Source organism: Luteimonas rhizosphaerae, from assembly GCF_002849595.1.
In the GTDB taxonomy this organism is placed as follows: domain Bacteria; phylum Pseudomonadota; class Gammaproteobacteria; order Xanthomonadales; family Xanthomonadaceae; genus Luteimonas; species Luteimonas cellulosilyticus.
The window spans coordinates 1-230686 of sequence record NZ_NRQR01000008.1 but is presented as its reverse complement, the minus strand read 5'-3'; the positions used below and the strand labels follow the sequence as shown (position 1 = coordinate 230686).

Sequence of the window (230686 nt, the reverse complement as noted above, 5' to 3'; positions counted from 1 at the left end):
CGGCGCGGAGTTCATGCACATCCCGGACGCCGAGCAGCGGCGCTGGATGTACGAGCGCCTCGAGAAGGCCGGCGGCCGTTTCGCGCGCAGCCCCGACGAGAAGAAGCGCATCCTCGAGCGCCTCAGCGCCGCCGAGGGTCTGGAGCGCTACCTGCACACCAAGTACGTCGGGCAGAAGCGCTTCTCGCTGGAAGGCGGCGACGCGCTGATCCCGCTGCTCGACGACGTGATCCAGCGCGCCGGCAAGGATGGCGTCAAGGACATCGTGCTGGGCATGGCCCATCGCGGCCGCCTCAACGTCCTGGTCAATACGCTGGGCAAGAACCCGCGCCGCCTGTTCGACGAGTTCGAAGGCAAGTTCGAGCACCACGACGACGACCGCGCGCACACCGGCGACGTGAAGTACCACATGGGCTTCTCGGCCGACCTGGCGACGCCGGGCGGCTCGGTCCATCTGGCGCTGGCGTTCAATCCGTCGCACCTGGAAATCGTCAACCCGGTGGTCGCCGGCAGTGTCCGCTCGCGCCAGCACCGGCGCCGCGACACCGCGCGCAAGGCCGTGCTGCCGGTGCTACTGCACGGCGACGCCGCGTTCGCCGGCCAGGGCGTCAACATGGAGCTGTTCCAGATGTCGCAGGCCCGCGGATTCGCGGTCGGCGGCACGCTCCACGTGGTCATCAACAACCAGGTCGGTTTCACCACCAGCGATCTGCAGGACGCGCGCTCCACGCTGTACTGCACCGATGTCGCCAAGATGGTCGGCGCGCCGATCCTGCACGTGAACGCCGACGACCCGGAAGCGGTCGTGTTCTGCGCGCAGATGGCCTACGACTTCCGCCAGACCTTCGGCCGCGACGTCGTCATCGACCTGGTCTGCTACCGCCGCCACGGCCACAACGAGGCCGACGAGCCGGCGGCGACCCAGCCGCTGATGTACCAGGTGATCCGCAAGCACAAGACGCCGCGCGAGCTCTACACCGCGCAGCTGGTGTCCGAGGGCGTGATCGGCGAGGACGAGGCCAAGGCCGTCGTCGACCGCTACCGCGACAAGCTCGACGCGGGCGAGGTCACGACCGAGCTGGCCGACGCCAAGCCGTCCGACTACGACCTGACGATCGACTGGGACCCCTACCTCGCCGGCCGCCTCAGCGACACGCTCGACACCACCGTGTCGGTCGAGAAGCTCCAGGCGCTGGCGCAGACCATCACCACGATTCCCGAAGACGTGCAGCTGCATGCACGCGTCGCCAAGATCTACGACGACCGCCGCAAGATGGCGGCCGGCGAACAGGCCGGCGACTGGGGCTTCGCGGAGAACCTGGCCTACGCCACTCTGCTCGACGCCGGCCACCGCCTGCGCCTGGTCGGCCAGGACAGCGGCCGCGGCACGTTCTTCCACCGCCACGCGGTGCTGCACGACCAGGCCTCCGGCAGCGACTACGTGCCGCTGCAGCAGTTGGTGAAGAACCCCGAGGACGCGACGATCATCGACTCGCTGCTCAGCGAGGAAGCGGTGATGGCGTTCGAATACGGCTACGCGTCGTCGGAGCCGGGCACGCTGTGCATCTGGGAAGGCCAGTTCGGCGATTTCGCCAACGGCGCCCAGGTCGTCATCGACCAGTTCCTGTCGTCGGGCGAGGCCAAGTGGCAGCGCCTGTGCGGCCTGGCGCTGTTCCTGCCGCACGGCTACGAAGGCCAGGGCCCGGAACACAGTTCGGCGCGCCTCGAGCGCTTCCTGCAGCTGTGCGCGCTCGACAACATGATGGTCTGCGTGCCGACCACGCCGGCGCAGGCCTTCCACATGATCCGTCGCCAGCTGTGCATGACCACGCGCAAGCCGCTGGTGGTGATGACGCCGAAGTCGCTGCTGCGCCACAAGCTCGCCGTGTCCTCGCTCGAGGATCTGGCGAACGGCGAGTTCCAGCACCTGATCCCGGATGCCGAGGCCGACCCGAAGAAGGTCGAGCGCGTCGTGCTGTGTTCGGGCAAGGTCTATTACGACCTGCTGGAAGAAGCGCGCAAGCAGTCGCTCGACAACGTCGCGATCGTGCGCGTGGAACAGCTCTATCCGTTCCCGCGTCCGCAGCTGACCGACGAGCTCAAGCGTTTCTCGAAGGCGACCGACGTGGTGTGGTGCCAGGAAGAGCCGCAGAACCAGGGCGCCTGGTACCAGATCAAGCACCACTTCGAGCCGTGCATGGGCGAGGGCCAGAAGCTGCACTACGCCGGCCGGGCGCGTTCGCCCTCGCCCGCCGTGGGCCACTTCAACGACCACGTCGCCGAGCAGCAGCAGCTGATCGAGGACGCGCTGGTCAATACGCTCGACGGCAAGATCTTCTCCGAGTGATCCCGATCGCAACCCCCACATTCCACGCTTTTCCAGGAAGCCAAGATGGCCACTGAAATCAAAGTTCCGGTCCTGCCCGAATCCGTCTCCGACGCGACCATCGCCACGTGGCACAAGAAGGCCGGCGACGCCGTCAAGCGCGACGAGAACATCGTCGACCTGGAGACCGACAAGGTCGTCCTCGAAGTGCCGTCGACCGTCGACGGCGTGATCAAGGAGATCAAGTTCGAGGAAGGCGCGACCGTCAACAGCCAGCAGGTCATCGCGATCATCGAGGAAGGCGCCGCCGCTGCCCCGAGCGCCGAATCCGGTGCCAAGGACAAGGAAGCGCCGGCCGCCGGCGCCGAGGAAGTGCAGTCGAAGCCGGAGGCCAAGAAGGCCGACGACAAGGCGCCGGCCTCGACCAAGCCGCAGTCGTCGGGCTCGAAGAGCAACGACCTGCCGCCGGGCGCGCGCTTCACCGCCGAGACCAAGGGCATCGACGCCTCGCAGGTCGAAGGCACCGGCCGCCGCGGCGCCGTGACCAAGGAAGACCTGCTCAACTACGCCGCGGGCAAGACCCCGGGCGTGTCGGGCGGTGCGCGTCCGGAAGAACGCGTGCCGATGACCCGCATCCGCAAGACCATCGCGGCGCGCCTGATGCAGTCGAAGGAATCAATCGCGATGCTGACCTCGTTCAACGAGGTCAACCTGGGCAAGGTGATGGCGCTGCGCAAGGAGCTCGGCGAACAGTTCCAGAAGGACCACGGCATCAAGCTCGGCTTCATGAGCTTCTTCGCCAAGGCCGCCGCCAATGCGCTGGCCAAGTACCCGGTGGTCAACGCCTCGGTCGACGGCAACGACATCATCTATCACGGCTACGCCGACATCTCGGTCGCGATCTCCACCGACCGCGGCCTGGTCACACCGGTGCTGCGCAACGTCGAGCGCCAGAGCTTCGCCGACATCGAGCAGGGCATCGCCGACTACGCGACCAAGGCGCGCGACGGCAAGCTGGGCCTCGACGACCTGCAGGGCGGCACCTTCACGATCACCAACGGCGGCACCTTCGGCTCGCTGATGTCGACGCCGATCGTCAACCCGCCGCAGTCGGCGATCCTGGGCATGCACGCGATCAAGGAACGCGCGATCGTCGAGAACGGCCAGGTGATCGCAGCGCCGATGATGTATCTGGCGCTGTCCTACGACCACCGCATCATCGACGGCAAGGACGCGGTGCTGTTCCTGGTCGACATCAAGAACCAGCTCGAAAACCCGCATCGCATGCTGCTCGGCATGTGATGCCCCGCGGCCCCCTCTTCGGAGGGGGTTCGCGCTTGTGGCGCCTGTGCCGCGCCCCCACTTCTGCCGTCCAGGCAACCTGCTGTTCCGGCAGGCATCGAACGAAGGATTTCCCCATGGCTGAACAATTCGACGTCGTCGTCATCGGTGCCGGCCCGGCCGGCTATCACGCCGCGATCCGCGCCGCGCAGCTCGGCATGAAGGTCGCCTGCATCGACGCCGCGCTGGGCAAGGACGGCAAGCCCGCCCTCGGTGGCACCTGCCTGCGCGTCGGCTGCATTCCGTCGAAGGCGCTGCTCGATTCCTCGCGCCAGGTCTGGAGCAAGGGCCACGTGTTCGGCGACCACGGCATCAGCTTCAAGGACGCGAAGATCGACGTCGAAGCGATGGTCGGCCGCAAGGACAAGATCGTCAAGCAGTTCACCGGCGGCATCGCGATGCTGTTCAAGGCGAACAAGATCACCCCGTACTACGGCTTCGCCACGCTGCACGCCGACCGGCTGGTCAAGGTCGCGCAGCACGACGGCAGCGAGATCGAGCTGACCGGCACCAACGTCATCATCGCCGCCGGGTCGGATTCGATCGAGCTGCCGTTCGCGAAGTTCGACGGCGACACCATCGTCGACAACGTCGGCGGCCTCGACTTCACCGAAGTGCCGAAGCGCCTGGCGGTCATCGGCGCCGGCGTCATCGGCCTGGAGCTCGGCAGCGTGTGGAAGCGCCTCGGCGCCGAGGTCACGATCCTCGAGGCGCTGCCCGATTTCCTGGCGCTGGCCGACGCCGAAGTGGCGAAGACCGCGCTCAAGGAATTCAAGAAGCAGGGCCTGGACATCAAGCTGGGCGCCAAGGTCTCGAAGACCGAGGTCACCGGCAAGGGCAAGAAGAAGGAAGTCGTCGTCAGCTACACCGACGGCAGCGGCGAGCAGTCGCTCACCGTCGACAAGCTGCTGGTTGCCGTGGGCCGCAAGGCCGCGAGCAAGGGCCTGCTGGCCGAGGGCAGCGGCGTCAAGCTGACCGAGCGCGGCCAGATCGAGGTCGACGACCACTGCCACACCGGCGTCGACGGCGTCTGGGCGGTCGGCGACTGCGTGCGCGGCCCGATGCTGGCGCACAAGGGCTTCGAGGAAGGCATCGCGGTCGCCGAGCTGATCGCCGGCCTGCCCGGCCACGTCAACTTCGACACCATCCCTTGGGTCATCTACACCGAGCCGGAGCTTGCCTGGGTCGGCAAGACCGAGCAGCAGCTCAAGGACGAAGGCACGCCGTACAAGGCGGGCAGCTTCCCGTTCGCGGCGATCGGGCGCGCGGTGGCGATGGGCGAGCCGGCCGGTTTCGTCAAGGTCATCGCGCATGCCGAAACGGATCGCGTGCTGGGCATGCACCTGGTCGGCGTCGGCGTGTCCGAGCTGGTCCACGAGGGCGTGCTGACGATGGAGTTCAAGGGCTCCGCCGACGACCTCGCCCGCATCTGCCACGCGCATCCCACGCTGTCGGAGGCGATTCACGACGCCGCGATGGCGGTCGACAAGCGCGCGATCCACAAGGCCAACTAACCGGCCGCACCCGCGAAGGCTCCGCCCCGGCGGAGCCTTCTGCGTTTTTGCCCCGGCGACCGCCCCATGTCCAGCCCCGCATTGCCGCCCCGCGTCACGGGTGCCCTCTACGCCGCCGCCGGCGCGCTGTTCGTGATCGGCGCCGTCGCCAGCGACCGGCTCGCATTCGCCGCGGTCGGACTCGCTTTCATCGGCCTGGGCGTGCGGCTGCTCGTCCGCAGCCGCAGCCCCTGACATTCCACTTCGAGTCCCGCCATGCCCCTGAAGTCCATCTGCGTCTATTGCGGCTCCAACGCCGGCAGCAAGCCCGTCTACGCCGAACGCGCCAGGGCGCTCGGCGAACGCATTGCCCACGACGGATTACGCCTCGTCTACGGCGGCGGCAACGTCGGCCTGATGGGCATCGTCGCCAATGCGGTGCTCGAGGCCGGCGGCGAAGTCACCGGCGTGATTCCCCAGCAGCTGGCCGACTGGGAGGTCGCGCACCGCGGCCTGACCGAGCTGGAGATCGTCGGCTCGATGCACGAGCGCAAGGCGCGGATGTTCGAACTGTCCGACGGCTTCGTCGCCCTGCCCGGCGGCTTCGGCACGATGGAGGAGATCTTCGAGATGCTGACCTGGCGCCAGCTCGGCATCGGCGACAAGCCCTGCGCCTTCCTCGACGTCGCCGGCTTCTACGCGCCGTTGATCGGCATGGTCGACCGCATGGTCGAGGAGCGCTTCCTGCACGCCGACCAGCGCGCCGACCTCTGGTACGGCAGCGACATCCCCACGATGCTGCAGTGGATGCAGTCCTACACGCCGGCGCAGGCGTCGAAGTGGCTCGACGCGAAGCACAAGCCGGCAGTCGTGCCCTGAGCGCAGGCGCTGCGCACGCGCGCTTATCCTGACGCCGTCGGCGCATCGACGCGCCGCCCGAATCCGACGAGGTCCATCGCATGTCCCTGCCTGCCCGTTTCCCCGCGTTCCGCATCCACGACGACGCCGCGGGCTACCGCAGCGGCGTCGAACAGATCGCGGTCGACGATCTGGCCGATGGCGAGCTGGTCATCCGGGTCGCGCATTCGTCGGTCAACTACAAGGACGCGCTCGCCGGCACCGGCGAAGGCAAGATCCTGCGGCGCGCTCCGCTGGTCGGCGGTATCGATGTCGCCGGCCACGTCGTGGCATCTCGCGACGCGGCGTTCCGCGAAGGCGACGCGGTCCTGGTCACCGGGTGCGGCCTGTCGGAAACCCGCGACGGCGGCTATGCGGCGTATGCGCGGCTGGAAGCGGAATGGGCGGTGCCCCTGCCGGACGGCCTGAGCCTGCGCGAGAGCATGATCCTGGGCACCGCCGGCTTCACCGCGGCGCTGGCGCTGCTGCGCATGCACGACAACCGGCAGACGCCCGATCTCGGACCGCTGGCGGTGACCGGTGCGACCGGCGGCGTCGGCTCGCTGGCCGTCGACATCTTCAGCAGTGCGGGCTTCGAGGTGCACGCGATCAGCGGCAAGCCCGAGCATCGCGACTACCTGACCGCGATCGGCGCGCACACGGTGCTCGGTCGCGATGCGCTGGCGACGACGCGGCCGATGGCCTCGGTACGCTTCGGCGGCGGCCTCGACAACGTCGGCGGCCCGATGCTGGCCAGCCTGCTCGCGCAGACCACGCCCTACGGCAACGTGGCCAGCGCCGGCCTCGCCGCGAGCCCGACGCTGGACGCGACGGTGATGCCCTTCATCATCCGCGGCGTGTCGCTGCTCGGCATCGCCTCGGCCGGCACCGCGCGCGACCTGCGCGACCGGGTCTGGCAGCACCTGGCCACCGACTGGAAGCCGCGGCACCTCGAGACGATCTGCACGCGCGAGGTCGGACTCGACGGTCTGCCCGACGTCTTCCGCACGCTGCTCGACGGCCGCGCACAGGGCCGGACACTCGTCACGCTTTGATTCGCGCCGCGTGTTCACGCATCGCGCGCACCGCTAGAATCGACGCTCTTTCCAGGGGGATCTCATGGCGCGCATTCTGATCGTGGACGATTCGCCCTCACAGTTGATGGGGATCCGGCGCATCGTCGAAAAGCTCGGCCACCACGCGCTGACCGCGGACGACGGCCAGGCGGGCGTCGAGGCGGCCAAGCGCGAACTGCCCGACCTGATCCTGATGGACGTGGTGATGCCGAACCTCAACGGCTTCCAGGCCACGCGTTCGATCACGCGCGAGCCCACAACCGCGCACATCCCGGTGATCCTCGTGACCACCAAGGACCAGGACACCGACCGCGTCTGGGGCATGCGCCAGGGCGCCAAGGCCTATCTGACCAAGCCCTTCAGCGAAGTCGAACTGTCGGACGCAATCCTCAAGACCATCGGCGCCGAGCGCCCGCCAGTCGCGGGCTGAGCGCCCGGACGCGCGCGCGCCCCCGGAGACCTGCGCAGCCGCCGACCGGACCCTCGCCTGCGTCTCGCGGCGGGCGATCCAGGTCGCCGCAGGCGGCCTGCATCGCCGCCCCTCAGGTGCGGCGCCACTCTCCGGCGAACGTATCGCGCAGGGTTTCGTAGGCCGCGGTCTGGGCCGCGGCGCGCGGCGTCGGCGCCTGGATTTCCAGCTCCACGAGCTGGTCGCCCGCGCTCGTCGCACCGCCCGCGAGGCCACGCCCGCGCAGCCGCAGCTTGCGGCCGGCTTCCGATCCCGCCGGGATCTTGAGCTCCACATCACCGCCGAGCGTGGGCACGTGCACGGTCGCGCCGAGCGCGGCTTCCCACGGCGCCACCGGCAGGGTCAGGATGATGTTGCGGCCGTCGACCTCGAACCGCGGATGGGCGGCGTATTCGATTTCCAGCAGCAGATCACCGCCCTGGTTGCCCTGGCGCGGCAGGCGCACCACCTGCCCGGGTTTGATGCCCTGCGGAATCCGCACTTCGAAGGTCTTGCCCAGCACGGGCACGCGCACCGTGTCGCCACGGTGCACGGTCTCCAGCGAGACCGCGAGGCGCGCGCGCGTGTCGCCGCGCGGCGGCACACCACGCCCGGGCTGCGGGCCGTGGCCCGGGCCGCCCTGGAAGCCGCCGGCGCGGCGGCCGCCGAACATCTGCTCGAAGAAGTCGCTGAATCCGCCGCCCGCGCCGCCACCGGCGAAGATCTCGTCGAAATCCACGCCGCCCGCACCCGGACCGCCGAATCCGCCCGGCGGCGGCTGCACTTCGTCGCCCGGCCGGTAGCCGCGCGCACGCAACTGGTCGTAGGCACCGCGCTTCTGCGGGTCGCGCAACGCTTCGTAGGCCTCGTTGACGGCCTTGAACTTGTCTTCCGCCCCGGCCTCCTTGCTGACGTCGGGGTGGTACTTGCGGGCGAGTCGGCGGTACGCGGTCTTGATTTCCGCATCGCCTGCGTTCGGCTCGACGCCGAGAATCTCGTAGTAATCCTTGAACTGCATCTTGAAGTCCGATGCGGCGCGTGGACGGCGCCGGTGCGAATGGGATGCCTGAACCGGCAGCGGCCCGCAGGATACCTGCAGGCCGCCGCTTCCGTCGTGATCCGGGCGCCAAGCCGGGGCGTGGCGCGCCGGGGTGGCCGCTTACTGGCGCGTGGCCGGGTCCTGCGTGGTGCCGACCTCGATCCGCCGCGGCGTGGTCTCGGGCAGCTTGGGAATGCTGATTTCCAGCACGCCGTTGTGGCCGGTCGCGGTGACCGCGTTGGCATCGGCGCTGTCGGGCAGCGAGAAGCGGCGGTGGAACTGGCCGGCGCTGCGCTCGATCCGCGAGAACCGCACCTCGCTTGCGTCGTCGCCGGATTCGCCCGCCGACGCGCGGCGCTCGCCCTTGAGGCTGAGGATGCCCTTGTCCATCCAGATCTCCACGTCCTGCGGATCCACCCCCGGCAGGTCGGCGAGGATCACGAAGCGCGCGCGCTCCTCGCGGATGTCGACGCGCGGCACCCACTGGCTGGTGACGACCGACGAGGCGTCCTGGGCCTCGCTGCCCTGGGCGAAACGTTCGAGGAATTCGCGCATCTCGTCGTGCAGGCCACGGCGGGCGTCGCGATGCTGGCGGCGGTTGAGCGGCTGGAACTGTTCGTGTCGCATGGGATGACTCCGTAACGGGGGCGGCGCGTTGCGGCCGCGATGTCCCCGATCTGGGAACGCCCGCGGACGTTTCAAGCCACCCGCCCGCGTCCGGGACGACCGGCTAGACTGCGTTCACTTCCCCCGTCCGAGTGCCTGCGCATGACTATCCAGATCGGCGACGCGATCCCCGAGGTCGCCCTCAAACACATCCACGACGGCGTGCGCGTCATCGACACGCCGACGCTGTTCGCCAACAAGCAGGTCGTGCTGTTCGCGGTGCCCGGCGCGTTCACCCCGACCTGCTCGGAGCATCACCTGCCCGGCTTCGTCGCGCAGTTCGAGGCGTTCCGCAAGCGCGGCATCGACGTGATCTGCCTGTCGGTCAACGATCCCTTCGTCATGCAGGCCTGGGGCGACAGCCAGCAGGTGCCCGACGGGCTGCTGATGGTGTCCGACGGCAACGCGGAGTTCGTCAAGGCGCTGGGCCTGGCGATGGATGCGAGCGCCTATGGCATGGGCACGCGCGCCAAGCGCTTCGCCCTGTACGCGGATGACGGCGTGGTCAAGCAGCTCTTCGTCGAGGCGCCCGGCGAGTTCAAGGTCTCGACCGCAGACAACGTGCTGGCGCACCTGGACTGACGCATCCGGTCGGACGTCTGCGCGCGCACGTCGTCGCGCCAGGCAGCCGCCGCGTTCGCAACGCGGCGTGGTCCCGAGGCCATGACATCGCGGGAACGGCCGGAGCGGCGCAGTGCCGCCGGCGTCCACTCGATCGAACCACCCGCGGGCGCGTCACCGCGCCCGCGTCGTGCTTACGGCTGCGGCGCTGCCGGCGCGTCGGTCGTCGTGCCGGCGTCCGGTCCGGTGACCGGATCGCCATCGAGTTCGCTGTCGACATCCGCGATCGCGCCATCGACGCGTTCGATGCCCTGCAGGCGTTCGTCCTTCGACAACCGCATCAGCGTGACGCCCTGGGTGTTGCGACCGACGCGGGAGATCTCCGACGCGCGCGTCCGCACCAGCGTGCCGCCATCGGAGATCAGGATGACCTCGTCGCGGTTGCGCAGCAGCACCGCACTGACCAGCCGGCCATTGCGCTCGGTCGTCTGGATGCCGATGACGCCTTGGGTGCCGCGCCCCTTGCGCGGGTATTCCGACAGCGGCGTGCGCTTGCCATAGCCGTTCTCCGTCGCGGTCAGGATGTAGGGAATGTCGTCGCCGGCGCCGGTCTCGACGACCGTGGCATCGCCGTTCGACTCGACGACGGCCTCGTCGCCCGCCTCGTTCTCGCTTTCGTCGTCGAGACCCGCTGCCGGCTCGGCGACGATCAGGCTGACGACCTGCTCGCTGGCCGCCAGACGGATGCCGCGCACGCCGCCGGCGGTGCGGCCCATCGAACGGACCTTCTCCTCGCCGAAGCGCACGGTCTTGCCGTTGGACGCGAACATCAGCACGTCGCGCGAGCCGTCGGTCAGCGCGACGCCGATCAGCGCGTCGCCCTCGTCGAGGCGGATCGCGATCTTGCCGCGCGCCAGGCGGTAGGCGAATTCGGTCAGCGGCGTCTTCTTGACGGTGCCGTTGCGGGTGGCGAAGAACACGAACTGGTCGTCCGCGTACTCGCGCACCGGCACCACGGCCTGCACCTTCTCGTCCGCTTCCAGCGCGATCCAGTTGATGATCGGACGGCCGCGTGCATTCGGGCCCGCGTCGGGCAACTGGTGCACGGGCAGCCAGAACACGCGACCGGCGCTGGTAAAGGTCAGCAGCGTGTCGTGGGTGTTGACCAGCCACAGCTGCTCGATGAAATCCTCGTCCTTGGTCGCCGCCGCGTTGCGGCCGCGGCCGCCACGCTTCTGCGCGCGATAGGCGCTGACCGGCTGACGCTTGGCATAGCCGGCGTGCGACAGCGTGACCACCACGTCTTCCGGCGCGATCAGGTCGAGGATGTCGAGATCCTCCTCGCTGGCGCGGATCTCGCTGCGGCGCTCGTCGCCGAACTCTTCCTTGACGTTGCGCAGCTCGTCGCGGATCACCTCGAGCAGCACGTCGGGATTCTCGAGGATCTCGATCAGGCCGCGGATGGTCTCGAGCAGCTGCTTGTATTCCTCGGTCAGGCGGTCCTGCTCCAGCCCGGTCAGGCGGTGCAGGCGCATCTCGAGGATCTGCTGGGCCTGGACTTCGGTGAGCTGGTACATGCCGTCGACGAGACCGACGCCGTCCGGCAGATCTTCCGGACGCGAGGCATCCGCGCCCGCGGCGCCGAGCAGCGAGGCGACGAGTCCCGGCGCCCAGGTGCGCGCCAGCATGCGCTCGCGCGCCTCGTTGGGATTGGCCGAGGTCTTGATGAGCTCGATCATCTCGTCGATGTTGGCGAGCGCGACCGTCAGGCCTTCGAGGATGTGCGCACGGTTGCGCGCCTTGCGCAGCTCGAAGATCGTCCGGCGCGTGACCACTTCACGACGGTGACGGACGAAGGCCTCGAGGATCTGCTTGAGGTTCAGCAGCTGCGGGCGGCCGTCGACCAGCGCCACCATGTTGATGCCGAACACCGACTCCATCTGCGTCTGCGAATAGAGGTTGTTGAGCACCACCTCGGCCGATTCGCCGCGCTTGACCTCGATGTAGATGCGCATGCCGTCCTTATCGGACTCGTCGCGCAGCTCGCTGATGCCTTCGAGGCGTTTTTCCTTGACCAGCTCGGCGATCTTCTCGATCAGCCGCGCCTTGTTGACCTGGTAGGGAATCTCGGTGACCGCGATCGCCTCGCGGCCGTTGTCCGCGACCTCGATGTCGGCGCGCGCGCGCATGCGCACGCGACCGCGCCCGGTGCGGTATGCCAGATGGATGCCACCGACGCCGTTGATGATGCCCGCGGTCGGGAAATCCGGGCCGGGGATGTATTCCATCAGGCCGTCGATGTCGATCTCGGGATTGTCGATCAGCGCGATCAGCGCATCGACCACTTCACCGAGGTTGTGCGGCGGAATGTTGGTCGCCATGCCGACCGCGATGCCGGCCGAGCCGTTGACCAGCAGGTTCGGGAACCGGGTCGGCATGACCGTCGGCTCCAGCTCCTTCTCGTCGTAGTTGGGCTGGAAATCGACGGTTTCCTTGTCGATGTCGGCCATCAGCTCGTGGCTGAGGCGGGCCATGCGCGACTCGGTGTAACGCATCGCCGCGGCGGAGTCGCCGTCCACCGAGCCGAAGTTGCCCTGGCCGTCGACCAGCATGTAGCGCAGCGAGAACGGCTGGGCCATGCGCACCAGCGTGTCGTACACCGACTGGTCGCCGCGGGTGGTACTTACCGATGACGTCACCGACGATACGCGCCGACTTGAAATACGCCTTGTTGCTGTGCGCGCCGAGCTCGTGCATCGCGAACAGCACGCGCCGGTGGACCGGCTTGAGACCGTCGCGCACGTCGGGAAGCGCGCGCCCGACGATCACGCTCATCGCGTAATCGAGGTAGCTGCGGCGCATCTCGTCTTCGAGATTGACGGGAATGATTTCTTTCGCGGAATCGACCATCGAGGGTGCTTGCATCCTGGCTACGCGGAACGGTTGCGGCGTGTCTGGCCGGTTGGGCTGACACGCCACGGGCGACCGCCCGCAACGCATCGAAAAAGACGGAGCAGGATACCACGCGCGCCTTGTTCGACCAAGCCTTTCCAGCGCAAAAACAAGGACTTAGCGTGCGCTCGGCACAACTTCCGCGTCGATTCGCACGCCATTCGGACTACGGCGCGGCATGCAGGCCGAAATCGCGGTCCGCGAACGCGGATTCCGGCATCCGCACGCCGCGCCGGATGTCGCCGTCCAGCTCGCGTCTCGCCCGCGAATCCGTGGGATCAATGGGTCGAACACGGAACCGCGATACCGCTCGACGCGTCGCGGAAGTACCCGGGTCCTGCCGTCGATGGCACCGGTGCGTTTGCGTCGTCAGCCGACGTCGCACCACGGGCTCAGCCACGCGCGCGCTGTTCGTGCGCGGCGCCAGGGCGCGCGCCAGACGGCGACCGCTGACGCGCCGCAGCGTTCATCGCGAGCGCCTCGAATCCGCGAGTGGCCAGCGGTGGCGCGCGCAACGGGCTGGCGCATGCGCGCCCGCGGTGCTCGCAGTGCGGTCAGCCGAACAGCGCCCGCATCTTCCCGGTGGTCGGCTGCTCGACGACCCCACGCTCGGTGACGATCGCGTCGATCAGCTCGCCCGGCGTCACGTCGAACACCGGGTTCCAGGCCTGGATGCCGTCGGCGACGGTGCGGGTGCCGCCGATGCCGAACAGCTCGCCGGGATCGCGCTGTTCGATCTCGATCTGCGACCCGTCCGCGGTGTCCATATCGACGGTTGACGACGGCGCGACGACCATGAACTTGACGCCGTGATGGCGCGCGGCGATCGCCAGTTGGTAGGTGCCGATCTTGTTCGCGGTGTCGCCATTGGCGCAGATGCGGTCCGCCCCGACGACGACCCACTGCACCAGCCCACCCTTCATCAGGTGCGATGCCGCCGAGTCGGCGATCAGCGTCGCGTCGATGCCGTCCTGCTGCAGCTCCCACACCGTCAGGCGCGCGCCCTGCAGCCACGGCCGGGTCTCGCCGGCGAATACGCGCGCGATGCGTTGCTGCGCCATGCCGGCCCGGATCACGCCGAGCGCGGTGCCGAAGCCCGCCGTCGCCAGCGACCCGGTATTGCAATGGGTCAGTACCCCGCTCCCCTCGTCGATCAGCGCCGCGCCGAGCGCGCCCATGTGGCGATTCGCCGCCAGATCCTCGTCGGCGATCGCCTGCGCTTCGCGCGCCAGCATCTCGCGCCAGTCACCACCCGCAGCGCCGAGGACGCGGCGCATGCGCGCGAGCGCCCAAGCGAGGTTTACCGCCGTCGGCCGCGCGGCGTTGAGCCGCTGCAGCGCCGGCTCGAGCTTCATCAGCGCCGCCTCGCCGTCATCGGCCTCGATGTCGCGCGCGCCCAGCACCGCGCCCCACGCCGCCGCGATGCCGATCGCCGGCGCCCCGCGCACGGTCAGGTCATGAATCGCCTGCGCGACCTCGTCGCTGGTGGTGCAGGACACGTGCTCGACCACGAACGGCAGCTTGCGCTGGTCGAGCAGATCGAGCGTGTCGCCGGTCCAGAGGATCGGGCGGATGTGGTCGTAGCGGTCGAAATCGAGGGGGGGTGTGTTCATGGGGGCATTGTAAATCGAGGATGTTGGCTTGCTGTTGGTGGGGTTGAAAGCCGAGTTCTCGCGACGACCGTCGCGTCCCGCCCCTGCCCCTGCCCGCCAGCAGGATCAGCGCTGCCTACACCGTCAACACTGTTGGCACTGAGTGCGACGAGTCTGCGAGACCCGTCATTCCTGCGAAAGCGGGATGCGCCCTTCAACAGCGCGTAGCGCTGGTCATCCATTTTGATGTTGGCCCCGCTTCGGCTTCGGCTTCGGCTTCGGCTTTGGCTTTGGCTTTTTGGCTTTGGCTTCTGGCCTCTGGCTTTGGCTTTGGCTTGGGCTTTGGCTTCCAGCTCTTGATCTGAATCGAGCCGTAAAGCGAGCCGAGCATCGCAGGGCGACGGGGTCGAAGAGCAGCCCATCTCTGAGCGCAGCGAGTTTGGGCTGCGTGCCCCGTCGTCCGAGAAGCGCAGGGGACCGCCGCGGCTGTATCGCGGCGGATCGCGTCCGGCGAAGACGGTTTCGCTTACTTTTGCCAAGACAAAAGTAAGCCGCGCGACAGCGCGGAAGCCCTGTTCTTGATCTTCGCTCCTGCGGTTGATTCCTTATTTGCTTGGCGCGTCGAAGTCGAGGCGACGAGCTAAAAAGCGCAGGCAAGTGCAGAGCTTTCGCCCGGTGCGCGTGCGAGTCCCTTTTGGATGGACCCAAAAGGAACCAAAAGGTCCCTTCGCCGGACGCGACCCGATGCGGTGAAGCCGCATCGGTGCCCTGTGCTCCTCGCCTGGCGTGGCACGCAGCCCAAACTCGCTGCGCTCAGACATGGGCTGCTCTTCGGCCACGCCAGACTCCGGTGCTCGGCTCGCTTTACGGCTCGATTCAAGTCAAAAACTTGGAGCAGAGCCAGAGCCAAGCCAGAGCCAGAGCCAAGCCTGAATCCAGATCAAAACGGATGCCGGCGTTCGCGGGCACGACGACGATGAAATCGGGTGAAGCGCCGAAACCGCGCGAAAAACTACCCCCGCGCAAAATCGAACGCGATCACATCGGCAATCCGCGCCGTCCCGAGCATCGCCATCATCAGGCGATCCACCCCCAACGCCACGCCCGCGCAATCCGGAAATCCGGCATCCAACGCATCCAGCAGCGCGTCGTCGATCGCCGGCAATTCATCACCGCGCGACCCACGCACCGCATGATCCCGCTCGAAGCGCGCGCGTTGTTCCGCGCCATCCGCGAGCTCGTGATAGCCGTTCGCGAGTTCCAGTGCGCCGAGATACAGCTCGAAGCGTTCGGCCACCGGCACGCCATCGCGCTCGGCGACACGCGCGAGCATGCATTGCGAGGCCGGGTAATCGTGGACGACGAGAATCCGGTTGGCCGGGTTCGCGGGCTGGATGCGATGCGTCATCAGCAGGTCCAGCCAGTCGTCGCGGGTCAGGCCGTCGGAATCGAGCTGCACGTCGCCGAGCGCCGCCTGCAACGCGGCGTCGGATGCGGTCATCGGGTCGAGTCCGAGTGTGTCGAGGTACAGGGCGCGATACGTGGTCTGCACCACCTCGGCGCGCCGGTCCACGATCGCCAGCGCATCCTGCACCAGCGCGACGGTCTCATCGGCCAACTGGTGCTGGCCCCAGCCGACCCGGTACCACTCGAGCATCGTGAATTCGGGATTGTGGCGACCGCCGGCCTCGCCGTCGCGGAACACGCGGCCGAGCTCGTAGCAGTCGCCGAAGCCTGCGGCGAGCAGACGCTTGAGTGGAAATTCGGGTGAGGTGCGCAGCCAGCGCGTACGCAGGCCGGCCGACACGTGGCCGCCGAATTCCGTCCGGAAACTGGCGACGTTGGGGTCGGTGTTGCCGGCCTGCGACAGCATCGGCGTCTCGACCTCCGACACGCCGCGTCCGGCGAAGAACGCCCGCAGCGTTGCGTTGAGGCGCGCGCGCAGGCGCAGGGCATCGAAGCTTGCGGACGGCCGCATCGACACGCTCACGCCTGCGATTCGAGGAATGCGAGCAACGCCGCTTCGTCCCAGATCTCGATACCGAGCGCCTGCGCCTTCGTCAGCTTCGAGCCGGCCGCTTCACCGGCGACGACCAGCGAGGTCTTTTTCGACACGCTGCCCGCGATCTTGGCACCCAGCGCTTCGAGTCGTTCGCCTGCCTCGTCGCGGGTCATCGCCTCCAGACTCCCGGTCAGCACGACGGTCTTGCCGTCGAGCGGACCGCTGGTCTTCGCTACTTTGGCCGGCGCCGCATCGAGCAGGCGCCGCATCGCGGCGTCACTTGCGCGCAATGCCGCCAATGCCGCCGCGTCGGCCAGGAATGCCGAGAGATTGTCCGCACCTGCCGACGACAGGCCGGCGCCGGTCCAGCCGCTCGCGTTCGCACGCAGCAGCGCGTCGAGCGTGCCGTAGGTATCGGCGAGACGTTCGGCACTCTTGCCGCCCAGTTTGTCGACGGGCAGCGTCGACAGCAGATGGGCGAGCCCCAGGCGTTCGCGCAGCGCGGCCGATGGCGCGGTCTCGTCGTTGAAGGTGATGCCCGCGGCGAGCAGCGCATCGACGACCTCGACATTGCCGGGCTGCTCGAAGAACGTCGCGATCGAACGCGCGACCTCGCCGCCGATGTCGGGCAGCGCCTGCAGCAGCACCGCCGGCGTCGTACGCACGAAGTCGAGCGTGCCCAGCCACTGCGCGAGCGACTTGGCCGTCGTTTCACCCAGATGCGGAATGCCGAGCGCGAACAGAAAGCGCGGCAACGTGGTGCTGCGACTGGCGTCGATTCCGGCGACGAGGTTTTCCGCCCACTTCGTCGCGAGCTTGCCGCCGGTTTCGACCGTCAGATGCGCGCGCAGGAACGCGGCGTCCTTCCACACCGGCGATTCCTGCACGAGCACGGCGTCGCCCTCGGCATCGAGCGCCAGTGCGCCCTTGCTGTCGGCGATCGCCTGCGCCAGATCCGCTGCGGTCGCGGCATCGAGCGCAGTCTTCATCCGCACGAGATCCTCGACCGTCAGCGCGAACAGATCAGCCGGTGAATGCACGAAGCCGAACTCGACCAGCGCCTCGGCCTGCTTGTCGCCGAGGCCTTCGATGTCCATCGCACGGCGCGACGCGAAGTGGCGCACGGCTTCCTTGCGCTGCGCGGAGCAGGTCAGGCCGCCGGTGCAGCGCCAGGCGGCGGCGCCCTCCTCGCGCACGAGGTCCGAGCCGCAGACCGGACACGTCGCCGGCATCGTCCATTCGACGGTGCCGGCCGGACGCCGGTCCTCGATCACGCGCACGATCTCGGGAATCACGTCGCCGGCGCGGCGCACGATGACCGTGTCGCCCTCGCGCACGTCGAGCCGGCGTATCTGGTCTTCGTTGTGCAGGGTCGCGTTGGTGACCGTGACGCCGGCCACCTGCACCGGTTCCAGCCGCGCGACCGGCGTGATCGCGCCGGTGCGACCGACCTGCACTTCGATCGCGCGCAGCACGGTGGACTGTTCCTGCGCCGGAAACTTGTGCGCCAGCGCCCAGCGCGGCGCGCGCGACACGAACCCCATCGTCGCCTGCTGATCGAAATCGTCGAGCTTGTAGACCACGCCGTCGATGTCGTACGGCAGTCCGTCTCGCGCGGCGCCGATGCGGCGGAAATACCCGATCAGGCCCTCGAAGCCGGTCGCGGTGTCGGCCTCGGGCGCGACCGGAAATCCGTAATCGCGCAGCAGCGCCAGCATTTCCGAATGCGTTTCCGGCAGTTCCAGGCCGACGACCTCGCCGACCGAATACGCGAAGAACGCGAGCGGCCGCCGTCGCGTGACCGCAGGATCGAGCTGGCGCAGCGAGCCGGCCGCGCCGTTGCGCGGATTGGCCAGCAGCTTCTCGTTGCGCTCCAGCGCCTGCGCATTCCACCGGGCGAACTCGCGGCGCGGCATGTAGATCTCGCCGCGCACCTCGAGCACGGCCGGCGCCGGTGCGCCGGTGTCGCGCAGCTTCAACGGCACCGCGCGCACCTGGCGCAGGTTCGCGGTGACGTTCTCGCCGGTCGCGCCGTCGCCGCGCGTCGCGCCCTGCACGAACCGGCCGTCCTCGTAGCGCAGGCTGATCGCGAGGCCGTCGAGTTTCGGCTCGACCGAGAACACCGGGGCATCGAGGTCGAGTTTCTGCTCGATGCGGCGGACGAAATCGGCAACCTCGGCGTAGCGCGCGCGGTCGTCGGCGTCGTCGCCCGCGTCCGCCGACTCGAATGCATTGGCCAGCGACAGCATCGGGATCGCGTGACGGACTTCGGGAAAGCCGCCGTCGGGTCGCGTGCCGACAGTGCGCGTCGGCGAATCCTCGCTGGCGAGCTCGGGATGCGCGGCCTCCAGCGCTTCGAGTTCGCGCAGCAGCGCGTCGTAATCGGCATCCGGCAGCGCCGGATCGTCGAGCACGTAGTAGCGGTGATTGGCGGTTTCGATCAGCGCGCGCAGCTCGGCGACACGCCCGGCGGGAGATGGAGTCGGCATGGGCAAATTGTAGGCTGATGGGCTGCCGTTGCAGGTGCGCGCCAGGGCGTGGCGGGGAGAATCTCTGCCGGCGTGCACGCGTCCCCGGTCGGAGCGCGCTGGCGCGCGACCGGGCGTCTTGCGAAGGCCAATCGCGCGCGAGCGCGCTCCTACGGGGCCGCGTGCGACCGCCCGCCTACGGAACGGCTGCGTAGGCAGCGAGTCGCGACGCCAGCGATCCGGTGTGCAGTTCGAACAGATGGTTGTCGAAATCGTGGAAATACAGCGACGCGCCCTCCCCTTCGATCCTCGGACGCGAGGGCTGGATCTCGACGCCGAGCCGCTCGAGGCGTTCGCGATAGCCGGGCAGCGCGTCCGCTTCGACCGCGAACGCTACGTGCTGGTAGCTGCGCACCGGCGGCGGTTCGCCTTCCATCGCCACCAGCCAGACGTTGCCGAGCAGAAAGAATTTCTCGCGCGACAGCGACCGGTCCGCGCCCGCGCTGTCGTCGACCTCGTGCGCGCCGAGGCCGGCGCACAGGAACGCCGCCATGCGATCCAGATCGCGGACGAGGAAGGTCAGATGGCTGATGCCGTGCACGGCGCGCCAGCCCAAGGCCGGCGGGTCCGCAGCCCGCTTACCAGCGTGGGCTGCGGGTCACCGGCGGCACGTCGTGCTCGCGGTCCCAGCTGCGCAGTTCGTCGCGCAGGCCGGCGACGCGCTGGCGGCCCAGCGCATTGCGCTGCTCGTCGAGCAGCACGCCGTCGAGCAATTCCGCCATGCGCTCGGCGGTCGGCAGCATCGCGTCCCAGGCATCGAGGGCCCGGACCGGCGCCGGCAGGGTCAGGAAGAACGCGATCGCCGGGGTTTCCAGCGTCTGGATCTCGGCCATCTCGAAACTGCCGGGACTGCGGATGTTGGCGACGCTGAAGATCGGGCCGCGTTCCGGATGGCCGTCGACCAGCCGGTGGAACACGTTCATGTGGCCGTAAGTCAGGCCGGTCTTCTCGGCCGCGACGACGATGTCCGGCCCGCGCAGGACGTTGCCGGCGCGCGCGGCGATGTAGAGGGTGATGATCTTGTCGAAATCGTCGGTGTTGCGCTTTCCCAGTTCGCTGTTGGGCGACACCGCGCCGACCGTCTGGTCGAGCAGGTCCATCTCGGCCTGCACGGTCTCGCCGTCGCCGGCCTCGCGCGGCACACCGTCATCCCCGAGGTCGCGCTCGAGCTGCGCGCCGAGCGTCGGCTCCAACCGCGCGTCCTGGTCGTCGGCGACGACGCGCCGGCCCTGGCCGTTGCGCGGACGCGTGCCGAAATACCAGATCGCGCCCATCAGCAGCACGCCGGCCACGATGATTCCGATCCGCAACATCCACTCGTCGGACATTCGTTGTGTTCTCCGTTCTCAGGCTGCGCCGGCCAGACGCGCGGCTTCGGCAAGGTCGACGGACACCAGTCGACTGACACCCGGCTCGCGCATGGTAACGCCACTGAGCTGGGAAGCGGCTTCCATCGTCGCCTTGTTGTGGCTGACGAACAGGAACTGCACCTGCTCGCTCATCTCGCGCACCATCGCGGTGAAGCGGCCGACGTTGGCTTCGTCGAGCGGCGCGTCGACCTCGTCGAGCAGGCAGAACGGCGCGGGATTGAGCTGGAAGATCGCGAATACCAGCGCGACCGCCGTCATCGCCTTCTCGCCGCCGGACAGCAGCGAGATGTTCGACACGCGCTTGCCCGGCGGACGCGCCATGATCGCGACGCCGGTGTCGAGCAGGTCGTCGCCGGTCAGTTCCAGATACGCATGGCCACCGCCGAACAGGCGCGGGTACAGCGCCTGCACGCCGGCGTTGACCTTGTCGAAAGTGTCCTTGAAGCGGCCGCGGGTCTCGCGGTCGATCTTGCGGATCGCCTCCTCCAGGGTGTCCAGCGCGGTCGTCAGGTCGGTGTCCTGCGCGTCGAGGTAGTCCTTGCGCTGCGCGGCCTCGGCGTGTTCGGCAATCGCCGCGAGATTGACCGGCTCGAGCCGGCGCAGCTTGGCGTCGAAGTCGGTGACGATCTTCTCCCAGGCCGGCGCACTGGCGGATTCGTCGAGTCCGTTGAGCACGTCCTCGACGACGAAGCCGGCCTCGACGACCGCGGCCGACAACTGGTCGGCGGCGATCACCAGTGCCTGCTGGTCGAGCCGGCGCTGGGCGATGGCCTCGCGCTGGGTCAACGCCTGTGCGTCGCGCTGCTGGCGCACCTGTTCGAAGCTGCGCAGTTCGTTGTCGATGCCTTCCAGCGCCGAGCGCGCGGCGGCCAGCGCCTGTTCGGTGCGGACGCGTTCCTCCAGCGCGACCTGGCGCTGGCGCTCCAGCGCATCGACCGGCGAATCGCCACCGGCCAGCTGCGCCGACAGCTCGCCGAGCCGGGTGTCGAGCTGGCCGCGCTGGCCGCCCATCCGCGCGAGCGCCTGGGTCAGCGAGGCGATCTGGGCACGCTGCGATTCGAGCGCCAGCGCCAGTGCATGGGTCGCGTCGCGCGAGGCGCGGGCCGCGGCGCGCGCGGCGTCGCGGGCATCGACGAGGCCGTGACGCTCGCTTTCCAGCACATTGCGCGCGGTTTCCAGCTCGGCCATGCGGCCGACCGCATCCTCGAGCCGGCTGCGCGATTCGCGCGCCTGCTGGGTAGCGCCGTCGAGCGTTTCGCCGAGCTGGGCGAGATCGGCATCGATCTTGGCGATGCGGTTGCGCGCCGCCTCGACGCGCCCCTGCTGGCTCTGCACCTGGCCGGCGAGTTCGGACACGCCGCGATGCGCCAGGTACAGCGCGCGCTGGGCTTCCTCGCGGTGCTGTTCGGCGGCGAGCAGGCGGTCGCGCGCGGCGGCGATCTGCTGCTCCAGCGCGTGTTCGCGTTCCTGCAGCGTGGCGATCTGCTCGCGCAGGGTCTGGATCTCGCGCTCGCGCAGCAGCGCGCCCTGCTTGGCCGCGCCGGAGCGCGAGACCCGCACCCAGCCGGCGCCGAGGCGCTCGCCGCTGCGGGTGATCACCGAATCGCCGTCGCCGAGCGTCGCCTGCAGCGCACGCGCTTCGGCCAGGGTGTCGGTGACGTGCAACCGCGCCAGCAACCGGCGGATCGCCAGCGGGCCCTGCACCTTGGCGGCGAGCGAGGTCGCCGCGAACTCGGCCGGCGCCGCGGTCGCCGAGACCAGCGCGAGCCGGCTTTCGCCGAGTTCGCCCAGCGCATCGACGAGCTCGGCCGGCACGTGGTCGCCGTCGACCAGCACGCCCTCGATCAGCTGGCCGAGCGCGCTTTCGACCGCGTTCTCCCAGCCTGCCTCGACCTGCAGGCGCTCGCCGACGCGCGCGGCGGAATCGAGCCCGCGCTGGCGCAGCCATTCCACGGCGGCGCCCTGCTCCTGGCCCAGCGCGGCGTTCTGCAGCGTTTCCAGCGACGACAGCCGGCCGCGGGCTTCCTGCGCCTGCTTGCGCACGCCGGAGATCTCTTCCTGTGCGCGGCGCTGGCCGTCTTCCATTTCGACGGCGGCGGCCTTGCGGCTCTCCAGCTCGTCGGTCAGCGTGTCGAGCGAGGCCTTCTGGTCGTCGTGGCGGATCTGCAGGTCGGCGAAGGCCTCGGCCAGCGCGTCGAGATCGAAGCCCGCGCGCTCGGCGACGAGCTGCTCGCGGCGGCGGTCGGCTTCCAGCGACTGGCGGTCGAGGTAGTCGACGCGCGTGCGCTCGACGTCGCCGGCGCGCGCGGCCTCGCTCTGCTCGCGGTTGTGCGCATCCCAGCGGGTCTGCCAGTCGGTCAGCGCGATTTCGGCATCGCGCAGCGCGTCCTGGCGCACGGCATCGTCGTCCTGCAGCTGGGCGAGCTGCGGCTCGGCGTCGGCGACGCTTTCATGCAGCGTATCGAGGCGCACCTGGTCGCTGCTGATGTGCTCGCCGATCTCGGCCAGCTGCGCCTGCGCTTCGTCGCGCGCCTTCAACAGGCGCGACGAGAGTTCGCGCTGATGGGCGATCTGCTGCTCGATGCGCGCCAGCGTGCCGCTGACTTCGTAGCTCTCGGCCTGCGCGCGGTTGAGCGCGGCGGACGCGTCCTCGCGGCGCTCGCGGCCGGTCTCGAGTTCGCGCTCGGCCTCGCGCTGCTCGGCGATCAGCTGCTGCAGCCGCGTCTCTTCCTGGGACAGTCCTTCGCGCAGCGCGCGCAGCTGGGCGTCGAGGGTGCGGAATTCCAGCGCCTTCCACTCGGCATCGCGGATCTTCCGCTCGCCCTGGATCGCGGTGTACTGCTCGGCCTGGCGGGCCTGGCGCTTGAGGTGCTCGAGCTGCTTGCCCACCTCCTCGCGCAGGTCGCCGAGACGGTCGAGGTTCTCGCGGGTGTGGCGGATGCGGGTCTCGGTTTCCTTGCGGCGCTCCTTGTACTTGGAGATGCCGGCGGCTTCTTCGAGATAGACGCGCAGCTCCTCGGGCTTCGCGTCGATGATCTGGCTGATCATGCCCTGCTCGATGATCGAGTAGCTGCGCGGGCCCAGACCGGTGCCGAGGAACAGATCGGTGATATCGCGGCGGCGGCACTTGGTGCCGTTGAGGTAGTAACCGCTCTGTCCGTCGCGGCTGACCGTGCGCTTGACCGAAATCTCGTTGAACGCGGCGAACTCGCCGGCGATCGTGTGATCGGAGTTGTCGAACACCAGCTCGACCATCGCCTGCGACACCGGCTTGCGCGCGGTGGAACCGGCGAAGATCACGTCGGTCAGCGAGTCGCCACGCAGGCGGCTGGCCGAGGATTCGCCCATCACCCAGCGCACCGCGTCAATGATGTTCGACTTGCCGCAGCCGTTCGGCCCCACCACGCCGGTCATGTTGGTCGGCAGGTGCAGCGTGGTTGGATCGACGAAGGATTTGAAACCGGCGAGCTTGATCGTGGACAGGCGCATGCGGCGTCGGGGTGCCTTGATGACGTCCGCCGGAGCGGCCGCCGTATGGAATGGGACGGGAAGATCACGCCCTGCACGGCCCGCGCTGGCGCCAAGTGCTTGAATCCACTGGCGTTCGCCCGCTGCCGACAGGGGCAAGCGGCCAGTATAACGAGCGCTGGCGCCGGCTGCCGGCCACCGGGAGGCGACTGGCTGGCATGGTGCGGCGGGGGTTCGGGCGTTGGACGGCAGACCGCAGCGGCGCGCGCCGTCGCTGCATCGGGACGGCGTCAGGCGCGCCTCCTCCGTCGTGGCAGTCGGACCCGACCGTCGACGTGCATGCCGATTCCAGAGACCGCGACGCCGCGCGGTCGCCTGTCCCGGCGCGCCGGCTCAGCGGGTCAGGCGTTCGCCGCTGTCGACATCGAAGAAATGCACGCGGTCGGCCGGGACCCGCATCGGCAACGTGTCGCCCGGCACGGGCACGTGCTCGGGCGGCAGCCGCGCGACCAGCGCATGGGCGCCGAGGCGCAGGTTGACGAAGACTTCGCTGCCGACCGGTTCGACGACCTCGACCACCGGCGACAGCATCGCCGCGTCGGCCTCGGCCAGTTGCAGATGTTCGGGGCGGATACCGAGATCCAGCGTGCGGCCCTGCCAGGCGTCCGGCAGTGCGGCCGGGCCGAGCGCGAGCGATACGTCGTCGGCGCTGAAGGTCCAGGCCTCACCCTCGCGCTGCAACGTGCCACGCAGGACATTCATCGCCGGACTGCCCAGGAAGGTCGCGACGAACAGGTTGGCCGGCTGCTCGTACAGCGCCATCGGCGTGTCGATCTGCTGGATCTGCCCGTCCTTGAGCACGACGATGCGCTGACCCAGCGTCATCGCCTCGATCTGGTCGTGGGTGACGTAGATCATCGTCGTGCCGAGCTTGCGGTGCAGCCGGGCGATCTCGACCCGCATGCCGCTGCGCAGCTTGGCGTCGAGGTTCGACAGCGGCTCGTCGAGCAGGAACACCTGCGGCTGGCGCACCAGCGCACGGCCCAGTGCGACGCGCTGGCGCTGGCCGCCCGACAGCTGGCCGGGCTTGCGGTCGAGCACCTGGTCGAGTTCCAGCACCTGCGCGGCCTCGGACACGCGCGCGGCGATGTCCGCCTTCGGCTGGCCGCGCAGCTTCAGCCCGAACGCGAGGTTCTCGGCGACGCTCATGTGCGGATACAGCGCGTAGCTCTGGAAGACCATCGCGATGTCGCGATCCTTCGGTGCGACGTCGTTGACCACGCGCTCGCCGATCTTCAGCGTGCCCGAGGATATCGCCTCGAGCCCGGCGATCATCCGCAACAGCGTCGACTTGCCGCAACCCGACGGCCCCACGAGCACCAGCAGTTCGCCGTCGGCGACCTCGAAGCTCGCGCCGGCCACGCCCACGTGGCCATTGGGATACACCTTGCGTACCGCGTCGAATTGCACGTTGGCCATGCTGCCTCCCGGACTGAATCGGCATCCTGGCCCTCGGCGTGTCGGCACGACGCGAGCGCGCAGGATTTCGGATATTCTGGCATGTAATCGTTTTCAAGCCAGCGTCGACCCGCCCCTGCGGTCGGCGCGACGGATCGGAGACCCATGCCCCGCGAGATTCCGCCTGTGGATCGTGCCGCGCCACCCGCGCGACATCCGCCATCGTATGGAGCGACCCTGCATGGAACGGCCGCGCGCGCCGGTCGCGACGTGCGGTTCCGTAGCGTCGCAAGTGCGACGACGGAGGCGCGCGGGCACGGGAGCGCGCCGGGGTCTCACACCGCGCGCACCGCTGCTATCCTCCGGGATCGACCGCGTCCCGACGCGTCGTCCTTTCCCGCGTTTCCACCCTGAGCGACAAGGATTTCCTGGCGTCCATGCACGACTCCCTGCTGCTGTTCGGCGCCACCGGCGACCTGGCACAACGCTACCTGTTCCCGTCCCTGCTGCACCTGTTGCGCGACCGGCTGCTGCCGGAGAACTTCCGCGTCATCGCGATCGCGCGCAGCGATCACGACGACGCGAGCTTCCGCACCTGGCTGCGCGCCCGCTTCGAAGGCGACGACTACGAAGCCGCCGCGCTCGACCAGCTGCTGGCCTGCGTGCACTACGTCCCCGTGGACCTTTCCGACGCCGACTCGATGGCCGCCGCGCTGTCGCAGTACGCCGACCGTCCGGCGGTCAGCTACCTTTCGACGCCGCCGAACCTGTTCGCGTCGGCCTGCCGTGGCCTCAAGGCCGCCGGCCTGCTCGAGGCGCCGTCGCGCCTGGTGCTGGAGAAGCCGATCGGCCACGACCTCGCCAGCGCGCAGGAGATCGACGCGACGCTGAAGGCCGCGCTCGACGAGTCGCGGATCTTCCGCATCGACCATTACCTGGGCAAGGCGCCGGTGCAGAACCTGCTGGCGCTGCGGCTGGGCAACACGCTGTTCGAAGCGGTCTGGGAACGGCGCTGGATCGAGTCGGTCGACATCATCGTCGCCGAGACCGCGGGCGTCGATGGCCGCGAGGGTTACTACGCCGATTACGGCGCGCTGCGCGACATGGTCCAGAACCACATGCTGCAGCTGCTCGCGCTGATCGCGATGGAGCCGCCGGCGGCGATGGACACCGACAGCATCCGCGACGAGAAGCGCAAGGTCCTGCGCGCGTTGCGGCCGATGACGCCCGCGGCCGCCGAGGCCGACAGCGTGCGTGGCCGCTACCGCGACGGCGTCGTCGACGGCCGGGCCGTGCAGGGCTTCCAGTACGGCGAGCACGACGACGTCGAGACCTTCGTCGGCCTGCGCGCCTGGATCGACAACTGGCGCTGGGCCGGCGTGCCCTTCCGCCTCGTCACCGGCAAGCGCATGCCGTCGCGCACCAGCGAGGTCGTCGTGACCTTCAAGCCGGTGACCCATTGGCTGTTCGGCGCGGACGAGCGCAAGCGCGCGCGCGCCAACCAGTTGCGCGTGCGCCTGCAGCCGGAGGAGACCATCGAGCTCGGCCTGATGGGCAGCCTGGCGGCGTCGGAGTGGAGCGCCAACGAACTGCAGCCGATGTCGCTGGATCTGGCGATGCTGCCGCCCAAGCGCCGCATCGCCTACGAGCGGCTGATGATCGACGCGCTCAAGGGCGACCAGACGCTGTTCGTCCGCGACGACGAGGTCGACGCCGCCTGGCGCTTCATCGACAGCGTCAGCGCCGCCTGGCGCGAAGCCGGCACGCCGGTCCGGGAATATCCGGCCGGCAGCTGGGGGCCGACGGAGGCCTCGGCGTTCCTGCCGCGCACGCTGACCACGCACAACGGGCGCAAATCGTGACGGCGCCGCTGGCCCTGCTCGCCGACATCGGCGGCACCAACGCGCGCTTCGCCCTGGCCGACACCGCGAGCGCGACGCCGCTGCAGCTCGACAGCATCCGCGAGTTCGTCGTCGCCGATTTCCCCTCGCTCGCCGATGCCGCCCTGCACTACCTCGATGTGGTCGGGCAGCAGGGCGAGGCCGCGCTGGCGCATGGCGTGTTCGCCGTGGCCGGCCGCGTCGACGGCGACGAGGCCCGCATCACCAACCATCCCTGGGTGATCTCGCGCCCGCGCACCCAGCAGCGCCTCGGCATCGACGACGTCGTGCTGGTCAACGATTTCACCGCGCAGTCGATGGCGATCCCGCTGCTGCAGCCCGGCGACGTCACGACGATCGGTGGCGTGCCGTGGTCGGCCTCGACCGATCCGCGCGCACCGCGCACCTACGCCGTCATCGGCCCCGGCACCGGCCTCGGCGTCGGCGGGCTGATCGTCCGCGACGGCCACCACCATGCGCTGGAAACCGAGGGCGGCCACGTCAGCTTCCCGCCGGGCACGCCGGAGGAATCCGAGATCCTCGAACGCCTGTCCTCGCAATTCGGCCGGGTGTCCAACGAACGCCTGATCTGCGGCCCGGGCCTGGTCAACATCCACCGTGCGCTGAGCGAGATCGCCGGCGTCGATCCGGGCCCGCTGCAGCCGGCCGACATCACCGCCCGCGCCCAGGCCGGCGATCCGCTGTGTGGACGCACGGTCGATGTGTTCTGCGCCGTTTTCGGCGCGATCACCGGCGACCTGGTGCTGACCCTCGGCGCCTGGGACGGCGTGTTCCTGACCGGCGGCCTGGTGCCGAAGATGCTCGAGTCGATCCGCCACTCGGGCTTCCGCCAGCGCTTCGAACACAAGGGCCGCTTCTCACCGAACATGGGCCGCGTGCCGACGGTCGCGGTGCTGCATCCGCATGCGGGCCTGCTGGGCGCCGCGGCGATCGCGCGCCGCAGGGCGACCGCATGACCCCGCGCAGCGCGCCCGCTTTTGGCATCGGTGGCGGAATCGGCGACGATGCCCGCATGCAACTGCATGCCTACGAATCGGTCACCCAGTGGACCTGGGGCGCCGCGATCGCGATCTCCTCGGCGCTGTCGCGCGATCTGCAGCAGCGCAGCCGGGCCCGGCTGCTGCTGTCGGGCGGCAAGACGCCCGGGCCGGTGTACGCGGCGCTATCGAAGGCGCCGCTGGACTGGGACCGGGTCGATGTCGCCCTGGTCGACGAGCGCTGGCTGCTGCCCGAGGACCCGGACAGCAATGCGCGCCTGCTGCGCGAGACCCTGATCCAGAACAAGGCCGAGAAGGCGCGACTGGAAACCCTGACGCGCGCCGGCCGACCGTTCGACGAAGCCGTCGCCACCGCCAACCTGCACGCGCGCCAGCCGGCCGGCGTCGTGGTGCTGGGCATGGGCGACGACGGCCACACCGCGTCGCTGTTCCCCGGCATGGTCGGGCTGGAACGCGCGCTGCAGTCGCCGGCCGCCTACGTCGGCGTCGATGCCGGCGGCTCGCCGGGTGCCGGCGTGTGGCAGCGACGCATCAGCCTGACGCCTGCGGGCCTGGCGCCCGCGCACACGCGCATCCTGCTGGTGCGCGGCGAACGCAAGCGCGCGCTGCTCGACACGCTGCTGGAAAGCGACGATGCGACCGAATATCCCGCCCGGATCGCGTTCACCACGCCCGGTGCCACGCTGCACGTGCACTGGTGCCCCTGACGCGCGCATGCACCGATCGCGATGACACATCGCCTGCCGTTCCTGCCCTGAGGCGTTCCGCGTCGCCGCGCCGCCCGTTGTCCCTCCCCCACTCTCGTAGCCGCCGCCCATGAGCCTGCATCCCGTCCTCGACGCCGTCACCGAACGTCTCCGCAAGCGCAGCGCAGGATCGCGCCGTGCCTACCTCGACGGCATCGCGCGGATGCGCGACGAAGGGCCGCTGCGCGGCCGCCTGAGCTGCGCGAACCTCGCGCACGGCTTCGCCGCATGCGGGCCGACCGACAAGACCCGCCTGCGCAACGGGCCGACGCCGAACATCGGCATCGTCACCGCCTACAACGACATGCTGTCGGCGCACCAGCCCTACGAGCCGTACCCGGAATTCATCCGCGAGACCGCGCGTGCGCTGGGCGCGACCGCGCAGGTCGCCGGCGGCGTGCCCGCGATGTGCGACGGCGTCACCCAGGGCCGCGCCGGCATGGAGCTGTCGCTGTTCTCGCGCGACGTGATCGCCCAGGCCACCGCCATCGCGCTGTCCCACGACATGTTCGACAGCAGCGTGTATCTGGGCATCTGCGACAAGATCGTGCCCGGCCTGCTGATCGGCGCGCTGGCCTACGGCCACCTGCCGGCGATCTTCATTCCCGGCGGCCCGATGACGCCGGGCATTCCCAACAAGACCAAGGCCGAAGTGCGCGAGCGCTACGCCGCCGGCGAGGCCACGCGCGAGGAGCTGCTGGAAGTCGAGGCGCAGTCCTACCACTCGGCCGGCACCTGCACGTTCTACGGCACCGCGAACTCCAACCAGACCATGCTCGAAGCGATGGGCGTGCAGCTGCCGAGCGCCGCCTTCATCAATCCCGGCACGCCGCTGCGCGAAGCCTTCACCCGCGAGGCGGTCGAGCGCGCGCTGGCGATCACCGCGCTGGGCGAGGACTACCGTCCGCTCGGCGAGCTGATCGACGAGCGCGCGATCGTCAACGCGGTCGCGATGCTGATGGCCACCGGCGGTTCGACCAACCACACCATCCACTGGATCGCGGTCGCGCGCGCCGCCGGCATCGTGCTGAACTGGGACGACATGGACGCGCTGTCACAGGTGGTGCCGCTGCTGGCCCGCGTGTATCCCAACGGCGAAGCCGACGTGAACCGCTATCACGCGGCCGGCGGCAATGCCTACGTGTTCCGCGAACTGCTCGACGCCGGCCTGATGCACGGCGACATCCCGACCATCGTCGAGGGCGGCATGGCCCGCTACGGTGAGGAGCCCAAGCTCGACGGCACGCGCGTGCGCTACGCGCCCGGCCCGACGACCAGCGCCGACGACGGCGTGCTGCGCCCGGTGTCCGCGCCGTTCGAGGCCCAGGGCGGCCTGCGCCTGCTGCGCGGCAACCTGGGTCGCTCGCTGATCAAGCTGTCCGCAGTCAAGCCCGAGTTCCGCACCATCGAAGCGCCGGCCGTCGTCGTCGACGCGCCGCAGGCACTGAACCGGCTGCATGCCGCCGGCGCACTGCCACGGGATTTCGTCGCGGTCGTGCGCTATCAGGGCCCGAAGGCCAACGGCATGCCGGAACTGCATTCGCTGGCGCCGCTGCTGGGCATGCTGCAGAACCAGGGCCGGCGCGTCGCGCTGGTCACCGACGGCCGCCTGTCGGGCGCGTCGGGCAAGATTCCGGCCGCGATCCACGTGACCCCGGAAGCCGCGCGCGGCGGCCCGCTGGCCTTCGTGCGGGAAGGCGACATCATTCGCCTCGACGGCGAGGCCGGCACGCTGGTCGCCCTGGTCGACGACGCCGAATGGCGGGCCCGCACCGCGGCGCCGGACACTGCGCCCGCGCCCACCGACTTCGGCCGCAACCTGTTCGGTTTCAACCGCGCCAACGTCTCGCCCGCCGACCAGGGGGCGCTGTCGATCAGCTGCGGTCCGGCGACCGCCGAAGGCGGTGCCTGGGACTACGATGCCGAATACGATCTCGGCGCGGATGCGGCCGCCGCCGCCGCGCCCCACGACGAAAAGGACAACTGATCCGATGGCCCACGCTTCCCCGATGTCCGAGCGCCAGCAGCGCGCCGCCGACTTCCTGCGCGATGCCGGCGTCTTGCCGGTGATCACCGTGCACAGCCTCGACGAGGCCCGCGCGATCGCGGATGCGCTGCTCGAAGGCGGCTTGAACACGCTCGAACTCACGCTGCGCACGCCGGTCGCGATCGACGCGCTGGCGATGCTCAAGCGCGAGCGCCCGGACATCGTCATCGGCGCCGGCACCATCCGCAACGCCGACAACATCCGCGCCTCGATCGACGCCGGCGCCGACTTCCTGGTCACGCCGGGCACGCCCGCGCCACTGGCCCAGGCGCTGGCCGACGCGGCGATTCCCGTCGTGCCCGGCGCGGGAACGCCGACGGAATTCATGGCGCTGTACGACCTGGGTTTCCGCAACTGCAAGCTGTTCCCGGCCAACGCGGTCGGCGGCCTGGCGATGCTGAAGGGCCTGGCCGGCCCGCTGCACGACATGCGCTTCTGCCCGACCGGCGGCATCTCCGAAGCCAACGCGGCCGAGTTCCTGTCGCAGCCGAACGTGCTGTGCATCGGCGGCTCGTGGATGCTCGACAAGGCCTGGCTCGCCGCAGGCGATTTCGCCCGCGTCCGCGAGACGGCCGCGCGCGCAGCCCAGATCGTGCGCGAGGTCCGCGCGGGCTGACGCCGGGCCGCCTCTGGCCGCCCCGCCCTGTCGCTCCCGACACCGCGCCGCGGCCTGCCGGCCCACTCGACGCCACATCCTGTAGGAGCGCGCGCGCTGGGGCAGCCCGGGAAACGCCTATCGCGCGCGAGCGCGCTCCTGCATCAATTGCGTCGTGCGTCTCCGCGGACGCGCGTTGCGCCCTCGGTCTGATGGCGCCCGGTGATCTCCGGGACGTTGCCGGTTTGTGGACGATCTTCGTCGGGCCGGCCTCGCCTTTGGCAGTCAGGCAGCCCCGCCGCAACCACGCGTCCGCCACCCGCAGTGCAGGAGCGCGCTTACGCGCGACGGAACGTCGCGCGAATACGCCAATCGCGCGCAAGCGCGCTCCTACAGGCATCGCTCCCGCGTGTGTGCGGCATGGCCTGTACCCGACAGCCCGGCAATTCGCGGCGCGTGTGCGAGCCGCTTTTCTGGGGGCAACCTGCGCCGGACGGCCCATGTCACATGAAGTCAGCCTGGCCGCGCCGGAGCGCGGACCATCACGAATCCCGGGAAACCGGCGCTCTGGGAGCGCGCGCGCTCACGATGGGCGTTCCTTGGAATGCCCATCGCGCGCTAGCGCGCTCCTACAAGAGCCGCATCAACCGGCGCCGGCGATCCGTACCGTCGCACCGGCGCGATTGATGCGCAGCTCGTTGCCGTCCCACTGCGCGGGTAGGCCGTCGATGGTCGTCGCGCCCGGCACGCTGGCGTACGGCCATTGCAGCACCAGACCGCCGTCTGGCAAACCACTGTCGGCATCGATATCGAGCAGCAGCGCGTCGCCGTCGCGGCGCAGGTGGTAGCCGACCGTGCCCTGCGGCGTGCGCATGCCGTTGAGGCGCACGCCGGTGCCGTCGAACCACGCGGCGGGCACGCCCGCGGCAAGCACCAGACTGTCGTCGACCTCGCGCACGTAGGCGAACATGTCGAGCGCCGAGCGGACGAAGTCCGAACCGACCCAGGCATGCGGCAGGTCGCCGAGGAAGAACGGCGTGCGCGGCGTCGGCGTCACGACTTCGCCCCACTGGTTCCAGGCCAGTGGCGCGCGGTGGTCGAAGAACCACTCGCGCACCTCGTTGGCGCGCTCGCGCCAGCCCAGGCGCACGAACGCGGCGACGTTGCGCCATTCGTAGGGCGTGTAGTCCTTCCATGGTTCGCGGCCGTCGCGGCGATCGCTGAACTTGGTCCAGTAGCGCTCGAAGGTGTTGGTCAGCAGCGGCTCGGGCAGCCGGCCCTGCTCGCCGCCCGGGGCCAGCGCGATCGTCGTCGAGGTCGCATCGAAATCGCCGAGCTCGGCCGCGCCGGGCAGATAGTCGATGTCGTGCTGGTCCGCCGCCGCGCGCAGCGACGCGTCGAGATCCACGCGGAACTCGTCGCGCGCCGCGGTCATCCGCGCGACGTCGCCGGTCTTGCCCAGCGCCTCGGCGACCTCGACGGCGTCCTTGTAGCCGCGCAGCGCCCAGAAGTTGTCCCAGTACGAGTGCATCGGCTTGGCGGAATAGCCCTCGTGGCTGATCGAGGCCGGCATCATGCCGTAGAAGGCCGCGTTGACCGCGCGGTTCTCCTCGGTGCGCTCGCTGGCGCGCAGCACTTCCATGTACTCGAACGCGCCGAGTACATGCGGCCACATCGCGGCGAGGAACGCGTCGTCCTTCGTGTAGCGCCAGTATTCGGCGATGTTGAAGATCAGCTCGCCGTGGCTGTCGTTCTCGGGCACCGGATCGCTGCCGCGGTCGTCGACGCAGCACGGCACCATGCCGTTGTCGAACTGGTACGGCGCGTACCACTCGACGTATTCCTTCACCACTTCCGGCCGGCCCATGCGCAGCAGGCCTTCGGAGATCATCGCGCCGTCGCGGATCCAGCTGCGTGCGTACGAGCGCGTGCCCGGCTGCAGGCGCGGCCCGATGCGCGAGATCAGCATGTGCGCGAGCGACGTGCGCAGCGTATCGGCCAACGGCTTGCCGGCCTCGGGCACCTCGATGCCGACCTCGCCCAGCTTCGCGCGCCATTCGTTGGCGACCGCGTCCTGCAGGGCCTGGGCGTCCCCCGACCAGCCCGACGGCGCATCACCGGTCATCGGAATCAGCAGGTCGAACTCGCGCGATTCGCCCGGCGCCAGGGTCATGCGGTAGACCAGCGCGCCGGAGGCCAGCGCCTGCGGATCGTCGACCTCGGTCGTCGCCGGCAGCGTGCCCGATGCCAGGTGTTCGACGGCCATGCCCGCATCGAAGGTCGACGCGAACGCCTGTTGCGCCGGCGCGCGCGTGAACACGCGCGGCGTGCCGTCGACCGATACCTGCGACGGCGTCATCGCCAGTGCGCGCAACGGGCTGACGCCGCCGATGGTGTTGAGGAACTGGGTCGGCGGATTGACCTGCATCGGCCGTACCGCGAGCGCGAGCTCGTAGGCGCGCGACTGCGTGCCCGGATTGGTCAGCCGGTAACGCGCGACGAGCTGCGAGTCGTCCGGCGTGCCGCGGGCGAAGCCGGTCACGCGCAGCCCGACCGCCGCATGCGTCCAGTCGACGCTCGGGATCGGCAGGTAGTCGTCCTGCAGCGACTGCGCGACCGTGACGTCCGCCCACGACACCAGCGCGTCGTCGACGCGCACGAAGGGCTCGATCGAGAAGCCGCCCTTGCCGACCTCGATCGCGCCGTCTTCGCCGATCAACCCCTGCTCGAAGCCGCCGTCGAGGCCGAGGATCGTCCAGTACGCCTGCTCGCCGCTGAAGCCGCGCGGGAAGTGGCCTTTCGGCTGCTCGGCCGCGACCGCTTCGATGAAATCGTTGGGGTGCGCGGAGACCGACAACGGCTGCACCTTGGCATCGGCCAGCGCGTAGTCGACGCCGGGGCCGGCCGTCAACGACAGGCCCACGTAACGCGCTTCGGATTCCGGCAGCGACAACCAGTCGACGCCGCCATTGCCCCCCGTCACCGTGCGCACGTCGCGCCAGCGGTTGCCGTCCTCGGACAGGCGCACGGTGTACTCGGTCGCATGCGCGCCGTCGCGCCAGTGCAGGCGCAGGCCGCCGAACTCGCGCGCCTGGCCCAGGTCCAGGGACAGCGTCTCGGGCACGCCGACCGGCGCGACCCAGGCGGTGCCGATCTCGTCGTCGATGGCCGCGCCCGCGCGTGCCGGCGTGGATTCGGACGCCGCCGCGGCGAAGGCGAGCGGACTGCCGTCGTCGACCGGTAGGGTCTCGAAGGTCAGCGTGTCGAAGCACACCGAGCCCTTGCCGCCGGCGTTGTTGTAGATCGTGAATTCGAGCTTCTCGCTGGCGCGCAGGGTCTTGTCCGGATCCGGGCCCCAGGCCTTGTCGATGTGGCGCTTGCGGTAGCGCACGTCGGTCCATGCTTCGGGGAAGGCGTGCTTCGGCCGGTTGACCCACCACACGTTGTCGCCACTGGCGTCGATGACCTTGAACTGCAGGTCGTTGGCCGGCGAGTCGCCCTGCAGCTGGAAACCGAAGCGGTAGTTCTCCGGATACTCCAGCGGCAGATCGCGCTGCACGCCGACATAGCCGGACACGCCGTTGAAATCGTAGTCCAGGCACATCGCCTTGCCCGCCGGGCCGTCGATGGCGCGAAGCGCGCCGCTGACCTGGTTCGAGGTCAGTACGCGCCATGCGGACAGATCCTCGAAATCGTCGAGGACATCCACATCCGCGCCGCCATTCGCGGCGTCCGTGCCGGCGCCTGCGTCCGGGGACGGCGAGACGTTGCACGCGGCAAGTGCGACGACGAGTGCGGCGACGCCGGCGGCGCGGGCGATGCCGCGAGGTCCGACCGGGGCGCCAATATTGCCGGCCAGCGTCATGTCGGGATCGGCAGGCGCGCCGGGGGCGCGGGTGTCGAGGATCTTCATGCGATGCGTGGCTCCGTGGTTCGGGTCGATAGTGCGAGGCTTCTGCAGGCGCGAGCTTGCGCGCGGTACCGCGTCAATGCGTGACTGGGCGCGCGCACGCGCGCTCCTGTCGCTGGATGTCCCGGTGCGATCCCTGGCGGGACCGCCGATATTCCGGTGGATGCGACCCGCCCATCCTCGGCCGGGCATGCGCCGGCGCGAGAACCCGTGGTTCGCAAGCGCGCCGGCTCACCCTTTGACGCTGCCGAGCAGCAGGCCCTGGATGTAGTAGCGCTGCAGCGCGAGGAACAGCAGCAGCACCGGGATCACGGTGACGACGGCGCCGGCCATCATCATCTCGACGTCCTGGATGTGCTCGCGCGACAACGCGGCCAGCGCGACCGGCAGCGTGTAGTTGGTCTGGTCGGTCAACACGATCAGCGGCCACATGAAGTCGTTCCACGCGGCCATGAAGGTGAAGATGGTCAGCGTCACCAGCACCGGCTTGAGCATCGGCAGCACGATCTGGAAGAAGATCCGCAGCTCGCCGGCGCCGTCGATACGCGCGGCCTCGAGCAGCTCGTCGGGAATCGAACGTGCGTACTGGCGCACCAGGAAGATGCCGAACACCGTGGCCAAGCCCGGAATGATCACCGCGCCGAAGCTGTTGACCAGGCCCATGCCCTTCATCATCAGGAACAGCGGCAGCATCGCGACCTGCGCGGGAATCACCAGCGCGGCGAGCAGGAGCTGGAACAGCCGTTCGCGTCCCTTGAAGCGCAACTTGGCGAAGGCGTAGCCGGCCATCGTATTGATCAGCAGCGCGCCGACGGTGATCGCCGCCGAGACCATCAGGCTGTTGGCGAAGTAGCGGCCCATGCCGGCGCGCGCGAACAGCTCGTGGTAGTTGTCGAAGGTGATCGCCGAGGGCAACAGCGGCGGCGGAAACCCGCTCGCCTCGCCGGTCGGCATGAACGACACCGACAGCATCCACGCGAGCGGCGCCAGGGCGACGATCGCCAGCGCCGCCAGGGCGCCGTTGACCGCCCAGGCCGACCAGCGCGTGGCGCCGACTTCGTGATACGCCGCGATCCGGCTCATACCAGCTCCCGCTTGCGCCCGAAGCGCAGCAGCAATGTCGTGACGCCGAGGATGATGAGGAACAGCAGGAACGCCACCGCCGACGCGCGGCCGAGGTTCCACCACATGAAGCCTTCCTCGTACATGAAGTACAGCACGCTGACCGTGCTCTGCAGCGGATCGCCGCGCGTCATGACATAGGGCTCGGCGAACAGCTGGAAGTAGCCCGACACCGTGATCACCGCGACCACCAGCAGCACCGGGCCGAGCATCGGCAGCGTGACGTGCACGAACTGCTTCCAGCGCGAGGCGCCGTCGATGCGCGCCGCCTCGTACAGGTCTTCGGGAATCGCCGCGAGGCCGGCGATGAAGATCACCATGTTGTAGCCGAAGTTCTTCCACACCGCGAACAGGATGATCGTCGGCATGGCCCACGTCGGATCGCCGAGCCAGTCGACCGGCGCGATGCCGATCTGGCCCAGCGCCCAGTTCACCAGGCCGTAGCTGGTGTGGAAGAGATAGCGCCAGATGACCGCGACCGCCACCAGCGTGGTCACCACCGGCGCGAACAGCGCCGTGCGGAACAGGCCCTTGAAGCGGGCGACCTTGGCATTGAGCAGCAGCGCGGCGCCGAGCGAGACCCCGATCGACAGCGGCACGCCGATGACGACGAAGTACGCGGTGTTGCCGAGCGATTTCCAGAACAGCGGCGTCTGCAGCAGTTCCACGTAATTGCCGAGCGCGACGAAGCGCAGGTGGTCCATGTCGGACAGCGCATACAGATCGAAGTCGGTCAGGCTCAACAGCAGCGCCGACGCGACCGGGATGCCGAAGAACACGCCGAGCACGATCAGCGCGGGTCCGGCGAAGATCCAGCCTGCGGTACTAGCGCGCATCGGCGATCTCCGTGTGGGGGAGCGCGCCTGGGCGCGACGGGGCGGTGCCGCCTGCGTCGTCGGCGCGCGATGACGTGTGCCCGGCGGCGCCATTCGCGCGCGGGCGCGCGCCTGCCGAGGCGGCCTCTTCTTCCTGCTCGCGCACCCAGCGCCGCTTCTCGAGCAGCGTGTCGACGCGCGCATCGAGCTCCCGCAGCGCGGCGTCCTGCGACACGCCCCCGCGCACGACGCGCTCGCTGGCGAGGCGCATCTCCTGCACGATCCGCTCCCACTCCAGCACCTGCGGCGTCGGCTTCACCCGCTCGAGCTGGTCGCGGAACGCCTGCGCGTATGGATCCTCGCGCAGCTGCGGGAACTCCCAGGTGCTGCGCCGCGGCGGCAGGTTGCCGATCATCGCGTGGAAGCGTTGCTGGATGTCGGGACGCGACAGGAATTCCATCAGCTGCCAGCTCGCGTCCTTGTTCGGCGAATCGCGGAACAGCACCAGGCTGGTGCCGCCGGCGATGCCCGCCCCCGGACCGTCCGGGCCTGGCAGCGGCGCGGTGCCCCACGCATCCTGCAGCTCGGCCGGCATGCGGTTGCGGAACTCGCGGATGTTCCACGGACCCGATACGTAGAACGCGAAGAAACCGCGCCCGAATTCGTCCCAGACGTTGGAAATCTGGGTTTCCGACATTCGCGGCGCCCAGCCCTGCTCGAACAGGTTGGCGTAGAACCCCATCGCGCGGCGGAAGCCGGGACTGGCGAAATTGCCACGGGTATCGTCGTCGCGCAGCAGCGGGTCATTCTGCTGCAGGCCGAACGAGAGCAGCTGCTCGAACTCGTTGAGCGGCACCATCACCGCGTAGCGTTCCGGGCCGACGTGCTGTTTGACCGCGGCCATCGCCGCTTCCCATTCGGCCCAGGTCTGCGGCAGCGTCGTCACGCCCGCAGCCGCGAGAATGTCCTTGCGGTAGAAGATCAGCCGCGTGTCGATGTACCAGGGCACGCCCAATAGCGTGTCGTCGATGACGTTGGTGCGCCAGATGCCGGGAAAGTAGTCGGTCTCGTCGATGATCGGCGACGCGTCGACGCGCGACTGCAGCGGTTCCAGCGCGCCGAGCACGGCGAACTCCGGCACCCAGGTATTGCCCAGCTGGCAGATGTCGGGCAAGGCATCGGCGGCGAACGCGGTCAGCAGCTTCTCGTGCGCCGAGGTCCACGGAATCTGCTGGACCTCGACGCGGATGCCCGGGTGCGTGGCCTCGAATTCGCGGACCAGTTCGGAAACGACCTCCGCCTCGCGCCCCATCGCCCAGAACCGGACGACGGTGTCCTCGGACGTGCGCGCGCAGCCGGCCAGCACCAGCACCAGGGCAGCGAGCGCCAGCCACGACCGCATGCGCCCGCAACGCAGGCGCGACACGGAACCGGTTGCGATGCGACGCGACATCGGCATGCTCAGTCCGCCGGCTCGGGATCGGAGGCGCGGGCCGGCGGCGGCGCCGGGGCGCGATCGCTGCGGTCGCGCGTCTGGCTGGCGGCGCGCGATTCGGCGATGCCCATCGCACGCGCGGTCGCACCTTCGGTATCCGGCGGGCCGGAATCCTTGGGCTCGTCCTCGCCGGCGAGCCAGCCACCGGTGAAGCCGGCACGCTCCAGGCCCGCGCGGATGTACGGATTCTTCTTCATCACGTTCCAGACGAAGTCATTGCGGTAGTTCGCGATCATCGCCAGGATCGGCCCCTGGTCGATGGCGATGTAGTCGCTGGCGACCCAGCCCTTGCCCGGCACGATGCGCCCCGTCTTCAGCGGCACGCCTTCGTAGGTGAAGCTGGGATTGAAGGAATCGAGGAAACCATAGCTGGAGTACAGGAAGTCGCCGTAACGGCGATGCAGTTCCTCGGTCGCCGGGATGACGATTTCCGGCGCGAAGGCGACAGACGCGACCGCGGCAGTCGGTGCGATGGTGCCGTCGTCGAAGGCGACATCGAGACCCGCGCCGCGCGCGCTGTAATGGCGGAACTCGCGCTGCTCGCCGTTGTAGTCCTGGTCGGTGCGCTGCGGGCCGTCGCTGGCCGTCAGGCCCCAGACGTTCTCGCCATAGTCTTTCCAGCCCATCGGATTGTCGATCGCATACTGGCGCTGCGCGTAGGTCGCGCGCCGGCTGTTCTCGAAGTAGTCGATGCCGCGGCGGCGCATGTAATCGTCGCGGATGCCGCGGAAATCGACCCACACGTGCGTGTACTGGTGGCCGAAGTGCGGCGCGAAGCTCAGGTATTCCTGACCGCGGAACACGCCCCAGGACTTGTCGTAGGTGCGCGTCCACACTTCCCAGGCCTCGGGGCCGACCGGATGTGTCGGCGAACCCAGGGCGAGGATGTAGACCAGCATGGCCTCGTCGTAACCGCTCCAGTCGTGCTCGATGAAGCCGCTCTCGGGATACCAGCCCATCGAGATCAGCGGCGCCCGCTGCTGCAGGAACGGCCAGCGCACGTTGCGGTACAGCTGGTCGGCGAGCTCGCGGATCTCGACCTCGCGCGGATCGTCGCGATCGTAGTACGACTGCGCGAACAGCACGCCCATCATCATCAGCCCGGTGTCGACGCTCGACAGCTCGACCCAGGGCTCGAAGCGATGGCCTTCGTCCATGTCGATGAAGTGATAGAAGAAGCCCTGGTGCCCGCCGGTGCCGGTCGCCTGCGGTCCCATCTTCACGTCACGGAAGAACTGCAGCGTCGTCAGCGTGCGGTCGACGGCCTGCGTGCGGCTCACCCAGCCGCGCTCGATGCCGATCGGATACGCCGTCAACGCGAAACCGACCGCCGCGATGCTGGAAAACGGACGCGAGGGGAACCGGTCCGGCGTCAGACCGTTGACCTCGTTGGTCGTGTCCCAGAAATACTGGAACGTGCGGCGCTCGATGTCGGCGAACAGCGGCGGCAGTTCGGGCGGCCCCTGCGGCACGACCTCTTCGGGCTCGACCACCTGCTCGGGCGTCTGCGCGATCGGGCCCGGGGTAGGCGGCGGCACGGCGGGTGCTTCCGGCTCCTGCTTGCCGCAGCCTGCCACGAACAGCGCGGCACAGGCCACGAACATCAGAAGGAACAACACCCGGAGACGTGCATGCATCGTTGGAAAACCTCGCGGTGAAATCGTTTTCAGTGCCAAGTATAAAACTGCCGGTCACCCGAAGGGGACCGGCAGCGTGAGGTCTTACCAGTCGAGACCGAACGACAGCTTGAACGTGCGCGTGGGCAGCAGGATCTCGTTGCCGCTGCGCGAGCCGAAGTTCTCGTTCACGTCGAGCGCCGGGGCGTTGATGTCCCACCCACCGCGGTTGAGGTCGTACTGGTTCCAGTTACGCCAGTTGAACGCGTTGAGGACATCGGCGCGGATCTTAAACGAGATATCCGTTCCGGTGTCCCAGCGCCGTTCCAGTGTAGGGATCGTAGAAGCAATAGGGATTGCCAGGCGCCGGGTCCGCGACGCAGTTGGTCGCGAGACGCGGAGTCGGACTCGCTACGATCAACTTGGCGCTGAACGTGGTCGCCCAGGGCAGCTCGTAGATGCCGGACAGCACCAACCGGTGCCTGGCGAGGCCCGTGGATCGATAGAAACGCTGATCGACGCGCGAACCGTCGAAATAGAACGACTCGCCGTTCGATGCATCCGACCGGTTTTCCTCGGCATCGCTGAAGGTGTAGGCGACATTGAAGCCCCAGCCCGAATCCTCCGTGTAGGGCTTGTCGATCGACAGCAACAACGAGTTGAGGTTGTACTCGATGCCGTTGTCGCCAAGGATCAGGTTGCCGTAACCGGGGATCGGCTGACCGAACGGCACACCGCCCCAGGTCGCGTCCGGCGCGCCGGCGATCTGATGGAAGCTGCCGTCCGCATACCGGTTGCCCAGTCGGAAATAGATGCCCTCTCGGCTGCGGATGTGCGCGACCGTCGCCGAGGTGCTCCAGTTGTGCCCCATCACCATCCACTGGCTGCGGATGCCGAGACTGAACTGGTCGGAATACGGCGTCTTCAAATCATTGTTCAGCGCGTACACCTCACCGCCCGAGCGCGGATTCGCCGCGATGTACGCGGCGACGCCTTCGGGCGTCAGCAGGGCCGGGTCGAAGGGTACGCAGTTGGAAGCGGTGGCGGGATCGCATTCGTGCAGCGGCGTATCGAACAGGACCTCGTAGCTCGTGAATGCACCGCCGTAATACTCGCGCGCCATCTGGTCGAAGATGTTGCGGTCGTAGGCCCGGCCGGCGCCGCCGAACAGCACATGGCTCTCGTCGCCGCTGAGGTCGTAGGAGAAGCCGAGACGCGGCTGCCACGCGTTCTTCTGGTTCCGGCGGTTCTGGCCGGTGCTGATGAAGTCCTCGCGGTTGTAATCGGCATTGTCGAGATTGCTCCAGCCGCGGATGGCTGCCGCGACGCCCGGATCCATGACGTTGTCCGTGTAGCTCGGATTGTCCTCGTAATCCCAGCGGAGACCAAGATTCAGCGTCAGACGGTCGGTGGCCTCCCAGTCGTCCTGGATGTAGATGCCGAACTGCTTGTTGCTCGATTCCACATTCGGATTGCGGCCTGCGAGCGGCGCCGAGAACGTGATCCGATAGGGCTGCGTGAGGCTCTCGTTGACATCGTAGAAATACTGCGGGAACGGCGGGTTCTGCTGGAACGCATTGAGGTCCACCTGCTTGTATTTCACGCCCATCTTGATCGTGTGGCCTTCCCAGCCGAAGAACGTCAGGTCGTTCTGCAGACCGACGCCGCGCTGCCCCTTGTCCTGGAACGTCGGACCGCCGCCCACGTTGAGCACACCCAGCCGCAGGTTCGCCGGATTGTTGGGATCGACGATCGTGTAACGCTGACCCGGCGCGGCGGTCACGGGAACGGGGTTGTAAGCCGCCTCTTCGAACGTGATGTGGGCGTCGTTCAACCAGTTGGTCGTGTTGAACTGGTAGCGCAGGTCTGCCCGCGTCTCGTCATTGGTGAAGTTGGTCGCAAACGACGGGGTACTGATGTCATCGCCCGGATTGATCGAATCTTCCTCGCGATAACGCAGCGACAGCTCGATCAGATGGGCTTCGGCCAGCTGCAGGCTGAGCTTGCCGAAATAGAGATCCTGGTTGAACGGCACGCTGTACCCGCCGTACAACCCCGCCAGATCCTGCGGCAACACCGACGGATCGAAGACCGTCGGCGGACGCGTGTCCTTGGGGACCACGAAGTCCTTGGCGTCATAGGCCACGAAGAAGTGCAGGCGATCCTGGATGATCGGGCCACCCAGCGTGACGCCGTACTGCTCCGTCACCTGGTCCTGCTGCACACCGTCCTGGATCTCGCGGGGCGTACGCGCCGACCACTCGTCAGACGTGCGGTCCCAGAAGAAGCTGCCGGAGAAATCGTTGGTGCCCGACTTCGTCACCGCGGTGACCGCCGCGCTGCTGATCTGGTCGTACTCGGCCTTGTAGTTCGAGGTGATGACCTTGTACTCGCCGATCGCGGACTGCGGGAACGGATTGCCACGGCTGTCGTCCTGGCCGGTGATGCCGCCCGGCGTGACGTAGTTCTTCTGGCCGACGCCATCGATGAACACGTTGATGTTGCTCGAGCCCTGCGCACCGCTGCGCAGCTGCGACTCCGTGCCGTTGGGGGAATTGACGAACTGCATGCCCGGCACGGTGTCGGCGAAGGCGAGGAAGTTGCGCGAGTTCTGCGGCAGGGATTCGATCTGCTTCTGCGACACGTAGGTCGCGATTTCCGAGGTCTTGGTCTCGACCAGCACATCGGCGGTCACGGTCACGGCATCGAGGTCCGTCGCTTCGCCGCCAGGCGCCGCTTCGGCCACGCCACCGACGCCCAGATTCAGCGTCGCGGTCTGGCCGATGGCGACCGTCGCGGTCTGCGAACTGGTCTGGCCGTTGGCGGTCACGTCGATCCGGTACGTTCCGGGCGGCAGGCCGACCAGGTTGTAGGTGCCGTTGCTGCCGAGCCCGACGCTGCGGGTCAATCCTGTGCCGGTGTTCGTCGCGGTCACGCGCGCTTCGGTGGCCGGTGCCGAGTCGACCATCACCTGGCCGCGGATCGTCGCCGACGTGGACTGGGCCAGAGCTGCGGGCGCCGCCAGGAACAGGCAGCTGGCCAGCGCACCGCTGAGCAGGGACCGGGCCATCGGCCGGGAAAAGACGGACGTTTGCTTCATGGCGTTCTCGTAATCAAGGGGATTCGACCGTGACGCACGGAGGCGCGTCCCGGCACAACAGGGGGATCAGGGATGAAGCAGGCGGACACCGGCGTCAGGTATGCGGACCGGGCCGGCACGCGCGCCGCCGCGGAACGATCTTTGAAACGTTCGGATGCATGGTTGCCCCTCCCAAGGCCACACAACACTCAACGCATAACGGTCGCGCCTCGCTCGGCGGGTCGCGACGTGGACACCGTGGACAAGGACCCCGAGCGGCGGCTGCCGCAGGAATCCCGCACCACCAGTTCGGTCTGCAGCGACATGGCACCCGGAACGGATGCGGCGGGTGCCGCTTCGATGTCGAGCAGGGTCTTGATCGCGCGCGCGCCGAGTTCGGCGATGTCGACGCGCATCGTCGTTAGCGCGGGGTGAACGTAGCGTGCAAGCGGGATATCGTCGAAGCCCACGACGGCGACTTCATCGGGCGTTTTCAGACCGCCGCGGCCCAGTGCGTACAGGCATCCGATCGCCATCATGTCGTTGGCGGCGAAGATGGCATCGGGCCGCGCATCCGCCGCCAGCAACGCCTGCCCTGCCTGATGGCCGGAGTCTTCGTCGAAACGGCCCGGCAGCACCCAGGGCTCCAAGCCCGCACCGGCTTCGTCCAGTCCGTCGCGATAGCCGCGCAGTCGTTCGCGCGCGTCGTCGTTGTCTTCGGGTCCGGCGATGAACGCGATGCGCCGATAGCCGGCGGCGATCAGGTGCCGCGTCATCGCGAGTGCGCCGCCGTGGTTGTCGATGCCCAGTGCCGCGTGGCCTTCGCTGCGCGCGGCGTTCATCAGCACGAGCGGCAGGCTGGCGTCGACGTTCTGCGACAGGAAGTCCGCATCGTGCAGGTAGGGTGACATCAGCAACAGGCCGTCGACGCGACCGCGCATCGCCCGCAGCGCCGCGCCCTGGGCTTCCGGATTGCCGTGATAGCTCGACACCAGCAGGTGCTGGCCGCGCACCCGCGCGACCTGGTCGATGCCGCGCATCAGCTCCGAGAAGAACTCGCCGTGCAGGTCCGGCAGCACGACGCCGATCGTCTGGGTGCGCCGGCTGCTGAGGCTGCGCGCGGCATGGTGCGGGCTGTAACGCAGCTCGGCGGCCACCGCGAGCACGCGCTTGCGCACTGCCTCGGCGACGTTCTGATGGCCGTTGAGCGCGCGCGAGACGGTCGCGACCGACACGTTCGCGCGCTGCGCGACATCCTTGATGGTGATGCTCACACCGCCCTCCGCGGTTGCGTGATGCGGCGAATGTAAGCGTTTTCAGATCATCAAGCAAAGAAACTGCAATGAAATGAATATGTTGCGCCGCACCAACCTGCCGGGGCGATGTGACGGCGGCACGGGCGGCCCGCCCTGCACAGGGTGCGAACCCGCGCGTGCGCGGCTTCGACGCTTGCTCGCCGTGTGCGGAGCACCCCCGGATCAGGGCAGCACGCGCCGGAACGGACGCACGTCGACGCGGGCGTACACCCCCGCCGCGACGTAGGGATCGGCGTCGGCCCAGGTGCGTGCCTCGGCCAGCGAGGCGAACTCGGCGATGACGATGCTGCCGCTGAACCCGGCCGGGCCCGGCTCCTCGGCGTCGACCGCCGGGCACGGGCCCGCGATCAGCAGGCGCCCCGCCTCGCGCAGCGCGAGCAGCCGGTCCAGATGGGCGGCGCGCGCCGCCAGGCGTGCGTCCAGAACGTCGTCGCCGTCATGTCCTTCGATCGCGTACCACATGCAGATTCGTCCCGTGCGGATGGCCCGGCAGTGTAACGAGCATGTGCGATGCGCCAAGGCTGGACAGCGCCCGCAACGCCGCTATACCCTGTGCCCCAGATTCCCGGCCAGTTCACCGCAACGATGGCGCCCAGGCGCTCCCCGTCCAGCGGTCACACCCGGCCCGGTCCGACGCCTCTTCCCGCCCGCCCCTGTTCCCGCCAGGTGCGTGTCGTGCATGGAACGATCGACCGCAGACGTCCTCGAAGCACCTTGCGTTTCCGCGACGGCCGATGCCGCGCGACCGAATCCCGATGCCGCGTTCCCGCGGCCGGACCAGCCCGCAGTCGTGTCCTGTCGTGACGCGCCGCCCGTGAACCAGTTGTCGTGTGACCCGGAGGGGTCGCGAACCGAATGACCCAAGCCGCTACCGATGCCGCGCCTGTCGCGGGCGCCCCCGGCGCGAGCCCCCAGCAGCAGGAGATGCCGCTGGCGGTGGTGCACGGCCAGCCGGTGCTGCAGATACCGCAGGATCTGTACATCCCGCCGGACGCGCTGGAAGTCATCCTCGAGGCCTTCGAAGGCCCGCTCGATCTGTTGCTGTACCTGATCCGTCGCCAGAACCTCGAAATTCTCGACATTCCGGTCGCCGACATCACCCGGCAGTACGTCGACTACATCAGCGTCATGCAGGAACTGCGCTTCGAGCTGGCGGCCGAGTACCTGGTGATGGCCGCGATCCTCGCCGAGATCAAATCGCGGATGCTGCTGCCCCGCCCGCCCAGCGAGGACAGCGACGAGAACGATCCGCGCGCCGAGCTGGTGCGCCGGCTGCAGGACTACGAACGCTTCAAGCAGGCGGCCGAAGACATCGACCGCCTGCCGCGACAGGACCGCGACACCAGCCCCGCGTCCGCGCTGCTGCCCGAGCGTCCGGCGAACCGCGAACCCCCGCCGGTCGATCTGCGCGAGATGCTGCTGGCGCTGCACGATGTGCTCAAGCGCGCCGAGCTGTTCACCGGCCACGCGATCCGTCGCGATGCGCTGAGCGTGCGCCAGCGCATGGGCGAAGTGCTGACGCGGCTGACCGGCGGCGCCTTCCACCGCTTCGAGTCGCTCTTCGACCCGTCCGAAGGCAGGCTCGGTGTCGTGGTCACGTTCCTGTCGGTGCTGGAGCTGACCAAGGAACGCCTGCTCGACATCGTGCAGGAGGCGCCACTGGCACCGATCTACATCAAGTCGCTGGCCGACGCCGAGGAAAACGGCACGGCGCTGCAGTTCTCCAGCGAGTTCGACGACGACGTCCCGTCCGACCACGACGGCAGCGATGCCGACGCGGCCCGCTGACCTTCCCATCCGAACGAGTCTCCCCTGCGCACGATGGACCAGTCCCTGATCACCCGTATCGTCGAGGCCGCGCTGCTGGCCGCGACCCAGCCGCTGACGGCCTCGCAGCTCGGCGCGCTGTTCACGCTGGACGAAGCCTTGCCCGATGGCGCCATCGAGGCGGCCCTCGACACCCTGCGCGCCGACTGCGAAACACGCGGCGTCGAACTGGTCGAGCTCGCCTCGGGCTGGCGCTACCAGGTCAAGCCGGACGTGCACGGCTGGGTCGCGCGCCTGTGGACCGAGCGCCAGACCAAGTACACGCGCGCCACGCTGGAAACGCTGGCGCTGATCGCCTACCGCCAGCCGATCACGCGCGGCGAGATCGAGCAGGTCCGCGGCGTCGCCACCAACAGCAACATCATCAAGGCGCTGGAAGAGCGCGAATGGATCCGCGTCGTCGGCCATCGCGACATGCCGGGCCGTCCGGAACTGCTGGGCACGACCAAGGGCTTCCTGGACTACTTCGGTCTCAAGCGCCTCGACGAGCTGCCGCCGCTGTCGGAGCTCAAGGACTTCGCCGAGCTCGACCCGCAGATGCGCTTCGCCAGTGACGACGGGCCGCGTCAGGTCGGTGGCATCACCGCGAATGCGGACGACCACGGCGACGCGGCACAGGACCTGACGGACGACGCAGCAGACGCACCCGACGCCGACGCGCACGACGATACCGACGCCCCGCACCACGGCGCCGTCGACGACGCGGCGCGCGACGCCACCGGCACCGGCGAGACCGCCGGGACCGCGGCCTCGACCGTGGAAGACACCGATCACGACCGCACGAACGACACCGGCGACGTCGACCCCGACATCGCCCCACCCGACCACCACGACACGGACGCCGACACCGGCGACCAGGATCCCGAACCACAAGACGCCCTCGCCGTAGACGGCGACAGCGACCGGAGCACTTCATGACGCAGCATCGCAATTCCCCCGACAAGCCCGCCCGCAGCCCGCTGACGCTGAAGCGAGGCGAGACCCCGGCGGCCGACGCCGCCCCCAAGCTGGAGGAGCGCCTGCACAAGGTGCTCGCGCAGGCCGGCCTCGGCTCGCGCCGCGCGCTGGAACAGCGCATCGCCGACGGCCTGGTCAAGGTCAACGGCGAGACCGCGCAGACCGGCATGAGCGTCAAGGGCGGCGACCGCATCGACCTCGACGGCCGCAGCTTCGTCGCCAGCGCGCTGACCGAGCCGGCGCGGGTGCTGATCTACAACAAGCCCGAAGGCGAAGTCACGACCCGCGAGGATCCCGAAGGTCGACCGACGATCTTCGACGCCCTGCCCGCCCTCAAGGGTGCGCGCTGGATCGCGATCGGCCGCCTCGACATCAACACGACCGGGCTGCTGCTGCTGACCACCGACGGCGAACTCGCGAACGCGATGATGCATCCCTCCTACGAGGTCGAACGCGAATACGTCTGCCGCGTGCGCGCGCCCGAAGGCGAGGACGACGTGTCCGACAAGCTGGTCGACCGCCTGCAGCGCGGCGTCGCGCTGGAGGACGGCCCGGCCAAGTTCGACGAGATCAAGCGCATCGGCGGCACGGATTCGCACGACTGGTTCCAGGTGCTGCTCAAGGAAGGCCGCAACCGCGAAGTGCGCCGCCTGTGGGAATCGCAGGGATGCCAGGTCAGCCGCCTCAAGCGCGTGCGCTACGGCAACGTGGTCCTGCCGCAGCCGTTGCTGCGCGGGCAGTCGCAGGAACTGCCGGACGCCCAGGTCGAAGCGCTGCGCAAGGAGCTCAAGCTCGAGGAAGGCCCGCCTCCGGCACTGACGCTGCAGCCGGTCATCGGCCAGCGCAAGGCCGCCAAGTCGACGGTCAACTTCAATTCCGGCAACGCCTACGTCAACGGTCACAACAGTGGCGCCGACGAAGGCCGCGAGCTGCGTCGTTTCGATCACGTGCGCGAAGACCGCGGCCGCGGTCGCGGTGGCCCGCGCAAGCCGCACGGTGGCCTGACGGTCAGCGGCGACGCCGCGGCCAAGCAGTCGCAGAAGCCGTTCAAGCAGCGCGCCGACAAGGGCAACCGGGCATTGCCGGAAGGCAATCCCGCCGCTTTCCGCACCTGGTACGTGCCCGATGGCGTCGAGACCGGTCCGAGCGGGCATCGCAATGCCGACGGCCGCGGCCCGAAGAAGCCGTATGGCGGCGCGGGCGCCGGTGCGAAGAAGCGTGGTCCGGGCGGCCCCGGTGGCGGTGGACAGGGTCCGCGTGGCGCCGGTGGTGGCCAGGGCGCGTGGCCGCGTCAGGGCAGCGGTGGTGGTGGCAACAGCGGCGGCGCGGGTCGTCCGCGCGCGCCCTACGGACATCCCGACAGCGCCCCGTCGTTCCCGTCCGATCATGCCAATCCCGGCAGCTTCAATCCGAACGCCGCGCCGCGCGGTCCGCGCCCGGGTCCGGGCGGCGGCAACCGGGGTCCGAAGGGACCGGGTGCGCGGGGTCCGGGTGGCGGCGCGGGCAATCGCGGTCCGGGCGGTGGTCGTCCGCCGGGCGGCGGCAATCGCGGCCCGCGGGGTGGCGGTCGCTGACCGTCTGAACTCGCACGCTGCAGCGCACAGGGCCTTCGGGCCCCGTGTCGTGTCCGGGGTGCGGAAGACCCGTTCACCGACGCGGCAATCGGTGCTGCAGACGCGCGCGCGATCCGGCGCCAACGCACTTCACGCGGCGATGTCGACGCGCGCACGATGCTCTGCAGAAGCGCGCTGGCGCGCGAAGCCGCAGCGCCTGACCGACGGGCCGCGCAAGACCTGCACGTCCCCGACATCGCGTGCGAGCGCGCTCCTGCAGACGAAGCGCCCGATGCGCTGGCCATGCGCGTCCGGCAGACCGCGTGCATGACAGGGCTATCCGCACCAGCTGGACGCGAGCAAGCGGCAGCTTCTGCCTCGGCCAGATCGGGCAACCCACGACGCCCGGCACAGCTGTTGCCACTTCGCCTTCGCTTCACGTCCCCGCCATCGGCGCTCCACCGCGCCACGCGATGCTGCCCCGTCTTTCAAGCGGGGCAGCACGGATATGGCGGCATGCGACTGGGACGTGGTGATCGTGGGCGCGAGCTTCGCCGGCGCGGCGTGTGCGCTCGCGGCGCGCGAGGCCGGGCTGCGGGTCTGCGTGCTGGAGCGCAAGCACGACCCCGGCATCCGCCTGCACACCACCGGCATCATCGTCGCCGAAGCGTTCGCCACCACGCGGCTCGGCCGCATGCCCGCGCATCTGTACCGGCCGGTGCCACGGGTGCGCCTGTACGCCCCGCGGCTCGCCAGCCTGCCGCTGCAGGCCGACGACCACGCCTTCCTGACCACCGACACGCCGAACGTATTGCGCTGGCTGGCCGGCGAGATGCGCGACGCCGGCGTCGACCTGCGCTTGATGCAGTCGTTCACCGATGCCGCGCGCGTCGGCGACGGCTGGCAGGTCCAGGGGTTGGGCAGCTCGCGCTGGCTGATCGGCGCGGACGGCGCCAAGTCGCGCGTCGCCCAACGCGCCGGGCTCGGCCAGGTGGACGCCTTCCTCTACGGGATCGAACACGAATTCGCCGGCGCCACGCTCGACGAGCCCGAAGCGCTGCACTGCTTCATCAGCCGCGCGCTGGCGCCCGGCTACATCGGCTGGGCCGCGCAATCGCCGACCGGGGTGCAGTTCGGCCTCGCGTTCCGGCACCGGGCCCACCGGCGCGGCGTGCCCGACATCGACACGCTGCGTGCGCGGGTCGGCGCGCGACTGGGCCTGCCGGCGGACCGGCAACCGGATGCAACCCGGGCCGGCCTGATTCCCTGCGGGGGACCGGTGGCCCGCCTGGCCGCGCCCGGTGTGATCCTGACGGGCGATGCGGCCGGCATCGTGTCGCCGTTGACCGCCGGCGGCATCCACTCGGCGTGGGCGCACGGCTGGACCGTCGGCGAAGCGATCGGCCGGCATCGACGCGGGCTCGGCGACGCGCCCGAGCGCGTGGCCGAACGCGCGGCGCCGCGCTTCCGCAGCAAGCGCCTGCTGCGCTGGGCCTTCGATCGCCTGCAGATGGACTGGCCGGTCGATGCGCTGCTGCATTCGCCGCTGCTGCGACGCGCCGCGGAGCAGGTGTACTTCCATCGACGTGGACGGCTGCCGTGACGCGGGCGTGGGTCGTGCCGTCGCAACTGCGAGCGACCGATTGAAGGCCTGCGCGCGCTGGCGCTGCGAGCGACCGAGTGAGCGGTCGTCTCGCAGGATGCATTGCATGCGCCGCCAGATCCGTGGATCACCGCCTGTGGGAGCGAACGGCCGGCTTCGACTGCGGCGCCCCCCTCCCCGCACTCGCTCGGGCTTCCGTATCGCGTGCGCAGCACCAGGCAAGGCGCGGCTGCGCGTCGTGGAACGCGCACGCGAGGCACGCGCGCCTTGCACCGCCGTCACCCATCCAAAAAAAAGCGCCCAGCTTTCGGGCTGGACGCGTTTGTCGAAGTGCCGGCCTCGGACCTGGACGCAGGTCCCCGTGATCAGGCTTCCTGCAACTGCCCCGTGGCACGCAGCCGGCGCGGGCGGCTGGGGAACGCATGCCGCACGATCCGCCACATCACCTCGCCGAACTGCCGCGGCAGCGAACCGGTGTTGTACGGCTGGCCGTAGCGCGTGCAGATCTCGCGGACTTCGTGCGACAGCTTGCCGTAGCGATGCGCCGGCACGTCCGGGAAGAAGTGATGCTCGATCTGGTGGCTCAGGTTGCCCGTCAGCAGGTTCATCAGACGGCCACCGCCGATGTTCGACGAACCGCGCAGCTGGCGCATGTACCAGTGGCCACGCGATTCGTTGCGGATCGATTCCTTCGGGAAAGTCTCGGCGTCGGCGGTGAAATGCCCGCAGAAGATCACCACGTACGTCCACACGTTGCGGATGCCGTTGGCGACCAGGTTGCCCAGCAGCACCGGCAGGAAGAACGGACCGGCCAGCGCGGGGAACAGCACGTAGTCCTTCAGTAGCTGGCGGCCCATCTTGCGGCCCACCGGCGCGAAGTCGCGGCGCATCTTGCCCTTGGGCATCTTGCCGGCGAAGAAACGGCCCAGCTTCAGTTCCTGGATCGCCACGCCCCACTGGAAGTACAACGCGAACACCACGGCGATGAAGGGCTGCATCAGGTAGAACGGGCGCCAGCGCTGCTCGGGGAAGATGCGCAGCAGGCCGTAGCCGATGTCGTCGTCCATGCCGCGCACGTTGGTGTAGGTGTGGTGGCGGAAGTTGTGCGAATGGCGCCAGTTGTCCGACGTCGCCACGATGTCCCACTCGTAGGTGTGGCTGTTGAACTGCGGGTCGCCCATGAAGTCGTACTGGCCGTGGATCACGTTGTGGCCGATCTCCATGTTCTCCAGGATCTTCGCCAGGCCCAGCATCAGCGCGCCCAGGATGCAGGCCGGCCACAGCAGCCACGGCACGAACGCACCGCCGACCGCGCCGACCATCAGCAGCGCGCGGCCACCGAAGCCGATGTAGCGCATCCAGCGCACCACGTTGCGGATGTAGTCGGCATCGACCTTGCCCACCTGCGCCATCGTGCGCGTGTGCAGCGCATCGAGTTCGGCACCGAAGGCTTCGAGTTCCTGGGGGCCCATGCGGCGGGCGGCGGTTGCGGCGTTGGTCATGGTGACTCCGGACATCAGAGATCGAGAACGAGATCGGTCACTGCGCTGCTGACGCACAGCTTCAGTGCCTGGGTGGGTTCGCCGTTGACGGCGCCGGTACGCAGATCGCGCGCGGTGCCGCCGGCCTTGCCGCAGGCGCAGGTGTTGCAGATGCCCATGCGGCAGCCGTAGCGCGGCTTCACGCCTTCCGCCTCGAGCGCCGGCAGCAGGGCGACGCCACGCGGCAACTGCAGCGCGCGGCCACTGCGTGCCAGCGTCACCGACACCGTGCCGGTGTCGTCGGCGGGCGGCCGGGGCGGCGGCGTGAAGGCCTCGGTCCGCAGCAGCGGCGCGCGGTCGGCCACCACAGCTTCCACATTGGAGATGAAGCCGCCCGGGCCGCATGCGTAGACATGACGCCCGGCCAGATCCGGCACCAGCGCGTCGAGCAGCGCCGTGTCGATGCGACCGGCAGCTTCATCCGCCGCGACCGGCTCGTCGCCGGTCAGCACGAAGCGCACGACCAAATTCGCGTGGCGCGACGCCAGCTGGCGCAGCTCGTCGGCAAAACAGAATTCGGCGCGGGTGCGCGCCCAGTACAGCAGGGTCACCGGGGCCGGCACGCCCTGCGCGGCCAGCTGCCGCACCAGCGCCATCAACGGCGTGATGCCGCTGCCGCCGGCCAGGAACAGCCGCGCCTCGGTGGCCTGCGCGGGCACCAGCAACTCGCCGAAGCCGGCGCCGATGTCGAGCACGTCGCCGACCCGGGCACGATCCAGCAGATGCCGGCTCATGCGGCCCCCGTCGACAGCCTTGATCGTGACCGTGAACCGGCCGTCCGCGCCCACAGGCGCATCCAGGCTGTAGCTGCGGGTCACGCGGATACCATCGATGTCGGCGCCCAGATTCACGTGCTGGCCCGGCAGCGCGCCGGCCCAGTGCCGGTTCGGCTTCAGGGTCAGCGTGACGGCGCCGGCCGCGGCCGGTGCGTGACCGACGATGCGGGCGAGCGGCCGCTCCCAGGTCCACGTGGGATGCAGGCGCTGGGCCCAGAAGTCGAACACCGGCGGGGCAACGAATGGCGTGGCAAGCCGGCGCAGACGACTGCGCGGACGTGCGGAGATTGGCGTGACGGCTGACATGGGAGACGACTGTACAGACATCCGCACGGCTGTGTATACACGTGTGCAGTAATTCCGCAGTGCAGCAGGCGCGGCGTTCAGGCGCGCCCGCGCAGCCACGCGGAACGGTAGGCCGGAACGGCTTGGGAGAGGCATCGCGGAAACGGGTCGAAGGGACCACGCTGGTATGCTGGCCCACCGACGCACCGGCGCCAGCTCTTGTCCCTTCGCAGTTCCGCGACCACCAGCGACGAGATCGCCACGCCGGACGGCCCTGGTCGCAAGCCGGCGATCGTGCGCCAGGACATCATCACCGCCGCCCTGCGCCTGATCGGCCCGCACCGCAGCGTCTCCACGCTGAGCCTGCGCGAGGTGGCCCGCGAGGCCGGGATAGCCCCGAACAGCTTCTACCGGCAGTTCCACGACATGGACGAGCTGGCCGTCGCCCTGATCGACGTCGCCGGTGAATCGCTGCGCGGCATCATCGGCGACGCCCGCCGTCGCGCGGTGTCGGGCCGCAGCATCGTGCGCGGCTCGCTCGAGGCCTTCATGCAACGTCTCCGCGCCGACGACAAGCTGCTGCACGTGCTGCTGCGCGAGGGGACGGTCGGTTCGGACGCCTTCAAGCGCGCCGTCGACCGCCAGTTGCTGTTCTTCGAAGAGGAATTGCGCGCCGACCTGGTGCGCATTGCCGCGGCGCAGGGCATCGCTTTCCACGAACCCGGCCTGGTCGCGCGCGCGATCACGCGCTTGGTGTTCGCGGCCGGCGGCACCGCCCTGGACCAGCCGCCGGAGCGCGACGCCGCGCTGGTCGACGAGCTCTCGCACATGATCCGCATGCTGCTGCTCGGCGCGCATGCGATGGGCCGCGGCCGGGAGCGGCGGCAGCCGGAGCAGGACGCGGGCTGAGCCCGCCGGCGGGTGTGGCGCGCGGCAGGCGCGCGCCTGGTTCGAAACAGCGATCGCGCGAGCGTGCGCCTGCAACGTCATCGCGCACCTGCAGCGCGCTCGAGCGGACTGCGCCTGCCGGAACGCGTCCCTCCAGGCCCATGGCACCCCGTCTGCGGCGACCGGTCCCGCGTCAGCGGATCTCGAAGCGGTCCGCATCCAGCATCGCCGGGAACGCGGCGCGGTGCTCGGCCAGCAGGCCCGCCTGCAACGTCGTCGTCGACACGACTTCCGCGTCCCGGCACTCGCTGACCGGCTGTCCGAGGAAATCGATCGCGGCGCTGTCGCCGGCGTAGCCCAGGCCGTTGCCGTCGGTGCCGACGCGGTTCACGCCGACGACGTAGCTGAGGTTCTCGATCGCGCGCGCGCGCAGCAGCGTCTTCCACGCATACGCCCGCGCCGCCGGCCAGTTCGCGACGAACAGCTGCAGGTCGAAATCCAGCGCCCCGGGCCGCTCGACGTCGTAGCGGTTGCGGCAGAACACCGGGAAGCGCAGGTCGTAACAGACTTGCGGATTGATCCGCCAGCCGCGCCAGTCCACCGTCAGGCGCTCGCGCCCGGCGGCATAGCGCTTGTGCTCGTTCGCGTAACGGAACAGATGGCGCTTGTCGTAATGCTGCAGGCCGCCGTCCGGCGTCGCCCACAGCATGCGGTTGAACACGCCCGCCCCGGTCTTCAGCTGGACGCTGCCGGTCACGGCCGCGTCCAGCGCCCGGGCCTGCTCGCGGATCCAGGCGACCGTCGGCCCGTCCATGTCTTCCGCGCGGTCGATGGCGTCGTTGCTGAAGCCGCTGGTAAAGGTCTCGGGCAGGACGACAAGATCGGTCGTGCCGTGCAGTGGTGCGATCAGCTCCGCGTAATACGCGCGGTTGCCGGCGGGATCGTGCCAGCGCGTCGCGCCCTGGACGATGGAAACGCGGAGATCCTGCATGTCACGTCCTCGGGGGGAGAGAAGTCCGCGACGTGCGCGGCCGATGCGCGATTCTCGGTGCAAGCGCGGCGCCGCTCAACTGCGGTCGCGGGTCACGGTGTCCCGCGCGCGGCGTCCATACGCCGTCTGCACCCGGCCCCGCTTAGCGTGCCGCGGTCCCGTCCAGCCAACCGCCAACGGAAGCCGCCATGCCCGAGACCATCTACGACGCCCTGCGCGAAAGCCATGAACGCCAGCGCTCGCTGTGCCGCAAGCTCCTGCGCGCGCCCGCCCACAGCGAGCGCCGGATCGACCTGTTCACCGAGCTGCGCATCGAACTCGCCGCGCACGCCGCCGCCGAAGAACGGTTCCTCTACGCGCCGATCCTGATGCACGACGCCGGACTCGATGCGTCGCGTCATGCCTTGCACGAACACCACGAGATGGACGAACTGGTCGAGGCCCTGCAGACCACCGACCACAACGGCCGCGGCTGGATGGCGACCGCGAAGAAGCTCTCGGAGAAGGTCCATCACCACCTGCGCGAGGAAGAACGCAAGTTCTTCCAGGTCTCGGGCAAGCTGCTCGGCGACGCCGAGAAGCAGCGACTGGCGGCGCGTTACCGCAAGGACCACGCGCGGATGGAGAAGACCCTGCGCGCGGGATGAAGGCCGGGGCCGGCGCGCGACGTCCCGCGCAGTCCGGCCCGGCGCGGCTCAGCCCTCCGTGGCGGGCTTGGCCTTTTCGGCGGCGATGAAGGCGCGCACTTCCGACTCCAGCACCGGCAGCGGCACCGAGCCCAGATTGAGGATGGTGTCGTGGAACGGCCGCTGGTCGAAGCGGTCGCCGAGTTCGCGTTCCGCTTCGGCGCGCAGGTCGCGCATCGTGCGGTAGCCGATGTAGTACGACAGCGCCTGGCCGGGCCAAGAGATGTAGCGGTCGACTTCGGTCACCACGTCGTGGCGCGCCAGGGCGGTGTGGCTGGCCAGGTAGTCGATCGCCTGGTCGCGCGTCCAGCCGTATTCGTGCAGGCCCGTATCGATGACCAGTCGCGCCGCGCGCCACATCTCGAAGGTCAGCCGGCCGAAATCCTCGTACGGCGTCTCGTACAGGCCCATCCGCGTGCCGAGCCACTCGGTGTACAGGCCCCAGCCTTCGCCGTAGCCCGAAAAATAGGTCTGCTGGCGGAAGTCGGGGCGCGCCGGCGCTTCGAGTGCCAGCGCGGCCTGGAAGCTGTGGCCCGGCGCGCACTCGTGCGCGACCAGCGACGGCAGGTTGTACAGCGGCCGCGACGGGAGGTCGTAGGTGTTGAACCAGCACGCGTCCAGCCCGCCGCGGCCCGAGGTGTAGATCGGCGCGATGTCGTCGGCGACCGGCAGGATCGTGAAGCGGTACCGCGGCAGCGTGGTGACCACGTACTGCAGCTGCCCGTCGATCTTCTTGGCGATCCAGGCCGCGTGCGACAGCAGTTCGTGCGGGGTCTTCGCGTAGAACTGCGGGTCGGTGCGCAGGAATTCGATGAACTCGGCCAGCGTGCCGTCGAACCCGGCGCGCGTCTTGACCTGCTCCATTTCCGCGGTGATGCGCGCCACGTTGGCGAGGCCGATGTCGTGGACCTCGCGCGCGGTCATGTCGCGGGTCACGTATTCGCGGATCTGCGACTGGTAGAACGCGCGGCCTTCGGGCAGATCGCGGGCGGCGATGCTGGTCCGCGTGCGCGGCAGGTACTCGGTGCGCAGGAAGGTCAGCAGTTTGTTGTAGGCCGGCACCGCGCGCTCCAGCACCACGCGGCGTCCCTCGTCGCGCAGTTGCGTGCGCACGGCGTCGGGGATCGTCGTGGGGATGGTGTCGAACGTCGCCAGCAGCGGGTTGTCCTCGCCCGTGCCGACGTAGGGCACCAGGGTCGCGTCGCGACCTTCCAGCGTCGCCCGCGGCACGCTCCAGCCACGCGCCAGGCCGCGCTCCATGTTGGCGATCTGCTCGTCGAAGTAGCGCGGCACGTCGCCGAGACGCGCGATGAAGCGGCGCCAGTCGGCCTCGGTCTGGAACGGCCGGCTCGGATTGATGCCGCCCCAGAAGAAGCTGTCGCTGTTGAAGGGCGCCTCGTAGGTCCGCCACTGCGCGTCGTTGATCCGGCTCTCCAGCGAGGCGCGGAACACGGCCGCGTTGATGCGTTCCTCGCGGCCCAGCTGCGCCGTGTCGATCGCGTCCAGCGCCTCGAGCGTCTTCCGCGCATACGCGGCGCGCCGGTCCATCGCCTCGGGCGTCACCGAGGGCATGCTGTCGCCGGCCTGCCAGCGGCCGTCGACCTTGACCCGGTCGAATTCGGCCTGGCGCCATTCCCACTCGTCGGTATAGAGGGTGCGCAGCGCGGATTCCGCGGCGTTCGCAGGCGGCGCGATGGTGGCGGCCGGCGCGTCCTGGGCCAGGACGGGCGACGCGGCGCCGATGGCGACGGCCAGCGACAGGGCGAGCAGCGAGCGCGTCGTGGCACGACGCGGCGCGATGGGCATTGCGGAGCTCCTTCGGGAAATGACGCGGGCCGCGGACACCGGCAGCCGATGCACCGGCGCCCCGCGACCGGTCCCCGATTCTCGACGCTGGCGCGCGCACGCTCAACTGCCGACCGGCATGGCTCCCTGGGGCGGGCGCATCGACGCAGCCGGATTTCCGCGCATCGGCGGTGCTGTCTCGGGCGATCGACAGATCGCGCGGCGCCCCCGGATCGGCTGGAACGCGCTGGTCCGGCGCCCTGCCCAGGCCGCACGTCGCCAACCTTGACCCGATGGACACGTATCAGGGCGCATGATCAGGCCCGGTGCTTGTGCCCAACGGCCGCACCACCTTCGCCAGCCACGCGTTTTCCGCCAGCCAAGAGGAATGCCCATGCCCCCCCTGTCCCGACGGGAACTGTTGAAAGCCGGCGCCGCATCGGCCGGTGCCGTGGCGATGCCCGGCATGGCGAAGGCCGCCGACGTCGCATCCGCCCCCGCACCGGCCCGCGCGCCGGTGACCCAGCGCGTGACCCTCGAGGTCAACGGCCAGCGCGTCGAGCGCGAGGTCGATACCCGCACCACCCTGCTCGATCTGCTGCGCGAGGATCTGCAGCTCACCGGCACCAAGAAGGGCTGCGACCACGGCCAGTGCGGCGCCTGCACGGCGATCGTCGATGGCCGCCGCATCAATACCTGCCTCACCCTCGCGGTGATGCAGGACGGCGCGAAGGTCACGACCATCGAAGGCCTCGGCACGCCGGACAAGCTGCACCCGATGCAGGCGGCCTTCGTCAAGCACGACGGCTACCAGTGCGGCTACTGCACGCCGGGCCAGATCTGCTCTGCAGTCGCGGTGCTCGGCGAGATCCGCGACGGCATCCCCAGCCACGTCACCGCCGATCTCGGCGCGAAGCCCGCGCTGAGCGGCGAGGAAATCCGCGAACGCATGAGCGGCAACCTGTGCCGCTGCGGCGCCTACGCCAACATCCTCGACGCGATCGAGGACGTGGCCGGCTCGCGCACGTCGGGAGCACGCGCATGAAGGCCTTCGGATTCGAACGCGCCGAGTCGCCGGCAGCCGCCGCGGCCGCCGCTGCGCGCACGCCCGGCGCGAAGTTCATCGCGGGCGGCACCAATCTGCTGGATCTGATGAAGCTGGAGATCGAGACACCGGCGCATCTGATCGACGTCAACGGCCTGTCGCTCGACACGATCGAGAAGACCGACGACGGCGGCCTGCGCATCGGTGCACTGGTCCGCAACACGGATCTCGCTGCCGACGAGCGCGTGCGCCGCGACTATCCGGTGCTGTCGCGCGCCCTGCTCGCGGGCGCGTCCGGCCAGCTGCGCAACCGCGCGACGACGGCCGGCAACCTGCTGCAGCGCACGCGCTGTCCCTACTTCTACGACACCGCCCAGGCCTGCAACAAGCGCCTGCCGGGCAGCGGGTGCGGCGCGCTGGACGGCTACAGCCGCCAGCTCGCCGTCATCGGCGGCAGTCGCGAGTGCATCGCCACGCATCCGGGCGACATGGCCGTCGCGATGCGCGTGCTCGATGCCGTCGTCGAAACCGTGGCGCCCGACGGCCAGACCCGCCGCATTGCGCTCGACGCGTTCTACCTCGCGCCGGGCAACACCCCGCAGCGCGAAACGGTGCTGCAGCCCGGTGAACTGATCACGGCCGTCGTGCTGCCGCCGCCCGTCGGCGGACGCCATGTCTACCGCAAGGTGCGCGACCGCGCGTCCTATGCCTTCGCGCTGGTGTCGGTTGCGGCCATCGTGCAACCGGATGGCAGCGGCCGCATCGCCGTCGGCGGTGTCGCACCCGAGCCCTGGCGCCGGGCCGAGGCAGATGCCGAGATGCCGCGTGGCGCCAAGGCGGTCGCGGCGCGCCTGTTCGAAGGCGCCGCGCCGACCGACGACAACCGTTTCAAGCTGAAGCTCGCCGAGCGCACCATCGCCGCCGCGCTGGTCGAAGCCCAGGAGGCCACGTCATGAAGTTCGATACGCCCGCCGGCCAGAACCCCGTCGACCGCATGCGCGTGGTCGGCCAGCCGCTCGACCGCATCGACGGCCCGCACAAGGTTACCGGCACCGCGACCTATGCCTACGAATGGCACGACGCCACCGAGCGCGCGGCCTACGGCCACGTCATCGGCGCCGGCATCGCCAAGGGCCGCATCGCCGCCATCGACACGTCCGCAGCGGAACGCGCGCCGGGCGTGCTCGCCGTGGTCACCGCGCAGAACGCGGGCGAGCTCGGCAAGGGCCGCATGAACACCGCAAAGCTGCTCGGCGGCCCCGAGATCCAGCATTACCACCAGGCCATCGCGCTCGTCGTCGCCGAGACCTTCGAGCAGGCGCGCGCGGCGGCGGGTCTGGTGCGCGTCGATTACACCCGGCAGCGCGGCCGCTTCTCGCTGCAGCGCGAGAAGGCCAATGCGATCAAGCCCGAGGGCGGCGACACGCCGGCCGATTCGGCGGTCGGCGATTTCGATGCAGCGTTCGCGTCGGCCGAGGTCACGCTGGACGAGATGTACACCACGCCCGACCAGTCGCACGCGATGATGGAGCCGATGGCGTCGCTGGCCGCGTGGGATGGCGACAAGGTCACGATCTGGACGTCGAACCAGATGATCGCCTGGGGCAAGGGCGACGTCGCGCGCACGCTCGGCATCGCACCGGACAAGGTGCGCCTGGTCTCGCCGTACATCGGCGGCGGTTTCGGCGGCAAGCTGTTCGTGCGCTCGGACGCGGTGCTCGCCGCGCTCGGCGCGAAAGCGGCCAAGCGCCCGGTCAAGGTCGCGCTGCAGCGCCCGCTGATCGCCAACAACACGACGCATCGTCCGGCCACCGAGCAACGCATCCGCATCGGCGCGAACCGCGACGGCACGATCACGGCGATGGGTCACGAGAGCTGGTCCGGCGACCTGGAAGGCGGCGGCCCCGAAGTGGCCGTGCAGCAGACCCGCCTGCTCTACGCCGGCGCACACCGCATGACCAAGATGCGTCTGGCCACGCTGGACCTGCCCGAAGGCAACGCGATGCGCGCGCCCGGCGAAACGCCCGGCATGATGGCGCTGGAAATCGCGATGGACGAGATGGCCGAGAAACTCGGCATGGATCCGGTCGAGTTCCGCATCCGCAACGACACCCAGGTCGATCCCGAAAAGCCGGAGCGTCCGTTCTCGCAGCGCCAGTTCGTCGAGTGCCTGCGCCAGGGTGCGGAGCGGTTCGGCTGGGACGAACGCAAGGCCAGCGGCAGCGTGCGCGACGGTCGCTGGCTGGTCGGCATGGGCATGGCGGCCGGGTTCCGCGGCGCGCCGGTGATGAAGTCCGGTGCGCGCGTGCGACTGCACGGCGATGGCCGCGTCACGGTCGAAACCGACATGACCGACATCGGCACCGGCACCTACACGATCATCGCGCAGACCGCCGCCGAGGTGCTGGGCCTGCCCATCGAGGCGATCGACGTGAAACTCGGCGATTCCGACTTCCCCGTCTCCGCCGGTTCCGGCGGCCAATGGGGCGCCAACAGCGCGACGGCCGGCGTCTATGCGGCCTGCATGAAGCTGCGTGAGGTCGTGGCGACCAAGCTGGAACTCGATCCCGCCACCGCGGAGTTCGCCGACGGCAAGGTCAGCGCGAGCGGCAGATCGGTGTCGCTCGCCGACGCCGCGGGCGACGGCCAGCTCGTCGTCGAGGACGCGATCGAATTCGGCGATCTCGACAAGCAGAAGCAACTCGCAACCTTCGCCGCGCACTTCGCCGAAGTCGGCGTCGACATGCACACCGGCGAGACCCGCGTCCGCCGGATGCTGTCGGTCGCCGCGGCGGGCCGCATCCTCAACCCGAAGCAGGCGCGCAGCCAGATGATCGGTGCGATGACAATGGGTGTGGGTGCCGCGCTCAGCGAAGAGCTGGCCGTCGACGAGACCATGGGCTTCTTCGTCAATCACGATCTCGCGGGCTACGAGGTGCCGGTGCATGCCGACATCCCGGAGCAGGAGGTCGTGTTCCTGGACGAGACTGATGCCGACAGCTCGCCGATGAAGGCCAAGGGCGTCGGCGAACTCGGCCTGTGCGGCGTGCCGGCCGCGATCGCCAATGCGATCCACAACGCCACCGGCGTGCGCGTACGCGAGTACCCGATCACGCTCGAGAAGCTGCTGGACGGACTGCCCGACATCGCCTGATCGAACGGGACGTGCACACGCGGCGGGCCTCATTGCGGGGCCCGCCTTTTTTTTGCGGGCGCTTGTCGACGATGCGGGCGCGTGGATCCGCAGTCTGTAAGCGGGCATCACGCGCGAGCGGGTGTTGCGCGGAACGCCATCGCGCGCGAGCGCGCTCCTCCGGGGACGGGCGTCTCACACGCGTCGCCTCGTGAATCAGCGCGAGCGGGCGTGCCGCCGCCCGGCATTCCCTGCGCGTCGCGTGTGAGCGCATTCGAGGTACGACGTATCCGAAGGCTGGATGTCGTTTGTAGGAGCGCGCTCGCGCGCGATGGGCTTCCGCGCAGGTCCCGGTTGCGCGCGAGCGCGCGCCTACCGGCAGCCCGGCGAGCACCAAACGGGCCTACACGTAGCGCGGAATCGGTCCGCGTTGCGGGGTCTGGTCCGGCAGATCGACTTCGACCTCGTCGACATAGCACCAGCCCCAGCCCTCGGGCGGATCGTAGCCCTCGATGATCGGGTGGCCGGTCGCGTGGTGGTGCGCGGTGGCGTGCCGGTTCGGCGAATCGTCGCAACAGCCGACGTGGCCGCAGCTGCGGCACAGGCGCAGATGCACCCAGGGGCTGTCGATCGCGAGGCATTCTTCGCAGCCGCGTGCGCTGGGCACGACCGTCGCGATCGTGGCGAGATGACGGCAGGCGTCGGCCATCAGGCGGGCTCCGTTTCCGGGGTGGCGGCGCGCGCGGGTTCGTCCGCGGCGGCGAGGTACTGGTGGATCTGCGCGACGACGGCCGCGCCTTCGCCGACCGCGGCCGCGACGCGCTTGACCGAGCCCGCGCGCACATCGCCGATCGCGTAGACGCCGGGACGATCGGTCTGCAGCGACGTCGAACGGCCCGGGGCCGCGCCGTCGATGCCGGTGGTCACGAAGCCGGCATGATCCAGCGCCACGCAGTCGGTCAGCCAGCCGGTGTTCGGATCCGCGCCGACGAACAGGAACACGTGCCGCAGATCGCAGTGATGCGTGTCGCCGGTATCGCGATGGCGATACGTGCCGCCGATCAGGCCCTGCTCCGCATCGCCCTCCAGCGTCACCAGTTCGGTGCGCGTGTGCAGCACCACGTTGGGCAGCGCCGCGATGCGGTCGATCAGATAACGCGACATCGAAGCCTCCAGGCCGGCGCCGCGCACGACGAGATGCAGTGTCTTCACTTTCGGCGCGAGGAACACGACCGCCTGCCCGGCCGAGTTGCCGCCGCCGATCAACGCGACCTCCTCGCCTTCGCACAGCCGCGCTTCGACCGGCGACGCCCAGTACGACACGCCGGCGCCTTCGAACAGGGCGAGGTTCTCGATGTCCGGCCGCCGGTAGCGTGCGCCCGATGCGATGACCACCGTCCGCGCGCGCACCGCCTCGCCCGAGGTCAGATGCAGCACGTGCGGCGCTGCGCCCGCGCAGTCCCCGCCCTCGCCACCGCCGCAGGCGAGCCTTTCCACTTCCAGCGGAATCGCGAGTTCGGCGCCGAACTTCAGCGCCTGGTTGTAGGCGCGGCCCGCCAGCGCCTGGCCGGAAATGCCGGTCGGAAAGCCGAGGTAGTTCTCGATCCGCGCCGAGGCGCCGGCCTGGCCGCCGATGGCCCGCTGGTCCAGCACCAGCACCGACAGGCCTTCGGACGCCGCGTAGACGGCAGCGGCGAGCCCGGCCGGGCCGGCGCCGACGATCGCCACGTCGTGCAGCACCCCGGGATCCAGCTCCGGCGTCATGCCCAGACACGCGGCGGCCTCGGCATTGCCGGGCCGTTTGAGCACCTGTCCGTTCGGGCAGATCATCAGCGGCAGGTCGCCGGGCTGGATGCCGAGCCGCTCGACGATCTCGCGTCCTTCCGCATCGCCGTGCGCATCGATCAGCGTGTTCGGATAGCCGTTGCGGGTGAGGAAGCCCTGCAGCGCGGTGAGATGGGCCTCGCCCGGATCGCCGACCAGCACCGACCCCGAGGCGTCGGCTTCGATCAGGCCGACCCGTCGCAGGATCAGCGCCCGCATCACGATCTCGCCCAGTTCCGCCGCGCCGACCACCAGCGCGCGCAAGTGCGGCGCATCGATCGGCACCGCCGTGCATCCGGACGCGGCGGCACGCCCGGCCGCGAGCGATGCGCGCCCGGCCAGCTGGCTGACCTCGCCGGTGAACTGGCCCACGCCCTGCGTGGTGATCGGCTTCTCGTGGCCCAGGCCGTCGCGCCGCACGACATCGATCGCGCCCTCGAGCACCAGCCACACCGGCGCGTCGCGGTCGCCGACGTCGAACAGCACCTCGCCGGCGCGGCAGGTCCGTGGCGGCCCGCTGGCGAAGCGGCGCGCGGTCGCCAGCTGGGCGGCGTCCAGGACCGGGAACATCTGATGCTGACGGGAGTCGACGAGGGCCATCGGCAGGTTCCGGCGGACGGTCCTGCATCATGCACCCGCGCGCCGCGGGGCAGCCAGCGGACCGTGTGGGATGGAGCAGCCCAAACCGCCGGGCCGGGGTACGGCGCGGATGGTGTGGCGACGGGTCGGCGCGGACGCACTCCGGCCTGCGATCCACCGGCCGCATGGCCCGATCGACGCCGCTGCACACGCCTCACGCGACAAGGCGCATGATGTGCCCATCGGCACCCCGCCCGCACCTCGCGGCCGGATGCGCCACCCCACCTCCCCTCTTCTTCCGCAGCGCCCGTCGCCTGCGGCCTCATGCTGCACAGCCTGGCAGGACCGCCTCGCTCAACGTCCAGGCGCTCCCGTGATGTCGACCCTGCTGCTTCCCTCCGCTTCCGGCGCCCTCGCCGTCCTGCGCACCGCGGTCGTGTGGACCGCGCTCTACGTGCTGGCGATCTGGTGCGCCGAGTCCTTCGTCGTCGGCGCGCCGGCGGTGACCCTGTTCTGGCCTGCCTCCGGCATCGCCTATGCGGCCGTCGTGGGCCTCGGCATGCGCTGGGTGCTCATCCTGCCGGTGGCGCTGCTGATCGCGCACGCGACGTTCGCGCCGGTGCCGCCGGAGTTCGTGCCGTTCTCGGTGATGAGCAACGTGCTCGGCGCCCTGTCGGGTGCGGTGTTCCTGCGCGTCGTGCGGACCTTCAGTCCCCACCGCGCGGCCGGCGTGTTCGGAATCCTGGGCGGCGCGATGGCGATGGCGGTCGTGTCGGCGGGCGTCGGCACGCTGGGTCTCGTCAAAGCGGGCATGGTGCCCGGCGCCGACGCGGCGGCCGCCTACATGAAGTGGGCGCTGAGCAATCTCCTCGGCATCGCCTGCATCGCGCCGGCGCTGCTGCTGGTGCTGGAATCGCGGATGCGCGTGCAGACCGATGCGCCGCCGACGTCCGCCTATGCCGGGGCAACCGAGCGCTGGGTGTGGCTGATGGCCTGCGTCGCGTCCTACGGGTTCCTGTACTGGGTCGGCTCGCAGGCCAGCCATTATCCGCTGGGCATGGTCGCCATTCCGCTGGCCCTGCTGGTGTGGAGCGCGTTCCGCTTCACCCGCCTGTGGACCGCGACCTCGACCCTCGTCGCGGTGGCGGTCGTGACCTCGCTGCTGGGCCTGGGACTCGCGGCCTACCGGCCGCCCACGACCACGCTCGATGCCGTGCTGCTGCTCGGCCTGCTCAACCTGTTCGCGATCCTGCCGCTGATGCTGATGGAAACCATCCACGTGCAGCGCGTGGGCGCGATCCGCTCGGCGCGGCTGCTGGCCGAAGCGACGCGGATCCAGCAGGAAGAACTCGAGGCCCTGGTCGCCGAGCGCACCCGCCAGCTCGACGCGGCCAACCGCCGGCTCGAGGAACTCAGCCAGACCGATGCGCTGACCGGCCTTCGCAACCGGCGCTACGTGTCGCGCCAGCTGCCGCTGGATCTGGCGTTCTACGAGCGCGACGCCCTGCAGCCGCACACGCCGAACCAGGCCCTGTATTTCGCGCTCGTCGACATCGACCACTTCAAGCGGATCAACGACCGCCTCGGCCACCGCGCTGGCGACGAGGTCCTGCAGCAGTTCGCCACCCTGCTCGGCGGCCTGATCCGCAGCAGCGACTACGCCGTGCGCTGGGGCGGCGAGGAATTCCTGCTGGTGCTGCGGCCGATGCCGTCGGAGTCCGTGTCCGTGCTCGGCAGGCGCATCTGCGCCCTCGTCGCGGCGCACGCGTTCGACGTGACCGGGCAACCGCCGCTGACGCTGACGTGCTCGGTGGGCTTCGCGGAACGCAACCCCGGCGACGACGCGGCGCTGCCGTGGGAGCAGACCATCGAACTCGCGGACGCCGCGCTGTACTGGGTCAAGCAGCACGGCCGCAACAACTGGGCCGCGCTGCGTCCCGCCAACGGCGTACCGCCCGCCCTGCTCGTCGAGCGCATCCGCGACGGCACGCAGGCCGCGATCGACGACGGCATCGCCATCGTGTCCTGCGGCCGCGCCGACGACACGGCGGACCAGGGCGACGGAGAAGCGGTGGCCGAGGTGGTCTGAGCTCGACGGGCCCGGTCGCGCGCAAGCGCGCCCCTGCAACAAGACACCTCCCCGTAGGAGGGCGCTCGCGCGCGAATGGCGTCACGGCCTGCTGCACGCGCATCGCACGGGCCTTGCGGTCGTCCGGCACAACCCATTTGGACTCGGCATCGCCACGCCCGGGTACGCGCAAACGCAAGCCAGAACAGACCAGGTCGCGGCAGGCGCGCGCTTGCGCGCGATGTGCGTGGCCCACTCCAGGGCCATACGGGGGCCACGCAGCGCCTAGACCGGGGGCCGTTGCACGACCGGCGCGTGGATCGCCATCAGCTCGATGATCCAGTCGATGAACACCCGCAGTTTCGCGCTGACGTGGCGGTTCGGCGGAAACGCGATCGACATCGGCATCGGGTCCATGCGCCAGTCCTCGAACAGCGACACCAGCTCGCCGCTCGCCAGGTGCGGCCTGGCCATGTACGCGGGCAGCCACATCACGCCCATGCCCGCCAATCCCGCGGCGAGGTACGCGCTGCCGTCGTCGACCGCGACCACGTAGCGGCCCTGCGCCTCGACGCGCTCGTCGCCGCGCCGCATCGCGTACGGCAGCGGTTTTCCGGTGCGCGCCCACAGGAATCCCACGATCCGGTGATGCGACGCCTCGAGCTCGCGCGGATGCGCCGGCGTGCCCATGCGCTGCAGATACGCCGGCGTCGCGTGCACGCCGAGCTGCAGGTCGCCGACGTGCCGCGCGACCAGCGACTGGTCGGTGATCGTGCCGCCACGCACCACGCAATCGACGTTCTCGCCGATCACGTCGATGCGCCGGTCGCTGACGCCGAGGTCGAGCTGGATGTCGGGATAGCGGGCGTGGAAATCCGGCAGCGCCGGCGCCAGGATCATCCGCGCGAAGGGACTGGGCACGTCGACGCGCAGGCGCCCGCGCGGCGTCGCGGCGGCGCCCGACAGGCTTGTCTCGGCATCGTCCACGTCGGCCAGCAGACGCACGACGCGTTCGTAGTACGCCGCGCCGTCGGCGGTCACGTTGACCTGGCGCGTGGTCCGGTTGAGCAGCCGCACGCGCAGGCGCGCCTCCAGCTGCTGCACCAGCTGCGTCACCGTGGTCCGGCTCATGTGCAGTGTCTGGGCGGCCTTGGTGAAGCTGCCGGTCTCCACCACGCGCGCAAACGCCTGCATCGCATCGAAACGGTCCATCGGCGGTCCAGCTGCGGAAGATTGTTTGGATTCTACGAACAGTGATGGCCAGACAGGCGTGTTTATCCCGACGACGTGCGTCCGCAGACTGGCGCCATCCCAAGCATCCGGGGCCAGGCCCCACAGGAGAATTCCATGGCAACCCGTGACGTCGTGTTCCCCGTCGGCCGCCATGCGCTGTACGACAAGCACCGCTATTCGCCCGCCGTCCGCTCGGATGGTTTCCTGTTCGTCTCCGGCCAGGTCGGCAGCCGCGAAGACGGCTCGCCCGAACCGGAGTTCGACCAGCAGGTGCGCCGCGCCTTCGAGAACCTCAATGCCGTCCTCGCCGCTGCTGGCTGCACGTTCGACGACGTGGTCGATGTGACGTTCTTCATCGTCGACCCGGCGAACCGCTTCGAGCGTGCATGGCAGATCGTGCCCGAGTACTGGGGCGAGGCGCCGTTTCCGACCGCGACGGTGGTCGGCGTGACGTGGCTGGCGGGGTTCGATTTCGAAATCAAGGTGGTGGCGAAGCTGCCGGAGCGTGCGCCCGGTTGAGGCGCGTGGCGCAGGCGGCGCCAGGACCGCCCCGTCCTCCCGGCGCCGGAAGATCGGCTGTCGGCAGAACGTCGCCGAGACTCCAAAAACAAAGGGCCCTTGCGGGCCCTTTGTCATGCGAACCGAACGCGCGCACTCAACCCGCAGGCGGCGGCGTCCCTGTCGCCGCAGGCGCGGCCTCGGGCGCAGCCGGCGGCGTTGCGGGGACACCCGGGGCGCCGCCCGTGGGCGTGATCCGCCAGATGGTGTTCGCCAGATCGTCGGCCACCAGCAGGGCGCCGCGCGGATCGACCCGTCTTCGCCGAGGAAGCCGGTGGCGAAGTCGATCGCGTCACCCGACGGGCGTCCATTGGCGAACGGCACGAACGAAACCTTGTAGCCGACCGGCGGATCGCGGTTCCAGCTGCCGTGCTGGCCGACGAACACGCCATTGGCGAACTGCGCGCCCATCGCCGGGCTGGAGAACGCCAGGCCCAGCGCCGCGACGTGCGCGCCCAGTGCGAAGTCGGGGGCGATCGCGGACGCGACCTTCTCCGGCTTCTGCGGACGCACGCGCTCGTCGACGTTCTGGCCCCAGTAGCTGTAGGGCCAGCCGTAGAAACCGCCGGGTCGCACGCTGGTGAGGTAGTCCGGCACCAGCTCGCCGCCGATCTCGTCGCGCTCGTTGACCACGGCCCACAACTGGTCCATGCCCGGCTGCATCGCCAGCGCGGTCGGATTGCGCAGGCCGGTCGCGAACACGCGGTGGAAACCGGTCGCGGCCTCGACCTGCCAGATCATCGCGCGGTTCTCTTCGACCGCCAGGCCACGCTCGGTGATGTTGCTGTCCGAGCCGATGCCGACGTAGAGATAGCGACCGTCGGCACTGATCGTCAGCGCCTTGGTCCAGTGGTGGTTGATCGCCGACGGCAGCTTGGTGACTTCCTCCGGCGCACCGGCGGCATTGACCGCGCCGTCGGTGTAGGCGAAGCGCAGCAGCGCATCCTGCGTGGCGACGTAGAGCGAGCCTTCCGAATACGCCAGGCCATAGGGCGCGTCGAGGTTGTCGGCGAACACCGAGCGACCTTCGTAGACGCCATCGCCATCGGTATCGCGCAGCAGGGTCAGACGGTCGCCGCTCTCGACCTGGGTATTGCCGCGCGCCTTGATGACGCCGGCGATGATGTCCTTCGGCGTCAGCTTCGGCGCGCGACCGCCGCGGCCTTCGGCGACGAGGATGTCGCCGTTCGGCAGCACCAGCATCTGCCGCGGGATCAGCAGGTTGTCGGCGATCGGGGTGATCTCGTAGCCCTCGGGCACCGTCGGGCGCTGATCGCCCCACTCGGCCGGCAGCGAGATCTTCAGCGTGGGGAACAGGCCGCGCTGCGGCTTCGGCAGCTCCGGCGACGGACCGACATAGGTCTCGTCCGGCGTGCCGCCGCAGGCGACGAGTGCCAGCGCCAGGGCAGGCACCAGGGCGCGCGTCAAAAGACGGGGCGTCGTGCGCTTCAACGTCAGGACGTTCATGCCACCACCTCCCGACGACGCAGGCTGCCGCCGATCGCGAACCACAGCGTCGCGGCGATCGACACCACGCACAGCACCGACCACACCAGCGCCTGCGGCATCTTCTGCCAGGCGTCCATCGCATGGACCAGCGAATTGACGAAGCCGAGCACGCAGGTCAGCGCGAGCAGACCGACGTAGAGGAAGCGCGTGCGCGTGCGGGCCGTCGGGGTGATCAGCGACAGCAGCGCCCAGACCAGCGCAATGCCGGCGAACACCAGTGCACCCACGACCAGCCAGGACGCGAAGTTCGTCCACTGGATCTCGTAGGTCTGGGCATAGGCGACGTCGGCGATCAGCGCGCCGAGGAAGAGAGGGAACGCACTGCTGGCCAGCAGCATGTGCACGGGGTGCAGCGGCCGAACAGGCTGCGCCGCGACGACGGGAAGTGGATGCATGGGAAGTCTCGGAATCGATGGGTGCGCGAGGCGGCCCGGGTGGCGCGTCGCGTTCCCTACCTTCGTCGATGGGCGCGCAAGGGACAGTGAATGCGGCGGGAGACACGCGGCATGTCGCCCTCATCGAGGGCAGACGTCGCCGAGACGCTGGCGTCGCACTCGGACGAGCGCCGCGCATAGCGCGCCGTGCCCGCGCGCTTCACCCCACGCCGCGTATAGCTGGGAACCCCTTCGAACGGATGCGCCCCATGGCAGAGACCTCGCCCGCAATGCGCTCTCCGGACGCCATCGCCCAGGCGATCTCCGACAGCGGTGTCGACAAGGCCGCCCTGCCGACGTCGTCGATCCTCGGCCTCGGCCTGCTGGCCGGTGCGTACATCGGTTTCGGAAGCCTGATCGCCGTGCTGCTCGGCGCCGGCGCGGCCGGTCTTCCGTTCGGACTGGCGCAGATCGCGACCGGCATCGGCTTCTCGCTGGGCCTGATCCTGGTGCTGCTGGCCGGCGCGGAGCTCTTCACCGGCAACGTGCTGATGACGCTGCCGCTCGCGCAGAAGCGCCTGGGCATCGGCCGCGTGCTGCGCGCCTGGAGCCTGGTATGGATCTCGAATCTGGTCGGCGCGCTGCTGCTGGTGCTGCTCGCGATCGCCGCCGGCGTGCATCTCGCCGGCGACGGTGCCTTCGCCGCGACCGCGATCGAGCTGGCCGCCGACAAGACCGCGAAATCGCCGGGCGCGCTCGTCGCCAGTGGCGTGCTCGCGAACGTGCTGGTCTGCCTTGCGGTGTGGATGGCGGCGGGTGCGACGTCCGCCATCGACAAGGTCGCCGTGATCGTGCCGCCCGTCGCCGCGTTCGTCGCACTGGGGCTCGAACATTCGATCGCCAACATGTCGCTGCTGCCGCTGGGCCTGCTCGCGCAGACGGGCAGCGGCGTCGCAATTCCGGCGGGTCTGACGTGGGCAACCGCGGGCCTCAACCTGCTGTGGTCGACCGTCGGCAACCTCATTGGGGGCGCCGTGATCGGACTGGGCTACTGGGCGCTGTATCTGCGCGGGAAATAGGTCATGCCGCGCCGCGTTGCCTGGTGGATCGGGCCAGCGTGGCGCTCGCCTGCGGTCTGGATCCGCGTCATGGCATCCGACACGGGACGCTGATGCGGAGACGATCAGGCCAAGAGCGCGACGCCCGGCAACGCACGGCGCGCCGATGACCCCATGCCGGCATTGCCTCAAGCCAGGCCGGCGCAACCCGACCGCATGACGTCCCGCTGCCGATCGCCGTCCGCGTGCACGGCGTCCAGGAACGGTCTGAATCACTGCCTTTGTCCCTGCGGCGCTCGACAGCCGAACGGCTGGTCAGGCGGGGATCAATGACTTCAAGCCGTTGAAACCCAAAGACGCTGGATTCCCGCCTGCGCGGGAATGACGGCCACACGCGGCGCTGTTCAGACCTTCCCCATCGCGCAGAACGCGACCGCCCTCATTCCAGTCGCCCCGACCGATCGCAGTTCGACTGCGGCACCCGGACCCTGTGTTTCGCGCGCGTGGCCGGCGCAAACGGCCCCGGCCCGCCAAGCCAGATGCCGCGTCCTTGCAACCTGAGGCGCCGGTCCAACCCGTCACTTCCCCCTGGATCGACCCTCGAAACTTTGCCGACCTTGGTCCCAGTTTCGTCACCTTGTGACTTTTTTGTGATTTTTTTGTTGCCCGGAGGCTGAATTCCTGTTAACGATTGTTGCGGCGCAGCAATGCGGCTTGTCCAGTTGGCCCCACAGGAAACCCATCAACAACAACAAGAACTCCAGGGAAACAGGCATGCAAAGCAATCAGGCATCACGTTCGCGATTCACGCAGGCGCCATTGGCGTCGGCCGTTCGACTGGCACTCGCCAGTGCACTCCTGATCAGCAGCAGCGCAGCGCTCGCGCAGACCGCGACGCAGGAAGACCCGCCGGAGACGGAAGGCACCGCCACGCTCGAGACGGTCTCGGTGCTCGGCAGCCGCAGCCAGCCGCGTTCGGTGTCGTCGTCCGCCGTGCCGATCGACATCTTCAGCAGCGAGGAATTCCGCAACCAGGGCGCGACCGATGCGCTCGACCAGCTGCGCGTGCTGGTGCCCTCGTTCAACGTCAGCACCATTCCCATCGACGACGCCGCCAGCCTGGTGCGGCCCGCCAACCTGCGCGGCCTGCCGCCCGACAACACGCTGCTGCTGGTCAACGGCAAGCGCTTCCACCGCGCGGCGGTCATCACCTTCCTCGGCCACGGCCTGTCGGACGGCGCGCAGGGCCCGGATCTTTCCGTGTTCCCCTCGCTCGCGCTGGAACAGGTGGAAGTCCTGCGCGACGGCGCGGCCGCGCAATACGGCTCCGATGCCATCGCCGGCGTCATCAACTTCGGCCTGAAAAAAATCCGCGAAGGCGGCACCGTCGAAGCCTTCGCCGGCCAGTTCTACGAGGGCGACGGCTTCACCACCCAGTACAGCGCGCAGATCGGCCTGCCGATGACCGAGCGCGGCTTCGCCACGCTGACGGCCGAATGGCGCCAGGCCGATGCGACCTCGCGCAGCGTGCAGCGCGACGACGCCGCCGCGGCCGACGCGGCCGGCTACCCGGACATCGCCAATCCCTCGCAGATCTGGGGCTCGCCCGAGATCAAGGACGACATCAAGTTCGTCGCCAACCTGGGCCTGGAAACCGACGCGCTGGAGTTCTACCTGTTCGGCAACTACGCCAAGCGCAGCGTCGACGGCGGCTTCTACTACCGCGATGCGACCTCGCGTTCGGGCGTGTATTCCAACGATGGTGGCGAGACGCTGCTGGTCGGCGACCTCACCGGCGCCGGCGGCTGCCCGACCATCGCGCTGCGCGACGGCGCGGGCAACCTGCTGCCCTACAGCGTGGTCGGCGCGGCGGCGTCCTCGATGCCCGCCAACTGCTTCAGCTTCCTGTCGCTGTTCCCCGGCGGCTTCACCCCGCGCTTCGGCGGCAAGCTGGAAGACAGCTCGGTCGCAACGAGATCGATTTCGAGATCTACAACACCGTCAACGCCTCGCTCGGCCCGGACCAGCCGGACGGCTACCGCTTCAACCCCGGCGGCAACGTGCAGACCGATACCGGCGTCAACTTCGACATCGGCCGCGATTTCGAGACCACCTTCACCGCGCAGCCACTGCGTTTCTCGGCCGGCGCCGAGTGGCGCAACGAGGCCTTCGAGATCATCGCCGGCGACGCGGCCTCGACCGGGATCGGGCCGCTGACCACCCAGGGCTTCGCGCTCGGCTCCAACGGCTTCAACGGCTTCAGCCCGCGCACCGCCGGCAAGTTCGAACGCGAGAACTACGCCGTCTACGTCGACACCGAAGCGCAGTTCACCGACCAGTTCCTGCTGGCCGCGGCCGTGCGCTACGAAGACTTCGAGGATTTCGGCGACACCACCAACGGCAAGCTGACCGGCCGCTTCGACTTCACCGACACCTTCGCCATCCGCGGCGCCATCAACACCGGCTTCCGCGCGCCCACACCCGGCCAGGCCAACGTCAGCCAGATCACCACCGCCTTCGCCGGTACCGGCCTGACCGACATCGCCACGCTGCCGCCGACCAACCCCATCGCCGCGATCAAGGGCGCGCAGCCGCTGACGCCCGAAGAGTCGACCAACTTCTCGCTGGGCGCGGTGTGGAGCAGCGGCAACTGGCTGGTCACCGCGGACGCCTACCGCATCGAAGTCGAGGACCGCATCGCCCTGAGTTCCAGCTTCGACCTCACCGATGCCGAACGCGCCCAGCTCGTCGCCTCCGGCAACCCGGAAGCCGCATCGCTGACCTCGGTCACCTACTTCGGCAACGCCTTCGACACCACGACCTCCGGCGTGGACCTGGTGACGAGTTACGAGAGCGACCACTTCGGCGGCACCACCACGTACTCGCTGGCCGGCAACTGGAACCGCACCGAGGTCGACCGCTTCAACCCGGACTTCGTCGACGAGGCCCGCGTGTACAAGCTGGAGGAATCGCTGCCGCGCACCAAGGGCTATCTCAGCGTCAACCACCAGCGCGACGTCTTCCACGCCAACGTGCGCGCGAGCTACTACAGCTCCTGGTACGAGGACCACCTGGACAGCGCCGTGATCTCGATCGAAGACGGCGGCCTGCCGATCTACGGCGACAGCACCGTGATCGTCGATGCCGAGATCGGCTGGACCTTCGATTCCGGCCTGTACGTCAACGTCGGCGCGCAGAACCTGTTCGACGAAGTGCCCGACGACAACCCCTGGGGCGGCATCGCCGGCGCCCAGTACCCCGTGCACTCGCCGTACGGCTTCAACGGCGGCTTCTATTACGCGCGGGTGGGTTGGAAGTTCTGATCGGACAACCGTGCCGAGGCACGTTGCCCGGATCCAACGTTTCGTCGCGTCACAACCCAACGCCCCCGGTCACCGCCGGGGGCGTTCTCGCTTCAGGCGGCGGAACCCGTCAGACGACTTTCCGCAATCGAGCGCGCGCTATCTCTGCAGCGCAGCGAGGCTGACTGGCGAGACGTGCCTCGTGCAGGTGTTCCGGCTCAAGCGGGCTGTCGTTCCTGAAACGCCGCGCGCAGCGGCGCGATAACACCCTCCAGTGCGGTCAGCTCCGCAATGGCAGTACGGGCTGTTCGTCCAGGGTCCCGTCTTCGAGGATCACCACATGGCGCGTCCCCTCCCGGTCGAACAGGACCGGGATCGGCGCCTGGAACAGCGGACGGCGCACGAAGGCCAGGCGCCAGCCGAAGATCTCAAGCGCCTCCATCGTCATGAGCTGGGCCGGCTTCAGGCCTTCGCGCAGCTGGGCCGTGTCGGCAGGCGGCGCGCCCCGGCGACGCTCGGGCGTCCGGCGGGCCGGTGCATCGGGCTGGGCCGTCCAGGGGCCGTCGATGACAGTTGAGTGCGCGGTGTGGGACATGCGGATGCTCGGAAACGGATTCACGCGCACGTCCATGCAAGGAGCGTGCCGGAGTTGCTCAGGCGATTCGTCAACCGCTTGTCACCTGGCCCGCGGAGGCGCGCGCGTCAACAACCGCTGCGCGTGCTCGGCAAGCCATCTCTGAAGAGCCACCAGACCAAAGACTATGTGTCGCCGCAGCCGGTCACGCACGAAGACTGGCCCAACGCCGACACGTGCCGCACGTGGATGAGTTACACATGCGCACCTGCGCTCCATAAGTGAGCCGGGCACCGTTATTCCTCCGCCGCCCGCGCGCAGAACATACCTATACTCCGGCGTCGTCATGCAATTCGAGATCTCCGGTGAGCAAAGACATCCCAAGACTCCAATCGGAGCTCAGAACCTTTGCCCAAGAGAGGGACTGGGAGCAGTTCCACAGCCCCAAGAATCTCGCAATGTCTGTGTCAATCGAAGCCGCCGAATTGCTTGAGCATTTCCAGTGGCTCACCGATGCGCAGAGCCGCGAGCTGAACGAGGAGCAGCGCCAGCAGGTCGGTCACGAAATTGCCGACGTTCTGCTTTACCTCTTGCAGTTGGCAGACAAGCTGGACATCGATCCTGTGGCCGCCGCTCACCAGAAGCTGGCGATCAATGCCGGCAAGTACCCGGTCGACCGGGCCAAGGGAACCAGCACGAAGTACACCGAATTCTGAAACAGCCATCCAAAGGGGGATACGCTGGCGTGATCGTTTATCAGGCGACAAAGAGCACTTTCCTGCACGACACCGATCATGCGCAGATCGAGGACGTGGTCGAACGCGCCTTTGTCCAGCGCACTGGGCGTTACGCCGCCCAGTCGGAATTCAAATCGTGGCGCAACTCCCTCGCGGCGATGGCGCGCGTCCTACGCGACAGCGAGATTCCGGACGACATCGGTGTCGGCGTCGAGTTCGGTATTCCGCAAACCTCCAAGCGGATCGACTTCATCCTCTCGTCATCGTCGAGCTCAAGCAGTGGTCCAGCTCCCGGGTCAGCGAGAAGGACGGCATCATCGTTGCCAACCGAGGCGGTCGCTCAGAGACGGAAGGTCCGCATCCCAGCTACCAGGCCTGGTCCTACGCTGCACTGCTCAGTGGCTTCAACGAAGCCATCTACGAGTCGAGTACCGAACTCCGCCCCTGCGCCTACCTGCACAACTACAAGGATGACGGCGTCATCCGCGACGCCCGGTACGCCGCTTATCTGGATAAAGCGCCGACATTTCTCGACGGCGCGGACGAACTCGCGCTGCTACGCAGCTTCATCAAGCAGCACGTCAAGAAAGGTGACAGCGGCGAGCTGCTCTACAGCATCGAGAACGGGCGCATACGGCCGTCGAAGATGCTGGCCGACAGCGTCGCCAAGATGCTCAAGGGCAACCAGGAGTTCGTCCTCGTGGACGACCAGAAGGTCGTTTACGAGACATGCTTGGCCAAGGCTGCGCAAGCCAGCGATGCCCGTAAGCAAGTGGTCATCGTCAAGGGCGGCCCCGGTACCGGCAAGTCAGTAGTGGCAATCAATCTGCTGGTCGAGCTGACCAAGCGCGGGCAGCTCACCAAATACGTCTCCAAGAACGCAGCGCCGCGTGCCGTTTACAAACAGAAGCTGGCCGGGCACCTGCGTCAGGTAGAAATCGGCAACCTGTTCGCTGGCTCCGGTGGATTCCACGACGGCCAGCCCAACGTCTTCGACACCTTGGTCGTGGATGAAGCCCACCGTTTGAACGAAAAGAGCGGCCTGTACGGCAATCTCGGTCAGAACCAGATCATGGAACTGGTCCGTAGCGCCCGCTGCACTGTCTTCTTCGCTGACGACGACCAGGTTGTGACTCTATCCGACATTGGCCGCATCGCCGAATTGGAGCGTTGGGCGCAAGCAGCGGGTGCCGAGGTGACCCACATGGAACTTGCCTCCCAGTTCCGCTGCGCGGGCTCGGACGGCTACATCGCCTGGCTCGATAACTTCCTGGGCATCCGGGAGACCGCAAACGCCGACTTCGATCGCGACAGCTTTGACTTCCGCATCGTCGACTCTCCAGTCGAGCTGCACGACCTGATCCGCGAGAAGAACAAGCTCAACAACAAAGCCCGTGTTGTTGCGGGCTATTGCTGGGACTGGAAGAGCAAGAAGGATCCCAATGCATGGGACATTGAGATTCCCGAGCATAGTTACAAAGCACAGTGGAACCTTGATAAGGACGGCAGTCTCTGGATCGTAGCCCCAGACTCGGTAGAACAGGTCGGCTGCATCCACACCTGCCAGGGATTGGAGCTGGACTACGTCGGCGTAATCATCGGATGTGACCTGCGCTGGCCCGACGGTAAGCCCGAAGTGTTCCCGGAGTCGCGCTCACGAATGGACCGTTCGATCCGTGGATACAAGAAGTTGATGAAAGAAGATCCGAGCGCAACAACCGAACTGCTGGAGCGGATTGTGCGGAATACATACAAAACTCTAATGAGCAGAGGCATGAAAGGTTGCTACTTGTATATCGCCGATAGCTATCCCCAAGTGCTGGCTACCAAAGAATGACGCCTTGCTCTAAGTCGCCCATCTTCATTCCAAGCGTCCAGCAGCACATCGTGGCGCGACAGCTCCCGTAAGTCGTGCGAAGACTTCGCCAGAAACACTGGGTTACCCCACCAAGCCGCACCTTCAAAAGCCGGCCCGCCTTAGAACCTCAAACGGTACACAGCGCCAATCTGCTCGATCTGCCGCTCGTCCACGCCTGCCTGGTTCGCGAACGCCGGCCACTCTTCGACCGCGGTCGCCACCTCCTCCAGAATCTTCTTCTCCCGCCCGCGCTTGAGGCCCGCCACCGCCGCGGCCGCCTTGAAATCCTCCAGCGTGAACCCGTCCCGCTTGCCGTTGACGCGCATCTGGTGCGTGGCCGTCCAGTCGCCGTCGGGGTTGTAGCTGTAGCTGACGTCGAACGCGGGCGCCAATGACCACTGGCCCTGCTTGTCCATCAGGAACGCGATGTTCTTGACGTGGTCGTCCTGGTTGCGCGCCACCACGTTGAACAGCATGCGGCGGAACTGCTGCTCGATGGCCGCCATCGGCAGGCCGAGTTGCCGGATCACGAGGAAGGCCTGTTCGTAGGCATACGCGCCGGGCAGGTTGTAGTCGAAATGCGCCAGTGCGCCGAGCGACTGCATGTGCAGCTTGCTGCCGTCGTCGCGCCGGTCGAAGCGCCGGGTCATGAAGTGACGACGTCCGCCCTCTTCCAGCAGCCGGCATTCGCTCATGTCGATGCCAGCGGCCTGCGCCATCAGCGCGTAGGCGTATTCGATGGCGCCGTAGCCTTGCGGGTCCAGCAGTTCCTTGTCCTTGTTGCCGGACACGCCGTCGAACTTGAGCAGCCAGTGGCTGAAGCCGGCGTCGGCCGGCGCCTGGCCGGAGCGCACTTCGTTGGTGTCGGCATTCCAGGCGATCAGGGCCTTGGCGCGCGCGCCGCCGGCCGAGGTGCCGACGCGCAGGATGTCCTGCATGGCCTTCTGCCGCGCGGGGCGCTCGAGGCTGGCGGTGAGGCCCTCGCGATGGCTGAGGATGTCCGACGCCAATCCGACCAGCGCGGCGACATCCAGCGTCTCGGACCGGCTGGCCCTGGGCCCCTGCACCGGCTTGAACTCCAGCGCGCCCATGCCGCGCGCGCCGGTGTAGCACAGCCGCTCGACGGCGTTGAAGCTCTGCGGCGTGCGGCCCTGCATCGCCAGCCATTGATCGATCAGCGCGTTGCCGAAGCGGTCCGGCAGGGAATCGGCCAGCAGGCCGGGCAGGCCGTGGAAGGTGGGCGGCGCGAGCTCCGGAAAGCTGTAGATGCGCGGCTGCAGCGGCATGTGCAGCGGCGAGAGTTCGATGCCGCTGCCGAGGAACTCCGGCACGTATTCGAACGCGGCCGTGGTCGCGCCGTCCTGCAGCGAGACGGCGCCGATGGTGCGGCCCCAGAGCTGGACTTCGGCGAGGGTCATGGTTCCCAGCGCCAGCGCTTGGGCGGCGCCTGCGGTTCGTCCACGCGACCGGAGGCGCGCTTGCGGGTCTGCCGCTGTTGCCGGAGCTGGGCGACGGGGCTGGGGGCAGGCTCGGGCACCAGTTGATCCAGGCGACCTTGCAGTCCGAGCACGCGGCAGACGCGGAGGAACGTCGACAGCTGGCTGGCCGTGGCGCCAGCTTCCAGCCGCTCCACGGTGCGCTTGGACACGCCGGCCTGCTCGGCGACATCCGCCTGGGTGAGGTTCTGCGCCAGGCGCAGCGCGGCCAACCGGTCGCCCAGTTGGCGAAGGCCTGCTGCGTCGGGGACATGCGGGCTGTTCATGACTCGCCGAATATGGCGACTAAACGCCTTTAAGTCAAATAAATCGTCAGATTTGACGATTAGTGCTACCTGGCGCTGGTGATTCTGGCGGCGGGACGAGAACAACGGTCTTGGATCCCCGCCTGCGCGGGGACGGCGAGGATGGTCAGGGCCTGCGGTCCCACGTAAGCGCACGCCTGCACGATGCCGCCGCGCACCCGGTCGAGACCACGCACCGCATCAGGCGGCCGCCGCCGGCTTCCGCCGCAACTTCCGCCCCACCCACTCCTCCGCATCGTCGACCAGCGTGAACGCCGCCGGCACCACGATCAGGCTGAGCAGCGTGGAGGTGATGAGGCCGCCGATGACGGCGATCGCCATCGGGGCGCGGAAGCTGGAATCGGCGGTGAAGCCGAGCGCGATCGGCAGCATGCCGGCGCCCATCGCGAGGCTGGTCATCAGCACGGGCCGGGCGCGCTTGTGGCAGGCGTCCATCAGCGCGTCGTGGCGCGACAGGCCCTGCTCGTCGCGTGCGATGACGGCGTAGTCCACCAGCAGGATGGAGTTCTTGACCGCGATGCCGATCAGCAGGATCAGGCCGATCAGCACCGACAGCGAGATGTCCATGCCGGTCAGCAGCAGCGCGCCGAACGCGCCGCCAGCGGCCAGCGGCACCGCGACCAGGATGGTGATCGGCTGGCTGGCGTGGTTGAACAGCAGCAGCAGCACGCCGTAGACGCAGAAGATGCCGGCGACCATCGCCATGGCGAAGCCGCCGAACATCTCCGCGAACACTTCGCTGTCGCCCGCGGCCTGGCGTTCCACGCCGACCGGCAGGTTGGTCAGCGACGCCAGCGCGTCGATCTGCTTTTCCACCTCGCCCATCGCCATGCCGTTGAGGTCGACGGTGATGGTGACGTTGCGCTGGCGGTCGAAGCGATCAATCTGCGAGGGGCCGCTGGCGGTCCTGATGTCGGCGACCGACGACAGCGGCACGCTGCCGCCGCTGGCGGTCGGCACGCGCAACTGGCCGAGCAGCGCGGGGTCCGACAGCGCGGATTCCGCCAGTTGCACGCGGATCGGCACCTGGCGTTCGGGCAGGTTGAGCTTGGAGAGGAACTGCTCGTAATCGCCGCGCGTGGCGACGCGGGTGGCCGCCGCGATGTCGGCCGTGGACACGCCGAGATCCGCAGTGCGTGCGGCGTCGGGCCGCACGATGACTTCCGGGCGCACCAGCGAGGCCGACGAACTCACCGTGCCCAGGCCGGGCAACTGGCGGATGCCGCGTTCGACGTCGCGCGCGGCCTCGGCCAGCTTCACCGGGTCGTCGCCGGCCAGCACCAGCTGCAGCGCGCGGCCGGGTTCGCCGCCCTGGAAGCTGATGCGCACGCCCGGTAGGTCGGCGAGACGATCGCGCACCTGGCCTTCGAGCTCATACTGGGTGAGGTCGCGGTCGTCGTTCCAGCGGATGGTCAGCGTGGCCTTGCGGATCTCTGCGCTGGAGATGTCACCCGGCCCGCTGGCGCCGCTGTTGCTGCCGGCGGTGAGGAAGACGTGCGTGATCTCGGGCATGTCGGCGATGCGACGACGCGCGGCCTCGGCGATCTCGCTGGTGGTGTCGAGCGACGTGCCCGGTGGCAGCTCGACGGCGACGGTGCTCTGCAGGCCATCGGTCGGCGGGATGAAAGTCACCTGGATCAGCGGCAGCAACGCCAGCGAGCCGAGGAACAGCGCGAACGCCAGCGCCAGCGTGCGGCCGCGATGGCGCAGCGCGGCGTCCACCCAGCGCAGGTAACGCTGCATCAGCTTCGAGTCGCCCGTGTGCTCGGGCATCGGCTTGAGCATGTAGGCGGCCATCATCGGCGTGATCAGGCGCGCCACCAGCAGCGAGAACATCACCGCCGCGGCCGCGGTCCAACCGAACTCGCGGAAGAACTTGCCGGGAATGCCGGGCATGAAGGCGACCGGGATGAACACCGCGGCCAGCGTGCAGGAGGTGGCGACGACGGCGAGGCCGATCTCGTCGGCGGCCTCCATCGCGGCCTGCTTCGGCGTCTTGCCCATGCGCAGGTGGCGGTCGATGTTCTCGACCTCGACGATGGCGTCGTCGACGAGGATGCCGACCACCACGGCCAGCGCCAGCAGCGTGATCATGTTGAGGCTGAAGCCCAGCCAGTACATCACCGCGAAGGTCGGGATGATCGACAGCGGCAGCGCGACCGCGGAAATGAAGGTCGCGCGCATGTCGCGCAGGAACAGCAGCACCACCAGCACCGCGAGCGCGGCGCCTTCCCACAGCATGTGCATCGAGGAGGCGTAGGAGTTCTCGGCGACCTCGGTGGTCGAGGCGACTTCGACGATGCGCAGCCGCGGCTGCTCGGTCTGCAGCGCGTCGATGCTGTCGCGCACCGCGTTGCCGACGCCGACCTCGCTCGAGCCGACGGTGCGCTGCACGGCGAAGCCGATCACCGGGCGACCATCGAGTGTGGTGCGCTGGGTGATCTGCGCGCCGCCATCGCGGACGTCGGCCAGTGTGGACAGGCGCACGCTGCGGCCGTCGGGTACGAAGATCGGATAGTTGGCGAGGTCCTCGGCGCTGGTCACGGTGCCGAGCGTGCGCACGGCCTGTTCGCTGCCGCCCACGGTGGTGCGGCCGCCGGGCTGCTCCTGCTGGATGCGCGCGAGCTGCTGCGACAGCAGCGCCGGGCTGACGCCGAAGCCCTGCACCGCTTCGGGCCGCAGGTCGACGCGGATCTCGCGGTCGATCCCGCCGATGCGCCGCACCGCGCCCACGCCGGGCAGGCCGAACAGGCGCTTGCTGACGGTGTCGTCGATGTACCAGCTGAGCTCTTCGTCGCTCCAGCCGTCGGCGGTCACGGCGAAGGTGAGGATGTCGCCGGCGGTGACGTTGACCAGCGAGACGATCGGCGGCTCGACGTCGCCCGGCAGGTCGATGCGCACGCGGTCGATCGCGTCACGCACTTCGTCCTTGGCGATGTTGCCGTCGCGCTCGATGTCGAAGCGGATGATGGTCGTCGACACGCCTTCGTTGACGATCGAGGTCATGTCGTCGATGTCGGCGATGCTGGCCACCGCGTCCTCGACCTTGCGCGTGACCTGGGTTTCCAGCGTGCTGGGGCTGGCGCCCGGCAGGCTCACGGTGATGTTGACCACCGGCACGGTGAGGTCCGGGAACTGCGAGACCGGCAGCATGCGGAAGGCGACGAGGCCCGCGGCCGTCAGCAGGATGAAGACCAGGATCGCCGGCAGCGGCCGCTGGATGGACCAGGCCGAGAAGTTCATCGGGCATCGGTTCCGGTGGCGGCATCCGCGTCGGCATCGGCAGGTTGCGCCTGCGGCGGCGGCGCGTCCGCGGCCTGCGCATCGACGACGCGCACCAGGTCGCCATCTCCGAGGAAGCCGGCGCCGCGCGCGACGACACGATCGTCGGTGGTCAGGCCGTCGGGCAGTTCGATCTGGCCGCCGTGGGTGGCGCCGACCGCGACGCCGCGCTCGCGCACGCGGTGGTCGTCCTCGACGGTGAACACGTAGGCGCGGCCATCGCGGCGCACGACGGCATCGAGCGGAATCAGCAGCGCATCCGCGCGACCAAGCGTGATGCGGCCCTGCGCGAACATGCCGGCGCGCAGCGGGCCGGGCGCGGGCAGATCGACATAGATGGTGGCGGTGCGGCTCTGCGCATCGAGCGAAGGGGAGACGCGGCGCACCTGGCCCGCGACGGGCCCGGCGGGCGTGTCCACCTGCACGAGGGCACCGGGCGCAACCAGCAGCAGGTCGGCCTCGGCCAGTTCGGCGCGCCATTCCAGGCGGCCATCGCGGATCAGGCGCAGCAGCTCGCCTCCGGCGCCGACCACCTGCCCCGGCTGCACGCTGCGCGCCGACACCACGCCCGCGACCGGCGCGCGCACGACGGTGAAACCGCGCTGCACGCGCGCGGCGTCGCGACTGGCGATGGCGGTGTTGAGCCGCGCCTGGGCGTTGTCGCGCGCGGCTTCGGCTTCCTCGGCGTCCTGCACGGAGACCATCTGCTCGTCGGCGAGTTCGCGCACGCGTGCGGCCTGGCGGCGCGCGGTTTCCAGGTTGGTCGCCGCTTCCGTCGCCGACGCGTCGGCCTGCAGCAGCTGCGAGGCCAGCGTGCGGTCGTCGAGCCGCAGCAGCACGTCGCCGGCTTCGACGACGCTGCCCACTTCCACTTCGACACTGGCGACGCGCACACCGGACAGTTCGACGCCGACCGAGACTTCTTCCCACGCCGCGACGGCGCCGGACGCGACGACCTCGCGGACCACGTCGCGGGTCTGCGGCGCGGCCAGCGCGACCGTCAGGCTGGGCGTCGCCTCGGGCGTATCGGTGTCCGCGCAGCCGGCCAGCGCGAACAATCCAGCCAGGGTGAGAACGCGCAGGGACTTGGCAGGCATCGGAGGCGGCTCGGATCGGATCGGAATGCTGGTAATTTATCAGCCCACTGATAACTCCGGAGCGCCGGTGCCCGATCGCGACACCCGAGCCTTGCGTGCATTCAGGCAATCGCGGGCCTATCGCATGGGCACGCGGCTCAAGCGCCTGCACGTCGGCCTGACCGGCCTGATCGAGGAGCAGGCGCGCCAGGCCGGCATGGAACTGACGCGTCCGCAGGCGTGGACGCTGATGCTGCTGGCCGAACGCCCCGGTGCGTCCAACGCGGAACTCGCGCGGCTGGCGGGCGTGTCGCCGCAGACGATGCACCAGCTGCTGCTGCGCCTCGGCCGCGACGGCCTGGTGACCCGCAAGCCGCATCCGACCCTGGGCCGCGTGTTGTCGTTCGAGATCACCGCCGACGGCCTGGCCCGGGTGACCCGCGGCGTGGCGCTGGCGGAACGCGTCATCGACGGCGCGCTGGCGCCGCTGCAGCCCGACGAGCAGGAACAGCTCATCGCGCTGCTGGAGCGCTGCGTGGCCGGCATGCCGGGTGGCGATGCGACGTAGGTAAGGCCGGCGCGTGGTGCGCCGGTGCATGGCGCACGCATCCAACCCGCGCACGTGTGACCGTCATTTCCGCGCCTCTAGACCGACATTTGGTGGCTCAGCCGGGAATCCAGGCACGCCGGCTTGCGTGGTCGCATGTCTGCGCAGACACGCGGCAGCGTCCTGCTGTCCCATCAGCCGTCCCCTCCTCTCCTTGTAGGAGCGCGCTCGCGCGCGATGGGCTTTCCACGCAACGGCCCTTTCGCGCGCAAGCGCGCTCCTACAGGGATTTGGCCGCGTTGCCAGCGTTCCACGAAAGACGGCAGAGCCGCGAATCAGCTCACGCAACAGCGCCAGCACTGCCGGCTTTCCAGCGCATGGACCCCGCGTTCCCACGTAAAGACTTCGATGTTTGAAGACGGTCCCGTCGAGACAGCCCCATCACATCCCACGCGACGGACCGGTGAATTCTTCGATTCGTCTCGTCAGGGCGCCCCGCGCAGAGCGCCCTCACCCCAATCCCTCTCCCGCAGGCGGGAGAGGGGCTTGAAGCACCGCGTCACTGCGGACGATCAGGACCACGCATACGCCTCACCTTCAATCGTCATTCCCGCGCAGGCGGGAATCCAGGGACGTTGGCTTCGTGCTTCGGAACTCTTTACGTCCACATCGCGCGATCTCCAATGATTCCGCCTGACCCGACATCTGTCCGTCGAAAGACGCAGAGAAAACGTCGCTCCTGTACCTCCCACCGTGCAGCGGCCCTCGGCGCGAAATCGGCGGCGCCCTGCTGCCGCATCAGCCGCCCCCTTGTAGGAGCGCGCTCGCGCGCGATTGGGCCTTCCACGCAACGGCCCGTTCGCGCGCAAGCGCGCTCCTACAGGGGTGACCCGCGTCATCCGCGTGCCACTGGCGACGGCGCGGCCGCGAATCCGTCAACGCAGCAGCGCGCGCACTGCCGGCTTTCCAGCGCATGGATCCCACGTGCCTGCGGGACATCGTCGCCGTTAGGAAACAGTCCCGTCGAGACAGACACATCACATCGAGTCACACGACGGACCGGCGGAATTCTCCGGGGCGTCACGATCAGCGCGCCCCGCGCAGAGCGCCCTCACCCCAACCCGTCTCCCGCACACGGGAGACGGGCTCGAAGCACCGCGTCACTGCGGACGATCAGGACCACGCAGACGCCTCACCTTCAATCGTCATTCCCGCGCAGGCGGGAATCCAGGGACGTTGGCTTCGTGCTTCGGACACCTGCTCGTCCAAGTCACGCGATCTCAAATGATGCCGCCTGACACGACACCTGCCCGTCGAAAAACACAGGAAAAACCTCGCTCTTGTACATCCCACCGTGCGGCGGCCCTCGGCGTGAAATCGGCGGCGCCCTGCTGCCGCATCAGCCGCCCCTTGTAGGAGCGCGCTCGCGCGCGATTGGGCCTTCCACGCAACGGCCCGTTCGCGCGCGAGCGCGCTCCTACAGAGCACGGATGCGACAGCGCCCTGCTGTCGCGTCACGCGTCACGCGGCAGGCGGCAGGCGGCAGGCGCGCAACAGACGGGCGACAGAAATCGACCTCGTCGAACGAAGAAGGCCTCGCGTCTGCGAGGCCTTCCAGTCGAATCCAGTGCGAGCTTCAGTCGTTCCGCACCCGCCTACTGCGCAAGCGCGCCCGGCGTCGGGGCTTCCGGATCAGGCGAACGGATCCTGCAGCACCATCGTGTGGTCGCGGTCCGGGCCGGTGCTGACGATGCTGATCGGGCAGCCGGCCAGCTCTTCGAGCGCGCGCAGGTAGGCGCGGGCCGCGGGCGGCAGCTTGTCCCACTCCGTCACGCCGTGGGTGTTCTCGCTCCAGCCCGGGAATTCCAGATACACCGGCTCGCACTCGTCCCAGCCCTGGGCGTCGAGCGGCGCGTATTCGGTTTCCTTGCCGCGGTAGCGGTAGGCGATGCAGAGCTTGAGCTTCTCCATGCCGTCGAGCACGTCGAGCTTGGTGATGCACAGGCCGCTGATGCCGTTGATCGCGACGGCGCGCTTGAGCGCGACGATGTCGATCCAGCCGCAACGACGCGGACGGCCGGTCGTGGCGCCGTATTCCTGGCCCTTGTCGCGCAGCGCCTGGCCGACGGCGTCGTCGAGCTCGGTCGGGAACGGGCCGCCGCCGACGCGCGTGGCGTAGGCCTTGGCGATGCCGAGCACGTAGTCGATCGCATCCGCACCGACGCCGGTGCCGGCGAGCGCGCCGCCGACGGTGGTGTTGCTGCTGGTGACGTACGGATAGGTGCCGTGGTCGATGTCGAGCAGGCTGCCCTGGGCGCCTTCGAACAGCACCTTCTTGCCCTGCTTGCGCAGGTCGTGAAGGATGCCGGCGACGTCGCTCTTCATCGGCTCAACGTACTCGCCGAACGCCAGCGCTTCGTCGTAGGTCTTCTGGAAGTCGACGGCGTCGACGCCCAGGTATTTGGTCAGCACGAAGTTGTGGTAGTCGAGCGCGGTGCGCAGCAGTTCGGCCAGCTGTTCGGGGTAATGCAGGTCGGCGACGCGGATGCCGCGACGGGCCACCTTGTCCTCGTACGCCGGGCCGATGCCGCGGCCGGTGGTGCCGATGGCCTTGCCGCCGGCGGCCTTCTCGCGGGCCTGATCCAGCGCGATGTGGTACGGCATGATCAGCGGCGTGGCCGGGCTGATCTTCAGGCGCGAACGCACTTCGACGCCGGCGCCTTCCAGCTCGCCGATTTCCTTGATCAGCGCGGCCGGGCTCAGCACCACGCCGTTGCCGATCAGGCACAGCGCGTCTTCGCGCAGGATGCCCGACGGGATCAGGTGCAGCACGGTCTTCTTGCCGTTGATGACCAGCGTGTGGCCGGCGTTGTGGCCGCCCTGGAACCGCACGACCGCACCGATGTCGGTCGTCAGCAGGTCGACGATCTTGCCCTTGCCCTCGTCGCCCCACTGGGCGCCCAACACCACGACTGACTGACCCATCTGCACAGACTCCACACGTTGGAAGCGCCCGCGGGCGCGATGTCCGCATCGGCGCCGTCATGGGGCCAGACACGGAAAAAGCCGGCGGGAGCGCTCATTCGAGACAGCCCGTCCGGCTTTTGTGCATTCTCCGGGTTTTGCGCCGGATAGGCCACCCCGATCTGACGAATGTTCAGGGGGCCGGAAGGCTGGAGCGACGCGATGCAGCCCGCGCTGCTGCTTCACACGGAACGCTGGCAAACCTGGGCCGGAGCGCCGGTACCGCGATCGCGACGCGCAGCCGGGCCGTTGCCAAGCGCGACCAAGGCGATCCCGCCCGTGTCAGCCGCCCCGGCGCACCAGATACAGCGCGACCAGCCCCAGTGCGAGGATGATCGCGCCGGCGCGTCGCAGCATCGCGATGGGCATCGCCTGCAGTTGCTCGGCGGTGCGCTTCCACACCTGCGGTGCAGCGAAGAGGATCAACCCTTCGAGCACCAGCACCAGGCACAGGGCCGCCCACAGATCCGACATCAGGCGGCCCGCGCGATCAACGGTCGGCGCGCATGTACTGCAGGAACGGATCGTCGCGCTCGAGCACGATCACCGCATCGCCCTTCTCGAACGAGGCGCGATAGGCCTCGAGGCTGCGCTGGAACGCATAGAACGCCGGGTCGCGGTTCGCGGCCTCGCCGTAGATGCGCGTGGCTTCGGCGTCGCCTTCACCGCGCAGCAGCTGCGCGTCGCGCTCGCCTTCGGCCAGCAGCACGGTCTGCTCGCGATCGGCCTGACCGCGGATCGCGCGGGCCTGCTCCTCGCCTTCCGCGCGCAGGCGGCTGGCGACCTGGCGACGCTCGGCGCGCATGCGGTCGTAGACCTGGCCGATGACTTCGCTGTCGGTCGGCAGGTCGATCTGCTTGAGGCGGATGTCGACGATGTGGATGCCCAGCGATTCGGCGGCCTCGTTGATCGTCGGCAGCTGCTTCTCGATCAGGTCGGCGCGGTTGCCCGAGACCAGCTCGGTCAGCGTGCGGGCGTTGATCTCGTTACGCAGCGAGTTCTTGATGATCGGCTCGAGACGCGCATTGACGTCGGCCTCGTCGCCGCCGGTCGCGCGGTAGAACGCACGCACGTCGCTGATGAAGCCGATCGCGACGAAGTCGACGCTGACGTCCTTGCGCTCGGAGGTCAGCGAGCGCTCGGGCGAGAACGCGTTGGCGTTGAAGCGGCGGTCGAACACCCGTGCGCTTTCGATCAGCGGGATCTTGAAGTGCAGGCCGGGGCCGATGTCGGTCCGCGCGATACGACCGAGGTTGAGCACCAGGCCGACCTGGCCTTCGCGCACCACGAACACCGAGCCCATCAGGCCCAGCAGCACGATGATGACGATCGGAATGACGAAATTGAGTCTCATCGGACGGCTCCTTCACGCGGCGGGCGCGGCAGCTGCTGCGCAGCCGGCGTCGGCTCGCGCGTGGCATTGACGGTCGGCGACAGCACCTCCGGCGGCACCAGCGACGGCGCGTTCTGCGGGGCATTGCCCTGCCCGGCCATCGGCACGTAGATCAGCTGCTGGCCGTCGCCACCGACGACGGTGCGGTTGGCCGACAGCACGTCCTGCACCGCGTCGAGCCACAGGCGCTTGCGGGTGACGTCTTCGGAACCGCGGTAGGCATCGACGAGCAGCGAGAAGCGGGTCGCGTCACCGGTCGCGCGGGCGACGGCGGCGGTCTTGTAACCCTCGGCGATCGCACGCACGCGGGCGGCTTCGCCTCGCGCTTCCGGCACGATCTTCGCCGCATGCGCGCGCGCTTCGTTGATCAGGCGCTCGTTCATCTGCTGGGCGCTGTTGACCTCGTCGAACGCGGGCTTGACCTCTTCCGGCGGGCGCGCGTCCTGCAGGTTGAGCTCGGTGACAAACAGGCCGGTGCGGTAGGCATCGAGCGACGCCTGCAGCGACGCCTGGGCGGCCGTCGACAGCGGACCACGCGCGTTGAGCGCGGCGTCGAGATCGGCGCGGCCGATCTGCTCGCGCACGGCGCTGACCGCGGTCTGCTCCAGCACTTCGCGCGCATCGCGGGTGCCGAACAGGAACTGCTCGGCATCGCCGACGCGGTACTGCACGTTGAACGACACGGTGATGATGTTCTCGTCGCGGGTCAGCACCGGCACGGTGCTGCTGAACGACTGCACCGTGGTCGCATTGACCTTCATGACGCGCTCGATCGGCCACGGCGCCTTGAGGTTCGGGCCGGGCTGCATGACGCGCGCGGTCTGGCCGAAGCGCAGCACCACGCCGCGCTGCTGTTCGCCGATCAGCACGAAGCAGTTGAACAGCAGGATGACCACGAGGACCAGCGCGACCCAGCGCAGCGGAAACCCGCCGCCGCCGCCGCCGAACAGGCCGCGGAACTGGTCGAGGATGCGGTCGAAACCGCCACCACCGCCGCCGTTGCCACGCCCGCCGCCACCGCTGTTGCGGCGCCTCGGCGGCCACGGATTCTGCTGGCCGTCGTCACCGGAACCCCGCCTGTCGGGGGTTTCGCTGTCCTTGTTCTTGCCGGGAATATTCCAGGCCATGCCTGCTCCAATCTGGGCGCGACGCCTGCGTCGGCGGCTGCGCGGGGGTTGCTTAGTCTAACCGGCTCCCGGCCGCCGGCGGCCAGGGCTGGCGGTCGGGCGGGTGCCGCATTCGAGGTACCACACTTGCGTCCTGCGGAAGCGCGCCTGCACGCGATTTCGCCCGGTCGGGCGACCCGCCCTCACGCCCTGAGGCGCGCCTGCAGATGCCGGACGGACCGCGTGTTGCCCGGTCCGTCCCGCAGGAATGGGGATGTCACCCGCCCGCTTCAATCGCACGGCGTGATGCCGTGGCGATTGCCCTTGATCAGAACGTGTCGTCGTCTTCCGGCGGCAGGAGCGGGCGCAGCGGCGCGCCGTCGTCCTGCGACGCCAGCTTCGCCGCGTCGGCCAGCGCCATGTCGATGTCCAGATGCCAGCCGGCCTCGTCGATCTGCTCGCTGCGCACCGCGTCCAGCGCATGCAGGCGCGCGTGCAGGCGTCCGGCGCTGGTCGGCAGTTGCAGCGTGCCGACGACGCGACGCAGGCCCAGGCGCTTGGCCAGCGCCTGCGACAACAGATCCAGGCCCAGCCCGTCGCGCGCGGAAATCCACACGCTCTCGCGCTTGACGTCGTCGGCGGTGTTGTCCGGGTCTTCGTCGTACCGCGGCAGCGCGCCGTCGATCCGGTCGATCTTGTTGAACACCAGCAGCTGCGGCAAGTCGCCGGCGCCGATCTCGCCCAGCACCTTGTCGACCTGCTCGATGCGCTCGTTGCGCAGCGGATCGGCGGCGTCGATGACGTGCAGCAGCAGGTCCGCCTCGCGGGCCTCGCTCAGCGTCGAGCGGAACGCGGCGACGAGTTCGTGCGGCAGGTCGCGGACGAAGCCGACGGTATCGGCCATCACCACCGAGCCGCCGGACAGGTCGACGCGGCGCACGGTGGGATCGAGCGTCGCAAACAGCTTGTCGGCCGCATACGCATCCGCGCCGGACAGCGTGTTGAACAGCGTCGACTTGCCGGCATTGGTGTAACCGACCAGGGCGATGCGCGGCATTTCGCTGCGGACGCGCGCGCGGCGCATCTGGGTGCGCTGCACCTCGACCTTGTCGAGCCGTGCCTGCAGCTGTTCGAGCCGCTTCTGCAGCAATCGGCGGTCGGTCTCGAGCTGGGTTTCGCCCGGGCCGCGCAGGCCGATCGAGCCGCCGCGCTGGCGCTCCAGATGGGTCCAGCCACGGACCAGGCGCGTGGCCATGTGGCGCAGCTGGGCCAGCTCGACCTGCAGCTTGCCTTCGTGGCTGCGCGCACGCTGCGCGAAGATGTCGAGGATCAGGCCCGTGCGGTCGACGACGCGACGCTCGAGATACTTCTCGAGGTTGCGTTCCTGGCCTGGCGACAGCCGGTGATTGACGAGGATCAGGTCGGCGCCGGTCGCTTCCGCGGCCGCCTTCACTTCCTCGAGCTTGCCGCTGCCGATCAGGGTCGCGGCGTTGGGCTTGTCGATCCGCGCCGGGATGACCGCGGCGACGGAGGCGCCGGCCGAGCGGGCGAGTTCGGAAAATTCCTCGAGCGCGCCTTCATCGGCAGGCCCATGGGCATGGGGCTGGATCAGCAGCGCGTTTTCACCCTTGCGGGAGCGTTCAAACAAATGCGTTCAAGCCTCGTCGGATCATTCGGACTGTTCCGGCAGCTCGTCGCCATCCTCGCCTTCCGAGGACTGGACGAAACCGCCGCCTGGCGCCACGCGCACGTTGCGCGCCGGCACCACGGTCGAGATCGCATGCTTGTAGACCATCTGGCTCACGGTATTGCGGAGCAACACCACGAACTGGTCGAACGACTCGATCGTGCCCTGCAGTTTGATGCCATTGACGAGGTAAATCGAGACGGGCACACGCTCGCGGCGCAGTGCGTTCAGGAAAGGATCCTGCAAGGATTGTCCTTTGGACATGGTGTTCCCCAGCGTTGGTTGTTGTTGTTGTCGGCTGCTGGCCGCATCGCCTCCACTCCCCGTGGGCGGCGACCCCTCGATGTTACACAACCGTTGCGTCGTTCGCGTGCCCCGCACGCCGCGGTGACGGGCGTGCCGGCACGAATGTGCGGAAGCGTGACGCGTCGCGGCGTTCAGGCCAGGAAACGCGCAATCGTGTCGTCGAGACGCGCGCCGTCGGTCGCCGGATCGAACCACGCGACCTCGCCCTGCCCGCGCAGCCAGGTCAGCTGGCGCTTCGCCAGCTGCCGGGTCGCGGCGATCGCGCGTTCGCGGAATGCGGCGGCATCGTCACGGCCGTCGAGGAATTCCCAGGCCTGGCGGTAGCCGACGGCGCGGATCGCCGGCAGCTCCAGCGGCGCCGGATGCGCGCGCAGCGCGGGCAGCGCACGCAGCGCCCGCACTTCGTCGAGGAAACCGGCCGCGAGCATCGCGTCGAAGCGCTGCGCGATACGCGCATGCAGCACGTCGCGGCCGGTCGGTGCGATGACGACGCGGCAGACGCGCGCGGGAAACGGCGGCGCCTCCGACGGCATGCGCTGCCAGGTGCTGATCGGCACGCCGGTCAGGCGATGCACTTCCAGCGCCCGCTGGATGCGCTGCGGATCGCCCGGCTTGATGCGCGCGGCCGCGTCCGGGTCGAGGGACGCCAGCTGCGCATGCAGCGCGGGCCAGCCGAGCGATTCGGCCTCGGCGGCGATATGCGCGCGTGTCGCCGGATCGGCCGGCGGCATCGGCGAGAGTCCGTCGAGCAGCGCGCTGAAATAGAGGCCGGTGCCGCCGGCCAGGATCGGCAGACGCCCGCGCTGCAGGATGTCGGCGACCGCGGCGCGTGCATCGTCGGCGAATTCGGCCGCGGAGTACGTCTGCCAGGGATCGCGCAGGTCCAGCATGTGATGCGGCACCTGCGCGCGTTCCGCGGCGTCGGGCTTGGCCGCGCCGATCTCGAGGCCGCGGTACACCAGCGCCGAATCGACGCTGACGATCTCGCCGCCGAAGCGGCGCGCCCAGTCCAGCGCGCGTGCGGTCTTGCCCGACGCGGTCGGGCCCATCAGCACGATCGCCGGCGGTCGCGGGTCGGCAGCCATGGCGGGCGACGCGGCCGCGGCGCGCGTCAGTAGCCGGTTTCCCGCAGCGACAGCCGCACCTGCTGGTGCGTCGCCTGGACCTGCGCCGGTGGCGCCGGGCCCAGCAGGCTGACGACGATGATCGCCAGCGTGCCGACCGCGAAGCCGGGCACGATTTCGTACAGGCCCGAGCCCAGCTGTTCGACCGCGATCTGCTTCCACGCGACCACCGTCACCGCGCCGAGCACCATGCCCGCGAGCGCGCCGTTGCGCGTCATCCGCTGCCAGAACAGGGCCAGCAGCACGACCGGACCGAACGCCGCGCCGAACCCGGCCCAGGCATAGGACACCAGGCCGAGCACGCGGCTGTCCGGATCCCGCGCCAGCCACAGCGCGACGAGCGCGATCAGCAGCACGCTGGCGCGGCCCACCCAGACCAGCTCGCGCTGGCTGGCGTCCTTGCGCAGGAACCCGCGATAGAAGTCTTCCGACAGCACGCTGGAACACACCAGCAGCTGGCTCGACAGCGTGCTCATCACCGCGGCGAGGATCGCCGACAGGATCACGCCCGCGACCCAGGGGTTGAACAGCAGCTCGACCAGGGTGATGAAGACGCGCTCGGCGTTCGCCTCGACCGGTCCGGCCTGTTCCGGATGCTGCTGGAAATACGCGATGCCGAGGAAGCCGACGATCAGCGACCCGAGCAGGCACAGCACCATCCACGACATGCCGATGCGGCGCGCGGCGGGAATCGTGTGCACGCTGCCCGCCGCCATGAAGCGCGCCAGGATGTGCGGCTGGCCGAAGTAGCCCAGCGCCCAGGCCAGCAGCGAGATGATGCCGACGAGGCCCAGTTCGCCACCGCGCGACCACGACAGGCGCGACGGATCGACGCTGCGGATCAGCTCGGCGCTGGACTCGAAGCCGCCCGTCGTCATGTAGACGATGACCGGCGTCAGCAGCAGCGCGAACAGCATCAGCACGCCCTGGGCGACGTCGGTCCAGCTGACCGCGAGGAAGCCGCCGATCAGCGTGTAGAGGATGGTCACCGCCGCGCCCCACCAGATGGCCTGGGCGTAGGGCAGACCGAACACGCTTTCGAACAGGCGCGCACCGGCGACGACGCCCGAGGCGCAGTAGACCGCGAAGAACACCAGGATCACGACCGCCGAGATCACGCGCAGCAAGCGGCTGCGGTCCTCGAAGCGGTGGGTGAAGAAGTCCGGCAGCGTCAGCGCATTGCCGACGCGCTCGGTGTAGACGCGCAGCGGGCCGGCGACGAACCGCCAGTTGAGATAGGCGCCGCCGATCAGGCCGATCGCGATCCAGGCCTCCGACACGCCGCCCAGGTACATCGCGCCCGGCAGGCCCATCAGCAGCCAGCCGCTCATGTCCGACGCACCCGCCGACAGCGCGGTGACGCCGGGGCCGAGGCTGCGCCCGCCGAGGATGTAGTCGTCGAAATTCTTGGTCGATCGCCATGCCACGACGCCGATCATCACCATGGCCACGAGATAGACCACGAAGGTCACGATCAGCGGCGTACTGGCAGTCATCATCGAATGGTTCCCCCTCCTGAAACGACACACACCGCCCGGACGGGCGGTGCGATGTGGACGCCACAGGTTACCGCACTGCCTCGCTGCAACCCCAGCGCGCGGCCCGTGCGGACCGGCTCAGGCGTCGTCGGGCCAGACGATCGCCGGGGGCGCGACGGCCTGGCGCGGCATCGGCACCGCGTCGACCGCGGCCCAGATCTTCAGGGCATCGACGGTCGCGGCGACATCGTGGACGCGCAGCAGGCGCGCGCCGCGCTGGGCGGCGATCAGGTGCGCGGCGACGGAGCCCGCGACGCGTTCGGCAGGCACCTCGCGGCCGGTCAGCTCGCCGATGCTGCGCTTGCGCGACAGGCCCGCGAGCACCGGGACGCCGAGTTCGAGGAACCGCGCGAACTGCGCCAGCAGCGCCAGGTTGTGCGCGGTGGTCTTGCCGAAGCCGAAGCCCGGATCGACGACGATGCGCTTGCGATCGATGCCGGCCATCTCGGCCGAGAAGATGCGCTCCGCGAGGAAGCGGTGGACCTCGCCGACGACATCGTCGTAATCGGGCGCCGCCTGCATCGCGCCGGGCTCGCCCTGCATGTGCATCAGCACCACCGGCACGCCGAGCTCGGCCGCGGCCGCCATCGCACCGTCGCGGCGCAGGCCGTGGACATCGTTGATCAGGCCGGCGCCTGCGGCGACCGCGGCGCGCATGACCTCCGGCTTCGAGGTGTCGATGCTGATCGGCACTGCCGTCGCACGCGCCAGGCCTTCGATGACGGGGATCACCCGGCGCAGCTCTTCCTCGATCGGGACCGCCTCGGCGCCCGGCCGGGTCGATTCGCCGCCGATGTCGAGGAGGTCGGCGCCTTCGGCCGCCAGGCGCAGGCCATGCGCGATCGCCGCGTCGGTCGTGTCGTGGGCACCGCCGTCGGAGAAGGAATCCGGGGTGACGTTGACGATGCCCATGACCCGCGGCACGTCGAGCCGCAGCACGCGGCCCTTGCAGTCGAGCTGGGGGGCGGTATCGAACATCGGCAGCACCTGCACATCGCGGAGGGTCCGCCGATTGTCGCGGCTCTGCCGCGGCGTGCCCAGCAGCCCGTGGCCAGACCGCGCCGTACGACCGGTGACTCGACACAAGACCAGCCCGCCCTCCCCTGCAGGAGCGCGCTCGCGCGGGACCGAGTCCTCTGTCATCACCCTGACGACGCGGCCTCGGTCGCATCACGCCCGACCGCAGATCCGCCAATGGCCGTACCCGGGCAGTCACCTCGCGCGCGAGCGCGCGCTTGCAGCACGCCTGCCGCTGCACCCGCGCGGCGCATCGCCACGCAATCCGCCAACAAAAAAAGCGGCCCGAAGGCCGCCTTTTTCGACACACGCGGAGCCAGGGCTCGCGTCAGGACTGCTCGGCCGGTCCGCCGATCGGCGGCAGGGGACGCTTACCACCCGCGTCGTCGCCGTCGCCCTTGCCCTTGTTGCTGTTCGACTTGCCCCAGCCCATCGGCGGCGGCGGCTCGCGGCCTTCCATGATCGCGTCGATCTGCGGCACGTCGATGGTCTCGTACTCGAGCAGCAGCTTCGACATCGCATGCAGCTTGTCGAGGTTCGCGGTCAGGATCTCGGTCGTGCGGTTGTAGGCCTTGTCGAGGATCGTGCGCACGACCTCGTCGATCTTGCGCGCGGTGTCATCGGACACGCTCTTGTGCTGCGTGACCGAGCGGCCGAGGAACACCTCGTCGTCCTCTTCGCCATAGGCGATCGGGCCGAGTTCGTCGGACAGGCCCCACTTGGTGACCATGTTCCGCGCCATCTTGGTCGCACGCTCGATGTCGTTGGACGCACCGGTGGTGACCTTGTCGCCACCGAAGATCAGCTCTTCCGCAACCCGACCACCGTACAGCGAGCACAGCTGCGATTCGATCGCCACACGGTTCATCGAGTACTTGTCGCCTTCCGGCAGGTACATCGTGACGCCGAGGGCGCGGCCGCGCGGAATGATCGTGACCTTGTAGACCGGATCGTGCTCGGGCACGAGACGACCGACGATCGCGTGGCCGGCCTCGTGGTAGGCGGTCAGCGTCTTCTCGTCCTCGCTCATCGCCATCGAACGGCGCTCGGCGCCCATCAGGATCTTGTCGCGGGCGCGGTCAAAGTGGTCCATGCGGACCTCCTTGCCGTTCTCGCGCGCCGCGAACAGCGCCGCCTCGTTGACGAGGTTCGCCAGGTCCGCACCCGAGAAACCGGGCGTACCCCGGGCGACGACGAGCGGCTGCACGTCCTCGTCCAGCGGGACCTTGCGCATGTGCACTTTCAGGATCTGCTCACGGCCCTTGACGTCCGGCAGGCCCACGACGACCTGGCGGTCGAAACGGCCCGGACGCAGCAGCGCCGGATCGAGCACGTCGGGACGGTTGGTCGCGGCAACGACGATCACGCCCTCGCCACCCTCGAAGCCGTCCATCTCGACCAGCAGCTGATTGAGGGTCTGCTCGCGCTCGTCATGCCCGCCGCCCAGACCGGCGCCGCGATGACGGCCCACGGCATCGATTTCGTCGATGAAGATGATGCACGGCGCCTGCTTCTTGGCCTGCTCGAACATGTCGCGCACGCGGCTGGCGCCGACGCCGACGAACATCTCGACGAAGTCCGAACCCGAGATCGAGAAGAACGGCACCTTGGCTTCGCCGGCGATCGCCTTGGCGAGCAGGGTCTTGCCGGTACCGGGCGGTCCGACCATCAGCACGCCGCGCGGGATCTTGCCGCCGAGCTTCTGGAAGCGAGACGGATCGCGCAGGAACTCGACCAGCTCCGACACTTCTTCCTTGGCCTCGTCGCAACCGGCGACGTCGGCGAAGGTGATCTTGGTCTGCTCTTCATTGAGCAGCTTGGCGCGGGACTTGCCGAAGGACATCGCGCCCTTGCCGCCGCCCTGCTGCATCTGCCGCATCATGAAGAACCAGAAGCCGATGATCAGCGCGACCGGCAGCAGCTGGATCAGGATGTAACCCAACGAGATGCCGCTCGACGGCTTGGCCTGGTCGATCGCGACGTTGTGGTTCATCAGGTCGTCGATCAGGCGATCGTCGCGACGCGGCGCGATGACGGTGCCCGACTGGCCACCCTTGCTCTCGAAGGTGATCGTGCGCTCGTCCTCGGCGATCTTCACCGAGCTGATCTGGTCACGACGGACCTGCTCCATGAACTGCGAGTACTGGACGTCCTGCCCGCTGGCGCCCGTTTGGGGGCTGAAGCTCTGGAAGATCACCATCAGCACGACGGCGACCACGACCCAGAGCAGCAGATTCTTGACCAGATCGTTCATGTTTCGGGGTTCTCGTGAAGAGTGCGGTGGAGCGCTTGGTGCATCGGGGCCATGCTACTTCATCGTCGCCAGCTTGCCCGTCGCGAGGGCATAGACCTCCGACGAGCGCTGCCGCGACGCGGCGGGTTTGCGGATCACCAGCCGGGTGTAACGCCGGCGCAGCTCCCGCACGTACGCATCGAACTCGGTGCCCTGGAACAGCTTGATCAGGAAATTGCCGCCGGGCCGCAGATGGTGGTCGGCGAAATCCATCGCCAGTTCCGCCAGATGCATCGCCCGCGGCTGGTCGACCGCATCGATACCACTCTTGTTGGGGGCCATGTCGGACAACACAAGGTCGACCTGATGCCCGCCCAGTGCCGCTTCCAGCGCCTGGAGCACCGCATCCTCGCGGAAGTCGCCGTGCAGGAACTCCACGCCGGCGAGCGAAGGCATCTCCAGGATGTCCAGCGCGATGACCCGGCCGGTATCGCCCAGCGCCTGCCGCACCCACTGCGACCAGCCGCCCGGGGCGGCGCCCAGGTCGACGACGACCATGCCCGGCTTCAGCAGCCGGTCACGCTCGACGAGTTCCTCGAGCTTGTACGCGGCACGCGAACGCAGGCCCTCGGCCTGCGCCTTCTTCACGAAGGGATCGGAGAAATGTTCTTTCAGCCAGCGCTGGCTGCTTTTGCTGCGGGAGGCCATCTGCAGGCTCGAAGCGACGACGGGCCGGGGGAGGCCCCGGGGGAGCATGATATCCTGCCGGTCGTTTCCATTCCTGCGACCGGTTCACCCATGAGTAATGCCCTGACCGCTGCCCAGAACCGATTTCTGCGCGGCCAGGCACACGGCATCAAGGCGATGCTGCAGGTCGGCGGCAAGGGCATCACCGACGCTTTGATCGCCGAGATCGATGCCGCGCTCGAACATCACGAGCTCATCAAGGTGAAGGTCGGTGCCGCGGACCGCGACGAGCGCGACGCGATGATCGCGACGCTGACCGAGCGGACCGGCGCCGCACTGGTCCAGCGCATCGGCCACGTGGCCATCCTGTACCGCCAGAGCACCGACCGCCGCCAGATCGTGCTCCCGCGCGCTTGAGGCCATCGCGGTGCAACTGGTTCTCGACCGTCCCGACTTCGACTACGTGCTCCGCGGCGCCGACGGGCGCAGCGCGCGCGTCAACGATCGCGTGCTGACGGCCAGCTTCGTCCTCGGTCCGCACGATCTGGTCGAGGACTGGCCGGTGACCGACATCCGCGCGCTCGACGTCGAGGCCCTGGCCACGATCCTCGATCTGCAGCCCGAAGTCGTGCTGATCGGCACCGGCGAAACCCAGGCCTTCCCCTCGCCCGCGACGATGGCCGCGTGCCTGTCGCAGGGCATCGGCCTGGAAGCGATGACCAACGCCGCCGCCGCCCGCACCTTCAACGTGCTGGCGAGCGAAGGCCGCAAGGTAGTCGCGGGATTCGTGCTCGCCGGTTGAGCGGGTCCGGCGCGTTGTCGCCGTCGTCTCTCGTCGGCCCAGTTGCTACGAGGCACCTTCCGCTCCCGCACCTCTAGGAGTGCGCTCGCGCACGATGCTCGATCCATCTTCAGATGGCCCGCCGCGGCGCGCGGCGGGCAGCCCCTGACCTGCGTCCGCGGGGGTAACGCGTCGAAGGCGGGCGATCGCGGTCCATACCGCCGCGACGTCCGGTAAACGCGAGACGCGCAACGTGACGCGAGAAGGAAACCGCGAAGGCAGGTGCGAATCAGCTCGCGCTACGCACGCGTTTCGAGACGGCTGCGGATGGAAACGCTTACCGTGTGAACGGATGACGCCACGCCGTTCGCGTCCTACTCCGACGGCATCGATACCGCGTCACGCTGGGGCCGGGTTGGGTTCTTCTGCTGGATCAGCGCGCCGGCAGATACGACAGCGGATCGACCGGCTTGCCGTTGTAGCGGATCTCGAAGTGCAGCATGTCGCGCGCGGCGCCGCTGCGGCCCATCTCGGCGATCTGCTGGCCGGCGCTGACACGGTCGCCTTCGTTGACCTTGCGGGTGCGGTTGTGGCCGTAGGCCGTCAGCCACTGCTCGTTGTGCTTGACGATGATCAGCTCGCCATAGCCGACGAGGCCCGAACCGGAATACACGACCGTGCCCTCGGCGGCCGCGCTAACGGGCTGCCCGCCGGTGCCGCCGATGTCGACGCCCTGCTTGGTCGGCTCGCCCGCCGTGAAGCGGCCGATGACCTGGCCGTCCGTCGGCCACTGCCAGCGGAACGGACTCTGCGCCGGCGGCGCAGCGGCCGGTTGCGGCGGCGCCCGGGTCGGACGCACCGGCGCAGTCGCACGGCCCGAGGTCGGACGCGTGGTCGACGCGGTCGCCCGCGACGTGCCGCCCGAGGGATACAGGCGCAGACGCTGGCCGGGATAGATCGTGTACGGCGCGGCGATGTTGTTCCACATCGCCAGATCGAGCGCGCTGATGCCGTTGTTGGTCGCGATCCTGTACAGCGTGTCGCCGCGTTGGACCGCCACCGACTGGCCCGGACGGGGCGTCGAAGACGACGCCGCGCTGCCGCCTTCGCGGATCACGCGACTGCTGCCGCATCCGGCGAGCAGCAGCATCGACAACAGCACCACCACAATCCTCATCGACGCCACTCCATCCAGATCAGACCCACCACCACCAGCGCGACCATCCACCAGCCGAGCCATTCGATATACCGCCGCAGCACCGGTTCGACGCGCGGTCCGCCCCAGGCCATCAGGCCGGCGACGAGGAAGAAACGCGCGCCGCGTCCGAACAGCGAACCGGCGAGAAACGGTAACAGTCCCACACCGAGCGAACCCGACGCGATCGTGAACACCTTGTACGGGATCGGCGTGAATGCCGCGAGGAATACGAACAGCATGCCGTGGTGCAGGAAGAGCGCCTGCACCCGGGCGAACGTCGCCTCCCATCCCATCTGCACGATCCACGGCCAGACCAGATCCAGCGCGTAATGGCCCAGCAGATAGCCGAGCAGACCGCCCGCGACGGAGCCCAGCGTGCACAGCAGGGCATAGCGCCACCAGGACCGCGGCCGCGCGAGCGCCATCGGCGCGAGCATGACGTCGGGCGGAATCGGGAACACCACCGATTCGGCGGCGCTCAACGTCGTCAGGTACCAGGGCGCGTGCGGGTGACGCGCCCACTGCAGGCAGCGCGCGTACAGCGACCCGAACAATCGCATCAGTCCACGAACCCCGACAGCAGCGGCACGAAGGCCACTGCGGCGACGTCCTGCTGCACGATCGCGCCGTCCACGTCCTTGCGCAGCACCAGCAGGCGCTGCGCGCCGGGCGCGCCGACCGGTGCGACCAGGGTGCCGCCGGGCGCGAGCTGTTCCGACAGCGCCTCGACCAGCGCCGGCCCGGCCGCGGTCACGATGATGCCGTCGAAGGGGCCGTTCTCCGGCCAGCCGATGCGACCGTCGTCGTGCTTGCTGCGCACGTTGAGACCCAGCGCGCGGAACCGCTTGCGCGCGACGCGCAGCAGTTCGCCGATCCGCTCGACGGTGTGCACCTGGATGCCGAGTGCGGCGAGGATCGTCGCCTGGTAACCGGAGCCGGTACCGATCTCGAGCACCTTCTCGGGCGTGCCGTCGGCGAGCAGCGCCTCCGTCATCTTCGCGACGACCCAGGGCTGGGAGATGGTCTGGCCGTGCCCGATCGGCAGCGCGGTGTCCTCGTAGGCGCGCGTCGCCAGCGCCTCGTCGACGAACAGGTGCCGCGGCACGGTCCGGATCGCGTTGAGCACGCGCTCGTCGACGATGCCGCCGCCCGGATGGGTGCCGTCGCGCAGACGCTCGATCAGCCGGTCGCGGACCCGCTGCGAGGTCATGCCGACCCCGATCGCTTCGGGTTGCAGCCGCAGACGCGCGGTCATGCCTGGGTCGCCTTCAGATCCGCCTCGAGTCCGCCGACCCAGCTCGCCACGTGTTCGAGCGCCTGGTAGCGGGTCAGATCGACGTGGATCGGCGAGATCGCGATGTGCTTCGTGCGCACGGCATGGAAATCGGTGCCGGGGCCCGCGTCCTGCTCGGCGCCCGCCGCGCCGATCCACCACCAGGTGCGGCCGCGCGGATCGTCGATCGACGTGCACGGCTCGGCGCGATGGCGGTTGCCGAGGCGCGTGACCTCGAACCCCGCGAGATCGTGCCAGGCCACGTCGGGCACGTTGACGTTGAGGATGGTGTCGGCCGGCAGCGGATCGGCCTTCAGCCGCGCGACGATCTCGACCGCGGCGCGCGCGGCGGTCGCGTAATGGCGTCCATCGTGGTTCTCGGTGACCAGCGACATCGCGACCGCGGGCAGGCCGAGGAAGCGCCCTTCCATTGCCGCGGCGACGGTGCCCGAATAGATCACGTCGTCGCCGAGGTTCGCGGTGTTGTTGATGCCCGACACCACGATGTCCGGCTCGAGATCGAGCAGGCCGGTGATCGCGACATGCACGCAGTCGGTCGGCGTGCCATGCACCCGCCAGGTGCAGTCGTCGACCTGGATCACGCGCAGCGGCATGTCGAGCGTCAGCGAATTGCTCGCACCCGAACGGTCGCGATCGGGCGCGACGACCAGCACCTCGTGACCTGCGTCGCGAAGCCCTTGGGCGAGAATCCGGATGCCGGGGGCGTCGACGCCATCATCGTTGCTGACCAGTACGCGCATGAATCGTTCTGCTGGACCTGGGTGTCGTGGGACAGTGCGCACATGATACCGGATGGGTCGGATCCGCCCCACCCGCGCGCCCGTCGCGTGCGACCCGCGCCGCTGCGAACGTCCACGCTGCACACTGCATCACGCACGCATCCGAGCTACGCTGCCGCCATGAGCGCGCCCCACGATTCCGAGCACGACGACGATGCGGCGCTGTTCCGCGCCGCGATCGGGCCGGTGCGCGAACTGCCTGCGACGCCGACCCCGCCGCGTGCACCGCCACCGCGGCCGAGCACCCGCATGGCCGAACGCGACGACGCGGAAGCGCGCAGTGAATTCCGCCAGCTGCTCGATGGCCCGCTGCTGCAGGCGGGCGACTCGATGCAGTACCGGCGCGACGACGTGCCCGCGCGGGTGCTGCGCAGGCTGGGCCGCGGCGAATACGCGGCGCAGGAAGAACTGGACCTGCACCACAGCAATGCCGACCAGGCCACGGCCCTGTTGCGGTTGTTCCTGCGCGACGCGGTCGACGTCGGCATCGGCTGCGTGCGCATCATCCACGGCAAGGGCCGCAACTCGTCGCCCGACGCACCGATCCTGAAGAACCTCGTCGATCGCGTGCTGCGCCAGCGCGCCGACGTGCTGGCCTTCCACACCGCGCCCGGCGCCCAAGGCGGGACCGGCGCGGTGCTGGTGCTGCTGCGGCCCAGACAGCGCTGACGCGCGCCGATCCATTCCGCCAGCCCCACGCCGCACCACCGGTCCACCAATGAAAACGGCCGCCCCTGCTGGTGCAGGCACGGCCGTCCGGACTCACGACACGCAGGCTCAGTGCTTCACGCGCGTCCGCTTGCTGCCTTCGGTCTTGGGCAGCACTTTCGCGCGACCCTTGCCGGTCGTGCCCTTCGGCGTCGGCGGTGGCGGCACCGGGCGCTCCAGCGCCAGGTCGAGCACCTCGTCGATGTACTTGACCGGCATGATGCGCATGCCGTCGGTGACGTTCTTCGGGATGTCGGCCAGATCCTTGCGGTTCTCCTCCGGGATGATCACCGTCTTGATGCCACCGCGCAGCGCCGCCAGCAGCTTCTCCTTGAGGCCGCCGATCGCGGTCACGCGGCCACGCAGGGTGATCTCGCCGGTCATCGCCACGTCGGCGCGCACCGGGATCTTGGTCAACAGCGACACGAGCGTCGTCGCCATCGCGATGCCGGCACTGGGGCCGTCCTTCGGGGTCGCGCCATCCGGCACGTGGATGTGGATGTCGTGCTTCTGCAGCGAGTCGAGCTCGATGCCGAGCTGTTCGGCGCGCGAACGCACCACCGACATCGCCGCCGAGGCCGATTCCTTCATGACGTCGCCGAGCTGGCCGGTCAACGTCAGCTGGCCCTTGCCCGGCACCTGCGTCGCTTCGATCTGCAGCAGGTCGCCACCGACCTCGGTCCAGGCCAGACCGGTGACCAGCGCGACCTCGTTGTCCTGCTCCGCGCGACCGAAGTCGTAGCGCTGTACACCCAGGTACTTGTCGAGGTTCTTGTCGGTGACCTTGATCGACTTGATGCCCTTGGCACCCTTGCCCTTCGTCGCGACGGGACCGGCGAGCGCGATCTCCTTGACCACCTTGCGGCAGATCTTGGCGATTTCGCGCTCGAGGTTGCGCACGCCCGACTCGCGCGTGTAATAGCGCACGATGTCGCGGACCGCACTCTCGGCGACCTTCAGTTCGTCGTCCTTCAGACCGTTCGCCTTGAGCTGCTTGGGCAGCAGATAGCGCATGGCGATGTTGAGCTTCTCTTCCTCGGTGTAGCCGGGGATGCGGATCACTTCCATGCGGTCGAGCAGCGGGCCGGGGATGTTCAACGAGTTCGACGTCGCGACGAACATCACCTCGGACAGGTCGAGATCGACCTCGAGGTAGTGGTCGTTGAACGCGCTGTTCTGCTCCGGATCGAGCACTTCGAGCAGGGCCGAGGCCGGATCGCCGCGGAAATCCATCGACATCTTGTCGATCTCGTCGAGCAGGAACAGCGGGTTCTTCGTGCCGACCTTGTTGAGGTTCTGCACGATGCGCCCCGGCATCGAACCGACGTAGGTACGGCGATGGCCGCGGATCTCGGCCTCGTCGCGCACGCCGCCCAGCGACATGCGCACGAACTTGCGATTCGTCGCCTTGGCGATCGACTGGCCCAGCGACGTCTTGCCGACGCCGGGCGGGCCGACCAGGCACAGGATCGCGCCCTTCATCTGCTTCACGCGCGTCTGCACCGCGAGATATTCGAGGATCCGGTCCTTGACCTTCTCCAGCCCGTAATGGTCGGCGTCGAGCGTGTCCTGCGCGACCTTGAGGTCCTTGCGCACCTTGCTGCGCTTCTTCCACGGCACGCCGAGGATCCAGTCGAGATAGTTGCGCACGACCGACGCCTCGGCCGACATCGGCGGCATCTGCTTGAGCTTGTTGAACTCGGCCTTGGCCTTGGTCTCGACAGCCTTGGGCATGCCCGATTCGGCGATCTTGCGGGCGATTTCCTCGATGTCGTTCGGCGCATCGTCGATCTCGCCGAGCTCCTTCTGGATCGCCTTCATCTGCTCGTTGAGGTAGTACTCGCGCTGCGACTTCTCCATCTGCGACTTCACGCGGCCGCGGATGCGTTTCTCCATCTGCTGCACGTCGATCTCGCCGTCGACGAAGCCGACCAGCAGCTCGAGCCGGTCGGCGGTGTCGATCGATTCGAGCAGGCGCTGCTTGTCCGACAGGCGCACGCCCAGATGCGCGGCGATGGTGTCGGCGAGGCGACCGGGCTCGTCGATGCCGGCCAGCGTCTGCAGCAGCTCCGGCGGCAGCTTGCGGTTGGTCTTGACGTACTGCTCGAACAGGCTCATCAGCGAGCGGGCGATCGCCTCGACCTCGCGCGGCTCGCGGCCTTCGACCGCATCGACCGGCGTGCCGGTACCGGTCAGGGCGCCGTCGTCTTCACGGATGTCGCGAAGCGCGACGCGCTCGGTGCCCTCGACTAGGACCTTGATCGTGCCGTCGGGCAGCTTGAGCAACTGCAGCACCGTCGCCAGCGTGCCGACCTGGTAGAGATCGTCGGCGCCGGGGTCGTCGGTTTCGGCGGATTTCTGCGCGACCAGCAGGATGCGCTTGTCGGCTTCCATCGCGATGTCGAGCGCGCGGATCGACTTGTCGCGGCCGACGAACAGCGGAATCACCATGTGGGGGAACACCACGACGTCGCGGAGCGGCAGCACCGGCAGGTCGTAGCTCGTGGGGGCGGTGCGCTGGCTCATGTGGTTCCTCGTGATTCCGTCGGGCCGGGAGTGCCGGCAGTGCGGCCTCTCGGCCGCCTCGCTTTCGTTATGGGGCGCCCGCTGCGTCGATGCAAGCGCATTTTCCGGCCCCAGACGAAAACGCGCCGCGACCCGTCAGGGTGCGGCGCGTCAGGGGGCGTGACAGCGGGACTTCGCGGCGCCGGACACCCGGACGCAAGGCGACCGGAACGGTCCGTCCCGGAGGTGTCCTCAGTCGCCCGAGGCGACCTTCTGCTCGGTCGCCGGCGTTTCGTAGATCAGGTACGGCTCGGACTTGTGCTCGATGACCGACTCGTCGACGACGACCTTGCTGACGTTCTCCAGCGACGGCAGCTCGTACATCGTGTCGAGCAGCACCGATTCGACGATCGTGCGCAGGCCGCGCGCGCCGGTCTTGCGCTTGATCGCCTTCTTCGCGATGGCCGTCAGCGCATCCGGGCGGAACTCCAGCTCCACGCCTTCCATCTCGAAGAGCTTGCGGAACTGCTTGCTGATCGCGTTCTTGGGCTCGGTCAGGATCTGCACCAGGGCCGCTTCGTCGAGTTCCTCGAGCGTGGCGCCCACCGGCAGGCGACCGACGAACTCGGGGATCAGACCGAACTTGATCAGGTCCTCGGGCTCGACGTCCGCCAGCACCTTGCCGGTATCGGTCTTGCGCTCGGAACTCTTCAGCTTCGCCCCGAAGCCGATGCCACTGGCGTCGGTGCTGCGCGCCTGGATCACCTTGTCGAGGCCGGCGAACGCGCCGCCGACGATGAACAGGATGTTCTTGGTGTCGACCTGCAGGAACTCCTGCTGCGGATGCTTGCGGCCACCCTGCGGCGGCACGCTGGCCACGGTGCCCTCGATCAGCTTCAGCAGCGCCTGCTGCACGCCCTCGCCCGACACGTCGCGGGTGATCGACGGGTTCTCGCTCTTGCGCGAGATCTTGTCGATTTCGTCGATGTAGACGATGCCCTGCTGGGCTTTCTCAGGGTCGTAGTCGCACTTCTGCAACAGCTTCTGGATGATGTTCTCGACGTCCTCACCGACGTAACCGGCTTCGGTGAGCGTCGTCGCATCGGCCATCGTGAACGGCACGTTGAGCAGCCGCGCCAGCGTTTCGGCCAGCAGCGTCTTGCCCGAACCGGTCGGGCCGATCAGCAGGATGTTCGACTTGGCCAGCTCGACCTCGTCGTTCTTGCTGCGGCTCTCGATGCGCTTGTAGTGGTTGTAGACCGCGACGGCGAGGGTCTTCTTCGCCCGGCGCTGGCCGATCACGTACTGGTCCAGCACCTCGAGGATCTCGCGCGGCTTCGGCAGCGAGCTGCGCGCCGACTGGGCCTTCTCCTCGAGTTCCTCGCGGATGATGTCGTTGCAGAGCTCCACGCACTCATCGCAGATGAACACGCTTGGACCCGCAATCAGCTTGCGCACCTCATGCTGGCTCTTTCCGCAGAAGGAGCAGTAGAGGATCTTGGTGCTGTCGCCGGAACGACCCTGACGGTCTTCGCTCATGCCTTCGCCAAATCTGTATTGCGGTTTCGTTTCGAGAATAGCACAGCGTCCGGCACCGCCAACCCGACGGCGCCGTCCCGCAGTGCCTTTGGAATCAGTCGCTTACGACGGCTGGATCGACTCTTCCGGACGCCGCTCGAGCACCTGGTCCACCAGACCGTACTCGCGCGCGGCCTGGGCGCTCTTGAAATTGTCGCGCTCGGTGTCGCGCGCGATCGTCTCGTAGGGCTGGCCGGTGTGGTGCGCCATGATCTCGTTGAGACGCTGCTTCATCGACAGGATCTCGCGGGCATGGATGTCGATGTCGGTCGCCTGGCCCTGGAAGCCGCCCAGCGGCTGATGGATCATCACCCGCGAGTTCGGCAGCGCGTAACGCTTGCCGGTGGTGCCCGCTGACAACAACAACGCGCCCATGCTGGCGGCCTGGCCGATGCATGTGGTGCTGACGTCCGGCTTGACGAACTGCATGACGTCGTAGATGGCCATGCCCGAGGTGACGACGCCACCGGGCGAGTTGATGTAGAGGTTGATGTCCTTCTCGGGATTCTCGGCCTCGAGGAACAGCATCTGCGCGACGATGACGTTCGCCATGTGGTCGTCGATGCCGCCCACCAGGAAGATGATGCGCTCCTTCAGCAGGCGCGAGTAGATGTCGTACGCGCGCTCGCCGCGGCTGGTCTGTTCGACCACCATCGGCACCAGGTTGAGGGCTTTCGTCTCGATGCTCATGAATCAATCCCAGTCGGGTGAACCGTCCGGCCGATACGGCCGGACGATGCGGAAGCCGGGCCTCAGGCCTGCGGGCTGATGGCTTCCTGGAAGGTCAGCGACTGCTCCGTGTGTTCGGCGCGCTCGGCGATCCAGTCGATCACCTGCTCTTCCATCACGCGGTTCTGCAGTCCGGACATCAGTTTGGGGTCGTTGCGGTACATCTCAATGACCTGCTGCGGCTCCTCGTAGGTCGAGGCGATCAGGCGCATCGTTTCGTTGACGCGCTTCGGATCCAGCTTCAGGTCGTGCTTGCGGGCGACCTCGCCGACCAGCAGGCCGACCAGCACGCGCTTGCGCGCCGGCTCGACGAAGCCCTGGTGCGCGTCGGGACCGACATTCGGGTTCTGGCCACGGCGACGGGCCTCGTCGGTGGTCTGGCGCAGCAGCGACTTCGCCTCGGCCTCGACCAGCTTCGGCGGCAGCTCGACGTGCGAGAACGCAGCCACCAGCTGTTCGCCGACTTCGCGACGCAGACGGTTCATCAACGCGCCCTTGAGCTCGCGCTCGAGGTTGTTGCGGATCTCGGTGCGGAACTGCGCCATCTCGCCGCTCTTGACGCCGAAACTGCGGATGAACGCGCCGTCGACCTCGGGCAGCTGCTCCTCGGATACCTGCTCGATCTTGACGTGCACCTGGGCCTGCTTGCCGGCCAGCTGCGGCACCCGCCAGTCGGCCGGGAACGTCACGTCGAGCGTCTTCTCGTCGCATTTCTGCATGCCGACCAGCGCGTCCTCGATCTCGGGGAACATCGCGGCCGAGCCCAGCACGGTCACGCCGCGCTCGGCGCCTTCGGCCGGCAGGCGCTCGTCGCCGATCTGCGACCAGGTCTCGACGTCGACCGCGTCGCCCTGCTTGGCGCCGCGGGTCACCGCGCTCCAGCTGCGGCGCTGCATGCGCAGGTTCTCGATCATGCGATCGATGTCGTCCTCTGCCACTTCGGCCGTGTGGCGGACGACGCTGAGCTTGGTCAGGTCCAGCTCGCCGAAGTCCGGCACGATCTCGAACGTGGCGACGAAGGCCAGCTCGCTCGCATCCTCGGCATCGCTCGGGGTGATCTGCGGCGCGCCTGCCAGACGCAGCGCGTTGTCGCGCACGGCCTGGTCGAAGCCCTCGCGCAGCAGGTTGTCGAGCACTTCGGCGCGGACCTGCTCGCCGAAACGCTGTTCGACGACCTTGGCCGGCACCTTGCCGGGACGGAAGCCCTTGAGTCGCGTGGTCCGCGCGATTTCGCGCAGGCGCCCGCCGACCTGGGTCTCCAGACGTTCGGATGGCACGCGGAACGTCATCTTGCGTTCCAGGCTGCCCAGCGATTCGACCGAAACTTGCATATCCACTCCTGCGCTTGCGGCAACCGCCGCACCACGTCTGACTTGTTGGGAAGGTGACCCGGTCGCCCGCGACGCGTCCGGAAACGGGGTGCGGGCGACGGAACGGGATAGTTTGGCCGATTCGCCGCCGAGCCGCCACCGCCGCGGTATGGCCCGCGAGCCGCGTGCGGGAATCAGGCGATCCCGGCCTGAGCCCGCGGGGCCCTGTTCTCACGGCCGCCAGGTCCTGGGCTTCCCGATGCACCAGTATCGGCGATCGGGCCACTCGCCCTGTCGCCAGGAGCTCGGCGCGGCGCAGGGGATTCGAGCACAACGCCCTCGCGCGGCTCCAATGTCTCGGGCGCTTGGGCATGGGCGCGAGCGCGCGTTCGTCACCCCGGTCCGCTCGGACTCCACTCGGGCTGGTGCGAAAGGCGGGACTCGAACCCGCACGCCTTGCGGCACTGGCACCTAAAGCCAGGGCGTCTACCAATTCCGCCACTTTCGCGTTTCCGGCCACACAGCCAGCAGCCGCGCGCATCGTAGACGATCCCGCGCCGCGCGCGCATCTGTCCGACTGGCGCCGCCCGGCGCACGGCCAGGTCCGAGCCGACTCTTCCCGGGGCGCACCTTCGGTACTGGCTAGCGAATCGCGCCCTCGCATACGACAGGCGCGGAACGCAGGATCCGGACCAGGGAACCCCGGAGCCGGTTCGCGCGATGACCCAAACGAAAATGCCCGGCCGAAGCCGGGCATTCCGTCGAACTGGTGGGCCGTCAAGGATTCGAACCTTGGACCTATTGATTAAGAGTCAACTGCTCTACCAACTGAGCTAACGGCCCGATGAAGCGGGCGCGCAGTGTACGCAACTCTGCGCGCGCGGGCAACACCTGCGGTGCGACCCGATGACACTGTGGGGTGGCTGAGGGGACTCGAACCCCCGACCACTGGAATCACAATCCAGAACTCTAACCAACTGAGCTACAGCCACCACAGAAACACGAAACCCGTCCGTACCACCGAAACCGATCCAAACGCGACTGGCGCGCCCGACAGGAATCGAACCTGTAACCCCCGACTTAGAAGGTCGGTGCTCTATCCGGTTGAGCTACGGGCGCCAGTCCGCATGATAAGCGGTACCGGTACCCGGTGGTCGGGGTAGAGGGATTCGAACCCCCGACATCCTGCTCCCAAAGCAGGCGCGCTACCAGACTGCGCTATACCCCGGAACAAGCGGTCGAACCCGACCCCGACACGGCCAGGCCGTACGAAGGGCGCAATTGTCCGGGCCGACGTGCACGCTGTCAACGCAGCGCAGCATTCCATGGCGCCGTGTATCCTCGCGACTGGCCATTTCCACGTCACCACAGGGGTTCCATCCAATGCGCAGCGGCAATCCGACCCTCAAGGAATCGACCTTCCTCGATCTCGCCAGCGGCAGCGTCGTCTCCCGCTCCGGCGAAGCGATGACGGTCAACGGCACCGTCAACAAGACCGGTTTTCTGCTGCTGCTGACCATCCTGACGGCCGCGTTTGCATGGTCGCAGGTGGAATTCGGCACCGACGGCCGGCCGCAGCCCGGTTTCGGCATGTACATGTGGGGCGGCGCGATCGGCGGCTTCGTGATCGCGATGGTCACCGTGTTCAAGAAGGAGTGGTCCCCGGTCACCGCGCCGCTGTACGCGCTGGTCGAGGGTTTCTTCCTCGGCGCGATCTCGGCGATGTACAACTTCATGTACGAAGGCATCGTGCTGCAGGCGGTGATGCTGACCTTCGGCACCCTGTTCGCGCTGCTGTTCGCGTACCGCAGCGGCCTGATCAAGGCGACCGAGAACTTCAAGCTCGGCGTGGTCGCCGCGACCGGCGGCATCGCCCTCGTCTATCTGGCGACGATCGCGCTCGGTTTCTTCGGCATCAACATCCCGCTGATCCACGAGTCGGGTCTGGTCGGCATCGGCTTCAGCCTGTTCGTCATCGTCATCGCCGCGCTGAACCTGGTGCTGGACTTCGACTTCATCGAAACCGGCGTCGAACAGGGCGCGCCGAAGTACATGGAGTGGTACGGCGCGTTCGGCCTGATGGTCACGCTGGTGTGGCTCTACATCGAGTTCCTGCGCCTGCTGTCGAAGCTGCAGCAACGCTGAGGCTTCTCACGCCGTAACTGGAAAAGGCGCCGAACGGCGCCTTTTTCTTTGGGGACGGATGACGCCGGGCGAGATAGTGCGTGGCGTCGTTGCAGGTCCGCGCCTGGGCGCGACCCGACGTCCCGGGACTGCCGGTCGCGCGCGAGCGCGCTCCTACGGGACGCGGTGCCTCTCGCGCCCAGGCGCCGCGATATCCCGTCGCGCGACAAGTACGAACCTCTCCTTGCCTGAAGCGCGCCGACTCGAAGAACCGGTTGCCCTGCCCGTCCTGCGACCGCCACAGTCTCAGCCGCGCGTTGCCGGCGGTGGCACCGCCGCCGGGTCGCCGCGAGTCGGCCAGGCGATGAACGCGATCGCGACCAGGGCGAGCATCCAGCAGTAATGCACGCTGCCGGCGAGCACCAGCGGCGAGACCGACGCCAGCGACGCGGCCAGCAGGATCTGCGCGCCGTAGGGCAGCACGCCCTGGGCCACGCACGCGAAGATGTCCAGCAGGCTCGCTGCGCGCCGCGGGCTGATGGCGTGCTCGATCGCGATGTCGCGCGCGACACTGCCGCTGACGAGGATCGCGACGGTGTTGTTGGCCGTGAACACGTCCGCCGCGGTCGACAGCGCGGCAATGCTGAATTCTCCGGTCCGCCGGCCCTTCCGGCCGCGCGCCAGCCTGCCGATCTGCTGCGCCAGCCAGTCCAGGCCGCCGCAGGCCTTGGTCAGCGCGCTGAGTCCGCCGATGAGCAGCGACAGCAGCAGGATCTCGATCATGCCCTCGAAGCCGCTCCAGATGTCGCCGACCAGCGGCACCACGCCGTAATCGGCCGCGAACACGAACCCGAAGCCGCCGGCCAGCACGATGCCCAGGCCGAGCACGACGAGCACGTCCACGCCGGCCAGCGCGAGTGCAAGCACGATCACGTAGGGCAGCATCAGCCACGGCGACGCGGTCGAGTTCGATTCGATCGGTGAGGCGCTGCCCAGCGCACCGAGGATCACGATCGTCGCCAGCGCCGCCGGCAGCGCGATCCGGAAGTTCTCGCGGAACTTGTCGCGCATCTGCGCGCCCTGGGTGCGGGTCGCGGCGATCGTGGTATCGGAAATCACCGACAGGTTGTCGCCGAACATCGCGCCGCCGATGACCGCACCGACGACCAGCCCGAGATCGAGACCCGAGCCGTCCGCGACGCCGATCGCGATCGGCACCACCGCGGCGATCGTACCCATCGACGAGCCGATCGACAGCGAGATCAGCGCCGACAGCACGAACAACCCGGGCAGCACCAGCGCGGCGGGCACGAGGCCGAGGCCGTTCGACACCACGGCGTCGACCGCGCCGATGGCGCTGGATACGTAGGCGAACGCGCCGGCCAGCAGGAAAATCAGGCACATCAGCACGATGTTCGGATCGCCCATGCCGCGCAGCAGGGTCTGCTGCACGTCCAGTCCGCGGCGACGGGCCAGCCACGCGGCCAACGCCAGCGCCGGCAGGATCGCGACCGGCGCGCGCAGCTGGTAGAAGCCCATCGCCTCGCCCTGGGCGGTGAAGTACAGGCCGGCGCCGAAGAACAGCGCGAGAAACAGCAGCAGCGGCGTCAGCGCGAGCGCGCTGGGGCGGACGGTCATGCAGGCATCCCCGGAAACGAAGCCGCATTGTGCGCACGAAGCGCGGGCGCGTCATGCCGGCCGGCAGGATGCTCGCACATGAAAAACGGGACGCCGAAGCGTCCCGTCCTGGATCGGTTCACGATGTCGACCGGCGCATCCCGGCCGCGGCGCGCGTCAGAGACGCGAAGCGATCGCCTTGGCGAAGGCCATGGTGTTGCCGGTGCCGCCGAGGTCCGGCGTCACGCCGTCCTTGGCATCGAGCGTGGCGACGATCGCCTTGCGCAGGCGCTCGGCCTGCTCGGGCAGCGCCAGATGGTCGAGCATCTGCGCGGCGGCGAGCAGCAGCGCACACGGGTTCGCGACGCCCTTGCCGGCGATGTCCGGCGCCGAACCATGGACGGCTTCGAAGATCGCCGCGTCGGTGCCGATGTTGGCGCCCGGGGCCAGACCCAGACCGCCGACGAGGCCGGCGCACAGGTCGGAGATGATGTCGCCGAACAGGTTGGTGGTCACGATGATGTCGAACTGCTCGGGACGCATCACCAGCTGCATGCAGGTGTTGTCGACGATCATCTCGTTGGCTTCGATGTCCGGATACTCGGCCGCCACTTCGCGCGCGACCTTCAGGAACAGGCCAGACGTGCTCTTGAGGATGTTGGCCTTGTGGACGATCGTGACCTTCTTGCGACCGGTCTTGCGCGCCAGCTCGAACGCGTAGCGCACGATGCGGTCCGAGCCCTTGCGGGTGATGCGCGTCACCGACACCGCGGTCTCGCCATCGGCCGAGGTTTCCTGGCCTTCGCTGATGTAGGAGCCTTCGGTGTTCTCGCGGATCGTGATCAGGTTGACGCCGCTGTCGAACCGCGAGCGCGTGTTCGGGAACGACGTCGCCGGGCGCACGTTGGCGTACAGATCGAACTGGCGACGCAGCTCCACGTTGATCGAGCTGAAGCCACCGCCGACCGGCGTGGTGAGCGGGCTCTTGAGCGCGATCTTGTTGCGGCGGATCGACTCCATCGTCGCGGCGGGCAGCAGTTCGCCGTGCTTTTCCAGCGCCATCAGGCCGGCGTCGGCGTCCTCGTAGGTCAGGCCGAGCTGCATCGCGTCGAGGACATGGAGCGTGGCGTCCATGATTTCCGGGCCGATACCGTCGCCGCGGATGACCGTGATCGTGTGGGTCATGAAGAAATTGATCCGTACGCAGGGACGCCCCGGAAACGCAGGGGCATCGTGTGGGGAAGAGCCCCACATTATGCCCGAGCGCGCCGCACGCCCCAAATCCGGGACGCCGGACGACACCGCGAGGACACGGCGCGAGCGTCTTCACGGGCGCCGCGCCGTCGCGTCAGGCCGGGCGCTGCGACTCGTCAGCCGTGGGCGTGCGCGTCCGGCGCGCCGGTGTCGCCCTGCTCCAGCCGGTCGAGGAAGTCGACCGCGCGCCGCAGGTGCGGGATCACGATGCTGCCGCCGACCACCAGCCCCACGGAGAACGTCTCGAACATCTCGTCGCGGCTCACGCCCGCCTCGCGGCACTGGGCGACGTGGTAGCTGATGCAGTCGTCGCAGCGCAGCACCAGCGACGCGACCAGGCCGAGCAACTCCTTGGTCTTCACGTCGAGCGCACCGGCCTGGTAGGTCTGCGTATCGAGCGCGAAGAAACGGCGCACGACCTGATTGGGCTCGGCCAGGATGCGCTCGTTCATGCGCTTGCGGAACGCGGTGAATTCGGCGATGCGATCGCCTTCTCCGGCGTCCCCGCTCATGCGGCACCGCCGGACAGCAGCGGCGCGAACTTGCCGGCGCGGTGCAGGGCCATCATGTCGTCGTAGCCGCCGACATGGACGTCGCCGACGAAGATCTGCGGCACGCTGGTACGCCGGGTCCGCGCGACCATGCGCTCGCGTTCCGCCGGATCGAGGTCGATCCGCACTTCCTGCCAGCTCAGGCCCTGGCTCTTCAGGAAGGTCTTCGCAGCGACGCAATAGCCGCAGATGGCGCTGGTGTAGACGATGATGTCGGGCGGTTGGCCGACCGCGCTGGACTCGTTCAAGGACTTGCTCCGGAAACTTGTGGGGACCACGTGGGTCAGAGTCTGGAGGCGGCATGGCCGGTTTTCCAGCTGGGCCGCCGTCTTAACTCCCCATTCACGCCGCTGGCGAAGTCCGCCCGCATGCTGGTGCGCCCCGTCTGCCGACGGCGGCTCACCCGACCCCACGAGTCCGATGCGCCGAACCCGAACCGCTCCAATCCGTCGCCGCCTCCGCCCCGTCCTCACGGTGCTGGCCATGTCGCTGGCATGCGCCGCCATTGCGCCGGTGACGTCCGCGCAGGACACCCGGCTGCCCGACATCGGCTCGTCCGCGGGCGCGGTGCTGAGCCCGGCCCAGCAGACCGAATACGGCCAGATGCTGCTGGCCCAGCTGCGCCACTACGACTACGTGCTCGAGGACCCGCTGGTCGACAGCTGGCTGCGCGCGACCGGCAACCGGCTCGCGGCGGCCAGCGACCAGCCGCAGCAGCCCTTCACCTTCTTCATGATGCGCGACCGCAGCATCAACGCGTTCGCCACGCTCGGCGGCTACATCGGCGTCAACGCCGGCCTGGTGCTGACCGCGCACAGCGAGGACGAGGTCGCCGCGGTGCTGGCCCACGAGGTCTCGCACGTCACCCAGTCGCACGTGCTGCGCGGCGTCGAGCGCGCGCAGCGCGACCAGGTGCCGATGCTGCTGGCGATGCTCGGCGCGATCGCCCTCGCCTCGCAGAGCGGCAGCAATTCCTCCGACGACGCGGCGATGGCGGTGCTGGCCGGCGCCCAGGGCCTCGCGCTGCAGCGCCAGATCGACTACACGCGCTCCAACGAGTCCGAAGCCGACCGCCTCGGCATCCGCACGCTCGAGCGCAGCGGCTACGACCCCGACGCGATGGCGACGATGTTCGAGCGCATGCAGGCCGTGTCGCGCACCAACCAGGGCGGCGAGCGTGAGCGCCTGCCCGACTATCTGCAGACCCACCCGGTCACCACGACCCGCATCAGCGAAGCGCGTTCGCGGGCCGAACAGATGTCGCGCAACTCCGTGCAGACCGTGACCGCCACGCCGGGCGGCAGCCGCGTGGAACGCGTGCCGATCGACGGCGTGCTGGACCCGTCGCTGCGGATCGCCGACAACCCGCTGCTGCCAGCGTCGTTCCAGCTGCCGGCCGTGGATCGCCACGCGCCCGACAGCATCCAGTTCGGCTGGGCGCGCGAGCGTCTGCGGGTGTTCAGCGCCAACACGCCGGCCGCGGCGATCCGCGAGTACGAGGCGATGGGGCGGCTGACGCCACTCGACGACGCCCAGCGTTACGGGCTCGCGATCGCGCGCCTGCGCAACAACGACGCGCCCGCCGTTGCCATCGACACGCTGACCGGCCTGCTCCGTACCTATCCGGGCGACGTCTGGCTGACCGTCAGCCTGGCCGAAGCTGATGCGCGCGCGGGTCATCGGGTCGCGGCGGACCACCGCTTCGAAGCGCTTCTCGACCGCATGCCGCGCAACCCGGCCGTCGTGCTCAGCTACGCGACCGTGCTGACCGAGCGCAACACGGCCGAAGCCGGGCGCCGCGCGCAGGAGATCCTGCGCCCGCTGCTCAACGCCTCGGGCAGCGACCCGGTGTTCCAGCGCACCTTCGCCCGCGCCAGCGAGATGGCCGGCGATCCGGTCCGCGCGGGCGAGGCCTGGGCCGAGGCGGCCTTTCTCGGCGGCCGGCCGGAGCAGGCGCTGGTCCAGCTCAACACCCTGAAGCGGCGCGACGACCTGGACTACTACGCCCGCGCGCGCATCGATGCGCGGATCGCCACGATCACCCCGACGGTGCTGGAGCTGCATCGCCAGGGCATCCGCGACGAGGACCTGCGGCGCCGGTACTGAGCCGCGGCGCACATGCCGGCGGACCCTCGATGACGGTGTCACCAACCGGTCATAAAACTGTCGTGTAATGGCGTGGCCATCCGGCAACACAGGTGACCCGCCCATGCAGAAGCGCATCCTCATCGTCGACGACGAGCCGGCCATCCGCGAGATGGTCGCCTTCGCGCTGCGCAAGGGCGAATACGAACCGATGCACGCCGGCGATGCGCGCGAGGCGCAGTCGGCGATCGTCGACCGGGTGCCCGACCTGATCCTGCTGGACTGGATGCTGCCCGGCACCAGCGGCCTCGAACTGGCCCGCCGCTGGCGCAAGGACGCGCTGACTCGCGACATCCCGATCATCATGCTGACCGCCCGCGGCGAAGAGAACGACCGCGTCGGTGGCCTCGAGGCCGGCGTCGACGACTACGTGGTCAAGCCGTTCTCGGCGCGCGAACTGCTGGCGCGGATCCGCGCGGTCATGCGCCGCGCCCGCGACGACGACGAGGACGGCAGCGTCAGCGTCGGCGCGCTGCGCATCGACGGCGCCGCGCACCGGGTGTTCGCCAACGACCAGCCGATCACGATCGGGCCGACCGAATACCGCCTGCTGCATTTCTTCATGACCCATCCCGAACGCGTGTATTCGCGCTCGCAGCTGCTGGACCACGTCTGGGGCGGCAGCGTCTACGTCGAGGAACGCACCGTCGACGTGCACATCCGCCGGCTGCGCAAGACGCTGGAGCCGACCGAACTCGACGGCATGGTGCAGACGGTGCGGGGATCGGGCTACCGGTTCTCGGCATCGGTGTGAGGCCGCGGTCGCCATCTCCACGAGTCTCTCCATCTTCGCCCCCGCCTGCTTTCCGGCCGGGATCGCCGTGGCCGGCGTGACGGCGGGCACCGGCGGTGGCCGCTTGCGGCCGGACCTGACGACCATCCACCGGCGCCGGACCGGCATCGCGAAGGTCCCGCGACCCGTGCTCCGGACAACAAACGCGCCGCGCGCACGCTCAGCCGCTCCGCCATCGAGGCCGTCCACGCGACGTCTCCCACCGACGAACGCGACCACGCGGCACGCCATTGCCTAGACTCTCCGCCATGCCCCCCCGCATCCACGCCGCCTGGACCCGTACGCTGCTGCAGCTCGCCCTCGTGCTGGCGGGCGCGGCCGCGGCCGGTGCGCTGCTGGGGCACTTCTGGATGGCGGTCGCCATCGCCGCGCTGGGCGTCGTCGCCTGGCATTACTGGAAGCTCTACGACCTGCTGCGACGCCTCACCTCGCGCCGGCGCGTGCCGCCCCCCCAGGGCGATGGCGTGTGGCGCGAGACCGACCGGCTGCTGCATCGCGGCCAGCAGGACATGCGCGCGCGCAAGCGGCGCCTGATCGCGATGCTGCGCGCGTACCGCGCGGTGGCCGCGGCGCTGCCCGATGCCGTGGTCGTCGTCGATCGCAACAGCCAGCGCGTGCAATTCGGGCACACGTCTCGACCTGCGCCTGATCCCCTATTCCGACGATCTGTGGCTGCTGCTGGCGCGCGATGTTACCAAGCTGGTCAAGCTGGAGCAGATGCGCCGCGATTTCGTCGCCAACGTCTCGCACGAACTGCGCACGCCGCTGACCGTGGTCCACGGTTACCTCGACATGCTCGACCCCACCGAGCATCCCGAGTGGGCGCCGATGCTGCAGGAGATGCAGCACCAGTCGCAGCGCATGACCCAGCTGGTCGAGGACCTGCTGACGCTGTCGCGGCTCGAGGCCCAGGACAGCATCGGCGACGAGACGGTGTCGATGCCGTCGATGCTGGCGTCGCTGCGCCGCGAAGTCGAAATGCTGAGCCAGGGCCGGCAGACGGTCAGCATCGAGGACAACGCCGGCATCGACCTGCTGGGTTCGACGCGCGAGCTGCACAGCGCCTTCTCCAACCTCGTCAGCAACGCCGTGCGCTACACGCCTGCCGGCGGCCGCATCGCGATCCGCTTCGACCGCAACGCGGAGGGCGGCGCGATCCTCTCGGTGGAAGACACCGGCTACGGCATTCCCGCCGCGCACCTGCCGCGCATCACCGAACGCTTCTACCGGGTGTCGACCAGCCGCTCGCGCGAGTCCGGTGGCACCGGTCTCGGGCTGGCCATCGTCAAGCACGTCCTGCACCTGCACCAGGCGCGGCTGGAGATCGACAGCGAAGTCGGTCGCGGCAGCCGCTTCTCCTGCCATTTCGCCGCCGGCCGCGTGCGCCCGCGCGAAGCCCTCTATTCCGGAGCCACCGCGTGACGTCCCGTTCGAACAAGACCGCCGCCTCCCGCCGGCGCGCCGCCAGCGCCACGTCCGGCGACGACTACGGCAGCGCGATGCGCGACGCCGCGGTCGATCCGCTGCGCGATCCCGCGCTGTACCTCAACCGCGAACTCTCGCAGCTGGACTTCAACTTCCGCGTGCTGGCCCAGGCGCTGGACACCACGGTGCCGCTGCTCGAGCGCCTGAAGTACCTGTGCATCTCGTGCACCAACCTCGACGAATTCTTCGAGATCCGCGCCGCGACCGTGCGCCATGCGCAGGATTTCGGCGCGCCCGCGCCGCCCGACGGCCTCGCGCCGCAGACCGTGCTCAAGCGCATCCACGACCGCGCCGCGGAACTCGTCGAAGCGCAGTACGCATGCTGGAACCAGGTCATGCGGCCGTCGCTCGGCGAAGCGGGCGTGCGCATCCTCGGTCGTGACACCTGGACCGCGCGCCAGACCCGCTGGCTGCGCGCGTATTTCCGCGACGAGGTCATGCCGGTGCTGTCGCCGCTCGGGCTCGACCCGGCGCATCCGTTCCCGAAGATCCTCAACAAGTCGCTGAACATCGTCGTCGTGCTCAAGGGCAAGGATGCGTTCGGCCGGGTCGGCAACCTCGCGATCGTGCGCGCGCCGCGTTCGTTGCCGCGCATCATCCAGCTGCCGGAGAAGATTTCCGGTGGCGAATACGACTTCGTGTTCCTGTCGGCGGTGCTGTCGGAATTCGTGCACGAGCTGTTCCCGGGCATGGAGGTCAAGGGCGCCTACCAGTTCCGCGTGACCCGCAATTCCGAGCTGATCGTCGACGAGGAAGAGGTCGAGAATCTCGCGCTCGCCCTGCGCGACGAGCTGGTCGGACGCGGCTACCTGCGCGCGATGCGGCTGGAGATCGCGGCCAACTGTCCCAAGCCGATCGTGCGCACGCTGCTGGAGAACTTCGACCTTCCCGAGAACGCGGTCTACCGCATCGACGGGCCGGTGAACCTCAACCGCATCACCCAGATCTTCGACCTGGTCCAGCGCCCGGACCTGAAGTTCCCGGCGTTCCAGCAGCGCCAGCTGCCGGGCATCGATGCGATGTTCGACCTGGTCGCCGACGGCGACGTGCTCCTGCACCATCCCTTCGATGCGTTCACGCCGGTGCTGGAGCTGATCAAGCAGGCCGCCGAAGACCCGAACGTGCTGGCGATCAAGCAGACGCTCTACCGCGCCGGCAAGGATTCGCCGATCGTCGAGCACCTGGTGCAGGCCGCGCGCAACGGCAAGGACGTGACCGTGGTCGTCGAGCTGCGCGCGCGCTTCGACGAGGAAGCCAACCTCGGCCTCGCCGACCGCCTGCAGGAAGCCGGCGTGCAGGTCGTCTACGGCGTCGTCGGCTTCAAGACCCACGCCAAGATGCTGCTGATCGTGCGCCGCGAAGGCCGCAAGCTGCGTCGCTACGTGCACCTGGGCACCGGCAACTACCACGCCGGCACCGCGCGGGCGTACACCGACTTCGGCCTGATCACCGCCAATCCGGATATCGGCAACGACGTCCATCTGATCTTCCAGCAGCTCTCGGGCCTGGCGCCCGCGATCGAGCTCAAGCGGCTGCTGCAGTCGCCCTTCACCCTGCATGCGGGCCTCATCGACCGCATCGAGCGCGAGACGGCGCATGTCGCCGCCGGCGGTAGCGGCCGTATCGTCGCCAAGATGAACGCCCTCAACGAACCGCAGGTCATGCGCGCGCTGTACGCCGCGTCGCAGGCCGGCGTGCAGATCGACCTGATCGTGCGCGGCGCCTGCGCCCTGCGCCCGGGCCTGCCCGGCGTGTCGGACAACATCCGCGTGCGCTCGATCGTCGGCCGCTTCCTCGAACACCATCGCGTGTACTGGTTCGCCAATGCCGGCGAGCCCGAGCTGTACTGCTCCAGTGCCGACTGGCTGGAGCGCAACCTGCTGCGCCGGGTCGAGACCTGCTTCCCGATCCTCGATCCGGAGATCGCCGCGCGCGTGCGCGAGGAATCGCTCGACAACTACCTCGCCGACAACGTCAACGCCTGGGAACTGCGCGAGGACGGCAGCTACGCGAAGCTGGCACCGGCCGACGATGCGATGCCGCACTCGGCGCAGAGCTGGCTGCTCGCACGCCTGTGCAGCGCGTGACCTGAGCGACGGCATCCACTGCGCGCCACGCGCGCGCCATGCATTACCATGCGGATCCCCACCGCAACGTGGCGCCGCAGCCGCTGCGCGTCGCGCAGGACTCCGATGACCGGCCAGCAAACGCTCGCTCTCGCCGACGCGCTGACTCCGCCACTCGAAGACGGCGACATGCTCGCCGCGATCGATCTGGGTTCCAACAGTTTCCACATGGTCGTCGCCCGCTACACGCTGGGCCAGCTGCGCGTCGTCGACCGGCTGCGCGAGACCGTGCGCATGGCCGAAGGCCTGGATGCGCGCGGCGGCCTGTCGCCCGAGGTCCGCCACCGCGCCCTGCAGTGCCTGTCGCGCTTCGGCCAGCGCATCCGCGACATCCCGCCGCAGCACGTGCGCGCGCTGGCGACCAACACCGTGCGCCGGCTGGCCGCGCCGCAGGCGTTCCTGGTGCCGGCGGAAACCGCGCTCGGCCATGCGATCGAAGTGATCTCGGGCCGCGAGGAAGCGCGCCTGATCTATCTGGGCGTGTCGCACGCGCAGCCGCCGCGGCCGGGCCAGCGCCGGCTGGTCATCGACATCGGCGGCGGCTCGACCGAATGCATCATCGGCGCCGGCTTCGACGCGCTCGAACGCGAGAGCCTGCAGATCGGCTGCGTCGCCAGCACCCGCCGCTTCTTCCCCGGCGGCAAGCTGTCGAAGAAGCGCTGGCGCGAGGCCTCGGCCGAAGTCGCCGCGGAATTCCAGCAGTTCGCCAGTACCTACCGTGCCCTCGGCTGGCAGGAAGTCGTCGGCGCCTCGGGCACCAACAAGGCCATCGGCGAGATCTGCGCGGCGATGAAGCTGACCAAGGGCGCGGTGACCGCCGAGGCGCTGCCGCTGGTCCGCGACCGCCTGCTGGAAGCCGGGCACATCGATCTCATCGCACTGCCCGGCCTGTCCGACGACCGGCGCCCGATCATCGCCGGCGGCGTGCTGGTGCTCGAAGCCGCGTTCCGCGTGCTCGGCATCGAGCGCATGCAGGTCAGCAAGGCGGCGATGCGCGAAGGCGTGCTGCGCGACATGCTGGGCCGCGGCAGCGAGGCCGATCCGCGCGAGACCTCGATCGACGCGCTGGGCCAGCGCTACGGCATCGATCGCGTGCAGGCGGCGCGCGTCGAGGCCACGGCCCTGCGGCTGTTCGACCAGGTCGCGCGCGACTGGGGCCTCGATGGCGACAACCTGCGCATGCTGGCCTGGGCCGCGCGCGTCCACGAAGTGGGCCTGGTCATCGCCCACAGCCAGTACCACGTGCACGGCGCCTACGTACTGGAACATTCGGACATCGCCGGCTTCTCGCGCCAGGAGCAGCAGTTCCTCGCCGCGCTGGTGCGCAGCCATCGCCGCAAGGTGCCCAAGTCCGCGTTCGACGCCCTGCCCGATCGCCTGCTGAGCCAGGCGCGGCGCACCGCCGCACTCTTGCGCCCCGCATCTCGCCGCCAGCGTCGCGGGCGATGTCCTGCGCGTGCAGTTCTCGCGCCGCTGGCTCGACAGCCGCGCCCTGCTGCGCACCGATCTGGAAGGCGAGCCCGACGACATCGCCGCACTCGGCGTGACCCTGGTGCTCGACGCCGACTGAGCCGGCGCGCGCCACCGCGTGCGCGCCCACCCGGGGCCGCCGCTGTCACCGAAGCGTCAAGCCGCTGTCATCGCCCGGGCATCGGGCCGGTCCAGTCTGTGCCCAGCCAAGGACAGCGGACCGACCGATGCGCTACGCGATCGTCACCGACACGTACGCCCCCGACATCAACGGTGTGGCTCTGACCCTGCAGTCCTACGCGCGCGGCCTGCGCGAACGGGGTCACGACGTCGACATCGTCCGGCCGGCCCAGCCCGGCGAACGCAGCGGGCCGGATGACGAAGGCGCGTTGTGCATCCCCAGCCTGCGACTCCCCTTCTATTCCACGTTGCGCCTGGCGCTGCCCGCCGGTCGCCAGCTGCGGCGTCGCTGGCGGCACGCGCGACCCGATGCGATCTACGTCGCCACCGAAGGCCCGCTGGGCTGGTCGGCGATCCGCGCCGCGCGCGCGCTGGGCATTCCCGTCGTCACTGCGCTGCACACGCGCTTCGACCTGTACATGGCCGATTACGGCCTGCCCTGGCTGCGGCCGCTGGCGCTGCACTGGATGCGGCGCTTCCACGGCGCCGCCGACACCACGCTCGTCGCGACCCGCGCGCTGGCGACGTTCCTGCACGAGCAAGGCGTCCCGCGCGCGGTGGTGCTGGCCCGCGCCGTCGACCACCAGCAGTTCGACCCCGCCCGCCGCGACGCGGCGCTGCGCGCCGAATGGGGCGTGGCGCCCGAGGGGCTCGCCGTCGTCCACGTCGGGCGCCTCGCGGCGGAAAAGAATCTCGGCCTCGCCATCCGCGCGTTCCGCGAGCTGCAGGCACGCCGCCCCGACGCGCGGATGATCTGGATCGGCGACGGCCCGCTGCGCGAGGGCCTGGAACGCGCGCACCCCGATTTCGTGTTCTGCGGCACGCGCCGCGACGCCGAGCTCGGCCGGCATTTCGCCAGCGGCGACCTGTTCCTGTTCCCCAGCCGCAGCGAGACCTTCGGCAACGTGGTGCTCGAATCGATGGCCAGCGGCGTACCCGTCGTCGCCTTCGACCACGGCGCCGCGGCCGACGTGCTCTGCCACCGCTGGCACGGGGCCAAGGTCGCCTGCGACGACGACGAAGGCTTCATCGCCGAGAGTCTGCGCGTGGCCAGCGACGACGTCCGGCGCCGGGCCATGGGCCTGGCGGCGCGCGAAGCGATCCTCGGCCTCACCCAGGCCCAGGTCGCGCACGATCTGGACGGGCGCCTGGCCAACGCCCGTGCCGCGGGTGCCGCGATGCCGGTCCCCGTCGCCAACCCGGGGACGCCCGATGCGCGCGTCACCGTCGCCTAGCCGGCTCCGGCTGCACGACGCAGGCTGGTGCCTGCGCGCGAACCGCGCCTGCACGCGGACCTCGATCCGCCGCTATTTCACCGCCGTCAGCCGGCTCGGCGACGGGCTGTTCTGGTATGCGCTGATGGGCCTGCTGGTGCTGCTGGACGGCATCGCCGGCCTGGCCGCGGCGACGCACATGGCCGCGACCGGCGCGGTCGCGCTGCTGCTCTACAAACGCCTGAAGCGCTGGACCAGACGGCCACGCCCGTTCGCTGCCGACGGCCGTATCCGCGCGTGGGTCGCCCCGCTCGACGAGTTCAGTTTTCCGTCGGGCCACACCCTGCACGCGGTCGCGTTCTCGATCGTCGCGGTCGCCCACTATCCGCCGCTCGCCTGGCTGCTGGCGCCCTTCGCCACCAGCGTCGCGGTGTCGCGCGTGGTGCTCGGGCTGCACTACCCCAGCGACGTGCTGGCCGCAACCGGCATCGGCGTGGTCCTGGCGAGTCTCTCGCTGTGGCTGGGCGCGCTGGTCGGCGTGGGCGCCGTCTGACGCTGACGCGGGAACGCCGTCGCTGAGATCGGAAGGGAGCAGCGCGTCGGCCACAGCCGGGCGCAGATGCAGCGCGGGAACAGGCCCTTACCCCGACTCCGCCAGCGACCGCGTCCAGAACGTCAATGGATGCAGCGCATCGCCGATCTCGAGCTCGTCCCAGCGCAGCAGCATCGTCATGCCCGGCTGCCGCACGTAGCCGCGCTTGCGCCAGAACGCGGTGTTGTCGCGATACCCGGCCGGTCGCCGGGGATCGTCGTCGGCGCGGTCGACGGCGGCGAACGCCGTCAGGTCGAACTCGCCCAGCGATCGCGCGTGCGCCTCGCGCGCATCGAAGAACGCGTGACCCAGGCCGCGGCCGCGCCAGTCCGGCAGCACCATCGATTCGCCGAAATAGAACACCCGGTCGACGACCAGGTCCTGGGCGGCGAACGGCGCCCGGAACGCGGCATCGTCGTCGGCCAGCGGCAGCCCGGTGGACGCGCCGACGACGGTGTCGCCGTCGAAGGCCAGCACGAACACGCTGCGGGGCGAGCGCGCGTAGGCGGCCAGATAGTCGCGTTCATAGGCCAGGTCGCCAGCGTACAGATACGGCCAGTCGCGGAACACGGTCATGCGCAGGCGCGCGACGGCGTCGAGCCAGGGCTGCATCGCCTCGCCCGACAGGCTGCGGATCACGGGGGCGTTCGGAACATCGTGGGACATCATCGCGCCAGTGTGGCACGCACCTCGTCGCGGTGGACCGGGCGGTCCGGTCCACCGCGACAGGCGCCTCAGCCGACGGGCGGCGGCGTCGGTGCCCGCGGCACGCCGGCGCCGACCTGGTACCAGTCGACCCGCCGCGTGACGACCATCAGCGCCGCGAGGATGACGAACAGCAGGCCCGCGCCCAGCACCAGCGCGTTGTCCTCGGACACCAGCAGGCCATAGAGCGCGCCGTAGAGCAGGGTCAGCATCGCCGCGAAGCCGATGCCGCGCGCCCGGCTGTGCAGCACGTGGGACAGATAGAAGCCGAGCAGCCCGATGCACGCGGCGCTCGCGACCAGATACGCCCGGCCGAATGCGATGTGCTCTGACAGCCCGACCAGCAGCAGGAAGAAGATCGCGAGCGCCAGGCCGACGAGGCCGTACTGGATCGCGTGGATGCGCAGCTGCTTGATCAGCTCGAACATGAAGAAGCCGACGAAGGTCAGCACGACGAACAGGATGCCGTACTTGCTGGCGCGGTCGGCCTGCACGTAGGGATTCACCGGGTCGACCAGGGAGATGCCGAGCGCGTCGATGCCCGGACTGAACTCGCCGATGGACTGGACGCCCGTGGACGTCAAGCGTTCGCCCGTGCGGTACTGCGACTGCGCATTGGTCGCCAGCGCGGAGATGTCCCACTCGGCGTGGAAGCCGCTGGCGTCGATGGTGCGGGTCCGCGGCAGGAAGGCGCCATTGAACTGCGGGTGCGGCCACGGCGAATCCAGCACCACGCGGTTGTGCTCGGCCAGCGGTACGAAGGCCAGGGCCTCGGCGCCCGACAGCTCGACATCCAGCATGGTGCGCAGTCGCACCGTGCTGCCCGGCCGGACGTCCGGCAGTTCGACGTGCACGCCGGATCCGCGGCTCTCGCCCGCGCCCTGCTGCAGCGCGACTGGCGCACCGTCGAGCCGCAAGCGCGGCGCGCCGCGCAGGCCGCGTACGTCGGCGATGCCGTAGCTCAGGTAGGGTCGCCCGAAGGTCCGCGCCGCGGCGGGATCGGTCTCGGCAGCGGCGGGAATCGCGACATCGAACTCGGCCGTCAGCTGCCCGGCCAGCGCGTACATGCGGATCTCGTGCAGGCCGAGCCGGCGGCTGTAGGGCGTCATCTCGCCGGTGAAGGTGCTGGTCTGCGGAAAGAATTCCCAGTGCCCGGCGTGGCGACGCTGGCGGGTCACGGTGACGCCGCGCGCATCCTGTTCCTCCACCTCGACCAGCTGCGTCCACGGCACCACCAGCACCGGCGCCGCGAGCGCCTGCGCACCCGCCTCGCTGCGGGCGATCTGCGCGACCGCCGCCGCACGGTGCTGCTGGCGGTCGTGGATCGTCGCGCGGATCAGCAACAACGGAATCAGGATCGCCAGGCTCAGGCCCAGCACCATCAGCATCTTCAACACCAGTTTCATCGTGGCACTCCATCGGACAGTGCGCGCAGCGTCGGCGACGCCGGTGGCGACACGACGGCGCGACGGTGAAGTGACGGTGAAGCGGGCGGGACGCATCGGCGCGCGAGACGCCCGCGGCGCTTGCGTGCCGACTTGCGCGGCCGCACCGGACAGCGTTCGGGACGTCAGTCCGCCAGCGGCAAGCGCACGTCGGCGATCGCACCGCCGCCGTCGCGATTGACCAGGCGCACGCTGCCGCCGTGCAGCGCTGCGACCTCGGCCGCGAAGGCCAGGCCGAGGCCGCTGCTGCGGCTGCCGCCCTGCGGGCGGGGCAGCGAATAGAAGCGTTCGAAAACGCGCGGCAATGCGTAGTCGGGCACGCCGGGCCCGCGATCAGCGACGGTCAGCACGCAGCAGCCGCCATCGCGACGTGCGGCGAGTTCGATGACGCCATCGGCCGGCGCGAAGTCGCGCGCGTTGTCGATCAGGTTGGCGAGCAACTGGCGCAGGAGGAACGGATCACCGGTGACGTGCGCGCCCGCGAGATCCTCGGCGACCTCGACCTGCACCCGTGCACGCGCGGCGTCGGGGGCCAGCTGCGCGACCGCGTCGTCGACCAGCGCATCGACCGCCACCGCTTCGGGCTGTTCGATGCGTTGCCGGTGCTCCACCGCGGCCAGCGCCAGCAGCTTGTCGATCATCTGCGCCATGCGCGCACTCTGGCTGTGCACGCTCGCGGCGAAGCGCGCGCGATCGGCGTCCGGCAGCGGCGATTCCAGCAGTTCCGATGCGCCCTGGATCGCCGCCAGCGGCCCCTTGAGCTCGTGGGTCAACGCGTGCACGTAACGCTCGACGTACTGCTTGCCCTCCAGCCGCTCGCGCATCGTCTCCAGCGCGCGGCCCAGGTCCGCGAATTCGCCGGCGGCATCCGGCAGCGTCGCGCGCTCGCCTGCGGTGACCTTGTCGGCGTAGCGTCGCAGCCCGCCGAGCTGGCGCGCCAGCCACCACGCCGCGCCCAGGCCGATCGCCAGCGCCACGCCCAGCAGCAGGAAGCCCCAGCGCAGGATCGTCGCCTGGCTGCGCGCGATGAACGGCGCGATCGCCTGGTTCGGCTTGGCGACGGTCAGCACGCCGACGACGCGGTTGCCGTCGCGGATCGGCGCGGCGACGTGCATCACCGACGTGGTCTCGTCGTCGGGATCGCGGCGGGTCGAGCGGGCGCCGTAGCGGCCGCGCAGCGTCAGGTAGACATCGTTCCAGCGCGAGTAGTCGTCGCCGAGCGCGCCTCCCGCCGAGTCGAACACGACGCGCCCCGCCGCATCGGTGACGTAGATGCGGTAATCCGCGCCGCGCTTGCGGAAGCCCCAGATGTCGCCGTCGATGTCGCGCTCCCCCAGCGCGCGCACCCGGCGCGCGAACTGGCCGTCGTCGATGCGCCCGGCGAGGAAATCGTCGGTCGCGAGTTCGGCGAGCACGTTGGCGGTATCGGCCAGCGTGTCCTCCATCGCCTGGCGCACGCCGGGTTTCACTTCCTGCGAGAACACGCGCATCAGCAGGAACGCCGCCAGCGCGACGATGACGAAGTAGCCCAGCAGGATCCGAAGGCCGATTCGCACGTCAGTCGAGATCCAGCGAGTAGCCGATGCCGCGATGGGTGCGCAGCGGATCCTCGCCGGGCGCAACCGCACGAAGCTTGCCGCGCAGCGTTTTCACGTGGGTATCCACGGTTCGATCCCCGCTGTCCGGAGCAGCTTCCCAGACCCGATCCATCAGCTGCATGCGCGACAGCACCGCACCCGGCCGCGCCAGCAGCGCGGCGAGCAGACCGTACTCGTAGCGTGTGAGATCGAGCGCGTGGCCGTGATAGCGGATACGCCGACCTTCGGCGTCGTGTTCGAACGCGCCGGCGCGCTTCGCTTCGGATGCAGCCGTAACGGAGACGCCGCGACGCAAGACCACACGCACGCGTGCCACCAGTTCACGCAGCGAGAAAGGTTTGGCTATGTAGTCGTCGGCGCCGAGATCGAAGCCGAGCACGCGTTCCGACTCCGCAACCTGGGCGGTCAGAAAGATCACCGGCAGTTTCGCGCCCCGGCGCAGCTCGCCGCACAGCGCGAAACCGCTTATGTCGGGGAGACCGACATCGAGGATCGCCAGATCGAAAACGGTATCGACAACTGCCGCCCGCGCCATCTGTCCGTCGAGGCAATGAGACACCGCGTGCCCATCGGCCTGCAGCGCATAGACCACGGCCTCGGCAATCGCGACTTCGTCCTCGACCAGCAGAATTTGCGACATAGTCGAGGATCTTCGCGAGGAAACGGGTCTCCCGACGCCTCAGGACGCGGCGATTTACAGGGTCATCTCGGGGATCGGAGTGTTACGAGGTACATCGCGACGGCTGGAGCGACCGAAACAATCGCAACCCGGACTGACATTCCATTGCGTCAGCACATCCTGCGCATCCACCTTGAAATTCTGCGTGCAGTCCCAGTTCTTCCACGTCACGATCCTCGAACCGTCCCGGTTCTCGAAGGTGGAGTATGGCGCACCCCAATCCGCAACGATCTCGTCGAGACGCGAACCCACCCAAGAGGCCATGTTGTCGTTGATGGTCCTCACTCGCGGGCCAAAAAGCATTTTCGTGCTCGATCCTTCGCACACCCCCAAGCCTTTTCCCTCGCTAGCAAAACCCGTCGCACTCGCCAACCCCAACGCAACGAAGCCAACGAGAATTCCCGAAGTTCTGCGCAATGCCATTGTCCATCCTCCGTGACAGTCGATGATCCAGCCCGATCTCGATCTTCCGCCTTCCAGCCCGCCAGCTCAAGTGGTTCACGTTGCGCAGCGGTTTGACCCACATGAGAACTGATCGCGTGTCAACGCAACCGTTGCAAACACGTAAGCTTGACGCGATGAATTACCGCCACGCCTTCCATGCCGGCAACCATGCCGACGTCCTCAAGCACATCGTGCTGCTCGCGATCTGCGATGCGCTGACCATGAAGCCGGCGCCGTGCTTCGCCCTCGACACCCACGCCGGCGCCGGCGTCTACAAGCTGGATGCCGAGGAAGCGCGCCGCACCGCCGAATCCGACGAGGGCGTCGCCCGCCTGCTGCAGGCGCCGCCGGCGCAGCCGCTGGTGGCGCGCTATCTCGACGCCATCGCCGCCTGTCGCGCCGTGCACGGACCCGACAGTTATCCCGGCTCGCCGTGGTTGCTGGCGCATGCGCTGCGCGAACAGGACCGGATCGCCTGCTGCGAGGTCGAGGCCGGCGCGCTGTCCGGCCTGCGCCAGTCGGTCGGTCGCGATCCGCGCGTCGCGGTGCACGAGCGCGACGGCTATGCCGCCTTCAAGGGCCTGCTGCCGCCGCGCATCGGCCCGCAGAAGTTCGCCCGCGGCCTGGTGCTCGTCGATCCGCCCTACGAAGCCCAGCAGGCCGAGTTCGATACCGCGCTCGCCGCGCTGCGCGAAGGCCTGGTGCGCTGGCCGCAGGGCATCTTCGCGCTGTGGTATCCGATCAAGCAGCGCCGCACCCTGCACGGCTTCCTGCGCAGCGCCGGCCTGCTGCAGACGAAATCGACCCTCGTCGTCGAGCTGCTGGTCCGCGCCGACGACTCGCCGCTGCGCATGAACGGCAGCGGCCTGCTGCTGCTCGACCCGCCGTGGCAGCTGGCGTCCGCGCTCGCGCCGGCCCTGCAGGTCCTGCGCGGCGTGCTCGGCGACAAGAACGCAGCGACCCGCCTGCACTGGCTGCGCGAGCCGGCCTGAGCGCGGCCCGCGCGTCTCATTCGCACCCGACAGTGAATGTGGCCGTGCGCACGCGCTGGGGGTGCAGCCTTCACGAAGCGTGAATCGCACCCTCGTTTAAGGTCGGGGCCATTCCCCCAGCGCGACCTTCGATGACCGCACGTAATCGCCTTCCTCCGTGGCACGAGGAGATCCGGCTCGCCAATGGCCGCCAGGTCCTGATCCGTCCGATCCGCCCCGCCGACGCCGAACCCCTGCGCGCTGCGTTCGCGCTGCTCGAACCCAACGAGGTCCGGCAGCGTTTTCTCTACGCCAAGACCGAGCTCTCGCCCGAAACGGCGCTGCGCCTGACCCAGCCCAACCCGAAGTCCGAGTTCGTGCTGGTCGCGGCCGAACCGCTGACCCCGGGCGACGCGCTGGTCGGCGCGGTCGCGCGCGCCGTGGTCCTGCCCGGCACGCGCCAGGCCGAGTTCCACATCCTGGTCAGCCATTACGTCGCCGGCATGGGCCTGGGTCGCCACCTGATGCGGCGCCTGGTGCGCTGGGCCAAGGGCAAGCGGCTGGAACGCCTGTTCGGCGACGTGCTGGAAGAGAACGAGCCGATGCTGGCGCTGGCCAAGTCGCTGGGCTTCAGCCGCGAAGCGGTCGACACCCCGGGCATGATCCGGGTCTCGGTCGATTTGCGCCGCCAGGCCGCCACGCCCGATCCCGTCCCCCCGCCGGCCCTGCCACCCGGCTGACCCCCCGGCCGTCCCGCCGGGACGGCATCGCGTCTCAGGTCCCGAGACCGCCTCGCGTAACATGCGCGACCACAGCGCCGGCCCGCAGGCCTTCGGCGCTGTCGTCGTTTCGCCATTGAAGACCGATCCGCATGCCCGACCGTCCCCATTCCGCGCCGCCGCTGCCCAGCGCCGGCCAGTCCCGCGCCTGGTGGCGCGCGCCCGCGAGCCGCAGTGCACTCGCCTGGTCGGTGCGCCAGGCCGCCGCCGCGCATGACGGCCCGCTGCTGCTCGTCGCCCGCGACAACCAGCAGGCGCAGCAGCTGGAACACGACCTGCGCACGCTCGGGGGCCACGACACCACCCTGCCCGTGCTGCCGTTCCCGGACTGGGAAACCCTGCCCTACGACCGCTTCAGCCCGCATCCGGACATCGTCTCGCAGCGCCTCGCGGCCCTGCACCGCCTGCCGTCGCTGAAGCGCGGCATCGTCGTGGTGCCGGTGCAGACACTGATGCAGCGGCTGGCCCCGGTGAAGCACGTCGCCGGCAACAGCTTCGACCTGCAGGTCGGGCAGACGCTGGATCTCGACGCGGAGAAGCGCCGCCTCGAAAGCGCCGGCTACGGCAACGTGCCGCAGGTGCACGATCCCGGCGATTTCGCCGTGCGCGGCGGTCTGCTCGACGTCTACCCCATGGGCGCCGACCAGCCCTACCGCATCGAGCTGTTCGACGACGCCATCGAATCGATCCGCGCCTTCGATCCGGAATCCCAGCGCTCGCTGGAGAAGATCGAGGCGCTGCGCCTGCTGCCCGGCCGCGAAGTGCCGCTCGACGAGGCCGCGATCGCGCGCGCGATGGACACGCTGCGCGAGCGTTTCGACATCGACACCCGCCGCAGCGGCCTCTACCAGGACCTCAAGGCCGGCGCCGCGCCGGCGGGCATCGAGTACTACCTGCCGCTGTTCTTCGAGGCGCCGCGCCGCGCCCTGATCGACAAGGGCGAGCCGCCGCGCGCGACCGCGACGCTGTTCGACTACCTGCCCGACACCACGCTGCCGGTCATCGACGCCGGCACCTCGGCCTGCGCCGACCAGTTCTGGCAGCAGATCGCGCACCGTTACGACCAGCTGCGCCACGACATCGAACGCCCGCTGCTGCCGCCGGGCGAGCTGTGGCTGGCGCCGGACGCGCTGCGCGAACGGCTCAACCAGGGCGTGCGCGTCGAAGTCTGCGACGCCGAGCATCCGCGCCATGCGCAGGCCGCCGCGCTCGGTGACCAGCCTGCGCCCGAGCTGCCGCTCGCCGCGCGCGAGCACACCCCGGCCGATGCGCTGGTGCGCTTCCTCGGCAGCTATCCCGGCCGCGTGCTGATCGCCGCCGATTCGGCCGGCCGCCGCGAAGCGCTGCTGGAGATCCTGCATGCCGGCGAGCTGCGCCCGGCCGTACTGCCGGACGTGCCGGGCTTCGTCGCCGACACGGCCACGCGCTTCGCGATCGCGATCGCGCCGCTCGACAACGGCTTCGCGCTCGATGCGCCGCAGCTGACGGTGCTGACCGAGCGCCAGCTGTTCCCCGAGCGCGCGCCGCAGCCGCGTCGTCGCACGCGCGTGGCGCGCGATCCGGAAAGCATCATCCGCGACCTCGGCGAACTCAGCGAAGGGTCCCCGATCGTCCACGAGGACCACGGTGTCGGCCGCTATCGCGGCCTGGTGGTGCTCGAAGCCGGCGGCCAGCCGGGCGAATACCTCGACATCGAATACGCCAAGGGCGACCGCCTCTACGTGCCGGTGTCGCAACTGCATCTGGTCAACCGCTATTCGGGCGCGTCGCCCGAAACCGCGCCGCTGCATTCGCTCGGCGGCGAAGCCTGGACCAAGGCGCGCAAGAAAGCCGCCGACAAGGTCCGCGACGTCGCCGCCGAGCTGCTGGAAATCCAGGCCAAGCGCCAGGCGCGCGCCGGGCTCGCGCTGGAAGTCGACCGGGTGATGTACGAGCCGTTCGCGGCCGCGTTCCCGTTCGAGGAGACGCCCGACCAGCACACCGCGATCGAGGCGATGATCCGCGACCTCGGCAGCAGCCAGCCGATGGACCGCGTGGTCTGCGGCGATGTCGGCTTCGGCAAGACCGAAGTCGCGGTGCGCGCGGCCTTCGTCGCCGCTGCAGCCGGCAAGCAGGTCGCGGTGCTGGTGCCGACCACGCTGCTCGCCGAGCAGCACTACCGCACGATGGCCGACCGCTTCGCCGACTGGCCGATCCGCGTCGAGGTGCTGTCGCGCTTCAAGAGCACGAAGGAGATCAAGACCGAGATCGGCAAGATCGCCGACGGCACGCTCGACGTCATCGTGGGCACGCACCGGCTGCTGCAGTCGGACGTGAAGTTCAAGGACCTGGGCCTGGTCATCGTCGACGAGGAACAGCGCTTCGGCGTGCGCCAGAAGGAAGCGCTCAAGGCGCTGCGCGCCAACGTGCATCTGCTCACGCTCACCGCCACACCGATCCCGCGCACGCTCAACATGGCGATGGCCGGACTGCGCGACCTGTCGATCATCGCCACCCCGCCCGCGCATCGCCTCGCGGTGCAGACCTTCGTCGTACCCTGGGACGACGCGCAGCTGCGCGAGGCCTTCCAGCGCGAGCTCAGCCGCGGCGGCCAGGTCTATTTCCTGCACAACGACGTCGAGAGCATCGGCCGCATGCAGCGCGAGCTCGAGGACCTGGTGCCCGACGCACGCATCGGCATCGCCCACGGCCAGATGCCCGAGCGCGAACTCGAAAAGGTGATGCTGGATTTCAACAAGCAGCGCTTCAACGTGCTGCTGTGCTCGACGATCATCGAGTCGGGCATCGACATCCCCAATGCCAACACCATCATCATCAACCGCGCCGACAAGTTCGGCCTCGCCCAGCTGCACCAGCTGCGTGGCCGCGTCGGTCGCTCGCACCATCGCGCCTACGCCTACCTCGTGATCCCCGACCAGCGCTCGATCAGCAGCGATGCGAAGAAGCGGCTGGAAGCGATCGCCTCGATGGACGAACTCGGCGCCGGCTTCACCCTGTCGACCCACGACCTGGAAATCCGCGGCGCGGGCGAGCTGCTCGGCGAGGGCCAGAGCGGCCAGATGGCCGAGGTCGGCTTCAGCCTCTACACCGAGCTGCTGGAACGCGCGGTGCGCAGCATCAAGCAGGGCAAGCTGCCGGACGTCGACAATGTCGAGGCGCGCGGCGCCGACATCGAACTGCACGTGCCGGCATTGATTCCCGAGGACTACCTGCCCGACGTGCACACGCGCCTGATGCTCTACAAGCGCATCAGCAGCGCCCGTGACATCGACAAGCTGCGCGAGCTGCAGGTCGAGATGATCGATCGTTTCGGCCTGCTGCCGGATGCGGCGAAGCACCTGTTCGTGATCGCCGATCTGAAGCTGCAGGCGACCGCGCTGGGGGTGCGCAAGATCGATCTCGGCGAGAGCGGCGGCCGCGTGCAGTTCACCGAGAAGCCCAACGTCGATCCCATGGCGGTCATCCGCCTGATCCAGGGCCAGCCGAAGCACTACCGGATGGACGGCCCGGACAAGCTGCGCATCACCCTGGACCTGCCGGATGCCGAGACGCGCATCAAGACCGCGCGCGGCCTGCTGATCGCGCTGGCGCCGTCGGGGAGAGCCTGAGCCGGCGCAATGCGAGCCATGGTCACGCGCGATCCCATAGCGGCGTTCGCTCGGTCGAGCGCGAGCATCGATCCGGGCGGCCTCGTGTAGGCGCGCGCTTGCGCGCGACCGGATGTTTCCCGTTACAGCCCCCGTTCGCGCGCTCCTACAGACAGGGGAATGCCGTCCGGGATCTTGGCGCGGCGCGGTGGCTTTCGCTCACAGTCGCGAGAACGACCACCCCTGCATCGCGCCGTCGCGGTAGGGCATCACGCCATGGAACGCGCGCGGATCGTCGTCGAACACCAGCGGCAGGAAATGCCGGTCGCCGTCCCACAGCGGCAGCTCCAGAATCCGGTCGACGTCGATCCACTCCAGCGTGCCTTCGGGGTTCGAAGTCAACGGCGTGCCGGACCACGCGTCGACGACGAACACGAAGCCGAACCAGTCCTCGCCATGCTTGCCGAACCCCGGCCAGCTGATCGTGCCGCGCAACGCCATCGCATCGCACTCGATCGCCGCCTCCTCGCGGATCTCGCGGCGCATGCCCGCGACGACATCCTCGTCGGCCTCGACCTTGCCGCCCAGCCCGTTGTACTTGCCCAGATGCTGGTCACCCGGCCGCGCATTGCGATGGATCAGCAGCACCTGGCGCCGGTCTGGCGACAGCACGTAGCCCAGCGTGGCGACGATCGGGGTGTAGGGCATGGACACGGACGGCAGCGGACGGGCCGGCATTGTAGCGGCACCGCATTCCCGGCCCCGTCGATACACACGACGCGCATGCGGCGTGCGGCATCGGCAGCCGGCCAGTGAACCGTCAGGCGTGCGCGCGCTCGCGCAACCATTTGGTCGCGATCCATTTCTCGCCGGCCATCACCGGCGCACCGCCGTGCAGCGTCTTCGTCATCGGGTGCGCCCGGTCGTAACTGAAGAAGACCGCATTGCCCTTGACCGCCGCGACTTCGAAATGCGCGTCCGGAAAGACCGTCGCGCCACCGCGCAGCGGTGTATTGAGATACATGATCAGGGTGGCGACGCGCTGGCCGCCGCGTTGCAGCAGCACGTCGCCGCTGGGTTCGGCCGGATCGAAATAGTCGTAGTGCGGCCGGTATTGCGCGCCGACGCCATAGTTGAGCACCTGCAGGCCTTCACCGTTCTCGAGCGGCCAGTCGAGCAGCCGCGCGATCCGCGTCTCGATGCGCGCGCACAAGGGGTTCTGGCCCCGCTCGAAGAACGTGCCGCGGCTGGTGCGGTCCGCATGGACCTGGTCGCCGCCCGTCGCGATATCGACCGTCGTCGAACGTCGAAGACGGGAGTGCGACGACTCGACCAGCGCATCGCATTCCTCGTCAGACAGGAAGCCCGAGAAGATCACCACGCGCGGCAGCATCAGGCTGGCGATCATCTGCGTCTGGCGGTCGCCCAGATCGAACAGCGAATCGGCATTCGGTTCGATCGGGACCGGCACCGGCACCGGGAGCGGGAGACCCGACGCGCGCGATCTGCGTTCGACGAATGCCGATACCGCCGCCTGCACGGCGTCGATCGCCTCCTGCTCGTCCCAGCCGTCGTCGCGCAACGGCGCGAGCACGCTGTCGGGATCGGCGCCTTTCAGGGCCTGGTCTATCACCCACTGTTCGAGATGGTCGGGCAATCGGCGTGTGCTCATGCCGCGATTCTCTCCGCGAAACGCGACGCGTCACAAGCGCCGGTTTCAACATACGACTGCAACACAAGTCGTCGACCATGCCTGCGCGGCCCGAGGGGAACGGCGCGCACCCACACCTGTGTCCACAGCCCGGATCCGTCATCGGGTTGTCATGAACAACGCCAAACATTCGCTTAACAGTTTTCCTTATCTGCCGCGCATGCCTCTGTGCGCGCACCGACCGGAGATTCACCAAGATGGCTGTCAGTACCAACACCAAGACCCTGCTGATGACGTTGGGCGCCGCGCTGGCGCTTTCCGCATGTGGAGGCGGTTCCGATAGCGTGGTGTCTCCGGGAGAGGGCGCCTTCCCGCCGGCACCGCCGCCGACCACGCCGCCGCCCACCACGCCGCCGCCGACCACGCCCCCGCCGACGGGTGGCCCGGCCGCCGACTGCCCGACCGGCTTCACCGATCGCGGCACCGTCGCCGGCGCCACGCTGCGTGCCTGCGAGCTGCCGCCGGTCATCACCGGTTCGCTGCTGGTTCCCAATCTCGAGGGCACCGTCTACCAGATCAGCGGCAAGACCAACGTCGGCACCGACCGCGGCGCGGACTTCAGCAACCCGATCAGCGGGACTTCCGCGGCGACGCTGACCATCGAGCCGGGTGTGACCCTGTTCGCCTCGTCGGGCAACGACTACCTCGTGGTCAACCGCGGGTCCAAGATCGCTGCGGAAGGCACGGCGGAAGAACCCATCACCTTCACCGCGCGCCAGGCCATCGAAGGCGACGTCGACGCGGGCTCGATCGGTCTGTGGGGCGGCATCATTCTGCTCGGCCGCGCGCCCATCAACGCCTGCCCGGGCACCACGGTGTCCGGCACACCCGAGTGCCAGACCGCGATCGAAGGCACGAACGGCTCGCAGTACGGCGGAAATTACGCCGCAGACGACAGTGGCGTCATGCGCTACGTCCGCGTGGCGTACTCGGGCTTCGAGATCGCACCCGGCAACGAACTGCAGGGCATCACCCTCGGCGGCACCGGCAGCGGCACGACGCTGGAATTCCTGCAGGTCCACAACAGCTCCGACGACGGTATCGAGATCTTCGGCGGCTCGACCAACCTGCGTCGCATCGTGGTCACGGGCGCCGACGACGACAGCCTCGACACCGACACCGGCTGGAACGGCGGTATCCAGTTCGGTGTCGTGGTCCAGCGCGCCGGCGGCGGCGACCGCATGAACGAGTTCAGCAGCATCAACCGCACGCCCGCTTCGAGCCCGAAGATCGCGAACTTCACGTTCGTGGGCAATGCGCTCGCCGGCGCAGCGATCGAGCTCAACTCGGGTACCAACGCCTCGTTCTACAACACCGTGGTCACGCGTCCCGCGGGCGGTACCGGCGCCGGTCTGAGCTGCCTGAACATCGCTGACGACAACGCGGCGGCAGGCACCTTCCATTCGGTGTTCTTCTCCTGCCCGACCGCGTTCAACAACGCCAAGGCGCAGACGGCGTTCGAGGCCGGCACCAACAACGTGTCCAACCAGCCGTCGACCCTGTCGAGCACCATCATCAACGGTGCCAACGAGAACGCGGTTCCTGCGTTCGCGACCCTGAGCAGCGTCCACGCCTTCTTCGAGAACGTCGATTACATCGGCGGCGTCGAGGATGCCAACGACACCTGGTGGACCGGCTGGACCTGCAGCCTGCCCAACCAGCCGGCCTGCGAGGCGCTCTGAGCCCCCAGCGTCATGAAGAAGAGCGGCCCTGATCGGGCCGCTCTTCTGCGCACGGCCCGTACGGCATTTCTCCGCACCGCAGTCAAGGCACGCAAATAATGAAATCCATGCCGATCAGATCCGGCCTCTCTCTCGCCATCGCCGCCCTCCTCGTCCCCTCCGGCGTGCTGGCGCAGACCAGCACGTCGTCCGCGGACACACCCGCCGGACAGGCGCAGCAACTCGACGCCATCACGGTCCGCGGTGAATACATCCCCGAACCGATGCTCGACACGCCCGAAGTGGCAAGCTTCGTCACGCGTGAGGACTTCGAGCGCACCGGCGACAGCGATGCCGCCGTTGCACTGGGGCGCGTCAGCGGGCTGAGCGTGGTCGGCCGCAAGTTCGTCTACGTCCGCGGTCTCGGCGAGCGTTACTCCTCGGCGCTGTTCAACGGCTCACCGCTGCCGAGCCCCGAACCGATGCAGCGCGTCGTGCCGCTGGACCTGTTTCCGAGCAAAGTGCTCGAGAGCATCACCGTCCAGAAGACCTACTCGGCCCGCTACCCCGGCGAGTTCGGCGGTGGCGTCATCGACCTGCAGTCATTGGCCGTCCCGGATGAGGACTTCCTCACCCTGTCGGTGGGCATTTCCGGCAACAGCGTGACCACCGGCGAGAACGGCCTGACCTACTACGGCTCGGACGACGACGAGTGGGGCTTCGACGACGGCGCGCGCAAGATGTCGCCCGAGTTGAGCGCCGCGCTGGCGACCGGACGCCCGATCAACAGCAGCAATTTCAGCCGGGAAGAGATCCGCACCATCGGCCGCAGCTTCAACGATCCCAATCTGTACCTGCTGCAGCAGAAGAACAGCATCGACCCGGGCTTCGACTTCGGCGCCAGCGCCGGCTATTCCTGGGAACTCGACGATGGCGTGCGTCTGGGCACGATCCTGGTCGCCGACTTCAAGAACGAATGGAGCAGCCGCGACGGCGTCCAGCAGGAGGCCGACTTCCTGGCCGAGGGCGTCGACTACAAGAGCGATTACCAGTTCTTCTCCACCCGCAACAACGCCCGCTGGAACGGCATGTTCGGGCTGGGGCTGGAGAGCGAGAACCACACGATCGGCTGGACCACGCTGTACGTGCACGACAGCCAGAAGGAAGCGCGCAGCCGTGACGGCTTCGACTTCTCCGCGGGCGGCCAGGTCCGCGACGACACCACGTCGTGGATCGAGCGCGAGCTGATCAACAACCAGATCCGCGGTACGCACAGCTTCGGCGAGTACGGCGACCTGAAGATCGAGTGGCGCGGCGCAGTGGCCACGGCCACCCGTGAATCACCTTACGAGACCAACATCCGCTACCAGCTCAACGATGGTTACTGGGCCCACCTGGCCGGCGGCAATTCGACCAACGACTTCAATTTCAGCAAGGTCGACGACGAGACCGCCAGCGGCGGCATCGACGTGACGTGGCGCCTGCCGACGGAGCGGGACCTGACGATCTCCGGCGGCCTGGCCTACTCCGACAACGACCGCAACTTCTCGGAGCGGCGCTTCCGCTACCGGGCCAACGGCGCGTTGCCGTTCTACAACCAGTACCAGCGGATCGACTACCTGTTCTCGGACTACAACCTCAGCAACGACCTACTGGAGCTCATCGAGATCACCGGTAGCAGCGTGGGCGCCGCGGCCTACGACGCGACACTCAAGACCAGTGGTGCCTACGTGCAGTTCGAGGGCGAGATCGCCTCCTTCCTGCGCGGCAGCTTCGGCTTGCGCTACGAGGATTCGGTGCAGGCCGTGCACACCTTCGACATCTTCAGCGGTGAACGCGACAACAGCATCGCCCCGCTTCGCAACGACTACCTGCTGCCTGCGCTGACGCTGACCTGGAACTTCGCCGAGAACCAGCAGATCCGCTTCGGTGCGTCGAAGACGCTCGCCCGCCCGCAGTTCCGCGAGATGGCGCCGCAGCAGTACACCGACCCGGACAACAGCAGCCGGCTGTTCGCCGGCAACCCCAACCTGGTCGATAGCGAGCTGATCAACTTCGATGCCCGCTACGAGTGGTTCTTCAGCCCGGGCGAATACTTCACCGCAGGCGTGTTCTACAAGGACATCGACAAGCCGGTCGAGGCCAACATCAACACGCGTTCGGGCGGCGCGATTTTCCAGAGCTACCTCAACGCACCGGCAGCGACGCTGTACGGCGTCGAGCTCGATGCGAAGAAGTATCTCGAACTGCCCAACATGGGCGACTGGCTGGCCCGCCACCGTTTCTACATCGGTGGCAATTACACCTGGTCGGATTCGGAGATCCAGGCCGACGCCGGCGACACGGTGCAGCCCAACGGCTATCCGGCACCGGTGGACGCCACGCTCTTCGTGCAGGACGGCGATCAGATGCAGGGACAGGCCGACCACATCGCCAACCTGCAGTTCGGTCTCGAGAGCGACGATGGCTCGTCGCAGGCCACGCTGGTCGCGAACTACGTCAGCGAGCGCATCTCGGCACGCGGCCTGCCGGGGCAGCCCGACTATCTCCAGAAGCCGGGCACCACTCTCGACCTGGTCCTGAGCCGGTCGTTCCCGCTGTGGAGCAGCACCGGCAAGATCGGCTTCACCGCGCGCAACCTGCTGGATACCGAGTTCCAGGAGTTCCAGGAAGTGGGCGGCGACCGTGTGGACGTTTATCGCTACGAACCCGGTATCGCGTACGACCTGAGCCTGACCGTGGAGTTCTGATTCAACGGTGGGATGCCCCCACGACTCCGGTCGTGCGGGCCAGTCGAGAGGCCCGACGCAATGCGCCGGGCCTCTCGCGTTTCGGGATATTGCAGATTTGCTGCGAATTCGCGCAGACCGCAACCGAAGCGTCATATTTTTGACTCAGGCTGTGCGCACTTCCGTTACATCCGGCTGCCTGCACGTGCCACGGCTCTTCATGTCCCTGATCCACCGATGGACGTTCTGGCTGCAGATCCTGCTGGCGATCATCGTCATGGTGCAGCTGGGACGCATCGGCTGGCTTCTGATCGAGCCGCTGCGTTCGCCGGAAGCCGACGTCGTGTCTGCGACGACATCCGCGCAGCCTCCCCCCCTTCTGGCCGGCCACGATCCATTCTTCAGCGGAGCGAGCGCGGCGACCGTCGCCGGCGACGCGGCAGGATGGCGCCTGTTCGGCCTGCGTACCGGCCCCGATGGCGGCTCGGCGATCCTCGCCCATGAAGGCGACCCCCAGCGGACCTTCGGTCTCGGCGAAGCGCTGGAGCCGGGCGTCGTGCTGGCCGCGGTGGCGGTCGACCACGTCCTGCTGCGCGTTGGCGGCAGCGAGCGCCGGCTGGAGATCCCCGACGATCGCGAAGACACCGCGCATGGTGCAGCCTCGGATGTGACTGCTCCGGCGGCACCCGCTCCCGTGCAGACGCCCGCCCCTGTCGTCGACACCACTGCCGCACGCGACGTCAATCCCAGCCAGCTCCTGTCGAAGGTCGGACTGCGCCTGACGCGTGAAGCGGGGCGTGTTGCCGGCTACACCCTGTTGCCACGGGGCGATAGCCGTCTGGTCCGCGCTGCCGGACTCCAGCCTGGCGACGTGTTGTTGAGCGTCAACGGCGATGCGCTCGATCCCGAGCGTCTGCCTGAAGTCCTGGCCCGCCTGCAGACCGATCCCCGCGCCGTCGTCACCTATCGCCGTGACGGACAGATCCGCACCGTCACCCTTGGAAGCGGTACCGAATGAATTTCCGTCTGCTCACGCTGTCACTTGCGATCGCCGGCGCGCTCGCCCTCCCCGCATGGCCCACGGCCGCGCAGCCCGCGCCAGCCAGCGGCAACGTGCGCATGCAGGACGTCGAACTCAAGGCCTTCATCCAGGATGTCTCCCGGGCGACCGGCACGACCTTCATCGTCGATCCCCGCGTGCAAGGGTCGGTGTCCTTCAGCCGCAGCGATTCGATGTCCAACGAAGACCTGATGGGCGTGCTGCTCGCGATGCTGCGCAGCAACGGCCTGATCGCGGTGCCCGCCGGGCCGTCGACCTATCGCGTGGTCCCCGACGATGTCGCCGCGCAGCAGCCCGGCTCGCCGCTCGGCTTCGCCACGCGGGTGTTCCCGCTGCAGCGGATCGATGCCCGCGCGGCCGCGGAAACCCTCAAGCCGCTGGTCGGGCGCGGCGGTGTCGTCGTCGCCCTGCCGCAGGGCAACCAGTTGCTGGTCGCCGACTACGCCGACAACCTGCGCCGCATCTTCGATCTGGTCGCACGCATCGATCGCGACAGCGCCAGCATCGATACGGTGAACCTGCGCAACACCTCGGCCCGCGAACTCGCCGCGACGCTCGCCGAGCTCTACGGTACCGGCGCCGACAAGGCCAGTGCGCCGCTGTCGGTGCTGCCGGTCGAAAGCAGCAATTCGCTGCTGCTGCGCGGCAATCCGGAACTCGTCGCACGTGCCGCGCGCCTGGCGATGGACCTCGACGCGCGCGCCGAGCGCAACGGCGATGTGGCCGTGGTCAAGCTGCAGCACGCCAGCGCCGAGCAGTTGCTGCCGGTCCTGCAGCAGCTGATCGGGCAGACGCCGGATGCGTTGCCCGGCAACGGCGGCATGGGCATGAACGCGGCGGCGTCGATGCCGGCCGCCGCGGCCGCGGGCGGGGCGGCGGACCTCGCCAATACCCAGATCATCTCGCCGGCCAGCGGCAAGCGACCGGTGATCGTGCGCTACCCCGGTGCCAACTCGCTGATCGTCCACGCCGATCCCGATACCCAGCGGATCCTGCTGGATGTGATCCGCCAGCTCGACGTGCGCCGCGAACAGGTGCTGGTCGAAGCGCTGGTGGTCGAGATCTCCGACGAAGCCGCCAGCCGGCTCGGCACCCAGTTGCTGCTGGCCGGCAAGGACGGTTCGATTCCGGTCGGCCTGACCCAGTTCTCCAACAGCGGTCCCGGGATCACCTCGCTGGCCGGCGCCGCCCTGGCGGGCCGGGACGACGACGACGATGACGATGACCTGGGCGACACCGCCCGCCAGGCTGCCGCCCAGGCGCTGCTCGGGCTCAGCGGCGGCCTGCTGGGGTTCGGGGCCGAGCGCGACAACCTGCTGTTCGGCCTGATCATCAATGCGGTCAAGAGCGATACCGGATCGAGCCTGCTGTCCACGCCATCGATCCTGACCCTCGACAACGAGGACGCGCGGATCATGGTCGGCCAGGAAGTGCCGATCACCACCGGCGAAGTGCTGAGCGGCAACAACGACAACCCCTTCCGCACCATCGACCGCCAGGACGTCGGCATCAATCTGACGGTGCGGCCGCAGATCAACGCCGGTGGCGGCATCACCCTGGCGATCAAGCAGGAGGTGTCGTCGGTCAACGGCACCGTCAGCAGCAACAACGACGAACTGGTGCTCAACAAGCGCGAGGTCGAGACCAACGTGGTCGTCGACGACGGCGCGATGGTGGTGCTCGGCGGCCTGCTGGACCAGAGCCAGGAAGCACGCCTCGAAAAGATCCCGGTGCTCGGCGACATTCCCGGTCTCGGCGCGTTGTTCCGCAGCCGGTCGCGCGGCAGTTCCAAGACCAACCTGATGGTGTTCCTGCGCCCGACGATCGTCCGCAACGCGGCCGATGCCCAGCGCCACACGGCGCAGCGCTACGACTACCTGCGCGACCAGAGCATGCGCGCCGACCCGGCCGCCCTGGCCGAACTCGACGCCGTGGTGCGCGACTATCTCGACGCCAACCCGCCCGTTGCGCCACCGGTCGCGCCCGCGCCGCTGCCGGCGACGCCGGTAGTGCCCGCACCGGAGCCGGCACCGCAGCCATGACCGGCGCCGTCCCCACCATCGCCTACGGCTTCGCCAAGCGCCACGGCGTGATGCTGGTCGATGCCGGCGCGCCACTGCGCGTGGCGCTGCGCGACGGCAGCGATCCGATGGCGCTGGTGGAACTGCGTCGCGTGCTGGGCGCGACCTTCGACGTCGAGACCCTGCCGGCCGGGGTGTTCGACCGGCGGCTGTCCGAGGTCTATGCCGACACCGCACTGGGCAATGCCGCAGGTGTCGGCAGCATGGACCTGCACGGCAATCTCGATTCGCTGGTCGAGGACCTGCCGAGCACGGCGGACCTGCTCGAAAGCCAGGGCGATGCGCCGATCATCCGTCTCATCAACGGCGTCATCGCCGAAGCGGTGCGGCTCGGCGCATCGGACGTGCATCTCGAATCCTTCGAATCCGCGCTGCGGGTGCGGTTCCGCGTCGACGGCGTCATGCGCGAGGCGGTCAGCCTGCCGGCCCGTATCGCACCGCTGCTGGTGTCGCGGGTCAAGGTCATGGCCCGCCTCGACATCGCCGAGAAGCGCATTCCGCAGGACGGCCGCGTGTCGCTGGCGATGGGCGCCAAGGTGCTCGACGTGCGCGTGTCGACGCTGCCCACGCGCGGCGGCGAGCGCGTGGTGCTGCGCATCCTCGACAAGGAACAGGGCACGCTGACGCTGCCCCAGCTCGGCATGGCCGGTCCCGTGCTCGATGCGATGCGCACCGCGCTGCGTGTCCCCAACGGCATCATCATGGTCACCGGCCCCACCGGCTCGGGCAAGACGACCACGCTGTACGCCGCACTCGCTGCGTTGAACGACGGCGAGCGCAACATCCTCACCGTCGAGGACCCGGTCGAGTACGCGATCGACGGCGTCGGCCAGACCCAGGTCAACACGCGCGTCGGCATGAGTTTCGCCGCCGGGCTGCGCGCGATCCTGCGCCAGGACCCGGACGTGCTGATGGTCGGCGAGATCCGCGACGGCGAAACCGCGCAGGTCGCCGTGCAGGCCAGCCTGACCGGTCACCTGGTGCTGTCGACGGTGCATACGAACGACGCCGCCGGCGCGATCACGCGCCTGCGCGACATCGGCATCGAACCGTTCCTGCTCGCGTCCAGCCTGCGGCTCGTCGTCGCCCAGCGCCTGCTGCGCAAGCTGTGCCTGCACTGCCGCCGGCCGCGCGCCGCGGAGGATGCGGTCAACGCACTCGCCGCCGGCCTGCCGCAGGGCGTGCTGTACGACGCGACCGGCTGTCCGCAGTGCAACCACACCGGATATGCGGGCCGCCTGGGCATCCACGAGGTCATCGTCATCGACGAGCGCGTGCGGCGGCTGATCGCCGACGATGCCGGCGAGGACGCGATCGCACAGGCCGCGTTCGCCGGTGGCGGCCGGCTGGCCGACGCCGCGCGCCAGTGCGTTGCCGACGGCCTGACCACGCTGGAAGAAGCGGTGCGCGTGACCCGCCAGGAGACCGATGGCGATGGCATCGTTTGAATACGCCGCGCTCGACGCGCAGGGCCGCATGCGCACCGGCACCATTGCCGCGGCCGGCCCGCGCGAGGCGCGAGCGCAGCTCGAATCGCGCCGGCTCGTGCCCGTTCGCCTCGACGCGGCGCGCGCGCGCGAAGGCGGCGTCCTCGCGGGCGGCCGTTTCGGCACGCGCGATCTGGCGCTGCTGACCCGGCAGCTGGCGACCCTCGTCGCGTCGGCGCCGCTCGAGGAAGCGCTGCGCACCATCGGCAGCCAGAGCGAGCGCCGCGGCGTGCGCCGGGTGGTGATGGCGACGCATGCGCAGGTGCTGGAGGGCCGGCGGCTGGCGGATGCGATGGCCCAGCAGGGCAAGGCATTTCCGCCGCTGTACCGGGCGATGGTCGCGGCGGGCGAAAGCTCGGGCGCGCTGCCGGAGATCCTCGAGCGCCTCGCCGATCTGCTGGAGCGCCAGCAGCAGTTGCGCGGCCGCCTGATCGGCGCGCTGGTCTATCCCGCCGCGCTGTCGCTGACCGCGGGCGCGGTGGTGCTCGCGCTGATGGCCTTCGTCGTGCCGCGCGTCGTCGAGCAGTTCGATTCGATGGGCCGCGAACTGCCGCTGCTGACCCGCATCGTCATCGCGATTTCCGACGCGGTGACAAGCTGGGGCTGGCTCGGCCTCGGCCTGGCCATCGTGGGCGCGGTGGTGTTCGCGCGCCTGCTGCGACGGCCCGCGTTCCGTCTGCGCATCGATGCGCTGCTGCTGCGGCTGCCGCTGCTGGGCCGCCTGCTGCGCGACCTGCACGCGGCGCGCATGGCGCGCACGCTCGCCATCATGCTCGACAGCGGCCTGCCGCTGATCGAAGGCCTCGCGATCACCGCGCGCACGGTCGGCAACCGGGTGCTGCGCGGCGCCACCCTCGACATGGTGACGGCGATCGACGAGGGCAGCAGCCTCACGGCCTCGATGCGCCGCGCCGGCGTGTTCCCGCCGACCCTGCTGTACATGGCCGGCAGCGGCGAAGGCAACGGCAGGCTCGGCCCGATGCTCGAGCGCGCCGCCGATTACATGGAGCGCGAGATCGACACCTTCACCAGCGCCACGCTGAGCCTGCTGGAGCCCGCGATCATCGTCGTGCTCGGCGGCGTGGTGGCGCTGATCGTGCTGTCGATTCTGTTGCCGATCCTGCAGTTCAACTCGCTGGCGCTGGTCTGACCCGACCGCCGCCGACGCCATCCTCTCCCCACGCACAGGCATGCCCATGCATCTCCGCCACCGCCAACGCCCGCGACCGGCCAGCGCCGGTTTCACCCTGATCGAGCTGATGGTCGTCATCGTCATCATCGGCCTGCTCGCCACGGTCGTGATGATCAACGTCCTGCCCAGCCAGGATCGCGCCATGGCCGAGAAGGCGCGCGCCGACGTGTCGCTGCTGGAACAGGCGATCGAAACCTATCGGCTCGACAACCTCACCTACCCGCGCACCGAACAGGGCCTGCAGGCGCTGCTGCAGGCGCCGCCCGGCCTCGCGCGCCCCGAGCGCTATCGCAAGGGCGGCTACATCCGCCGCCTGCCGGCCGATCCCTGGGGCAACCCCTACCAGTACCGGATCCCCGGCCAGAGCGGCGCCTTCGACGTCTATTCCTTCGGCGCCGACGGCACACCGGGCGGCGACGCCGACAACGCGGACATCGGCAACTGGCAGTGATCCGGCGCCATCCCCATCGGCGTCACTCCGGCCAGGCGTCGCGCCCGTTACGCGGGCGCGGCTTCACCCTGCTCGAGGTGCTGGTGGTGGTGGCGATCATGGGCATGGCCGCGACCGCGGTGATGCTGACCCTGCCCGACGACGACGCGACGCTGTACCGGCAGGCCGACGACTTCGGTCGCAGGCTGCAGCACGCGCGCGACGAGGCGATTCTCGGCGGCCGCACGATCCAGGTGTCGGTCGACGCCGCGGGCTACCGCTTCAGCCGCCGGGACTTCGGCCAGTGGCTGCCGTTCGACGAAGGCCCGTTCGGCGCGACCGCCTGGGACGCGGGTGTCGAGGCCGCGCTGCCGCCGCGCCAGCCGCGACTCGGGTTCCGCTTCGGACCGACCGGCGACGGCGACGCGCAGACCCTGCGCCTGGTCCGCGGCGATGCGCGCGTCGACATCAGCGTCGAGCCGGCCGGCAGTGTGCGGATCCATGCGCCCGGCCGCTGACCTGCAAGGCTTTTCGCTGATCGAGCTGCTGGTCGCGCTGGCGATCGTGGCGCTGATCGCGGCCGGGCTGCTCAACCTCGCAGGCGAAAGCACCCGCACCGCCGCCCACCTGGAAACCCGCGTGATCGCCGCCATCGTCGCCGACAATCTCGCCGCCGATGCCCTGCTGGCCGACGCGGGCGCGCTGGCGCGACCGTCGGACGGCACCACGCGCGTCGCCAGTCGCGACTGGCGCTGGCAGCGCCGGGCCACGCCGGCCGGCGAGGCCGGCATGCTGCGGATCGACATCGAGGTGACCGACCAGGACGGTCAGCTGGCCGGTCAGGCCTGGGTGTTCCGGTGAGACGTCTTCCGCTACGCAACCGCGCGCGCGGCTTCACCCTGGTCGAGGTGATGGTCTCCCTGGCGGTGTTCGCGCTCGTGTCCGCGGCGGCCGTCGCCATCCTCGCGTGGACGGCCGACCACCAGGGGCGGATCCGCGAGCGCATGGACCGGCTGGCCGAACTGCAACGCGCGCATGCCCTGCTGAAATCCGATCTGTCGCAGGCCGCCTTGCGCCGGATCCGCCTCCCGGACGGACGCCTGGCGCGCAACGCCTTCGACGCGGCGCCGCCCGGTGCACGCGCCGGCACGCTCGTCGCCTTCGTACGGCGCGGCTGGGAAAACCCGGACGGCGAACCACGCGCGTCGCTGCAGTACGTCGAGTACCGGCTCGTCGATGGCCGCCTCGAACGCAGCGCGCGCACCGCACTCGACGGCGCACCCGCCGACACGTCGCAGATCGTATTGACCGGCGTCGAGTCCATGGACCTGGGCTTCCATTCGTACCGGCAGTGGAGCGACGGCTGGACCGGTGGCGCGGAGACGTTGCCCGACGCCGTGCGCTTCGACATGACGCTGCGCGACTTCGGCGCCGTGCGCCAGGTGTTCGTACTGCCGGAGGCCGCGCTGTGAGCCGCTGCGTCCGCCAGCGCGGGACCGCGCTGCTGTCGGTCCTGCTGATGACGGTCGTCATGGGCGTGCTGGTGGTGGCGATCCTCGACGACGTGCGTTTCGGGCTGCGCCGCAGCGGCAACGCCGAAGCTGTCGCGCAGGCACAGCGGTTCGCGCTCGGCGCCGAAGCGCTGGCGCGGCGCCGGGTCGCGGAACTGGCGCGCGATGGCGTCGGCACCGCCGAGTGGTCCGGCAAGCCGATGCTGTTCCCGATCGAGAACGGCCTGGTCCGCGCGTCGCTGCGCGACGGCACCGACTGCTTCAATCTCAACAGCGTCGTCGACGGCGTGCCGGACCAGTGGATGCGGCGGGAGATCGGCGTGCGCCAGTACGTCGCCCTGCTCGGCGCGATCGGTTTCAGCGCCGCGCAGGCCCAGGCGCTGGCCGACACGCTCGCGGACTGGATCGACACCGATGCGCAGCGCGCGCCGCTCGGTGCGGAAGACAGCACCTACCTGTCGCGGCGACCGGCGTACCGCACGGCCGGCACGCTGCTGGCCGAACCCAGCGAATTGCGGGCGATCCACGGTTACGAGGCCGCGATCTATGCGCGGATCCGTCCCTATGTCTGCGCGCTGCCGCAGGCAGCGCTGTCGCCGGTCAACGTCAACGCACTCGCGCCGGAGCGGGCAGCACTGCTGACGATGCTGACCCTGGGCGCCGTGCCGCCCGACGAGGCGCGCGGCATGCTGGCCGCACGCCCGGCGCGAGGCTGGCACGACCCGGCCGCGTTCTTCGCGCAACCACAACTGGTCGCGGCGAACTTGCCCAATGACATCTACGACCAGGTCGCGCTGCGCAGCGACTGGTTCGTGCTGGAGGCCGACGTCGAATACGCCGGCGCCCAGGTGACCCTCAATGCGCTGCTGCAACAGGAAGGCGCGCGTCCCGCGCGCCTCGCCGCCCGCCGCTGGACTCCCGACGAATGACGCCCCCCACCCTCACCCGCCTGACCCTGCTGCCGCGCGGCGACGCGCGCGCGGCCAGGATGTGGTGGCTCGATGCTGCCGGCACGATCGTCGCCGACGGCGCCGCGCCGCCGCGTGCGACACCCACCGCGGCGCGCGTGCGCGAAATCGTCGCGGTGCCGGGCGAAGCGGTGCGTCTGCTGTCGCTGGAAATCCCGACCCGGCTCCCCGCCCAGGCGCTCGCCGCCGCGCGGTTGCTGGTCGAGGACAAGACCGCGGTCGCGACCGGCCTGCACATCGCGATCGCGCCACCCGGTGACGACATCGCCGCGCCGCGGCTGGTCGCCCTCGCCGACACGGCCGCCATGGACACCTGGCTGGGTCAGTGCGCCGCGCTCGGCATCGTCCCCGACGTGCTCCTGCCCGACTGCCTGCTGCTGGCACCGGCGGACGACGGCGCGCTGGTCACCGCGCCCATCGAGGACATGCTGGCCGTCCGCACGACGGATCTGGCCTTCACCGTCGAGCCGGCGCTGGCGGGCGCGATCATCGCGGACAGCCCGACGCGTCCGCTGGCCGCTGCCGATGCGCCTACCGCGCTGGCGGCCGGCGCGCTGCGCGTGGCCTCGTCGCCGTCGCTCGACCTGTTGCAGTTCGACTACGCGCGACAGGATCGAGCCGGGCGACGCCGTCGCCGGCGACTCGTCGTGCTCGCGACCCTGGCCGTGCTCTCCCCCCTCGTCGTGCTCGGCGTCCAGGCCCTGCGCGATTCCGCGTGGGCGCACTGGCTGCAGCTGCGCGCGGACGTCGTCGCCCTGCAGCACGACCCGACGCTGATCGGCAGCGACCAGCCCGCCGTGTCGCTGCAAGCGCGGCACGCGAGCCGCGCGGCGCCGGTCCTGCTCGCGCTGCAGTCCGCCGGCCTGTTCGACGCGCTTGCACAGCTGCCGGGCGCGCGCCTCGACAGCTACGAGTTCGCGCCTGCGACCGGTCTGCGCGTCGGGCTGGTGCACACCGACGACGCGGAGTTCGACAGCTTGCGCGAGCTGCTCGCGCCGCACGGCATCGAGCCGGTCGCACTCGATGTGCAACCGGTCGACGGTGGGCTGCGCAGTACCGTCTCGCTGGAGCGCCGCCGATGAGCGCCGTCGACGCCCGCGTCGCACGGATCGCTGCCTGGTGGCGCGAGCGGCAACCACGCGAGCGCGCGATGCTCGGCGTGATGGCGGTCCTGGTCGCGGCGTTCGTCTACGTGTACGGCCTGCTGCTGCCGTTGCGGCAGGCGCGCGATACGGCGCAGCTGCGCCAGCAGGATGCCGCCACCGCGCTGGCGGACGCGCGGGCGAACGCCGCGTCGCTCGCGACGCTCGATTCGACGATGCCGGTCCCGCCGGCCGATGCCGCGACGCTGCGCACCGCGGTGCTCGACGGCGCGGCGCGCGCGGGCCTGGGCATCACGCGCGAGAGCACCGGCGACGACGGCAGTCTCGTCATCGAAGTCGAGACCGCCACCGCCGGCCAGTTGCTCGGGTTCCTCGATGCGCTGCGCCAGCGCTACGGGCTGGCCCCGACGACGCTGAGCGCCGCCGCGACCGATGGCCAGCTGCGGGTGCAGGCCGCGTTCGTGCCCGCCCCCTGACCCGGGTCTACCAGCTGAACTGCGTGCGCAGCGCGTACTGCGCGGTCTTGTCGCCGTTGACGTGGTTGTCGCCGCGCACGTAGTTGAACATGAAGCGCAGGCTGGGATTGAGGTAGTAGTTGAGTCCGACGATGACGCTCGAGACCTCGCGGTCGCCGAGGTCGCGGTTCTCGATGACGTCGTAACGACCGGTCAACTCCCACAGCCCGCGATCGGTCGCGCGCGGGGCGCCGAACACGCCCGTCGCCGGCTTGTAGGCGTGGTGCCCGCCGTTGAGCAGCCAGCTGCCCTGCAGGTACCACGTCATGACGTCCTGGTCGCCGCCGATCGGCTGCTCGAACGTCGCGTCGACGTACTCCGCCTGGAAGAACAGCGGACCGAACGTGCCGGCGGCTTCGACGCCCGCCGCGGTGACCTTGCCGCCGCTGTCGCCGGCGACCGTCGCGATCGACTGCGACGGACCGCGACGACCGGCGTAGCTCGCGGACGCGGCGAGATCCGCCGAGCCCTGGTTGGCATTCTCGACACTGGCCCAGCCGCCGAAATGCAGGGTCTCGGTGTCGGTGGCGATCGGCGCCCAGGTCACGCGACCGGAGGCACCGACGCCCTCGTTGCGGGTGCCCGAGGCGCCGCGCAGGTTGAAGACGGTGAAGCCCGCGGTGTAGTGATCGCCCGCGCGCCGGTAACCGACGCCCTGCTGGAACTGCCTGCCGTTGAAGAGGCCGGTCGCGGAAGCGAACGGCCGCTCCATCATGAGGATGTCGTTGGAGCTGGTCAGCTCTTCCATCGACCGGTACGGCTTGAAGTGGCCGATGGTGAGCGTGCCGCCCCACAGGTCGGTCGCGATGAAGGCATCGCGCAGGCCGTCGAGGTTGCTGCCCGCCGCGAAATCCTGCTCGAGCTTGTACTCCCAGCCGTAGGCCAGGCCTGCCAGCGTCAGACGCGCGCGGCGGAAGTCGGTCGTGCCGGTGGTATCGGCCTGGTCGCGATCGAAGGCATACGCATCGAAGTGGATGCGTCCGCTCAGCGAGGCTTCGAACTCGCCATCGGCCGATTCCACGCGCAGTCCGCCGCGCGTCGCGACCTTCGGGGCATCGGCCGCGGCCGGCGCGGGCGTCACCGGAGGCGCAGGCGCAGGCGCGATCACCGGAGAAGGTGGCGCAACCGTCGCTGCCGTCGCCTCGTCCTGCGCTGCACGTTGTTCCAGCGCATCGACCTTGGCCTGCAGCGCCGCCAGCTGCGCTTTCAGTTCTGCGAGTTCGCTGCGCTCGGAGGAGGCGGCAGCGCCGGGCGCGAGGCCGGCGCCGAGCGCCAGGACGAGGGCCAGGGGCGTCTTGTGCATGTCGGATTCTCTGGTGGGGGAAGCGCGGGAGCCGCCGCGATGGCGCGGATTATTACACTTGCGCGTCAGTCTGGCCCCGTCGTCTTTCGCGTTTCGGACGACGTGGGATGCGATGCCACGACGCTGCAACCCGGCCGCCATCGTGGCGTCATGGTCCAGCGATGCAATGGCGTGGACGCGATGATCGCCGGCCCGAACCGGCTGGCCGCATGCAACGCCGATGGGCGTCCGGGGCGGACAGCGCGCCGTGACCGGAACATCTGCGGACCCCTGCCGCTGCGAACGCGTGCCGCATCCAGCTCTCCTCTTCGGGCCTGCGGGCCCGCTTTTTTTTTGCCGGATGGAGAGAACATGGTTCCATGGAGGCCACGGACCGCCGGCCCCGTGGCACTGGCGGCCTGTCATATCAGTGCAACAAAAACATCATTAAATGCGCGTACCGGGTGACGCAGCGCGTTGTCGCCCCCTCTTGGAGTTAGACATGTCCCGTCAAATGGTCCGCATGGGCGCGCTCGCCCTCTCCACGGCATTCTTCCTGGCCGCCTGCGGCGGCAACGCGGATGCACCCGCCGGCCAGACCGCCGACGGCGCGCCTGCCGCGGGCCAGCCCGCCGGCGATCGCGTCACCGCCAACGTCTCCGGCGCGGGCGCCTCGTTCATCTATCCGCTGGTCTCGAAGTGGTCGGCCGACTACAACGCCGCGACCGGCAACCGCATCAACTACCAGTCGATCGGCTCGGGCGGCGGCATCGCCCAGATCAAGGCCGGCACGGTCGACTTCGGTTCGTCCGACAAGCCGCTCGACAGCGCCGAACTGCAGGCCGCGGGCCTGGGCCAGTTCCCGTCGGCGATCGGCGGCGTGGTGCCGGTGCTCAACGTCGACGGCCTCGAGCCGGGCCAGCTGAAGCTGACCGGTGCGCTGCTGGCCGACATCTTCCTCGGCAAGATCGCGACCTGGAACGACCCGGCGATCGCCGCGCTGAACCCGGGCGTGTCCCTGCCGGCCGGCAAGATCAGCGTCGTCCACCGCTCGGACGGTTCGGGTACGACGTTCAACTTCTCGAACTACCTGTCGAAGGTCAGCCCGGACTGGAAGTCGACCGTCGGCGAAGGCACCTCGGTGCAGTGGCCGGGCGGCGTCGGCGGCAAGGGCAACGAAGGCGTGGCCTCGTACGTGCAGCAGATTAAGGGCTCGATCGGCTACGTCGAGCTGGCCTACGCGCTGCAGAACAACATGCCGTACGCCTCGCTGCAGAACGCGGCCGGCAACTGGGTGCAGCCGAGCGAGGAAAGCTTCGCCGCCGCGGCCGCGGGCGCCGACTGGGCGAATGCGCAGGACTTCAACCTGGTTATCACCGACGCCCCGGGCGAGAACGCGTGGCCGATCACCGCGACCAACTTCATGCTGATGCACAAGCAGCCGAAGGACGCCGCGCGCAGCCAGGCCGCGCTCGATTTCTTCAAGTGGGCCTTCGAATCCGGCCAGGCCCAGGCCAGCGAACTGCACTACGTGCCGCTGCCGCCGGAGCTGGTACAGCAGATCGAGGCCTACTGGGCGGCCGAGTTCCAGTGATGCAAGTGACGGTGCGCCCGAGGGGCGCACGGTCGTTCCGGGGGCGGCGTCGTGACGCCGTCGCCCGCCAGCGAGTCTCCCCATCACGCGCACCGGGCTGCCCTTTCCGATGAACGCCACTGCTGTCCCCACGTCGACCGCGGCCATCACGTCCGCGCCGACGCGCCGCGACATCCGCGACGCACGCGCCGACCGCTTCTTCCGCATGCTGCTGACCGCCACCGTCGTCTTCGTGATGCTGGCGCTCGCCGGCGCCGCGCTGTCGATGCTGTGGGGCGGCCGCGACGCCCTGTCGTCGCAGGGCCTGTCGTTCTTCACCACCGCCGACTGGAATCCGGTCGAGAACCGCTACGGTGCGCTGGCGCCGATCGCGGGCACCATCGTCACCGCGTTGATCGCGATGATCATCGCCGTGCCGGTCAGTTTCGGCATCGCCTTCTTCCTGACCGAGGTCGCCCCGCGCTGGTTGCGCGGCCCGGTCGGCACCGCGATCGAGCTGCTCGCGGGCATTCCCTCGATCATCTACGGCATGTGGGGCCTGTTCGTGCTCGTGCCGGTGATGACGACCCATGTCACGCCGTGGCTCAACGATCACCTGGGCACGATCCCCGGCATCGGCATCCTGTTCCAGGGACCGCCGCTGGGCATCGGCACGCTGACCGCCGGCTTCGTGCTGGCGATCATGGTGATTCCCTTCATCTCCTCGGTGATGCGCGAGGTGTTCCTGACGGTGCCCACGCGCCTGAAGGAATCCGCCTACGCACTCGGGTCGACCAAGTGGGAAGTCAGCTGGGACATCGTGCTGCCCTACACGCGCTCTGCCGTGATCGGCGGCATCTTCCTCGGCCTCGGCCGGGCGCTCGGCGAGACCATGGCCGTCGCCTTCGTCATCGGCAACTCCGTGCGACTGACGCCGTCGCTGCTCGAGCCGGGCACGACGATCGCCGCGCTGATCGCCAACGATTTCGGTGAAGCCACCGAAACCTACCGTTCGGCGCTGCTGCTGCTCGGCTTCGTGCTGTTCATCGTGACCTTCGTCGTGCTGGCGATCGCGCGCCTGATGCTGATGCAGCTGTCCCGCAAGGAGGGCAAGTGATGGCCAGTGTCGTCACCGAACGCGAGCGCCAGGTCGCCGACCGCCTGCATGGGCGCCGTCGCTTCACCAATGCGATCGCCGTCGTGCTGGGCTGTCTGGCCGCGGCATTCGGCCTGTTCTTCCTCGGCTGGATCCTGTGGACGTTGATCTCCAAGGCGGCCGGCGGCATCAACCCGGCACTGTTCACCCAGATGACCCCGCCGCCGATGCAGGACGGCGGCCTGCTCAACGCGTTCTTCGGCAGTGCGGTGATGTGCGGTCTGGCGATCGCGATCGGCACGCCGCTCGGCGTCGCCGCCGGCACCTGGCTGTCGGAATACGGCCGGGCGCGGAAGTTCGGCACCGTCGTGCGCTTCATCAACGACATCCTGCTGTCGGCGCCGTCGATCGTGCTGGGCCTGTTCGTCTACACCGCCTTCGTCATGCAGACCGGCGGCCGCTTCTCGGCGCTGGCCGGCGCGATCGCCCTCGCCTTCATCGTGCTGCCGGTCGTCGTGCGCACGACCGACGAGATGCTGCAGCTGGTGCCCACGCAGATGCGCGAGGCCGCGCTGTCGCTCGGCGTGCCGCATTGGAAGGTCATCGTGCAGGTGATGTACCGCAGCGCGTCGGCGGGCATCGTCACCGGCATCCTGCTGGCGCTCGCCCGCATCTCCGGCGAAACCGCGCCGCTGCTGTTCACCGCGTTCGGCAACCAGTACTGGAACAACAACATCATGCAGCCGATGGCGAGCGTGCCGGTGGTGATGTACCAGTACGCCGGCAGCCCGTACGAGTCCTGGCAGCAGCTGGCCTGGGCCGGCGCGCTGGTGCTGACCTGCTTCGTGCTGATCGTCAGCCTCGCCGCCCGCGCGCTGCTGTTGCGCAACAAGATCGCGAACGACTGACCCCAATGACCCATCTCGACTGGATCCGGCCATGAACGACCTCCACACCGCCCCGCCGTCGCACCGCTTCTCCGTGGCGACGCAGCCGCGCGAGGTGCAGTCGCCCACGCCGGTCAAGATCGCCGCGCGCGGCCTCGACTTCCATTACGGCGACTTCCACGCGCTCAAGGGCATCAACATGGAAGTGCCCGAGAAGCGCGTGACCGCGCTGATCGGCCCGTCGGGCTGCGGCAAGTCGACGCTGCTGCGCATCTTCAACCGCATCTACGCGCTGTATCCGAAGATGACCGCGAGCGGCGAGCTGCTGCTCGACGGCGAGAACATCCTGTCGCCGAAGTATCCGATGAACCGGCTGCGCAGCAAGGTCGGCATGGTGTTCCAGAAGCCGGTGCCGTTCCCGATGACGATCTTCGAGAACGTCGCCTACGCGATCCGCCACCACGAGAAGCTGTCGAAGGCCGAGCTCAACGTCCGCGTCGAGCAGGCGCTGACCCAGGCCGCACTGTGGAACGAGGTCAAGGACAAGCTGGGCCAGAGCGCGCTCGGCCTGTCGGGCGGCCAGCAGCAGCGCCTCTGCATCGCCCGCGCCGTCGCGCTGCGCCCGGACGTGCTGCTGCTCGACGAGCCGACGTCGGCGCTCGATCCGATCTCCACCAGCCGCATCGAACAGCTGGTCGAGGAGTTGAAGGTCGATTACACGATCGTCATCGTGACCCACAACATGCAGCAGGCGGCACGCGTCTCGGATTACACGGCCTTCATGTATCTCGGCGACCTGATCGAACACGACACCACCGAAACCATCTTCTCCAATCCCTCGAAACAGCAGACCGAGGACTACATCACCGGCCGGTTCGGGTGAGGCAGCCAGCTTGCGCGGCATTGCCGCGCGGCCTGCCGAACGCCACGCGCGCTGCGCGTGGCCGGACGCGCGTAGTCTGCCGGTTCCCAGTCGACCCAAGCTCCGCATCGCACATCGTCGCCACTCTTCCAGGTTCCCCGCCATGCCCAACCAACTGAACGACCACATCGTCAAGAGCTACGACGACGAGCGCAGCCGTCTGACCAACGAGATCCTGCGCATGGGCGAAATGGCGGCCGCGCAGCTGGAGTCCGCACTGGACGTGGTCGAGCGTCGCGACGACAAGGCCGCCGAGCGCATCATCGCCAACGACGACGCCATCGACGCGCTGGAACACGAAGTGAGCCAGGACGTCATGAAGCTGGCGCTGCGGGGCCCGATGGCGCGCGACCTGCGCGAGATCCTGGCCGCCCTGCGCATCGCGGCCGACATCGAGCGCATCGGCGACTACGCGGCCAACGTCGCCAAGCGTTCGACCGCTCTGAACCTCGCGCCGCCGCTGCCCTACACCCGCGGCCTCACCGTGATCGGCCAGCTGGCGGCCAAGCAGGTACGCGAAGTGCTCGTCGCCTTCCACAACAACGACGCCGCCGCCGCCGAGCGCGTCCGCGCGCAGGACGCCGAGATCGACACGCTCTACACCGGCCTGTTCCGCGAGCTGCTGACCTACATGATGGAAGATCCGCGCGCGATCACTCCGTGCACCCATCTGCTGTTCATGGCCAAGAACATCGAACGCATCGGCGACCACGCGACCAACATCGCCGAGAACGTCTGGTTCCTGGTCCACGGCGACGAAGCCTTGCCGCCACGCGACAAGCGCGACGAGACCAATACCGTCACCTGAGCGCAGCGCTGCCCGCGTCTTCGGGCTCGCACCGGACGGACCGGTTCCTCCCCCGTGCCGTCCGGTGTCTGCCCGCTTCATACCGATCGCGCGCATGACGTCCGGCGTGGTCGCACAAGTACCGCCGCGCCGAAGCGATGACGCGTCGAGCGTGACGTGGTGATACCGAGGCGTCGTCGGGCGCACGACACGAATCCCGCGGCGCCGAGCCGTTGCGCCCTCCCGCCGGTGGCGAGCTGCTGCATCAGGGCGCACCCGGAATCCGGGGCTTAGAAAGTTTCCGGGCGCCGTCAGCCCCACGCACGGTCGGCGCGATTCCCGCGCCTATCGACGCGTCGAATCGATGCCCGATGCCTTCGCGCACGCAAGGCCGACCCGTTCGCACTTCCCTGTAGAAGCGCACCGGCGCGCGATACGTGGCCTGCGCACGACTCCAGGTGCGGAGATGCACAGACCGCGCGGATCACAGCGCCGTCAGCTTCCACGCACGGTGGATCCGCGCATTGCGCGCGAAATCCGGCGGAATCGTCGAGGCGGTGATGTCCTCGATGCGCGCGAACGTCGACACCGCGGCCTCGTCCAGCTTGAAGCGGCGGAAGTTGTTCGAGAAGTACAGCGCCCCGCCCGCCGCCAGCCGCGCGACCGCCAGCGACAGCAGGCGCACGTGCTCGCGCTGGATGTCGAAGTCCCTGGCACGCGCGGAGTTCGAGAACGTCGGCGGGTCGCAGAAGATCAGATCGTACTGGGCGCTCTCCGCTTCCAGCCACTGCAGCACGTCGGCCTGCACCAGCCGGTGCTTCGCGCCACCGATGCCGTTGACGCCGAGGTTGTCGGCGCACCATTGCAAATAGGTCGCCGACAGGTCGACGGTCGTCGTCGTCCGCGCGCCGCCGACCGCCGCGTGCACGGTCGCCGCGCCGGTGTAGCCGAACAGGTTGAGGAAACGCGTGTCGCCGGCTTCGTCGGCGAGGCGCAGGCGCATCGGCCGGTGGTCGAGGAACACGCCGGTATCGAGGTAGTCGAACAGGTTCACCCGCAGGCGCACGCGGCCCTCTTCGACGACGAGATATTCGTGGCGTGCATCGAAGCGGCCGTACTTGCTGCCGCCCTTGCCCTTCGCGCGCGTCTTGACCGCGATGCGCTCGCGCGGGATACGGAACACGTCGCGCGCCGCCGCGAGCACGTCGTTGAAGCGGCTCCGGGTCACGGTCTCGGGAATCTCGGCCGGGGCCGCGTATTCCTGCACGTGCAGCCACAGCGCGTTGCCGTCCGGCGTGCCGTCGTCGGCGGCGATGTAGACGTCGATCGCGGCCGCGTATTCCGGCAGGTCCGCGTCGTAGGCGCGGTAGCAGCTGACGCCTTCGCGTTCCCGCCAAGACTTGAGCTTGCGCAGGTTCTTGCGCAGGCGATTGGCGACCATCGTCGCACCGTCCGACAGGACGATGTCCGTCGCCTCGGTCGACCGCTGCGGCGGCTGCACCGGATCGCAGACGATCAGGCTGCATTCGATCGCGCCGTTGAACACCTGGTACTTCTTGTGCGCGCGCAGACCGGTGGCATGCGCCAGCTCGGCATCGCCGCACAGCAGCGCTGCGCGCCAGGTCGGCACTGCGCGGCGCAGCGCGTTGCCGAGCGACCGGTACAGCGCCGGATCCGCCGCCAGACGCGCGTCGTACGGCGGATTGCAGGCGACCAGCCCCTTGGCCGGTTCGCCGCCCGCGTCGGCATCGCCGTCGGCCGCGGCCGCCATCGCGTGCGCCGGCGGCCGTGGCGTCTTCAGCATCGCCATGTCGGCGATGTCCCAGACGATGGCATCGCGCAGGCCGGCGGCGGTGGCGTTCTCGCGCGCCGCACGGATCGCGTGCGGGTCGAGATCGCTACCGAAGAACGCGGTGCGCAGCGTGTCGCGACCGGCGCGCTCGCGGCGCAGCGCATCCTCGCGGATCGTCTGCCAGTGCGCGGCATCGAAACCGTGCCAGCGCGACGGCGGACGCCCGGGCCTGATCGCATTCGCATCGCGCGACAGGCCCGGCGCGACGTCCGCCGCGATCAGCGCGCCCTCGATCAGCAGCGTGCCGCTGCCGCACATCGGATCCAGCAGGCTGCCGCCCTCGGCGTACAGCGCCGGCCAGCCGCCGCGCAGCAGCACGGCCGCGGCCAGGTTCTCCTTCAGCGGCGCTTCGCCCTGCGCGCGGCGCCAGCCGCGGCGATGCAAGGGGCCGCCGCCCAGATCCACCGACAGGATCGCGCGTCCCTTGCGCACCACCAGGTTCAGGCGCAGGTCCGGCGCCTCGACATCGACGTCCGGCCGCTCGCCGCTGTGCTCGCGCAGACTGTCGACGACCGCGTCCTTGACCCGCTGCGCGGCGTAGCGCGCGTGGGTGATCGCATCGCCCGATACGTGGGCATCGACCGCCAGGGTCTGCGTGGCATCGAGATGGTCGTGCCACGGCACCGCGCGCGCGCCGGCGTACAGCGCGTCCTCGTTCTCGCAGGCGTAGTCCGCCAGCGGCCACAGCACCCGGCTGGCGAGGCGCGACCACAGCACCGCGTGCTGCGCGTCGTGCAGCGTGCCTTCGACGTTGACGCCGGCCATCGTCGCCGTCGCCTTCGCGCACCCCAGCGCAAGAAGTTCGTCGGCGAGCAGGTACTCGAGCCCCTTGGCGCAGCTTGCGAAGAATTTCATGGACACACACCACCTCGAAGAATGAAACGGTCCCGCGTGCCGCGGACTGCGGCAGCGGGGACGCGGTGCACACGCGATGCGGCAGGAACCGGCGCACGACCGCAACGCACATGGGACACGGGGACTACAGCGACGCCAGCAGCGCGCCGAAGGCCTCGGCGGACGCGTCGACATGCGCCGACAGGCGATGCGCGTCGTCGACCAGCAACAGGCGACCGCGACGCGCGGCGGTCCAGCCGACGACATCCGCCGCCGGGATCAGTTCGTCGTGCCAGCCGTGGATCACCGACAGCGGCACGTCGGCCGCCTGCAGCGGATGCGCGGCATCCAGGCGCACCGGCGGCGCCATCAGGAACAGACCGGCGACCGGCACGCGCTGCGAGACGTGACCCGAGATCCATGCGCCGAGACTGGAACCCGCGAGCACCAGCGGCCCGCGCCCACGCGCGGCGGTGGCCAGCGCGAGCAGGCGCTCGATGCGCGCGGCGACATCCCCCAGCGCGCTGATCTCGCGCTTCGCGTCGAGATCGGTGTAGTCGGGGCGCTCGTGGGTCCAGCCGAGGCGCCCGGCGGCATCCGCGAGCGCGGTGACCTTGGTCGCGTCCGGACCGCTCTCGAAGCCGTGCGACAGGATCACGTGGCCGCGCGCGCCGTGGACCGACGCTCTCATGCGTCCACCCACTCGACCGCATCGCCGAGCCGGACGATGCCGCCTTCGACGATCCGTGCGCACAGGCCGCCCATGCCGCGCATCGCGTTGTATCCGCCGGCGCCGAGCGCCGACTCCATCCGCGAGCAGGGATCGCAGGGATCGGTGCCTTCCAGCACGACGTCGCCGACCCGGAACCGGCGGCCTTTCAGCGCGATCAACGGAATGCCGGACACCACCAGATTGCGACGCAGCGTGGCCGGCGCGAGCGCCGCATGGCCGGTCAGCGCCGCGATCGCCGGCAGATGTTCGGCCTGCAGCAGGGTCAGGCCGCGCTTGCCGCTGCCGCCCGCATAGCGGTCGCCGTCGAGCCCGCCGCCGGTGGCTGCGCGCGCCTGCGCGACGACCGTCATCGGCACGTCACGGGCCGGACGCAGGCCGATCCAGTCGACGCGCCCGGGGCGCGGAAACTGCGTCATCAGGGCGTGCAGATCGGAGCCCGGCGGGGGATTTCTCATGCGCGAATGCTAGCATCCGGGCCATGCCCGCCCCCCCGTCCGCGGCCGCGATCTCGCGGCAACCGCTGCCCTACGTGGACCGTCTGGCGACGCGCGACATCGCCGACATCGCGCTCGTCGTCATCCACTGCACCGAGCTGCCGGATCTGGCGACGGCCCGCGTTTACGGCGAGCGCCTGCTCTATCCCGAGTCCGGCACCGGCAACAGCGGCCACTGGTACATCGACCGCGACGGCCACATCGTCGAGTACGTGCCGCCGGGCCATGCCCGCCCCCCCGTCCGCGGCCACAACGCGCAGGCGGTCGGCATCGAGCTGGTGAACACCGGCCGGTTCCCGCACTGGCTCGACAGCCGCCACCAGGCCATGGAGGAGACCTATCCGGCGACGCAGATCGACGCGCTGGTCGCCCTGCTGCGGCAGCTGCGCGCGACGCTGCCGGCCCTGCGCACGATCGCCGGTCACGAGGACCTGGACACGGAGCGGGTGCCGGCCAGCGACGATCCGACGATCCTGCTGCCGCGCAAGCGCGATCCGGGCCCGCGTTTCCCGTGGGCACAGGTGCTCGCGGCGGTGGACCTGCAACGCCGCAGCTGACGCCCGCCCACGCGCACGCCACGCGGACACGCGGGGCTTCAGCGCCGGCCTCCTATAATTGCCGTCGCCCGTCCGCGCGCCGGGCGAGTCCCTGCCGCCGACCGAAGACGCCGATGACGCCCCCCGTATCCGAACTGATCGACCTGCTGTCGCTCGAACGGCTGGAAGACAACCTGTTCCGCGGCCAGAGCCGCGACATCGGCACCAAGTACGTGTTCGGTGGCCAGGTGCTGGGCCAGGCGCTGTCGGCCGCGCAGGCGACGATGACGTCGCCGCGCCCGGCGCACTCGCTGCACGCGTATTTCCTGCGCGCCGGCAACGTCGACGCGCCGATCGTCTACGACGTCGACCGCACCCGTGACGGCGGCTCGTTTTCGGTGCGCCGGATCACCGCGATCCAGCACGGCAAGGTGATCTTCTTCTGCGCGGCCTCGTTCCAGGAAGCGGAGGCCGGCGCCGAACACCAGCTGTCGATGCCCGAGGTGCCGGCACCGGAAGACATCGAACCGCAGGACCCGCTGCCCGCGGCAGTGCTGGCGAAGCTGCCGGTCAAGGTGCAGCGCTGGCTCGACCGCAGCGGTCCCTTCGAATTCCGCCATGTCTACCCCCGCGACGAACTGCGCCCGCCCAAGCGTCCGCCGTTCCAGCAGATGTGGTTCCGCCTGACCGGACCGGTCGGCGATGCGCCGGCACTGCACCGGTCGTTGCTCGCCTACGCCTCCGACTTCCAGCTGCTCGGCACGGCGACGTTCCCGCACGGCATCAGCTATTACCAGCCGAACGTGCAGATGGCGTCGCTCGACCATGCGTTGTGGTTCCACCGGCCGTTCCGTGTCGACGACTGGCTGCTGTACGCGCTCGACAGTCCCAGCGCGCAGGGCGCGCGCGGCCTGGCGCGCGGGCAGATCTTCGATCGCGCCGGGCATCTGGTCGCCAGCACCGCGCAGGAAGGCATGATCCGCGTGCTGCCCGGCGACGCCACCGCACCGAAGGGGACCTGAGCCGCATGCGTCAGGTGTTCAGCAGTGCACGGATCGAAAACGTCGAAGGCGTCGCCAAGCTGTTGCGCGAAGCCGGGATCGAGGTCCAGATCACCAACGGCCGCTCCTACAAGGGCAATCGCCGCGGCAATTTCAGCTATCGCGACACGCCGACCGGCGAACGCCCGTCGGTGTGGGTCGTGCGATCGGACGAGCAGCCGCGCGCGCGCGAGCTGCTGCGCGGCGCTGGACTGCTGCAGACCGTGTCGACCGCGCGCGGTTATCTGCCGCAGGCGGACGTGGTCTTCGCCTCGGACAGCGCGCCGGCCAAGCGGCGGCTCAGCCGCACCGCCAAGATCCGGTACGTGCTGCTGGGCGGCGCGGTGCTGGGCATCGGCTTCGTCACCCTGCAGCGGCACTGGCCCGACGCCGCGCCGGACCCGGCACCGGTCGCGTCCGCACCGGCCGAGCCGCGGCTGGACATGGTGCCACCCACGGTCGAGGCCAGCGTGCATCGCATCGCCGTGCCGGCGGCGCTGGCCGCGGCCGTGCTGGGCGACGCCGTCGCCTCGATCGACGGTCCCGCCTGCGTCGCCGTCGATGGCGGCGATCCCGACGCGGCCCTGCTCGCGCGCCTGCAGGCCGGACGCCCCGACGTCCGGGCGCGTTCGTCCTGCGCCAGCGCAGCGGACGACGCACCGCCGAGCCTCGACGTCGGCAACTACCGCACCGACGGCTCGGGCATGGGCACCGTCGAGCTGACGACCGGCGAGGCGGACGCGCGGACCTTCGACGTCGAGCGCGTCGGCCGCGACTGGAGGTTCTCGCCGGCCGGGTGAGCTGGCATCCTGACGGCGTCGCGGTCACATCCGCCGCGCCGGCGTCGTCTGGGGAGACGACCATCGCAGGGAACGCCACATGCACACTGCCGTCGCGGAACTCACGCTCGAAGAACGCATCCACCGAGAACTGCCCGCCGCGCGCGGCGGCGACCAGGCCGCCTACGGGCGCATCGTCACCCTGAGCCAGAATGCGACGACCGCGATCGCACTGGCGATCACCCGCGACGTGCAGGCCAGCCAGGACATCGCGCAGGAGGCCTATCTCAGGGCCTGGCAGCAGCTCGCGCGCCTGCAGAACGTCACCAGCTTCCTGCCGTGGCTGCGCCAGATCACCCGCAATCTCGCCCGCGACCACCTGCGCGCGCGCCGCGAGCGCCTGATCGCCGGTGAGGCCGCCGACATCGCCATCGCCCAGGCCGCCGATCCCGATGCCTGCCCGATGCAGCAGATCATCGACGACGAAACCGGGCGCGTCGCCGCCGACCTGATCTCCGAATTGCCCGACGACAGCCGCGAAGTGCTGTTGCTGTACTACCGCGAAGGCGGCAACTCGAAACAGGTCGCCGCCTTGCTCGGCCTGTCGGACGCGGCGGTGCGCAAGCGGCTGTCGCGTGCGCGCCGCAGCCTGCGCGAGGACCTGGTCGCACGTTTCCGCGACTTCGCCGAAGGCTCGGCGCCGGGGACGGCGTTCACCCTGATCGTCACCGCCGGCCTCGCCACGCTGTCGAAGCCTGCCGCCGCCGGCACCCTCGCCGGTGTCGCCGCCGGCAGCGCGATGGGCGGCGGCATCGCCGGCAAGAGCGCGCTCGGCAGCGCCGGCGCCCTGGGCGCGGCCAGTGCCGGCCTGGCATTCGGCGGACTGACGGTGTGGCTGTGCCGCAAAATGGTGGCCCGCTACGCGGACACCGACGCCGAACGCCGCGCGATCCTGCGGCTCTACGACCGCTGGTTCGTGGCCGGCGGCGTGCTCGCGTTGCTCGTCATGTTTCCGGTCGGCTTTCTCGCCGAGACCGGTGTGCTGTCCTCGACATGGCTGGTGCTGTGCGTGGTCGCGATGATCGCAATCTACAACTATCCGATCATGACCAGCCTGCCCCGGCTGATGAATCCCCTGCTCGCACGCGATGCCGCACGTGATCCTAAGGGCGCCGCACGGCGCGCGCTCGCCTATCGCCTGATGTTCGGCACCAGCGGGCTGATCATCACCAATCTCGGCGTGGTCGGGGCGCTATTGATCCTGTTCCTGCAGCAGGCGTAGCGGCACCGGGTCGGCATCGCGGCGACCCTGCAGGTGCGCCTGCACGCAAGTGCGTGCAACGAGATGCCGCCGGCCGAAACCCGCGAAGAGCCCGACGCGCGCGAGCGCGCTCCGGCATGCACTTGCCTGCGCGGACGGCGTTCCTGACGCGCCAGCCGACGAATGCCGGACGCGGTGAAGCCCCGGTTCGTGTAGGAGCGCGCTCGCGTGCGAACACCGTTACGGCGATGCCGCAACGCACGCGCAACCTGCACGGGCGCTCCTCACAAAGCACCCGGGCACTCCGGGCGCAACACCGTCTCAATTGGCCGACGCCGGAATGTCCAACGTGCCGGAATCCCCCAAAAAAGAAGCCGCGCAATGCGCGGCTTCTCCGTGACCCGACGTCGCCGGCTCAGCGCTGCGGGCGACCCGCCTGCAGCTCTTCACGGCTCAGGAAGCCGTCGCCGTTCTCGTCCATCCAGGCGAAGCGCTCGGACAGGCGCGGCATCTTCTCGGTGGCCTCGACCCGGCTCAGCTTGCCGTCGCCGTTGAGATCCGCCGCGCGGAACTGCTCGTCGAATCGACGCGTGCCGGACGCCTCGCGCTCCACGCGCTTGGCCGCATGCCAGGTGCGCATTTCCGCGCGGGTGATGAAGCCGTCGCGGTTGCCGTCGATCGTGGCGAAGTCCTCGACCAGATCGAATCCGCCCGGCTTCTGCCCACGCGGACCGCGCTTGCCCTCGCCGCGGGCCGCGTTGCCACGTGCGGTCTCGCCACGTTCGGCGCGGGCGGCCTGGTGCGCGTCGCGTCGCGCCTGCCACGCCTGCTGCCCGGCCTCGGCTTCGGCGCGGCTGATGCGGCCGTCGTTGTCGGTGTCCAGGCGCGCGATACCGTCGACGCCTCCCATGCCGCGCGGTCCGTGCATGCCGTGGCCACGATGGCGTGCACCGTCGTGCGCACCGGCCTGCTTGGCCTGGCTGCCGGCCGCGGCGGGAACGGGATCCGCCGCGAATGCCGCGCCGGAGATCGAGAAGGTCAGCGCCGCGAACAGTGCGGCGTTCAGAGCTTTGGTCTGCATCGTGATAGTCCCATGGTCGCGGCACGGCGCCGCCTTGTGCAGGGATCAACGCGCCCTCCCGTCGATCGGTTGACCCGTCGCCAGGCCGGTTCAGCTGGCGGACGGCGTGCGCGGATCGCAATGCCTGCGACGCCCGGCGCTATGCTGACCGCATGCAGACCAACGCCCGCACCGAACCGGACGCGATCGCCACGGCCGACATGCGGCTGTTCCACACCGGCGCCCACGACTGCGGCTACCTGCCCGACCGCACTGCGCGCGATCTCGTGCTCGATCCGCGCGACCCGCGCCTGCCGGCGTTCTATCCGCAGGCGCTGCGCTGGGGATTCCGCCGCTCGGGCGACATCGTCTATCGCCCGCATTGCACCGGCTGCCGCGCCTGCGTCGCGGTGCGCATTCCGGTCGCGACGTTCGAACCCAGCCGGAGCCAGCGCCGCACGCTGGCGCGCAATCTCGACATTGAATCTCGCGTGGTGCCGTCGGAGCGCGACGACGAGCGCCTGGCGCTGTATCGCCGGTATCTCGCGTCGCGCCATCCGGGCGGCGGCATGGACGACCATGGCGCGCACGAGTTCGACCAGTTCCTGATCGGCAGCTGGAACGAGGGGCGGCTGCTGGAACTGCGCCTGCACGGGCGACTGGTCGCGGTCGCGGTTACCGATCTGTCGGACGACGCGCTGTCGGCCGTCTACACCTTCTTCGACCCCGACGAAGCGTCACGCGGCCTCGGCACACTGGCGATCCTGCGGCAGATCGCCTGGGCGCGACGCGACGGCAGGCAGCATCTGTATCTCGGCTACTGGATCGATGGACACCGCAAGATGGATTACAAACGCAAGTTCCGCCCGCTCGAAGGCTTCGATGGCCGCCAGTGGCGCGTGCTGCCACCGGAGATGACGGCATGACCCGCACCGCCCTGCTGCTGTCGCTGCTCGCACCGGTGCTGCTCGTCGTCGTGGCCTGCAGCGCTGCAGGCGATCGACGCCCGCCGTCCACCGGCGCGCTGGCAGCGCCGCGCGCGGATACGCTGCGCATCGCCACCTACAACGCCTCGCTCTACAGCGACGAGGCCGGTGGCCTGCTCGCGCGGCTGCAGGCCGACGACGCCGATGCCCAGCGGATCGCCGCAGTGCTGCAGCAGGTCCGCCCCGACATCGTGCTGCTCAACGAATTCGACTATGTCGCCGACGGCAGCGCCGCCGACCTGTTCCAGCGCGCCTTTCTCGAACGTCCGCAGACCGGTGGCGGGGCGCCGCTGCGCTATCCCTACCGCTACCTCGCACCGGTCAACACCGGCGTGCCGAGCGGCCTGGACCTCGACGGCAACGGCACGGTCGGCGGCGACGGCCGCGACCGCGGCAACGATGCCTGGGGTTACGGCCTGCATCCGGGCCAGTACGGCATGCTGCTGCTGTCGCGGTATCCGATCGATGCCGATGCCGTGCGCACGTTCCAGCAACTGCGCTGGCAGACGATGCCCGACGCCGCGCGACCCGTGGTGCCCGACACGGGTCGCCCGTTCCATGCGGATGCGGTGTGGTCGCAGCTGCGGCTGTCGTCGAAGTCCCACTGGGACGTGCCGGTACGCACGCCGCACGGCGTCCTGCACGTGCTGGCCGCGCATCCCACGCCGCCCGCGTTCGATGGCCCGGAGCAGCGCAACGTCGCGCGCAATCGCGACGAGATCCGCCTGTGGCGCGACTACATCACCCCCGGCCCGCGGCCCTGGCTCTGCGACGACGCCGGCACCTGCGGCGGTCTGGCGCCGGAGGCGCGCTTCGTGATCCTCGGCGATCTGAACAACGATCCGACCGACGGATCCGGTGACCACGACGCGATCCGCGAACTGCTCGAGCATCCGCGCGTGCTGCGCATGGCGACGCCGCGCAGCGAAGGCGCGATCGAAGCCGCGGCGACCGGCGGCGGCGCGAATGCCGGACATCGCGGTGCCGCGGCGCACGACACCGGCAGCTTCGGCCCGCGTGTCGGCAATCTGCGGCTCGATTACGTCTTGCCGTCGACGGGCCAGGCGCTGGTCGACAGCGGCGTGTTCTGGCCGCGCAGCGACGCGCCCCATGCCGACATCGTCGGCGGCAGCGATCACCGTCTGGTGTGGGTGGACGTGGCGCCCGGCGACGACTGACCGTCGCCACGCGGCCGCAGTCGCGCTCGCGATCCGCCGGAGTCCTGCAAACGTCGAGGCCCGTGACGTGTCCAGTCCCTGCGTGCACGCCCGCATCGGCCTTGCGGCCGACGCAGGCCTCGCGTCAGCGTTCCGCGACCGTCGTCGCCAGTCCGTGCAGCGCCGCTTCGACGGTCTGCCGGCGCACCGCATCGCGATCCCCGGCGAACAGGAAATCCTGGGCACGCGCGTAGCCGCCGCGCCGCTTCCAGCCGATCCACACCGTGCCGACCGGCTTGTCCTCGCTACCGCCGCCGGGGCCGGCGATGCCGGTCACCGCGACCGCGATGCTCGCGCCCGAGTTCACCAGCGCGCCGGACACCATCTCGATGACGGTCTCGCGGCTGACCGCGCCGTGGCGTTCCAGCGTATGCGGGGTGACGCCGAGCAGCGCCTGCTTGGCCTCGTAGCTGTAGGCCGCCAGCCCGCAATCGAACCAGTCCGAGCAGCCGGCGATGTCGGTCATCGTCTTCGCGATCCAGCCGCCGGTGCAGCTCTCGGCGGTGACGAGGCGATGGTGCGCGTCGCGCAGCAGATGACCGGTGCGTTCGGCCAGCGCCTGCAGCGTCGCGTCGGAGGGAATGTCGGCCTGGATCATCGTGCGCGCCCGCGGGAAGGCCTGCCGTTGTACCGCAAATCCCCGCGCCGCGCGTCCGCCCCGACATGCGAACGGGCGGACCGAAGCCGGCCCGCCCGTCGTGTCACGCCGCGTTGCGATCAGTAGCGGACGCGCAGCGTCATGCCGTAGGTGCGTGGCGCCCCGAGGAAGGCGTTGAACGAACCGGTCTGGATCGGCGCGTCGATGCCGACCTGCTTGTAGGTCTCGTCGGTCAGGTTCTGGCCCCAGAATTCCAGCATCCAGCGCTGGTCCTGGCGGCCGAAGCCGACGCGTGCGTTGAGCAGGGTGTAGGCGTCCTGCATCTTCTCCGGCTTGAGGTCCGAGCCGGTGTTGTATTCCGACATGTACTTCGCGCCGATATTGAAGCGGCCCTGCAGCGTCGAGCCGATGTCCCACTGGTAGGTGGCCGAGGCATTGCCCGACCACTCCGGCGCGAAGCTCATCTGCCCGCCCGGCAGCAGCGGCAGGTCGGGCACGATGTCGTCGCCGTACTCGGTCTCCGCGTACGTCACACCACCCTGCAGCATCAGGCCGGGCATGCGGGTCTGCCACAGCACCTCGGCGTCGATGCCGCGCGAGGTGACTTCGGGGATCGACCGCACGACGAACGCGGTGCCGAGGAAGCTGTTGAGCTGGAAGTCCTCGTAGGTCTGGTGGAACAGCGCCGCGTTGAGCAGCAGGTTGCCCTCGGCCCAGTTGGTCTTGATGCCCAGCTCGTAGCTGTCGACGAATTCGCCGGCGAACGAGGTGTCGTCGACCGGCGTGATGCCGACCTGCACGCGGTCCAGGTTGAAGCCGCCGGCCTTGTAGCCGCGCGAACCCGAGACGTAGGTCATCACGTCGTCCGACCAGTCGTAGGCGACCTTCAAGGTGCCCGACCATTCCTTCTCCGTGCGCTCCTGGAACGTGCTGCGCCCGTTGTGCGCGATGTTGGCCCACGGCAGGCACATGAAGCCGGCGACCTGCGGCGCGATCGCCGGCACCAGGCCCGCCAGCAGCTGCTGCTGCAGCGCGGGCGGCAGGCTGGCGAAGCCGTTGATGCGCTGCGCCAGCGCCCCGCCGACGCGCGCGCCCGGATTGGCCAGCGTCGCCGCGCAGCCCTGCGCCCCGCTGGGGTTCGCGTAATCCGACTGCAGGGTCTTCTTCTCGCGGGTGTAGCGCAGACCCAGGGTGATATCCAGCGCGTCGGTCGCGTGGAAGGTGTTGTTGGTGAAGAACGCCGCGCTCTTCGCGCTCTGCTCGTAGCGGTCGAGCGCGCCCTGGCCGGTGAAGTTGGTGCCGAACGGACGTCCGCTGACCTGCGACAGGAACGTCGCCGGATTCGCGGTGTTGACCGTCAGCCCCAGCGGCGCGAGCTGCGCCGCCAGCGCGGGCAGCACCTGCGAGGCGACGGCGGTCGACATATAGGGCTCGTAGGCGGCGCCGAAATAGTACGAGTCGTTTCGGCCCAGATCCTCGTCCGCGTAGAACAGGCCGACCATCCAGTCGAGTTTGTCGCTCGACCCGGTCAAGCGCAGTTCCTGGCTGAAATTCTCGAACTTCACCACCGACCCGTCCTCGTTCGGCGGGCGGTAAAGGATGTCGGCGCCGCTGTAGTCGAAATCGATGCTGGTGATCGCCTTCCAGTCGCGGAAGGCGGTGATCGAGGTCAGCACCGCGTCGTTGGCCCAGGGCGTGGTCCAGTTGACCTCGGCCGAAACGCCCTTGTCCTTGAGATCCTGTTCGGTCGTACGGTTGGCGTAGGCGAGGCGGCGGTCGAGATCCACGACCGGAATCACGCCCTCGCCGCCCGGCGTCAGCGCATCGATGATCGGGGCGGTCGGGCCGCGCTGGGTCGTCACCGACACGCAGCAGTTCTCTTCGCGGCTGGTGTAGTCGCCGATGAAGTTGATGTTGAGGTTCGGCGTCGGCTCGAACAGCAGCTGGCCGCGCATCGAGTGGTAGTTCTGGTCGCCGTCGTCGGTCTCCACGCGCGGGCCGCCCGAGGTGTCGACGTTGTCGACGCCGTCGCGCTTGCGCTTGGTCGCGTAGATCCGGAACGCGGCATTGTCGCTGAGCGCGTCGTTATACGCGCCGGACACGCCGATCAGGCCGTAGTTGCCGACCGTGACTTCGCCTTCCGCCGACTGCGTGTAGCTCGGCCGCCGGGTGATCACGTTGATGACGCCGGCCGAGGTGTTCTTGCCGAACACGGTGCCCTGCGGCCCCTTGAGCACTTCGATGCGCTCCATTTCGCCGAGATCGCCGAAACCCACGCTGTTGCGCGCGCGGTAGACGCCGTCGATGACGATGCCGACCGAGGATTCCAGGCCCGGGTTGTCGCCCACCGTGCCGATGCCGCGGATGCGCGCGGTGGTCTGCGCCGCCGACTGCGTGCTGGTGACGGTGAGGCCGGGCACCAGCACCTGCATGTCCTTGATGTCGCGCACGCCGGTGTCCTGCAGCAGCTGTTCGGGCAGCACGTTGATGACGATCGGCACGTCCTGCAGCGCTTCCTCGCGCTTCTGCGCGGTCACCGTGATCGCCGACAGCGTGGTCGGCGTGTCCGGATCGTCGGGCGTCGACTGGGCGTGGGCGGCGGGCAGAACCGTCGCGGCGAGCGCGACGACGACGGCGTGACTGAGCAGGCTGCGACGCAACTGGCGTGTATCCATGGTGTCCCCCGAATGACATGTGTGGTTTTCGAAAAAACCGTCGCCCGACGGCGTTGCGCCATCGGGAAGCCCCGCCGTTCCGGTCGCGCGTGGGGACATGACCGGAACGTCCGACAATCGCTTGTCTTGACGGAAACCTAACACAATTCCGGACGCGTGCGACCGGGGTTTCCGGCCCGTCGCGACGCGGCGCCGGGCCCGGATTCGGGGGCCGACGCGAGCCGTTTCAGGCAGACTATGCGGCCGGCCCGCCGAGTGATTTGATGTCCGCGCCACAGCACACGCCATTGATGCAGCAGTTCTTCGCCGCCAAGGCCGATCACCCCGACGTGCTGCTGTTCTTCCGCATGGGCGACTTCTACGAGCTGTTCTACGACGACGCCCGCAAGGCCGCCCGCCTGCTCGACATCACCCTGACCCAGCGCGGCAATTCGGCCGGCGCGCCGATTCCGATGGCCGGCGTGCCGCACCACGCGGCGGAGGGCTATCTGGCGCGGCTGGTCGCGCTCGGCGAATCGGTCGCGATCTGCGAGCAGATCGGCGATCCCGCGGCGAGCAAGGGCCTGGTCGAACGCAAGGTGGTGCGCATCGTCACGCCCGGCACGGTGACCGACGAGGCGCTGCTGCAGGAGCGCCGCGACACCCTGCTGCTGGCCGTCGCGCGCCATCGCAACGGCCAGTACGGCCTCGCCTGGGCGGACCTCGCCGGTGGCCGCTTCCTGGTCTGCGAGTGCGCGAACGAGGACACGCTGGAGGCCGAGATCTCGCGGCTCGATCCCGCCGAGCTGCTGGTGCCCGACGAAGACGGCTGGCCGGCCTTCCTCTCCGAACGCACCGGTGCGCGCCGCCGACCGCCGTGGCTGTTCGATGCGGAATCGGGCCGGCGCCAGCTGCTGCAGTTCTTCGGCCTGCACGACCTCACCGGCTTCGGCATCGAGGACAAGCCGCTGGCCGTCGCCGCGGCCGGCGCCCTGCTCGGCTACGTCGAGGAAACCCAGAAACAGCGGCTGCCGCACCTGACCTCGATCAGCGTGGAAAGCGGCGACGGCGCGATCGCGATGAACGCCGCGACCCGGCGGCATCTGGAACTCGACACGCGCGTCGACGGCGAGACGCGGCACACCCTGCTCGGCGTGCTCGACAGCACGGTGACGCCGATGGGCGGCCGCCTGCTGCGGCGCTGGCTGCACCGTCCCCTGCGCGACCGCGCCGTGCTCGAGGCGCGCCTGCATGCGGTGCAGACGCTGCTCGATTCCGGCAGCGACGCCGATCTGCGCGAGCGCTTCCGCGCGCTCGGCGATCTGGAGCGCGTGCTGACGCGCATCGCGTTGCGCTCGGCCCGGCCGCGCGACCTGTCGACGCTGCGCGACGGCCTGGCCTTGCTGCCCGGCCTGCGCACGGTGCTCGGCGCGCTCGACTCGCCCCGCCTGCGCGCGCTGCACGACGGCCTCGGCGAGCACGCGGCCGAAGCGCACCTGCTTGCCTCGGCGCTGGTCGAACAGCCTCCGGTGCTGGCGCGCGACGGTGGCGTCTTCGCCGACGGCCACGATGCCGAACTGGCCGAACTGCGGCGGCTGAGCACGCACGCCGACCAGTTCCTCGTCGATCTCGAGACCCGCGAGCGCGAGGCCAGCGGCATCGCGACGCTGAAGGTCGGCTACAACCGCGTGCACGGCTACTACATCGAGATCTCCAAGGCCCACGCCGGCAAGGCGCCGACGCACTACACGCGGCGGCAGACGCTGACCAATGCCGAGCGCTACATCACCGAGGAGCTCAAGGCGTTCGAGGACAAGGTGCTGTCGGCGCGCGAACGGTCGCTGGCGCGCGAGCGGCTGCTCTACGAACAACTGCTCGACACGCTGGGCGAGCGCCTGGAATCGCTGAAGCAGTGCGCCAGCGCGCTCAGCGAACTCGACGTGCTGGCCTGCTTCGGCGAGCGCGCGCAGGCGCTGGACTGGTCGCGACCGCAGCTGACCGACGCGCCGGGCCTGTGCATCGAGCGCGGCCGGCATCCCGTGGTCGAGGCGGTGCGCAAGGCGCCGTTCGAACCCAACGATCTGGTGCTCGGCGATGGCGACGAGTTCCGCGCACGCCGCATGCTGGTCATCACCGGCCCGAACATGGGCGGCAAGAGCACCTACATGCGCCAGAACGCGCTGATCGTGCTGCTCGCCCACATCGGCAGTTTCGTGCCCGCGTCGCGCGCGGTGCTCGGGCCGATCGACCGGATCCTCACCCGCATCGGCGCCGGTGACGATCTCGCCAAGGGCCAGTCGACCTTCATGGTCGAAATGGCCGAGACCAGCTACATCCTGCATCACGCGACCGACCGGTCGCTGGTGCTGATGGACGAGATCGGGCGCGGCACGTCGACCTACGACGGCCTCGCACTGGCCGATGCCTGCGCGCGCCATCTCGCCGGGACCAACCGCAGCTACACCCTGTTCGCGACGCACTACTTCGAACTGACCGCGCTGGCCCAGCCGGGCAGCGGCATCGCCAACGTCCATCTGGACGCGGTCGAACACCGCGACCGCAGCGGCGCCGAAACGCTGGTGTTCATGCATGCGGTCAAGGACGGGCCGGCGGACCGCAGCTTCGGCCTGCAGGTCGCGGCACTGGCCGGCCTGCCGAAGTCGGTGGTGCGCGATGCACGCGCGCGGCTGGCGGAGCTGGAACGCGGCCGCGACACGCCGGCGCCGGCGCCCTTGTCGGCCGGCAATCTCGACAGCCCGCAGCAGATCGGCCTGTTCGCACCGCCGTCGGCAGCGGTCGAGGCGCTGGCGGGGCTGGATCCCGACGAGCTGACGCCGAAGCAGGCCCTCGAAGCGCTGTACCGGCTGCGCGCACTGCTCTGAGCCGCTGCCCGGCAAAGCTCTACGACGCGCATCCCGCCCGCTGGTCCGATAGCCCCGAGCTATCAGACCAGGCCACACAATCAATTTCCCTTTCGATCGCCGGCCCGCCAGTCTGAACGGCATCAGCAGCGAGCCGCGCGCCCCGCGCCTGCCAGCCGGACGACACGGCCGGTGCGCGCGTCCGCCTGAGCCGGACCGGCCACGCGCCGGTCATCGATCCATCGCAGGCGCGTGCTGGAATCCAGTCCGGAATCCACGCGATCCGCCACAGGGAGAGACCATGTCGACCGAAGCACAATGTCCGTTCAAGCACGCCGCCGGTGGCGGCACGACCAACCGTGACTGGTGGCCGAAACAGTTGCGGCTCGATCTGCTGAGCCAGCACTCGGCGAAGTCCGACCCGATGGGCGGCGATTTCGATTACGCGGACGCGTTCTCGCAGCTCGACCTCGCCGCGGTGAAGCGCGACCTCGCCGCGCTGATGACCGATTCCCAGGACTGGTGGCCAGCCGACTTCGGCCATTACGGCGGCCTGTTCGTGCGCATGGCGTGGCACAGCGCCGGCACCTACCGCATCGGCGACGGGCGCGGCGGCGGCGGTCGCGGCCAGCAGCGCTTCGCACCGCTCAACAGCTGGCCGGACAACGTCAGCCTCGACAAGGCCCGCCGCCTGCTGTGGCCGATCCAGCAGAAGTACGGCCGCGCCCTGTCCTGGGCCGACCTGATGATCCTCACCGGCAACGTCGCGCTGGAGACCATGGGCTTCAAGACCTTCGGTTTCGCCGGCGGCCGCGAGGACACCTGGGAGCCGGACCTCGACGTGTACTGGGGCGCGGAAACGACCTGGCTCGGCGGTGACGTGCGCTACGCGCACGGCTCGGAAGGCGTCGAGAAGCCGGGCGACCATGGCGTGCTGGTGTCCGACGACAACGCCGATGGCGACACCCACACGCGCCGCCTGGAAAATCCGCTGGCTGCGGTGCAGATGGGCCTGATCTACGTGAATCCGGAGGGCCCGGACGGCAATCCCGACCCGCTGCTCGCCGCGCGCGACATCCGCGACACCTTCGGCCGCATGGCGATGGACGACGAGGAAACCGTCGCGCTGATCGCCGGCGGCCACAGCTTCGGCAAGACCCACGGCGCCGGCCCGGCCGACAACGTCGGCGCCGAGCCCGAGGCCGACGAGCTCGAAGCCCAGGGCTTCGGCTGGCACAACCGGTTCGGCAGCGGCAAGGCCGGCGACACGATCACCAGCGGCCTCGAAGTCACCTGGACGAAGACGCCCGCGCAGTGGAGCAACGACTTCTTCGAGCACCTGTTCGGTTTCGAGTGGGAGCTGACCAAGAGCCCCGCCGGCGCCCACCAGTGGACCGCGAAGAATGCCGAGGCGACGATTCCGCACGCGCACGATCCGTCGAAGAAGCTCGTCCCGACGATGCTGACGACCGACCTGTCGCTGCGCGTCGACCCCGCCTACGAAAAGATCTCCCGCCGCTTCCTCGAGAACCCGGACCAGTTCGCCGATGCGTTCGCACGTGCGTGGTTCAAGCTGACCCATCGCGACATGGGGCCGCGCGCGCGCTACCTCGGCCCGGACGTGCCGGACGAGGAACTGATCTGGCAGGACCCCGTGCCCGCCGTCGACCATGCCCTCGTCGACGAGACGGACATCGCGGCGCTGAAGCGGACGATCCGCGACAGCGGCCTGTCGGTCGCCGAACTGGTGTCCACTGCGTGGGCCTCGGCCTCGACGTTCCGCGGCGGCGACAAGCGTGGCGGTGCGAACGGTGCGCGCGTGCGGCTGGCGCCGCAGAAGGACTGGGCCGTCAACGCACCGGAGCAGCTGGCCGGCGTGCTCCGCACGCTCGAAGGCATCGCGCAGGACTTCAACGGGTCCGCGTCGGGCGGCAAGAAGATCTCGCTGGCCGACCTCATCGTGCTGGCGGGCAATGCCGCGGTCGAGCAGGCGGCCGAGGCCGCGGGCGTGCGCGTCACCGTGCCGTTCTCGCCGGGCCGCACCGATGCGAGCGAAGCGCAGACCGATGTCGCCTCGTTCGCGCCGCTGGAGCCGGATGCCGACGGCTTCCGCAACTACGTGCGCGCGCGGTTCGCCGTGCCCGCCGAGCATCTGCTGATCGACCGCGCCCAGCGCCTGACGCTGACCGCGCCCGAGATGACGGTGCTGGTCGGCGGCCTGCGGGTCCTCGGTGCGAATGCCGGTCAGTCCTCGCAGGGCGTGCTGACCGATCGCCCGGGCGTGCTGAGCAACGACTTCTTCGTCAACCTGCTCGACATGGGCACGGCGTGGTCGCCGACCTCGGAGGCCCGCGAGGCCTTCCACGGCAGTGACCGCGCGACCGGCGCGCCGCGCTGGCAGGCGTCGCGCGTGGATCTGGTGTTCGGTGCCAATGCGGTGCTGCGCGCGCTGTCGGAGGTCTATGCCAGCGCCGACGCGCAGGAGAAGTTCGTGCAGGACTTCGTTGCCGCCTGGACCAAGGTCATGGAACTGGACCGCTTCGATCTGAAGTAAGCGACGACGCTGCAGACCATTCCGCGCCGGCGGCTGCCCGGCGCGGAACCCGGCCACGAGGCGCCCTACACTGGGGCGCCTTTTTTGTTGGGAACCGTCGCGCCATGTCCGTCGATCCACGCCGTCGTCTGCTGCTGCAATCCGGTCTCCTCGCCGCCCTTTCGTCGGCCGTGCCCGTCTTCGCGGCGGTGCCGCGCCTCGGGCCCACCACCACGGCCGAAGACGCGACCGCAGGACTCGACCTGCGCGGCAGGACGATCGTCGTCACCGGCTGCAATTCCGGCATCGGCCAGGAAACGATGCGCGTGCTGGCACTGCGTGGCGCGCACGTGATCGGCACGGCGCGGTCGCGTGCCAAGGGCGAGGCCGCGTGCGCGGCGGTCGACGGCCGGGCGACACCGGTGGTGCTGGATCTCGCGGACTTCGACTCGGTGGGCGCCTGCAGCGAGGCGATCCGTGCGCTGGACGTGCCGGTCGACGCGCTGGTCTGCAACGCCGGCATCGTGCTCGGCGACCTCGAACAGATCGACGGCCTCGAGAAGACCTTCGTGGTCAACCATCTCGGCCACCACCTGCTGGTGCGACGCCTGCTCGATCGCGTCATCGCCGCGCCGCAGGGCCGCGTCGTCGTGCTCGGCAGCGGCGACGAGCGCAACGCGCCGCCCGGCGGCATCCAGTTCGACGATCTGTCCGGCGCCACCTGGGAGGCGCGCTACGCGCATTCCAAACTCGCCAACGGCCTGTTCTCGCTGGAACTCGCGCGGCGGCTGGCCGGCACGCGCGCGACCTCCAACTGCGTCTCGCCCGGCCACGTGCGCAGCAACATCCTGCGCAACGTCGGCAGCCGCTATCGCGAGGATGCGCGCAGCGTGGCGCAGGGCGCGGCGACGCCGTGCTGGCTGGCGGCCTCGCCGGACGTCGCGGGTCGCAGCGGCGACTTCTGGCGCGATTTCGCGCCGGCCCGGCAGAGCGACACGCAACGCGATGCGGCGATGGCGGCGCGGCTGTGGGATGTGTCCGAAACGCTGCTGCGCGACTGGTTGCCGGCCTGAGCGCTCAGATCGCGTCGATATCGCCGAGCGCGCGGATCAACTTGCGCGCGCGCTTGTCGGGCTTGTGCTCCGGCGCCTGGTAACCGGCACGTGCGGCGCGCAGTTCGGCCATGCGTGCGTCGCGGGCGAGACGCGAGACTTCGGATTCCGCATACAGCGTCCGCGCGACCGCAGCCGGACCGCGCGAATCCGACAGCGCCTGGACTTCGATCTCGAACTGCTCCTCGCCGCGCGCGATGCGCAGCGCATCGCCGATCCGCACCGCGCGAGCCGGCTTGGCGCGCTGGCCGTCGACGTCGACCTTGCCGGTCTCGATCGCCTGTTTGGCCAGCGCGCGGGTCTTGAAGAAACGCGCCGCCCACAGCCACAGGTCCAGGCGCACGCTGGCCGTCGGTACGGTCATGGCGTCGCGGCATCGCCGGCGGGCAGATCGAGCGCCGCGCGCAGGCCGTCGGGAGAGGTGTCGAGCATCAGGCGGCCATCGTAGCTGCTGGCGATGTCGTCGACGATCGACAGTCCCAGGCCATGCCCCGGCACCTGCGTGTCCAGGCGTGCGCCGCGCTGCAGCGCCGTCGCCAGCAGATCGGCGGGCATGCCGGGGCCGTCGTCGATGACCGTGACGCGCAGGCGCTGCGCCTCGCGCGTCGCCTCGATCTGCACCCGGCCGCGCGCCCATTTGACGGCGTTGTCGACGAGGTTGCCGAGCATCTCTTCCAGATCCTCGCGTGCGCCGGCGAACACCAGATCGCCGGCAATGTCCGCCTGCAGCGCGATGCCCCCGTCGCTAGCCCGTGCGAACAGGGCGCACAGCGCGTCGACGACCGGCGCGACCGGCGTGCGCTGGCGCCCGTCGGTCGCGAAGCCGCTCGCGAGCCGCCGTTCGATCTCCGCGCGCATGCGCGCCACCTGCGCGGTGACGACGCCGGCGGTGCCCGGACCGGGCCGCTGCGCTTCGGCCGACAGCACCGTCAGCGGCGTCTTCAGCGCATGCGCGAGATCGGCCGCGGCGTGGCGCGCGCGCGCGACCCGACGGCCGTGTTCGTCGAGCAGGTCGTCGATCTGCTGCGCCAGCGGCGCGGCTTCGGCGGGCCAGCGCTCGCTGCCGAAGCGGATGTCGTCGCCGTTGCGCACGCGCGCCAGGGTCCGGCGCATCCGCCGCAATGGACGCAGGCCCCATTCGACCTGCCAGGCCAGCAACGCGAGCAGGGTCGCGGCGGCCGCGGCGAACGCCACCATCGCGTTGCGGCGGAAATCGCGGGTTTCGGCGATGACGTCGGCGCGGTCGCCGGCGACGAGGATCGGCACCGGCGCATCGACGTTCGGCAGGCGCAGCTGCTGCAGGCGCACGCGCAACTGCTGGCCGCGCGGTCCGGTGGTCTCGCTCCAGACCGCAGGACCCGGCGCGTCCGGCACGGCGATGTCGATCTCGCCGTCCCACAGCGAGCGCGCCTGCTGGCTGTCGGCGCCGGTGCCCACCCGCCAGTACCAGCCGGAGAACACCCGCGCATAGCGCTCGTCGGCCGGCTGGCGACGCAGCTGCCAGCCGCCGTCGGGGCGCGCTTCGACCAGTGCGGCGAGCGTGGCGAAATCGTCGTCGAGCCGGCGGTCGAGTGCGCGCTGGCCGGAGCGTTCGAACAACGCGCCCAGCACGCTGCCGGCCACCAGCGTGGCGACCCCCACGCCCGCGGCGCCGGCCAGCCACAGCCGCCAGCGCAGCGACATCGCGCGCATGCCGGTCAAGGCGCGTCCGCGAGCCGGAAGCCCTGCCCGCGCACGGTGTGCAGCAGGGCGACGCCGAGTTTGCGACGGATGCGGCCGATCAGCACGTCGAGCACGTTGGAATCGGGATCGTAGCCATTGTCGTAGACGTGCTCGCCGAGTTCGGCGCGGCTGACGACGCGGTCCGCGTGGTGCATCAGATAGGCGAGGATCCGGTACTCCTGCGCGGTCAGCGCCAGCGGATCGCCATCGAGCGCGAAGCGGCCCGCGTGCGCGTCGAGCTCCAGCGGGCCACACCGCAGGCGAGGCGATGCATGGCCGGCGCTGCGGCGGATCAGCGCGTGCAGGCGCAGCACCAGTTCCTCGATCTGGAACGGCTTGGTCAGGTAATCGTCGGCGCCCGCGTTGAAGCCGGCGAGTTTGTCGTGCCAGCGGCTACGCGCGGTCAGCACCAGCACCGGCAGCGTCTGCCCGGCCTCGCGCCAGCGGTGCAGCACGGACACGCCGTCGAGCCCGGGCAGGCCGAGGTCGAGCACGGCGGCGTCGTAGGCCTCGGTCTGGCCGCGGAACTCGGCCTCGGCGCCGTCGTCGACGCGATCCACCGCGAAACCGGCCGCGCCCAGCGCCGCGGCGACGCGATCGGCCAGTTCCGCATCGTCCTCGGCCAGAAGAATCCGCATCAGTCGTCGATCTCGATCTCGAGCAGGCGCCCGTCGCGCGCATCGTAGGTCAGTTCGGCGACGCGGCCGTCCGCCATCAGGATCTCGATCTCGTATTCGTCGTCGTCATCGTCGAGGTCCACTTCGACGACGCGCCCGGGATACCGCTGTTCGGCGTCGGCCAGCAGGACTTCCAGCCGCACCAGCTCGCCGCGGCGCACGCCGTCGCGTGCGTAGGCCGCATCGACGCGCGGCGGCTTGTCGCTGTCGGCATGCAACGGCATGTGCGCGCCGGTAAGGGCGAACGACACGACGGCGGCAGTCAGAAGAGAAGCGGTGCGCATGCCGTCAGTCTGGCGATTGCGCTTAACCGGATCGTGAACATTCCGATCAGAAGGCGGTTAAGCGCGATCCGGAGACTGCATCGCAAGCCGGACCACCGGTGTCGATTCCACCCTCTACTTCAGGAGATCCGCATGTCCCGTCTGCACACCACGCTTCTCGTCGCCGCCATCGCCGCCTCGGCGATCGCCATTCCCGTCGCGTTCGCACAGGACGCCGCCACCGCGAGGGGCCAGGCCGATCGGCAGCACGCGGCCGCCGCCGCCAAGGCCGATCCGCGCACCCCGCGCAACGACGCCTCGCTCGACGCCATCCTCGCCGACGCCCAGCGTCGTCATCCGGGCCAGGTCACTGAAGTGTCGTACGACGACGGCGAGTACGACATCGAAATCCGGCAGCGCGACGGTCGTTCGGTCGATCTCGAGTATTCGGCGCAGACCGGTCGCCTGCTCGACACCGATCTCGACTGAACCGACGCGGGCCAGGCCCGCGGGGCGACGATACGAGGCGCCGGGCAATCTGTCCGGCGCCTTTTTCGTAGGAGGCGGGCACAGGATGACGCGGGGCGCGAATGCGCCATCGATCGTGCATGCGAGCAGGCGATGCGTGTTCCGGCGCCATGCCGGTGCCTGTCACGGGCGTCCGCGCGACATCCCGAACGCATGCCGCTGTGGCCCGCCGTCTCGTTCCGGTCGATCGACGCTCCCTTGTGCGGTCACCCGTGTCCAGTCCGGCCCTCGGCGCAAGGCCCCGGCGCGGACGACGTGCCCCAAACGCAGACGGCCGCCTTGCGGCGGCCGTCGTGCGACATCGAAGCCGGCTCCGATCAATCGGCGCTGGCGGCCTTGTCGGCCTGCTGCTGCGCCTGCTTGGCGGCGGCGGCATTGGCTTCGTCGGCGCGGGCCTTCTCGTTCTTGGCCTTGGCGGTCGCGGACAGGTCTTCCTTGATGCGCGCCTTCTTGCCTTCCAGGCCACGCAGGTAGTACAGCTTGCCCGCGCGCACGGAACCGCGACGCTTGACCTGCAGCGACTCGATGATCGCGCTGTGGGTCTGGAACACGCGCTCGACGCCGAAGCCGTGCGAGATCTTGCGGACGGTGAACGCGGAATTCAGACCGGCGTTCTTCTTGGCGATGACCACGCCTTCATAGGCCTGCACGCGCTCGCGGTTGCCTTCCTTGACCTTGACGTTGACGACGACGGTGTCGCCGGGGCCGAATTCGGGAAGTTCGCGCTGCGACTGGTCTTTCTCGAAGTCCTGCAGCAGGGTGTTCAGGGAGGGCTTGGTGGTCATGGTCATTGCCTGTTGGTGTCGTTATAGGCGTGGTGCACGTGGACGCACGCTCTGGCTCGGTGAAACGGTTAGCCGCGCATTATAGAGGCACCTGCCGGGCGAATGCCACCACCCCGCTCCGGCTTCACGTGTCGCCGGGATCGTCACAGGCGTGGCCGGCCCGGAACGCGTCCAGCAAGCGGCGGTCGGCCTTGCCGAGGCCCGCTTCGTCGAGCAGCTCGGGCCGCCGCAGCCAGGTCCGGCCGAGCGCCTGCTGCCGCCGCCATTTCGCGATCTCGGCATGGTTGCCCGACAGCAGCACGTCCGGCACCGCCCCGAACGCGTGCGACACCGGGCGGGTGTAGTGCGGGCAGTCGAGCAGGCCGTCGCCCTCGAAACTGTCCTGGTCGGCCGAGTCCGCGTCGTTGAGCACGCCGTCCTGCAGCCGCGCGACGGCATCGACGATCACCGCGGCGGCCAGTTCGCCGCCCGAGAGCACGTAGTCGCCGATCGAGATCTCCTCGTCGACTTCCGCGGCCAGCAGACGCTCGTCGACGCCTTCATAGCGGCCGCACAACAGGATCAGGCGCTCGCGCGTCGCCAGTTCACGTACGCGCGGCTGGGTCAGCGGGCGCCCCTGCGGGCTCATGTAGATCACCTTGGCGGGCGCCGGATCGGCCTCGCGCGCGGCCTGGATCACGGCCCGCAGCGGCTCGATCATCATCACCATGCCCGGGCCGCCGCCGAACGGGCGGTCGTCGACGCGGCGATAGCTGCCGTCCGCGTAGTCGCGCGGATTCCAGCCTTCCAGCGTCAGCAGGCCCCGCTCGCGCGCGCGCCCGACCACACCCACCGCCGCGCACTGGGCGATGAATTCGGGGAACAGGCTGATGACGTCGATGCGCATGGCGGAATCGGAAACTCGATGGCGGATGGCGTGGTGTCGGAGTCGCGGCGGGAGATCTGCGGGACTGTCGCCCCACGTCGAGCAACGCCGCGCTCGTTCCAAGGACGACCTGGTGCATCGCTCGACTTCCGGATGACCGGACCTGCTCGCGGACACCGCGCCCTGGCGCCATGCGTCCGCCACACCGCAACACGCGGCGACTAGAACTCGGGATCCCAGTCCACGGTGACCACGCCCGTATCGAAATCCACCGACACGACGTACTCCGGGGTCACGAACGGAATCATCCGCTCGCGTTCGCCCTGCGCCACCAGCACATCGTTGGCGCCGGTCGAGAACAGGTGCGAAACGACGCCGAACTCGACCCCATCCACGTTGCGCACGCGCAGGCCTTCGAGATCGACCCAGTAGTACTCGCCCGGGCGCGGTGGCGGCATCGCATCGCGCGACACCCAGACCTCGATGCCGCGCATCGCCTCGGCGGCATCGCGATCCTCGACGCCGGGCAACGTCGCGACGACGCCCTTGGGCGTTTCGCGACCCGTGGCGCCGTCGAACGGACGCTCGGCGCCGCGCGCGTCGCGCAGTACCCAGGGCTGGTAACGGAAGATCGCGCTACGCGGCTCGGTGAACGATTCGAGTTTCAGTTCGCCACGCACGCCGAACGCGCCATGGACCTTGCCCAGCTGGATCATGCGCTGGGCAGGCTGGCGCGCCTGGTCGTTCATTGCGAGAAACGGCCGCGCACGGAGCGCGGCCCGCGCATCAGGCGGCCGGAGCCGCGGCTGCTGCCTTGACGCCCGCTTCCTTGTACAGGGCGCGGACCTTGTCGGTCATCTGGGCGCCGTTGCCGATCCAGTGATCGACGCGCGCCGTATCCAGCACCACGCGCTGCTCGCCGCCCGTCGCGACCGGGTTGTAGTAACCCACGCGCTCGATGTTGCGGCCGTCGCGCGCGCTGCGCGAGTCGGTGACGATGATGTGGTAGAACGGACGCTTCTTGGCGCCACCGCGCGTCAGACGAATCTTGACCATTTGCTTTGCTTCCTGTGTTGCCCAGTCGCCAGGGTGGCGAGGTAAGCCGGCGATTATAACGGGAATTTCCGGGCCTCGCGCAAGCACCCCGGGCGTCGCCGTGCGCTAGCTCAGCCCACCGGTTGCCAGGGCTGTGTCGCCAGCGCGTCCGCCAGCAGCGACGCCAGCGCGGAATCGTGCGCCAGGGTGCGGCCATCGACCGACGCGATCGCCTGCTGGCCCCGCGCGTTGCAGGCGAATGCCGCCAGCGGCGCGTCCAGTTCGGCCAGGGCCACGCCCCGCGTGCACTGCGCAACGCCCAGCGCCGCGAGGCCCGCCTGCAGCAGGCGTTCGCGGGTGCCGCGCAGCGCGTCGCCAGCCGGCCAGACCAGGGTCCGGCCATCCCAGAGTCCGAGGTTCCAGACCGACCCCTCCAGCACATCGCCGGCCGCATCGACGAACAGCGCATCGTCCGCGCCCGTCTCGCGCGCGCGTCGCTGGTGATCGAACAACGGGAAGGTGCCGGCATGCTTGATCGCCGCCCGGTAGCGCTGGAACACGAACGACCGCAACCGCAGTGGCGCCGTCGCCGGCTCGCCCGCGGGCGCGAGCGAGACCAGCAGGTCCATCGGATGCGCCGCCGACGGCGCGCCTGTCGTGCGCGGGCACACCGTGATCCGCACCGACGCGTCGCGTGTGTGCGACGCGTCCAGCGCCCGGCGCAGCGCATCGACCACCCGCGCGGGATCGAGCGTAGCGTCGAACAGGGACCGGCTCGCCGCGACCAGCCGTTGCACGTGCAGATCCAGACCGAGGACCGCACGATCCCGCAGCTGGAACGTCGTGAAATGGCCGTCGTTGCGCAGCGCCGGAGGCGCGAGGTCGTCGGCATGCGCCAGTTGGCCATCGTCGCGGTACACGCGGATCACAGCAGCGCGTCCGCCTCGGCCCACCAACGCGACACGAGCGCCTGCGCCGGCTCGGCCGTCGCCAACCACGCCGCCTGCCCGGCCCAGGCCTGCATGCCGTCGAGTGTATCCGCGCGCGACGCGGCCTGGCGCATCGGCGCGGTCAGCGCGCGCTGCACGGGATACGGTTGCGGCGGCGGTGCGGCCTCCGTCGCCGACGCCTGCACGTAGGCCGTCGCGATCGCCCGGCCGAGGCGACCGGAAAACGCGCGCGTCGGCCAGGTCTGCTCCGGTTCGGTCGTCGCCAGCGCCGACGCCCAGGCCGGCGCCAGCGCCGCTTCCGGCGCGCGCAGCAGGCCGGTGCCGATCTGCACGGCACTCGCGCCGAGCGTCAACGCCGCGGCGATCCCGCGTCCATCGGCGATGCCGCCCGCAGCGATCACCGGGATCCGCAGCCGGTCGACGAGACGCGGCACCAGCGCGAACAGACCGGTCAGCTGGCGCTCCGCATGCGCAGCTTCGAACGCACCGCGATGACCGCCGGCTTCGAAGCCCTGCGCGACGACCGCATCGGCGCCTGCGGCTTCGGCGGCGCGCGCTTCGTCGAGCGTCGTCGCACACGCGAACCAGGCGATGCCGGCGGCCCTGAGCTCGGCGACGAAGGCCGCGGGGAACACGCCCATGATCGACGAAGCCACCGCTGGTCTCGCGGCCAGCAATGCGGCGCACTGCGCGTCGAAATCCGGCGGCCCCGCATCGCCCGCATCCGCGGGCACGTCGGGGCCCCACTGCGCCAGCCAGTCACGCGTGCGCGCTTCGGCCGCGGCGTCGCGGCGCGGCGCGGGATCGGGAATCCAGAGATTGATCTGCGCCGGCCCGGCGGACGCCGCACGGAAGTCGCGCATCCAGTCGCCAATGGCATCGGGCGGCGACAGCACCGCGCCCATCGCGCCCATGCCGCCGGCATCCGCGACCGCCGCCGACAAGGCCACCGGGCAGGCGCCAGCCATCGGCGAAAGCAGGATCGGCAGGCGCAGGCCAAAGCGCGCGCAGAAGGCGTCGGACCGCTGGCGCGCCGGGTGCGTCATCGCCTCAACGGAACGGCATGCCGCCGCGGCCGCCCATCATGCCCTGCAGGCCGCGCATCATGCCTTTCATGCCGCCGCGGGCCATCTTGCCCATCATCTTTTCCATCTGCATGAACTGCTTCATCAGCTTGTTGACGTCGGACGGCGCGGTGCCGGACCCGGCGGCGATGCGCGCGCGGCGCGAGCCGTTGAGCAGGTTCGGATTGCGGCGTTCCTTCTTCGTCATCGAGCCGATGATCGCGATCATCCGCGGCACTTCCTTGCTCTGCGCCGCCTGTTGCTTCAGGTGCTCGGGCACCTGGCCGAGACCGGGCAGCTTTTCCATCAGGCTGCCGATGCCGCCCATGTTCTGCATCTGTTCGAGCTGGTCGCGCATGTCGTTGAGGTCGAACTTCTTGCCCTTGGCGACCTTCTGGGCGAGCTTCTGCGCCTTGTCCTTGTCGACCTGGTGCTCGACCTGTTCGACCAGCGACAGCACGTCGCCCATGTCGAGGATGCGGCTGGCGACGCGCTCGGGATGGAACACGTCGAGGCCGTCGACCTTCTCGCCGGTACCGACGAACTTGATCGGCTTGCCGGTGATGTGGCGCACGGAGAGCGCGGCGCCGCCGCGGGCGTCGCCGTCGGTCTTGGTCAGCACCACGCCGGTCAGCGGCAGCGCCTCGCCGAACGCCTTGGCGGTATTGGCGGCGTCCTGGCCGGTCATCGAATCGACGACGAACAGCGTCTCGACCGGCTTGACCGCGGCGTGCAGCGCCTGGATCTCGGCCATCATCGCCTCGTCGATCGCGAGGCGTCCGGCGGTGTCGACGATCAGCACGTCGATGAAGGACTTCTTCGCATCGGCGATCGCCGCGCGGACGATGTCGACCGGCTGCTGCGACGCGTCTGAGGCGAAGAACGTCACGTCGACCTGCTGGGCGAGCGTCTTCAGCTGTTCGATCGCGGCCGGCCGGTAGACGTCGGCGCTGACCACCATGACCTTCTTCTTGCGCTTTTCCTTCAGGTGCTTGGCGAGCTTGCCGACGGTCGTCGTCTTGCCCGCGCCCTGCAGGCCGGCCATCAGAATCACCGCCGGTGCCGGCACGTTGAGGTTGAGCTCGGTCGCCTCGGCGCCCATGACCGCAGTCAGCTCGTCGCGGACGACCTTGATCAGCGCCTGGCCGGGCGTCAGCGACTTCAGCACTTCCTGACCGACCGCGCGCGTCTTGATGCCTTCGATCAGCGCCTGCACGACCGGCAGCGCGACATCGGCCTCGAGCAGCGCGATGCGGACCTCGCGCGTCGCCTCGCGGATGTTGTCCTCGGTCAGGCGACCGCGGCCACGCAGGCGCTCCATGGTGCCGGACAGGCGCTGGGTCAGGGACTCGAACATGCGGCACTCGCGCTGCGAAAACGGGCGGCGATTATAGCTTGCGGGGCGTACCGGGCCGCCGCGGCATTAGCGGGCCCCGGGTTTGGAGACGGTGATCCGGCACCGGCTGTCATGGGACGGCGCGTGCCTGGCCCGGCACGTGTGCGCCTGGGATCCGGGCGCAACCTGCGCGCCTGCCCGTGGGTCCCGCGGCGATGCGCGGAATGGGGACCGGCCCTCGCCTGCGACAGGCCGCTGTCGCCCTGCCGTCCCGCCATGCCGGATTCGGTCCCGGTTGCGTGCGCGCTCCCGCGCAGACCCGCGCTGGCCAGCCAGCCATCCCGGACACTGCGAAACGGCCGCTCGTTCCGTCGCGACGCCAACCGCAGGCCTCGCCTCTTGCCCAGGCACCGGCGGCACGCACACCGGCGCCCTCGCGATTCGGCCGCAACCCCACCCGCACATCGAGCACCGGACACACACGCGGCCCGTCAGCCCGCTTGCGAAGCCTCGACAGACCCCAGCCAGACGACCTCCTGTGCGACACTTCCGCGATGACAATCGTTCTCATCGCAGCCCTGCTCTACCTGGCCGCCGCCGCGCTGCTGGTGCGCGGCGTCGCGCGTGGGACGCCCAACGCGATCTGGGCGCTGCCGGCGCTGAGCGCGATCGTCCTGCACGCGGCCAGCCATGTGCTGGTCTGGCGCGATGTCGGCACCGAACTGCATTTCTTCGCCGCCCTGTCGCTGGTCGGACTGGGCATGGCCGCACTGACCGTGCTCTACGACATCCGCGGACGCGTCGCGGCGCTCGGCGTCATCGTGTTTCCGCTGGCCGCGCTGGCGCTGGTCGCCTACGGTCGAGCGCCGCATCCCACTGCCGACGCCCTCGACTGGCGCCTGCAGCTGCATGCCTGGTGCGCCCTGCTGGCCTACGCCACGCTGGCGGTCGCCGCCCTGCTGGCGATGCTGTTGTGGGCACAGGAACGTGCGATGCGGCGCCGCGAATTCCACCGCTGGCTGCGCGCCCTGCCGCCGCTGACCGAACTCGAATCGCTGCTGTTCCGCACGATCGCCGTGGGCTTCGTGCTGCTGACGGCGACGCTGCTGACTGGCGTGGTGTTCGTCGAGGACTTCTTCGCCCAGCACCTGATGCACAAGACCGTGCTCAGCGTGCTGTCGTGGCTGTCCTTCGGCGGCCTGCTGCTGGGGCGCTGGCGCCACGGCTGGCGCGGCACCCGCGCGGTCGGCTGGACGCTCGCCGCGATGGCGCTACTGGTGCTGGCCTTCTTCGGCAGCAAGTTCGTCCTGGAGCTGGTGCTGCAACGCGCCTGATCCACCCGCGTGCCGGACCCAGCGGGCCCGCTCCGGGGCTGGTAGGCGACGACCTGTGTCGAAGCTCGTATCTCGAAGCGCGCCACCCGCGCCGAGGGTCGCCCCGCATTCCTGGCCGAGCCGACGCAGTCATCGATCTGCGCGAGACCTCGTCACCTCCTCGCACGCGCTGATCGCGTCGCGTGCTATCCGCATCTCCCTCCCATGCCACCCCGTCGAATCGCTGCATTCCATTGCCGGGACAATACTTGCATTGACAACTATTGCAGAGGCGAGGAACATGCCGCGCCATGCCAGCCCCTCTCGCCCCCAACGAAAGCGCGTCGGCGCTCGCGCTGCTGATCCGGCAGGTCCGCGACAACATGTGGGCGCGGATGGCGCGTGAGCTCGCCGACGCGGGCCACGAACTCACGTTCAGCCAGTACATCACGCTGAAGAAGATCGCCACGGGCACCGTCGGCGCCACCGAGCTCGCACGCGCCGCGGATCTGAATCCCGGTGCGATGACGCGGCTGATCGACAAGCTGGTGGCGCGCGGCCTGGTCACGCGGGTCGTGGATCCGCGTGACCGGCGCGCCCTGCAGATCGATCTGACCGACCTCGGCCGCACGATCTGGAGCGAGATCGACCAGTGCGGCCGGCGCGTACGCGTGCGCGCGATGACCGGCATGTCCGAAGAAGAGCAGCGCCAGCTGACCCGCCTGCTCGAACAGATCCGCGACAACCTTTCCTTTCCGGGCGAATGACCATGTCCACGCATTTTCGACGCGCCCCCCGCCGGGCGCCGGCCGTGCTGTTGCTGGCGTCCGCGCTGTCCCTGGCCGGTTGCGCCAGCAGCGGCGGCCTGCAGCCGCAACTGGCGCCCGCCGATGCCGACGCCTTGCACAGCGCGCGCAGCCTGTCGTCGCACGCCGCGACCGGTGACGCATTCACCGCGGCCGACTTTCCGACGGCCGACTGGTGGACCGCCCTCGGTGATCCGCAACTCGATGCGTTGATCGCCGAGGCGCTGCGCGACAGCCCGTCGCTGGCCGCGGCGGAGGCGCGCACCCGCGTCGCCCAGGCGCAGGCAGGCCTGGCCGATGCCGCGCGCCGGCCGACGCTCGGCGCCAGCGCGCGCGCCAGCGGCGTGCGGTTGCCGGAGACGCTGGTTCCCGAACCGGCGGGCGGCGAGTTCAACGCGAGCGCGGTGCTGATGCTGCAGTTCGCCTATGCGCCCGACCTGTGGGGCGGCCAGCGCGCGCAGTACGAAGCCGCCGTCGGCCAGGCGCGTGCGGCTGCCGTCGATGCACAGGCCGCGCGACTCACGCTTTCCGCCAATGTGGCGCAGGCGTACATCGCACTGGCACAGGCCTTCGATGCCCACGCCATTGCCGAGCGCGAACAGGCGCGCGCGTCGCAGCTGCGTGACCTGAGCCGGCAGCGCGTCGACGCCGGTCTCGACAACCAGCTGCAGCTGCACAACGCCGACACCGCGATCGGCATTGCCCGCCAGCAGGCACAGGCCGCACAGCAGCAGATCGATGCGCTGCGCAACGCGCTCGCCGCCCTGCTCGGCAAGGGGCCGGACCGCGGTCTGGCGATCACCGCCCCGCGCCTGCTCGCGACGCCGTCGCCCGGCGTGCCGGCGCTGCTGCCGAGCGAGCTGCTCGGGCACCGCGCCGACGTCGTCGCCGCGCGCTGGCGGATTGAAGCGGCCGCGCGCGGCATCGATGCGGCCAGGGCGGCGTTTAAGCCCAGCATCAACCTCAGTGCGCTCGTCGGCGTCGCGTCCGGCGGCCTGTTGGACCTGTTCGGCAACGATGCGCTGTTCGGAATCGGCGGCCCCGCGCTGAGCCTGCCGGTCTTCGATGGCGGCCGCCTGCGCAGCGGGCTGGCGCAACGCGACGCCGAGTACGACGTCGCCGTGGCCACGTACAACCAGACGCTGGTGGGCGCACTGCGCGAGGTCACCGATGCGCTGCAGGCGGCGCGCGCACTCGATGCCCGGCTGCGCACCGTCGACGACGCGCTGGCATCCGCGCAGGCGGCGATGTCGCTGGCCCGTTCGCGTTACGACGCGGGCCTCGGCACCCAGCTCGACGTGCTGGCCGCGCAACGCCCACTGTTCGAACTCGAACAGCAACGCGCGACGCTGCGCGCGCAACGCCTCGAGGCCACGGTCGATCTGGACCGCGCGCTCGGCGGCGGCCTCGCGCTGGATGCGCCCCCCTCCTCCCTCCATGACCTTGCCCGGGCGATCACGCCATGAACGCACAGACTTCCGCGCCTCCGTCCCCGCCGAACCACAAGCGCCGTCGCGCCCTGCTGCTGCTCGCGCTCGTCGCCGTGGTCGCGTTCGTCGCCTGGCTTGCCTACTACCTGCTGGTCGTGCGCTGGCACGAGGACACCGACGATGCCTACGTGCAGGGCAACGTCGTCAGCATCGTGCCGCAGACGATGGGCACGGTCGTGTCGATCGACGCCGACGACGGCATGAAGGTCGACGCGGGCCAGGCGCTGGTGCACCTCGATCCGAACGATGCGCAGGTCGCCTTCGATCAGGCCGTCGCCCATCTCGCCGGCACCGTGCGCGAGGTGCGCGGCCTCTACAGCAGCGTTGAATCCGGCCAGGCGGAACTCGCCGCGCGCCAGGTCGCGGTGGCCCAGGCGCGCGCGGACGTGAAGCGTCGACCGAGATCGCCAGCCAGCCGCAGGTCGAAGCCGCCGCGTCGCAGCTGCGCCAGGCCTATCTCAACCGCGAACGCACGGCGATCGTCGCGCCGGTGTCGGGCCACGTCGCCAGGCGCGAGGTCCAGCTGGGCCAGCGCGTGCAGCCGGGCAACACCCTGATGACGATCGTGCCGCTCGAACAGGTGTGGGTCGAGGCGAACTTCAAGGAAACCCAGCTGACGAAGATGCGCATCGGCCAGCCCGTGGACGTGCACGCCGATCTCTACGGCAGCGACGTGCGCTACGACGGCCACGTCGCGAGCCTCGGGCTGGGCACGGGCAGCGCGTTCTCGCTGCTGCCGGCGCAGAACGCCAGCGGCAACTGGATCAAGATCGTGCAGCGCGTGCCGGTGCGGATCGAACTCGACCCAGCGCAGGTCGCCGCGCATCCGCTGCGACTCGGGCTGAGCATGCATGTCGACGTGTCGATCCGCGACCAGGACGGCCCGGTGCTCGCTGCCGACAGCGCGCGCAACGCGACGCCGCTGCTGTCGACCCGTGCCTATGCCGACGAGCTGCAGGCGGCCGATGCGCTGATCGCGCGCACCATCGAACAGAACCTGCCGACGACCGCGACCGCGGCCCGCTGAGTCGCGCGTTCCCCACCGCGAGTACCGATCATGGCTTCCACGACTGCAGACGATGCGGCGCCGGCGCAAGCCGCGCCGACCGCGTTCCGTCCGCCGAATCTCGCGCTGACGACGATCGGCCTCGCGCTGGCGTCGTTCATGCAGGTGCTCGACATCACGATCGCCAACGTGTCGCTGCCGACGATCGCCGGCAATCTCGGCGCGAGTTCCAACCAGGCCACCTGGGTCATCACCTCGTTCGCGGTCAGCAACGCGATCGCCCTGCCGCTGACCGGCTACATGACCCGCCGCTTCGGCGAGCGGAAACTGTTCGTCTGGGCGACGTTCGCGTTCGTCATCGCCTCGCTGCTGTGCGGGCTGGCATCGAGCATGGGCCTGCTGGTCGTCGCGCGCGCCCTGCAGGGCTTCGTCGCCGGGCCGATGTATCCGGTGACCCAGGCGCTGCTGATCTCGATCTATCCACCGGCCAAACGCGGGCAGGCGATCGCGCTGCTGGCGATGGTGACCGTGGTCGCGCCGATCTGCGGGCCGATCCTCGGCGGCTGGATCACCGACAACTACAGCTGGGAATGGATCTTCTTCATCAACGTGCCCATCGGCATCTTCGCCAGCCTCGTCGTCGCCAACCAGCTGCGCGGCCGGCCGGAGACGCTCGAAACGCCGAAGATGGATTACGTCGGCCTGGTCACCCTGATCCTCGGCGTCGGCGCGCTGCAGACCCTGCTCGACCTCGGCAACGACGAGGACTGGTTCGCCTCGACGAAGATCGTCGTGCTCGCGATCGTCGCGGTGCTGGGACTGGCGGTGTTCCTGATCTGGGAACTCACCGAGAAGGACCCGATCGTCAACCTGCGCCTGTTCCGGCACCGCAATTTCGCCTTCGGCACGATCGCGATGGTGCTTGGCTACTCCGCGTTCTTCGCCGTCGGCCTGCTGGTCCCCCTGTGGCTGCAGCGCAACCTCGGCTACACGCCGATCTGGGCCGGGTTCGCGACCGCGCCCATCGGCATCCTGCCGGTGCTGCTGACGCCGCTGGTCGGCAAGTACGCGACGCGCTTCGACCTGCGCATCCTCGCCAGCTTCGCCTTCATCGTCATGGCGTTCACCAGCTTCCTGCGCTCGGGCTTCAACCTCGACGTCGACTTCCAGCACATCGCCACCGTGCAGCTGTGGCAGGGCCTGGGCGTCGCGCTGTTCTTCATGCCGGTGTTGACGATCCTGCTGTCGGACCTGGAGCCGCACGAGATCGCCGCGGGCTCCGGCCTGGCGACGTTCTGCCGCACGCTCGGCGGCAGCTTCGCCGCGTCGTTGACCACCTGGGGCTGGAACCAGCGCAGCACCGTGCATCACGCGCAGCTGACCGAACACATCGCCGCGCAGGATCCGGCGATCCAGCAGACCGTCGCCACGCTCGGCCAGGGCGATCCGCAACGCGGGGCGCTGGCGCTCAACCAGATGATCTCGCAGCAGGCCGCGCAGCTCGGCTTCAACGAGATCTTCCACCTGCTCGGCATCCTGTTCCTGCTGGTGATCGTGTTCGTCTGGATCGCCAGGCCGCCATTCGCGGCAAAGCTCGGCGGCGCGGCCAGCGGCGGCCATTGATCGCGCCGCGCCTCGGCGCCCTGCAGGCGCGCACGCGATGGCCCGTTTCGTTGAACGTCCCTCGCGCGCCAGCGCGCGCCTACACGAGCAGGATCGCGCCCGTCGCCAGTCCCAATGCGGCGCCGCCGATGACTTCGGGCAGCGTATGCCGCGACATCCGCAGACGCGCCCAGGCCAGCAGGGGCAGCGCCCCCAGTGCTGCGAGCGACGCCGCCGACCACAGCGGCCACAGGGCGACACCCGCGAATGCCAGGCTCGCCAGGTGCAACGACAGCTTGATCCAGCGGTTGGCGATGCCGGCGACGCACAGCATCGCGACCGTGGCGAGCACGCCGTTCGACGTTGTCGACCCGCGCCCGCCCATCCACAGCCAGTAGCCACCGGCGACCAGCAGCGCGAGCGCGTACAGCAGCGGCCGCTCCTGCCGTCGTGAGGCATCGACCGTCTGCCAGTGCCCACTACAGCGCCGCTGCCAGATGAAAGCAGACACGATGGCGATCGCCGTGCCGATGCCGAGGGCGGTGCGTGCGAGCGACGCGGGCTCGACCCGCCAGGCCGCGAGCAAGGCGAGCGCTGCGAACACGACGAAAGGATGCAGGACGATGGAAACGACGCGCGCGACGGTCATCGTGGAAGGGCGGGGCATCGCCGCATTCTAGCCAGCGCGTGCTCGCCGTCGCGGTACGTCAGATGTGTTCCAGCGCCTCGGCCAGGCGCTCGACGCCGATGACCTCCATGCCCTTGAAACTGCCGGTCTTCGGCGCATTCGCCTTCGCCACGATCGCGCGCTTGAAGCCATGCGTCGCCGCTTCGCGCAGGCGCTCCTCGCCGTTGGGCACGGGACGGATCTCGCCGCTCAGCCCTACCTCGCCGAACGCAATCGTCTTGTCGGGCAACGGCGCATCGCGCAGCGACGACAGCACCGACAGCAGCACCGGCAGATCGGCGGCGGTTTCCTGCACGCGGATACCACCGACGACGTTGACGAACACGTCCTGGTCGCCGGTCATGATGCCGCCGTGGCGATGCAGCACCGCCAGCAGCATCGCCAGCCGGTTGCCTTCCATGCCGACTGCGACGCGGCGTGGATTCGACAGCGGCGACGCGTCGACCAGCGCCTGCACCTCGACCAGCAACGGCCGCGTGCCCTCGCGCGTGACCATCACGCAGCTGCCCGGCTGCGGCGTGCTGCCGCCGGACAGGAAGATCGCCGACGGGTTCGGCACTTCCTTCAGTCCCTTGTCACCCATCGCGAACACGCCGAGCTCGTTGACCGCGCCGAAGCGGTTCTTGAACGCGCGCATGACCCGGAAACGGCTGCCGCTGTCGCCTTCGAAGTACAGCACCGCATCGACCATGTGCTCGAGCACGCGCGGGCCGGCGATGCCGCCTTCCTTGGTCACGTGGCCGACGAGGAACACGGCGGTGCCGGTCTCCTTGGCGTAACGCACCAGGCGCGCGGCGGTCTCGCGGACCTGGCTGACCGAGCCGGGGGCCGCGGTCAGCGAGTCGGTCCACAGGGTCTGGATCGAGTCGGCGATGATCAGTTTCGGGCGCAGCTCGGAGGCGTGTTCGAGGATGCGTTCGATGCCTGTCTCCGCCAGCGCGTGCAGGCCATCGAGCGACAGCCCCAGCCGCACCGCGCGGCCCGCGACCTGCGCCAGCGATTCTTCGCCGGTGACGTACAGGCCCGGCAGCGTGCCGGCCATCTGCGCCAGCGCCTGCAGCAGCAGCGTCGACTTGCCGATGCCCGGATCGCCGCCGACCAGCACCACCGCCCCTTCGACCAGACCACCGCCGAGCACGCGATCGAACTCGCCGATCCCGGTCGACACGCGCACGTCCTCGCCCTGCTGCACGTCCTTGAGCGCCATGACCTTGGGCGCGTCCAGCTTGCCGGCCCAGCCCGAACGTCGCGAGGCCGGCGACTTCGCCGCCGCGGCCGATTCGAGCACGATCTCCGACAGCGTGTCCCACGCGCCGCACGCCGCGCACTGGCCCTGCCACTTCGTGTAATCGGCGCCGCACTCGTTGCAGACGTAGGCGGTGCGTGCTTTGGCAGCGGGCTTGGCCACGGAGGTTCCAGTCGCGGGGGGTCGCGGCAGGATACCTGCGCCCGGTCGCACCGGCCGAGACCCACGCGGCCGTGCGCGCTCCGCCGCAGTTGCGCGACACTGTGCAACCCGTCACACCGCGCGCCCGGTTTCCCATGCCGTATTACGACGACATCGTCGAACGACGCCGCACGCCGTCGGCACGGTTCGTGGTGCGCATGCACCGCATGCGCATGCTGGGCACGGCCTTGTGCGCGCTGCCGATCGCATCGGTGCTGTGGGAACGCGCCGCGCCGGGCTGGCTGTGGGCGCTGCTGCTCGCCAACGCGCTGCTGTGGCCGCAGCTGGCACGCCTGCTCGCGTCCCGCGCGCGCCGGCCGGTCAAGGCCGAATACCGGCACCTCGTCATCGATGCCGCGATGGGCGGCGCCTGGATCGCGGCGATGGCGGTCAGCCCCTTGCCCAGCGCGGTACTGCTGAGCGTGCTGTGCACCGACCGGCTCGCGGCCGGCGGCTGGCGGCTGCTGGCGCGCGCGGTGCTCGCCATCGCGACGGCATTCCTGGCGACGTGGGCACTGCTGGGTTTCCCGTTCTCGTCGACGCTGTCGACGCAGACCCTGCTCGCCTGCCTGCCCCTGCTGTTCGGCTACCACATGGCCCTGAGCACGGTGACCTACCGCCTGGGCCAGAAGATCACGCGCCAGAACCGCCTGCTCGAGCGCCTCAACCGCACCGATGTCAGCAGCGATCTGCCCAACCGCCGGCACTTCGATGCGCGCATGCTGCTCGCCCATGCGCGCTTCCATCGCGACGGCCGCCAGGCGGCGCTGCTGCTGGTGGACATCGACGAGTTCAAGAGCATCAACGACCGCTGCGGCCATGGCATGGGCGACCTGGTCATCCGGGCCGTCGCCCAGGTGCTGCGCGAATGCGTCCGCGAGCACGACGTCCCCGCGCGTATCGGCGGTGACGAGTTCGCGGTGCTGATCCACGACGGCGGCCTGCCTGCGGCGCTCGACCTCGGCGAGCGCATCCGCGCGCGCATCGCCGAGCTGGCGTTCGAAGCGGAGCCGGGACTGGCGTGCACGGTCAGCATCGGCGTGGCCGCGCTGCATGCCGGCCACGAGGCGCCCGATCTGTGGATCCGCGAAGCCGACGCCGCGCTGTATCGCGCCAAGGCCGCGGGCCGCAACCGCGTGGTCGCGCCCTAACGCCGCAACGAAAACGGGCAACCCGATGGGCTGCCCGTGCTCGTGACGCTGGTGCCGGAAATAGGAATCGAACCTACGACCTACGCATTACGAATGCGCCGCTCTACCAACTGAGCTATTCCGGCCTGGGACGCGAATTCTAGGGAGCGCGCGGCGCGCGGTCAATCGACAAGTTGGACCCGCAGCTCGCGGGGCAGCGCGAAGACCATGTTCTCGGGTTCGCCGTCGAGTTCGCGCATCCCCGCCGCGCCGAGCTCGCGCAGGCGTTCGAGCACGCCCTGGATCAGCACGTCCGGCGCCGATGCGCCGGCGGTGAAGCGTAAGTGCCTGATAAGCCGAGCCTCTTAAATCAAGTCATAGGCCTGATCATGACACTCCTCTCGGCTCAGCCTGCCTCTGCTCAGTAGCTCTCAGTGCTTGTAATGTGCAACGAGGACCACCTGGATGCTGGACAGCCGATGGCGACTCTGTACCGCCCCACCAATCGCGCGATCACGTCGGATGATCCATTCGCCGCCGATCAACTCAGTAGAAAAGACTTCGCCGCACTGCTTCGCTCTGCGATAGCGAGCGCCGAGAGCGACTCATGGGTAATCGGCCTGGAAGGTCAGTGGGGAACGGGGAAAAGCTACTTCCTCGAAATGTTTGAGAAGGATCTTCGGCATAGCGCCCCCGACTGGGCCGTGGTCGTCCTGGACGCTTGGAAAGCTGAGGCTAAACGCGACCCTCTGATCAGCTTCACCAAAGCTGTAGTCCAAGCGACCGACCTTCTGAAGGATGCGCTCGAACGCGAAGACGTGCCGGCGTATGAAGAAGCGCGAGAACGGCTTCTGGAGAGCGCTGCGGCTCTGTATAAACGCATCTCTTCGGCAGCTCGCATCACGTTCAGTCCTGCGGCAAAGGGCATCACGACAGCAGCCGTAGTTGCGTCCGGCGGAGATGCGATAGCTGCGTCGACCTTAGGAGAAGTCGCGGGCGCTGTAGCAGAGCATGCAGTTAAAGAAGAGATCGACATCGATGACGAGGGCGACGCCTTTCATAGAAGCCTGGCAGAACTGGTTCGCACGGCAAAAGGTAAGGATCGCGACCGCTCGCCAAGAGTCATCGTCATCGTTGATGATTTAGACCGTTGCAGGCCGGACTACACCATCTCGCTCATCGAGCGTATGAAGCACTACTTTGAGACCCCAGGGATCGTTTTCATTCTGTCCTACGACTGGAACGTGCTCGCTCAGTCCGCAAGAGCGGCCTATAGCCCGGAGCTGGACGCTGATAGCTACTTCCGCAGACTTATTGACGTTCGACTTCCACTGCCTCCAGCCCCCACTGACCTTGTGAGAGAAGCAATCTTCGAGCAGCTCGGAGTTAGTCAGACGGCTCAGGCACCGATCGAGAGAAGAGGGCGTGAGTTCTTCAAGAGCCTACTGGAGCAGCACTCTGAAGCTTTGACGATGCGGGACTGGCAGCAAGTGGTTATTCGGCTCAAGTTCCTATGGTCCTCGGAGCAAACAACGCCGCTAAGCGTACCACTGCTCACATTTATCTTGGTTGGACGCTTCTTGGTTAGAGACCAGTACCGGGCACCAATTGACGAAGCGGGTGTGAAGGGCTTCCTACAGAAGTCGATCTCGACCTATACCGAGGACGACGTGCCCGTGTTGAAAATGATCTCGTTCATTCTGGCATGTTGGGAAAGTAACGCTCACGATGTCCTCCGAGAGGAAGATCGAGAACAAGGAGCTGCGCTTTTCTCGGAATTGCTTTGGGAGCAGTCCTTCACTAGGCGCTCGCGCGTGTCAACTATCGTCACTCATTTAGCGAGGGCTTCAGGAGCCCTCTTCTAGCGAGTCGTTGCGCCAGTCCGCGAGCCATCCACCCGTATCAAAATTTTCGTCATATCCAAACACGCTCTCCACAGCTTCCTCAATCATCTGCTCTAGATCGTCAGCGACATCGCCAGCTGTCAAGACACCAACAATCGTCCCGCCGGTTCCACTGCCATCTGGCTCATGCCGAGCGCTGTGGTACCTGTATTGCCGCTGGATTTGGTCAGAGATGTATTGACTAGGACTGCCGCCCTCAAAATGATTAGCGGGGTAGAACTCTGCCAACCTAAGCCAGACCGACTTGAGAAACTCGATGTACGTGTAGCTGGCTTCGCGCATATCAAGTGTCACGCCCGTATCCCATCCCTCTTGAGCCTCTCCCTTGGCCACTCTTCTCGCTCGAGGAAGATGCCTAATGAAGCGGATGTGACTAGGCTCATCCCTGTAGCGTTGGACATAAGACTCGGAGGTATCGTCGCTCAAGCCGGCTAATGTAGATGCAGCCTGACGATCCTTCCAAACGTGAAGAACGATCGCGACCGCCGCGAGGCATAGCGCCGCCGCCGCACCCACACCCGCAGCGAAGAAATCACCTCTCGATAGAAAATACCAGACTGCCCCAGTAGCGAAGATGCCGGAGGCCCACCAAGCTGACTGAATCTGCCAATCTTTAATCTCGGCCATTGCAGCTACTATTGATTGCTTTAGTAATTTGAATAATATGCATCACCTCGCAGGGCCCTTGCAGGAGATTACCTATAAGACGACTGCGACTTCAGCACCTCGACACCGCCTAAACCAACAGTTTCTAAGAATACTGATATTGCGGAGGCCAACGCCTCGTTTTTCGGCCCTAGAATCACGCGAGCAAGAGGATGATTCCCTTCAGAATCTAAGAAACTCATATCGATGTGGGGCACTGGAACCGAACCCCTCATGCTGAATCCAATTGGGAGGGGCGGAGCTTCGTGTCCAAACGATGTCCCCCCATAGCTCTGAATCTTAATCGAATCGTTACTTCTAACAAAATTAACCAAGTGAATTAGGCGCACTTCCTGCTCTTCAGAGAACGACGGATTTTTCAATGCAGCCAAGTCGCAAGCAAAGCAAGTGCAAAATTCAAAGAAGTCGTCACTTTCGTGACCTTCAGCCTCGGCCACCTTCTCCATCGTCGCAATAAAATCTTCAATCTCTCGCTCTTGTTTCTCCTGGTCATAAAGCACCCGCAATGGCCTAGCTGCCATCTGACAAAGCGAATCTGCCTTGAAACCAAGCGAAAAACCCAATCCATTTTGAGCATAGGCGCGCCACTGGCTTAACATGTCACCTCCCAAAGAAAAGCACGCCGCTAGGGGGAGGACATTAAACGTCGAAGATGACACAACGTGATCAATTGACTCGACAAGCTTCGCCTCAGAGTTCTCGGCTCTCTTCGTTGCAACATGCGCCCACCTTGCATATCCCCAATGCATTTCCAGAAAATCATTCATTGAAAAAATATCTGATAATCGCAATGTCTTGCTGCTACATATCGCCAGAAAGGTTTCCGGAGAACAATAGTGGTACAGCAGTTCATCTTGAGTAGCTCGGTATTCACGCTCAATCAACATCTACAGTTTTCCTTATCCACTGCTCACGCTGCATGCAGGCGCTGGTCCGCTCTACGTCGATCGGTTCCGCTTCTCACCTCGGGGCAACCTGTACGCGGCTCCATCCAATGAAGATGCAGATTCCACGCGACCGCATCGAGCATTGATCGTGGCATACATGATGCCACGCCCTCTGAGCCCTAGCTCGCAGTACTTGCCCAAGAATCAGTAAGTTAAACGCGGCAGCAAAGACCCTATGGCTTGAATAAGTGCGCTGTAAGTCACGCGAAGCTTAAGTCAAGCAAGCGCTTGAGCGGAACTCATTCGCGCACCCGGTCCACGGAAAGCTTCTTATCCGCTTTGAACTTTGGATACTTGGTCCTAGCTCTCCAGCAAGCGTCGCGAAAGCACTCATAGGGTCAAGCGCTAGGAGACTGGCGGCAAGAGCTCAGCATGAAAGCACCTCGACTCGATTAGCAGATGGCTACTCACTAGGTTGCTCCTCAATCCTCGCGCGCTCGCTCTGCCCGCTTTGAACTGATGCACCGTCCACTCCCGCGAGGAACTGCCTCACTTGGTCCTGAGAGGTGATAACGATTATAAAAACAACTATGGAATATAAAAATGCAGCGACAACACTACTAAGAACCGCTAAAGCGAAACCCTTAAGTCCACCCTTTTTCGTCGCAGCGGTGACAAAACTGGACATCTCCTTATCGATGAGTTCCTTCGCTCGCCGAAAATTGTTCTCGATATTGAGCCTAGACGTGAGAGTGCTGTCATGACCCGCAACGTCGACCTGATCAAACTGCACGCCCTTTGCTAGCTCCCTGTCGATAATTTCACGCAATTGCTCTTCGTGAAACGCATATGACAAATGCATAGCAACCGGACTTAATCCTTGCTTCTGGGCGTGCTCTTCGTAGGCCTTGAATGCATTTCTAGGATTAGTCATTTCGCGCCCCCACCGCCGGGAATCCAGCGCCAAGCTCACCGGACTCCTCCTTATCAAGAGACCTGACAAATCTCTCGAGCTCGTAGAACGAAATTGATTCGTAGAGTTTATTCAAGTCGCTTTCCGCCTCCCGGCTAGCGTAGACCCGCTCTAGGTTCGCGAAAAACACGCGGACTAAGATTGAACCGTATAACTTTATAGCCAAGTCTCGCTCATAGACCCCGTTATTTATTCCAAGTGCTATGTGCTCAGCAACCTCCAACCCATTTGCCACTAGTTGCAAGTGCTGAACTTCATCCCTTCTTGCGACTGGCATTTCATCGGACATAAGCGCCACCCGCAAGGCTTGCCGCTGGTCCAAGGGTAGCGCCAGTGCCCTGGCTGTTTCCATCCTCCTCGCCCAGAAAGATTGAGCCCGACTTTCCCGCGAAAATCGCGCAAAAAGCAAGCCGATCATCGATAGCACCGACACCCCGATCATCCCGAACAAAATGTTGGCAAGCTCAAAAGCTGTATACATATTTAATCACCGAGGAAAAGCTTAGATGAATTTATGAAGAACATCGTGCGTAGATCAGCCTGCTAGTTCACAAGCGCATCGAACCTGTCATTTAGGATCGTTCTCGTCGCGTCGTGATGCATTGCCGGACCCGCCGCCACTAGCGCTTTAAGGTCAGCGTCGTCTAAGACAATCATGTAACCGCGCCCATCCTTCGCGGTGTCCCGACACATCAAATTGATCTTACTCCGGTCGCTGACAGACCTACAGATTAGTATCCCAAACTGACCTCTTGAGGGCGAAAACCTGCCTGACAACTGATCGAGTTCTGGATTTTTCACGTCTTCAGTATAGTTTTTGCACTCAACGAACACATATGGCGATGGATAGTGCTTAGATAGCCATGCGAAGAATCCTTCCTTGGCTGCATTGCTATATCTTATGTCGATGATCTTCCGTCGATTATTGATACCGGACTGGCTCACCGGATGAATCAATGATGGATAGAAAAGGGCACTAAGTAGGCCTTCCATCGCCCGCTCGTACTGGGTCGCTCCGGGCTTCCCTGCTGGAACTTCCAGCACCTTCTCTAAAAGATCAGATAGTGAAGGGTTTGTGGAGTTCTCGAGGCTTGCTAGATAGCTGTTGCTAATGGGCGGAGTAGGATCCTGCTCTTTGTCAATTTTGTATTTTTCGAGCACATCGGGATTCGACTCGGTCAAACTGGCGATCGCGTCCTTTCCCGCGCCATAGTAATTAGTAAGCGCCTTCTTGGTAACGCGTCTCTTCTTGCTTTTTAGAACCTCTACCAGGCTCGAACCACTTGCTAAATGCTGCTTCTGAAGCTCTGGTAAAAGGTAGTGTCGATAATACTTACCCGGGTCGTATGCGCCTGCCAAACGCACTATAGACTTGGGAACGAGCAACAGAACTTCTCCTTTGGGCAATGGCAGCTCGACGTGGGTGGCGACCCAATTCTTGGAATGGGCATCCCAGCATGGTCCCGATGCTACGCCAGAAACCATGGGAATACCGTAGTAGCGGCACATATCCTGAGTGTATTGGATGAGCGGCCCTCGAATTATGTTGCACACAGCATCCGAGATCATGTCGGCTCCCACGCCCTCGATTAGGAGAGAGGTGTCTTCGAGATCAGAAAGAACACCCGACTTGGCGGCCTTACTTGTGAGCAGTGAGTTCCAAACTGATCCAGCGGAGCCCGCACCAAATGCATGTCCACGCGAACGACCGGACGAGTAACCCAAGTGGAAGTCATTTCGCTCATTAAGGGACGAAAGCAGAGCAACAGCCATCGCTTTGTCGCCTCGCTTTACGGCGTCCAGCACAGTCTTAAAGAAGCTTTGCAGCAAGGCCACGCAATGGCTCGACCAAGGCGTTTCTAAAGCGCGTATCGCCGTAGGCTCGACAAAGACGGGAAGGTCTGTATCAAGAGGAACATCCACGAAATCCAATTCCGCCTGCTTTCTCTTCAGCTTGTAGTGCGTTGAAACGCGCATCCCTTCCCCCTTAGATTTTGTCCTTTGCACGGCGCTAGTGCCACAGACTCGCTAGGCCTTCCCAAAGCCCTGTCGACGAGCGTGGCATATCTGATGCCACGATCTAGATGACGCACGCTTACATCAGTCCCTTTCAGATCAATCGCTTACAAGCGCATGCGTTTGCCCCTCTTTGCGCGGTAAGTGCCTCGTAAGCCGGTCAAGTCTTACGCCTCAGACGCGCTAGGAAGCGATTTGGGACGCATCAGCTATCGAGCGCTACAGGGCTAGCTCCCACCCCCTCAGACAGCGCCCAAACACGCATTCAGCCAGCCTCTGGGCCTGCCGCACGCTACTTACTTCGACGCTTAGCAAGCGTCACTCCGTGGTAGCTATCGTAGTGATCCCGCGCGCTGTCTGAAATCGTCACACGCCCTACCTTGTCGACGCCTAGCAGGCCCGCGTCGTACAGCGCGTGCAGGTCTTTGCGGAGTAGCAAACCGTCGCTCGCCTTGTTGTGCCCCTTGCGCCAACTGCGACCCGTGAGATGCGCGGCGTCCAGCGTGCTTCGTATGCTGCACCCGCTGATCGCGCATGCCTCATTGAAATCGATGTAGACGCTCTTACGAAATGCCTGCTGCTGGGGCCTCACAGCCTGGCGTGCGAACTTGCTCGCGCGCTCCTCCAATGTTGCGTCAGCAGGCTCGGTGTCGGGCTGCGAGTGTCGGTCAGCCTCTACATCCTTCCAGAAGCGGTACAGCTTCTGGCGCTCGGCTTCGTCATCCGATATCCCGAACTCTCGCTCTAAGCCTGCAGAGCATTTCCCAGTGCCCTTGCTCACAACGAGCGCGGTCAAGATCGGCTCTCCCCGCTGCCTCGACTCGTGACCAAGTGCCCCCAAGCCTGCGCGGAGATTCGGCTGAACGTGCAACTTCAATGAGCCAGGCACGCATTGCCGGCAGCTTGGCGTGATACGGAGGAAGCCCGCCTGGCCTCAGGATCTTGCGCAATTGACCGTCAGCCGACGGCCCTACGTTCCGGGCTGGCGCTAGGCCCTTGAGCCACGGCTCACCCATGCTTTCCAGCACTGCGGAAATGTTCTGCATTCGTCGCTCGAAAGCGCCAGCCTCCCTTCCAAAGCGAGCTTCCAAAGCCTTGTAAAAACCGGTTTTTTTGAAGGGCTCACCGTTTGCTGCAAGCTCTTCCATCTTCCTGTACGCCGCAACTGCTGCTGCAAGCTCAAGGCTGCTCCACTTAGAGCCCTCTTGATTTGCCATGGATACATCCTTGTAGTGAGGCGACAGAGGAAGATACCGCTGTTCTAGCCCTGACTCTAACTTGCTATGACTTGGAGACCGGAATGGCCTGTCCCTCCAAAAGGGCTTCGCCTTCTCCGCTGCTGTTTAGAACGAAGTTGTGGGAAAAATATGCTGGACGACGCGAAGCGGCGTCCACAACGCTGGTCAAGGGAGGCCGAAGGCCGAGCGAGATCAGCGTTCTTAAGCAGCTTAAGTTCAACTGCCGGGGAAAGCTTTTTCGCGCCGAAGGCGCGCAGGTGGACCGTCGGGGGGGAGGGCCGTAGGCCCGAGACACCGAAGGCCCACCTTAATTCACCTCAAACCTACCTGCATCCTGCAAATAAAATCCGGCAATCCATATAGCAGTAAAGCTCTTAAAGATTTTGTTCTTAGCTTTAAAGGGAGTCGTGACACCTCTGCTCCAGACCTATGGACTCGCAGCCACCGTGCGCTGCCGGCGCTTCCTGTGGCGATGCTTTCGTTGCCGCTCACGGTCCACTCTCCTTCTATGCGCCAGTCGAGGGTCACTGCTACCGGTTGCCTCTACAAGCATTTGGGTGACTTTGCGCCTGAAGCTGGCACACGCAGTCGCAACTACACAGTTACAACAGGGCGACCCTCGCGTTACGCTCCTGTTTCCGAAGCAGGCAGGACGGTACTCGTGGCCCTCGGTCGACTCGTCAGCTTCCACGAAGGGCCCCAGCGCTAACGACTCCTCTACTATGTCGGATGTAAACAAAGTACGGGCGCATTTAAGCGACAACAAGCCGGGGAGACCCAAGTACCTGGCAAGTCGCTGTGGTCGATCAGATGCCCGCAACACGTCATTGCGTAATGCCTGCATCGCCGCCGCCTGCACCGGGTCGTCGACCGCTCTCGGCGCGAAAAACCGCCGGTCCCAATGAGGCAGAAATAGGCGATCGCTGACCTCTTTCCAAGTGGGCCGGCCACGCAGTCTAGCTTCGGTGTGTTTGCCAGAGAGCAACTGGTTTGGCCTCGGCGGCCGCTTCCACTTGTCGCCAGTCATTTTCCCCTCCAGCAGAGTCTCAACGAATAGGTCGTAGGGAACTCCCAGCTCGTCTGCCTTCTGCCTGGCCTTCCATAGTGAGTTCATCTCGGCCACCGAGTTCTTTCCGAAACTGGCCTCCAGCGGCTCCCTGTTCAATCGGACGCCAAGATCAACGTACTTGGCGTACGCATGAAGGCTGGCTTCTCGAAACTCTTCAGCGAACAACTCAGTGCGCTCCATAGGGGTCAAGTAGCCATACTCAATCCAAGTCGACTGCTGCAACAAGGGCTCCTTTGCAAGCAGCTCACGCTGGATGTACTGCCGCTGGAAGCGGCTCTCTCCCCGGAGCCGGGCATCGGGATCGCCGATCCGTCGTAGGGCTGCCAAGTCCCCTGCTCTGGCGCGAGCGGCTATGACCAGAGTCCCTGACTTCTTCTTGGGCGTCTTCTGCATGGCTGGTTCCTCCTATAAGGGCGCAAGTGCCCTTCAGGACCATACCGAGGCATTTCATGGGACGTACCTCGACGCCGAGATAGGTCCCATGAAATCAATCGCTAGAATGCCCGCATGACCGACGAACTAGCTGAGCTAATCGCGCTATGTTGCGCATTCGACCAACACCTTCGAAAGCGGCTCAAGCGCAGCACGCGTGACGTTCGTCGCTATCTTGTCCTCGCCCATCTCCAAACTCGCGATAACGCCCTACCAAGAGACTTGGCGAAGGTCTTGAGAGCGTCATCCTCTACAGTGTCAACGGTGGTGAAGGGGCTGGAAAAGGATGGACTGATCCAACGCGAGTCCAGACAGGACACTTTTGACCATCGATACACTCGAATCAGGATCACGGAAGCTGGCTTGACCGCGCTCGCAGAGGCTGTAGACGACTGCGAAGGCTTAAGTGCCACGCTTTTTGCCGTTGCTGGGAAGGGTGATGACGCGTTCCGGCACCGGCTTATGATGCTTACTAAAGCCCTTGACTCGCACAAGTGGCCTGAGCTGACTAAACCGTAACCTAGGCGCCGCTTAGGAACTGCGTAGAGTTCGCGCCGTCTATGTCGAGGACCTCCCGGTACCGCTTCATACTTAGATGATAGCTGCTCGAATCGGCTCATAACACAACGCTTTTTGCGCTCTCGCGAGCCTGAGCCGCTGCCTACTCATCGCAACTCCCGAGAAGACTGCATCGCACTTGGGGGGCCAAGGTCATGCGTTTGAGTTGCGGTTCCCTAGCATTAGGCCGCTTCCCGGTACTCGTAGCAGGGGTGCCGTTTATCGTCGAAGATCGCGTAGAGCGCGGCAAGATCGTTTGGGTCTGGGTTGAGCCAAGCATCGAGGTGCTCGGGCCTGATGTTGATGATGGTCCGGCCGTGGCCAGCGGCGGCCACATCGGGCTCGGGTTCGTCGGCGATGGCAGCGGCAGCTTGAGCTCAAGTCACGCGCGCAAGCTGCGGCTCAACTCGCTACCGATGAGCGCTGGCGCAACTTGCCTATAATGGAAGCGAGTCATGATGCCGATGGCTTAAGTCAGAAAATTGAGCTCAACGGCGGCGTCTTCTCGTTGTTGCAGCGCGGATGAGCAACTTGGAGATTAGATATCTTTGAGTCGCCACCTGCGGAAATTTCCTGTCTGTGATCAATTGAAATCGCTTGAGAAGGCACCAGCCCCCCACAGATGCCACAGCGAAGGGCGCCTGGGATGAGCTCGCCAATTACCAACCCAGACTTGACTGCGGCGTCGTAGCGTCCGGCCGAGACGCCGGAGTAAGGGCTTTCGGAAGGTTGCAAGTATGTAAATGCTTTGTGGCGAATGACTTGCTCAGAAATGGCATCGCCAGTCACGCCTGCATCAATAGCCTTGAAAACCTCCTGATAGAAAGCTTTCAAATGATTCTTTCCAGAGTCTTTAGTTCCAAATTTACGAACAATCTGGTTAAGAAGTGCTCTATTACCTATTATAAAATCTTCGAAAGCCTTGCGCCGATTTAAGAATAGCGAGAGCGTTTTGTTCCGCTCGTGCTCTAAGATCATGTCAGCGACCGTAAGAAAAAGGATGGGCTGCTGCTTACCAGTCCAGCTATAGAAATAAATAGCAGGATGCAGTCCCATTGATCCGGCCACGTTGCTACAAATCAGCTCGGCCGACCTACGCGTCCTCTTCAAAATCTCAATAGTACGAGCACCTACATCGTCGGCCTCATCCTTGATTTGGCCCACACTCAAGACAATAAAGTCGTGGACCATCTTCAAAGCGGTTCCAGAGTAAGCGCCCCCTCCGACGGGAAGATTTAGAGACTTAACCGGGTATGTCATTTCTGGCTCAAACAGCAGATTAAAAACCGCCTGTGAAATTTCCTTGATTTGCTTAAGATTTTCATCAGAGAAACGTGAGGAACTCAGATGACCACTTCCGCGCCGCATGATTGCTCTGGCTGCAATAACGTCAGGGCGTTTTCTTCCTCGAATCAGCTGAAGCTCTTGCGGAGTTATGTTTGCGGCTTGCTGATTAATTCTGATGAATGAATCCTCGGCGACCGTGAAGCTACCCACTACCCACTGAAGTGTAAGAGTTCTGCTCGCCAGCGCTCTTGCACGACCAATCATATCGGGCCCAAATAGTTCAGGACTTGCGTTTGCTTTCTGCAAGTCTGCATAGGAGCCCACCTCTTTATTCACGAGTCGCCGGACTTTGTCAGCCTGTGCCTTCTGGTCCTGAGAAACAGAATGACCGTAATACTTTTGGGAAACTTCACCATCCCCATAGTCATCCAGTACCCACGCAATTAGCGCGCTAAGCCGGTGAGCGCCATCTATAACAAAAAGATACTCTCTGTGTTTCCAAAGAATGACGGCGGGGATCAAGTCACCTTGGATGAAAGTTTTAATAAGGCCAGTGACGCGGGCCGGGTCCCATTCTGACGATTCACGCTGAAAATCAGGCTTTCGCAATGCCTGATAAAAGAAAGCCCCAGCCTCTAAGTCACGAATTGTTATCCCGGGGGGCCTAGATGCATCGTCATTGGGCGAAGCCGCCTCAAAATCTTCGCGCGGTATCAGAGCGTCCAGATTGACACTAGTAGCCATATCTTCAGTCCCCTTAGACCGGGCGAGTGGGTAGACACTCATCGTACCCGGCTTTTGCTACGGGGTCGGAGGGGACCAAAGCCCTAACTACGGTTTCTCGGCCTGCTCATATGCGCGCTCGCCCTCTTCAGCGGCTTCCCTTAGCTCGCGATAGGTGTACCTGCGTCCCGCCTCGTGCTCATCGATTGGCTCCTCAAAAGCTTCGGGCGCTAGGTCATCTAGGTCGAAACCGGTCTCCTCGTCTACAGGATTTGGAACGCCTTTCCCGCAGTGCTTGCACAACCTAGCCTCCCAACGAATCGGCTCTGCGCAATGTGGGCAGACGCGTTCGTCGCCTTCCTCCTCGTACCGCTCTCGGACTGCACCGAAGCCGAACAGCAGGACCCCGACGAGAACCGTGCCGCCCGAAAGCATCAACTGCGTCTGACGTTGCTCCATCAGCGAGAAGTTCTGCACTCGCCCCATACCAGGCACTGGAACGCTCGTGTCGAGCTGAAGCGCGAAAACGACCCATACGAGTCCCGCGCCTATCAATAGTTGACCGAAGCCTTTCATACCGCCCCCTTGAGGATGACTTGCAACCATGCAAGCCTGCTATCTACATCTACTGTAGATCTGCCATGAACAGGTGCCAAGGGCCAACATTGGGGTCGAGCTTCGATCGTAGACTCCTTTGCCTAAGCCCACAGCCAGTGCGATGTTCGCGGCGCGACTCAAAGCGACCCGTGAACTGCGTGGGACATCTCAGCGCGCGCTGGGAGCGCTTTTGGGCTTGAGCAAACCAACTGGCTCTACCCGCATCAATCGGTATGAGCAGCTCACGTCGCGTCCAGATATCGACACTGCTGCAGCGATTGCTGAGGCTCTAGATGTCCCGCTCGCCTACCTCGTAGCTGACAGCGACGATCTGGCTCGTCTGATCTTGGCTTATAGCCAACTTGACGAAGCACAGCGGACGGAACTGCTGCTTCTCGCAGAGGATCGGGCACACCCGAATCGAACCTGAAGGTTGCGCAGAGAAAGAATTGGCACGGCGAATCCCGCGCTTGCTTGATCGCTGCTTGACTCTTGTAAGATTCTTATGAACTCCTTATGATCCCGTTGCTGACTTGCAGCGATACGCGGACACCCACATGCGTGATGAAGATCGCCAGTTCTTGAATGGCCAGATGGGCGCCTTCGTGAGGGCGGGGATTAGCCGCTCAGCACACTCCGGCAACACGATTTATCACTACTCAGTCGAAGTCGATGACCTGAAGAACAGTACCGGGCGCCAGCGTCTGCCTACTGGCTTCATTGACGAGTGCGTCGATTTCTTCGAGAAGCGAGGTGCTTCTGCCCACTACGATGAGTCGTCCGATTCGCTGAATGTTCGTGTCGACATGGACGTAGTGAGGCTGAACGCCCGTGAGGCGGAAGCACTTACAGAAGCCCAAGACTTGTTTCGTATGAGTGTCGGCTAGTGCTGCTTTGCTTGCGCCGCGCATCTGGCACTTACCAGTGCGCGGCGCATGTATGGAGTTGCTTCGTCACGACCTCCAGACCCGATCTATTGGAATGGACTCCCCGACGCTGGATCTAGGACTTCATGTCTCAGACCGACGCAGACACGTCGCTTCTAACCGCATCGAGTGTCGCGACTGCAGAAGCGAGACGCGTGGGGCACAGGTGCGCGTAACGCAAGGTCATCTTCAGGTCTGAGTGACCAAGAAGCTCTCGGACCACGTTCAGATCCACGCCCGAGCTCACCAGACGACTTGCGAAGTGGTGCCGCAGGTCGTGGAAGCGAAAGTTGGTGATGGCTGCAGTAGTCAGCAGCGCGCCCCACCCTTTCTTTATGTCAGACGGAGCAAATACGCCTGGAGAGCCGACTGACTCGGTCTTCCACGCCCGGAGGACGTCGATGGCTTCGTTGTTCAACGGTATGTGACGCTGCTTCCCGCTCTTAGCATTCCGCGCCTGCACACGGATCGTTCGACCGTCGAAGTCGATATCCGCCCATTCCAGCGAGAGGATCTCACCGCGCCGCATTCCGGTGTTCATCGCGAGCACGACAATCGGCGTCAAATGATCTTTGAAAGAGCGACGCGCATCCGTTTGCTTAGCCCCAGCATCCCTCGATGCCATTGCTGCCCGGAGTCTCGACTCTTCTGCGCTTGATAGGAACCTGACGATCTCTCGCCCCTGCACCGACTTCTGGCGCAGCCCGAGTAGCGGGTTGGTCTCCAACAGCTTCCAATCAACCGCCTTCGAGAGTGCGGCTCGAAGCGCAGCGAAGTCTCGATGAGCTGTCACCCGCTCTACAGGCTTCGTACCGGTCACGTTTGCGAGCCGAGCCATCCACCAACTATTGAGAAGCTTGGCATCAAGGTCCGAGATAGGCATCTCCAGCATCCCTGCAAAGCGCCCTTTGATACGAAGCACATATCGCTCACCTCGGCGCAGCTCGGTGGATGCCCAGGGAGCGTAGTAGTCGTCCAAAAACTCGCGAAGCGAGCACGCCGGTGCCTTCTTTGCAGCGAGGGCCGGTAGCCGCTGCTGAGTAGCCTCTGAGAGAGCCTGACGAGCGTGGGCCCTGGCGTCGTCTAAGCTCAGATGGTCGACCGATCCCAATGTCTTTCGCTTACCGTGCGCCCAGGTAACGATCCACGCCTTGTGACCACTGGGCTGTATGCGAAGAATCAGCCCTTGAGTGACGGCGTCCCGGATCTCATAAGGCTTGCTCTTCGGCTGCGACTGGGTCGCAGTGCGCTTGTTGAAGGCAATTCGCATCGTGGCTCCTAAGCAGTCGATAAGCCAAAAAAGCTATCGAGCCGTTCGGAACCATGTTTGGATGAGAGCTATCCGTATCGGTGCAAATTTCCAAGCAGATCAAAGACATCCACCTTGGTGGAAAGCGCCGGGCGATACACACCGCGCGCTGGGAAAATGCTCTGGACGCATTACGAATGCGCCGCTCTACCAACTGAGCTATTCCGGCCTGGGACGCGAATTCTAGGGAGCGCGCGGCGCGCGGTCAATCGACAAGTTGGACCCGCAGCTCGCGGGGGAGCGCGAAGACCATGTTCTCGGGTTCGCCGTCGAGTTCGCGCATCCCCGCCGCGCCGAGCTCGCGCAGGCGTTCGAGCACGCCCTGGATCAGCACGTCCGGCGCCGATGCGCCGGCGGTCACGCCGATGTGGCGGCGGCCCTCGACCCAGCGCGGGTCGATCTCGGCTGCACCGTCGATCAGATACGCCTCGACCCCGTCGCGCTCGGCCAGTTCGCGCAAGCGATTGGAATTGGAGCTGTTGGGCGAGCCGACGACCAGGATCAGGTCGCACTGGCGCGCGAGATCGCGCACCGCGTCCTGGCGGTTCTGCGTGGCGTAGCAGATGTCGTCGTTCTTCGGCCCCTGGATCGCGGGAAATTTCGCCCGCAGGGCCGCGATGACGCTGCGCGTGTCGTCGACCGACAGCGTGGTCTGCGTGGTGTAGGCGAAGTTCTCGGGCTGGCTGACGACCAGCGCCGCGACGTCGGCTTCGTCCTCGACCAGGTAGATCGAGCCCAGCCCGGCTTCGGCGCGCCACTGGCCCATCGTGCCTTCGACCTCGGGATGGCCGGCATGGCCGATCAGCACGACATCGCGCCCGGACCGGCAATGCCGCGCGACCTCGAGATGGACCTTGGTCACCAGCGGGCACGTGGCGTCGAACACCTTGAGCCCGCGGCGCGTGGCCTCCTCGCGGACCGCCTGCGACACGCCGTGCGCGCTGAAGATCACCGTATTGCCGTCGGGCACCTCATCGAGTTCCTCGACGAAGATCGCGCCGCGGCGCTTCAGGTCCTCGACGACGAAGCGGTTGTGCACGACTTCGTGACGCACGTAGATCGGCGCACCGAGCAGCTCGAGGGCGCGCTTGACGATCTCGATCGCACGGTCGACACCGGCGCAGAAACCACGGGGATTGGCGAGGACGATGTCCATAGGCGCCTAGTCTACCGAAGGCTGCGGGAATGCAGCGGCAACGGACGCGCCGCAGTGTGTTCCGGGAAACGCCTCCGCCCGCCCCATGCCACCCGGAGGCGACGGCCCGATGCACCTCTCCCACACTCCCCGCCCGCGGCCCCTGCCCTCGCCAGGCGTGACGCGCGCTACGGCGCGTCCTTGTCCTTGCCCTGGAATAAACCGAACAGCGCGATGCCGATCGCGCCACCGACGATCGCGGCATCGGCGATGTTGAACGCCGGCCAGTAGTAGTCCTGCCAGTGCCACTGGATGAAATCGACGACATGGCCGTGGATCTGGCGGTCGATGACGTTGCCGATCGCGCCGCCGATCACCAGCGCGAACGGCAGCGCGGTGCGCCAGTCGCGGCGCGGCGTGCGCGACAGCCACCAGGCGAGCACGGCGCTGATGCCGAACGCGAGGATGGTGAAGAACCACTTCTGCCAGCCGCCGGCGCCGGCCAGGAAACTGAACGCCGCGCCGGTGTTGTAGGTCCGGTACCAGTTCCAGACGCCCTCGATGACCGGGATCGCGGTGTACTCGGGCAGCGAGGTCAGCACCCACCACTTGGTCAGCTGGTCGAGCGCGATGACGACCACCGACAGCACCAGCCACGGCAGCGCATTGGGTTTCACCGCCGCCATCAGAACCACCTCCGGGTCTCGCCGCCGCCATCGCGGCCGTCGCTCTCGATGTTGGTGACGCAGCGCCCGCACAGCTCGGGGTGGTCGGCCGTCGCGCCGACGTCGCCGCGACGCTGCCAGCAGCGCACGCATTTCGCCTTGGCGGTCACCCGCGCCGCGATGCCGATACCGGTCGCGCCGGCGTCCTCGACCAGCTGCACGTCACCGCTGATCAGCAGGAAGCGCAGTTCGTCGACGACCGGCGACAGCCAGTTGGCGTCGGACACGCCGCAGCGCAGCTCGATCTCGGCGTCCAGCGCCGCGCCGATCTCGCCACTCGCGCGCATCGGCTCCAGCACCTTCGCCACGCGCTCGCGCAGCTCCAGCACGCGGTCGAACTCCTGCGGCGACCAGGGCGCCTCGCCGTCGAGCGCGGCCAGGCCCTCGTACCAGGTCGCGAACTGCACGTTCGCCTCGCGCTCGCCCTGCACCGGGGCCGGCAGATAGGCCCACAACTCGTCGGCGGTGAAGCTGAGGATCGGTGCGATCCAGCGCGCGAAGGCTTCCAGCACGTGGTACATCGCGGTCTGCGCGCTGCGACGCCCGGCGGAATGCTCCGGCATCGTGTACAGGCGGTCCTTGGTGACATCGAGGTACAGCGAACCGAGGTCGACGCTGCAGAAGTTCGACAGCGCCTGCACGATCTCGGCGAAGTCGTAACGCGCGTAGGCCTCGGCGATCTTCTGCTGCAGGCCATGCGCGCGGTGCACGATCCAGCGGTCCAGCGCGACCATGTCGGCGGGCGCCAGCAGGTGCCGCGCGGGTTCGAACCCGACGAGGTTGCCGAGCAGGAAACGCGCGGTGTTGCGGATGCGGCGGTAGGCGTCGGCGTTGCGCTTGAGGATCTCCTGCGACAGCGACATCTCGTTGCTGTAATCGGCCGAGGCGATCCACAAACGCAGGATGTCCGCGCCGAGCGTCTTCATGATGTCCTGCGGCTCGATGCCGTTGCCCAGCGACTTCGACATCTTGCGGCCGTGCTCGTCGACGGTGAACCCGTGGGTCAGGCACTGGCGGTACGGCGCGGCCCTGTCGATCGCCACGCCGGTCAGCAGCGACGACTGGAACCAGCCGCGATGCTGGTCGGAGCCTTCCAGATAGAGGTCGGCCGGCTTGCCGAGGCCGCGCTCGAGCAGCACGCCTTCGTGGGTCACGCCGGAATCGAACCAGACATCGAGGATGTCGGTGATCTTGTCGTAGTGCGGCGCGTCGTCGCCCAGCAGCTCGGCGGCATCGAGCGTGTACCAGACATCGACGCCGTGCTGCTCGACGCGGTCGGCGACGGCGCGCATCAGTTCGGTGCTGCGCGGATGCGGCTCGCCGGTCTCGCGATGCACGAACAACGCGATCGGCACGCCCCAGGTGCGCTGGCGCGAGATCGTCCAGTCGGGTCGCCCTTCGACCATGCCGGCGATGCGTGCCTGGCCCCAGCCGGGATACCAGGTCACGTCCTGGATCGCGGCCAGCGCGTCGTTGCGCAGGTTGGCCTGCGACATCGAGATGAACCACTGCGGCGTGGCGCGGAACGCGATCGGCGTCTTGTGGCGCCAGCAGTGCGGATAACTGTGCTCGAAGCGGACGAACGCCAGCAGCGTGCCGTTGGCGCGCAGCGCCTCGACGATGACGTCGTTGGCCTTCCAGATGTGCAGCCCGGCCAGCACGGTCTCGCCGACCGGCGGCGTCGACGGCAGATAGACGCCGCGGCCGTCGACCGGATTGATCTGGCCCGCCGTGTAGCGATCGAGCAGGCCGTAGGCCTTGCCGACGACGTAGTCGTCCTGGCCATGTCCCGGCGCGGTGTGCACGGCGCCGGTGCCGTCCTCGGCCGACACGTGGTCGCCGAGGATCACCGGGATCTCGCGCTCGGCGTAGGCGCTGCCGGGCGCGGCGAACGGGTGCACCAGCAGCAGGTGTTCGAGCGCACTGCCGGCGGCGCGGCCATGCACGACCACGTCGCCTTCGACACCGTAGCGACGCAGGGCGCGTTCGGCCAGCGCATCGGCGATCACCAGCCAGCGGCGCTTGCCGCCCTGCGCGGGGCCTTCGACCAGGGTGTACTCCAGATCGGCGCCCAGCGAGACCGCCAGCGACGCCGGGAGCGTCCACGGCGTGGTGGTCCAGATCGGCAACGCGATCTCGACGTCGGCCGGCAGCAGCGCGCCGAAGGCGTGCGCGAAGGCAGCGGAATCACGCGCGGCATAGGCCACGTCGACCGCCGGCGACACCTTGTCGGCGTATTCGATCTCGGCCTCGGCCAGGGCCGATCCGCAATCGAAGCACCAGTGCACCGGCTTGACGCCGCGGGTCAGGTGGCCGTTGTCGACGACCTTGGCCAGCGCGCGCCTCTCGTTGGCCTCGAAGCGGAAATCGAGGGTCCTGTACGGATTCTCCCAGTCGCCGAGCACACCGAGGCGCTTGAAGTCGCGGCGCTGGATGTCGATCTGCTCGTTGGCGTACTCGCGGCATTTCTGCCGGAACTCGACCGCATCGAGCTTGACGCCCACCTTGCCCCACTTCTTCTCGATCGCGATCTCGATCGGCAGGCCGTGGCAGTCCCAGCCGGGGATGTACGGCGCGTCGAAGCCGGCCATCGACTTCGACTTGACGATGATGTCCTTGAGGATCTTGTTGACCGCATGCCCCAGGTGGATCGCGCCGTTCGCATACGGCGGACCGTCGTGCAGCACGAACTGCGGGCGACCCCTGGCGTGCGCGCGCAGCTGCGCGTACAGGCCGTCGGCTTCCCAGCGCGCGAGCGTCGTCGGCTCGCGCTTGGGCAGGTCGCCGCGCATCGGGAAGTCGGTCGCCGGCAGATGGATCGTCGACTTGTAGGGGTTGGAACCGGAATCTGCGCTCACGCGAAGCCCTATCGTTGTGCCGCGGTACGTGGGGAGGCCGCGCGCAGGGGCGCGGACTGCGGTGCCGGACCGAGCAGCTGCCGCGCGAGCGCGGCATCGCGGTCCATCTGCGCGACCAGCGCCGGCAGATCGGAAAACTTCTCCTCGTCGCGCAGGCGCGCGACGAACTCGACCTCGATGCGGCGCCCGTAGAGGTCGCCATCGAAATCGAACAGATGCGCTTCGAGCAGCGGCTCGATGCCGCCGACCGTCGGCCGGGTACCGAAGCTCGACACCGAGGGCCACGGGCCGGCGGCGCCGGTCAGGTCCTCGACCCCGTGCACGCGCGTGGCGTAGATGCCGCGCAGCGCCGGCACTTTGCCGCCGAAGCGCAGGTTGGCCGTCGGATAGCCCAGCGTGCGCCCCAGCTGGCGGCCGCGCACGACCCGCCCCGACACCGTGTAGGGCTTGCCGAGCAGCCCGGCGGCGGTCGTGAAATCGCCTTCGACCAGCGCGGCGCGGATGCGGGTGCTCGACACGCGCGCGCCGTCGGCCACCAGCGGCGCGATCTCACCCGCGACGAAGCCGTGCGTGGCGCCAAGCGCCTGCAACGTGGCCAGGTCGCCGGCGCGGCGATGGCCGAAGCGGAACCCGGGACCGACCCAGACCTCGCGCGCGCGCAACCGCGAGACGAGGACCTGGCGCACGAAATCGTCCGGCGTCATCGCCGCCATGCGCGCATCGAACCGCAGCAGGCCGACGAGGTCCGCGCCCAGCGCGCGCAGGCCTTCAACCTTCGCCCGCACCGGACCCAGCCGCGGCGGCGGCGCGTCGGCGGCGAAGAACTCGCGCGGCAAGGGTTCGAAACTCAGCGCCGCGGCAGGCAACCGCAGGGCGCGTGCCCGCGCCACCGCATGCCCCACCAACGCCCGATGACCCAGATGCAGGCCGTCGAACGCACCGATGCAGACGACGCTGCCGTCGTCACACAGGGGATCGCCGGCGATGTCGCGGAACAGCCTGCTCATGGCGTCTCGTTGCACGGATGCGGCAGCGGACGCTGCACCCCGGAAGTTGACCGTCCATTATAGCGACGGTGGCCGCGGGCGCGCCGCGGCGCGCGACCAGCGTCCACAGGACCGCCATCCGCGGCAGGCGCGGTCTCGGAGGCAGCGCGCCGCCGCGGAAGCGGATCAATGCCGCAGATGCCGTGGCCGCAGGCCGAATGCGATCATCGCCGCCACGTAGGCTGCGCCGCCGGCCCCGATCGCCAGCAGCAGCCAGCCGACGCGATGCGCGACCCCGGGAATGCCGGTCCAATCGCCGATCCACAGCCGCAGCCCCACGACCACCGCGGCCATGACCGCGCAGGCGCCCGCCAGCCGCAACAGATAGGCCGCCCAGCCCGGCTGCGGGGCGAAGATGCCGCGCTGGCGCAGGTAGCGCCACAGCAGGACCGCATTGAGCACGCCCGCGAGCGCCGTCGCCAGTGCGATGCCGCCATGCGCGCCGGGCACGTCGTGCAGCCACAGCGGCGTGGTCAGGGCGATCGTCAGCACGATGTTCGCCGCCACCGTCCAGATCGCCGCGCGCATCGGCGTCTTCGTGTCCTGCCGCGCATAGAACGCCGGCGCCAGCACCTTGCTCAGCATGAAGGCCGGCACGCCGAGACTCATCGCCGACAGGCTCACGGCCGCCATGCGGGTGTCGAACGCAGTGAACTGGCCGTAGTTGTAGACCGTCGCGGTGATCGGCTCGGCGAGCAGCAGCAACCCCAGACCGGCCGGCACGCCGGCGAGCAGCGCCATGCGCAGGCCCCAGTCCAGCGATTCGCTGTAGCCCGCGCTGTCTTCCGCGGCATGCCGGCGCGACAGGTGGGGCAGGATCACCGTGCCCAGGGCGACCCCGAACAGGCCCAGCGGGAATTCGATCAGCCGGTCGGAGTAGTACAGCCAGTCGACGCTGCCGGCCGCCAGCAGCGAGGCGAAGGCGGTGCCGACCAGCAGGTTCACCTGCGCCACCGACGACGAGAACAGCGTCGGCAGCATCAGCCGGCCGACCTTGCGCACGTCGGCATGGCCGAAGCCGGCCCGCAGGCGCGGCCGCAGCCCGTATCGCCCCAGCGCGGGCCACAGCAGCGCGAGCTGCAGGAAACCGGCGACGAGCACGCCCCAGGCCAGGCCCTGCGGCGGCACCTCGAAACGCGGGGCCAGCCACAGCATCGCGGCGATCATCGTCAGGTTGTGCAGCACCGGGGTGAATGCCGGCAGCCCGAACCGGCCGTGGCTGTTCAGGATCGACGCCGCCAGCGACATCATCGAGATGAAGAGCAGATAGGGAAACGTGATCCGCAGCATCAACGCGGTCTGCGCCAGCAGTTCCGGCTGGTCCGCCCAGCCCGGTGCGAACAGGCGCGCGACCAGCGGCGCGGCCAGCATGCCCAGCGCGCAGACCACCAGCACCACGGCGAACAGGGCGCCGGCCATGGCGTCGACGAAGCCTTTCAGCGCCGCCTTGTCGCCGCGTTCCTTGATCTCGTTGAGCACCGGCACGAAGGCCATCGCCATCGAGCCCTCGGCGAAGACCCGGCGCAGGAAGTTCGGAATCCGGTAGGCGACGATGAAGGCGCTCATGGCCCCGCCGGTGCCGAACAGCGTCGCCTGCAGCATGTCCCGGCCGAAGCCGGCGATCCGCGACAGCAGGGTCATGCCGCTGAAGACCGCGCTGGAGCGCAGCAGTCCGCCCCGCTTCGGAGCCGGTGCGGCGGCGCCCGGATCGGGCGCGCTCATGCCGACGCCTCGTTCAGGCCCGCCCGGTTGACGCAAGTGTCTGAATCACCCATAATTTCCTGCTCAAATTTCCATCCGGTCGGTTCCGGCCGGATTTTCACACCTTCAGTTTCCAGGATTCCACTGTGGCCAACATCAAGTCCGCCAAGAAGCGCGCCAAGCAGACCGTCGTGCGCAACGCGCGCAACTCCGCCCAGCGTTCGCACCTCCGCACCGCCGTCAAGAAGGTTCTCAAGGCGCTCGACGCCAATGATGCCGCCGGCGCGCAGGAAGCATTCAACGTCGCACAGCCGATCCTCGATCGCTTCAGCTCGCGCGGCCTGATCCACAAGAACAAGGCGGCGCGCCACAAGAGCCGCCTGAGCGCACGCATCAAGGCTCTCAAGGCCGCCTGATCCGTCGATCCTGACGCGACAGTCGAAAAACCCGGCAGCCGCCGGGTTTTTTGTGTCCTGCCCGACGCGGTAGTGAGGATCCGGACCAAAACTTGGCGACCGCGGCAGCGATCGATGCGCGCGTTCCTGCGCCTGCGCATGAGGGCACCGCTCCGCGCGATGCCCGACCCGCCTCCAGCGCTGCCGCAGGCTTCGGCGCGCGACACGCAGCGCGCCACATGCCTCAGACGGCATTCGCCGCCTCGCGTTCGTCGCGATCGAGTTCGTCGATGGCGGCCTGCACCTTCAGCATGACTTCGCGCGTGCCGTCGTGCGCCAGACCCGAGATCAGGAACCAGGGGTGCGGCCAGGCCAGCGCTTCGATGATGCGTGCAGCCTCGGCCTGCGCATCTTCGGGCATCAGCGTGTCGGCCTTGTTGATCAGCAGCCAGCGCGGTTTGTCGAGCAGCGCGGCGTCGAACTTCTCCAGCTCGCGCTCGATCGCACGAACCTGCTCGACGGCATCGCTGCCGTCGAGCGGCGCGATCTCCACCAGATGCAGCAGCAGGCGGGTGCGCTGGATGTGGCGCAGGAACAGCGCCCCCAGGCCCGCACCATCGGCCGCACCCTCGATCAACCCCGGGATATCGGCGATGACGAAGCTGCGCGCCGGCTCGACGCTGACCACACCGAGATTCGGATACAGCGTGGTGAACGGATAGTCGGCGACCTTCGGCGTGGCCGCCGACACCGCGCGGATCAGCGTGCTCTTGCCGGCGTTCGGAAAGCCGAGCAGGCCGACATCGGCCAGCAGCTTCAGCTCCAGGCGCAGCGTGCGTTCCTCGCCCGGCTCGCCCGGCGTCGACTGCCGCGGCGACCGGTTGGTCGAACTCTTGAAATGCATGTTGCCCAGACCGCCGCGACCGCCACGGGCGACCAGCAGACGCTCGCCATGCGCGGTCAGGTCGCCGATGACTTCGTCGGTCATGACGTTGTGGACCACGGTGCCGACCGGCACCACGATCGTCAGCACGTCGCCGCCCTTGCCGTACATCTGCCGACCCATGCCGTTCTCGCCGCGCTGGGCGCGGAACATGGTCTGGTGGCGGAAGTCGACCAGGGTGTTGAGGTTCTCGTCGGCCTCGATCCAGACGCTGCCGCCGTCGCCGCCGTCGCCGCCGTCGGGGCCGCCCAGCGGAATGAACTTCTCGCGACGGAATCCGACGCAGCCATTGCCGCCATTGCCGGCGGTGACAGTGATTTCGACTTCGTCGACGAGTTTCATAGGCAGCTGGTTTCGAAATGAGGAACTGGACGGCGCAGGCGCCGCTGGATGCAGTCTACCGGGAGGGGTGACCGCACCCGGTTTGCCTGGACCGCGTGCGACCCCGACGCTTGGATCGCGAACGTGCGCTGGACTGAAACGAAAAGCCCCGCCGAAGCGGGGCCTTCCGGGTCACGTGTCGCGGGAGGCTCAGGCCTCGGCGACGACGCTGACGGTGCGGCGGTTCTTCGGACCCTTGGTCGCGAAGGCGACCTTGCCGTCGACCAGCGCGAACAGCGTGTGGTCGCGACCCAGGCCGACGCCGGCGCCCGGATGGAACTGGGTGCCGCGCTGACGCACGATGATGTTGCCGGCCTCGATGGCCTGACCGCCGAAGATCTTGACGCCCAGATACTTCGGGTTGGAGTCGCGGCCGTTGCGCGAGGAACCTACGCCCTTCTTGTGTGCCATGACTGCTTCTCCTTACTTCTTGTCGCCACCGGCGATGCCGGTGATCTCGATTTCGGTGTAGTACTGACGATGTCCCTGACGCTTCATGTGGTGCTTGCGGCGACGGAACTTGATGATGCGGATCTTGTCGGCGCGGCCGTGGCTGACGACCTTGGCGGTGACGCTGGCGCCCTTGAGGGCGTCGCCGATCTTGATGCCGTCGCTGTCGCCCAGCATCAGGACATTGTCGAACGTGATCTCGTTGCCGGCTTCGGCCTCGAGCTTCTCGACGCGGAGCGTTTCGCCCTGCGCCACGCGGTATTGCTTACCGCCGGTGACCAGTACTGCGTACATGTGGAGCCTCTCGTATCGGTGTTGGTTCTGTAGTTATTCTTGTGCCCGTCCGCCATCGAGGGCGGACAGGAGCGGAATTGTAGGGGATTCAGTGGATTAGGGTCAAACCGCCCGATCGGCGCCTCCTGGATCCCCGGTCATCGGGAGCGGTGGCCCCGGCTCAGGCCGGCTGCAACGGGCGTTCCCGCAGGCGCATCGGACCGGCCCTCCTGCGTACAGCGCCCTTGCGGGTCTCCGCGATCGGACGGCTTCGCGCATCCAGGCCAGCGGTGCCTGCGCTTCCGACGCGCCATTCGCACGGACTGAGACAGACTCCCGCTACGCTGGCCTTTCGGGGATTTGCCCCCAAATCACCCGCTCGGTAGTCTGACCGATTGGCCGTTCCGTGGCCCGCGTCGACTGTCTTCTCTCCCCCGTTCCACAACCTGGATCTGACGCCGATGGCGATGGACACCATCCGCATTCGCGGTGCCCGTACCCACAATCTGAAGAACATCGATCTCGACCTGCCGCGCGACAAGCTGATCGTGATCACCGGCCTGTCCGGCTCCGGCAAGTCGTCGCTGGCCTTCGACACCATCTACGCGGAAGGCCAGCGCCGCTACGTCGAGTCGCTGTCGTCGTATGCGCGCCAGTTCCTCAGCGTCATGGAGAAGCCGGACGTCGACCACATCGAAGGTCTGTCGCCCGCGATCTCGATCGAGCAGAAGTCGACCTCGCACAATCCGCGTTCGACTGTCGGCACGATCACCGAGATCTACGACTACCTGCGCCTGCTCTACGCCCGCGTCGGCAGCCCGCGCTGCCCGGATCACGGCTACCCGCTCGAAGCGCAGACGGTCAGCCAGATGGTCGACCACGTGATGACGCTCGACGGCGACACCCGCTGGATGCTGCTGGCGCCGGTCGTGCGCGAGCGCAAGGGCGAGCATGCGCAGGTGTTCGAGCAGCTGCGCGCGCAGGGTTACGTGCGCGTGCGCGTCGACGGCGAGCTGTACGAGATCGACGCGCTGCCGACCCTCGCGCTGCGCCAGAAGCACACCATCGAAGCGGTCATCGACCGCTTCAAGGTGCGCGACGACATGAAGCAGCGTCTCGCCGAATCCTTCGAGACCGCGCTGAAGCTCGGCGACGGCATGGCGTCGGTGCATGCGATCGATGCCGCGGACGGCGCCGGCGGCAAGAAGGCGGCGAGCCACGCCGCGCCGGAACCGCAGCTGTTCTCGTCCAAGTACAGCTGCCCGGTCTGCGACTACGCCCTGCCCGCGCTCGAGCCGCGCCTGTTCTCGTTCAACTCGCCGGTCGGCGCCTGCCAGACCTGCGACGGCCTCGGCGTCAGCGAATTCTTCGATCCCGACCGCGTGGTCGTGCATCCCGAACTGTCGCTTGCGGCTGGCGCGGTGCGCGGCTGGGACCGTCGCAACGCCTACTACTTCCAGCTGCTGCAGTCCCTGTCGAAGCATTACGGCTTCGACGTCGACGCGCCCTGGCAGGACCTGCCGGAGGCGTCGCGCGAAGCGGTGCTGTTCGGCAGCGGCGGCGACACGATCACCTTCACCTACATCACCGATTCGGGCGCGCGCACCCAGCGCAAGCACCGTTTCGAAGGCATCGTGCCGAACCTGGAGCGCCGCTACCGCGAGACCGAATCGGCGGCCGTGCGCGAGGAGCTGTCGAAGTACATCAGCCAGCGTCCCTGTCCGACCTGCGACGGCTCGCGCCTCAACCGCGCCGCGCGCAACGTGTTCGTCGCCGACCGGCCGATGGAATCGCTGGTCGTGCTGCCGATCGACGAAGCGTTGTCGTTCTTCGCGGCGATGGACCTGCCCGGCTGGCGCGGCGAGATCGCCGGCAAGATCGTCAAGGAGATCGCCGAGCGCCTGCGCTTCCTCGTCGATGTGGGCCTCGACTACCTCACCCTCGAACGCAAGGCCGACACGCTGTCGGGCGGCGAAGCCCAGCGCATCCGCCTGGCCTCGCAGATCGGCGCGGGCCTGGTCGGCGTCATGTACGTGCTCGACGAGCCGTCGATCGGCCTGCACCAGCGCGACAACGAGCGTCTGCTCGGCACGCTGACGCGGCTGCGCGACCTTGGCAACACCGTCATCGTCGTCGAGCACGACGAGGATGCGATCCGCCTGGCCGACCACATCGTCGACATCGGCCCCGGCGCCGGCGTGCACGGCGGCGAAGTGACCGCCCAGGGCAGCTACGAGGACGTGCTCGCGGCGCCGCGTTCGCTGACCGGCCAATACCTCAGCGGCCGCAAACGCATCGAGATTCCGACCAGGCGTCACAAGCCGAATCCGAAGATGCAGCTCAAGCTGCTCGGTGCGTCGGGCCACAACCTCAAGAACGTCGACCTGACGATCCACTCGGGCCTGTTCACGGCGATCACCGGCGTGTCGGGCTCCGGCAAGTCGACGCTGATCAACGACACGCTGCACTCGCTGGCCGCGAACGAGATCAACGGCGCCTCGCACAAGGCGGCGCCCTATCGGGAGATTGACGGCCTGGACCTGTTCGACAAGGTCGTCGACATCGACCAGTCGCCGATCGGGCGCACGCCGCGTTCCAATCCGGCGACCTACACCGGCCTGTTCACGCCCCTGCGCGAACTGTTCGCGCAGGTGCCGGAATCGCGCGCGCGCGGCTATTCGCCGGGACGCTTCAGCTTCAACGTGCGCGGCGGCCGCTGCGAGGCCTGCCAGGGCGACGGCCTGCTGAAGGTCGAGATGCACTTCCTGCCCGACGTCTACGTGCCCTGCGACGTCTGCCACGGCAAGCGCTACAACCGCGAAACGCTGGAGATCCTCTACAAGGGCCACAGCATCCACGACGTGCTGGACATGACGGTCGAGGATGCGCTGGAACTGTTCGACGCCCTGCCGCCGATCGCGCGCAAGCTCGAAACGCTGATCGACGTGGGCCTGAGCTACATCAAGCTGGGCCAGAGCGCGACGACGCTGTCGGGCGGCGAGGCGCAGCGCGTCAAGCTGTCCAAGGAGCTCTCGCGCCGCGACACCGGTCGCACGCTCTACATCCTCGACGAGCCGACGACCGGCCTGCATTTCCACGACATCGAACATCTGCTGGCCGTGCTGCACAAGCTGCGCGACGAGGGCAATACGGTGGTCGTCATCGAGCACAACCTCGACGTGATCAAGACCGCCGACTGGGTCATCGACCTCGGTCCGGAAGGCGGCCACCGCGGCGGCCAGATCATCGCCGAAGGCACGCCGGAGCAGGTCGCGGCGATCCCGCAATCGCACACCGGCCAGTTCCTGGCGCGCATGCTCGACGCCAAGCTGCCCGAGCCCGCGGCGCCGAAGCCGGAGCGCAAGATGGCGCGCAAGTCCGTCACGCACTTCCCCAAGCCGTTGCCGCGCAAGGGCGCGTCGACGAAGGCGGCAGAAGCCGATGCGAAGGCGCGGGCGGAACTGACCAGGTCGGCGCCGAAGAAGACCAAGGCGAAAGCGAAAGGACAGAAGGCATGAGCGAGTCGAAGGTGCTGATCCGGATGCCGATCGAGCTGCGCTGGCGCGATCTCGACGCGTTCAACCACGTCAACAACTCGAACTTCATGACCTACCTCGAGGAAGCGCGGATCCGCTGGTTCGATTCGCTCGGCGAGCCGTGGGTGACCGATGCGGTCGCCCCGCTGCTCGCGGCGGTACAGATGAACTACAAGTTGCCGATTCCGTACCCGGCGCGGATCGTCGTCGAACTGCTGGCCGATCGCGTCGGCACGTCGAGCGTGACCCTCGGCCATCGCATCGTCTCCGACGATGGTGCGGTGCTGCATGCGGACGGCCACGTGGTCATGGTCTGGATCGATCGTGCGACGGGCCGCCCGACCCCGCTGCCCGACTCGGTCAAGCGCAAGGCGCTGGTCGACGCGGCCTGATCGCACCCAGGCTGCGCGCCGGATGCGCGCGGCCGACCCGCTAAGATGCGGCGATCCGTCCTCAGGGAATCGCCGCATGACCGTCTTGCTGGAATCCGTCGACCAGGGCCCGATCCGCGAATTGCGGCTGGCGCGTCCGCCGGTCAACGCGCTGAATCCCGCGCTGTGCCTGGCGCTGCGTGACGCGATCGACGCCGCCGTCGCCGACGGCATGGCCGGCCTGGTGCTCGCGGGCGGCCCGAAAGTGTTTTCCGGCGGCCTCGATGTCCCGCATCTGCTGGCGCTGCCGGACCGGGTCGCGTTGCGCGACGCCTGGAATGCGTTTTTCGCCGCGGCGCGCGCGCTCGCCGGCGCGCCCATCCCGGTGGCGGCCGCGATCGCCGGGCACGCGCCCGCGGGCGGCTGCGTGCTGGCGCTGTGCTGCGACCATCGCGTGATGGCCAGCGGTCCCTTCCGCATCGGTCTCAACGAGACCCAGGTCGGCCTGGTGGCCCCGCGCGGCATCCAGGCGTTGATGCGTCGCGCGGTCGGCGCGCGCCAGTCCGAGCGCCTGCTCGTCGCCGGGCTGCTGGTCGAGGCCGACGAGGCGTTGCGCCTCGGCCTCGTCGACGAACTGGCGGGCATCGACGAGGTCGCGATCCGCGCCCACGCCTGGCTGGAGTCGCTGGCTGCACTGCCGCGTGCGCCGATGCTGCAGACCCGCGCGATCGCCCGCGCCGATCTCGTCGACGCGCTGCATCCCGACAACATCGAGCTCGACCGGTTTCTCGACGCCTGGGATGCGCCGGATACCCAGGCCGGCCTGCGTGCGCTGGTGGCCAGACTGGGAAAGTAAGGGCGGGGGCGGGTCCGGCGGCCGGGGATTGACCCTCGCTCACGGCGCGTCCGGCAGGCTAGCGGTGTCGGATTCCGTCGATGACGCGCGCGAGCGCGCTCCTAAGTGCGATGCGGGCAGCGCAGGATTCGCGATGCCCGGCTGGATCAGGCCCCGCCGACGGCGACCGGGCGCGTGGGATCGTTGATCCAGCCGCTCCAGGACGGTGCGTACAGACGGCCACCGTCGCGCGCCACGTGCGCCATCGCCAGCAGGTGATGGCAGGCGGTGACGCCGGAGCCGCACATCGCGACGACGTCCACAGGCGCATGCCGCGTCCCCAGCAGCGCATCGAATTCGGTCGCCAGCACGGCCGACGACTTGAAGCGTCCGTCGTGGAGGTTGTCGGCATACGCGCGGTTGATCGCCCCGGGGACGTGGCCCGCGCGCGGATCGATCGGCTCGACCTCCCCGCGGAAGCGCGCCGCCGCGCGTGCATCGAGCAGCAGGCCACCAGCATCGAGATGCGCCTGCAGCGCCGATGCGTCGCGCACCAGCCGGTTTTCGTCGAAGGCGCCGGACACGGCGACCGGCGCCGGTGCATCGACCCGCGCCGTCACCGGCAACGCGCTCGCACGCCACGCCGCCCAGCCGCCGTCGAGCACCGCGACGCGCGCATGCCCGAACGTGCGCAACAGCCACCACAGGCGCGACGCAAACGCGCTGTCGCCATCGTCGTAGGCGACGACCTGCGTCGACGGCGTCACGCCCCAGCGCGCGAGCGTCGCGCCGAACGCATCGGCCGACGGCCAGGGATGGCGCCCGAGCGAAGGACCATGCGAACCCGACAGATCGCGATCGAGATGCGCATACACCGCGCCGGGTATATGCGCCTCGCGATACGCCGCTTCGCCGGCATCCGCGGCGCCGCCACCGGCAGCCAGCGAAAACCGGCAATCGACGATGCGCAGATCGTGGCGATCGAGCGCGGCGGCGAGTGCATCGGCGGCGACCAGCGTGGTCCAGCCGGAGGTCGAGGCATCGGTCATGGCGGCAGCATCGCGCCCGGCATGGTGGGAACACAAATGATCGCGCGGTCGTGGACCGCGACGCCTGTCGCGGCAGTCGTCTGCCGGTTCACGGCAAACGCTCCAGATGCTGGCGCAGGTTCAGCAGGATCGACGCGGTCACGCCCCAGATCCGGTTGGCCGGCGCGTCGTCACCGGTGTCGTACTCGAGGACGTGGCGGATGCGGCCACCGAACTCGATATCCACGCGGCGCAATTTGTCCGGCGCCATCAGGAAGGCCAGCGGCGTCTCGAACACCTCGGCGACTTCACCGGGATCCGGTCGCGGCGCGAACGTGGGGTCGAGCAGCGCGCCCACCGGCACCACGCGATAACCGGTGATCGTCAGCAGCGGATCGAGATAGCCCAACGGTTCCGACTGCGCCGGCGCGAGGCCGATCTCTTCCTGCGCTTCGCGCAGCGCGGCCGCGAGCGGACCGGCGTCGTCGGGCTCCATGCGGCCGCCCGGAAAGCTGACCTGGCCGGCGTGGTGGCGCAACGTCTCGGTGCGGCGGGTCAGCAGCGCATGCAGGCCGGTGTCGCGATGCACCAGCCCGACCAGCACCGCCGCCTCGCGCAGCGCGATGTCGGGTTGCAGCAGCCCGTCGAGTTCGTCGATGTTCCAGCCGCGCCCGGTCGGCACGCCGTCGAGCGGATGCAGCACGCGTCGCAGATCGGCCGCGATGCGCGCGGGCGTCACGAGCGGCGGGCCTCGCGGGCGGGCAGCACGACATCCATGATGCGCGCGCGTTCGGCGTCGCCGAGCTGGAGCCAGTCGCCGATCTCCTGCCCGGTGCGCAGGCACCCGTGACAGAAACCGTCGGCATCGAGAGTGCAGACGCCGGTGCAGGGCGTCAGAACGGCGCGGGGAATGGAATCCATGCGTCGATTCTACCGGCGGGACGACGCCCTGAGGCCGCGGGCATCGCGCTGCAGGCATCGACGCGCGCGGCGCGGCGGAACGCTCGCGCCGCCAACGGCGAACGCCGGAAACGACTGCGCCGACGGCGGGAAGCACGTCGGCGCAGGTGACACATGCGGGCGCGCCGGAACCGGCGCGCGACGCGGACTTACTGGACGCTGAGCAGCTTGACCATGACGCCGACCGGCTGGCGCGCGATTTCCTGCGCGTTCTCGCCCGTGACGAAACGTCCCGGCGGGAAGACGACCTCATAGACGCCGTTGAGCGGCATCAGCGGCAGCACTTCGCGCAGACCGGCGATCGGCGCGTCGGACACGCGGAACGGCGGCGTGCGGTCTTCGGAGCTCAGGCCGATGCCGGCCGGGACGATCAGCGCCTGGTAGGCGATTTCGACCTGGCTGTTGGCCGACGGCTTGGCGCCCGCGCCCGCTTCGACGACGCGATACATCACGCCGCTCGGCAGGGACACGACGCCTTCGCGCGCTTTGTACTCGGACAGGAACGTCGGCGCTGCCGTCTCGTTCTGGGTCAGGGCGGCGCGACGCTCGGCGACGATCTTCGTCTGCATGCGCTGCTGGAAGCCGGTGTAGGCGGTTCCCATCTGCTCGGGCGTGTACGTCGGATCCTTGCGGCCGTGGCCGTCCTGCAGGCCCTTGATGATGGTGTTGACGTCGACCGACTCGCCCGTCTCGGCCAGGCGGTTGCCCAGATCGAAACCCAACGCGTAGCTCAACGTCGTCCTGTCGTTCGCCGAGGCGGCCGGCGCTGCCGGCTGCTGCGCGAGTGCCGCGCCGCTGAACGTAATGGCCGCAACTGCGGCCGCAATCAAACGCAACTTCATTCCATGGATCTCCGCTAGGTCAGATTTCGATATCACCTGTCGCGAGAAAGGGCGGTCTCGAACCGCCCCATCTGGACGCGATAGGATAGCGGCCGCAGCGCTTAACCGCCACTGACGCCTTTATCCGACCGTGCGCCCGGCGACAAGTTCCGTCCGGCGCCGGCACCCGCCTGGAGCCAGACGATGACCGATTCCCCGCTGCGCGTGGCCGACCACGACGCCGTCCGCACGATCACCGTGCACCGTCCCGAGAAGCTGAATGCACTGAACTCGGCGACGCTCGACGCGCTGCAGGCCGCCTTCGACGACGCGGCCGCCGATCCCGCGGTCCGCGTGGTGGTGCTGACCGGCGCGGGCCCCAAGGCCTTCGTGGCCGGCGCCGACATCGCCGAAATGGCGGATCTACGCGCCGTCGACGGCCGCGATTTCTCGCTGCGCGGCAGCCGCATGATGCGGCGCGTCGAGACGATGCCCAAACCGGTGATCGCGATGATCAACGGATTCGCGCTGGGCGGCGGGCTGGAACTGGCGATGAGCTGCCATCTGCGCATCGCGTCCGACACCGCGAAGGTCGGGCAGCCCGAAGTGAATCTCGGCCTGATCCCCGGGTTCGGCGGCACCCAGCGCCTGCTGCGTCTGGCGGGTCGCGCCGCGACGCTGGAGCTGTGCCTGACCGGCGCGCCGATCGACGCGGCGCGCGCGCTGGCGCTGGGGATCGTCAATCGCGTCGTGCCTGCGGCGGAACTCGAGACCGAGACGATGGCGCTCGCCACCCAGCTGGCGAATGCGGCGCCGCTGGCGCTGCGCGGCGTGCTCGACTGCGTCAATACGGGCGGCGAATGCGGCATCGGCGAGGGACTCGAATACGAATCGACGCAGTTCGGCCTGATGTTCGCGACCGACGACATGCGCGAAGGCACGCGCGCGTTTCTCGAGCGGCGCAAGCCGGTCTTCCAGAACCGCTGAGCGGCCGCCGCCGTGCATACCGACCCGTCCGATCCCGTGGCCGCCGCCGCGCGCCTGCGCGACATCGCGTCGCTGCTGCGCGCCGATGCGGTCGACGCCGCGATCGAAGCCGGCCTGATGCAGAACTGGCCCGCTGCCGCGTTCGCGGCGTTGTCGCCCGACGACCACGACGCAGTGGCGACGGCGCGCGCGCAGCTGCAACGCGCGTGGGCGGCGCGCGAGCGATATCGCACCCGCAGTGCGCGTCTCGCCCGCCGTGCGGCCGAGCGCGACGCGCAGCGGGCACCGCCGCCTGCGCCCGCGCAGAAGCCGGCCCTGCCGTCGGCGGCCGCGGCGATCCT

Annotated in this window: 185 protein-coding genes, 7 tRNA genes and 11 pseudogenes (1 of these 203 cut by a window edge); 88 read left to right on the top strand and 115 right to left on the bottom strand. The window is 68.5% G+C overall.

Annotation, left to right across the window (positions count from 1 at the left end; genetic code table 11):
• The 7 genes from CJ022_RS04455 to pilH all read left to right on the top strand — a co-directional run.
• Nucleotides 1-2347: the 3' portion of a 2-oxoglutarate dehydrogenase E1 component gene (locus CJ022_RS04455; protein WP_101925460.1), read on the top strand. The gene continues 494 nt to the left of window position 1, outside the view; only the last 2347 of its 2841 coding nucleotides appear in the window; its start codon lies off the left edge, out of view; its stop codon occupies nt 2345-2347.
• A 45-nt stretch (nt 2348-2392) separates the two neighbouring features.
• Complete coding sequence (gene sucB / locus CJ022_RS04450; protein WP_101925459.1) at nt 2393-3628, top strand: dihydrolipoyllysine-residue succinyltransferase; 1236 nt, start codon at nt 2393-2395, stop codon at nt 3626-3628.
• 116 nt (nt 3629-3744) lie between these two features.
• Nucleotides 3745-5181: a dihydrolipoyl dehydrogenase gene (gene lpdA / locus CJ022_RS04445; RefSeq protein WP_101925458.1), complete on the top strand. Its 1437-nt coding sequence runs from the start codon at nt 3745-3747 to the stop codon at nt 5179-5181.
• 66 nt (nt 5182-5247) lie between these two features.
• On the top strand, nt 5248-5415 hold the full coding sequence (locus CJ022_RS04440; RefSeq protein WP_101925457.1) for an MFS transporter: 168 nt from the start codon (nt 5248-5250) through the stop codon (nt 5413-5415).
• A gap of 27 nt (nt 5416-5442) precedes the next feature.
• Nucleotides 5443-6039, top strand: coding sequence for an LOG family protein (locus CJ022_RS04435; protein ID WP_101925498.1), 597 nt, complete (start codon nt 5443-5445; stop codon nt 6037-6039).
• An 80-nt stretch (nt 6040-6119) separates the two neighbouring features.
• A complete protein-coding gene (locus tag CJ022_RS04430) occupies nt 6120-7112 on the top strand; it encodes a YhdH/YhfP family quinone oxidoreductase (RefSeq protein WP_101925456.1) in 993 nt (330 codons plus the stop codon).
• A 64-nt stretch (nt 7113-7176) separates the two neighbouring features.
• Entirely contained in the window at nt 7177-7563 is a 387-nt protein-coding gene (gene pilH / locus CJ022_RS04425; RefSeq protein ID WP_101925455.1) for a twitching motility response regulator PilH, read from the top strand.
• Nucleotides 7564-7675: 112 nt separating this feature from the next.
• Here pilH and CJ022_RS04420 read toward each other — a convergent pair whose 3' ends face one another.
• Complete coding sequence (locus CJ022_RS04420; protein WP_101925454.1) at nt 7676-8599, bottom strand: DnaJ C-terminal domain-containing protein; 924 nt, start codon at nt 8597-8599, stop codon at nt 7676-7678.
• Nucleotides 8600-8740: 141 nt separating this feature from the next.
• Complete coding sequence (locus CJ022_RS04415) at nt 8741-9247, bottom strand: Hsp20/alpha crystallin family protein (protein ID WP_101925453.1); 507 nt, start codon at nt 9245-9247, stop codon at nt 8741-8743.
• Nucleotides 9248-9388: 141 nt separating this feature from the next.
• Here CJ022_RS04415 and CJ022_RS04410 point away from each other — a divergent pair, with 141 nt between their 5' ends.
• The gene (locus CJ022_RS04410; RefSeq protein WP_101925452.1) at nt 9389-9868 is read left to right on the top strand and encodes a peroxiredoxin; all 480 of its coding nucleotides are present in this window, start codon (nt 9389-9391) and stop codon (nt 9866-9868) included.
• A gap of 173 nt (nt 9869-10041) precedes the next feature.
• On the opposite strand, the gene gyrA is transcribed toward CJ022_RS04410, so the two are convergent.
• From gyrA to CJ022_RS04360, 10 genes and pseudogenes are all read right to left on the bottom strand, one after another.
• Nucleotides 10042-12546 carry a DNA gyrase subunit A gene (gene gyrA / locus CJ022_RS04405; protein ID WP_425490807.1) on the bottom strand — a complete coding sequence of 835 codons (2505 nt, stop codon included), beginning with the start codon at nt 12544-12546 and terminating at the stop codon, nt 10042-10044.
• Nucleotides 12547-12610: 64 nt separating this feature from the next.
• Nucleotides 12611-12682, bottom strand: a pseudogene (locus CJ022_RS17765) (hypothetical protein); the annotation flags it as partial.
• A gap of 671 nt (nt 12683-13353) precedes the next feature.
• Nucleotides 13354-14412, bottom strand: a complete 1059-nt coding sequence (mtnA, locus tag CJ022_RS04400; RefSeq protein WP_101925451.1) for an S-methyl-5-thioribose-1-phosphate isomerase — start codon at nt 14410-14412, stop codon at nt 13354-13356.
• Nucleotides 14413-14605: 193 nt separating this feature from the next.
• Entirely contained in the window at nt 14606-14782 is a 177-nt protein-coding gene (locus CJ022_RS17020; protein ID WP_158238345.1) for a hypothetical protein, read from the bottom strand.
• A gap of 621 nt (nt 14783-15403) precedes the next feature.
• Nucleotides 15404-16369: an EF-P lysine aminoacylase EpmA gene (epmA, locus tag CJ022_RS04385; protein WP_101925497.1), complete on the bottom strand. Its 966-nt coding sequence runs from the start codon at nt 16367-16369 to the stop codon at nt 15404-15406.
• An 8-nt stretch (nt 16370-16377) separates the two neighbouring features.
• Nucleotides 16378-18882, bottom strand: a complete 2505-nt coding sequence (ligA, locus tag CJ022_RS04380; RefSeq protein ID WP_101925448.1) for an NAD-dependent DNA ligase LigA — start codon at nt 18880-18882, stop codon at nt 16378-16380.
• A gap of 175 nt (nt 18883-19057) precedes the next feature.
• A complete protein-coding gene (gene fosX / locus CJ022_RS04375) occupies nt 19058-19477 on the bottom strand; it encodes a FosX/FosE/FosI family fosfomycin resistance hydrolase (protein WP_284700098.1) in 420 nt (139 codons plus the stop codon).
• Between the two features lie 22 nt (nt 19478-19499).
• The gene (zipA, locus tag CJ022_RS04370; protein ID WP_101925447.1) at nt 19500-20249 is read right to left on the bottom strand and encodes a cell division protein ZipA; all 750 of its coding nucleotides are present in this window, start codon (nt 20247-20249) and stop codon (nt 19500-19502) included.
• Between the two features lie 18 nt (nt 20250-20267).
• Nucleotides 20268-23780 (bottom strand): chromosome segregation protein SMC, encoded by a 3513-nt coding sequence (gene smc, locus CJ022_RS04365; protein WP_101925446.1) that lies wholly within the window; start codon nt 23778-23780, stop codon nt 20268-20270.
• 372 nt (nt 23781-24152) lie between these two features.
• Nucleotides 24153-25238, bottom strand: a complete 1086-nt coding sequence (locus tag CJ022_RS04360) for an ABC transporter ATP-binding protein (RefSeq protein WP_101925445.1) — start codon at nt 25236-25238, stop codon at nt 24153-24155.
• A 416-nt stretch (nt 25239-25654) separates the two neighbouring features.
• Here CJ022_RS04360 and zwf point away from each other — a divergent pair, with 416 nt between their 5' ends.
• The 5 genes from zwf (at nt 25655) to CJ022_RS04335 (ending at nt 31525) form a co-directional block, all read left to right on the top strand.
• The gene (zwf, locus tag CJ022_RS04355) at nt 25655-27079 is read left to right on the top strand and encodes a glucose-6-phosphate dehydrogenase (RefSeq protein WP_101925444.1); all 1425 of its coding nucleotides are present in this window, start codon (nt 25655-25657) and stop codon (nt 27077-27079) included.
• The gene (gene glk, locus CJ022_RS04350) at nt 27076-28074 is read left to right on the top strand and encodes a glucokinase (protein ID WP_101925443.1); all 999 of its coding nucleotides are present in this window, start codon (nt 27076-27078) and stop codon (nt 28072-28074) included. The genes zwf and glk overlap by 4 nt, the downstream gene beginning before the upstream one ends.
• Nucleotides 28071-28823, top strand: coding sequence for a 6-phosphogluconolactonase (pgl, locus tag CJ022_RS04345; RefSeq protein ID WP_233198598.1), 753 nt, complete (start codon nt 28071-28073; stop codon nt 28821-28823). Before glk ends, pgl begins: the two co-directional genes overlap by 4 nt.
• Before the next feature lie 109 nt (nt 28824-28932).
• Nucleotides 28933-30849, top strand: coding sequence for a phosphogluconate dehydratase (gene edd / locus CJ022_RS04340; RefSeq protein ID WP_101925442.1), 1917 nt, complete (start codon nt 28933-28935; stop codon nt 30847-30849).
• A gap of 22 nt (nt 30850-30871) precedes the next feature.
• Nucleotides 30872-31525 carry a bifunctional 4-hydroxy-2-oxoglutarate aldolase/2-dehydro-3-deoxy-phosphogluconate aldolase gene (locus tag CJ022_RS04335; protein WP_101925441.1) on the top strand — a complete coding sequence of 218 codons (654 nt, stop codon included), beginning with the start codon at nt 30872-30874 and terminating at the stop codon, nt 31523-31525.
• 622 nt (nt 31526-32147) lie between these two features.
• Here the strand turns inward: CJ022_RS04335 and CJ022_RS04330 are convergent.
• The 8 genes and pseudogenes from CJ022_RS04330 to CJ022_RS04295 form a co-directional block, all read right to left on the bottom strand.
• A complete protein-coding gene (locus tag CJ022_RS04330) occupies nt 32148-35369 on the bottom strand; it encodes a discoidin domain-containing protein (RefSeq protein ID WP_101925494.1) in 3222 nt (1073 codons plus the stop codon).
• Between the two features lie 276 nt (nt 35370-35645).
• On the bottom strand, nt 35646-36497 hold the full coding sequence (locus CJ022_RS04325; RefSeq protein WP_101925440.1) for a carbohydrate ABC transporter permease: 852 nt from the start codon (nt 36495-36497) through the stop codon (nt 35646-35648).
• The gene (locus CJ022_RS04320) at nt 36494-37372 is read right to left on the bottom strand and encodes a carbohydrate ABC transporter permease (RefSeq protein WP_101925439.1); all 879 of its coding nucleotides are present in this window, start codon (nt 37370-37372) and stop codon (nt 36494-36496) included. Before CJ022_RS04320 ends, CJ022_RS04325 begins: the two co-directional genes overlap by 4 nt.
• Nucleotides 37362-38753, bottom strand: coding sequence for a sugar ABC transporter substrate-binding protein (locus CJ022_RS04315; RefSeq protein WP_101925493.1), 1392 nt, complete (start codon nt 38751-38753; stop codon nt 37362-37364). Before CJ022_RS04315 ends, CJ022_RS04320 begins: the two co-directional genes overlap by 11 nt.
• A gap of 59 nt (nt 38754-38812) precedes the next feature.
• Nucleotides 38813-40483: a glucoamylase family protein gene (locus CJ022_RS04310; RefSeq protein WP_101925438.1), complete on the bottom strand. Its 1671-nt coding sequence runs from the start codon at nt 40481-40483 to the stop codon at nt 38813-38815.
• Between the two features lie 84 nt (nt 40484-40567).
• Nucleotides 40568-43562, bottom strand: a pseudogene (locus tag CJ022_RS04305) (TonB-dependent receptor).
• Between the two features lie 188 nt (nt 43563-43750).
• On the bottom strand, nt 43751-44815 hold the full coding sequence (locus tag CJ022_RS04300) for a LacI family DNA-binding transcriptional regulator (RefSeq protein WP_101925437.1): 1065 nt from the start codon (nt 44813-44815) through the stop codon (nt 43751-43753).
• Between the two features lie 204 nt (nt 44816-45019).
• A complete protein-coding gene (locus CJ022_RS04295; RefSeq protein WP_101925436.1) occupies nt 45020-45319 on the bottom strand; it encodes a YciI family protein in 300 nt (99 codons plus the stop codon).
• A gap of 393 nt (nt 45320-45712) precedes the next feature.
• Here CJ022_RS04295 and CJ022_RS04290 point away from each other — a divergent pair, with 393 nt between their 5' ends.
• The 4 genes and pseudogenes from CJ022_RS04290 to CJ022_RS04275 all read left to right on the top strand — a co-directional run bounded on the left by CJ022_RS04290 (nt 45713) and on the right by CJ022_RS04275 (nt 50797).
• On the top strand, nt 45713-46645 hold the full coding sequence (locus CJ022_RS04290; RefSeq protein WP_101925435.1) for a segregation and condensation protein A: 933 nt from the start codon (nt 45713-45715) through the stop codon (nt 46643-46645).
• Between the two features lie 33 nt (nt 46646-46678).
• Nucleotides 46679-47575 (top strand): annotated as a pseudogene (gene scpB / locus CJ022_RS17760) (SMC-Scp complex subunit ScpB); the annotation flags it as partial.
• 23 nt (nt 47576-47598) lie between these two features.
• Nucleotides 47599-49215 carry a pseudouridine synthase gene (locus tag CJ022_RS04280; protein ID WP_101925433.1) on the top strand — a complete coding sequence of 539 codons (1617 nt, stop codon included), beginning with the start codon at nt 47599-47601 and terminating at the stop codon, nt 49213-49215.
• Nucleotides 49216-49702: 487 nt separating this feature from the next.
• Entirely contained in the window at nt 49703-50797 is a 1095-nt protein-coding gene (locus CJ022_RS04275; protein WP_101925432.1) for an NAD(P)/FAD-dependent oxidoreductase, read from the top strand.
• A 365-nt stretch (nt 50798-51162) separates the two neighbouring features.
• On the opposite strand, the gene CJ022_RS04270 is transcribed toward CJ022_RS04275, so the two are convergent.
• A complete protein-coding gene (locus CJ022_RS04270; RefSeq protein WP_199171432.1) occupies nt 51163-52299 on the bottom strand; it encodes a fatty acid desaturase family protein in 1137 nt (378 codons plus the stop codon).
• Between the two features lie 14 nt (nt 52300-52313).
• Complete coding sequence (locus CJ022_RS04265; RefSeq protein WP_233198596.1) at nt 52314-53342, bottom strand: ferredoxin reductase; 1029 nt, start codon at nt 53340-53342, stop codon at nt 52314-52316.
• 312 nt (nt 53343-53654) lie between these two features.
• On the opposite strand from CJ022_RS04265, the gene fabR reads away from it, so the two are divergent.
• On the top strand, nt 53655-54308 hold the full coding sequence (gene fabR / locus CJ022_RS04260; protein WP_101925491.1) for an HTH-type transcriptional repressor FabR: 654 nt from the start codon (nt 53655-53657) through the stop codon (nt 54306-54308).
• A 172-nt stretch (nt 54309-54480) separates the two neighbouring features.
• Here fabR and CJ022_RS04255 read toward each other — a convergent pair whose 3' ends face one another.
• Nucleotides 54481-55278: an amidohydrolase gene (locus CJ022_RS04255; RefSeq protein WP_101925430.1), complete on the bottom strand. Its 798-nt coding sequence runs from the start codon at nt 55276-55278 to the stop codon at nt 54481-54483.
• A 188-nt stretch (nt 55279-55466) separates the two neighbouring features.
• Here CJ022_RS04255 and CJ022_RS04250 point away from each other — a divergent pair, with 188 nt between their 5' ends.
• Complete coding sequence (locus tag CJ022_RS04250) at nt 55467-55925, top strand: hemerythrin domain-containing protein (RefSeq protein WP_101925429.1); 459 nt, start codon at nt 55467-55469, stop codon at nt 55923-55925.
• Nucleotides 55926-55973: 48 nt separating this feature from the next.
• Here CJ022_RS04250 and CJ022_RS04245 read toward each other — a convergent pair whose 3' ends face one another.
• Complete coding sequence (locus CJ022_RS04245; protein ID WP_101925428.1) at nt 55974-57770, bottom strand: DUF885 domain-containing protein; 1797 nt, start codon at nt 57768-57770, stop codon at nt 55974-55976.
• A 373-nt stretch (nt 57771-58143) separates the two neighbouring features.
• Here CJ022_RS04245 and paoA point away from each other — a divergent pair, with 373 nt between their 5' ends.
• From paoA to paoC, 3 genes are read left to right on the top strand one after another with little or no spacing between them, the layout of a single operon-like run.
• Complete coding sequence (paoA, locus tag CJ022_RS04240) at nt 58144-58794, top strand: aldehyde dehydrogenase iron-sulfur subunit PaoA (RefSeq protein ID WP_233198595.1); 651 nt, start codon at nt 58144-58146, stop codon at nt 58792-58794.
• Nucleotides 58791-59750 carry an FAD binding domain-containing protein gene (locus CJ022_RS04235; protein WP_101925426.1) on the top strand — a complete coding sequence of 320 codons (960 nt, stop codon included), beginning with the start codon at nt 58791-58793 and terminating at the stop codon, nt 59748-59750. The genes paoA and CJ022_RS04235 overlap by 4 nt, the downstream gene beginning before the upstream one ends.
• Nucleotides 59747-61948, top strand: a complete 2202-nt coding sequence (gene paoC / locus CJ022_RS04230) for an aldehyde oxidoreductase molybdenum-binding subunit PaoC (RefSeq protein WP_101925425.1) — start codon at nt 59747-59749, stop codon at nt 61946-61948. Before CJ022_RS04235 ends, paoC begins: the two co-directional genes overlap by 4 nt.
• 382 nt (nt 61949-62330) lie before the next feature.
• Here the strand turns inward: paoC and CJ022_RS04225 are convergent, their stop codons facing one another.
• Nucleotides 62331-62636: a UBP-type zinc finger domain-containing protein gene (locus tag CJ022_RS04225; protein ID WP_101925424.1), complete on the bottom strand. Its 306-nt coding sequence runs from the start codon at nt 62634-62636 to the stop codon at nt 62331-62333.
• Complete coding sequence (locus tag CJ022_RS04220) at nt 62636-64351, bottom strand: FAD-dependent oxidoreductase (RefSeq protein WP_101925423.1); 1716 nt, start codon at nt 64349-64351, stop codon at nt 62636-62638. Before CJ022_RS04220 ends, CJ022_RS04225 begins: the two co-directional genes overlap by 1 nt.
• Before the next feature lie 355 nt (nt 64352-64706).
• Here CJ022_RS04220 and CJ022_RS04215 point away from each other — a divergent pair, with 355 nt between their 5' ends.
• Nucleotides 64707-66419 carry a sensor domain-containing diguanylate cyclase gene (locus CJ022_RS04215; protein ID WP_158238344.1) on the top strand — a complete coding sequence of 571 codons (1713 nt, stop codon included), beginning with the start codon at nt 64707-64709 and terminating at the stop codon, nt 66417-66419.
• 264 nt (nt 66420-66683) lie between these two features.
• Here CJ022_RS04215 and CJ022_RS04210 read toward each other — a convergent pair whose 3' ends face one another.
• Nucleotides 66684-67610 (bottom strand): LysR family transcriptional regulator, encoded by a 927-nt coding sequence (locus CJ022_RS04210; protein ID WP_158238343.1) that lies wholly within the window; start codon nt 67608-67610, stop codon nt 66684-66686.
• 135 nt (nt 67611-67745) lie between these two features.
• On the opposite strand from CJ022_RS04210, the gene CJ022_RS04205 reads away from it, so the two are divergent.
• Entirely contained in the window at nt 67746-68150 is a 405-nt protein-coding gene (locus CJ022_RS04205) for a RidA family protein (RefSeq protein WP_101925490.1), read from the top strand.
• A gap of 136 nt (nt 68151-68286) precedes the next feature.
• On the opposite strand, the pseudogene CJ022_RS04200 reads toward CJ022_RS04205, so the two are convergent.
• Nucleotides 68287-69641 (bottom strand): annotated as a pseudogene (locus CJ022_RS04200) (PQQ-dependent sugar dehydrogenase).
• An 11-nt stretch (nt 69642-69652) separates the two neighbouring features.
• Entirely contained in the window at nt 69653-70093 is a 441-nt protein-coding gene (locus CJ022_RS04195) for a DUF2231 domain-containing protein (protein WP_101925420.1), read from the bottom strand.
• A gap of 248 nt (nt 70094-70341) precedes the next feature.
• Between CJ022_RS04195 and CJ022_RS04190 the strand changes: the two genes are divergently transcribed.
• Entirely contained in the window at nt 70342-71151 is an 810-nt protein-coding gene (locus CJ022_RS04190; RefSeq protein ID WP_199171431.1) for a formate/nitrite transporter family protein, read from the top strand.
• A 764-nt stretch (nt 71152-71915) separates the two neighbouring features.
• Here CJ022_RS04190 and CJ022_RS17415 read toward each other — a convergent pair.
• Nucleotides 71916-72137: a hypothetical protein gene (locus CJ022_RS17415; RefSeq protein WP_233198604.1), complete on the bottom strand. Its 222-nt coding sequence runs from the start codon at nt 72135-72137 to the stop codon at nt 71916-71918.
• Here CJ022_RS17415 and CJ022_RS17410 point away from each other — a divergent pair.
• Nucleotides 72079-72417: pseudogene (locus tag CJ022_RS17410) on the top strand (TonB-dependent receptor plug domain-containing protein); the annotation flags it as partial. The gene CJ022_RS17415 and the pseudogene CJ022_RS17410 sit on opposite strands and share 59 nt — an antisense overlap.
• Nucleotides 72418-73190: 773 nt before the next feature.
• On the top strand, nt 73191-74453 hold the full coding sequence (locus tag CJ022_RS17405; RefSeq protein ID WP_233198594.1) for a TonB-dependent receptor domain-containing protein: 1263 nt from the start codon (nt 73191-73193) through the stop codon (nt 74451-74453).
• A 259-nt stretch (nt 74454-74712) separates the two neighbouring features.
• On the opposite strand, the gene CJ022_RS17400 is transcribed toward CJ022_RS17405, so the two are convergent.
• The gene (locus tag CJ022_RS17400; protein WP_233198593.1) at nt 74713-75027 is read right to left on the bottom strand and encodes a hypothetical protein; all 315 of its coding nucleotides are present in this window, start codon (nt 75025-75027) and stop codon (nt 74713-74715) included.
• 344 nt (nt 75028-75371) lie between these two features.
• Here CJ022_RS17400 and CJ022_RS04175 point away from each other — a divergent pair, with 344 nt between their 5' ends.
• Together CJ022_RS04175 and CJ022_RS04170 are read left to right on the top strand one after the other, a co-directional pair.
• Entirely contained in the window at nt 75372-75722 is a 351-nt protein-coding gene (locus tag CJ022_RS04175; RefSeq protein WP_233198592.1) for a nucleotide pyrophosphohydrolase, read from the top strand.
• Nucleotides 75723-75879: 157 nt separating this feature from the next.
• Nucleotides 75880-77580 carry a DUF2075 domain-containing protein gene (locus CJ022_RS04170; protein ID WP_233198591.1) on the top strand — a complete coding sequence of 567 codons (1701 nt, stop codon included), beginning with the start codon at nt 75880-75882 and terminating at the stop codon, nt 77578-77580.
• A 140-nt stretch (nt 77581-77720) separates the two neighbouring features.
• Here CJ022_RS04170 and CJ022_RS04165 read toward each other — a convergent pair whose 3' ends face one another.
• From CJ022_RS04165 to CJ022_RS04150, 4 genes are all read right to left on the bottom strand, one after another.
• Nucleotides 77721-79019, bottom strand: a complete 1299-nt coding sequence (locus CJ022_RS04165) for a type II toxin-antitoxin system HipA family toxin (protein ID WP_101925418.1) — start codon at nt 79017-79019, stop codon at nt 77721-77723.
• Complete coding sequence (locus tag CJ022_RS04160; RefSeq protein WP_101925417.1) at nt 79016-79363, bottom strand: helix-turn-helix transcriptional regulator; 348 nt, start codon at nt 79361-79363, stop codon at nt 79016-79018. The genes CJ022_RS04165 and CJ022_RS04160 overlap by 4 nt, the downstream gene beginning before the upstream one ends.
• Nucleotides 79364-79582: 219 nt before the next feature.
• A complete protein-coding gene (locus tag CJ022_RS04155; RefSeq protein ID WP_101925416.1) occupies nt 79583-82645 on the bottom strand; it encodes an efflux RND transporter permease subunit in 3063 nt (1020 codons plus the stop codon).
• Nucleotides 82642-83781 (bottom strand): efflux RND transporter periplasmic adaptor subunit, encoded by a 1140-nt coding sequence (locus CJ022_RS04150; protein ID WP_101925415.1) that lies wholly within the window; start codon nt 83779-83781, stop codon nt 82642-82644. Before CJ022_RS04150 ends, CJ022_RS04155 begins: the two co-directional genes overlap by 4 nt.
• A gap of 67 nt (nt 83782-83848) precedes the next feature.
• Between CJ022_RS04150 and CJ022_RS04145 the strand changes: the two genes are divergently transcribed.
• Entirely contained in the window at nt 83849-84328 is a 480-nt protein-coding gene (locus tag CJ022_RS04145) for a MarR family winged helix-turn-helix transcriptional regulator (protein ID WP_158238342.1), read from the top strand.
• 1671 nt (nt 84329-85999) lie between these two features.
• On the opposite strand, the gene CJ022_RS04140 is transcribed toward CJ022_RS04145, so the two are convergent.
• From CJ022_RS04140 to rlmE, 11 genes are all read right to left on the bottom strand, one after another.
• Nucleotides 86000-87292, bottom strand: coding sequence for an adenylosuccinate synthase (locus CJ022_RS04140; RefSeq protein ID WP_101925413.1), 1293 nt, complete (start codon nt 87290-87292; stop codon nt 86000-86002).
• A gap of 321 nt (nt 87293-87613) precedes the next feature.
• Entirely contained in the window at nt 87614-87805 is a 192-nt protein-coding gene (locus tag CJ022_RS04135) for a DUF2065 domain-containing protein (RefSeq protein WP_101925412.1), read from the bottom strand.
• 16 nt (nt 87806-87821) lie between these two features.
• Nucleotides 87822-88685: a protease modulator HflC gene (gene hflC, locus CJ022_RS04130; protein WP_101925411.1), complete on the bottom strand. Its 864-nt coding sequence runs from the start codon at nt 88683-88685 to the stop codon at nt 87822-87824.
• Nucleotides 88682-89851, bottom strand: a complete 1170-nt coding sequence (hflK, locus tag CJ022_RS04125; protein ID WP_101925410.1) for an FtsH protease activity modulator HflK — start codon at nt 89849-89851, stop codon at nt 88682-88684. The genes hflC and hflK overlap by 4 nt, the downstream gene beginning before the upstream one ends.
• Before the next feature lie 307 nt (nt 89852-90158).
• Nucleotides 90159-91478 (bottom strand): ribosome rescue GTPase HflX, encoded by a 1320-nt coding sequence (hflX, locus tag CJ022_RS04120; protein WP_101925409.1) that lies wholly within the window; start codon nt 91476-91478, stop codon nt 90159-90161.
• Nucleotides 91479-91499: 21 nt separating this feature from the next.
• The gene (gene hfq, locus CJ022_RS04115) at nt 91500-91781 is read right to left on the bottom strand and encodes an RNA chaperone Hfq (protein WP_101925408.1); all 282 of its coding nucleotides are present in this window, start codon (nt 91779-91781) and stop codon (nt 91500-91502) included.
• 173 nt (nt 91782-91954) lie between these two features.
• Nucleotides 91955-92908, bottom strand: a complete 954-nt coding sequence (miaA, locus tag CJ022_RS04110) for a tRNA (adenosine(37)-N6)-dimethylallyltransferase MiaA (protein ID WP_101925407.1) — start codon at nt 92906-92908, stop codon at nt 91955-91957.
• 26 nt (nt 92909-92934) lie between these two features.
• Nucleotides 92935-94446, bottom strand: a complete 1512-nt coding sequence (gene putP / locus CJ022_RS04105; protein WP_233198590.1) for a sodium/proline symporter PutP — start codon at nt 94444-94446, stop codon at nt 92935-92937.
• A 117-nt stretch (nt 94447-94563) separates the two neighbouring features.
• Nucleotides 94564-95463, bottom strand: a complete 900-nt coding sequence (gene folP / locus CJ022_RS04100) for a dihydropteroate synthase (protein WP_101925486.1) — start codon at nt 95461-95463, stop codon at nt 94564-94566.
• Nucleotides 95464-95830: 367 nt separating this feature from the next.
• A complete protein-coding gene (ftsH, locus tag CJ022_RS04095; RefSeq protein WP_101925406.1) occupies nt 95831-97756 on the bottom strand; it encodes an ATP-dependent zinc metalloprotease FtsH in 1926 nt (641 codons plus the stop codon).
• A gap of 54 nt (nt 97757-97810) precedes the next feature.
• Entirely contained in the window at nt 97811-98443 is a 633-nt protein-coding gene (gene rlmE / locus CJ022_RS04090) for a 23S rRNA (uridine(2552)-2'-O)-methyltransferase RlmE (RefSeq protein WP_101925405.1), read from the bottom strand.
• Nucleotides 98444-98533: 90 nt separating this feature from the next.
• Here rlmE and yhbY point away from each other — a divergent pair, with 90 nt between their 5' ends.
• Together yhbY and CJ022_RS04080 are read left to right on the top strand one after the other, a co-directional pair.
• Entirely contained in the window at nt 98534-98839 is a 306-nt protein-coding gene (yhbY, locus tag CJ022_RS04085) for a ribosome assembly RNA-binding protein YhbY (RefSeq protein WP_101925404.1), read from the top strand.
• Between the two features lie 10 nt (nt 98840-98849).
• Entirely contained in the window at nt 98850-99224 is a 375-nt protein-coding gene (locus CJ022_RS04080) for an Mth938-like domain-containing protein (protein ID WP_101925403.1), read from the top strand.
• A gap of 412 nt (nt 99225-99636) precedes the next feature.
• Here CJ022_RS04080 and CJ022_RS04075 read toward each other — a convergent pair whose 3' ends face one another.
• Genes CJ022_RS04075 through surE form a run of 4 tightly spaced genes read right to left on the bottom strand, consistent with a single transcriptional unit; the run spans nt 99637 to nt 102435 of the window.
• Complete coding sequence (locus tag CJ022_RS04075) at nt 99637-100380, bottom strand: peptidoglycan DD-metalloendopeptidase family protein (protein WP_199171430.1); 744 nt, start codon at nt 100378-100380, stop codon at nt 99637-99639.
• Nucleotides 100377-100961, bottom strand: a complete 585-nt coding sequence (locus CJ022_RS04070; RefSeq protein ID WP_101925401.1) for a YqaA family protein — start codon at nt 100959-100961, stop codon at nt 100377-100379. The genes CJ022_RS04075 and CJ022_RS04070 overlap by 4 nt, the downstream gene beginning before the upstream one ends.
• Nucleotides 100961-101656, bottom strand: a complete 696-nt coding sequence (locus CJ022_RS04065; RefSeq protein WP_101925400.1) for a protein-L-isoaspartate(D-aspartate) O-methyltransferase — start codon at nt 101654-101656, stop codon at nt 100961-100963. The genes CJ022_RS04070 and CJ022_RS04065 overlap by 1 nt, the downstream gene beginning before the upstream one ends.
• Nucleotides 101653-102435, bottom strand: a complete 783-nt coding sequence (gene surE / locus CJ022_RS04060) for a 5'/3'-nucleotidase SurE (protein ID WP_101925399.1) — start codon at nt 102433-102435, stop codon at nt 101653-101655. The genes CJ022_RS04065 and surE overlap by 4 nt, the downstream gene beginning before the upstream one ends.
• Nucleotides 102436-102594: 159 nt before the next feature.
• Here surE and CJ022_RS04055 point away from each other — a divergent pair, with 159 nt between their 5' ends.
• Complete coding sequence (locus CJ022_RS04055; protein WP_101925398.1) at nt 102595-103143, top strand: Smr/MutS family protein; 549 nt, start codon at nt 102595-102597, stop codon at nt 103141-103143.
• Nucleotides 103144-103251: 108 nt separating this feature from the next.
• Here the strand turns inward: CJ022_RS04055 and lon are convergent, their stop codons facing one another.
• From lon to CJ022_RS04010, 9 genes are all read right to left on the bottom strand, one after another.
• Nucleotides 103252-105708 (bottom strand): endopeptidase La, encoded by a 2457-nt coding sequence (gene lon, locus CJ022_RS04050; protein WP_101925397.1) that lies wholly within the window; start codon nt 105706-105708, stop codon nt 103252-103254.
• Between the two features lie 231 nt (nt 105709-105939).
• On the bottom strand, nt 105940-107226 hold the full coding sequence (clpX, locus tag CJ022_RS04045; RefSeq protein WP_101925396.1) for an ATP-dependent Clp protease ATP-binding subunit ClpX: 1287 nt from the start codon (nt 107224-107226) through the stop codon (nt 105940-105942).
• 102 nt (nt 107227-107328) lie between these two features.
• Nucleotides 107329-107955, bottom strand: a complete 627-nt coding sequence (clpP, locus tag CJ022_RS04040) for an ATP-dependent Clp endopeptidase proteolytic subunit ClpP (RefSeq protein ID WP_101925395.1) — start codon at nt 107953-107955, stop codon at nt 107329-107331.
• Between the two features lie 62 nt (nt 107956-108017).
• Nucleotides 108018-109325 (bottom strand): trigger factor, encoded by a 1308-nt coding sequence (gene tig, locus CJ022_RS04035; protein WP_101925394.1) that lies wholly within the window; start codon nt 109323-109325, stop codon nt 108018-108020.
• Between the two features lie 402 nt (nt 109326-109727).
• Nucleotides 109728-109812, bottom strand: a tRNA-Leu gene (locus CJ022_RS04030).
• A 259-nt stretch (nt 109813-110071) separates the two neighbouring features.
• Nucleotides 110072-110147 (bottom strand) — tRNA-Lys (locus tag CJ022_RS04025).
• 72 nt (nt 110148-110219) lie between these two features.
• A tRNA-His gene (locus CJ022_RS04020) sits at nt 110220-110296 on the bottom strand.
• A 50-nt stretch (nt 110297-110346) separates the two neighbouring features.
• Nucleotides 110347-110423: transfer RNA gene (locus tag CJ022_RS04015), tRNA-Arg, on the bottom strand.
• A gap of 32 nt (nt 110424-110455) precedes the next feature.
• Nucleotides 110456-110532, bottom strand: a tRNA-Pro gene (locus CJ022_RS04010).
• A 155-nt stretch (nt 110533-110687) separates the two neighbouring features.
• Here CJ022_RS04010 and CJ022_RS04005 point away from each other — a divergent pair.
• Nucleotides 110688-111449: a Bax inhibitor-1/YccA family protein gene (locus CJ022_RS04005; protein ID WP_101925393.1), complete on the top strand. Its 762-nt coding sequence runs from the start codon at nt 110688-110690 to the stop codon at nt 111447-111449.
• Nucleotides 111450-111734: 285 nt separating this feature from the next.
• Here the strand turns inward: CJ022_RS04005 and CJ022_RS04000 are convergent, their stop codons facing one another.
• From CJ022_RS04000 to grxC, 4 genes are all read right to left on the bottom strand, one after another.
• The gene (locus CJ022_RS04000; RefSeq protein ID WP_101925392.1) at nt 111735-113066 is read right to left on the bottom strand and encodes a Na+/H+ antiporter NhaC family protein; all 1332 of its coding nucleotides are present in this window, start codon (nt 113064-113066) and stop codon (nt 111735-111737) included.
• Between the two features lie 156 nt (nt 113067-113222).
• On the bottom strand, nt 113223-114230 hold the full coding sequence (locus CJ022_RS03995; RefSeq protein WP_101925391.1) for an isocitrate dehydrogenase: 1008 nt from the start codon (nt 114228-114230) through the stop codon (nt 113223-113225).
• Nucleotides 114231-114415: 185 nt separating this feature from the next.
• The gene (locus CJ022_RS03990) at nt 114416-114811 is read right to left on the bottom strand and encodes a carboxymuconolactone decarboxylase family protein (RefSeq protein WP_101925390.1); all 396 of its coding nucleotides are present in this window, start codon (nt 114809-114811) and stop codon (nt 114416-114418) included.
• A complete protein-coding gene (grxC, locus tag CJ022_RS03985; protein WP_101925389.1) occupies nt 114808-115098 on the bottom strand; it encodes a glutaredoxin 3 in 291 nt (96 codons plus the stop codon). Before grxC ends, CJ022_RS03990 begins: the two co-directional genes overlap by 4 nt.
• A gap of 235 nt (nt 115099-115333) precedes the next feature.
• On the opposite strand from grxC, the gene CJ022_RS03980 reads away from it, so the two are divergent.
• The 7 genes and pseudogenes from CJ022_RS03980 (at nt 115334) to CJ022_RS03950 (ending at nt 124816) form a co-directional block, all read left to right on the top strand.
• Nucleotides 115334-116956, top strand: a complete 1623-nt coding sequence (locus tag CJ022_RS03980) for a M48 family metalloprotease (protein WP_458351489.1) — start codon at nt 115334-115336, stop codon at nt 116954-116956.
• A 103-nt stretch (nt 116957-117059) separates the two neighbouring features.
• On the top strand, nt 117060-117749 hold the full coding sequence (phoB, locus tag CJ022_RS03975) for a phosphate regulon transcriptional regulator PhoB (RefSeq protein WP_101925387.1): 690 nt from the start codon (nt 117060-117062) through the stop codon (nt 117747-117749).
• Nucleotides 117750-118036: 287 nt separating this feature from the next.
• A pseudogene (phoR, locus tag CJ022_RS03970) lies at nt 118037-119210 on the top strand (phosphate regulon sensor histidine kinase PhoR).
• Between the two features lie 77 nt (nt 119211-119287).
• Nucleotides 119288-121360, top strand: a complete 2073-nt coding sequence (gene ppk1, locus CJ022_RS03965; protein WP_101925485.1) for a polyphosphate kinase 1 — start codon at nt 119288-119290, stop codon at nt 121358-121360.
• Between the two features lie 105 nt (nt 121361-121465).
• Nucleotides 121466-122969 (top strand): annotated as a pseudogene (gene ppx / locus CJ022_RS03960) (exopolyphosphatase).
• Between the two features lie 127 nt (nt 122970-123096).
• A complete protein-coding gene (locus CJ022_RS03955) occupies nt 123097-124284 on the top strand; it encodes a glycosyltransferase (RefSeq protein ID WP_101925386.1) in 1188 nt (395 codons plus the stop codon).
• Nucleotides 124262-124816: a phosphatase PAP2 family protein gene (locus CJ022_RS03950; RefSeq protein WP_101925385.1), complete on the top strand. Its 555-nt coding sequence runs from the start codon at nt 124262-124264 to the stop codon at nt 124814-124816. Before CJ022_RS03955 ends, CJ022_RS03950 begins: the two co-directional genes overlap by 23 nt.
• Nucleotides 124817-124903: 87 nt before the next feature.
• Here the strand turns inward: CJ022_RS03950 and CJ022_RS03945 are convergent, their stop codons facing one another.
• The 5 genes from CJ022_RS03945 to CJ022_RS16710 all read right to left on the bottom strand — a co-directional run bounded on the left by CJ022_RS03945 (nt 124904) and on the right by CJ022_RS16710 (nt 129705).
• On the bottom strand, nt 124904-125521 hold the full coding sequence (locus CJ022_RS03945) for a GNAT family N-acetyltransferase (RefSeq protein ID WP_101925484.1): 618 nt from the start codon (nt 125519-125521) through the stop codon (nt 124904-124906).
• Nucleotides 125522-125589: 68 nt separating this feature from the next.
• Nucleotides 125590-126966, bottom strand: coding sequence for a cell envelope integrity protein CreD (gene creD / locus CJ022_RS03940; protein WP_101925384.1), 1377 nt, complete (start codon nt 126964-126966; stop codon nt 125590-125592).
• A gap of 164 nt (nt 126967-127130) precedes the next feature.
• Nucleotides 127131-128561 carry a two-component system sensor histidine kinase CreC gene (creC, locus tag CJ022_RS03935; RefSeq protein ID WP_101925383.1) on the bottom strand — a complete coding sequence of 477 codons (1431 nt, stop codon included), beginning with the start codon at nt 128559-128561 and terminating at the stop codon, nt 127131-127133.
• Nucleotide 128562: 1 nt separating this feature from the next.
• Nucleotides 128563-129243 carry a two-component system response regulator CreB gene (gene creB, locus CJ022_RS03930; RefSeq protein WP_101925382.1) on the bottom strand — a complete coding sequence of 227 codons (681 nt, stop codon included), beginning with the start codon at nt 129241-129243 and terminating at the stop codon, nt 128563-128565.
• Between the two features lie 54 nt (nt 129244-129297).
• Nucleotides 129298-129705, bottom strand: coding sequence for a hypothetical protein (locus CJ022_RS16710; protein WP_143703884.1), 408 nt, complete (start codon nt 129703-129705; stop codon nt 129298-129300).
• Between the two features lie 155 nt (nt 129706-129860).
• On the opposite strand from CJ022_RS16710, the gene CJ022_RS03925 reads away from it, so the two are divergent.
• The 3 genes from CJ022_RS03925 (at nt 129861) to mfd (ending at nt 135084) form a co-directional block, all read left to right on the top strand.
• Nucleotides 129861-130718: a 23S rRNA (adenine(2030)-N(6))-methyltransferase RlmJ gene (locus CJ022_RS03925; RefSeq protein ID WP_101925381.1), complete on the top strand. Its 858-nt coding sequence runs from the start codon at nt 129861-129863 to the stop codon at nt 130716-130718.
• 131 nt (nt 130719-130849) lie between these two features.
• Nucleotides 130850-131437, top strand: coding sequence for a GNAT family N-acetyltransferase (locus CJ022_RS03920; RefSeq protein ID WP_101925380.1), 588 nt, complete (start codon nt 130850-130852; stop codon nt 131435-131437).
• A gap of 131 nt (nt 131438-131568) precedes the next feature.
• Entirely contained in the window at nt 131569-135084 is a 3516-nt protein-coding gene (gene mfd / locus CJ022_RS03915) for a transcription-repair coupling factor (protein WP_101925379.1), read from the top strand.
• A 198-nt stretch (nt 135085-135282) separates the two neighbouring features.
• On the opposite strand, the gene CJ022_RS03910 is transcribed toward mfd, so the two are convergent.
• Both CJ022_RS03910 and CJ022_RS03905 read right to left on the bottom strand, forming a co-directional pair.
• Nucleotides 135283-135771, bottom strand: coding sequence for an NUDIX hydrolase (locus CJ022_RS03910; protein WP_101925483.1), 489 nt, complete (start codon nt 135769-135771; stop codon nt 135283-135285).
• Between the two features lie 112 nt (nt 135772-135883).
• The gene (locus CJ022_RS03905) at nt 135884-136735 is read right to left on the bottom strand and encodes a 2OG-Fe(II) oxygenase (RefSeq protein ID WP_101925378.1); all 852 of its coding nucleotides are present in this window, start codon (nt 136733-136735) and stop codon (nt 135884-135886) included.
• 236 nt (nt 136736-136971) lie between these two features.
• On the opposite strand from CJ022_RS03905, the gene CJ022_RS03900 reads away from it, so the two are divergent.
• The 13 genes from CJ022_RS03900 (at nt 136972) to gspM (ending at nt 151472) form a co-directional block, all read left to right on the top strand.
• Nucleotides 136972-138456 carry a hypothetical protein gene (locus CJ022_RS03900; RefSeq protein ID WP_101925377.1) on the top strand — a complete coding sequence of 495 codons (1485 nt, stop codon included), beginning with the start codon at nt 136972-136974 and terminating at the stop codon, nt 138454-138456.
• Nucleotides 138457-138563: 107 nt separating this feature from the next.
• Entirely contained in the window at nt 138564-141185 is a 2622-nt protein-coding gene (locus tag CJ022_RS03895; RefSeq protein ID WP_425490802.1) for a TonB-dependent receptor domain-containing protein, read from the top strand.
• A 199-nt stretch (nt 141186-141384) separates the two neighbouring features.
• Nucleotides 141385-142182: a type II secretion system protein N gene (locus CJ022_RS03890; protein WP_101925375.1), complete on the top strand. Its 798-nt coding sequence runs from the start codon at nt 141385-141387 to the stop codon at nt 142180-142182.
• On the top strand, nt 142179-144266 hold the full coding sequence (gene gspD / locus CJ022_RS03885; RefSeq protein WP_101925374.1) for a type II secretion system secretin GspD: 2088 nt from the start codon (nt 142179-142181) through the stop codon (nt 144264-144266). The genes CJ022_RS03890 and gspD overlap by 4 nt, the downstream gene beginning before the upstream one ends.
• Nucleotides 144263-145753, top strand: coding sequence for a type II secretion system ATPase GspE (gene gspE / locus CJ022_RS03880; RefSeq protein WP_101925373.1), 1491 nt, complete (start codon nt 144263-144265; stop codon nt 145751-145753). The genes gspD and gspE overlap by 4 nt, the downstream gene beginning before the upstream one ends.
• On the top strand, nt 145740-146942 hold the full coding sequence (gene gspF / locus CJ022_RS03875; protein WP_101925482.1) for a type II secretion system inner membrane protein GspF: 1203 nt from the start codon (nt 145740-145742) through the stop codon (nt 146940-146942). The genes gspE and gspF overlap by 14 nt, the downstream gene beginning before the upstream one ends.
• A 40-nt stretch (nt 146943-146982) precedes the next feature.
• Nucleotides 146983-147435 carry a type II secretion system major pseudopilin GspG gene (gene gspG, locus CJ022_RS03870; RefSeq protein ID WP_101925372.1) on the top strand — a complete coding sequence of 151 codons (453 nt, stop codon included), beginning with the start codon at nt 146983-146985 and terminating at the stop codon, nt 147433-147435.
• A complete protein-coding gene (locus CJ022_RS03865; protein ID WP_158238341.1) occupies nt 147432-147932 on the top strand; it encodes a GspH/FimT family pseudopilin in 501 nt (166 codons plus the stop codon). The genes gspG and CJ022_RS03865 overlap by 4 nt, the downstream gene beginning before the upstream one ends.
• Nucleotides 147916-148275, top strand: a complete 360-nt coding sequence (gene gspI, locus CJ022_RS03860; RefSeq protein WP_101925370.1) for a type II secretion system minor pseudopilin GspI — start codon at nt 147916-147918, stop codon at nt 148273-148275. The genes CJ022_RS03865 and gspI overlap by 17 nt, the downstream gene beginning before the upstream one ends.
• Nucleotides 148272-148886: a type II secretion system minor pseudopilin GspJ gene (gene gspJ, locus CJ022_RS03855; RefSeq protein ID WP_255407550.1), complete on the top strand. Its 615-nt coding sequence runs from the start codon at nt 148272-148274 to the stop codon at nt 148884-148886. Before gspI ends, gspJ begins: the two co-directional genes overlap by 4 nt.
• On the top strand, nt 148883-149854 hold the full coding sequence (gspK, locus tag CJ022_RS03850) for a type II secretion system minor pseudopilin GspK (protein WP_255407549.1): 972 nt from the start codon (nt 148883-148885) through the stop codon (nt 149852-149854). The genes gspJ and gspK overlap by 4 nt, the downstream gene beginning before the upstream one ends.
• Nucleotides 149851-150975: a type II secretion system protein GspL gene (gspL, locus tag CJ022_RS03845; RefSeq protein ID WP_101925369.1), complete on the top strand. Its 1125-nt coding sequence runs from the start codon at nt 149851-149853 to the stop codon at nt 150973-150975. The genes gspK and gspL overlap by 4 nt, the downstream gene beginning before the upstream one ends.
• Entirely contained in the window at nt 150972-151472 is a 501-nt protein-coding gene (gspM, locus tag CJ022_RS03840) for a type II secretion system protein GspM (RefSeq protein WP_101925368.1), read from the top strand. The genes gspL and gspM overlap by 4 nt, the downstream gene beginning before the upstream one ends.
• Before the next feature lie 7 nt (nt 151473-151479).
• Here the strand turns inward: gspM and CJ022_RS03835 are convergent, their stop codons facing one another.
• Complete coding sequence (locus CJ022_RS03835) at nt 151480-152814, bottom strand: OprO/OprP family phosphate-selective porin (protein ID WP_158238340.1); 1335 nt, start codon at nt 152812-152814, stop codon at nt 151480-151482.
• A 481-nt stretch (nt 152815-153295) separates the two neighbouring features.
• Between CJ022_RS03835 and pstS the strand changes: the two genes are divergently transcribed.
• From pstS to phoU, 5 genes are all read left to right on the top strand, one after another.
• A complete protein-coding gene (gene pstS, locus CJ022_RS03830) occupies nt 153296-154387 on the top strand; it encodes a phosphate ABC transporter substrate-binding protein PstS (protein ID WP_101925366.1) in 1092 nt (363 codons plus the stop codon).
• A 109-nt stretch (nt 154388-154496) separates the two neighbouring features.
• Nucleotides 154497-155483 carry a phosphate ABC transporter permease subunit PstC gene (gene pstC / locus CJ022_RS03825; protein WP_101925365.1) on the top strand — a complete coding sequence of 329 codons (987 nt, stop codon included), beginning with the start codon at nt 154497-154499 and terminating at the stop codon, nt 155481-155483.
• A complete protein-coding gene (gene pstA, locus CJ022_RS03820; protein ID WP_101925364.1) occupies nt 155483-156370 on the top strand; it encodes a phosphate ABC transporter permease PstA in 888 nt (295 codons plus the stop codon). The genes pstC and pstA overlap by 1 nt, the downstream gene beginning before the upstream one ends.
• Nucleotides 156371-156401: 31 nt before the next feature.
• Nucleotides 156402-157232, top strand: coding sequence for a phosphate ABC transporter ATP-binding protein PstB (gene pstB / locus CJ022_RS03815; RefSeq protein WP_101925363.1), 831 nt, complete (start codon nt 156402-156404; stop codon nt 157230-157232).
• Between the two features lie 142 nt (nt 157233-157374).
• Nucleotides 157375-158079 (top strand): phosphate signaling complex protein PhoU, encoded by a 705-nt coding sequence (phoU, locus tag CJ022_RS03810; protein WP_101925362.1) that lies wholly within the window; start codon nt 157375-157377, stop codon nt 158077-158079.
• Between the two features lie 463 nt (nt 158080-158542).
• Here phoU and rlmKL read toward each other — a convergent pair whose 3' ends face one another.
• The 3 genes from rlmKL to CJ022_RS03795 form a co-directional block, all read right to left on the bottom strand.
• Nucleotides 158543-160765 carry a bifunctional 23S rRNA (guanine(2069)-N(7))-methyltransferase RlmK/23S rRNA (guanine(2445)-N(2))-methyltransferase RlmL gene (gene rlmKL / locus CJ022_RS03805; protein ID WP_101925361.1) on the bottom strand — a complete coding sequence of 741 codons (2223 nt, stop codon included), beginning with the start codon at nt 160763-160765 and terminating at the stop codon, nt 158543-158545.
• 124 nt (nt 160766-160889) lie between these two features.
• Entirely contained in the window at nt 160890-161435 is a 546-nt protein-coding gene (locus CJ022_RS03800) for a YqiA/YcfP family alpha/beta fold hydrolase (RefSeq protein WP_101925360.1), read from the bottom strand.
• Nucleotides 161432-161932 (bottom strand): MOSC domain-containing protein, encoded by a 501-nt coding sequence (locus CJ022_RS03795; protein ID WP_425490801.1) that lies wholly within the window; start codon nt 161930-161932, stop codon nt 161432-161434. Before CJ022_RS03795 ends, CJ022_RS03800 begins: the two co-directional genes overlap by 4 nt.
• 23 nt (nt 161933-161955) lie before the next feature.
• Here CJ022_RS03795 and CJ022_RS03790 point away from each other — a divergent pair, with 23 nt between their 5' ends.
• From CJ022_RS03790 to CJ022_RS03775, 4 genes are all read left to right on the top strand, one after another.
• Nucleotides 161956-162528 (top strand): N-acetylmuramoyl-L-alanine amidase, encoded by a 573-nt coding sequence (locus CJ022_RS03790; RefSeq protein ID WP_101925358.1) that lies wholly within the window; start codon nt 161956-161958, stop codon nt 162526-162528.
• Between the two features lie 113 nt (nt 162529-162641).
• On the top strand, nt 162642-163529 hold the full coding sequence (locus CJ022_RS03785; protein ID WP_101925357.1) for an acyl-CoA thioesterase: 888 nt from the start codon (nt 162642-162644) through the stop codon (nt 163527-163529).
• A 5-nt stretch (nt 163530-163534) separates the two neighbouring features.
• On the top strand, nt 163535-164347 hold the full coding sequence (locus CJ022_RS03780) for a DUF2007 domain-containing protein (protein WP_143703883.1): 813 nt from the start codon (nt 163535-163537) through the stop codon (nt 164345-164347).
• 79 nt (nt 164348-164426) lie between these two features.
• Complete coding sequence (locus CJ022_RS03775; protein ID WP_101925355.1) at nt 164427-165608, top strand: RNA polymerase sigma factor; 1182 nt, start codon at nt 164427-164429, stop codon at nt 165606-165608.
• Between the two features lie 394 nt (nt 165609-166002).
• Here CJ022_RS03775 and CJ022_RS03770 read toward each other — a convergent pair whose 3' ends face one another.
• Nucleotides 166003-166668, bottom strand: a complete 666-nt coding sequence (locus CJ022_RS03770) for an EF-hand domain-containing protein (RefSeq protein WP_101925354.1) — start codon at nt 166666-166668, stop codon at nt 166003-166005.
• A 152-nt stretch (nt 166669-166820) separates the two neighbouring features.
• Here CJ022_RS03770 and CJ022_RS03765 point away from each other — a divergent pair, with 152 nt between their 5' ends.
• Together CJ022_RS03765 and CJ022_RS03760 are read left to right on the top strand one after the other, a co-directional pair.
• Entirely contained in the window at nt 166821-167573 is a 753-nt protein-coding gene (locus CJ022_RS03765) for an arginyltransferase (RefSeq protein ID WP_101925353.1), read from the top strand.
• Complete coding sequence (locus CJ022_RS03760) at nt 167570-168811, top strand: endonuclease/exonuclease/phosphatase family protein (RefSeq protein ID WP_101925352.1); 1242 nt, start codon at nt 167570-167572, stop codon at nt 168809-168811. The genes CJ022_RS03765 and CJ022_RS03760 overlap by 4 nt, the downstream gene beginning before the upstream one ends.
• A 124-nt stretch (nt 168812-168935) precedes the next feature.
• On the opposite strand, the gene CJ022_RS03755 is transcribed toward CJ022_RS03760, so the two are convergent.
• Both CJ022_RS03755 and CJ022_RS03750 read right to left on the bottom strand, forming a co-directional pair.
• Nucleotides 168936-169448: a CinA family protein gene (locus CJ022_RS03755; protein ID WP_101925351.1), complete on the bottom strand. Its 513-nt coding sequence runs from the start codon at nt 169446-169448 to the stop codon at nt 168936-168938.
• A gap of 119 nt (nt 169449-169567) precedes the next feature.
• Complete coding sequence (locus CJ022_RS03750) at nt 169568-172123, bottom strand: TonB-dependent receptor (RefSeq protein WP_101925350.1); 2556 nt, start codon at nt 172121-172123, stop codon at nt 169568-169570.
• A gap of 263 nt (nt 172124-172386) precedes the next feature.
• Here CJ022_RS03750 and mutS point away from each other — a divergent pair, with 263 nt between their 5' ends.
• The 3 genes from mutS to CJ022_RS03735 all read left to right on the top strand — a co-directional run bounded on the left by mutS (nt 172387) and on the right by CJ022_RS03735 (nt 178569).
• Nucleotides 172387-174984, top strand: a complete 2598-nt coding sequence (mutS, locus tag CJ022_RS03745; protein ID WP_101925349.1) for a DNA mismatch repair protein MutS — start codon at nt 172387-172389, stop codon at nt 174982-174984.
• A 280-nt stretch (nt 174985-175264) separates the two neighbouring features.
• Nucleotides 175265-177517, top strand: coding sequence for a catalase/peroxidase HPI (katG, locus tag CJ022_RS03740; protein WP_101925348.1), 2253 nt, complete (start codon nt 175265-175267; stop codon nt 177515-177517).
• 104 nt (nt 177518-177621) lie between these two features.
• The gene (locus CJ022_RS03735) at nt 177622-178569 is read left to right on the top strand and encodes an SDR family NAD(P)-dependent oxidoreductase (protein WP_101925347.1); all 948 of its coding nucleotides are present in this window, start codon (nt 177622-177624) and stop codon (nt 178567-178569) included.
• Between the two features lie 4 nt (nt 178570-178573).
• Here the strand turns inward: CJ022_RS03735 and CJ022_RS03730 are convergent, their stop codons facing one another.
• From CJ022_RS03730 to CJ022_RS03715, 4 genes are read right to left on the bottom strand one after another with little or no spacing between them, the layout of a single operon-like run.
• On the bottom strand, nt 178574-178972 hold the full coding sequence (locus CJ022_RS03730; protein WP_101925346.1) for an RNA-binding S4 domain-containing protein: 399 nt from the start codon (nt 178970-178972) through the stop codon (nt 178574-178576).
• Nucleotides 178969-180291 (bottom strand): sensor histidine kinase, encoded by a 1323-nt coding sequence (locus CJ022_RS03725; protein WP_233198588.1) that lies wholly within the window; start codon nt 180289-180291, stop codon nt 178969-178971. The genes CJ022_RS03730 and CJ022_RS03725 overlap by 4 nt, the downstream gene beginning before the upstream one ends.
• A 14-nt stretch (nt 180292-180305) precedes the next feature.
• Nucleotides 180306-180968 carry a response regulator transcription factor gene (locus CJ022_RS03720; protein ID WP_101925344.1) on the bottom strand — a complete coding sequence of 221 codons (663 nt, stop codon included), beginning with the start codon at nt 180966-180968 and terminating at the stop codon, nt 180306-180308.
• A complete protein-coding gene (locus CJ022_RS03715; protein ID WP_158238339.1) occupies nt 180968-181258 on the bottom strand; it encodes a PepSY domain-containing protein in 291 nt (96 codons plus the stop codon). The genes CJ022_RS03720 and CJ022_RS03715 overlap by 1 nt, the downstream gene beginning before the upstream one ends.
• A gap of 165 nt (nt 181259-181423) precedes the next feature.
• Here CJ022_RS03715 and CJ022_RS17015 point away from each other — a divergent pair, with 165 nt between their 5' ends.
• A complete protein-coding gene (locus tag CJ022_RS17015; protein ID WP_101925342.1) occupies nt 181424-181759 on the top strand; it encodes a PepSY domain-containing protein in 336 nt (111 codons plus the stop codon).
• A gap of 356 nt (nt 181760-182115) precedes the next feature.
• On the opposite strand, the gene rplS is transcribed toward CJ022_RS17015, so the two are convergent.
• The 7 genes from rplS to ffh all read right to left on the bottom strand — a co-directional run bounded on the left by rplS (nt 182116) and on the right by ffh (nt 187854).
• Nucleotides 182116-182583 carry a 50S ribosomal protein L19 gene (gene rplS / locus CJ022_RS03705; RefSeq protein ID WP_101925479.1) on the bottom strand — a complete coding sequence of 156 codons (468 nt, stop codon included), beginning with the start codon at nt 182581-182583 and terminating at the stop codon, nt 182116-182118.
• Between the two features lie 124 nt (nt 182584-182707).
• Nucleotides 182708-183469, bottom strand: a complete 762-nt coding sequence (gene trmD / locus CJ022_RS03700) for a tRNA (guanosine(37)-N1)-methyltransferase TrmD (protein WP_101925341.1) — start codon at nt 183467-183469, stop codon at nt 182708-182710.
• Between the two features lie 200 nt (nt 183470-183669).
• On the bottom strand, nt 183670-184197 hold the full coding sequence (gene rimM, locus CJ022_RS03695) for a ribosome maturation factor RimM (RefSeq protein ID WP_101925340.1): 528 nt from the start codon (nt 184195-184197) through the stop codon (nt 183670-183672).
• Between the two features lie 37 nt (nt 184198-184234).
• Nucleotides 184235-184504 (bottom strand): 30S ribosomal protein S16, encoded by a 270-nt coding sequence (gene rpsP / locus CJ022_RS03690; RefSeq protein ID WP_101925339.1) that lies wholly within the window; start codon nt 184502-184504, stop codon nt 184235-184237.
• Between the two features lie 110 nt (nt 184505-184614).
• Nucleotides 184615-185412 (bottom strand): aminotransferase class IV, encoded by a 798-nt coding sequence (locus CJ022_RS03685; protein WP_233198587.1) that lies wholly within the window; start codon nt 185410-185412, stop codon nt 184615-184617.
• The gene (locus CJ022_RS03680) at nt 185409-186479 is read right to left on the bottom strand and encodes an NAD(P)H-dependent flavin oxidoreductase (protein WP_101925338.1); all 1071 of its coding nucleotides are present in this window, start codon (nt 186477-186479) and stop codon (nt 185409-185411) included. The genes CJ022_RS03685 and CJ022_RS03680 overlap by 4 nt, the downstream gene beginning before the upstream one ends.
• A gap of 4 nt (nt 186480-186483) precedes the next feature.
• Nucleotides 186484-187854, bottom strand: coding sequence for a signal recognition particle protein (gene ffh, locus CJ022_RS03675; protein ID WP_101925337.1), 1371 nt, complete (start codon nt 187852-187854; stop codon nt 186484-186486).
• A 533-nt stretch (nt 187855-188387) separates the two neighbouring features.
• Here ffh and CJ022_RS03670 point away from each other — a divergent pair.
• The 5 genes and pseudogenes from CJ022_RS03670 (at nt 188388) to CJ022_RS03650 (ending at nt 194071) form a co-directional block, all read left to right on the top strand.
• Nucleotides 188388-189167, top strand: coding sequence for a cytochrome C assembly family protein (locus tag CJ022_RS03670; protein WP_101925336.1), 780 nt, complete (start codon nt 188388-188390; stop codon nt 189165-189167).
• 290 nt (nt 189168-189457) lie between these two features.
• Complete coding sequence (locus CJ022_RS03665; protein ID WP_101925335.1) at nt 189458-189913, top strand: MarR family winged helix-turn-helix transcriptional regulator; 456 nt, start codon at nt 189458-189460, stop codon at nt 189911-189913.
• 2 nt (nt 189914-189915) lie between these two features.
• Complete coding sequence (locus CJ022_RS03660; protein WP_233198586.1) at nt 189916-191418, top strand: efflux transporter outer membrane subunit; 1503 nt, start codon at nt 189916-189918, stop codon at nt 191416-191418.
• A pseudogene (locus CJ022_RS03655) lies at nt 191415-192469 on the top strand (efflux RND transporter periplasmic adaptor subunit). Before CJ022_RS03660 ends, CJ022_RS03655 begins: the two are co-directional and overlap by 4 nt.
• Before the next feature lie 30 nt (nt 192470-192499).
• Entirely contained in the window at nt 192500-194071 is a 1572-nt protein-coding gene (locus CJ022_RS03650; protein WP_101925333.1) for a DHA2 family efflux MFS transporter permease subunit, read from the top strand.
• Between the two features lie 79 nt (nt 194072-194150).
• Here the strand turns inward: CJ022_RS03650 and CJ022_RS03645 are convergent, their stop codons facing one another.
• Both CJ022_RS03645 and radA read right to left on the bottom strand, forming a co-directional pair.
• Nucleotides 194151-194717, bottom strand: coding sequence for a hypothetical protein (locus CJ022_RS03645; RefSeq protein WP_143703880.1), 567 nt, complete (start codon nt 194715-194717; stop codon nt 194151-194153).
• A gap of 40 nt (nt 194718-194757) precedes the next feature.
• The gene (radA, locus tag CJ022_RS03640) at nt 194758-196146 is read right to left on the bottom strand and encodes a DNA repair protein RadA (protein WP_101925331.1); all 1389 of its coding nucleotides are present in this window, start codon (nt 196144-196146) and stop codon (nt 194758-194760) included.
• 134 nt (nt 196147-196280) lie between these two features.
• Between radA and CJ022_RS03635 the strand changes: the two genes are divergently transcribed.
• Complete coding sequence (locus CJ022_RS03635) at nt 196281-197336, top strand: sensor domain-containing diguanylate cyclase (RefSeq protein ID WP_101925330.1); 1056 nt, start codon at nt 196281-196283, stop codon at nt 197334-197336.
• A 49-nt stretch (nt 197337-197385) separates the two neighbouring features.
• Here CJ022_RS03635 and CJ022_RS03630 read toward each other — a convergent pair.
• Nucleotides 197386-197461: transfer RNA gene (locus CJ022_RS03630), tRNA-Thr, on the bottom strand.
• Nucleotides 197462-197497: 36 nt separating this feature from the next.
• Nucleotides 197498-197665, bottom strand: a pseudogene (gene ispH, locus CJ022_RS03625) (4-hydroxy-3-methylbut-2-enyl diphosphate reductase); the annotation flags it as partial.
• Nucleotides 197666-197794: 129 nt separating this feature from the next.
• On the opposite strand from ispH (CJ022_RS03625), the gene CJ022_RS03620 reads away from it, so the two are divergent.
• Nucleotides 197795-199180 carry a KAP family P-loop NTPase fold protein gene (locus CJ022_RS03620; RefSeq protein WP_158238338.1) on the top strand — a complete coding sequence of 462 codons (1386 nt, stop codon included), beginning with the start codon at nt 197795-197797 and terminating at the stop codon, nt 199178-199180.
• On the opposite strand, the gene CJ022_RS16700 is transcribed toward CJ022_RS03620, so the two are convergent.
• The 7 genes from CJ022_RS16700 to CJ022_RS16680 all read right to left on the bottom strand — a co-directional run bounded on the left by CJ022_RS16700 (nt 199163) and on the right by CJ022_RS16680 (nt 206461).
• Nucleotides 199163-199846 carry a hypothetical protein gene (locus CJ022_RS16700; RefSeq protein WP_143703879.1) on the bottom strand — a complete coding sequence of 228 codons (684 nt, stop codon included), beginning with the start codon at nt 199844-199846 and terminating at the stop codon, nt 199163-199165. The genes CJ022_RS03620 and CJ022_RS16700 overlap by 18 nt on opposite strands.
• Before the next feature lie 68 nt (nt 199847-199914).
• A complete protein-coding gene (locus tag CJ022_RS03615; RefSeq protein ID WP_101925328.1) occupies nt 199915-200772 on the bottom strand; it encodes a DUF2971 domain-containing protein in 858 nt (285 codons plus the stop codon).
• A gap of 463 nt (nt 200773-201235) precedes the next feature.
• Nucleotides 201236-201745: a hypothetical protein gene (locus CJ022_RS16695; RefSeq protein WP_143703878.1), complete on the bottom strand. Its 510-nt coding sequence runs from the start codon at nt 201743-201745 to the stop codon at nt 201236-201238.
• Nucleotides 201699-202034: a hypothetical protein gene (locus CJ022_RS16690; protein ID WP_143703877.1), complete on the bottom strand. Its 336-nt coding sequence runs from the start codon at nt 202032-202034 to the stop codon at nt 201699-201701. Before CJ022_RS16690 ends, CJ022_RS16695 begins: the two co-directional genes overlap by 47 nt.
• Nucleotides 202035-202288: 254 nt before the next feature.
• Nucleotides 202289-203722 (bottom strand): hypothetical protein, encoded by a 1434-nt coding sequence (locus CJ022_RS16685; protein WP_143703876.1) that lies wholly within the window; start codon nt 203720-203722, stop codon nt 202289-202291.
• A 331-nt stretch (nt 203723-204053) separates the two neighbouring features.
• On the bottom strand, nt 204054-204557 hold the full coding sequence (locus tag CJ022_RS03610; protein ID WP_158238337.1) for an HNH endonuclease: 504 nt from the start codon (nt 204555-204557) through the stop codon (nt 204054-204056).
• Between the two features lie 869 nt (nt 204558-205426).
• Complete coding sequence (locus tag CJ022_RS16680) at nt 205427-206461, bottom strand: hypothetical protein (RefSeq protein WP_143703875.1); 1035 nt, start codon at nt 206459-206461, stop codon at nt 205427-205429.
• A 114-nt stretch (nt 206462-206575) separates the two neighbouring features.
• Here CJ022_RS16680 and CJ022_RS17755 point away from each other — a divergent pair, with 114 nt between their 5' ends.
• Complete coding sequence (locus CJ022_RS17755; RefSeq protein ID WP_101925326.1) at nt 206576-207019, top strand: MarR family winged helix-turn-helix transcriptional regulator; 444 nt, start codon at nt 206576-206578, stop codon at nt 207017-207019.
• Between the two features lie 221 nt (nt 207020-207240).
• Here the strand turns inward: CJ022_RS17755 and CJ022_RS17395 are convergent.
• The 3 genes and pseudogenes from CJ022_RS17395 to CJ022_RS03590 all read right to left on the bottom strand — a co-directional run.
• A pseudogene (locus CJ022_RS17395) lies at nt 207241-207423 on the bottom strand (SOS response-associated peptidase family protein); the annotation flags it as partial.
• Nucleotides 207424-207532: 109 nt separating this feature from the next.
• Nucleotides 207533-209131 carry an HNH endonuclease family protein gene (locus tag CJ022_RS03595; protein ID WP_101925325.1) on the bottom strand — a complete coding sequence of 533 codons (1599 nt, stop codon included), beginning with the start codon at nt 209129-209131 and terminating at the stop codon, nt 207533-207535.
• A gap of 45 nt (nt 209132-209176) precedes the next feature.
• On the bottom strand, nt 209177-209644 hold the full coding sequence (locus tag CJ022_RS03590; RefSeq protein WP_143703874.1) for a zinc ribbon domain-containing protein: 468 nt from the start codon (nt 209642-209644) through the stop codon (nt 209177-209179).
• Nucleotides 209645-209786: 142 nt separating this feature from the next.
• Between CJ022_RS03590 and CJ022_RS03585 the strand changes: the two genes are divergently transcribed.
• Both CJ022_RS03585 and CJ022_RS03580 read left to right on the top strand, forming a co-directional pair.
• The gene (locus CJ022_RS03585; RefSeq protein ID WP_101925323.1) at nt 209787-210095 is read left to right on the top strand and encodes a helix-turn-helix domain-containing protein; all 309 of its coding nucleotides are present in this window, start codon (nt 209787-209789) and stop codon (nt 210093-210095) included.
• A gap of 127 nt (nt 210096-210222) precedes the next feature.
• Nucleotides 210223-210552, top strand: coding sequence for a hypothetical protein (locus CJ022_RS03580; RefSeq protein WP_143703873.1), 330 nt, complete (start codon nt 210223-210225; stop codon nt 210550-210552).
• A gap of 130 nt (nt 210553-210682) precedes the next feature.
• Here the strand turns inward: CJ022_RS03580 and CJ022_RS03575 are convergent, their stop codons facing one another.
• The 7 genes from CJ022_RS03575 to murJ form a co-directional block, all read right to left on the bottom strand.
• Complete coding sequence (locus CJ022_RS03575) at nt 210683-211861, bottom strand: site-specific integrase (RefSeq protein WP_101925321.1); 1179 nt, start codon at nt 211859-211861, stop codon at nt 210683-210685.
• Between the two features lie 115 nt (nt 211862-211976).
• Nucleotides 211977-212066: transfer RNA gene (locus CJ022_RS17005), tRNA-Thr, on the bottom strand.
• Nucleotides 212067-212105: 39 nt separating this feature from the next.
• Complete coding sequence (gene ispH, locus CJ022_RS03570) at nt 212106-213056, bottom strand: 4-hydroxy-3-methylbut-2-enyl diphosphate reductase (RefSeq protein WP_101925320.1); 951 nt, start codon at nt 213054-213056, stop codon at nt 212106-212108.
• A gap of 167 nt (nt 213057-213223) precedes the next feature.
• The gene (gene lspA / locus CJ022_RS03565; protein ID WP_101925319.1) at nt 213224-213721 is read right to left on the bottom strand and encodes a signal peptidase II; all 498 of its coding nucleotides are present in this window, start codon (nt 213719-213721) and stop codon (nt 213224-213226) included.
• A complete protein-coding gene (gene ileS / locus CJ022_RS03560; protein WP_233198603.1) occupies nt 213721-216552 on the bottom strand; it encodes an isoleucine--tRNA ligase in 2832 nt (943 codons plus the stop codon). The genes lspA and ileS overlap by 1 nt, the downstream gene beginning before the upstream one ends.
• 74 nt (nt 216553-216626) lie before the next feature.
• The gene (locus tag CJ022_RS03555) at nt 216627-217625 is read right to left on the bottom strand and encodes a bifunctional riboflavin kinase/FAD synthetase (RefSeq protein WP_101925317.1); all 999 of its coding nucleotides are present in this window, start codon (nt 217623-217625) and stop codon (nt 216627-216629) included.
• Nucleotides 217626-217790: 165 nt separating this feature from the next.
• A complete protein-coding gene (murJ, locus tag CJ022_RS03550) occupies nt 217791-219335 on the bottom strand; it encodes a murein biosynthesis integral membrane protein MurJ (RefSeq protein ID WP_425490810.1) in 1545 nt (514 codons plus the stop codon).
• Nucleotides 219336-219511: 176 nt separating this feature from the next.
• Here murJ and rpsT point away from each other — a divergent pair, with 176 nt between their 5' ends.
• Nucleotides 219512-219781, top strand: a complete 270-nt coding sequence (rpsT, locus tag CJ022_RS03545; protein WP_101925315.1) for a 30S ribosomal protein S20 — start codon at nt 219512-219514, stop codon at nt 219779-219781.
• Nucleotides 219782-220004: 223 nt separating this feature from the next.
• Here the strand turns inward: rpsT and cgtA are convergent, their stop codons facing one another.
• From cgtA to rplU, 3 genes are all read right to left on the bottom strand, one after another.
• Nucleotides 220005-221045 carry an Obg family GTPase CgtA gene (gene cgtA, locus CJ022_RS03540; RefSeq protein WP_101925314.1) on the bottom strand — a complete coding sequence of 347 codons (1041 nt, stop codon included), beginning with the start codon at nt 221043-221045 and terminating at the stop codon, nt 220005-220007.
• A gap of 189 nt (nt 221046-221234) precedes the next feature.
• Entirely contained in the window at nt 221235-221495 is a 261-nt protein-coding gene (rpmA, locus tag CJ022_RS03535; RefSeq protein ID WP_101925313.1) for a 50S ribosomal protein L27, read from the bottom strand.
• Between the two features lie 12 nt (nt 221496-221507).
• Nucleotides 221508-221828 carry a 50S ribosomal protein L21 gene (gene rplU / locus CJ022_RS03530; RefSeq protein WP_101925312.1) on the bottom strand — a complete coding sequence of 107 codons (321 nt, stop codon included), beginning with the start codon at nt 221826-221828 and terminating at the stop codon, nt 221508-221510.
• A 440-nt stretch (nt 221829-222268) separates the two neighbouring features.
• Between rplU and uvrA the strand changes: the two genes are divergently transcribed.
• From uvrA to CJ022_RS03515, 3 genes are all read left to right on the top strand, one after another.
• Entirely contained in the window at nt 222269-225325 is a 3057-nt protein-coding gene (uvrA, locus tag CJ022_RS03525; RefSeq protein ID WP_101925311.1) for an excinuclease ABC subunit UvrA, read from the top strand.
• The gene (locus tag CJ022_RS03520; RefSeq protein ID WP_101925310.1) at nt 225322-225735 is read left to right on the top strand and encodes an acyl-CoA thioesterase; all 414 of its coding nucleotides are present in this window, start codon (nt 225322-225324) and stop codon (nt 225733-225735) included. The genes uvrA and CJ022_RS03520 overlap by 4 nt, the downstream gene beginning before the upstream one ends.
• Nucleotides 225736-225811: 76 nt before the next feature.
• On the top strand, nt 225812-226570 hold the full coding sequence (locus CJ022_RS03515; RefSeq protein ID WP_101925309.1) for an enoyl-CoA hydratase/isomerase family protein: 759 nt from the start codon (nt 225812-225814) through the stop codon (nt 226568-226570).
• Between the two features lie 146 nt (nt 226571-226716).
• On the opposite strand, the gene CJ022_RS03510 is transcribed toward CJ022_RS03515, so the two are convergent.
• The 3 genes and pseudogenes from CJ022_RS03510 to CJ022_RS03500 form a co-directional block, all read right to left on the bottom strand.
• Entirely contained in the window at nt 226717-227598 is an 882-nt protein-coding gene (locus tag CJ022_RS03510) for a sulfurtransferase (protein WP_101925308.1), read from the bottom strand.
• Nucleotides 227599-227686: 88 nt separating this feature from the next.
• Nucleotides 227687-228498 (bottom strand): annotated as a pseudogene (locus CJ022_RS03505) (NUDIX hydrolase).
• Nucleotides 228499-228686: 188 nt separating this feature from the next.
• Complete coding sequence (locus CJ022_RS03500; RefSeq protein ID WP_101925307.1) at nt 228687-229379, bottom strand: FKBP-type peptidyl-prolyl cis-trans isomerase N-terminal domain-containing protein; 693 nt, start codon at nt 229377-229379, stop codon at nt 228687-228689.
• A gap of 183 nt (nt 229380-229562) precedes the next feature.
• Between CJ022_RS03500 and CJ022_RS03495 the strand changes: the two genes are divergently transcribed.
• Nucleotides 229563-230345, top strand: coding sequence for an enoyl-CoA hydratase/isomerase family protein (locus CJ022_RS03495; protein ID WP_101925306.1), 783 nt, complete (start codon nt 229563-229565; stop codon nt 230343-230345).
• A gap of 12 nt (nt 230346-230357) precedes the next feature.
• The coding region (locus tag CJ022_RS03490) for a hypothetical protein (protein ID WP_458351488.1) at nt 230358-230686 on the top strand (329 nt) is incomplete at its 3' end.

Coding starts and splice junctions, on each gene's coding strand:
- sucB (WP_101925459.1), top strand. CDS start 2,393: ATGGCCACTGAAATCAAAGTTCCGGTCCTGCCCGAATCCGTCTCCGAC.
- lpdA (WP_101925458.1), top strand. CDS start 3,745: ATGGCTGAACAATTCGACGTCGTCGTCATCGGTGCCGGCCCGGCCGGC.
- CJ022_RS04440 (WP_101925457.1), top strand. CDS start 5,248: ATGTCCAGCCCCGCATTGCCGCCCCGCGTCACGGGTGCCCTCTACGCC.
- CJ022_RS04430 (WP_101925456.1), top strand. CDS start 6,120: ATGTCCCTGCCTGCCCGTTTCCCCGCGTTCCGCATCCACGACGACGCC.
- pilH (WP_101925455.1), top strand. CDS start 7,177: ATGGCGCGCATTCTGATCGTGGACGATTCGCCCTCACAGTTGATGGGG.
- CJ022_RS04420 (WP_101925454.1), bottom strand. CDS start 8,599: ATGCAGTTCAAGGATTACTACGAGATTCTCGGCGTCGAGCCGAACGCA.
- CJ022_RS04415 (WP_101925453.1), bottom strand. CDS start 9,247: ATGCGACACGAACAGTTCCAGCCGCTCAACCGCCGCCAGCATCGCGAC.
- CJ022_RS04410 (WP_101925452.1), top strand. CDS start 9,389: ATGACTATCCAGATCGGCGACGCGATCCCCGAGGTCGCCCTCAAACAC.
- mtnA (WP_101925451.1), bottom strand. CDS start 14,412: ATGAACACACCCCCCCTCGATTTCGACCGCTACGACCACATCCGCCCG.
- CJ022_RS17020 (WP_158238345.1), bottom strand. CDS start 14,782: ATGCTCGGCTCGCTTTACGGCTCGATTCAGATCAAGAGCTGGAAGCCA.
- epmA (WP_101925497.1), bottom strand. CDS start 16,369: ATGCGGCCGTCCGCAAGCTTCGATGCCCTGCGCCTGCGCGCGCGCCTC.
- ligA (WP_101925448.1), bottom strand. CDS start 18,882: ATGCCGACTCCATCTCCCGCCGGGCGTGTCGCCGAGCTGCGCGCGCTG.
- zipA (WP_101925447.1), bottom strand. CDS start 20,249: ATGTCCGACGAGTGGATGTTGCGGATCGGAATCATCGTGGCCGGCGTG.
- smc (WP_101925446.1), bottom strand. CDS start 23,780: ATGCGCCTGTCCACGATCAAGCTCGCCGGTTTCAAATCCTTCGTCGAT.
- CJ022_RS04360 (WP_101925445.1), bottom strand. CDS start 25,238: ATGGCCAACGTGCAATTCGACGCGGTACGCAAGGTGTATCCCAATGGC.
- zwf (WP_101925444.1), top strand. CDS start 25,655: ATGCACGACTCCCTGCTGCTGTTCGGCGCCACCGGCGACCTGGCACAA.
- pgl (WP_233198598.1), top strand. CDS start 28,071: ATGACCCCGCGCAGCGCGCCCGCTTTTGGCATCGGTGGCGGAATCGGC.
- edd (WP_101925442.1), top strand. CDS start 28,933: ATGAGCCTGCATCCCGTCCTCGACGCCGTCACCGAACGTCTCCGCAAG.
- CJ022_RS04335 (WP_101925441.1), top strand. CDS start 30,872: ATGTCCGAGCGCCAGCAGCGCGCCGCCGACTTCCTGCGCGATGCCGGC.
- CJ022_RS04330 (WP_101925494.1), bottom strand. CDS start 35,369: ATGACGCTGGCCGGCAATATTGGCGCCCCGGTCGGACCTCGCGGCATC.
- CJ022_RS04325 (WP_101925440.1), bottom strand. CDS start 36,497: ATGAGCCGGATCGCGGCGTATCACGAAGTCGGCGCCACGCGCTGGTCG.
- CJ022_RS04320 (WP_101925439.1), bottom strand. CDS start 37,372: ATGCGCGCTAGTACCGCAGGCTGGATCTTCGCCGGACCCGCGCTGATC.
- CJ022_RS04315 (WP_101925493.1), bottom strand. CDS start 38,753: ATGCGGTCGTGGCTGGCGCTCGCTGCCCTGGTGCTGGTGCTGGCCGGC.
- CJ022_RS04310 (WP_101925438.1), bottom strand. CDS start 40,483: ATGCATGCACGTCTCCGGGTGTTGTTCCTTCTGATGTTCGTGGCCTGT.
- CJ022_RS04295 (WP_101925436.1), bottom strand. CDS start 45,319: ATGTGGTACGCGATCGAAGGACATGACGGCGACGACGTTCTGGACGCA.
- CJ022_RS04290 (WP_101925435.1), top strand. CDS start 45,713: ATGACCCAAGCCGCTACCGATGCCGCGCCTGTCGCGGGCGCCCCCGGC.
- CJ022_RS04280 (WP_101925433.1), top strand. CDS start 47,599: ATGACGCAGCATCGCAATTCCCCCGACAAGCCCGCCCGCAGCCCGCTG.
- CJ022_RS04275 (WP_101925432.1), top strand. CDS start 49,703: ATGGCGGCATGCGACTGGGACGTGGTGATCGTGGGCGCGAGCTTCGCC.
- CJ022_RS04270 (WP_199171432.1), bottom strand. CDS start 52,299: ATGACCAACGCCGCAACCGCCGCCCGCCGCATGGGCCCCCAGGAACTC.
- CJ022_RS04255 (WP_101925430.1), bottom strand. CDS start 55,278: ATGCAGGATCTCCGCGTTTCCATCGTCCAGGGCGCGACGCGCTGGCAC.
- CJ022_RS04250 (WP_101925429.1), top strand. CDS start 55,467: ATGCCCGAGACCATCTACGACGCCCTGCGCGAAAGCCATGAACGCCAG.
- CJ022_RS04245 (WP_101925428.1), bottom strand. CDS start 57,770: ATGCCCATCGCGCCGCGTCGTGCCACGACGCGCTCGCTGCTCGCCCTG.
- paoA (WP_233198595.1), top strand. CDS start 58,144: ATGCCCCCCCTGTCCCGACGGGAACTGTTGAAAGCCGGCGCCGCATCG.
- CJ022_RS04235 (WP_101925426.1), top strand. CDS start 58,791: ATGAAGGCCTTCGGATTCGAACGCGCCGAGTCGCCGGCAGCCGCCGCG.
- paoC (WP_101925425.1), top strand. CDS start 59,747: ATGAAGTTCGATACGCCCGCCGGCCAGAACCCCGTCGACCGCATGCGC.
- CJ022_RS04225 (WP_101925424.1), bottom strand. CDS start 62,636: ATGGCCGACGCCTGCCGTCATCTCGCCACGATCGCGACGGTCGTGCCC.
- CJ022_RS04220 (WP_101925423.1), bottom strand. CDS start 64,351: ATGGCCCTCGTCGACTCCCGTCAGCATCAGATGTTCCCGGTCCTGGAC.
- CJ022_RS04215 (WP_158238344.1), top strand. CDS start 64,707: ATGTCGACCCTGCTGCTTCCCTCCGCTTCCGGCGCCCTCGCCGTCCTG.
- CJ022_RS04210 (WP_158238343.1), bottom strand. CDS start 67,610: ATGGACCGTTTCGATGCGATGCAGGCGTTTGCGCGCGTGGTGGAGACC.
- CJ022_RS04205 (WP_101925490.1), top strand. CDS start 67,746: ATGGCAACCCGTGACGTCGTGTTCCCCGTCGGCCGCCATGCGCTGTAC.
- CJ022_RS04195 (WP_101925420.1), bottom strand. CDS start 70,093: ATGCATCCACTTCCCGTCGTCGCGGCGCAGCCTGTTCGGCCGCTGCAC.
- CJ022_RS04190 (WP_199171431.1), top strand. CDS start 70,342: ATGGCAGAGACCTCGCCCGCAATGCGCTCTCCGGACGCCATCGCCCAG.
- CJ022_RS17415 (WP_233198604.1), bottom strand. CDS start 72,137: ATGTCGATCGGCACGGCGGACGACGACACCGAACGCGGCTGGCTGCGG.
- CJ022_RS17400 (WP_233198593.1), bottom strand. CDS start 75,027: ATGTCCCACACCGCGCACTCAACTGTCATCGACGGCCCCTGGACGGCC.
- CJ022_RS04165 (WP_101925418.1), bottom strand. CDS start 79,019: ATGACCCTCGCCGAAGTCCAGCTCTGGGGCCGCACCATCGGCGCCGTC.
- CJ022_RS04160 (WP_101925417.1), bottom strand. CDS start 79,363: ATGAACAGCCCGCATGTCCCCGACGCAGCAGGCCTTCGCCAACTGGGC.
- CJ022_RS04155 (WP_101925416.1), bottom strand. CDS start 82,645: ATGAACTTCTCGGCCTGGTCCATCCAGCGGCCGCTGCCGGCGATCCTG.
- CJ022_RS04150 (WP_101925415.1), bottom strand. CDS start 83,781: ATGCCTGCCAAGTCCCTGCGCGTTCTCACCCTGGCTGGATTGTTCGCG.
- CJ022_RS04140 (WP_101925413.1), bottom strand. CDS start 87,292: ATGGGTCAGTCAGTCGTGGTGTTGGGCGCCCAGTGGGGCGACGAGGGC.
- CJ022_RS04135 (WP_101925412.1), bottom strand. CDS start 87,805: ATGTCGGATCTGTGGGCGGCCCTGTGCCTGGTGCTGGTGCTCGAAGGG.
- hflC (WP_101925411.1), bottom strand. CDS start 88,685: ATGAGACTCAATTTCGTCATTCCGATCGTCATCATCGTGCTGCTGGGC.
- hflK (WP_101925410.1), bottom strand. CDS start 89,851: ATGGCCTGGAATATTCCCGGCAAGAACAAGGACAGCGAAACCCCCGAC.
- hfq (WP_101925408.1), bottom strand. CDS start 91,781: ATGTCCAAAGGACAATCCTTGCAGGATCCTTTCCTGAACGCACTGCGC.
- miaA (WP_101925407.1), bottom strand. CDS start 92,908: ATGGCTGCCGACCCGCGACCGCCGGCGATCGTGCTGATGGGCCCGACC.
- putP (WP_233198590.1), bottom strand. CDS start 94,446: ATGATGACTGCCAGTACGCCGCTGATCGTGACCTTCGTGGTCTATCTC.
- folP (WP_101925486.1), bottom strand. CDS start 95,463: ATGTTCGATACCGCCCCCCAGCTCGACTGCAAGGGCCGCGTGCTGCGG.
- ftsH (WP_101925406.1), bottom strand. CDS start 97,756: ATGAACGATCTGGTCAAGAATCTGCTGCTCTGGGTCGTGGTCGCCGTC.
- rlmE (WP_101925405.1), bottom strand. CDS start 98,443: ATGGCCTCCCGCAGCAAAAGCAGCCAGCGCTGGCTGAAAGAACATTTC.
- yhbY (WP_101925404.1), top strand. CDS start 98,534: ATGAGTAATGCCCTGACCGCTGCCCAGAACCGATTTCTGCGCGGCCAG.
- CJ022_RS04075 (WP_199171430.1), bottom strand. CDS start 100,380: ATGAGGATTGTGGTGGTGCTGTTGTCGATGCTGCTGCTCGCCGGATGC.
- CJ022_RS04070 (WP_101925401.1), bottom strand. CDS start 100,961: ATGCGATTGTTCGGGTCGCTGTACGCGCGCTGCCTGCAGTGGGCGCGT.
- CJ022_RS04065 (WP_101925400.1), bottom strand. CDS start 101,656: ATGACCGCGCGTCTGCGGCTGCAACCCGAAGCGATCGGGGTCGGCATG.
- surE (WP_101925399.1), bottom strand. CDS start 102,435: ATGCGCGTACTGGTCAGCAACGATGATGGCGTCGACGCCCCCGGCATC.
- CJ022_RS04055 (WP_101925398.1), top strand. CDS start 102,595: ATGAGCGCGCCCCACGATTCCGAGCACGACGACGATGCGGCGCTGTTC.
- lon (WP_101925397.1), bottom strand. CDS start 105,708: ATGAGCCAGCGCACCGCCCCCACGAGCTACGACCTGCCGGTGCTGCCG.
- clpX (WP_101925396.1), bottom strand. CDS start 107,226: ATGAGCGAAGACCGTCAGGGTCGTTCCGGCGACAGCACCAAGATCCTC.
- clpP (WP_101925395.1), bottom strand. CDS start 107,955: ATGAGCATCGAGACGAAAGCCCTCAACCTGGTGCCGATGGTGGTCGAA.
- tig (WP_101925394.1), bottom strand. CDS start 109,325: ATGCAAGTTTCGGTCGAATCGCTGGGCAGCCTGGAACGCAAGATGACG.
- CJ022_RS04005 (WP_101925393.1), top strand. CDS start 110,688: ATGCGCAGCGGCAATCCGACCCTCAAGGAATCGACCTTCCTCGATCTC.
- CJ022_RS04000 (WP_101925392.1), bottom strand. CDS start 113,066: ATGACCGTCCGCCCCAGCGCGCTCGCGCTGACGCCGCTGCTGCTGTTT.
- CJ022_RS03995 (WP_101925391.1), bottom strand. CDS start 114,230: ATGACCCACACGATCACGGTCATCCGCGGCGACGGTATCGGCCCGGAA.
- CJ022_RS03990 (WP_101925390.1), bottom strand. CDS start 114,811: ATGAGCGGGGACGCCGGAGAAGGCGATCGCATCGCCGAATTCACCGCG.
- CJ022_RS03980 (WP_458351489.1), top strand. CDS start 115,334: ATGTCGCTGGCATGCGCCGCCATTGCGCCGGTGACGTCCGCGCAGGAC.
- phoB (WP_101925387.1), top strand. CDS start 117,060: ATGCAGAAGCGCATCCTCATCGTCGACGACGAGCCGGCCATCCGCGAG.
- ppk1 (WP_101925485.1), top strand. CDS start 119,288: ATGCGCGACGCCGCGGTCGATCCGCTGCGCGATCCCGCGCTGTACCTC.
- CJ022_RS03955 (WP_101925386.1), top strand. CDS start 123,097: ATGCGCTACGCGATCGTCACCGACACGTACGCCCCCGACATCAACGGT.
- CJ022_RS03950 (WP_101925385.1), top strand. CDS start 124,262: ATGCGCGCGTCACCGTCGCCTAGCCGGCTCCGGCTGCACGACGCAGGC.
- CJ022_RS03945 (WP_101925484.1), bottom strand. CDS start 125,521: ATGTCCCACGATGTTCCGAACGCCCCCGTGATCCGCAGCCTGTCGGGC.
- creD (WP_101925384.1), bottom strand. CDS start 126,966: ATGAAACTGGTGTTGAAGATGCTGATGGTGCTGGGCCTGAGCCTGGCG.
- creB (WP_101925382.1), bottom strand. CDS start 129,243: ATGTCGCAAATTCTGCTGGTCGAGGACGAAGTCGCGATTGCCGAGGCC.
- CJ022_RS16710 (WP_143703884.1), bottom strand. CDS start 129,705: ATGGCATTGCGCAGAACTTCGGGAATTCTCGTTGGCTTCGTTGCGTTG.
- CJ022_RS03925 (WP_101925381.1), top strand. CDS start 129,861: ATGAATTACCGCCACGCCTTCCATGCCGGCAACCATGCCGACGTCCTC.
- CJ022_RS03920 (WP_101925380.1), top strand. CDS start 130,850: ATGACCGCACGTAATCGCCTTCCTCCGTGGCACGAGGAGATCCGGCTC.
- mfd (WP_101925379.1), top strand. CDS start 131,569: ATGCCCGACCGTCCCCATTCCGCGCCGCCGCTGCCCAGCGCCGGCCAG.
- CJ022_RS03910 (WP_101925483.1), bottom strand. CDS start 135,771: ATGCCCTACACCCCGATCGTCGCCACGCTGGGCTACGTGCTGTCGCCA.
- CJ022_RS03905 (WP_101925378.1), bottom strand. CDS start 136,735: ATGAGCACACGCCGATTGCCCGACCATCTCGAACAGTGGGTGATAGAC.
- CJ022_RS03900 (WP_101925377.1), top strand. CDS start 136,972: ATGGCTGTCAGTACCAACACCAAGACCCTGCTGATGACGTTGGGCGCC.
- CJ022_RS03895 (WP_425490802.1), top strand. CDS start 138,564: ATGCCGATCAGATCCGGCCTCTCTCTCGCCATCGCCGCCCTCCTCGTC.
- CJ022_RS03890 (WP_101925375.1), top strand. CDS start 141,385: ATGTCCCTGATCCACCGATGGACGTTCTGGCTGCAGATCCTGCTGGCG.
- gspD (WP_101925374.1), top strand. CDS start 142,179: ATGAATTTCCGTCTGCTCACGCTGTCACTTGCGATCGCCGGCGCGCTC.
- gspE (WP_101925373.1), top strand. CDS start 144,263: ATGACCGGCGCCGTCCCCACCATCGCCTACGGCTTCGCCAAGCGCCAC.
- gspF (WP_101925482.1), top strand. CDS start 145,740: ATGGCATCGTTTGAATACGCCGCGCTCGACGCGCAGGGCCGCATGCGC.
- gspG (WP_101925372.1), top strand. CDS start 146,983: ATGCCCATGCATCTCCGCCACCGCCAACGCCCGCGACCGGCCAGCGCC.
- gspI (WP_101925370.1), top strand. CDS start 147,916: ATGCGCCCGGCCGCTGACCTGCAAGGCTTTTCGCTGATCGAGCTGCTG.
- gspL (WP_101925369.1), top strand. CDS start 149,851: ATGACGCCCCCCACCCTCACCCGCCTGACCCTGCTGCCGCGCGGCGAC.
- gspM (WP_101925368.1), top strand. CDS start 150,972: ATGAGCGCCGTCGACGCCCGCGTCGCACGGATCGCTGCCTGGTGGCGC.
- CJ022_RS03835 (WP_158238340.1), bottom strand. CDS start 152,814: ATGCACAAGACGCCCCTGGCCCTCGTCCTGGCGCTCGGCGCCGGCCTC.
- pstS (WP_101925366.1), top strand. CDS start 153,296: ATGTCCCGTCAAATGGTCCGCATGGGCGCGCTCGCCCTCTCCACGGCA.
- pstC (WP_101925365.1), top strand. CDS start 154,497: ATGAACGCCACTGCTGTCCCCACGTCGACCGCGGCCATCACGTCCGCG.
- pstA (WP_101925364.1), top strand. CDS start 155,483: ATGGCCAGTGTCGTCACCGAACGCGAGCGCCAGGTCGCCGACCGCCTG.
- pstB (WP_101925363.1), top strand. CDS start 156,402: ATGAACGACCTCCACACCGCCCCGCCGTCGCACCGCTTCTCCGTGGCG.
- phoU (WP_101925362.1), top strand. CDS start 157,375: ATGCCCAACCAACTGAACGACCACATCGTCAAGAGCTACGACGACGAG.
- rlmKL (WP_101925361.1), bottom strand. CDS start 160,765: ATGAAATTCTTCGCAAGCTGCGCCAAGGGGCTCGAGTACCTGCTCGCC.
- CJ022_RS03800 (WP_101925360.1), bottom strand. CDS start 161,435: ATGAGAGCGTCGGTCCACGGCGCGCGCGGCCACGTGATCCTGTCGCAC.
- CJ022_RS03795 (WP_425490801.1), bottom strand. CDS start 161,932: ATGAGAAATCCCCCGCCGGGCTCCGATCTGCACGCCCTGATGACGCAG.
- CJ022_RS03790 (WP_101925358.1), top strand. CDS start 161,956: ATGCCCGCCCCCCCGTCCGCGGCCGCGATCTCGCGGCAACCGCTGCCC.
- CJ022_RS03785 (WP_101925357.1), top strand. CDS start 162,642: ATGACGCCCCCCGTATCCGAACTGATCGACCTGCTGTCGCTCGAACGG.
- CJ022_RS03780 (WP_143703883.1), top strand. CDS start 163,535: ATGCGTCAGGTGTTCAGCAGTGCACGGATCGAAAACGTCGAAGGCGTC.
- CJ022_RS03775 (WP_101925355.1), top strand. CDS start 164,427: ATGCACACTGCCGTCGCGGAACTCACGCTCGAAGAACGCATCCACCGA.
- CJ022_RS03770 (WP_101925354.1), bottom strand. CDS start 166,668: ATGCAGACCAAAGCTCTGAACGCCGCACTGTTCGCGGCGCTGACCTTC.
- CJ022_RS03765 (WP_101925353.1), top strand. CDS start 166,821: ATGCAGACCAACGCCCGCACCGAACCGGACGCGATCGCCACGGCCGAC.
- CJ022_RS03760 (WP_101925352.1), top strand. CDS start 167,570: ATGACCCGCACCGCCCTGCTGCTGTCGCTGCTCGCACCGGTGCTGCTC.
- CJ022_RS03755 (WP_101925351.1), bottom strand. CDS start 169,448: ATGATCCAGGCCGACATTCCCTCCGACGCGACGCTGCAGGCGCTGGCC.
- CJ022_RS03750 (WP_101925350.1), bottom strand. CDS start 172,123: ATGGATACACGCCAGTTGCGTCGCAGCCTGCTCAGTCACGCCGTCGTC.
- mutS (WP_101925349.1), top strand. CDS start 172,387: ATGTCCGCGCCACAGCACACGCCATTGATGCAGCAGTTCTTCGCCGCC.
- katG (WP_101925348.1), top strand. CDS start 175,265: ATGTCGACCGAAGCACAATGTCCGTTCAAGCACGCCGCCGGTGGCGGC.
- CJ022_RS03735 (WP_101925347.1), top strand. CDS start 177,622: ATGTCCGTCGATCCACGCCGTCGTCTGCTGCTGCAATCCGGTCTCCTC.
- CJ022_RS03730 (WP_101925346.1), bottom strand. CDS start 178,972: ATGACCGTACCGACGGCCAGCGTGCGCCTGGACCTGTGGCTGTGGGCG.
- CJ022_RS03725 (WP_233198588.1), bottom strand. CDS start 180,291: ATGTCGCTGCGCTGGCGGCTGTGGCTGGCCGGCGCCGCGGGCGTGGGG.
- CJ022_RS03720 (WP_101925344.1), bottom strand. CDS start 180,968: ATGCGGATTCTTCTGGCCGAGGACGATGCGGAACTGGCCGATCGCGTC.
- CJ022_RS17015 (WP_101925342.1), top strand. CDS start 181,424: ATGTCCCGTCTGCACACCACGCTTCTCGTCGCCGCCATCGCCGCCTCG.
- rplS (WP_101925479.1), bottom strand. CDS start 182,583: ATGACCACCAAGCCCTCCCTGAACACCCTGCTGCAGGACTTCGAGAAA.
- trmD (WP_101925341.1), bottom strand. CDS start 183,469: ATGCGCATCGACGTCATCAGCCTGTTCCCCGAATTCATCGCCCAGTGC.
- rimM (WP_101925340.1), bottom strand. CDS start 184,197: ATGAACGACCAGGCGCGCCAGCCTGCCCAGCGCATGATCCAGCTGGGC.
- rpsP (WP_101925339.1), bottom strand. CDS start 184,504: ATGGTCAAGATTCGTCTGACGCGCGGTGGCGCCAAGAAGCGTCCGTTC.
- CJ022_RS03680 (WP_101925338.1), bottom strand. CDS start 186,479: ATGACGCACCCGGCGCGCCAGCGGTCCGACGCCTTCTGCGCGCGCTTT.
- ffh (WP_101925337.1), bottom strand. CDS start 187,854: ATGTTCGAGTCCCTGACCCAGCGCCTGTCCGGCACCATGGAGCGCCTG.
- CJ022_RS03670 (WP_101925336.1), top strand. CDS start 188,388: ATGACAATCGTTCTCATCGCAGCCCTGCTCTACCTGGCCGCCGCCGCG.
- CJ022_RS03665 (WP_101925335.1), top strand. CDS start 189,458: ATGCCAGCCCCTCTCGCCCCCAACGAAAGCGCGTCGGCGCTCGCGCTG.
- CJ022_RS03660 (WP_233198586.1), top strand. CDS start 189,916: ATGTCCACGCATTTTCGACGCGCCCCCCGCCGGGCGCCGGCCGTGCTG.
- CJ022_RS03650 (WP_101925333.1), top strand. CDS start 192,500: ATGGCTTCCACGACTGCAGACGATGCGGCGCCGGCGCAAGCCGCGCCG.
- CJ022_RS03645 (WP_143703880.1), bottom strand. CDS start 194,717: ATGCCCCGCCCTTCCACGATGACCGTCGCGCGCGTCGTTTCCATCGTC.
- CJ022_RS03635 (WP_101925330.1), top strand. CDS start 196,281: ATGCCGTATTACGACGACATCGTCGAACGACGCCGCACGCCGTCGGCA.
- CJ022_RS03620 (WP_158238338.1), top strand. CDS start 197,795: ATGGCGACTCTGTACCGCCCCACCAATCGCGCGATCACGTCGGATGAT.
- CJ022_RS16700 (WP_143703879.1), bottom strand. CDS start 199,846: ATGGCCGAGATTAAAGATTGGCAGATTCAGTCAGCTTGGTGGGCCTCC.
- CJ022_RS03615 (WP_101925328.1), bottom strand. CDS start 200,772: ATGTTGATTGAGCGTGAATACCGAGCTACTCAAGATGAACTGCTGTAC.
- CJ022_RS16690 (WP_143703877.1), bottom strand. CDS start 202,034: ATGTCCGATGAAATGCCAGTCGCAAGAAGGGATGAAGTTCAGCACTTG.
- CJ022_RS16685 (WP_143703876.1), bottom strand. CDS start 203,722: ATGCGCGTTTCAACGCACTACAAGCTGAAGAGAAAGCAGGCGGAATTG.
- CJ022_RS16680 (WP_143703875.1), bottom strand. CDS start 206,461: ATGCAGAAGACGCCCAAGAAGAAGTCAGGGACTCTGGTCATAGCCGCT.
- CJ022_RS17755 (WP_101925326.1), top strand. CDS start 206,576: ATGACCGACGAACTAGCTGAGCTAATCGCGCTATGTTGCGCATTCGAC.
- CJ022_RS03595 (WP_101925325.1), bottom strand. CDS start 209,131: ATGAGTGTCTACCCACTCGCCCGGTCTAAGGGGACTGAAGATATGGCT.
- CJ022_RS03590 (WP_143703874.1), bottom strand. CDS start 209,644: ATGAAAGGCTTCGGTCAACTATTGATAGGCGCGGGACTCGTATGGGTC.
- CJ022_RS03585 (WP_101925323.1), top strand. CDS start 209,787: ATGTTCGCGGCGCGACTCAAAGCGACCCGTGAACTGCGTGGGACATCT.
- CJ022_RS03580 (WP_143703873.1), top strand. CDS start 210,223: ATGCGTGATGAAGATCGCCAGTTCTTGAATGGCCAGATGGGCGCCTTC.
- CJ022_RS03575 (WP_101925321.1), bottom strand. CDS start 211,861: ATGCGAATTGCCTTCAACAAGCGCACTGCGACCCAGTCGCAGCCGAAG.
- ispH (WP_101925320.1), bottom strand. CDS start 213,056: ATGGACATCGTCCTCGCCAATCCCCGTGGTTTCTGCGCCGGTGTCGAC.
- lspA (WP_101925319.1), bottom strand. CDS start 213,721: ATGGCGGCGGTGAAACCCAATGCGCTGCCGTGGCTGGTGCTGTCGGTG.
- ileS (WP_233198603.1), bottom strand. CDS start 216,552: ATGCGCGGCGACCTGCCCAAGCGCGAGCCGACGACGCTCGCGCGCTGG.
- CJ022_RS03555 (WP_101925317.1), bottom strand. CDS start 217,625: ATGAGCAGGCTGTTCCGCGACATCGCCGGCGATCCCCTGTGTGACGAC.
- cgtA (WP_101925314.1), bottom strand. CDS start 221,045: ATGAAACTCGTCGACGAAGTCGAAATCACTGTCACCGCCGGCAATGGC.
- rpmA (WP_101925313.1), bottom strand. CDS start 221,495: ATGGCACACAAGAAGGGCGTAGGTTCCTCGCGCAACGGCCGCGACTCC.
- rplU (WP_101925312.1), bottom strand. CDS start 221,828: ATGTACGCAGTACTGGTCACCGGCGGTAAGCAATACCGCGTGGCGCAG.
- uvrA (WP_101925311.1), top strand. CDS start 222,269: ATGGCGATGGACACCATCCGCATTCGCGGTGCCCGTACCCACAATCTG.
- CJ022_RS03520 (WP_101925310.1), top strand. CDS start 225,322: ATGAGCGAGTCGAAGGTGCTGATCCGGATGCCGATCGAGCTGCGCTGG.
- CJ022_RS03515 (WP_101925309.1), top strand. CDS start 225,812: ATGACCGTCTTGCTGGAATCCGTCGACCAGGGCCCGATCCGCGAATTG.
- CJ022_RS03510 (WP_101925308.1), bottom strand. CDS start 227,598: ATGACCGATGCCTCGACCTCCGGCTGGACCACGCTGGTCGCCGCCGAT.
- CJ022_RS03500 (WP_101925307.1), bottom strand. CDS start 229,379: ATGAAGTTGCGTTTGATTGCGGCCGCAGTTGCGGCCATTACGTTCAGC.
- CJ022_RS03495 (WP_101925306.1), top strand. CDS start 229,563: ATGACCGATTCCCCGCTGCGCGTGGCCGACCACGACGCCGTCCGCACG.